The organism is Paenibacillus sp. YAF4_2, from assembly GCF_052113225.1.
Taxonomy (GTDB): domain Bacteria; phylum Bacillota; class Bacilli; order Paenibacillales; family Paenibacillaceae; genus Pristimantibacillus.
This window is the reverse complement of the sequence record NZ_JBFRCT010000004.1, coordinates 57,672-288,357: the sequence shown is the minus strand read 5'-3', so window position 1 is coordinate 288,357 and position 230,686 is coordinate 57,672. Positions and strand designations below refer to the sequence as shown.

Below are 230,686 nucleotides of genomic sequence, written 5' to 3'. Positions count from 1 at the left end.
ACCGGCGGTGAAGGACAAGTTATCAAAAAAGCCGCGATGGAAGGTCAGCTTCTTGACTTAACGCCTTATCTCGATAAATATCCGAATATTAAGAGACTGATGACAACAGGTATAGCCAAGGACTTTGCTGAGTTTGACATGAACAGTCCTGAGCTGGAAGGCAAGCAATATATCATACCGACGGAAACGCCGGACGGTTCGATCGAAAGCATTCATAACTGGAATTATGGCCTTTTTGCCCGCGGCGATATTTTGAAGGCGCTGAATGTAAATGCAGCGGATATTGATACGCAAGAGAAGCTGTACGATTTGCTGGATAAGATCAAAAAAGGCAATTTCAAAGATATTAGCGGCAAGCCGGTTATCCCTGCCGGAACGCTGCATAACGGTTGGGATTCCAGCCAATTCACGAAGGGCTGGACGGGTTACAATATTTCGGACTTCCGTGAGGAAGACGGCAAGCTGACCTTCTGGGCTTTGTCCAAAGACGAAGAAGACAAAATGCTGTATCTGCGCAAGTTGATCAAGGATGGACTGTTCGATCCTGAAGCATTCAGCAACACCGACACGACAGCGATGGAGAAGCTGACTACCGGCAAGCTGGCCGTATTCGGAGCACAACCTATGCTTGGGGATTTGTCGAAAACGCTGTATAAGACTAATCCGGAAATGCAATACGAGCTGCTTGGTCCAATGAAGAATAAAAACGGCGAAATCGCAACGCAGGTTGAGAAGCCAGGACGTTCCGGATTCCCTGCCATCTTCTTGAGCGCGAAAATTAAAGACCCGGATGCAGCACTGCGTTATCTTGATTTCGTAAATAGTGACGAAGGCCGTCTGCTCGCGTACTGGGGTATTGAAGGCAAGGATTATACGATGGTGGACGGAAGACCGCAATGGATTCCGGACGTGAAGAAGCAGTTTGACGAGAATCCGGACTTGAAGCGCGACGAAGGACTTAGCTTCCTTCCGGGAAGATTCACTGGCGCATTCTCCGATACTGTGACATGGCCAAAAACGGATGATCAAAAAACGCAATGGGATAAGCTGGAGGAAAGCTTCTCGGTAAAAATGCCTATTAAAATCATTGATAAAGTAAGCGCCAGCTATCTTGAAAGAGAATGGCCGAAATATCAGCAATATCGTGACAAGGTAGGCAGCTTTGATTTTAACGCAGAATTGCAGAAAGCCTACTTCGCGAAATCGGATGAAGAAGCTTTGAAAATCCTTCAGAAAGCCCAAGACAAGTTCAAGGATGCCGGCGTTGAGGAAATGACCGAGTTTGTCGCTCAAAAAGCCGCAGAACGGGATGACATTGGTTACTAAAAGCAGGCTGGCATTATCGTAACTTACAATAAAGAAACCGCCCGATAGCTGTGAAGCTCGGGCGGTTTCTTTTTGTGTCATATAGCGTCATCGCCGTCGCGATATGCGGCCGGAGCCTTTGCGGATCTTCGGCGTCGACTTCTTCGGCTTGGTGAACACGGAGCCCGACTTCTTCGAAGAAGAAGAGCCTCCGGTAACGACCTTGCCGGTCGAGCCGCTGCTTGAACTGCTGCCTGAACCTACAGCAGAAGATTCCGCGTTCTTCGAACGCTTGAAGATCGTTCCGGTCCGATTGACGGTCATCGGCGGAGCTTTTTTCAAATCCTGATCGGTTGGCGTGTGATAGGTCGTTTTTGGTTTATAAGTGTCTTTCGACGAATAACCACGATAAGTGCCTTTTCCATAACGGCCATGATCAAACAGATCATTAAGTACGCTGGCGAGCAAATAACCTTCCAGGAAGCTGCTGCTGTAGTTATTACGTACATATTCCTTGGAGTCGATCTCAATCAGCGTATCAGCTGGATCATCCGGAGCCTGCTGAATCTGAATAACTTCGTCGTTGTAGACGAGGAACATCCGCTCGGTACTTTCCGCTGACTGCTGCTCCGGCTTTTTCTTATCAACAAGCTGCTTCGCAACCTCTGGAACGGTTTGATCCGCTGCACGGTAGACGTAAGACGTCTGATTGCCCGAGCCATTCACCGATTCAAGCGGATATTTCTCCTTCACGGTATCAGAGACGGCGCAGGCAGCAAGCATTGGAACGATGAAGCTGATTAATAATAGGATTTTGATGCTATGAAGCCACCATTTCTTGCTCATCATGCTTCCTCCTAAAAAGAATTGCGAAGCAATTCTTACTTCGTAAGCAAAGCCCTATGCTTCGTAAGCAAAGCCCTATGCTTCGTAAGCTAAGCACCCCGAATGACACGGACATCAGCGGGGAGTACCGATTCACCAATATAAAGCATGAAGCGTCCATCGAGCCATTCCACACGGAGCAGCTTCATATCGTCGGATTGATACTGCCACACATACTGCTCTCCGCCTTGCATAAACGGCGTTTTGCCGTTTGCTGCAATAACACCCGAGAAGTTCTCTTCCATGTGATAGGCCCGGTCGTCCAGTTCAAGAGTGGTTGGTACCTCATCAAAGGTATCAAGACGTCCGTCGATCTGCTCGTACAGGGCATATACTGTGCGTTCACGTTCTTCAATCGACAGGTAGCGAATGTCTGTCCCATCCTGCAGCGTAAGAACTACAGCGTTCCGGCTGCGGTTCCGGCTGCTGCCTGTCACCTGATAAGTCACTAGCGAGACTTCACAGACATCGCCTGGTGCGAGTGACAGAATGCTTTTTTCCACTTTGACTGGTTCGGGTTTGGCCATAATATTTTTAATCCGTTTGAAAATACTCATAAAGGTTTACTCCTTCGTACGTTCGTTCTGTTATACGGAACCAATGATCAGGGCGCCTGCAATATGAAGGGAACCCGCGATAAGCGCGTAGCCGATCTTGCCATCATGAATGCCTTTATCAAGCTGGATACCAGCCACTGCACCAAAAATAATACGGAAAATAGCTTCAACAATCAGCAGCGTAATGAACGATACAAGTGAAATCACAAGGGCTTCCCACATGTAAGTCGCCTGTCCGATCGATGAGGCTAAAATATACGCCTGCGCACCTAGCTTCATCACAAAACGAACCGTTACAGCAATATTACCATCTTTCATTTCCTTAAAATCATGGTATTTCGTGGACAGCGAGTCTAAATACATGAGGATAAACAGCAGAAGCGCCCCAGCGCCGGTCCATACCGGAATTTGCAGCAGATCCGTCCAAGTCATTACAATTTTTCCCCCAATAAAAAGTAGTAGAACTGCAAAATCCGCCGGCGCTGCCGGAAAAGCAATAGCGCCGGCGGACATGATACGTCAGTCCATTTTATTCAATACGGTTATGAGCTATTCCTTCTTCTCGTATTGCTTAAGCAGAGCAGCAAGCTCATCTTCAACTGCTTTGTCTTTGCCTAGAGCAGCGAACTCATCGTCCAGCGATTTGCCTTTGGATTGTGCCAGCTCGTTGCTTGCCTCCGCGCGTGCTTCCGCTTGAAGCATTTTTTCTTCCATACGTTTCAGTCCTGCACTAGCCGTATCAGAGCTGAAGCCTGCGAGCGATTTGTTGATATGCTCTTGTGCTTTCGCTGCCTGATAGCGGGCAACTAGCGTCTCACGTTTGTTCTTCATATCTGTCAGCTGCTTACGCATTTCGTCGAGCTTCCCACGAAGGTTGTCAGCCATTGCTTTGTTGTTATCAAAGCTTGTTTTGTACTCGGCAGCTTTTGCTTCTGCTGCTTTCTTTTCTTCAAGAGCACGGCGGGCAAGGTCGATATTTTGAGCTTGTGCTGCGATATGCGCTTGCTCACCGCGTTTTTCCACTAGCTGAGCTTGCTCTTCATACAATTGTTTAAATTTTTTCTCGAGGGCGATTTGAGCAGCTACCGCTTTCTCCGCATCTTCGAGGTCTTCTTGCATGTCACGGATATATTGGTCAGTCAGCTTGATCGGATCTTCCGCTTTCTCAATCAGAGCATACACATTCGATAAAGTAAGGTCACGCAGTCGTTTGAATACAGACATTTTAGACATCCTCCCGGATTTTCAATTTTCAATATTGGATCTTATAACACCTACATACGATTATACGCCTGAAATAGTTTCATTTCGATAGCTCGGGAAAAAGTGGTTTGAACAAAATTAACAATGTTTGGTAAAATAAAGAGAGTCCATCAATCATATTTAGGGAGATGAGCAGAATGAGTCATGAAATTATCAATCAGTACGAATATCATATTTGGGCAAACAATAAGTTGTTTGGGCACTTGAAGCAGCTGCCGCAGGAAGTATATCATGCGGAGGTTCAAAGTGTATTCACGTCCGTAGCGGCAGTGCTGGAGCATCTATATGTAAGAGAAGAGATGTGGCTTGGTGTTATTTCGGGAGAGAGTACAGATCAGGTCATGCAATTGGTTAACCGGCTTACGGAAGAGGTAAAAGGAATTGGGGCTTCTGCACTCGAAGAGCGTTACGCCAATTTGGCAGGCCGTTTCCGCGATTATATGACTGGTATCGACGATCTGGACAAGCTTACAACCATTACGCATCCACGTTATGGCTCCATGTCAGCGCCATTATCTGGCCTTATTCAACATGTTGTGAACCATGGGACGTATCACCGGGGTAATGTGACGGCAATACTAAGACAACAGGGTCATCCAGGCGTAGCAACGGATTATATATTTTTTCTACACGGACAATATAACTAGCATACACATCAAAGAAAAGATATCCACAGAGTTATCCACATTATCAACATAGCTGATTCCCCAATAAAAATAAGCTTTTGCAAAAATTGCTCACATATCCACAACAAAGGATGTCCACATAAAGTCCTAGGCCGTAAGTCAGGTTGATATATGCAAAAAAAGGTAGAGAATTGTCGGAGGTTCATTTGAAATCATGGATTCGGTTGGAATGGCTGATCGTGATCGCCGCAGTTGTTGTCTTAATGCCACTTTTATTCCTAAGCCCAATTGGCATTGCGAATAACGGCGACTTTTACCGTATCATGCTTGCTGGTGGAATAGACTTCGCAGATTCTGGTGAGTCTTATCAGGATAAGTACTTTGGGTATTTTCATGCGCTCTATCATTATGGGCCATTCTCGGCGGGCAGTTATATCTCCTCACAGATTATCATCGTGTTTATAGCGGGGATGATCGGAAGGCTGCTAAATGCGGAGCAGTTCGACATTCGGATTCTGTCGTTCCTTTATTCTATCCTCTATCTCACGGCTTTATATGTGCTGGTCAAATACAACAAAGAGCGTTCAATCCTCTTTAATACAGCACTTATTGCCGGTTTATCACTGGTGTTTCTGGATATCGGCTATGTCGCTTATTTCAACTCGTTCTTTGGCGAGTCAATCACTCTGATCTTTATGCTGCTTACCTTTGGGCTTGCGCTTGCCTTAACACGTGTGGACAAGCCATCGATTTGGCTGCTAACGGCTTTCTTCCTTTCGGCTGTCTGCCTTATTGGTACCAAGCTGCAAAATGCACCGATTGGTATTCTGCTTCTATTGCTTGGTCTGCGTTTCTGGAAGCTTCGGGCCGATCAAGTATGGCGAAAAGCAATAATGGTCTGGTCTACGATTTTGCTGCTGACCACGGTGACGATGTATGCCGCCGCGCCAAGCGAGCTCAAGCATATTAACCTGTATCAGACCGTGTTCTTTGGCATATTGAAGGATTCTCCTGATCCTGCAGCAGATTTGAAGGAGCTTGGTTTGCCGGAGGAATTTAAGGTGAACGCAGGGACCAACTTTTTCCAGACCGATACTGTCATTAAGCAAAATGATCCCCGTATCCTGGAGGCGCTTAGCAGCATTAGTCACAAAGATGTTCTCTTGTATTATGCGAAGCATCCTTCAAGATTCGTGCAGAAGCTGAAGCGTGCCGCGAAGAACGGAATGAGTATCCGGCCGCTTTATTTGGGCAACTACGAGAAGTCGGAAGGCAAGCCCTACGGTGAGGTGAGCTATACTTATAGTACTTGGAGTACCTTCAAGCTTAAGCATATGCCGAATAATCTTGGTTTTGTTGCGGCATTTGCTGCTATTTATCTAGTGATCCTGGGATCGGAATATGTGAGGCAGAGGCGCTCGGTACGGCAGAGGTTGTTTTTAGAAACCTTGCTTGTATTGGCTCTGGTTGGGATGTTTGGTTTTGCGGTCCCGCTGCTTGGCGACGGAGAGGCGGATATAGGGAAGCATTTGTTCCTGTTTAACCTCAGCTTCGATATGATGGTGGTGACTGGCTTGTTGTACGTGGTGTGGAGAATGTCGAAGCTATTATCTCGGAAAAGCTGAGACAAACAGCAGGGCTGTTCGCACGGAGGGGACTCCATTCGAACAGCCCTGTTGTTGTTACAGATGATTAGCGTTGCGCACCTGGACGAATACGGACAACACCAATCTCGGAAGCATTGATGGCAAACGCATTGCCGCCTTGGTTGATTATTGCTTTAGCGGATTGACCAACGTGCACGTTAGTCGTGCCTTTGCTCCATTTGACAATATTCTTGTCTGTGGATTTTGTTTTACGACCCATTTGAAATCACCTCCTCGCCTAAATTGGATTAACGGCGGCGTTTCTTTTGTTTGGCCAACTGTTTCATAATTTGTACGTTAACGGCGTTGCTAGCGAGTACATTTCCAGCCTCTGCAGATGCAGAAGCACTTTGATAGATATTAATAACGATATAGTTGTTAGGGCCGACACGGTATCGATACGTTTTCACATTTTGATGATTCAAGGACGTTCCTCCTCTGACAGCAGTATCCTCTATAATCTATGTTTCATTGAGAGATTCCGTCTCGGCGTATTGTTAATGGGTTATGAAGATGGGTATTGATGATGGGTTATGAAGAAAAGTATCTCCTTCCGGTTGCTGTTGTTATCTTGATATTTTGAATGATATCTCTAGCGGTAATATCAAGATAACAAAGGCAAGCGCTGCGCTCCTCCACGAGATACTATTTCTTCAATACCATATCAATTGGTAGGGAAACAAAAAGAGTGGAACAGGAATAATTAACCTGTTCCACTCTTATTTTTTTATTAATTAATCGATGGGATTCAAAGAGAAAATATCTCCTGGAAGAGTGTAACGCTTGCCTTTGAAATCGTGATAAACCCTTAAATATTCCAATCAGATTATCACGATTTCAACAGCAACTGGAAGGAGATATTTTTTCTAAGGGATCATGATCGGTTAGAACACTTCTGCAGGATACTGGTCGATTATACCGCCCAGTTGCCGTTTATAAGGATTGGTTCGCGTGTGCCATCGTCTGTGACGCCGTAGAGGTTGAGCTCGGCGGAGCCGACCATGAAGTCGGTATGAGCCATACTTTGATTGAGACCTCTTTCGAGCAGCTCTTCGCGCGACAAGCCGGCGCCGCCTTTGATGCAGGAGGCATAAGCGCTGCCTACAGCCAGATGGCAGGAAGCATTCTCGTCGAAGATTGTTTTATAGAACAAAATGTTCGAGTCCGAGATTGGAGATTGGTGCGGCACGAGTGCGACTTCACCGAGGAACTTCGCGCCTTCATCGGTTTCGATCAGGCCTTTGAGTGCTTCCTCGCCTTGCTCTGCGGTTACATTTACTACACGACCATTCTCGAAGGTAAACGAGAAGTTATCGATGATGTTGCCGTTGTAGCTGAGCGGCTTCGTGCTGGAGATCGTCCCGTTAACGCCCGTACGGAGCGGAGCAGAGTAGACTTCTTCTGTAGGCAGGTTAGGGACGAACCAAGTGCCTTGTTCATTTTGCTTGCTGCCGCCAAGCCATACTTGATCCTTCGGCATCTCAAGGGTGAGATCAGTGCCAGGTGCTTCATAGTGAAGATATTTATAAGCTTTATCGTTTAAGTATTTGGCTTTGATTTTGAGCTGCTTAATATGGGCTTCCCAAGCTGCGATTGGATCAGGCTGATCGGCACGTACCATTTGGAAGATCGTATCCCACAGCTTTGCAACTTGCTCTTCCTGCGGCAGATCCGGGAATACTTTAGCTGCCCAAGCAGCAGATGGTGCAGTAGCCAGAGACCAAGTGAATTTGAAGGCTTGTGCCATTTGGCGGTATTTCTCGTTTGCCGTACGTGAAGTGCGGTCAGCTGTACGAATACGTTCCTGCGGCACGCCGCGGAGTAAATCGGGATCGGCCGATCCGATTGTAATGGAGGCTGCTCCTTTTTCTGCCATCTCGGTTTTTTCTCCAGCAGACCATTTAGGCTCTTCGAGGAAGGATTCGAGTGGGGCAAGATCATAATGAAGTCGGGATACCGCGTCGTCATGCCAGAACACCTTAACTTGATAAGCGCCAGCTTCGTACGCTTTCTTGACAACGAGTCGAACGAGCTCAGGCGCGTCAATTGTCGCATTAACCATAACCGATTGCCCTTGTTGTATGTTCGCTCCGATTTTTACGATGATGTCCGCATAGTTGTTTAATTTTTGCTCAAAAGTCAGCATGGGCTTCATTCCTCTCTCGTTATAAATAGGTATAGTTTCCTGTGGACCCTATAGCTATAGTATGAACTTATTTTTGAGTAATTTCAAAAATGAGAGAGCGGAAGAGGGAGTTAGAATCGTGCCGGAGCTGAGCGGTCGAGTTAGGTTGATGGGACAGAAGGAAGTGAACGGAGGGATGTTGGCGGGTTAACCGTTTGGTTACTTGCATGGAACGGCGTTATAATAGCTAGGTAGCAAGTTGGCTTTAAGTTAAGAAACGGAGTGATCACTTATGGAATCCATTTGGCAACAGAGAAAAGGGCATCTGGCTGCCTATTTGAGAGAGAACGGCATAGATATCGCCTTTATTACGTCTTCGACGAATGTATACTATTTTACGGGCTTTTATTGCAATCCGCATGAGCGTTTCCTAGCGCTGGCTTTGGATGCGCGTACTGGTGAAGAAACGCTGTATATGCCGCTGCTTGATCTTTCCGCAGCGGAGCCATTTGGCGGCGATGCGAAGTTAGTACCGATCTCCGATACGGAGAATGCTTATGAGGTGCTGAAGCAGCATACCGGAGCAGGCGCATCTGTAGTTGGAATTGAAAAAGAAGCTGTTTCAATCGCGAAAGCCGAACGGCTTGGGGAAGCTTTGGGCGGGGCACGCTTTGCGGATTTGGAAAGCTTTATTCTGTCGCTGCGTATGAACAAAAGCGAAGAAGAGATCAGCAAAGTTTTGGACGCAGTCGTCATGGTAGAAAAAGTGGTAGCTCATGCTGCTTCCCATGTAAAACTCGGTATGACCGAGCTGGAGCTGACGGCGGAGATTGAATATCAAATGCGTAAGCTTGGTGCGGATCGTCCAGCGTTCGAATCAATCGTACTGACTGGTGCGAGATCTGCGCTGCCGCATGGTACACCGGGTTATGAAACGATTAAACATGGCGACTTCGTGCTGATCGATATCGGCGTGCAGACAGGCGGCTATTGCTCGGACATTACAAGAACGTTTGTGATGGGCGAAGCTGCAAAAGAACAGCGTGCGATCTATGATACGGTACTGGAAGCTAATATGGCAGGGATTTCAGCGGCAAAAGCCGGCGTAACCTTGGCTTCTGTTGATAAAGCTGCTCGTGATGTTATTGAACAAAAGGGCTTTGGACCACTCTTCACACATCGCCTTGGCCACGGCTTTGGTATGGATGTACATGAGCAGCCATCTGTATCCGGGCTTAATCAGTCTTTGATTGAACCAGGACTCCTGTTTACGGTTGAGCCAGGCATCTATGATCCGGTCATCGGCGGCGTTCGAATTGAGGATGACGTGTACATTCAAGCAAATGGTTCCGTGCGAGTGCTGACCAGCTATCCAAAAGAGCTTATTTTGCTCGGTAACTAATAGCTGTCTGGAATTCTAATTCTAACGAATCCTAATCACCTTATTTGGGAGTAATCCGGCATGCTCGAATGGTAACGAATCCTAGTCAGGCTATTTGAAGAAAACTCGCAGCAAAATGGAGTGAAATCGGCCAATAGCGTTACTAGGATTCGTTAGGTTTTAAAAAAGGCTGATTTGTCACAAATAAGCATATGAGGATTCGTTAGCGGGAAAGTGCCGGGAAGCTACCGACTCCGCACCGGCCGACCCCGCACCTACCGGCCCCGCACCGACCGACCCCGCACCGACCGACAAAGGGCAAAGTCTACACGATACCGTGTAGACTTTGCCCTTTGCAGTTATCAAAACATATTCTTCAAAACCATCATCAAATTCGCCGGTTTCTCCGCCAGGCGGCGGGTGTAATACGGGTACCACATGGTACCGTATGGGACGTAGCAGCGGACGCGGTAGCCTTCCTGTGCAAGCTCGGCTTGCTTGCCCATTCGAAGACCGTACAGCATTTGGAATTCGAAGGCGTCTTTTTGAATATTGTTTTTCGCGGCGTAATCCTTAGTCCAGTTGATGATCTTGTCGTCGTGAGAAGCGACTGCTGTATAGACGCCGTTCTTCAGCCTTAGTTCAATGAGTTTTTTGAAGTTATCGAGCACCTGACCCGCATTCTGATAAGCTACTTCAGCGGGCTCTTTATATGCCCCTTTTACCAGTCTCAGATTCACCTTCTCCTTGCTAAGTTCCTTGACGTCCTCTTCTGATCGGTACAAATACGCTTGAATGACCGTCCCCGCATTCATCAGCCAGCCTTCATGGAGCTTCCGGATGATGTCTATGGTGGCTTGTGTATAAGGAGTATCCTCCATATCGAGACGGACAAAAATCCGGCTGTACTTGGCTTCCGATACTACCGCACGAATGTTGGCGAAGCACTGCTCTGGGTCCAGCGCCAGACCGAATTGAGTTGGCTTCAGTGACACGTTCGCATTCACTTTCCGCTTGGCAATCTCACGAATGATCCTCAGATACTCTTCCCGATAGCCCGCAGCCTCGCTGAGATCCTTAATTCCTTCACCAAGATGGTCCAGTGTAACCATTATGCCCTGCCCGTTCAGCTCTTCCGTTCGATCCATCGCTTCCTCCAACGTGTCACCGGCAATGAATTTGGAAGCAAGCTTACGTCCGTAGCGGATGGACAAATGCTCCACAAGCTTATTGTTTGAAATCGTCAGCAATGTTCGGCGATAAAGGCCAGCACCCATTGTCTATCTCTCCTTTCCGTTGCTGTCCGGAAGTCCTTCATTTCTTCATGTATGCAGGATTCCAGATTTCCGTAAGCCTTTTATTGCACCATGAATGCAAGGCTTCCAGATAAGACATATCGTCCTGCCGAATGAACTATAAATGAATTAGTGAGCATGTATCGAAAGGGGATGCGGGTATGAGGGCAACATTTAAGAACGAGCCTTTCACAAACTTTCAGCTTGAATCGAATAATAAGGCGTACGATGCGGCGTTGGCACTGGTGGGGACGAAGCTGGGCAGGGATTATCCGCTGATTATCGGCGGTGACCGGGTAACAACAACGCGTATCGCTGCATCAACGAATCCGGCATCAAAAAATCAGATCATCGGCAACGTATCGCAAGCAAACGCAAGTCTTGCGGAGGAAGCCATTCAGACGGCGGCACGTACTTTCGACAGCTGGAAGCATACGGCTCCAGATGAGCGCGCTCGTTATTTATATAGAGCAGCGGCGCTGCTGCGGCGGAGGAAGCATGAATTTTCCGCGTGGATGACGGTTGAAGCGGGCAAAACACGCGCAGAGGCCGATGCTGATACGGCGGAAGCGATTGATTTTATGGAATTTTATGCACGGGAAATGCAGCGTATTAGTAAGCCGCAGCCGCTAACCCCTCTTGACGAAGAGGAGAATCAACTCTATTATATTCCGCTTGGCGTCGGTATTGTCATTCCGCCGTGGAATTTCCCGTTAGCCATTATGGCGGGCATGACTACTGCTGCTCTCGTATGTGGCAACACGGTTGTCTTGAAGCCAGCCAGCCCAACTATGGTGATTGCAGCGCAGTTCGTCGAACTTCTTGAGGAAGCTGGTGTCCCCGCAGGTGTTGTTAATTATTTACCGGGACCGGGCAGCGAGGTAGGTGATTATCTCGTTGACCATCCGCTCACGCGATTCATCAGTTTTACCGGCTCTCGTGAGGTTGGTTTACGGATTAATGAGCGGGCAGCGAAAACACAGCCGGGGCAAAAATGGATCAAGCGTGTAATTGCCGAGATGGGCGGGAAAGATGCCATTATCGTAGATAATGATGCGAATCTTGATCTGGCAGCTGAATCGATCGTAGCATCGGCTTTTGGCTTTTCCGGGCAAAAATGTTCGGCCTGCTCAAGGGCAATCATCCATGAAGCAGTGTACGATGAGGTGCTTGCCAAGGTGATTGATCGGACACAGCAGCTTACAGTCGGGGATCCTGCAGTGGTTTCAACAAATGTAGGAGCGGTTATTGATGACAAAGCCTTCCGTAAAATCCAGGAATATATCGAGATAGGCAAAGGGGAAGGACAGCTTGTAGTTGGCGGAGCCTCCGATGATTCAGTAGGCTATTTCATCGAACCAACGATCTTTGCGGATGTGGCGGCGGATGCTCGAATCTCGCAGGAGGAGATTTTTGGACCGGTGCTGGCCTTTACAAAAGCAGAGTCGTTCGAGGATGCCCTCCAGATCGCCAATAATACCGAGTTTGGCTTAACCGGCGCGGTTATCTCGAATAACCGGGAGCATTTGGAGCTGGCGCGGCGGGATTTTATGGCAGGGAATTTATATTTGAACCGTAAATGTACTGGGGCGCTTGTGGGCGCTCATCCGTTTGGAGGGTTTAATATGTCCGGTACAGATTCCAAGGCGGGTGGACGGGATTATCTGCTTCTTTTCACTCAGATAAAAATTGTATCGGAGCGATTTTAACGAATTGTGAACGCTCTCGAAGGGAGTTTGGCTCAGCGCCTCGAATAGAATACAATAGTTTGTAATACTTGGGACTGCAGGATAGGAAAAAGGGGATCGATGACAATGACGCAGCAGGAAACGTATATTATCGCGCTTGACCAAGGAACGACAAGCACACGTGCGATTTTGTTCGATAAAGAGGGGGTTCCGCGTGCTGTTGCTCAAACGGCCGTAGATTGTACCTTCCCTCATCCGGGCTGGGTCGAACAGGATGCCGAGCAGCTGTGGGAAACGTCGCTTCAGGTCATCCGCGAGCTGCTTGCGACGGAGGGGCTGACAGCGGATCGGATCGCCGCGATTGGTATATCGAATCAACGGGAGACGTCCATCATATGGGAGAAAGCAACGGGCAAACCGATTTATAACGCAGTGGTTTGGCAGTCACGCCAGACGTCGGGTATTTGTGAAGCGCTGAAGGAATCCGGTCATGAATTAGCGATACGGTCGAAAACAGGACTGCTAATTGATCCGTATTTCTCCGGTACAAAAGTGAAATGGATGCTCGATGAGGTAGAGGGAGCACGCGGAAAAGCTGTGGCTGGCGAGCTGTTATTTGGTACCGTGGACAGCTGGCTGATCTGGAAGCTGACAGGCGGAGCCGTCCATGTGACGGATTATTCGAATGCTTCGCGAACGCTGCTTTATAATATTCATGAGCTCAAATGGGATGAGGAGCTGTTGGAATGGCTCGACATACCGGCTGCGATGCTGCCGGAGGTTCGCTCATCATCCGAGGTCTATGGGATAACGGATGCAGCTTTGTTCGGCGGCTCGATCGCTCTTGCAGGCGCTGCGGGTGATCAGCAGGCGGCTTTGTTCGGACATGGTTGTTTTGAGAAAGGTGAAGCAAAAAACACGTACGGTACTGGCTGTTTCATGCTGATGAACACAGGTGCTGAGCCGATCCGCTCGGAGCATGGACTGCTGACGACAATTGCCTGGGGCATTGATGGGCAGGTTGAATATGCGCTTGAAGGCAGTGTCTTTGTGGCGGGTTCGGCTGTGCAGTGGCTTCGCGACGGAATGGAAATGATCGAAACGTCGGAAGAAAGCGAAAGGCTAGCCGCGTCGGTCGAGTCGACCGAAGGAGTCTATGTCGTCCCCGCCTTTGTAGGTCTCGGCACGCCTTATTGGGACAGCGAAGTACGAGGCGCAGCGTTTGGTATGACGCGCGGGACGCGGCGTGAGCATTTTGTACGGGCGACGCTGGAATCCATTGCTTACCAGACAAAGGATGTGCTGGATGCAATGGAACAGTCGGCGGGAATTCCGCTGCAAGCACTTTGTGTGGACGGCGGTGCCATTCGTAACAATCTGCTTATGCAGTTCCAAAGTGATCTGCTTGAGGTGCCAGTCGAAAGACCGGTAGTCAGCGAGACAACGGCGCTTGGGGCCGCTTATTTGGCGGGGCTGGCGGTAGGCTACTGGCAAGGCCGTGAGGAAATACTGGAGCAGAGGCGGCTTGAAAGCGTATTTGAGCCGGTAATGCCGCCAGAGCGAGTAACCGAGTTATATGCCGGCTGGCAGAAAGCCGTGCAGGCGGCATTAGCTTTTCGATAAGAAGATAGAAGGGGAACCGTGGCAGTTCTTCATGATGCGTAATAGCATAATGAAGAATGTTCGCGGTTTTCTTTTTGGTTAGTATAAGCGATAGGGGCGGTTGGCGGATGGCAAGCGGGAAAGGGCAACAGGGCAGCACAGACAGTTTTAACGCATTGAAAAGAGATGAGCAGTTTAATAAGCTACTTGGTCAGGAGTATGACCTGCTTATTATCGGCGGTGGAATTACAGGAGCGGGAATTGCGCTTGATGCAGCGACGCGTGGGCTGAAGGCTGCGCTTGTGGAGATGCAGGATTTTGCCGCGGGTACGTCAAGCCGTTCCACGAAGCTGGTGCATGGCGGACTAAGATACTTGAAGCAGAAGGAGTTTGGCGTTGTAGCTGAGGTTGGCAAGGAGCGTGCCATTGTGTACGAGAACGGGCCACATGTGACAACACCGGAATGGATGCTGCTCCCGATCTACAAGGGCGGAACATTTGGGACATTCAGCACTTCAATAGGGTTACGTCTCTATGATTTCCTTGCTGGCGTCAAACGCGGCGAGAGACGGAAGATGCTTGGTGTGAGCGAGACCACTCGGCGTGAGCCGCTTCTGAAGCAGCAGGGGCTGAAGGGCAGCGGCTATTATGTCGAGTATCGGACGGATGATGCACGGCTGACGATCGAAGTGTTGAAAAAAGCGGTTGAGCTTGGAGTACATGCTATCTCTTATGTAAAAGCTGATTCGCTTCTTTATGAGAATGGGCGGGTTGCAGGTGCAGAGCTTCGAGATCAGTTAACGGGCAAGATCGGCCAGGTGAAGGCTCTTGTCACTATTAATGCTGCGGGGCCTTGGGTAGATACCATTCGGGAGAAGGACGACTCCAAGAAAGGGAAAACCCTTCATCATACAAAAGGCGTTCATCTGGTGTTCGATCAGCAGCGTTTCCCGCTGGAGCAAGCGGTCTATTTCGACTCCGACGACGGTCGGATGCTGTTTGCGATCCCTCGAGATGGGAAGACCTATATTGGCACGACCGATACCGATTACCGGCTCGACCTTGCCCATCCACGTATGACAACCAAGGACCGGCAGTACATCCTGAATGCGGCTAATGACATGTTTCCGTCACTGAGGCTGAGGGCGGAAGATGTTGAATCAAGCTGGGCAGGTGTGCGTCCTCTTATTCATCAGGAGGGGAAGAATCCTTCCGAGATTTCGCGGCGGGATGAGGTGTTAGTGTCACCGTCGGGCTTGCTGTCTATGGCAGGCGGCAAGCTGACCGGCTACCGGAAAATGGCTGAAACAGTCATGAATCAGGCCGCAGAGCAGTTCGCTAAGGCAGGGCGGGAAGGCATTGGCGAGAGCAAAACGATGACGCTGCCGATCTCGGGCGGCGATGTTGGCGGGTCAGCTGGTTATGAGGCGTATGTGACGGACAAAACAGCCGCCGCCGTCGCAGCGGGGCTGGCTAAGCCGGATGCGGAGCGGCTTGTGCGGCGTTTTGGCTCGAATATGGATACCGTTCTTCGTCTTATGCCGGAAGCGCAGGAAGAAGCGATCCGCAGGAGACTGCCGGTGACGCTTCTGCTGGAGCTTCTTTATGCGATTCGTTATGAGATGACTTGCAGGCCGGTTGATTTCTGGATCCGCCGAAGCGGCAGTCTCCTGTTCGACCGCAGCCGTGTGCAGCGCTGCAAAGACAGCGTTCACCGCTATATGGCGGAGCTGTTCGGCTGGTCAGATGGAGTAAGCGTCGCTTATGCGGATGAGCTGGAACGGGAGCTGCGAATGGCGGTTACTCCGGAAGAGTAAAGTGGTGCAGCTCTTATCCTATATTGGGAAAAGAGTCCCCGACAGCTGAATAATGATCGTTAGTGTTACACTGCTGAGCAGGGTGGAGAACAGCACCGCTTGAGCGGCAAAACCCGGCTCGCAATTGTACTCCAGCGCAAGTGCGGCGCTGTTCCGTGAGGTTGGTATCGCACTTGCGATAAAGAGTGCTTGTGCAGTTATACCATGGACTTGCATGAGTTCCAGCAGCAGCCATGCGATGGCTGGGGCTGCTATCAGACGAAGGAGGCTGCTCCATATGACGGTAATCGTGTGGAGCGACAGCATCGTGGAAGCCATTTGTGCGCCGATTGTGAGTAAAGCGAAGCTGAGCATTCCGTCGGCAATGGTCGTTAAAGGTGTCAGAAGTGGTTCTGGCATCTCTATATGGGCAAGGCGAAGGAGAGAGCCGGCTATAATGGCATAGAGCACAGGCGTTTTGACAAACTGCAGCAGGGATTTCTTCAGGCCGCTTGCTGCTCTGCTGGCATTTACTAAACCGAAGGTAAAGGTTGCGAACAGTTCAAAGGTAACGACCATCATCTGGATCGACATCGCGAATGGATCATGCTTGAACGCCATTGCATTGACGGGAATCCCAATGTTCCCGTTATTCGTTAAGGCTATGCTGTTAGAGAAGCTGGCGGCAAGCGGCCTCGGATGGCGAAGGATCCGGCTGACGCCTTGGCCGATCAGCACGATAACTACAAATTGTGCGGCGAGGAATACGAATATGGTAGCAATCAGAGATGCGGTAAGCTCGGCTTCATACACTTTTACAAAGGCAAGTGCAGGGATGTAGTAATACATAAGCATTTTGGAAAAGCCGCCAAGCTCGAACTTGAACTTACGGTGAAGCAGAACGCCGATCGCGAGCGGGATAAGAATGGGAACGATAATGTACAGGAATGTATGCAGTATACTCATGAGTTCATCTCCTTTGACGTTGCTTAGATGGTCAGATGCCCGCCAGGTGAAAGCACTTTGCCGGTGAGCCCTTTTTGCTGAAGCATGTGAACGAAGGCGGGTGCATCCTGCTTAATGACCGGGAACGTATTGTAGTGAATGGGGACAACACAGCCGGCACCAAGCCATTCCGAGGCAATGACGGCATCACCGGGATCCATCGTGAAGCGTCCTCCAATTGGCAGAAAAGCAATATCGATATCAAATCGTTCGCCAATGAGACGCATATCGCCAAACAATCCCGTATCCCCGGCATGGTATAAGGTAACGCCGCCCATTTGCAGAATAATGCCAACGGGTGATCCTGTATAGACGACCTTGCCTTCCTCTGAGAGGGAAGATGAAGTATGAAGGGCATGCGTCAGGAAGACGCGCCCAAACGGGAAGTTCCAAGCTCCGCCGACATGCATCGGCTCGACCTGAATACCTTGATGTCCCAAATGGATGGTTAGCTCTTCAACGGCGATAATGGGGGCATTATTTTGTTTTGCCAATGGAATGGCGTCGGTGATATGATCGGAATGACCGTGTGTCAGCAAAATGTACTGGACTTTAACCTGCTCTAGGCCCTCAGTAGAGAGTGGATTGCCGGTCAAGAACGGATCGATGATGACAGAATAGGCACCCTGGGTCACTTGGATGCAGGAATGGCCATGATAAACAATGTGCATAAGAGAGATCTCCCTTTCGAATCATTATTTATAATCTAATTTAACACGAACGTTTATATTTATGTTATATTATTAATGACTCGAGTATGTCAATCATTTCCTGATATTTTTTTCGCGAGGGGAGCTGTTTTACAGTTGTTGTCGATAGAAAAACAGTTGCTGTATCTCCTTACTAGCGGGGATGGGGCTGGAGCGGGCGCCGCTGTCAGCCGTCTTATTGAGGTGTATGAAGCGCGGGGGATTTCTCATCAGATCGTGCGTAACGCGCTCTCTAAGCTGAAAAAGGAAGGGTATGCCGAATCGGCGGAACGCTCTCGATATAGGGCGACACCGCTTGGCGAGGAGTTTATCCGGATGGTTAATGCCAAGCCCGGTCTATATGAGAAGGAATGGGATGGGCAATGGTGCATGGTGCTCTTCGAGATACCAGAATCGGAGCGCCGGCGCAGGGACAGCTTCCGGACCGAGCTTTTGCAGCTGGGGTTCGGCTCGCTCTACAAAAGCGTCTATGTCTCGCCATGGGACTACCGGGAAGAGGTCATCCGGCTTGGCGAGCAGTGCGATGTCAGCAGTTACATAACCGTGACAAATACAAGTATTGTGCATAATGACATCACGCCAGAGCAGTCAGTTCGTCTATGGCCGATTGAAGAACTGCAGGAGCTGTATCGGAGAAAAGAGAGCTGGTTCCAAGACTACTTAGAGCCGGCTCTTGCACGGCTTGAAGATACGGGAACAGCTGAGGGGTTGCAGCTATTTGTCTATTTCCTAGAGCTGGGCGATGTTATCGCAGAGCTCGGTTTACGTGATCCGATGCTTCCTAATGCACTGCTTCCGGACAATTGGACAGGCAAGCAACTTATGCAGCAATTCCAGACCAGCCTGCGGCAAATAGCGCTGGCGATACCTGAGCAGTCTCCATACCGCGCCTTTGTGGCGCATTTTCTGGGACGGTAGGGCACAGAGCTGCTAGGTTTTGAGGTAACTTCTTACTACTGCCTGTGCTGAAAGCGGCAAGTCATTCAACAATGAGGATGCCTCACTAATTAGTGAGGCTTTTTCGCGTTGTAGGTTGCCTAATGAGCTGTTTTTGGACTAACTATGAGGTTAGCCTCACTGTTAGTGAGGGTCAACGTGTGAATAAGGCAATAAACCTCACTAATACGTTATGCGGCGTAGAGGCATTCTCAAGAGCCAATTCTTTGAGTGGTCGTGCGGGTTCTCAGCACGACTTTTTTCTTACTCTACCGGTTAAAGTCAAACGGAGCATTTTGAATGATTCTGTAGAAGCGTAGCTTATGCTTACGAAGTAGCTTTCTTGCAGAAAGCTTTTAAGCGTTCGCTTTTGCTCAGGGATTCTAACCTTATTAAAAATTGTTCAAAAAAATCCCTGAGCAATGGTGATCGGAAGAACATTCGATTGCACAGATTGACATTTAACCGCACCCGAAGATTATAATTAAAGCGCATACAATTCCAATCCTGATAGGTACTAGGGGGAACTACCTTGTATACGATATTGCTGGTCGATGATGAAGCGGTCGTAAGGGAAGGCATCAGGGAGCGCATCCCATGGGGGGAGCTTGGCTTCGAGTGCGTGGCAGATTGCGAGAACGGCGTACAGGCTTTGGAGGAGATTGAGCGGCTGCGGCCGCATATTGTGCTGACGGATATTAATATGCCGTTTATGGATGGACTGGCGTTATCCCGACAAGTGATGAATCAATATCCGGATATGAAGGTTGTTATCCTGACCGGTTACGATGATTTCGAGTACGCGCAGCAGGCGCTTAAGCTGAAGGTGAAGGATTTTATTCTGAAGCCGGTTACGGCTGCCGAATTGTCAGCGATGCTGCATAAGCTTCGGCTCGAGCTCGATGAGGAGAAGCAGGAGCGGGAAGATCTGGCCAGGCTGCAAAGTCAGCTGCACGAGAGTATGCCGCTGCTCAAGGAGCGCTTCCTCGAACGAATGTCGACGATGGCGTTAAGCGAGAAGGAGATGGCTTTGCGACTGAGGTATTTTCAGATTCGTCTAACAGGACCTCACTATATCGGACTAGCTATTGATACTGATCGTTTGGATGAGCAGGGTGGGGCAGATACGGACAAGGAGCTGCTGCGGTTCGCTGTGTACAATATTGCACAGGAATTTGTGAGTGAGGAGCCGAATTACGCGTTGTTCCGAAGCAGGGAAGAACGGGTTATGGTCATCCTGGGAGGAGAGCGTGAAGAGCTTCTTCAAGAGAAAGCGCAGGAGCTGGCTGAGCGGATTCGGCAATCAGCAGTTCAATTTCTGAAGTTGACCGTCTCGGTGGGAATAGGGACAACGGTCGAAGGATATGCACGGATAAGAACATCCTGCAAAGAAGCTGTCGCCGCGCTGGACTACCGGTTAATCCTTGGTGATAACAGTGTTATCACCCTCTCGGATATGGAGAAGCGCCGAAGCTCGCCAGCAGGGCATCCGCCGGAATTCGACCGTGAATTAATAGCCGGTATTAAGACTGGCACAACGGAAGAGGTTGAGCGTGCTATCGAAGCACTTATCAGTCATAACAAAGCGGAGCTTACAAGCATTGATCAATGTTATTTGCGTATCCAGAAGACGATTCTTGCCGTCATGCAGACCCTTGGCGATATCGGCTGCAAGGAAGCGGACGTCTTCGGGACTGGTGTAAATCCCATGACCGAGATCTACCGGTTCAGGACAATGGAAGAGATTGGAGCATGGTTGAAGACGGCATGCCGGCAGGCGGTACTAAGTGTTACGGCAACACGAAGCGACCAGTGTCGTTCACAGATAGAGGAGGCCATCTCTTATCTGGAGAACAATTATGAGGATGAGGATCTATCGGTCAAAGCCGTCTGCAAACATGTCCTTATGAGCGTCAGCTATTTCAGTGCGGCCTTCAAAGCCCAGACAGGCAAAACGTTTATTGAATATCTCACAGCCATTCGTATGGACAAAGCGAGGGAACTGCTGAAGTTCACTAGCCTGCGGACCTATGAGATAGCTGCCAGAACCGGCTACAGTGATGCCCAGTATTTCAGTGTATTGTTCAAGAAACATACGGGAGAATCACCAACGGATTACCGCCACAGAACAGCTGCGGAACAGGCGTGAGGTGCACATATGGAGTTATTTAAATTTAAGAGCATTCAGACCAACATTGCCGCTGCTTCAGCCTGTCTTATTTTATTAACCGCTATTCTGCTAGGCGTGATCTCCTATCAATTATCGGCCTCATCCGTTCGTGAAACCGCTCAAGATTACACCGCAGAGCTGATCCGCCAAGTAAATGCTAACATCCAAACCTACATCACCAGCATGGAAAATATATCGATGCTCGCGCTAAGTAACGAAGACGTGCGCGAGCTGGTAAATGAAGAAGGAGATAACAGGACAAGCACGAATGAGCTCGCTCGTGAGCAGCGGATCTCAGCTTATTTTCACTCGATCATGGCTTCCCGCAAGGATATCGCTTCGATTAACGTCATCGGCTACAATGGCCGATTTGTCTCAGACCGTGAGCATGCGGAGCTTAATCCAAGCATCAGGCTGGAGGAGCAGCCTTGGTACCAAAGCGCACAAGAGGCTTCCGGCCGGATCGTCGTTTCCTCCTCCCATGTTCAGCATATGTTCAAGGACGAATACGATTGGGTGGTTTCACTCAGCCGGGAGATGTGGAGCAAGGACCAGACCGAGCCGCGTGGTGTGCTGCTGGTTGACCTGAACTTCAGCGTCATCAACGATACGTTGAATAACATCGATCTAAGTAAGCGGGGATACGTATTCATCGTTGATGAGGACGGCAATATCGTGTACCATCCGCAGCAGCAGCTCATCTACAGCAACTTGAAGTCGGAGAAAATTGACGAAGTACTGGCTAAGGGAAGCGGCAGCTTTATGACCGATGAAGGAAAGACAAGCCGAATATATACGATTCAGGATACCGGCTTTGGCTGGAAAATCGTCGGAGTATCCTATGCGAACGAACTGATCGGCAATAAGCGTGAGATGCAGTTATCCATGGTAGCTGCGGGTATTTTCTGTCTCATCGTTGGTTTATTACTCGCGGTCTTTATCTCCCGTAACCTGTCGCGCCCGATTAAGCAGCTGCAGGAGCATATGAAGAAGGTGGAGAAAGGGATCTTTAACATACGGGTGCCAATCGGCAATCCGAGAGAGATTGCCTCTCTAGCGAGAACGTTTAACCTGATGGTCGTCAAGATTGAGGAGCTGATGAGCCAAGTCGTCCGGGAGCAGGAAATTAAGCGGAAGAGTGAGCTGACGGCGCTTCAGGCGCAGATTAATCCGCATTTTCTGTACAATACGCTGGATTCGATTATTTGGATGGCCGAAGGGAAAAAGACGGATGAGGTTGTCCTGATGACCTCCGCCTTGGCACGGTTATTCCGTTCTTCGATCAGCAGAGGACAGGAGCTTGTTTCTATCCGGACAGAGATTGATCATGTCGCCAACTACTTGATCATTCAGAAGATCCGGTACAAGGACAAGCTGGATTTTCACATTGAGGTGGACCCGGAAATTTACCACTACCGTACGCTTAAGGTGCTGCTGCAGCCTTTGCTTGAGAATGCGATCTACCATGGCATCAAGAATAAGATCGGGACGGGTACGATTCATGTCATCGGTGGCAAAAGAGAAGGCTATATCTGGTTCGAGGTCAGTGATAACGGCGTTGGCATGGAGGCAGAAACACTCCGTTCTATACTGGAGCCAAGGCGAAGCGATCGGGAAAGCAAAGGGGTCGGAGTGGTTAATGTCCATGAGCGGATTCAGCTGTATTTCGGGAAAGACTATGGCCTCTTCTACAGGAGTGTCCCGGATGAAGGGACGACCGTCATGGTTCGAATCGCGGCAATCGAGGGTGATGGTTATGCGGGAGGAGGGGAGCTTGGCGCATGAGTGAATACCGGCGCAGATCAGCATCAGCTGTACTTGCAACGATCCTCATACTTGCTTCTGTTTTTGGGATCTACAAGTGGGCGGTCAGCCAGAAGACGGAGAAGCCAGTCGATATCATCGTTACAGTAAAAGCAAAAGGGCAGATGATCGACTTTTGGAAGGTATTTATTACCGGTGTCGAGGATGCTGCCCATGAATTTGGGGCGAATGTGTCGGTCATTGGCCCTCCTTCCGAGACGGAGATTGATGCTCAGATTAAGCAGCTGGAGCAGGCGATTCAAGAGAAGCCCGATGCGATTGTAATGGCGGCAACCGACTATAATCGGCTTGTCCCGGTGGCCGAGCAAATCGTTAAGGCAGGCATCAAGCTAATAACGGTCGATTCCGGTATTAACAGCAGCGACTCGTTAAGCTTTATCGCTACGGATAATATTGCAGCAGGGGAGAAGGCCGGGGAGGAAATGGCAAAGCTGCTGCCGAGTACAGATTCATCAAAAATCGCCATCATGAGCTTTGTCTACGGGACTTCGTCACAAATGGAGCGGGAGAAGGGGGTTCGTCAATGGCTTGCGAACCATACGCAAATTGAAGTCGCTAACACTTACTATAGCGAGGGTCAGCTGGACAAAGCCTATGAATTGACGAAGGAGCTTTTATCTAAGGATCCAAGTATCAAAGGAATTGTTGGGCTAAACGAGCCTTCAACGGTTGGTGCTGGAAAGGCGATCAAGGATCTGGGTCTTAGCGGCAAAGTAAAGCTGGTTGGCTTCGACAGCTCGGTGGATGAAGTGAAGCTGATCGAAGGCGGCGTGCTGCAGGCGACGATTGTTCAGAAGCCTTATAATATGGGCTATCTTAGTGTGAAGACCGCGATTGAGGCGGTACGGGGACAGAGGATTCCGAAGCAGATCGATACGGAATCGGTCATTATCAATGAAGACAATATGTATACGGAACAAAATCAGAAGCTGCTCTTCCCCTTTGTGGGAGAGTAGCTTTTTTTCAAATTCTAAGAATTTATAAGTTTCATCCTATATTTAGGGCTTAGAATTCTCCGGAATGAAACGCGCCTCGCTGCCAAAGTCGGCGAAGCCGTTTCACCTTGTACCCAGACGAAACAGATTTTTTTCAACTATTCAAATACATTATTCCATTCTGGCTTTGAGGACGCAGATTTACAATGAGCTTAGTAACAGCGGGATGGAGTGGTGTTGGTATGGGTGACGTGCTCATTCAAATGGAAGACATCGATAAGCAGTTCCCCGGCGTTCAAGCTTTGAAGGATTGCCGATTCGAATTAAGGCGGGGCGAGGTTCATGCGCTGGTTGGGGAAAATGGGGCTGGCAAGTCGACGCTGATGAAGGTGCTGACAGGGGTCTACCAGAAGGATACGGGCCGGATTTTGTATGACGGGAGCGAGGTGGAGGTTCCAAATGCGAAGGCCGCGCAGAAGCTGGGAATCTCAATTATTCACCAGGAACTCAATCTCGCTCCCGATCTGACAGTTGCCCAGAATATTTTCATCGGCCGCGAGCCAAGGCGGGGACTACGGCTGTTCCTTGATGAGCGGGAGTTGAAGCGCAAGGTGGAGCGATTATTCGAACGGCTTAATATGGATCTTGATCCTAATGAATCTGTCGCAAATCTGACCGTGGCGAAGCAGCAAATGGTCGAGATCGCCAAAGCCTTATCTTACGATGCAAAGGTGCTCATTATGGATGAACCAACGGCAGCACTCAGTGATTCGGAGATCGATGACTTGTTCATCATTATTAATCAGCTGAGGAGCAGCGGGGTTGGTATTGTCTATATTTCGCACCGGATGGATGAGCTGAAGCGAATTACCGACCGCATTACTGTTATGAGGGACGGTCGTTATATTGATACCGTTCCAACGGCAGCGGTGACAAATGAGCAGATCATCGCAATGATGGTCGGACGTGAGATTTATGACAGCACAAAGCAAAATCGGATAGAGGGTACGAGTGAGACCGTTCTGGAAGTTAAGGGTCTCAGCCGCAAAGGCGCACTACGAGATATTAACTTCAAGCTTCGTAAGGGAGAAATTATCGGGTTCGCTGGTCTTATCGGAGCGGGGCGAACAGAAGTAGCAAGGGCGATCTTTGGCGCTGATCCAATAGATGCGGGTGAGATTACCGTGCGAGGACGCAAGGTTGTACTGCGGCAGCCTTATGATGCGGTGCAGGCCGGCATCGGTTACTTGTCCGAGGATCGCAAGCGCTATGGCTGCATTGTGGAGATGGATGTCAAGACCAATGTGGCAGTCGCTTCGCTTCGGAAATATGCCAATCCTATTGGCTGGGTGAACAGAGCGAGAATTGCAAAGGCAGCCGATCAGATTGTCGACATGCTGAAGGTGAAGACGCCTCATATCGACCAAGAGGTCAAATTCCTCTCAGGCGGCAACCAGCAGAAGGTTGTCATTGGCAAATGGCTGACCCGAGATTGCGATATTCTCATTTTCGATGAACCAACGCGTGGAATTGATGTTGGGGCGAAAAGCGAGATTTACAAGCTCCTGAACGATCTGGCTGCCAAAGGCAAGTCGATTATTATGATCTCTTCCGAGCTTCCGGAGATTCTGCGGATGAGTCACCGCATTATTGTTATGTGTGAGGGACGCATCACAGGTGAGCTTGACCGCGAGGAAGCAACGCAGGAAAAAATTATGCGATATGCGACATTAAGAGCTTAAGGTAGAGATCATGCTTACGAAGTAAGAATAACCACAAAGAGGCATAATCCTAGCCCTTTATGTGGCAATTCTTTTGAGGAGGAATCACATATGAAAATGCAGCCTAAAGCCGAAATCGTCGGGGTTGGCAGCAAACAGACCGGCCTAATTTTGAAGCCGGGCGCCGTGCAGCAGGTGCTTGCTTTTGCCAGCTTGATCGTCCTTATCCTCGTATTCACATTCGCATCCAGCAACTTCTTTCAATTCTCGAATATCGTAGGCATTCTGCTCTCGACAGCCGTTACTGGCGTTCTGGCACTAGGCTCTACTTATGTCATCATAACAGGCGGTATTGACCTGTCTGTCGGAACGGTTATGACCTTAAGCGCAGTTATGACTGGTGTCTTCATTACGTATTGGGGGCTGCCTGTTCCGATTGGCATTGTTGGGGGCATCTTGACCGGTGCAGTCTGCGGCCTGCTGTCCGGTGTGATGGTCGCCAAGCTTAAAATCCCGCCTTTTATCGCAACACTTGCGATGATGATGATCGCCAAAGGTCTAGCTCTTGTGATTTCCGGCACGAAGCCAATCTACTTCAATGATGATCCGGTGTTCAGCGAAGTGTCGCAAGGCTCTTTGTTTGACAAGATTATTCCGGGGTTCGCGATTCCGAATGCGGTCGTTATCTTTTTCATCGCTGCGATTATTGGAAGTGTGATCTTGTCGAAGACAATTGTTGGCCGTTATAACTTTGCCCTTGGCAGCAATGAAGAAGCCACAAGGCTGTCTGGCGTGAACGTGAATTATTGGAAAATCGTCATCTACACCATTACCGGTATCTTCACTGGTCTGGCAGGTATTTTGATTGCCTCCCGCCTCAATTCTGCCCAGCCTGCCCTTGGCTCCGGTTATGAGCTTGAAGCGATTGCTGCGGTTGTCATCGGGGGAACTTCACTTAGCGGCGGGAAAGGCACCATCGTGGGTACGGTCATTGGCGCTCTCATTATGAGCGTGTTGACGAACGGGCTGCGTATCTTATCCGTGCCGCAGGAATGGCAGACCGTTGTTGTTGGGATCGTCATTCTGCTTGCGGTGTATGCAGATATCCTGCGCCGCCGGAAAGCTTAGAATCGCTAGAAACTCTGACTCAATCAGAGATTCTATAAATGAAATTATCCAAATCAAAGGGGAGATTTCGGTGAAGAAGTTAACGGCATTGATGCTTGTTACGGCAATGGCCATTCTGCTGCTTAGCGCATGTGGTTCAAACAATGATGCAAGCAGCAAGTCGAGCGGGGGTAACGGAGGGACTAAGGCAAGCGGGGACAAAATTTATATTCCGATTATTTCAAAAGGGTTCCAGCATCAGTTCTGGCAAGCGGTCAAATCCGGAGCAGAGAAAGCAGCAACAGAGTTCAACGTCGAAATTACGTTCGAAGGACCGGAGACAGAAGCACAAGTCGATAAACAGATCGAAATGCTGCAAGCTGCTCTCGACAAGAAGCCTAGTGCAATTGGCTTTGCTGCACTCGACAGCCAGGCATCCATTCCTCTCCTGCAAAAAGCAAAGGACGCAGGCATTCCGGTTATCGCCTTCGACTCCGGCGTAGACAGCGATATTCCGCTGACGACGGCTTCGACTGATAACGTAGCTGCTGCTGCGCTTGCTGCTGACAAAATGGCTGAGCTGATTGGCGGCACCGGCGAAATTGGTGTCATCGTCCATGATCAGACTTCCGTAACCGGCGTTAATCGCCGTGACGGCTTCGTGAACCGGATCAAAGAGAAATATCCCGATATTAAGATTGTCGACATTCAATATGGCGGCGGCGACCACCTGAAATCAACGGACCTTGCGAAGGCGATGATGCAGGCGCATCCGAACCTGAAGGGCTTTTTCGGCTCGAACGAAGGCTCAGCAGTCGGGATTATTAATGCGGTGACCGAGTTGAAGAAGGAAGGCCAAATTACAATAATCGGATTCGACTCCGGTAAAGCACAAATCGATGCCATTAAGAGCGGCGTGATGGCCGGAGCAATCACCCAAAATCCGGTAGGAATCGGCTACGAAACGGTGAAAGCGGCGGTAGAGGCGATTCGCGGTGAGAAGGTCGAGTCTACGATCGATACAGGCTTCTATTACTACGATAAAACCAATATCGAAAACGACGAAATTAAAGCGGTATTATACGAATAGGAAATGGGATATTAGATAAAAATAGCAGCCGAGTGTCATAAATACTGACGCGCAGCTGCTATTTTTCTGCCCGTTTTTTTGAAATGACCTTAGGATTGTGTTAGGCTTAAAAGAAAAGGCTGGAGGTCACGATGGCAAAAGAGCATAGAAAATTGTCTGCGTTAGAGATGTTGAAAAGGGTCATTTTTATCACGATTGGTTCTGTATTAATGGGTGTAGCACTGGAATTATTCCTCGTACCTAATGATGTAATCGATGGTGGTATTACCGGTATTTCCATTATGGTATCCGAATTGACCCACTTACCCCTTGGTCTATTCATATTCCTCTTGAACATTCCATTCCTGTTCATTGGCTTTAAACAAATCGGCAAAACCTTTGCCTTTTCTACCCTTTACGGTATCGCCGTTATGTCAATTACGACTCAATTGCTTCACCATGTAGATGCTTTTACGGAAGAGAAGCTGCTTGCCGTTCTATTTGGCGGTATTATTCTTGGTGCCGGTGTTGGTCTTGCTATTCGCTTCGGCGGCTCGCTTGACGGAACGGAGATTGTTGCGATTCTTGCATCGAAGAAATTCGGTATGCCGGTCGGGCAGATCATTATGATTGTTAACGTATTTATCTTTATTCTTGCTGGATTTGTGTTTGAATGGAACTCAGCGATGTATTCGATGGTTACGTATTACTTGGCCACCAAAGTGATGGATATCGTTGTTGAAGGTATTGAGGAATCGAAATCAGTTACGATTATTTCAAGCGCTTATGAAGAAATTGCCGAGACCATTATGACGCGTCTTGGACGGAGTACGACTTATATCCAAGCAAGAGGCGGTTACTCCCGCGAAGAGACACAAATGGTCTATTGCGTAGTCAGCCGTCTTGAAGTTGCGAAGCTGAAAGCCATTGTACATGACATTGATACGAGTGCTTTTATTGCAATCGAGAATGTAGCTGACGTACAGGGCGGCGGTTTTACGAAAAAGAGTATCCACTAAGCACGTTAAAGCTTGCTTAGTACAGCAGTGAGCCGGTCCGGGTAGTCGGTAATGATGCCTGCGACTCCTGCTTGTATCAGGCGAATCATCTCAGCCGGTTCATTGACTGTAAATACATTATAAATAACCCCTTGCTGGGCAGCTTCTGCGACCCAGTCCGGCAGTACTGCATAATGAGAGGCATGCAGTGCGGTTGCTCCCATCGATAAAGCATATTTCCACGGGCGGTATAAGCCTTCCATATACAAAATGCCAGTAGGAATGTCAGGCGCAAGCCGTTTGCATTCGATAAGCGAGTAGTGATTGAAGCTGGAGAGTATAACTTGATCAGACATGCCGAAGGCACGTACGGTATCGATGACTTTTTGCTCCAAACCTGGGTACTGCACGATACCATTTTTTAACTCAATATTGACGAAAGTTTGTGTCCGCTTCGCCAGAGTAAGAAGCTGCTCGAGTGTTGGAATGCGTTCGTCCTTGAACGCGGGAGAGAACCAGCTTCCGGCATCCAGACGCAGCAGCTCCTCGGACTGGACGTCAGCGACAAGCTTGTTCACACCAGTCGTCCGCTTCAGCTTCTCATCATGAATGAGCACAAGCTTACCGTCCTTTGTCATCTGGACATCCGTCTCAATCCCTGTTGCGCCAAGCGCGATTCCTTGCTCGAAGGCGATCATAGTATTCTCCGGATAGCTGCCGGAAGCGCCTCGATGAGCATAATTCATGAATGTCGTCATAGTTGTTCTCCCTCTCCCATCGCCATCATAAAATTGAATTAATTTTACTTTACTTTGGATTTGTTAGCGGTGTATTAATCTTCATTTATTCTTATGCTAAAATCGCGGATTGCATACCCCTAGGGGGTATGGTAAGATAGATTTAAGGCATACCCCCTGGAGGTATTTACGATGATTGAACAAGAGAAGACCGAGCATTGCCATCAAGAACAGCCGGAGCAAGAACGGAAGAGCCATCACTCCGATAAAATGAAATCTAATCTTGTATCTCGCCTGAATCGGATCGAAGGTCAGATTCGTGGTGTAAAGGCGATGATTGAGAAGGATACTTATTGCGATGATGTGCTTAATCAGATTGCTGCGGCGCAGTCGGCACTCAATAGTGTTGGGAAGCTTCTGCTGGAAGGTCATCTGAAAAGCTGCGTGATGGAACGCATTCAGGCGGGAGAAAGTGAAGTAATCGACGAGCTGCTCGTGACAGTAAATAAATTAATGAAATAAGATCGGGAGGGATCTAAGTTATGACAAACGTTACATTGAAGGTAGAAGGCATGTCCTGCGGACACTGTGTGAGTGCAGTAGAGAAGGCAATTACCGGAGCAGGGGCAAGTGGTTCCGTTGATCTGGCAGCGGGCAAAGTAACCGTTCAGTATGACGATAAGAAAGTAACCCTTGAAGCGATCAAAGGTGCTATTGAAGAACAAGGGTACGATGTAGTTTAATTGATCACTGGTAACGGGATTATCATCAATATTAGTTTTATTAATTAACAAAGCGGTCGTGCAGATCTTGATACAGCACGACCGCTTTTGTTGTTTTTCCTTTCAAACGGAGCAATTCGAATGATTCTGTAGAAGCGTCAGCGTTCGCTTTTGCTCGGGGACTCCAACCTTATGTCCTTAATCAAAGGAATCCCCGAGCAATGGCGATCGGAAGAACATTCGAATGCGTAGTCGATTATCAAATACCGGCTGTGGGTATATTGATAGGGACGATGGAAGGAGCGAGTGAAATACATGCAACAGAAACGAAATCGAAAAAATCGGCATCGCACATTACATATAGGACTTATGGCGGTTCTCTTATCCGCTGGCTATACAACGGGTAACACAGGCTGGGCGGCTTCTGCTTCTAAGACTGAGGCCTCTGCTTTAACAAGCTTTGGTCAAGTCAGCAATCGATCAACAGATAGAGAGACCGAATCCCATCACCACCATACAGAACATCACAATCAAGCTGATGAAGATGGCCAGAAGCAAGCAGCTGCTGTGGAGTGGAGCTTCTCGCCGAAGCAGCCAGTTGCTGGAGAGAGTACCCTTATCGAGCTTGCTATTGCGGATGGAAATGGTCAGCCCGTTCAAAGCTTTGCGCTTAACCATGAGAAGGAGATCCATTTGATTGCTGTCAGCAGCGATTTAAGTGAGTTTCAGCATCTTCATCCGGCGGATGAAGGATCAGGTCATTTTATGGTTGAGGCTATATTCCCAAAAAGCGGAACGTACAAGCTGTTTGCTGATTTTATCCCAGCGGGTGGCAATCATCAGGTCGCTCAGACCGAAGTTGTGCTAGGAGGTAAGACGGCTGCTGCACAGCGGCTGGTACCTGACAAACAGCTGGTTAAGACGATAGCGGGAACGCAGGTGACTTTGAAAACCGATGCGCTCCGTGCAGGACAAGGAACATCATTAACGTTTTCGTTTAAGGACGCGGTTACCGGCAAGCCCGTACAGGATATGGAGCCTTATCTTGGTGCGGCCGGGCATGTCGTCATTATAAGCTCTGACCTCAAGCAGTACTTACATGTTCATCCGAAGGAAGGGCAGTCAGCTGGACCAGTGGCAGCATTTGAGACCAGCTTTCCAGCACCAGGTCTTTATAAAGTATGGGGTCAATTCCAACGGCATGGTGATAACTTCATCGTATCCTTCACGTTAAAAGTTGGGGAATAAGCATAGCTGCAGTCACCCTTGAGCAACCTAGGTCAATAATGGAAGTGAAGGGATGGTTTGTGAACCATGAACGATAAGATAATCTCAATCCTAGAAGGAAAAATTAGGCATGTGGAAAGTGAGGACGGCGAAATTTATTTGGTTGGTCCGATCAAGCTGCCAGTCAATCTTGATGAGGAAACGGTCATTTTCCATTGGTACTGCTGGCTGCTGTGCAAGGAAGAGACGGATAAGCTGGAAGATATTATTCACAAGCTGTCAGGCGCTAATCTCGCGGAAATGCAGCAGTCCAGCGTACTTGTCTATGGCGATTTCGAGCATGCGGAAGAAGCCTTTATTCGGATGCACAGCATCTGTCATACCGGCGATATCTTCGGCAGCAAGCGCTGCGACTGTGGCTATCAGCTGCATCAGTCGATGAAGATGATCGTATCGCATGGCTCGGGAGCGCTATTCTATCTGGCTAATCATGAAGGTCGCGGCATTGGCCTATTCAGCAAAGCGATGGCGTATTTACTGCAGGAGCAGGGCTACGATACAGTCGAAGCGAACTTGAATTTGGGCTTTGTTGATGATTCACGCAACTACAGCGATGCGATTCGCGTGCTTCGCGCCTTGCGGCCGAAGAACAAGCCGGTAACCCTGATTACAAACAATCCGAAAAAGCTTGAGGCACTCCGTTCCGCCGGGCTTGATGTGGAGGACCGAATCCCGCTGTGGGGTGATGTGTCCGAATATAACGAGAAATATTTGCAGACCAAAATCAACCGGTCCGGCCATCTGGTCAGCGGCTGTCCAGATCAGTAGCTGCCCAACGTGCAACTCGTCTTATTTTACCCGCGCTATGGTATAATCCATCTAAAAGCGAAGCGATGGAAGCGGGGGCGAATCGCGTGACTTGGCAGTCGAATCGGGACGGGGAATTACCGGAAGTGAAACGCGAAATGGCACTTGAAAACTTCCGATTGGCATTCCAGCTGGTGGGTACGCATTGGCGGACAGTAGACAAGGGCTGGTCTTATTTCGAGCATCAGCATCCACTGCTGGAGCTGAATCTGGTGCTGCAGGGACGCCAATTAACGACGGTTTCTGGTGTTGAATATGTGCAGCAGGCTGGAGACTTACTGCTCATTCGTCCTGATGAGGTGCATCACAGCCGCAATGCAGCGGATGAGCCGATGACCTATTTCGCGCTGCATCTCGATGTAGATGATCCGGATTTGTACTACCTGCTCGGCCGGATTGAGCAGCACCTGTTCGATGCGGGTTCAACGATTGTACAGCAGCTGATGCCCCATATGGAAGAATTGATGGAGATTTGCTCTATTGAACCTGGCAATGATATTGTCAGGCGTATTGATATCCGGGTGAAGATCATGCAAATCTTGTTGATCTTAACGATGGAGGCAAGAAGCTTAACGCAGCCGCATCCAAGGCGAAGCGGAAGACCGCAGGGTGAATATTCACTGCTTTTGTTACGCCACCGCGAGCAGATCTCGCTGGAGAAGAAAGTACAGACCTTATTTTCCGAGCCTTTTATGCGGGATGTCCAGTTAGACGAAGCGACGCTGCCTTCTTTTCGCTGGGCAGGGGTATTCACGTTACAAATTGAAGAGAAATCGTTCTGGCAGTCGACCGATCGCTTCTGGGTGAAGGAGCAGCTGACCGAGAACATGAAGGAGCTTGGAACCATTGTAGTTGTAGAGGATGGCACCTTTATGAATGTCGCTGTCCTTACCTCGAGGCATACCGTTCCGAATATGGAAGAGATCGTACTGAAGAAAAAGAGGGAATTAGAAGAGCGCCTTGGTTTCCCCATTAAGCTCGGCTTTGGCGGCATGACCGCCGTCGTATCGGAACTGCGCTCCTTATATAAGAACAGCCTTCGGCAGCTTGGCCACACCGAGGCAACGGATGAACCCATGCTTCGTTATGAATTTGTCAGCCGAATTATCCGCTCAGCGATGCAGATGATCGAGACAGAGTATAGGGATAAAGATCTTTCCCTTGCAACGCTTGCCAAGCGTCTTGGCGTGACGCCTAATTATTTGAGTGGACAATTCAGTTCACAGACGGGTGCAACCTTTACTCATCATTTGACAAGTATTCGGATCCGCCAAGCCATTCGGCTTATGCGGGAGACGAATATGAAAATCTATCAGGTTGGTGAGCAGGTGGGGTATACCGATCATGCCTATTTTAGTCGTTTGTTTAAAATGATGGTGGGAGTAAGCCCTGCTAAATATCGGTTATCATTCACTTAAAAGGATTGTCTAACAGCCCTGGAGGAAGCTTGCTTCTTCCAGGGCTGTTATGGTTTTGAGCTGCACAAATACGTAAACGCTTACATTTCATCGTAGAATAATCCAATAAATCTTAGTTCTGTCACATTGCTGATGATTTGCCCCTATGTGAAACTTGGTTTAGATGAAGATTAACGCCTGAAAGGTGGGGCTCCCATGTACAAAGTGCTGGTCGTTGATGATGAACCGTTCATGCTGGAGGGCTGGAAGACGATGGTCAATTGGGAAGAGCATGGCTTTGAGCTGTGCTGGGCTGTATCGGATGGCAAAGAAGCACTGGATGTGATGGAGCATGAAGTGCCCGATCTTGTATTTACCGATCTGCAGATGCCGGTTATGGATGGACTTGAGCTCATTCGGCAGATGAAGCAGCACCCTGAGCTTAAAGATACAACAACGGTTATCGTAAGTGGATATTCCCGCTTTGATGCTGCACAATTTGCGATTAAGCATCAGATTGAACAGTATTTGCTCAAGCCGCTAATCGAGGAAGAAATTCATGAACTGCTGGATACTCTCCATCTAACGTTGGATGAACGTCAAGTGGCAGACCATTTAGCCGGCGAGGCGGAATCTTTGTCGGCCGTATTTGTAAGAGCACTGCAGGATGATGAGGAATCGCGGATTGCCTTGCTGCGGATGATGAATTGTCCAGCCGAAGCGGCAGGAAGACTGCTGCTGGTGGACCGAACTGGAGGAGCTCCTTCGCCAAGCAAAGCGGAAGTAGAAGCGATTCTGCCGGAAGGCTTCGGTTGTGTTGAGGGTGCCGCGGGCTGTGTGACTATGTTGGTCTGGTCCGATCAACGGGAAGCTCATTCAAGCCAAGAGCTGGATGCGACTGTTCGGATGATGGCCGCAAGGCTGGCAGAAGAATGGCCTTCCTGTCTTATATATATAAGCGGCAGGACAGAAGGATGGCGTCATCTGTCACAGCTAAATAAGCAATTGCTTGAGCTACGAAGCCGAAGCATGTATAAGGGACAGTCTGGTGTTTATTGGTATGATGGGCTGCACGAACAAGGGCAGTGGCGCTGGGAGGATGCGGCTAGCAGGACGGCGGTACTGCTAAGAGCGGTTGAGCAAAATGATGAGGCTGCGATTCGAGGTACGGCAGAATCGTTGGCAGTCTTTATTATCGGCGCGGTTGAACCGGCAGGAAGTCTGGCTGCAAGCCTGTCTTATCTGCAAGGTGGATTACTTCGTGCTTATCACAAAGCAGGCGGCAACACTGAACAGCCACCGGAGTGGCTCATGCTCAAGTATGGCAGGAATGACATGCAGCAAGCAGGAGACGTTACCCCTCTAAGTGAACGAATTGCCAAGACTTGCCTGCAAGCAGCCGAACAGATTGAAGATTTGAACAGTAAGCGGCCGGAGGGGCGCCTGCAGGAAGCAGTCACATTTGTCACCACTCATTTCCGCGATAAATTGCAGTTGAAGGAGTTGGCGGAGCAATTTCGCTTGAATCCGGTATACTTGGGCCAGCAATTCAAGCGGGTTACCGGCTACTGCTTTAATGATTATGTTCATCTCCAGCGGATTAAGGAAGCGAAGAAGCTTCTGCTTCGGACTGATCTGAAAGTATCGGTCATTGCAAGCGAGCTAGGCTATCACAGTACGGAATACTTCGGCTCTGTTTTTAAATCACTTACGAAAGTATCGCCTTCGGCTTACAAATCGAATCAAAAAGGTGACTGGCGCGATGATGAACCGGCTGTTTACTAATAAAATCAATGATATTCCCCTGAATCAGAAGTTTCTGATGATCTACGTATTTTGTGTCCTCATCCCGATTATTACGATCAACGTGTTTTTCTACCAACAGAACTCCGATAATATTCGAATACGCGAACAGGAGAACTTACGCAAATCGATCGACCGTGCGGCTGCAGAGCTTCACAGTATGATTGACGAAAGCGTGGCGGTCAGTCATTCGATCGAAGGTGACGATTCCCTAAATGAAGTATTGGATAAAACATACGACAGCCCGGTTTCCTCCTATGACAGCTATGACAGTGTGCTGCGAAATAAGCTGAAGCGCTACATGCCGGTCTATCCGAACATACTTGAGATCCGAATTTATACGTATAATCACTCCATTCAGACCGGGAGCAACTATTTTGTCATTAACCAGGCGGTAGAAAAAAGCACATGGCTTGAACCTATGCTGAAGCAGTCAGGTCATGCTTTCCGTGTGATGGTTTATACGGAAACATCCGGCGCAACAGGCTCCTCCAAAAAAATCAGTATCATCAGCGACATGGATCAAGGCTTTAGTGTGGTTAGACCGGAGTATCGCAAATTTCTAAGAGTCGATCTGAACGTGGACAAAATTTATGACATTCTAACAAGAGAGAGCGAAAGTCTGCATCTTGAGCTTGTGAATGAACAGAACCAGGTTGTAGCTGAAACCGGTGATCGCAACAAGGATGTGTATGCAGCAGATGATTCTGATTGGGGCTCAAGCGATGTATTTGTGTCGAACCTTGGTACGGTTAGTTATGTGCAGGGCTGGAAGCTGGTCGGACGGGCTAATAATGATCGCATTACAAGTCTGCTGGATGAAGCAAGACGATCCATCCTTTGGCTGGCGGTAATTAGTACCTTGATCCCGTCACTGCTTATTTTCGTTATGCTTCGTTCTTACCATTACCGGATCAAGAAGCTCGCACGTCATATGGACCGTTTACGGAATGAGCGCTTCGATCAGATTACGCTGCCGGAAGGGAAAGACGAGATTGGCGGATTAATTCACGCTTATAACCTGATGACCATGAAGATCAATACCTTAATTAATGATGTATATAAGCTCGAAATTCATCAGAAGAGCTTGGAGGTTGAACGGGTACGGATGGAGATGAACATGCTCCAGAGCCAGATGAATCCGCATTTTCTGTTTAACACGCTTAATGCCCTACTGGTTGTAGCTACGAAGAACGGCTATAAGGATGTTACCGAGATTATTAAGAGCTTATCGCTTCTCTTAAGAAGACTGCTCAGACGAGCGGATGACCTTGTGCCGCTGAAGGAGGAACTGCAATTTACGCTTATGTATTTGCAGATCGAGAAGTTCCGGTTTGGCGACCGATTCGATTATGTTGTAGACGTAGATCCTCTTGCGATGGATATGCGTGTGCCGATCATGAGCATCCAGCCTCTTGCTGAGAATGCCTGCAAGCATGGGCTGCAAGCGATAAAAGGCGGAGGTATCGTGCGTATTGAAGCCCGTCTCTCGGAACGTGGACTTATGGTCTCGGTAACGGATAACGGAATTGGCATGGAACAAGAGGAGCTGGAAAGAATGCAGCAGGCGGTCCGTTCTGAGCATGCGATGGAGGGACATGTCGGTATACGTAATGTGTATCGGAGACTCGAACTCTTTTACCATGAAAGCATACAGTTTCGGATGTTGAATGGCCCGGAAGGCGGGCTGTCCGTTAGTTACCAGATTCCACTTCAACAGCTTGAGCAAGCACAGGCGAAGCCAGGGGCCGCCTCGTAATACGAAAGGGGGAGCAGCATGTACCGTGTTTTGCTTGTTGATGATGAACCACTTGCGATTGAAGGGCTTCAATTACTAATTGACTGGAAGAAGAATGGGTTTGAAGTAGAGTCTGTCTGCGGGGATGGCGAAGAAGCGGCTCGTTTGATCCGTGCGTCGAAGCCTGATCTGGTTGTGACGGATATTCGAATGCCTTCGATGGATGGTTTGGAGCTTATTGCGCTGATGAGATTGGAAGGAAATAAGCAGACCAAATTTATTGTGATGAGCGGATACAGCGACTTTGAATATGCAAGAAGAGCGCTTCAGCTAGGCGTCTCCCATTATTTGACCAAGCCGATTATGAGTGAAGAAGCTGATGAAGTACTAGAAAGCTTAAGTAAAGCGATGAAGGAAGAGTCGCGTAAGCGGCGTACGCTGCTATATACAGAACGTTATGCGCAGCGCCGAGCACTATCTGCACTTATCCGGGGCGAAGAATTGTCTGAGGCGGAACAAGCTGCGTTGGATCGGATCACCGGGGGAGTGGGAGGCTGGGTATATCTGCGTGTGGAGACAGAGGAAGATGAGCTTGATTCTGCTATTGAAGCGATTGAAGAGCTTGATGAAGAGAGCGGATTGACCGGTTATATGACGGAGCAGGATCTTGCTTCCTTTGGTTTGGTATGTGCACTTCAAGATGACAGCAGACAGGCGTTTCGGGAAGCGGCGGCACTTCTATACCAGCAGATACAGGGCAATATCGGAGGAAGACTTAGTGTAGCTGTAGGAAGCGCGGTTAAGAATCCAGCCGAATTAAGCACCTCGTTCCGACATACGATGGAGGCCAGTATGTATTTATTTTTTGACCGGAGGCAGCAGCCCGTCTATTACGATGAGATTAAAGAGTTAGCTTTTGGCTATGATTCGCATCTATGGGAAGCAGCTGAAGGCATTGTAGAAGCAGTGGAAACCAATGATGAACAGCAGATAGTAAAGCGACTGCAGCGAATTTTTGATCATTTTACGAATCAAATGACGATGCCGGCTCTCATTTCTGCTTTCTCGACTCATATTATGGTGCAATGCTCCGGGATCTACAAGGAGCTTGGCGGTGATGCCGATCAGCTTATTGAGCGTACGGGTTCTCCACTTGTTGGCGCTTATGAGCATTCTTTGCTCAAGCTGCATGCGTTCTTGCTGTCCTTCTGTTTAATGTGCAGAGAGGAGCTGTCTAAGCTTCGCAACAGGCAGTATGGCGGAACGATAGCTAAGGTAGAGGGCTATTTGCGCCAGCATTACCGTCAATCGATTACAGTGAAGGAAATCGCGGAAATCTTTTTCATGAATCCGGTCTACTTGGGTCAGGCCTTCACGAGGAAATACGGTTTTAGCATTCATGAGTTTATCCATGGTCTACGGATGGAGGAAGCGAAGGAGCAGCTGCATACACAAGAGATTTCCGGGGCAGCACTTGCAGAGCGTCTAGGCTACTGCAGCTATCAGCATTTCTTGAAGCAGTTTGAGAAGAAATACGGGATGAAGCTTGCGGAGTATAAAAAAACAATAATGGACCTTAAATCGTAGGGGGATAATGCTTAACTCTGATTATGATGTAAACGCATACATCTACTTCATAATGAAGAAGCAAAGATCACAATTCATAGGAGGAGAAGCAAATGGGGGTTAAAGTAAATAAACCATTATTGACATCCATGGCAATCGCTCTCGCATTAACCTTAACCGCAACGGCCTGCAGTAATGGCAATAACGGTGGGAATAACAGCAGTAATGCTTCGACGGCACCGTCTAATGCTGCAACTAACAGTGAGAATACAAGCAGCCCGGAGGCGACGGACGAAGCACTGAAACCAATTGAGATTTCAGCATTCATTGGTGCTCCTGGTCAAGCACCTACACCTGACAACAAGCTGTTCAAAACGATTAAAGATGAACTGGGCATTACGTTTAAGCAGGAATTCCTGGTTGGCGATCTGGAGCAAAAGCTAGGCGTTATGATTGCCGGCGGCGACTACCCTGACCTGATCACAGCTAATCCGAAACTTGTAACTTCGGGCGCGGTCATTCCGCTTGAAGATCTTATTGAACAATATGCTCCAAAGCTGAAAGAGCATTATGCGAAATACTGGAATCAAATGAAAGATCCGTCTGACGGCCATATTTACTGGCTGCCGAATTATGGTGCCTTCCAAGGCGAAGTGAATGAAACCTGGTACAGCGGCCCAGCCTTCTATATTCAAAAAGCGGTTTTGAAGGAATTTGGGTATCCAAAACTGCAAACGCTTGATGACTATATGAAACTGATTCGTGATTATGCAGCGAAATATCCTGAGATCGACGGACAGCCAACAATCGGCTTCTCGACACTTGCATCTGACTGGCGTACATTCGGCCTGCTTAATGCTCCAGAGCATTTGACTGGACATCCAAATGATGGCGGCGTCGTAGTCGACAACGGTGTTGCAAGCGTCTTCGCAGATAAAGACATTTCGAAAACTTACTACAAAGAGCTGAACAATCTGTACAACGAAGGTTTGATGGATAAAGAAGCCTTCACGCAAAACTATGACCAATACCTCGCTAAGCTGACAACCGGCCGTGTACTCGGTATGTTCGATCAGCACTGGAATTTCCAGACAGCTGAGGATTCTCTCAATACGCAAAACAAATCGGAACGCACGTATGTAGGTTTCCCGCTTGTCTATGATGCAAGCACGAAAGACTACTATCGTGACCGTGCACCGATTAACTTGAATAATGGCTTTGGTATTTCTGTCGATGCAAAAGATCCTACTCGCATTATCCAAGCGTTGGAAGCTTTGATGGATGAGAGGTATCAAAAAATGTTCACTTGGGGCGAAGAAGGCGTTGACTACTCCGTTGGCGCAGACGGCAAATTCACCCGTACTCCTGAGCAACGTACACAATATGACGACCCAGCTTGGAAGCTTGCTAACCTTGGCAACGGTATCTTCACTTACCTTCCAAAACTCGAAGGTACTTTGAGCGACGGCAATGCAACAACACCAGGCGGCGACCCGCAAGAGTTCTATGACAGCTTGAAAGATGTCGACAAAGAGGTACTGAGTGCTTACGGACATAAAACATGGACGGAGTTCTTCTCTTCACCACCAGATAACCCGATCTACTACCCGGCGTGGCAGATCGACCTGATTGATGGTTCGGATGCTTCGATCGCTAACAAGAAAATGACAGATGCTTCTCTCAAATTCCTGCCTAGAGCGATCATGTCCAAACCGGATCAATTCGATAAAGTATGGCAGGACTATGTGGATGAGTATAAGAAAATCAATGTAAAAGCATACGAAGACCGCATCAATGAGCAGATTCAATGGCGTATTCAAAACTGGTCGACTAAGTAAGAAACAAGCAGCAGAAAGCGGAAGGTATGAAGCAGACTGCCTCATGCCTTCCGCTTTACCTATGGAGCGGAGGAAGAGAGATGGCAAAACCCGTTGATACATTAGCGCAGACGGCTGCTGCCCAGCCGAGGAAAACTCGTAAAATCCAGTTTTTCAGAAACCAGGGTCAGCTTATGTGGATGTCGCTGCCCGTTGTCCTTTATGTCATGCTCTTCTCGTATTACCCGATATGGGGCTGGACGATGGCCTTTCAGAATTATAAACCGGCCAAATCATTTGCTCAGCAGGAATGGGTAGGATTAAAGCAGTTCAAGTTTTTGTTTACGGATGACGGATTCCTGCGCGTACTTCGCAATACGATTGGCATGAGCGCTATTAATATGGTGCTGGGGTTTGTATCGGCAATTATTTTCGCGATTCTGTTGAACGAAGTGAAGAACAAGCTGTTCAAGCGTTCAATTCAGACAATCTCGTATTTACCGCATTTTCTATCTTGGATTATCGTTACGGGGATTGTTGCGAGTTCCCTTTCCGTTGATGGCGGTATCGTAAACATTCTACTCATGAAGCTTGGCTTTATACACGAGCCGGTCCTATGGCTTAGCGAGCCTAAATATTTCTGGGGTATCGTTGGCGCCTCGCATGTATGGAAAGAAGTCGGTTGGAATGCAATCATCTATTTGGCGGCGATTACTTCCATTGATCCATCGCTGTATGAGGCAGCGGAGATTGACGGGGCTAACCGTTACCATAAGATGTGGTATATAACGCTGCCGGGCATCAAGTCTATCGTTATTATTTTGCTCATTATGAACTTGGGCTGGATTCTCGAAGCAGGCTTCGAGGTGCAATATTTACTTGGCAACGGCGTTGTTGTCGACTGGTCAGAGACGATTGATATTTTCGTTCTAAAATATGGCCTTAAGCAGAGCAATTATTCACTGGCAACGGCAGCAGGTATATTCAAAACAGTTGTCAGTATTACCTTAATCTTTGCGGCGAACACCATTGCGAAGCGATTCGGCGAAGAGAGGCTTATTTGAAAAGGCTTATGCTTACGATGCAAGAATCATCATATATAGTCTGATCTAGGCTATTTCTTTTTAGGAGGGATAACGATGAAAAAAAGAACAGTCCAGCTTGAGCCAGCAGTATTCGGTACGGTCAACACGATTATTATGATTGCTCTGGCCGTAGTCACACTCTATCCCTTCTTGAATACGCTCGCTGTATCCTTTAATGCGGGGCTTGATACGATTCGAGGCGGTATTTATATTTGGCCGAGGATCTGGACTCTCCAGAACTATAAAGCGGTATTTATTACAGGGACAGTGTTTAATGCTTTCTATATTTCGGTTGCCCGTACGATAGTAGCTACGGTGCTTAGCTTGTTCTTGACGACGATGCTGGCTTATACCGTCAGCCGAAAGGAATATGCTTTCCGCAAGGCGATTACGATTATTATTGTTATGACGATGTACTTTAACGCAGGTCTAATCCCGTACTACTTCCTGATCAAGGATCTTCATATGCTGAATACCTTCATGGTGTACATCGTACCTGGTCTTGTCAGCGCATTTAATATGATCGTTATTCGTACTTATATTGGTACGCTGTCTGAAAGCTTGATCGAATCGGCAAAAGTTGATGGCGCAGGCGACTTCCGCATCTTCATGCAGGTTATTCTCCCGCTCTGCCAGCCTGTGCTTGCAACCGTGGCGTTGTTCGTGGCGGTGGGACAGTGGAATTCCTGGTTTGATACCTTCCTGTTCACTTCTTCGAAGCAGGAACTCAGCACACTTCAGTATGAGCTGATGAAGCTTCTATCCTCGTCGATGAACTCGAACAGTAACCCGGCGCTCCAGAACGGCGATGCCAATGCTGCAAAAGCAATGGTTACACCACTCTCCATCCGCGCTGCAATCACGATTGTCGCGTCCGTACCAATCTTGGTTGTGTATCCATTCCTTCAAAAGTACTTCGTGGTTGGTATGCAGCTAGGTAGTGTAAAGGAATAAGCACTCTGTTTCTTACCAAGGCCATCTTAATCGGATCATCCGATTGGATGGTCTTTTTTTGTCTAAAGCAGCAAACTACGCATTCAAATGTTCTTCCGATCGCCATTGTGTAAGGCTGATTCCAGCCTTGCATTAATCAAGTCAAAAGGCAGTCAGGGTCATCTGACTGCCTACATGGTTACAAAAAAAGAAAGGTGAGGGAGCGGAGCGAGCATAACGTGCTGGAGAAACAAAGCGTATGCTTCCGAAGTAGCTTTCTTTCAGAAAGCTTTTAGCGTTCGCCTTTGACCCTGAATTTCATCCGCTAAGCGGATAATTCGAAGGAATTCGGGGGCAACAGCGATCGGAAGGACGTTATGCTCGAGCAGCGGCTGTTCACCTTAACAAAGCTTCCGCGCAGCAACAACTCACCTTTAATAAATCTCTACATTATTAGGATTATTACGGCTAACTTCTTTACTTAACTCCTCGAATGATTTCACCTTGCCATGTGTCGGATGCTGCGTATGCTTGCGTTGCTTCCATGCGTTTTCTCTGCGGTTTTTTGGCGATGTCATGATAATAACCTCCTTTCATAAACAATAGGTTGGCGCATTGAGGGGCGAATCATGCAGAAGAGAACGCTCCTCATAATTTAGGCGAATTAGGAAATGATAACCTATAATAATGAACGGTGGTGACAATAGTGCCGACGAAACCGAAAGCCAGAAGTATGCCTGAAGGCCAATTGGATCATCACGCCATTGATCAATTCAAGGACGTACCAATCCGATCAAGCATCGAAGAAAACAATAAAATCATGGAAGAGCTGTTTAAGGACAGCTCGGATATCGTCCTCCGTGAATTTGATATCGAAAATGGCCCCAAAGCGATGCTGTGTTACGTTGACGGCTTGGTAACGACGAGTGCCGTTGATGCCGCATTACAGGCGCTTATGATATTTAAAGGTGACGCTTTTACCATAGACCGGATTACCGAGCAGACACTTCCGGTTACGCAAGCCTCAAAGATCCAGTTCTATAAAGAGCTTTTAACTAACCTTTTGTCAGGCGACAGTGTTCTATTCGTAGACGGGCAGGATAACGCAGTTTGTCTAGGGCTGCGGGGCGGTATACGCCGCAGCGTTGCAGAGCCGGAAACAGAGACGGTTGTTCGTGGTCCACGCGAAGGCTTTAATGAGCATCTTCGGACAAATACTTCATTAGTAAGGAGTAAGATCAAGTCTCCCCGGCTAAAGATGAAATCTTTTGTGATTGGGACAGAGACACATACCAACATCATCCTTGCCTATATGGCCGGAATTGTGAATCCGAAATTAGTTGAAGAAGCTGAGAAGCGTTTAAGCAGGATTAAGATCGACGGTGTGCTGGAAAGTGGATATATTGAAGAATTTATTCAGGATCAAGGCTACTCGCCTTTCCCTCAAGTACAGACAACAGAACGACCTGATACGGTTGCAGCCGCTTTATTAGAGGGACGAATTGCGATAATGGTCGATGGAACGCCGTTTGCCTTAATCGCTCCCTTTGGCTTCTGGCAGTGGCTGCAGGCCAGTGAAGATTACTATGAGCGGTTCATGGTATCCACTTTATTGAGGTGGCTCAGAATGGCAAGCTTATTTGTTGCCTTACTGTCCCCAGCATTATATATCGCGGTTTCGACTTTTCATCCAGAAATGATTCCAACGAACCTATTGCTTAGTATCGCAGCATCACGTGAAGCGATCCCTTTCCCAGCCGTTGTAGAGGCGCTCATTATGGAGATTGCCTTCGAAGCTTTGAGGGAAGCGGGCGTCCGGCTCCCTCGAACTGTCGGTCAAGCAGTCAGTATTTTGGGAGCACTGGTTGTTGGACAAGCCGCGGTACAGGCGGGGATCGTGTCAGCTGCAATGGTTATTGTCGTATCGATGACGGGGATTGCTTCCTTTACCCTTCCCCGTTATAACGCGGCTATCTCCATTCGGATGCTGCGTTTTCCATTAATGCTGCTTGCCTCCGTTTTTGGCCTGCTTGGCATTATGATTGGTGTGATGGTTATTGTGGGTCATTTGGCGAAGCTCACAACATTTGGAGTTCCTTATCTTGCACCCGTAACACCGGTTGATGTTTCAGATTTGAAAGATGTCCTGGTACGTGCTCCATGGTGGAAGATGAAGAAACGGCCTAAATATTTGGGAACGGATAATGTCAGGCGCCAAGATCCGCAGCAATAACAACAGAGGAGGAGAGTCCTGTCTATGAAGATAATCAGAATTTTGCGCAACTCTTTAATAGGTATTGTCCTTCTAGGCATGCTCCTCCTGCTGTCGGGCTGTTGGGATAGGCGTGAGATTAATGATGTGGCGTTCGTACTGGCCAGCGCTATTGATAAAGAAGGCGACAACATTCGGGTCAGTGTTCTTATCCCACTGCCCGGGAATATGGGGGGCACCGGCTCCGGCGGAGGCGGCGGTTCTGGCGGGCAAAAGCCGTTCGCGATTAAGACAGAGACTGGGAAAACAGTTCGCGAAGCGGTCTCAAAGCTCCAATACCGCCTACCAAGGCATTTGTTCTTTGGGCATCGTCGGGTAATTGTTATCGGGGAGGAATTGGCGAGACAAGATGGTGTATCTACTATTATTGATGCCGTAACCCGCATACCCGAGAACCGGTTAACCGCGTTTATCGCGATCACTGAAGGGAAAGCGGTGGATGTTCTTAACGCGGATACCCGTCTTGAGCGTTTTTCGGCAGAGTCCATGAGGGAGCTTCTTCAATCGGACGCAAGTGTTCGGGTTTCTTTAAAGGATGTCATCAACAAGATTATTGCTGTCGGAAATGATGCATTCTTTCCTTATGTGGAGAAAGTGAAGACAAAAATTAAAGGTCAGGAAGCGGAAGATGTGAATATCGAAGGATTTGTGTTGACCCATAATGGCAAGATGAAAGGTGTCGTTAAAGGTAATGCAGCTATCGGGCTCAGACTTCTGAATCGCCAATTCCGCAAATATGATGAGACGTTTAATGATGAAGGGAATTACCTTACTATAGCAATTAATGAAGCTGATGTGAGAATCAAACCTGTTCTTAAGAATGGCAAGTTGGCTTTCCGAATTCATTCGATGGTGAAGGCAAGTATTAATGAGGATCGTAATTTAGATCGGAACTACGACGACTACAAGCAGCGCAGGCAGATTGAGCAAATGGTTCAGCAACAGGTGGTTAATAATATTAAGCTCGCTATTGAGAACATGCAACGCACCAATTGTGATGCTATAGGGTTTGGATTGTATGCGTACCGAGCTTACCCTCAGTTATGGACAAATGAATATCGTAAAGAATGGGAGACGATTTTCAAAGAGACCGAATTTGAAGTGACAGCGACAACGAATTTGTTCCGACTAGGCATGAGCAGTGAGAACCTGGGAAGGAAGGATCAGTAAGATGGATATCGGTTTTATCGTATTTGTGATCGTTCTCCTAATCGGTACCGCTGTTGTTAAATGGAAAAACATGAAAAATACGTCCAGCAAGATGATGTTTTTCTCCATAGTTGGCTTGATTCTTGTATTGATCATCATCTGCATTAAACATAAAGCATACTCCATCATGAGTATGTCCGTCATGCGGAATATGGTGATGAGTATGTATGATTTGATGAAAGGGTAGGGGAGCTAATATGCAAGATCGTATGAAAGTAACCACGCTGCAGATGTCGCTGCTTGTCGCATCGCTGCTTATTGCTTCTAATATGAATACGATGCCAACTGCGTTAACGATGGCGGCCCAACAGGATGCATGGTATGCCTATTTGTTTTCGATCCCCTATGGGATCGGAATGGCTTATATTATGTGGAGACTGGTGCGTATTAGTCCGGAGAAAAACATGTATGAAATCATGCAGCAATCCTTGGGTAAATGGTTTGGAGGATTGTTTAATGGGGTATTGATTGCCTATTTGTCTATAGACTTGATCACACAGCTGCGCATATATAGTGACTTCTTCAGTTCTTCAATCTTGCTGCGAACGCCGCAGATTTACATCCTGCTGATGACTATGCTGCTGCTAGCCTATTATGCAGGGGGCTCCATGGAGCATTTGTTCAGGACGAATGTTGTGTTTATAACCTTATTCATTGGGTTTTACACGCTGACTCCCATATTTCTGCTTAATGAAATTGATTTGAATAAGCTTCAGCCATCTCTTAGTAGTGGTGTTATTCAACCGTTAAAGGGAGGGTTTTTAGCAATTGGCTCATTTACGGATCTTATCGTGTTTGGTGCTTTTCTTCACCATGTGAGAAAGCCGCGTGATATTTATCTGGCGATGAAAACAGGTGTTATCTACTCCGCGCTTATGCTTACCATCTGGTTATTCTGTGTTGTGAGTGTCGTTAGCCCGATCCTTTCTACACGACTCATCTATATTGGCTGGATTCTCGTTCAGCAGATTCATGTAACAGACTTTTTGGATAGAATTGATTTATTTCTTATTAGCTTGTATGTTCCGATCCTCCTCATTAAATTTGCTGCTTTGTACATCGCTATTTTGACGGGGATTGCTTCTTATACGAAACAAAAAAAGTTCGACTTTATTAATCTGCCGATAGGGATTGTGTTTACCATCCTGGCATCTATAACGTTCAGTAACACAGATGAAGTTTCACAGTTTTACGCGTTTGGCATCACGCCAATCTCGATTTGTGTTCAGTTTATATTCCTTGCGGGCTTATTTATTGGTCTAGGGATTAGGAAGAGAAAAAGTCAGCCGGCTGACCTCAAGGTAAACGGCTCGGGGATCGGGATATGGCTGATGCTGGCCGGGGGAGCAGCGGCTATTGTTGCTGGTGCCACGGTTGGCAATCAGCACGGTTATTACGGTCTGATAAGTGCAATATTATTCGTCTGCTTCCTGCTGGTATGTGTGTATTTCAGTATGAGGGAGTTTGTAAAATCAATGGGGAGAAGGACATAAACCTATAAACATGGATAACGGCACCCGAGAAATCGGGTGCCGTTGGTTTGTGTAACGTATATTTAACCTCAGCGGCAGTAAGTACTGACCGCAGGTTCATATCCCTTGTTAATTGCAACAAGATTAATGTGAGATGATTATCTTGCGCATACTTTGGGTTGCTTTGTGTAACGGACAAAGCAGCTTGTAAGCATACTTTAAAACAACGAAAGCCCTGCCTCTCTTCCGTCCTTGCGGCTCCTAGACCGCGCCAGTGTGAATCAAAGTTCTTACTGTACGTAAGGATTTGGAATTAACAGAAAAGAAAAATCTTATTCGAGGAACTCATGAATTTTTCTGTTTTGGAGGGATATACAGGGGTTAAATATAACACAACTTTTTTAGTATATATCTATTAGCCAGAAAAAGCAAGGAAAATACAAAAATTGTTAGGTCCACTTTGCGGCCCAAAGCTTCATTTGCTTCAAGATATGGTGAAGATCCTCGCCTTTAGGTGTTAGGGTGTATTCTACAGTAACGGGAACAGTCGGAAATACGTGACGCTCAAGCACTCCTTTTTCCTCCAAATGGCGAAGCGTGCTGGTGAGTGCTCGTGGACTAACAGCCGGAATCAGACGCTGCAGCTCGCCAAATCTTCTTGTGCCGCAGAACAGTTCTCTGATCACGAGGAAAGCCCATTTTCCTCCGATAACGTCCAGCGTTTTCTCGATGTTGCATTCAATGGTGACAGGTTCTTTTGGTATGTAATTATCAGCATGCATGATCATTCAAGCCCCTTTCTTACATAACGATCTATAACTACATTTAGTATAGTATATATATTAGAAATAATAAATTGAAAAAACATTCACTACTTTAAAAAAGTTACGAACTGTCATACACTAAGCCAAGGAAGACACTAGGCGAGGGGATAACAGACTATGAAATATAGAAAACTTGGGAACAGCGGTCTTAAAGTAAGTGAGATCGGATTAGGAAGCTGGCTCACATACGGAGATGCGACGGAGAAAGAGACGGCAGGACAATGTATTCGGCTTGCTTATGAGAGCGGTATCAATTTCTTTGATACGGCTAATGCCTACAACCGTGGAGAAGCCGAGAAGGTTATGGGTGATACATTAAGGGATTATCGTCGCAGCAGTTATGTGCTCGCAACCAAAGTTTACTTCCCAATGGATGCAGGCCCCAATGACCGTGGGCTATCCCGCAAACACATTATCGAACAATGTGATGCAAGTCTGAAGAGACTTGGCACCGATTACATCGATTTGTATCAATGCCATCGTTATGATCCGGAAACACCTGTCGAAGAAACGCTGCGTGCTTTAGATGATCTTGTTGCTTCCGGTAAAATTCTATATGCGGGTATTAGCGAATGGTCAGGCGCTCAAATTACGGATGCCGTTGGAATCGGTAAACGGCTTGGTCTTCGTCCGCTTGTGTCAAATCAGCCCATTTACAACATGATTGAGCGTTACATCGAGAAGGAAGTACTGCCGGTAAGTGAGCGTGAAGGATTAGGTCAGGTTGTGTTCTCTCCACTTGCGCAGGGTGTATTGACGGGGAAATACAAACCAGGTCAGGCTGCTCCTTCAGACAGCCGTGCAGCCAATAAACAGACGAATTTTGTTATTAACAGCTACATGCGTGAAGATGTATTGACTTGTGTGCAGCAGCTGGAGCAGCTAGCAGGAGAAATCGGGGCGACGCTGTCGCAATTCGCGCTTGCTTGGGTGCTGCGCCAGCCTGGAGTGAGCTCGGCTATTATTGGTTCTAGTCGTCCTTCACAAATTGAGGAGAATTTGAAGGCAGTAGATCTCACATTAACTTCTGATATTCTTGTGCGTGCAGACGCGATTCTGGCTGAGATTAACGGCTTTTCTCCACTTCGTTAAGAGTCATTCAAATTTCATTCCTTCATTTAAATAAGGTATGATGGGTTCAATGAAGGGATGGAGCGTATGAAGCTATATCTGCTTAGAGGTTATAACTTCTTTTATTTCTCGATGTTTGCGATGTTCTTGTCTTTCCTGCCGCTGTACTTCTCGGAGAAAGGCATCTCTGCATCAGAAATCGGAATGATATTAGGGACGGGCAGCATTATCGGCGTAATCTCCCAGCCATTATGGGGGATGATCAGCGATAAATATAAAACGATTAAGGTTGTTCTGCTGATTCTGCTGACCGCATCCATTGGTCTAGGGATTTTGTTATTCTCCGTTTCGCTCCTGTCTGCGGCTTTTGCTTTAACGGCTGCCATGTACTTTTTCTTAATGCCTGCCGATCCATTGACGGAGAGTATGAATTATCGTCTCGCCGAAAAGAGTGGGGTAAGCTTCGGCTCAATTCGCATGTACGGAGCTTTAGGCTATGCAGTTTCTTCCTATATAATTGGTTACGTTGGCGATCAGTACGGAATGGAAAGCTTCGTATACTTATATGCTGCTTATGGAGTCATTACATTGGTACTATGCGTTTCGTTACCCGAAACACCAGCAGCAGGGAAGCCAGTAGCCTGGCGGGATATGCTGCCCTTTTTCCGGGACAAGCGTACGATACAGTTTCTGCTGCTCGTCTTGTTAATGGCAATCCCGCATCGGATGAACGACAGTTATGTTGGCCTTTACGTCCAAAGCCTTGGCGGAGGAGTGGGGATGGTGGGGCTGGCCTGGTTTATTATGACGCTGGCGGAGGTTGTCTTCTTCGGTCTGATTCACCGGTTCATCAGACCAGGCAGAGAGCTCCAGATTATCTCGCTTGCCGGAGTTGTTTATGTCATTCGGTTCGCGCTGTCAGCCTGGTGGGATGATCCGGTAGCGATCGTGTGGCTTCAGCTGCTGCAAGGGTTATCATTCGTCTTGTTCTATGCTGCATCTATTCAATATCTATACACCTTAATCCCAGAGCAGTGGAAAGCAACCGGACAAACGATACTCGCCATGCTGCTATTTGGCGTATCGAGTATTATATCCTCTACTGTTGGCGGCTGGTTGTTTGATTGGATAGGGGGACCCGGGCTTTATGTCTGTATGTCGGTCTTATCCTTTATTGGGGTGTGCTGCGGATTACTTATACAGAACAATCAAAAAAGGATCAGGGGGACCTGATCCTTAGACAGTTGATATACTCATGCTAAGGATCAGGGTAACCTGATTCCTTTTTTTTTACTATATTAATAGGAAGAGATTTTTTTCGTTTAAGCTTGAGCGGATTAATTTGTCGGGATAATGGACTGTCCGCTTCTGTGTTTGGCACGCATATTTTCGTAATCTTTAATTTGCTGCGGCATAATATCGCCTCCAGCGAACTGGTACTTCACCAAGGTGTTGAAGTCTTGCAACCATGGAGTTAAGGAATGATTCATCCAGGCCTGCTTGGCGTATTCATTAAGTTCATTTACAAAATCCATATTTGCCGAGATATGCACTTCCTGAACAGCAGGTGCAAGCTCCCTTACTTTTACGGCTACGGTCTGCTTAAGCTCATCTGACAGCATGCTGTGATCATTGACAGTAAATAAGGAGTTGTACGGACTAACCAGCTGGCGATTATCCCATCGCTGGCTGCCCGTATCATGGTTGTATACACCTTCGCTTGAACCGCTTCGATTTTGCTCATCAGTATGGCCTGCACTTTTTGTCCCCACAGCGGTCCAGTCAAGGGCAAGTCCAACATAAGCATTCTTGTCGGTAAGCATGACAATCGACGAACCAACGCCGCCTAGCTTAGATACTTCATTAGAAAGCGTGTTGCTGTATTCGAAAAAGGTGTTGTCATGCTGATATGGATTGTTTGCGGAAGAAGTACCATACATCTTACCTCCAAGCATTTTGGCATCACCGGCTTTACGGCTGCCATAATCATGGTCACTGCTTTGGATTTGCTTCTCATAGCCACACGCTGCTGTCATGCTAATTAGTAAACAAGAAATCAATAATCCGGCCACTCGTTTGTTCAAGACAAATCAGCCTCCATTCGGGCGGTTATAGGAATAGGTTCTGTAGGGAACGATGAAATATACGCTTCAACCTCCATACATAATTGACCATGGGTTTGGTGCACAATGTAGGGTAGGGAAACCGTGTAAGAAAATGCTTTGTCAAACCCGCGAAGCCATGAAAATACGGGGTTTTTGACAGCTTTGAGAACAATTTGTGAACTCTCTGCGGAACATTGACAAATAAGTACAGCAACTTTATATTTAATAAAGTGATTTAGTTCCAGTAGTTGTCATAACATCTGTGAAACACGCAGTTTGCCGCATTATTCCTAAGATGATAGCATCTGCGAAAACGTCAAAAGTGGGGTTGATTATTGATGAATCGGTGGCAGTTTTTTAGAAAGCTTGCGCCGCTTCTGGCCTTGATGGTGCTCGTGCTGTCGGCATGCGGACGGAGTGACCTGTCCACGCTGAGGCCCCAAGGTCCTGTAGCGGAAGAGCAATTCGGACTGATGAAGCTGGCGATCTCGATCATGTTAATCGTGATTGTTGTCGTGTTTGCGATTTCTTTCTATGTAATTATTCGTTTCCGCAGACGTCCTGGCGACAAGACGATTCCGAAGCAAGTAGAAGGTAACCATAAGCTGGAGATTATTTGGACAGTTATTCCGATTATCCTCTTGATTATCCTTGGTGTACCAACTATTCAATCGGTATTTAACCTCTCAAAGGATCACACAAAAGATCCGGATGCGGTTAAGGTTGTCGTTACAGCTCACCAATATTGGTGGGAATTCGAGTATCCTGAACTCGGTATTAAGACTGCGCAGGAATTGGTTATTCCTAAGGGTAAGACGATTTCCATTGAAGCGAAATCAGCAGACGTTCTTCACTCGTTCTGGATTCCGTCTCTTGCCGGTAAAATCGATGCAAACCCAGGAGCAAACGTTAACATTATGTACTTCTCGGCTCCAAAAGAAGGCGTTTACTTAGGTAAATGTGCTGAGCTTTGCGGACCTTCGCATGGCCTTATGGACTTTAAAGTAAAATCGGTGGACGAGTCTTCGTTTGACCGTTGGACTGCAGCATTGCAGGCTCCAACTGCGCTTCCAAGCGACCCGGCTATTAAAGAAGCCTTTGTCAGCAAATGTTTGACTTGCCACGCTGTAGGCGATCAAGGCGGTCCAGCATTCCCTAACCTGACAGGTGTTGGCAGCCGTGAGACTGTCGGCGGTATCCTCGTTAACACTGATGATCCGAAATATTCCAATGAAGGTTCGACGTATGACAACCTGCATCGTTGGATAGAAGATCCGTCGGCTGTAAAACCTGGCACACTTATGCCTAAGGTTGATTTGACACAACAAGAGCTTGACGGAATTTCGAAATATTTATCGGAACTAAAACTCGACTACGAACAATAATCATCGGTGATTAAAGGAGGTACCTACCTTGGCTCATGGACATGCGGTTAAACGTTATTCCGGCCTGATGGATTGGCTGACAACGGTTGACCACAAAAAAATCGGTATTTTGTATTTAATCGCCGGAGGTTTTTTCTTCCTTGTCGGCGGTTTGGAAGCACTACTTATTCGGATTCAGCTGTGGAAGCCGCTTAATGATTTCGTTAGTGCGGATACATATAACGAGCTGCTTACGATGCATGGTACAACAATGATCTTCCTAGCGGCGATGCCAGTCATCTTCGCTTTGATGAATGCGATCGTGCCGCTCCAGATTGGCGCACGCGACGTTGCGTACCCATTCGTAAACGCAATTGGTTTTTGGACATTCTTCTTTGGCGCAGTACTTCTAAATGTAAGCTGGTTTACTGGCTCTGCACCAGATGGTGGCTGGACAGCTTATGCTCCACTCTCAGGTACGACTTTCAACGGCGACCATGGTATGGACTACTACGTACTCGGCTTGCAGATTGCCGGTATTGGTACACTCGTCGGTGGTATTAACTTCTTGGTAACGATCATTAATATGCGTGCTCCGGGCATGACCTTCATGCGTATGCCAATGTTTACATGGTCTGTCTTCATTACTTCAGCACTGATCTTGTTCGCATTCCCAGCGCTGACAGTTGGCCTTGCGGCTTTGATGTTCGACCGCGTATTTGATGCAAACTTCTTTGACCCTTCAGGCGGCGGTAACGCAGTCCTCTGGGAGCATATTTTCTGGATCTTCGGGCATCCTGAGGTTTATATCCTCATCCTGCCGGCCTTCGGTGTTATCTCCGAGGTTGTCAGCACATTCTCTCGTAAACGGTTGTTCGGTTACAGCTCGATGGTATTCGCTACCATCCTGATCGGCTTCCTAGGCTTCATGGTATGGGCGCATCACATGTTCACAACAGGTCTTGGACCGGTTGCGAACGGCTTGTTCTCAATCGCGACAATGCTGATCGCTGTACCTACTGGTATCAAGATCTTTAACTGGCTGTTCACTCTGTGGGGCGGCTCGATTAAATTCACTGCAGCGAACCTGTTCGCTGTTGGCTTTATCCCAACGTTCGTAATGGGTGGTGTAACCGGCGTCATGCTGGCTGCAGCTCCTGCGGATTTCCAGTACCACGATTCGTATTTCGTAGTTGCGCATTTCCACTACGTTATCGTAGGTGGACTTGTACTTGGTCTCTTCTCAGGCCTGCACTACTGGTGGCCTAAGATGTTCGGCCGCATGTTGAATGAAGGCCTTGCAAAGCTGACGTTCTGGACGTTCTTTATCGGCTTCCACTTAACGTTCTTCATCCAGCATTTCCTTGGTCTGATGGGCATGCCTCGCCGGATCTGGACTTATCTGGACGGACTTGGATTCAACGAAATGAACATGATTAGTACGGTTGGCGCAATGCTGATGGGTCTTGGTACAATCTTCTTCCTTCTGAATGTCGTTATTACTGCATTCAAACCTAAGAATGCAGCAAACGATCCTTGGGAAGATGGACGTACTTTGGAGTGGACGATTCCTTCGCCAGCTCCAGAATACAACTTCAAGCAAACTCCGCTTGTTCGCGGTTATGATGCATACTGGAAAGAAAAAATGGATGGTCATACGGAGATGACACCGGCTGAGCCGATTGGTTCAATCCATATGCCATCCCCATCTATTCTGCCTCTGTTCATGGCGATCGGCTTGTTTATTACAGGTCTTGGTCTTATGTACTCACATGGCGAATGGGGTAAAATTGCTGGTATTGAAGCAGGATTTGTTGTAGGCGGTATCGGTTTGATCATCACATTCACATGTATGATTATCCGCTCTCTGATTGACGATCATGGCTTCCATATCGAACCGGAAGAACTGCAAGATAAGGGGGTAAAAGCATGAGTGCACATTCCCATACTGAAGGCCAATTGCCTCATGAGCCTGAAAAAGCAACCCTTGAGGGTCGCAATAAGATTCTTGGTTTCTGGTTATTCCTTGGTGCGGAAACGGTATTGTTCGGAACGCTGTTCTCGGCGTTCCTGGCACTCCGAGATCAAGTTCTGGATGGACCGACGTCGCAAGAGCTGTTCGAGCTTCCCCTCGTTGCACTTGCAACCGGCTTGCTCTTAACTTCCAGCTTGACGAGCGTATTCGCAACACAAGCGCTGCACATGCAAAAGGTTAAAGCGATGATCGGCTGGTTGCTCATTACGGTTATTCTAGGTCTTGGCTTCCTTGGCCTTGAGATTTATGAGTTCTCGAACTATGTACACGAAGGCCATGGCTTTACAACGAGTGCATTCAGCTCCTCGTTCTATACGCTGGTTGGTTTCCACGGCGCTCACGTAGCGTTTGGTATCGTGTGGATCTCGCTCTTGATCGGACAATTGATGAAGAAAGGCCTGACGGTCGTAACAGCCCCTAAAGCATACGTGGCCGGCATCTACTGGCACTTTATCGATGTTGTCTGGGTATTTATCTTCACCGTCGTTTACCTGATGGGAAAGGTGGGCTAATCCATGGCAAGCAATCTCTCCAACACCACGGAGGAACAACGTCCGGTACGCCATAAGGTCGAAGGGCCTAAGAAACACATCATTTCCTTTATCTTCTCGATCCTGCTGACACTGATCGCATTCGCGGCAGTTGCCGGCGGTGAGATTAACAAAGACTTCATTTACATCATTCTTATCGGCTGCGCAATCTTGCAAGTCTTTGTACAGATGGCGTTCTGGATGCATATGAAGGATCGCGGTCACACTTTCGCGATAATCGGTATTTTGTTTGGCGTATTCGTCGTATTCACTTGTGTTATCATGGCTGAGTATTGGGCTTGGTGGTAACATTAACGCATAATTGAAAAGAGGAGGGTTCCCAGCTTTCGGGTCCCTCCTCTTTTGCAGATATTTGAAAGGAGCTGTCATCAATGCTAGGCTTACAATATTTCAGCTTTGAAGAGTTGTGGACCCCATGGTTTATGTTCTTCATGATCGCCGTTGTGATTCTCTACTTCTATCTGATCGGACCATGGCGGGAGAAGCATGCACCACAGGAAGATAAGGCAACGATGTGGCAAAAGATCATGTTCGTAGCTGCAGCAATCATGTTCTACCTTGTACAAGGAGGGCCTTTCAACCTGATGGGCCACATGATGTTTACGTTCCATATGATCGATATGTCTGTCTCATATTTGATTGTGCCGCCTATGCTGCTTCTCTCGATTCCCAGCTTCATTTGGCTGCGTATGTTTGCTGCCCAAAGCTGGAAGAAGCTTAGCTTTATGATGCATCCAATCGCTTCGATTTTAATGTTTAATATGCTGTTCTCCATGTACCATGTGCCGCTTATCAATGACTACGTGATGACGCATTTTTGGCTTCACAGACTTGTCTATCTTATCTTGCTAGTTGCTGCCATGTTGATGTGGGCGCAGATTGCGAACCCTGTTCCTGCTTGGAATCGACTGACTGATCTGAAGAAGATGGCTTACGTATTTGCGAATGGTGTATTATTAACACCTGCATGTGCCTTTATTATTTTCGCCAGCACTCCGATGTATGCAGTGTATAGTGATCCCGATACTTGGGTGAAAGCAATGGGGTATTGCGTATCCGGTGATCCATCCGTGCTGCTTGAGAAGTTTAGTGGTCCGCAGTTCTTTAATCTTCTTTCCAGTCCGGCGGAGGATCAACAGCTTGGCGGTATCGTCATGAAGCTGCTGCAAGAGTTCATGTATGGCGTAATATTGGCCTATATCTTCTTCCATTGGTTCAAACGTGAGCATAAGGATGACGATGTAACAAATGTGACAAATGAAGCGCCAATTGAGTTACCCAACTTGAATAAAGGCACGGTATAATAGAGCAGAGCAGAGCGTTTGCTTACGATGCAAGAATCATCACGAACATCTAGTCTTAGACATTCGTGTGATAATTCTTTTTAGGTGGGATAACCATTGGACAAGTACACACTTTTTCCTACGATCAGTACAACCTTTATTGTCATTAGTGCGATTCTGGTCGCGATCGGCTGGAATCTGGCAATTAAACGGAAGCTCGATCAACATAAGAAGGTAATGATTGCAGCGGCTATTGCTGCGGTTATATTCTTCATCATCTACTCATCACGGACGATTATTGTTGGTAATACTGAATGGGGTGGACCAGATAATCTGAAGCCGTATTACTTAACCTTCCTGATCTTCCACATCGTCCTAGCTACGGTTGCGGCGGGGTTCGGTATAACAACACTTGTGCTAGGTTTTAACAGCAAATTTGCGAAGCACAGGAAGTGGGGACGTGTTACTTCGGTGATTTGGTTCTTTACCGCCATAACAGGTGTTGCCGTATATATCCTTCTCTACATGATGTATCCGGGTGGACATACTAAACCGATGATTGATGCCATTTTTGGCTAGTAGAACATTTAAAAAAAGAATGCCTGACTCTCAGTTTTAGAGACAGGCATTCTTTTTTTAAATCGTTAGAAGAATTTTTGGTAATATCTGTTGACTCTTACCTTTTCTGCACATATACTGTGCTTATGAATATATACAGTATAATGACTGTGCTTTGGAAGGAGAGGGGCATTTGAATACGCGGCAAGGAGCTTGGCATATTGCCAAGCATGAGCTAAGCAGAGACTGGATTGGGATCGTATTTACCGCTTTATTTTGCGTATATCTCTCTTTGATCACTATTGGAGTATACAACGATGAGGATGGTGCTAAAGCACTGCCATGGATACTGGACACTGTCTTCATCGTAACGTTTCCAAGTCTCGGATTTGTCATGAATCGAACAACGATGAAGTTCTGGAAGGATGACACCTTCACAGGTAAACTGGCGGAGTGGAGGACACTGCCAATTCCACTTACTCAACTGGTAATAGGCAGATTGATGCAGCTGGTTATTGTACTGACGGTGGTGCTTACGTTATTTTTCACTTTTCAATATATACTCGTTGACCGTCTACATGATCAAATTTCAATTGGTGCTTATCTTTTATTCGCTTTATTTTGGTACTTCTATGCGTTATCGATGGCGGTTACTTATGTGTATTGGGAAATTGGACATACGGGAAAAGTATACGCGTTATTCTGCTATATCAGTGTTGTGGTGTTTGCCTTGATTTGTCTGGTGATTGGCCTCGCTAAGGCCAGCGTTGTGCTGGGTCTTCTCAATGAAGTCAAAGAGGGGCACTGGTGGTATACGGCAGCAGCTTTTCTTGTATGCGTCATTACCTTATTCTCGGGATTTAGGATCATCAAGAAGCGGCTTAAGCATCGTCATTATATAAATAAGAAAATATCGATAAGCTCCTGATTGGAAGAGGGTGAAGCCGTGTGGCTGCCAATTCATATTAACGAACAAAGTGCGGAACCGCTCTATTACCAGATTGAAGTGCAACTAAGAGCACTGATCGTAAGCGGGCAGCTGGAAGAAGGAACTTTATTACCCTCCATAAGGGAGCTTGCGCAGCTGCTCAAATGCAGTGTCATTACCGTACGGCGTGTCTATCAGGATCTTGAGAATGAAGGACTTCTTCGAACGAAACAAGGAACCGGAACTTATGTAGCCCGCATCGAACAGAATGCGATGGACCGATTTCGTCTGGATGCTGTAATTGAAGGAATAGAGTCGGCTATTGATGCCGGTAAGCTTGTGCAATGTACGAAGGAAGAGCTGATGGAGCTGTTCCAAGAGATACTTAAGCGAAAATATGGGGGGTAAAGGATGACGGACAATGCGATAAGTCTGATAGATGTGGAGTTGAGACGCCCACATTTTCAACTGGGACCTATTCACCTTGAAGTGCCGAGAGGCTATGTGACTGCCATTGTAGGGCCAAATGGTTCAGGCAAAAGCTCCACATTCCGGCTGATCCTCGATTTGATGAAACCGGATAAGGGTGACATATATCTGCTTGGTGAGAGCATCGCGAGGGAGGAAGATTGGCAAACGAAAGGCAAAGTAGGCTATCTGCCGGAATTGTTCTCGCAGCATGATGATAAAGTTAAGGCTTCCTTTAAAACGGATTTTGTGAAGAAGTGGTACCCGAACTGGGATGTCAACCGCTATCAGGAGCTGCTTCGGCTATTTGAAGTAGATGACAGTATTAAGCTGGTCAGGATGTCCAAAGGGATGCGGCGCAAATACGAGTTGGCCTTGGTGCTATCCCATCATCCCGAGCTGCTGCTTCTCGATGAGCCTTCCTCTGGGCTTGATCCGCTGGCTTGGCGAACGATGATCGATGTGCTGCATCGCTACATGGAGCCTGGTGACCGTACGATTTTGATGGCTTCCCATATTGTTGAAGAAGTGAAGCGGCTCGCCGATTATATCGTATTTATGATTCATGGGCGGGTGCTGGGTGTATACGAGAAGGATGAGTTGTTTGGCAACTGGCATGCTTTCTATATGCAAGGTGATCGTAAAATTGCAGAGATGATGCCTGGGCAATGCGGAATTGAACAGGCTGGTGGCGGTATGCTGCGGGTGATTACACGGCGGGCTCCAGAGGCAGAGGTGTGGTGCGAGAAGGAAGAGATTACGATCACCCATCGGCAGACACTGCAACTGGATGATATTTTAGCCGTATTGGTAGAACAGGAACGGACAAGATTGAGATCATAGTCATGAGAATGCTTTCGAAGTAAGAATCGACAGCTGTTTGTGTGATCATTCTTTAAGCATATGCTTTCGAAGTAAGAATCATCACGAACAGCTAATCCTAGCTGTTTGTGTGATCATTCTTTTTAGGAGGAATAGAAGATGAAGCCATTAGTAGTAGACCAGGTGCATAAGCAGTATGGAGATAAAAAAGCGGTCAACGGGATCAGCTTTCAGGTTGAAGAGGGAGAGATTTACGGATTGCTGGGAGCAAATGGTGCCGGCAAAACAACTACGATGCGAATGGTACTTGGACTGATTTATCCGGACGAAGGAAAGATTTTGTACAATGGAAAACCATATACGAAAGAGCAGCTCCGCATGCTTGGTTATTTGCCGGAAGAGCGCGGGTTATATCCACGGGTGAAGGTGAGCGACCAATTAATCTATCTCGCGCAGCTGCGCGGGATGTTGAAGAAGGATGCAGATGCTAGTCTGAAGCAGTGGCTTGATCGGTTTGAAGTGCCGGAATATTACGGGAAGAGAGTCGAGGAGCTGTCCAAGGGCAATCAGCAGAAAATCCAGTTTATCGCTTCCGTCATTCATCGTCCTCGTATCGTTATTTTGGATGAAGCCTTCAGCGGCCTTGATCCAGTGAACGTTGAACTGCTCAAGTCTACGGTTAAGGAGCTTCGGGATTCCGGAACGTCGATGCTGTTCTCGACTCACCGTATGGAGCATGTGGAAGAGCTGTGCCGGAACATTACGATTCTTCACCGCTCGAATCCAGTTCTGCAAGGTAGTATAAGAGAGATTAAGAAACGTTATCCACGTGAAAAGGTAGTCTTGCGTACGGAAGATGAGGTTGCAGGCCTTGATGGGATCAGCGGTGTTACAGGTGTACAGAAGCATGAATACGGCTATGAAGTAGGCATTGAGAATGAAGCAGCGGCAGCGAATATTTTACGTCTTGCACTTGAACAGACGATCGTTAATAAGTTCGAAATTATGGAGCCAACGTTAAACGAAATCTTTATTAAAGCGGTAGGCGGTGATTTGCATGAATAGTTTCTGGACAGTAGCAGGCTTTACAATGAAAAATAAGTTTAAAGGGAAGTCTTTTCTGATTACGACTTTGATCTTTGTTGTTATCTTATGTATTGGTGCTAACTTGCCTTATATTATTTCGTTGTTTGATAAGAGCAGCGGCAAAGCCACAAGTATTGGTTATGCGATAGATGCTAGAGCAATAGAAGGAACCAAGATTGCGGAGCAGCTTAGAGAAACCTATGCAGGTCAGGAGAAGCCGGCTATTAAGTTGATCGAATTCCCGGACGCAGGCTCAACCGAGCAGAATGAGAAGGTTCTGAGAGATGCGGTCGCAGATAAGACCATTAAAGGCTACCTCTTGTTTAGTTCAGTTAACGAGTCTGGTTTGCCTGACCTTACTTATAAATCGGAGAAGCAGCTAAGTGATAAGACAAGACAGACACTTGAACAGGGCATTCAAGTCGTGAAGACAGAAATGGTGCTCAAAAACAGCGGGTTGACCGATGAACAGAAGACAATGCTGCTCAGTCCGGTTGTTATTAACGCGTTGCAGATTTCAGCAGATGGTGCTGGTACAGGCAAGACAGAGGCCCAAAAAGGGGTCGATATCGGTTTTGTAACGTTCCTGCTCATGTTATTGTTCTTCGGAATTATGATCTCGGGACAAATGATTGCCTCAGAAATTACGGCTGAGAAAAGCTCGCGAGTAATGGAAATCATCGTAACAAGTGTATCGCCGCTTAAGCAGATGTTTGGTAAAATATTCGGCATATTCGTCGTAGGGCTGACGCAAATTCTGGCTTATGTTGTTGTCGTAATCATTAACATAAACTTGCCGCATAATAACTCGGCGTTCCAGCAATATGACATCGACTTGTCCAAAGTAGATCCGACTCTGCTCGTATATGGCTTGCTGTTCTATGTATTGGGCTTCTTGGTCTACGCATGCCTATTCGCCGCAGTTGGTTCAATCGTCAGCCGCACCGAGGATTTAGGTCAGGCGGTCATGCCGATCACGATGCTGTCGCTTGCCGGTTTTTATATCACGACATTCAGTATTTCTAATCCCGATACGATGCTTGTAAAGGTAACCTCATTTATCCCGTTCTTCTCGCCGTTCGTTATGCTGCTGCGAGTGGGACTCGCAAGCCCGCCAATCTGGCAGGTGCTCGTATCGATAGCGATCCTGGTTGTGAGCATTTACGCAGCAGGCTGGCTGTCGGCGAAGATCTATCGGACCGGCGTACTGCTGTACGGTAAACGGCCGAGCTGGAAAGAGCTTAGAAAAGCGATGAGAGCTTATAAGGTTTAATAAAGAAATACTTGGATTGTTGGGATACGTACTGAGACCACTGCAAAAGTCCATTTCTTTAGAAAAAGAATAGAATCAACGAAAAACGAGCCTCTAGAGTCGCTTCTAAGGCTCGTTTTTCGTTGAGTAATTATTATTAGCCTCTGATTTTGGTGGGTTTTCAAAATAGGTACTTATACAGGGCTCTCCATGCAAGATCATTTCTTAATGTCCAAGAAAATTAAGGATTAGATTGAAAAGTAACGTGTAGACTGAGAAAAAAGTTTAAGACCGCCGGAACTTCGTTAAGTGACGGGCAGGATAATGCAACTATCCAGATTATGAAATTAAACACGATAATACTAAGAATCAACATAACTCCACCAACCTTATAACATAAAGATGTTCCAAAATAAGGCTCGATGGAAGTCATATAAGAAGTGGATCGGGTGTATTTAAAAAAACAGAATCTATGACGTTAATGGCAATAAAATCATTCGCGCATACGAGCGCATCGCATCTGGTAATGCCTCCATCTCATGAATCCTCTGCTCAAGCCATTTAGGGTCTGCTATTAACCGGTCTGCTTCGGTGATGCTATAACTGTCATCAGGTTTAATACCTGAAGTTTTCAGAGCAAGGTTGAATCCGACCCATCGTTCATGGTTTTCCTCCTTGAGTTTTTTGTATTTTCATGACGGACGGGGTTTGTTTAATTCCTCCCTTCTTAATCCGAGATTTGTAAGCGCTTATATTTTTCTGAATATGTAAAAACGTTTCTCTCCACCTATCGTGTACTGTAGTTAGATTTTCATCGGTTTCCTTTCATAGTGCTCTGTTTTATTCTTTAAATTTTCTGGCTATCTCCTGAATGATTTTATATGCTCCAAAAATCAAAAGAACAGATCAGATCAAATTGAAATCATTCCAAAGCAGGCTAGATTAAATTGATGATAAACTTACAAAGGGGGTTGTTCATAGTTGAGGAAAAGGTATTCGGGAGCATTCAAGTTGTTTATGTCGCTTACGCTGGTATTAACCCTATTTCTGCAGGTAGTGACTCCAGTTAAAGCAGAAGAATCCATCGATCAGAGCAAGGCCGGGGTGCAAACGATTGACAAGGATGTAACTACGAACGGGGAGACTAGTTGGAGTTCCAATCTGTCTGGTTGGACAAAAAAGGAAGGGATTGATTGGTCAGACGTTCCAGGCGGGAAGCTGATATCTTCTGCCGCCCAAAACACGATGATGCTAGCAGAAGGCAATTGGACAAATTTCCGTTATGATGCGGAAATGACATTCAAGAGCAATAATGGTCATGCATCGTTGGTATTCCGTGCTGACGCGAGTGGTTGGGATTCCTACAAGCTTCAGCTCGAGCCTTCGCAAAACGCGATCCGATTGACGGGGCCGGGCGGGTTAACCAATACCTATACTCCTGCTTCTCCACTTGTGACGGATACCTCTTACAAGCTAAGTGTCGTTGCCGAGGATACCTCCATTAAAGTTTATTTCGGCTCCATAGAGACGCCAATATTTGATGTGACAAATAGTTCCCGGGGAACAGGACAGCTCGGCATTCTTGTATGGGATGGCGATGTTCTGCTTCAGAACGTGAACGCCGAGCAGATTACCTCGTCTGTTCCGGGCTTCCAAACGAATCTGACGGGTTGGGGCTATGGCGGGGATTCAGGCTCCCACGAAGATACGGAAGAAGGGCTCAAGCTCGATTCTTCAGGCAATTATTTTGCAATCGACGAAGCGATTTCCGATAATTCTCAAATAGATGCGGATGTAAAGTTCGCCAAGGATAGCGGTGTTGGTTCACTCGTTTTCCGGTCCAACGACAACGGCTGGAAGTCTTATATGGTTCAACTGGATCCAGCCCAAGATAAGCTGCGTCTGTTAAATTCGGATGATCAGGCGCCTAATCGGCTTTTTCAAGAGCAGAACGTAGAAATAGATATAAATACGGTGTACAAACTCCAGGTCAGGGCTGAGGGGGAGAAGCTGAACGTATACTGGAACGGTGAGGAAACACCTGTTTTCAGTATAAATGATAGCGCTTACTCGAGTGGGCGAATTGGTCTTCATGTTTATAACACCCAAGCCGTGTTCCAGCATGTGATGATCAAGGATCTTAACGCCCCTTATCCGGGAGTATCTTCAAATGTCGGAGGCTGGTCACAGAAGGAAACCGGGACGTTTGAAGAAACGGCAGAAGGGCTCAAGCTATCTTCGGACGGCAATTTCTTTACCATGTCGGACAAGACGGTAGCTGATGCGGCTTTTGAAGCCGATATCGCCTTTAAGAGCGAACAAGGCGTTGCCTCGCTGGTGCTAAGATCGAATGATAGTGGTTGGGAGTCGTACATGGTGCAGATCGTGCGCGGTGATTCTCCTGGCAAGGCGACGATCAGGCTGCTCAATTCAAATGAAAGTTCGCCTGGCCGGCTTTATAAGGAAGTGGAAGTCGAATGGGCTACAGGTCAAGCCTATCATTTGAAGGCAGTGGCAGAAGGCTCGCAGTTGCGGGTGTACTGGAACAGAGAGGCGGTCCCGGTCTTGAGTGCCGAGGACGCCTCCTACGCTAGCGGCCTGTTCGGCTTACATGTCTATGATGCGACCGTCGTCTTTCAAAATATTTACGTAGATGACCCATCCGTACATTGGAACGGATTGAAAAGCAACTTAGAGGGCTGGCAGCTCCGCGGAATTGGAGATGCGAGCTCCGATGCGAACGGACTTAAGCTTAGCTCCCAAGGTCATCTCTCCGCACTCGCGACGACGACCGGTAGTGACTTGGAGTACGAAGCGGATCTGAAGATCGTCACGCCCGGGGCTTCAGCGGGGCTGTTGTTGCGTGCGGATAACACCGGGAGAAACGGGTATCTGGCAGAACTGGATCTAGGGTCTCAGAAGCTTCGTCTTTTCTCTTTGAATGAGGCCAGGGGAAGTGAACTGTTGGCTGAGGCGCCTGTTGTCATCACGACGGAAGTAACGTACCGACTACGCCTAAAAGCCGAAGGGCATACCGTGAAAGTGTATTGGGACGGGAAATACGACCCCTTGCTGCAGGCACAAACATCTACATACGCCAGTGGGCGTTTGGGGCTGTATAGCCATGGAGGATCTGTGTATTTTCAGAGCGTGATGGTGAACGAGCCTGCAACAAATCTGCAAAACTGGAACACAGTTAGCGGCATTTGGCAACCTCACTTAAATGGCATCCGGGGGGACAGTGAGAATGGCGAATGGTCGATTCGGACGGCGCTCGTACCGCAGAGCGCTTCGGAAGATGATGGCGACCTGATACTGGAAGGCGATCTCATCAGGGGGAAAGAAACGCCAGGCGTGACGGCGGCTCTGCAGTTACGGGCTAGCGTGGATGGCACGCGAGGGTATCTGCTTGCAGCGGGACCGGATCATGCGATATCCCTGTTGAAAAAAGACCGGAACAATGTGACTGTCGAGGCCGAAAGCGAAGCGCCGGAGCTTTCCACTGGCAAACCGCACCACATAGAGGCGATCATAAAAGGCGCTTCGATAACGGTGTATGTGGATGGATATGCGGCCCCTGTATTGGAGTGGGAGGGGCTGGAGAACGAATTTAGCGAAGATGTCGTTGGGATAGCAGTGAAAGATGGCATATCCTATTTTCAAAATATATACGCAACACCATTAGACCAGTATTATGAAGAACTATACCGTCCTGAATATCATTACTCGCCTGTTCGAGGTTCTGCGAGCGATCCTAACGGACTTGTCTATTTCAAAGGGGAATACCATTTGTTCCATCAGGACGGAGGTCAGTGGGCGCATTCGATCAGCACGGATTTGCTGCACTGGAAGAAGATGCCTATCGCTTTGAAGTGGAACGATCTGGGCCACATCTGGTCTGGCTCAGTGGTAGCCGATCTTAATAATGATTCAGGCTTATTTGGGGATGTAGGCGGTCAAGGCCTTATAGCCTACTATACGTCGTACAATCCCGATAAACCCGGCGGCAATCAGAAGGTGGGCATGGCCTACAGCAAGGACAACGGCCGAACATGGGAGTACTATGGCAACGAAGCTATCGTTCCTAATCCCGGCGGCAAAGATGGCGGCTGGGACTTCCGCGATCCGAAGGTCGTGCGCGATGATGAGAACAACCGCTGGGTCATGGTCATCTCTGGTGGCGACAATATTCATTTTCTAACTTCCGTCGATTTGATTCATTGGCAGCGCACCGATCAATTCGGATTCAATGAGATTTCTGTTGGGGGCGAATGGCAGGAAGGCGTTTGGGAGTGCCCCGACCTCTTCCCTCTTACGGTAGAGGGCGGCACGGTACGTAAATGGGTGCTAATGATCAGCACGGGAGCAAATCCGAAGACGCAAGGTTCGGAAAGCCGTTACTTTATTGGAGAATTGACAAAGGATGGTAAGTTCGTCAATGACAATCCGGTCAGAACAATGCTTAAAATAGAGTACGGTAAAGAAATGTACGCTTCCATGACGTTTCAGAATGCCCCAAACAACCGACGTATAATGATGGCGTGGATGACGAACTGGGACTACCCGTTCAGCTTTCCTACTTCACCCTGGAAAGGCGAACTGTCGATACCTCGTGAGCTTTATCTGGTAGATACGGATGAGGGGCTTCGTCTTGCCCAGCGGCCCGTGAGCGAGCTGGAATCGTTGCAAGGCGAACCACTGACCTGGAGTAACGAGAGCGTGACGCCACAGACGACAAACCTTCTAACTGGCTTTTCCGGAAGCGCCTACGAAGTCGAGGCGGAGCTGGAGCTGCCTGAATCAGGAGCGGCGTCGGAGTTTGGGTTTCAGGTGCGCGAGGGCGGAGATCAAAAGACGGTTGTAGGTTATCGATCAGCTACAAGTACGCTGTTTGTGGATCGCTCGAAAGCTGGATTCAATAATTTTTCGGATAAATTTACAACCCTTCATGAGGCAATTGTCAAGCCGGTCAACCGCACCATCAGCTTGCGGCTCTTGATTGACGAATCTTCGTTTGAAGTATTTGCAGATGGAGGCAAAAAGACCTTTACCGAATTAATATTCCCGGACGGCGCTAGGAACGGTCTAAGTTTGTATGCTAAAGGCGGAGAGATCAAAGTCGTCTCGTTGAAAGTATATCCGCTGCGTAATGTTTGGAAGCCAGCTACGTTAGACGGAACAACAGTTGCAAGTGAAATCCGGCTGGATAGGGATTCCGTTGAGATTGGCGTTGGAGAAGAGAGTCGTATGTATGCCACGGCTGTACCCTATACAGCAACGGATAAAAAGCTGATCTGGACATCGGCAAATCCCTCCGTTGCCACTGTAACTACAGACGGGGCTGGCGTTGCGGTTGTGAAGGCTATTGCACAAGGTGAGACAAGCGTAACGGTAGCTTTGGCGAACGGAGCAGTGAAACGAACCTTTAAGGTGTCGGTCGGAGCCTTTACGACTAACTTGAAGGACTGGAAGGCTTATCCACTTTCGGAATGGGTTCCGACAGCGCAAGGTATTCGCGGCTTCTATGGCTCTGATGCGGCTTACATGTCAACCAAACAGGCGGCGGACTTCGTATATGAGACCGATGTCAAGCTTACCGATAGTGGTGCCGCCTCTATTCTATTTAGGGCAAATGCGGACGGAACAGCAGGATATTATTTTAATCTGGATCCCAATCTGCGAATGTTGCGACTTTTCTACAAAGCTCCCGGTAAATCGGACGTCGAGGATCGTATGGTATTGGCCAAAGTTCCTCGCGTACTGGATAGAAACCGGAGTTACCATGTCAAGATCGTGGCAACGGGCAGATTAATTCACATTGAACTGGATGGAGAGCAGGTCATTCATCTTATTGACGATACTTACAGCCAAGGATACTTCGGATTGAATGTTTTTGGAGGTTACGTCTATTATCAAAATACGATTGTAGCCGGAGATACACTGCCCGATACGAGGAAATATAGCCTTACGAGTGTAGCGGACGGCCGTGTATTGGGCGTCGATTCTCAAGACAACTTTGCGCGACTGAAATCCGTAGTCTACTCAGGCGGAAACAATGAGCAATGGGTCATCGTGCCGCTTGCAAACGGTGACTATTCGATTCGATCCGCGTCGAGCGGTAAGGCGCTGGATTGGGATACGGGCCAGAATATTATTCAGCTCTATCCTTATCTCGGGTACGATAATCAGCGCTGGCAGTTGATCGAAAACGAAAATGGGACGTATTCAATCACTTCCAAGAAAAATCCCGAACTGTCGTTGAAGGCAAACGTAACAGGAGATATCGCCCTTGTCGCAAAAGACGTCACCGATTCGAGTCAACAATGGCGGATGCAAGAAATTAACCCCCCCGTCGAGCCGAGTGATGGCGGAAATGGCGGGGATCCGATTAATGAAGGTAAGGGATCAGAGGCAGGCTCAGTAGCCAATGACATTGCCGAGTTGCTTGCAGATGGCAAGACATCTGATTTTGCTCACATCAAGGAGATCTCCCGGGACGGGAAACCGATGATCGAGATCACCATTGACGACGGCAAGCTTAACACTTTGCTAGGAGCGATCGACGTTCCGAAAATGGATATAAAAGTTAAAAAACCTCAAGATGTATTGATTAAAGGTTTAACAGTGAAGGACCTTAAGCGGTTGGCAGCGTCGCAGGCGGTGTTAACGATCCATACACCTCAAGCGATAATAGCGCTCCAACCCGCAGGTTTGGACCTAGAGTCAACACAAAGCACGACAAATACGGTTCTCGCTCCGATTGAGCTCTCGATCCGGAAGGCAGACAAAGAACTGATTGCCGTTTCTAAGGAAAAGGCGGCAGCTGGCGGATACAAGTTGCTGAGCGCCCCCCTCGCTGTCGATTTGGTCCGCTTGGTGGACGACAAAAGACAGGTATTGCAATTTAATCGTTACAATCCTGTACTGCTGTCGCTTCCCGATGGTATGGGGGATTCGGCGGCGTTAACCGCTGTATCGATTCAGTCCGATGGAACTGCAAGTCATCTGCCTACGACCATAGTAAAAGTTGATGGTGTGAAGTATGCAAAGGCGCAGGAGAGGAGCGGCCTCCGCACATACGCACTCGCTTCTGGTCAAGGCGCTTTCTCTGATACAGYGGATAATTGGGCGAACAACGTCATTCATATGGCTGGGGAGAGACTTCTGATTAACGGCGTTGGACAGGGACACTTCCTTCCCAATGGGGAGATTACGCGCGAACAGTTCGCAACCATAACAGCACGTGGCCTAGGGCTGATGGATACGGGGAGCGCGGATTTTGTAGTCGCTTCGACACTCAAGAAATATGATATCTTTGAAGGCTATGAGGACGGTACGTTCCACGGGAGTGATCTGATATCACGGGAGCAGGCAATAGTCGCTATATACCGTTCAATGAAGCTGATTCAAGGCGAATTTACTCATCCACTTACTTCGCAGCAACAGGCCAAGGCGCTGTCTGGCTTCAAGGATGTCGGCAAATTAGCCCCATGGGCTCACGAAGCTGCGGCTAATTTAATTCAAAACGGCATCTTGACTGGCAACGACGGAGGAGAGCTTAATCCGGCGGCGACGCTGACACGGGGGGAAGCAACCGTACTGATATGCCGTCTGCTTCAGTCAACCGGCTATATTGATAAACAGTCGAATTGAATACATGTCGGGATGAAGTTTGTATAAGATAGTCACCTTGGCAGTTAAATGATGAACGACTTGAACCTTCTGAATATTTTGCAACTCAGGAACCGAGCATATTGAATTATTAAGCGCTCTCTTAAATGATACGATGTTATTGCAAACAACCACAATAGAGAGAGGGGCATTATCCTTGAAAAAGTCAAAACTTGCTGCCATCGGCACAAGCACGCTGCTCATCACTGCCTTCCTTGCAGGCTGCTCATCCAACAACAATGTGAACACCGCCAGCCCGTCGGGAACTGCTTCAGGGAGCACATCTACGTCGTCTGCGTCGGCTTCTGACAAGCCCACATCCGGCGAGCAGGTCAAGCTGACCTTCTGGCGCAACTCCGGCAATGACGCCGAAAACTCCGCTTACGATCAATTGGTGAAGGCATTCAATGCGAACAATCCAGACATCAAGGTCGAGATGAGCCCGATTCCTTATTCGGACTACGACGCGAAGCTCCGGACCTCGATCGCAGCTAACAATCCGCCGGATATTATGGCGATCGATGCACCGAACATGGCATCCTACGCGCATTCAGGAGCATTGCAATCCTTGACGGATTATTTCAAGGCGGACGGCAATCTCGACGATATACCGGCGGGAACAATTGGGGCCTATACGTACAAGGACAACATCTACATGGCGCCGCTTACCGAATCGTCCATCGCTCTTTTCTACAATAAGAAGATGTTCGAGGCAGCAGGTATTCCGCTACCGTCCAAAAACCCGGATGAGCCGATGACTTGGGATCAAGTACGCGAAGCGGCAATTAAGCTGACCGACGCGAAAAAGGGCATTTACGGCATCGATCCGGCCCAAGGCTTTGGGAACGCGGGAGCGACCGCTTACTTCAAGTACCCGATCATCTGGCAGTTTGGTGGGGAGATCATGGACAAGGACGGTACGACATCTAAGGGCTACCTGGATATGCCGGAGACGAAGAAAGCGGTACAGTTCTTCGCGGATCTGTATAATAAGGACAAGGTATCGGCGCTGGAGTACCCGCCGGATCCGTTCCCTACAGGCAAGCTTGCGATGACGGTCGACGGCTCCTGGTCGTTGTCCTACTTGGCAGAGAAGTTCCCGAATTTCAAGCTCGGCGAAGATTGGGACATCGCGCCGCTGCCTAAAGAAACGAAGCAAGCGGTTGCCAACGGCTCTTGGTCCCTCGCCATCTCTTCCAAGAGCAAGAACACGGACGCAGCCTGGAAGTTCGTGAACTACGTGACGGGAGCGGAAGGCTCCAAGCTGTACAGCAGCGTGACGAAGGATATTCCGGTTCGCTACTCCGTCGCGAAGCAGTTCCCGGAGCTGAACGAATATCCGAAGAACGTCTTTGTCATCCAGAACCAGAAATACGGCCGCTCGCGTCCGATTACCCCGATCTTCCCGCAGATGTCGGATGCCGTTAACAAGATGCTTGAAGAAGTAACGATTGGCAAACGCAACGTGGATACGGCGATTGCCGACGCCATCAAGAAGATCGACAAGGCTTACGCCGATATGCCAAAGTAAGAAGCAATCGATAACCTGAAAAAGACGATCCGCAAATAGCGGACGTCTTTTTCAGGCTTTTGCGTTCAAACTACTCTCAATCTTTCATTCACCGGAGGCCTGACGACATGTTCTACTCGCTTCGAAGCCGACTTATGGTTGCTTTCTCCATCCTGCTTATTTTCCCTTTCGTTTCGTTGGTCTATATTCTGACTTCCGAGTCGGCGAAGCTTATTAAGAATTCCCTTGAAGTATCTACTTCGGAGACGATCGAGCAGTACGCTTCCCACGTAACGACACTGATGAAGCAGTTGGAGGATATCGGCAACCAGGTTCTCGGAAGCTCGACTACCCAGACTTGGCTGGCCGATCTGCGCAATAGCGAAGCCCAGGAGAGAGAAGAACTGCTGTCGAAGCGCAGGGTGCGGGATTTTCTGTCCTCCTATGCGGTGAATAATTCCAACGGAATCTCGATCAGTCTTTTTACGGCAGTGAAGGGCGGACTGTGGACGCAGGACCGCACATATGAACAGCAGCCTTGGTTTCAGGATTACAGGGAGCAGGATGTGAAATGGACGGGGTCTCACCTGGACGAGGACCAGCCGGATGAGAGCATGAAGAGCCGGAGCGTGAACGGCTACCTGCTGCCTCTTGTTGAGCTTCAGACGTTTACCAGCGTAGGCATCATTAAGGTCAACTATCCGACGAGCGTGCTGCGGGATCCACTCGAACGGATTCATTTCGGCGAGACGGGCCGCGTCTTCCTGCTGGACGTCGATGGGAGGAGCGTGCTTGGCCAGCAGCTTACAGGAGAAGCGGCCATCTTGCAGGAAGGGGAAAGCAAGCTTGCGAAAGTCCGGCAGACCAAAGGAAAGCGAGAGAGGGAGAGCGGCGTGTTCGCCGTTCGAAATCAAGGCAAGCCTTACCTGGTCTTCTACCGGGAGCTGCCGGATCAGAACTGGACGATCATGGGCGTCGTGCCGGAACGGGAATTGTATGCGAAGCTGAACCGGATTAAGGAGACGATGCTGCTCGTAAGCGGAATTCTGCTGGTGATCGTGCTTGTCGTGGCATTCGGCCTGTCCAAAAGCGTCACGAATCCCCTTACGCGAATGGCCCGATCCATGAAGCTTGTAAAGCGAGGCGAGTTCGACGAAGCGATTAAACAGATGCCCAACATCCAGCGGGGGCACAGTGAGATCGGTTATGTAACCGGTGCTTTCGGACAGATGACACACCAGCTGAAGTACCTGATCGAAACGGAATACGAGACGAACCTGAGGCGTAAAAACGCCGAATACAAAGCGCTGCTGCTGCAGATCAACCCGCATTTTTACAACAATACGCTCGAAATTATTAGCGGTCTGGCCGCGATGAAGCGCAATGACCTCGTAATGGATGCAACCGAAGCGCTGGGGCAGATGATGCGGTATTCGCTGGATTTGAGCTCTGATCAGGTGTGGGTGCCGGAAGAACTCGATTATATCCGGGATTATTTGTTCATCCTAAAGCTAAGGTACGACGATCGACTACAGGTCCGGATCGAAGAGGCGCCAGGGGCTCGTGAACTTAAGATGCCTAAGTTTATTCTGCAGCCTTTGGTTGAGAATGCGGTTAAATACAGCTTGGAAAACGGGGAAAAGGCGATTGTTGAACTGGGGGCCGAGGCCCGCGACGGTTGGCTGTACTTGACCATCTCCGACAACGGAATCGGTATGAATAGGGAACTGGCAGCCGATTTGCAGAGGGGGCTGTCTGGAGCGGATACGACGGCGATCCTCCACACGGAGGGGAACAGCATCGGACTCCGAAACGTGCTGGCGCGCTGCCGGGTCCAATACGGCGATGCCTTTGAAGTCCAGATTGCTTCAACACCGGATTCCGGCACGACGATAACGATGCGGTTGCCCGCAAGCAGGAGTTGATCATCATGTACCGTGTAATGCTCGTAGACGATGAAGCCGGTGTTCGCAATAGCATCCGGGCGAAGATCGATTGGGAGAGTGCCGGATTCGTCATCGCTTACGAAGCGTCCGGTGGAGAGGAAGCACTCCGTATGCTTGCCGAGGCGGTGGTTCGTCCGGATATCGTCATCTCGGACATTCGGATGCCGAAAATGGACGGGATCACCTTCATCCGAGCTTGCAAGGAGGCCTATCCGGAACTGCGTGTCATCGTCTTGTCCGGCTATTCGGACTTCAATTATATGAAGTCGGCCATCCAGCTCGGCGTCAAGGATTACCTGCTGAAGCCTGTAGTCCGGGCGGAGCTCTCATCGCTGCTCGGGAAGCTGGCGGGCGAGTTGAAGGAGGAACGACTGCTGGAAGGCGAGCGCCAGCGAGAGAAGGTTCAGCGTAACCAGCAGCTGCGGCAAATGCAGGAGCATTTCCTCCTTCAATTGGTCAAAGAGGAAGGCGTAAGCGAGTCTGCGGTGAGGGATCGACTGCACCATTTGCAGCTAGCCAAGCTGGACGGCGAAGCGCTAAGCCTACGCTTTGCGACACTAGAGATGCGCTTGCCACCGGGGCGGCTGAGAAGCTGGGAGGGACGCCGCGATCTGCTGCAGCTGGCATTCCGAATGCTCTGCCGGGAGACGGCCGAAAAGCGGGAGGGCGTGTACCCATTCTATGACGTGGGGCACCCGTCGATGATGTTTTTCCTGCTGGTGGACACGGGAAGCAAGGAGTCTGGGGACGCAGCCGCGGAGCAGTTCGTTCGCGAGCTGAGGCGCAATGCGGCGACGTACCTGCGGCTTGAGAGCGTCGGCGGCATAGGCGAGCCCGTGCGAGGGTGGCGCGAAGCGAAGAACGGCTATGCCAGCTGTATGCTGGCCTGGAGCCGCGGGACGATCGATGGATCGGCCGCTGCTTCGACCCAGCAGGAAGTACTGGATTGGACGCAGTCATTCACGGCTGAGACGGAGCGAAGGCTGATTCAGGCGATCGAGACACTGGATCGGCAAGCTTTTTCTGCTCAACTGCTCGAGCTGTTCCCGTCGAATCGAGACATGCCGATGTTCGCCTTCACCTTCCTGGCGCTGAGGGTCATTCTAACCTTCGGTTCGCTTGCGAAAAAGTTCGAACTAGGCGATACCTCGCTTCAACAGGTGCTATGGAATTGCCAAGCTTCGATTGCGACCTATCGGAGTCGGGGAGAGGTACTTGCGCAAATTGAACGGCTCGCCGATCTGGTCATGGGTGCGGTGCGAAGCAGCCGGACCTCCAGCGGACAGCTGCAGGCGGAGGCGGTCCGCAAGTATGTGGACGAGAATTATCCTTACGAGTTGACGCTGTCTCAGTTGGCCAGCATGTTTCACATGAACGAGACTTACCTGTCGGGCTTGTTCAAACAGAACGCGGGCGTTACGTTCAGCGACTATTTGACGCGGCTACGGATGACGCGCGCCGCCGAGCTGCTGAGCGGGACAGATCTGAAGCTGACGGATATCGCGATGCTGGTTGGCTACTCCAGCTCCAGCTATTTCAGCACCTCTTTTAGAAAGTATTACGGCTGCAGCCCTAAGGAATACCGGGAGAAGCGGCAGACAACGAATGAGAGCTAACGGCTTCTATAGAAGAAGTCATCCCTCCCCATTATTCGCTGATTCCTCCCCCCACCCAGCATTTTAAAAGTTGCTCCCCGAGCATAGTGAAAGTCTTGGCCCTTCCCGCAGCCTTACAATGGAGGCAATCGAAACAAACATGGAAAGCCGCGGGAAGGAAGGATTCGACATGACAAACACGAACACGAGGCAAGACAACCGCCAATCCGAGCATGAGGAGGCGCTTAAGATAGCGGAGGAAGCGGTACAGGCCGGAGCCGCGCGGGCGGCGCAAGATCCGTTCCGCCTGCGCTATCACCTGATGGCGCCTTCGGGCTGGATGAACGATCCGAACGGACTTATTCATTTTAAAGGCGAGTACCATGCCTTCTACCAACATTTCCCATTTGGTGATTATCAAGGCCCGATGTACTGGGGACATGCGGTCAGCCGGGACTTGGTACGGTGGGAGCATCGCCCGGTTGCCCTTGCGCCGACGGAGCCCTACGAGTTCGGTTCGCCCGAAGGCGGCTGTGGTTGCTGGTCGGGCAGCGCGGTGGAGCACGAGGGGCAATTGGTGCTTTTCTATACCGCACACGTCGATGGGCGTACCCCGGAGGAAGTGCAGGCTATGGCGACGAGCAAGGATGGAATCCGCTTCGTTAAGCATCCGGTGCCGGTCATTCAAGGCAGTCCGGACGGTGAATGCTTCGGCTTTCGCGACCCGAAGGTGTGGGAGCATGAAGGGCGCTGGTATATGGTCATTGGCTCAGGTAAAAACGGCCGCGGCCGCGCCCTCCTATACGAGTCGCCCAACCTTTTGGATTGGTCGTACCGGGGTGTTGCGGCGGAGAGCGACGGGACGCAGGGAGATATGTGGGAATGCCCGGATTTGTTCCCGCTAGGCGGCAAGTACGTCCTAATCGTTTCACCGATGAACATGAACGGCGTCAAAAATCTCTATATGATCGGCGAGATGGACTTCGCGGCAGGTCGTTTTATCCCCGAGAGCAGCGGCATCATCGATGACGGACCGGACTTCTATGCCGCGCAGACGATGAGGGACAGCAACGGACGCCGCATCCTGATCGCCTGGATGGATATGTGGGGATCGCGACTCATTAAGACGGGACGCGCCTGGTATGGAGCTATGACGCTTGCCCGAGAGCTTCAGCTGACCGAAGATGGACGTCTGGCCTCGAGGCCAGTAGAGGAACTAGCTTCTCTTCGAGGACAAGAGATTTCGAAATTAGACAACGGACTCCGTCTGCAGCCTGGCGAAGAACAAATCTGGTTGCTGCCGCCCGCCTTTGAATGGCAAGCCGATATTGATCTGTCTGCAACAGAGGCGCAGGAGCTTCGGATTGTAATTAGCGGAGCGTGCGAGGATTTATCCGACGCTGAGTCCGTAAAGACTTCGCGGTCCGTCACCGATCAACAAACTAAGATCCGCTGGCTGGCTGCACAGCGCCGCATCGAATTGAACCGCAACGAGTCGGGTATTGGCGATCCCGGCGTGTACGTATCCGACCTTCCGGCTTCTGCCGCCGCTCGCCTGAGCCTCCGTCTGTTCTCAGATAACTCGTCCATAGAGTTGTTTGTCAACGATGGAGATCGAGTATTGACCAGCCGCATTTATCCTTTGGCTTCAGGCCGCAGACTGGAGCTTCAGGCGGTGGKAGGAACCATTGTATTCGAAGCCATGCGGCTCTGGAATATGGATGGTCTGGAGGTTAAGTAATGAACGGGATTCCGAAAAAGTTCATATCGCCCTTGGCGACGATCGTTATCGGCACCGTGGTTGTGCTCGCGATAGGAGGAGCGATCTGGATGTCTTTCCACTCCGATTCAATTAAAGGTTCCGCTGGAGAAACCAACAAGGCGGAGGAAATCTACGCGCCGCCTGCACCTTTCCGATTCAACCCGACAGCGAATTATTACACGGAACGCTATCGCCCGCAGTACCACTTAAGTGTCGAGACCGGCAACATGAGTGATCCGAACGGCATGGTGTATTACGAGGGCGAGTACCACCAGTTTTACCAGAACAGCGGTCAGTGGGGACATGCGGTCAGTCAGGATCTCGTGCATTGGGAGCATCTTCCGGTCGCCTTGATTCGCGATGATCTCGGCGAAATATGGTCGGGCAGCGCGGTTGTGGACTGGAACGATACGAGCGGTTTTTTCCAAGGGAAATCCGGGCTGGTTGCAATCTTTACGCATTTTCAGAGCGGCGTGCAGTCGCAGAGCATCGCGTACAGCAGCGACCGCGGCCGCACCTGGACAAAGTATGAGGGTAATCCGGTCATTCCGAATCCCGGACTCAAGGATTTCCGCGATCCGAAGGTTATCTGGCACGAAGCGAGCAAGCGTTGGATCATGGTGGTATCAGTCGACAATCATGTGAGATTCTACTCATCGCCCGATCTCCGAAACTGGACCGAGACAGGCGAATTCGGCATAAATCAAGGTTCGCATGCCGCCGTATGGGAATGTCCGGATCTGTTCGAGCTTCCGGTAGACGGCAATGGTAAGCGCAAGTGGGTGTTGACGCTGAGCGTCGGCAACAACGAGGCGACCAAAGGCTCGACAGCGCAATATTTCATCGGAGAGTTCGACGGCAAAACCTTCCATAATGATAATCCCGCCGATACGGTGTTGTGGACGGATTACGGTAAGGACTTCTATGCGGCGGTCTCGTATTCGGACATCCCGGAGAAGGACGGACGGCGCATCTGGCTCGGCTGGATGTCCAACTGGCGTTACCCGTTCACGATGCCGACCGATCCTTGGAAAGGCAACATGTCCGTTCCCCGCGAGCTTACACTTCGCGATATTCCTGGTGAAGGAATCCGTCTCATTCAACAACCAGTCAAGGAACTTGATTCGCTGCGCGGCACCGCACTTAAGCTCGAAGAGCAGCAGCTCGCGGCCAACTCGAACGCGTTCGGGAAGTGGCGCGGAACCTCTTATGAACTGGACACGACCTTCACCGTTTCGGCTGATGCAGCGTTTGCGCTCAAGGTAAGGACAGATGGTACGGGGGCGGAGGAAACCAGCATCCGCTACAATGCCGCAGCAGGAACACTTACAGTCGACCGTTCGAAATCTGGCGCTGTTTCGTTCGAGCCAGGCTTCGCGGAGAGCTTTGCGGCTCCGGTTAAGCCGTCTGCAGACGGAAGGTTGCCTCTTCGGATCTATGTAGACGAAGATACGCTCGAAGTGTTTGCTGAAGACGGCGCGAAGGTGCTATCCGCCATCGTGTTCCCCGAGCCGACAAGCAATGGCTTGTCGCTAGAACTTGAGCGGGGTAGTGTCAAGCTGGATGAAGCCTCATTCTACCCGATGCGCTCGGTGTGGCGTGACGAGAATCCTGATTCCAGCGTACCGAGCCGCATCCTCATCGGCAAGGAAAGTGTGGACGTGGCGGTTGGTGCGCATGTAACCGTGAAGTCGTCCGTGCTGCCGCTGGCCGCCCCCCAACAGCTCGAATGGGCGTCCAGCGACGTGTCAGTCGCTAAAGTGACGCGTGCAGCGGACGACAGCGGCGTTGACATCTCCGGTATAGGTGCAGGACAAGCCGACTTGATCGCGAAGACGCCTGACGGTAAAGTGACGGCGACGATGAGCGTGTTTGTCTTCGAGCCGTAAAGGGCGCTCGCTCTCTGAATCAAGTTTATTCACCCAAATTCACCAAACAGAAAGGAAGGGAAAACCATGGCACACACGGAGCTAGCTCCATCGATATCCAAGCGCCGCAAGGGAAATCCCTTCGGCCGGGCACTGCGCCAGGAAGAGAGAACGGCCTGGCTGTTCATCTTGCCTGCGTTGGCAGCGCTTCTGCTCTTTGTCTTCTACCCGATGGTCCAAGCATTCTTCATCAGCTTCCAGAACTATAACATGGTAGGCGGAACCCGGTCTTTTAACGGCATCGACAATTACCGGTCGCTGATGAATGACTCTGAGTTTCTGGCAAGTCTTCGGCATTCACTGTTCTTCGCGGTCATTGTCATCCCGGTACAGACAGCGATCTCGCTGGGCCTCGCGATGCTGATTCAGCGAGCCGGGCGTTTTACAAGCCTGTTTCGCACGGCTTATTTTATTCCCGTCGTGATCTCGACTTCAGTCGCAGCCACGGTGTTCAAGCTCATCTACAACAAGGATTTCGGCATCCTGAATCAGGTTCTCAAGTCGATAGGACTGCCGATGACGAACTTTTTATCCAATCCGGATACCGCGATGTACGGCATAATCATTCTCGGCATTTGGAAAGCATCTGGGTTTTTCATGATTATTTTTCTCGCGGGACTGAACAACATCTCTCAAGACTTATATGAGGCGGCTCGGGTTGATGGAGCAAGCCGAGTGCAGCAGTTCTTCCGCATTACGCTGCCGATGCTGAACCGGACGATGGCTTTCGTTGTCATTATGACGACGATCGATGCAATCAAGCTGGGTGGTCTCGTCTTCGTCCTCACCAATGGCGGACCGAATGGCTCCACTCAGACAGTCGTGTATTACATCTGGAAAATGGCTTTTCAGCAAATGCAAATGGGCTACGGCACCGCGGCGGCTTTTGTTCTGTTCGCTATCGTGCTAATCATCTCGCTTGCGCAAATGACCTACTTCAATAAGAAAGCTGACTACTAGGGGGATTATTATGCGGCAAATGGGATTTGCGCTTAAATACATCATGATGACACTCATCGCCATCGTCTGCATCATTCCGATCGTATGGATGGTCGCTGGATCTCTGCGTCCTTATGAGGAATTGTTCCAATATTCATCGAGCTTGAATTGGCATATGTTCGTGCCAGTCAAGTTCACCTGGGTGAACTACAAAAACGTTATTTTCAGCGATACGAATCCATTCCTGCGCTACATTTGGAACACAGTGCTCGTCGCCGGATCCGTAACCGTCATCGTGCTCGTCGTAAGCGCCTTGGCCGCCTTCGCTTTCGCGAAGCTGCGATTCCGTGGCAAGTCGATCGTCTTCCCCTTGTTCATGTCGGCGATGATTATTCCGGGTGAAGTAACGCTCGTGCCAAACTACTTGCTGATGAACAATTTCGGGTGGGTCAACTCGTACGCAAGTCTCATTGTACCTTCCTCGCTGTCGGTATTCGGCATCTTCCTGCTGCGGCAGTTTTTCGCGGACATTCCGAATGAGATTATGGAGGCGGCGAAGATTGACGGTGCTTCGGTTATGCGCGTGTTCTTGCGTATCGTCGTTCCGGCGGCCGTTCCGGCGCTAATAACACTCGGCCTGATGACGTTTCTCGGCAACTGGGACTCGTATCTCTGGCCCCTTATCGTCATCAACGACGAAAAGAAGCAGATGCTTCAAGTCGCGATTGCGTCGTTCTCTTCGCTGGCTGGTACCGATTGGTCCAAAATTTTGGCGGCTAGCACGATAGCAACGGCTCCGATTCTGATTCTGTTCTTGTTCCTGCAGCGCTACTACATTCAGGGCATCACGATGTCGGGGGTCAAAGGGTAATGGGACACAAAATTTACGATGTGGTGGCACTTGGCGAGTATTTGATCGATTTCGTGCCGGACGGCATTTCGGTATCGGGGGAGCCTTTGTTGGAACGCAACCCCGGCGGCGCTCCGGTTAATGTGCTGGCGGCGCTCGCAAAACTGGGCAACAAGACGGCCTTTATCGGCAAGGTCGGGCAGGATCCGTTCGGCGAGTATTTGCGGGATGTGCTGATCCGGCAAGGAATCGCAGATGAGGGGCTTGTGTTAAGTCAGGACGCACATACGACGATGGCGTTCGTACATTTGGACGAGCGGGGAGAGCGTTCGTTCCACTTCGCCCGTCAGCCGGGAGCGGACGCGCTGCTTACGGAGGCCGAAGTGCGGCTGGAGCTTACGAGCGGAACGCGCCTGTTCCACTTCGGCTCCATCTCGCTAACTTCGGAGCCTTCGCGCCAAGCGACGCTTTATGCAGTTGAGGCGGCGCGGCAAGCAGGGGCGATCATATCCTACGATCCGAACTGGCGTCCATCTCTGTGGGAGACCGAGGAACTTGGGCTTGTCTGGATGAAGAGCGGGCTTGAACAGGCTCACATCGTTAAGGTGTCGGATGAGGAGCTGGCGCTGCTGATGGGCCTTCCTGACGCCGGCACACTGGATATCGCTGACGGAGCCGAAGAGCTTGTCCTACGCTATGGGCTGGACGTTCTGCTTGTGACGCGAGGAGCAGCAGGAACGTATTATCGGACGGCGCGCTATGCCGGCGAAGTGGCAGCCAACCGCGTCGTCCCAGTCGATACGACCGGGGCGGGCGACGCTTTCATGGGCGCGTTTCTGCACTGCGTGCTCGGCAGCGAGACGAAGGCGGCGGACTGGAGCGAGGAGGAACTGCACAGAACAGTCGCCTTCGCCAACGCCGGCGGGGCGCTCGCTACCACTCGCAAGGGCGCCATTCATTCGCTCGGGACGCTGGAAGAAATCGAAGAGTTGCTTCGCGGAACACGTTAACCCCGAAAAGCCAGAGTCAGTTAGCTTACTCTGGCTTTTTTTTGCGCACCGTACATGTTTGGAGTTACGCGGTTACCTTCGGAACGGGACTAAGGTTGGTATCAGCACAACGACTGGTTACACGGATACAGGATTAACGGCAAACACGGCCTATGTTTACACAGTAAAAGCATCCGATGCAGCCGGAACCAATCTACCGCAAGCAACAGTTAGTATAGCCATTCCATCGAACAATACATCTATCCATTAAAGGATTAAGTTAAGCAATACTTGGATTGTATGAATCTAATCGGAAATTCACAATCTAGATTTAATCTCTGTGGAAAGGATGTGTATGGATAAATGGCAAATAACAAAAACTATAATCACAATCAGCATGATCATACCGATAATAATGGACAGCGGCAGAATGACGTTCATGGAGGCGAGCTTCAAAATGGACGTCTAAGCCAGATTAAAAATAGTAATCCTAATGGTGAAGCTGTGCAAAACGAATTTCTAAGTAAAAAAGAATAAGTTAGAAAAAACTACAAGCTGACTCCGGTTTAACAACCGGAATCAGCTTGTTTGTTTTACGCAAATATTATCCCTTATTCGCTCTCTGTATCAACGATTTCTTCCAGTACAGAGGACTGCTCATGGCTTGCTGCGATTATTTCCTGGTCCGTATGATTAGTGCCTTGAATCTCTTCAGCAGCTTGTGCTTGACGATTCAATTGCTTCTCTACCTGTCCAATTCCATGTGCACCTTGATGGCCGCGGCTAGATGTCAATTGATTCTCCACCTTCCTCATTATCATGCCGATGTTATCGACCTAGGTAGTATATCCAGTAGCTCTCCATTCCATCAGTCAAAGACATGGCTATACCAGAATAATGATGGGGAGAATCATGGGTCTTCTCTTGGTCTTAGTATATAAAAACTTCCCAACCGATTCTTTAATATTCTGCTTGTAGAGATTCCAAGGCTTGTGTAGATTTGTTTCCTGCAAAAGCTCCATCTGCTGCATCGTAATGCGATGCACTTCTTCCATTAATCCTTCCGATTCCTTAACAAATACAAAGCCCCGGGAAATGATGTCAGGACCAGATACAATCTTATTGTCTGATTTCCCAAAGGTGATGACGATGATTAAGATCCCATCTGCAGACAGTACTTTACGGTCGCGCAGGACGACATTGCCTACATCGCCAATTCCAAGTCCATCAACATAAGTATCCCCGTTGGTAACCCTTCGTTCCTGAAAAGCTTCTGATCCTGCGAAATCTACCACATCACCATTATTCAGGATGAAAATATTACTCGACTTAACCCCAACGGATTCGGCTAATATTCGATGCAAGTGGAGCATGCGGTATTCGCCATGAATGGGAATAAAATATTCCGGTTTCATTAAAGTAAGCATTAGCTTTAATTCTTCTTGGCTGGCATGACCGGAAACATGCATTCCTGTATTTGATCCTGAGCCATAGATAACCTTCGCTCTTCTCTCAAAGAGGTTATCCACGATACGAGCCACGTTCCGTTCGTTGCCGGGAATAGGCGAAGATGCAAAGATAACAGTATCTCCAGCAGAGACAGAAAGCTGCCGATGATTGCCGCTGGCAATGCGTCCTAACGCAGCCATTGGTTCTCCTTGACTGCCTGTACAAGCAACTACGATCTCATCCCGCTTATATTTATTCACTTCTGCCAGATCGACCAGCATATTTGATGGCATATTCAAATAACCCAATGTAGATGCAATCTCGACAACATTAACCATACTTCTGCCTGCCAAAGCGATTTTACGGTCCGTCTTAATGGCGGCATCAATAATTTGCTGCAGCCGATGCACATTGGATGCGAAGGTTGTTATGAATATCATCCCGTCCGCATTAACGAAGGCTTCGAGAATATTGGCGCCAACCAAGCGCTCCGAAGGGGTAAAGCCGGGTCGCTCCGCGTTGGTGCTTTCAGACAATAGAGCTAATACGCCGTTTTTTCCGATGTCAGCCATTTTGTGAATATCAGCGTACTGATTATTAACCGGAGTCAAATCGAATTTGAAGTCACCGGTGTGGACGACTGTTCCCTGTGGGGTGTGAAAGGCAATGCCAAGGCAATCCGGTATGCTATGGTTAGTACTGAAAAAGGTGAGAGGAACGCTGCCTAAGGTAATCTCGGAGTGAGGATCAATCTGATGCAATATCGTTGTGCCGAGCAGTCCATGCTCCTTCAGTTTTCCTTTTATAAGGCCAAGTGTTAATCTCGTAGCATAAATAGGCATGTTCAATTGTTTAATGATATAAGGGATACCGCCTATATGATCCTCATGACCATGTGTAACGACAAGCCCTCTGACTTTATCCTGATTTTCAATTAGATACGAAATATCAGGGATAATGACATCAATTCCTAATAAGCTTTCATCCGGAAATTTTGAGCCGCAGTCCACGACAATCAGATCGTCGCCGCTTTGAATCACATACATGTTTTTCCCAATCTCGTTTACTCCGCCAAGAGGGATGATCGATAATTTTTGATTATTCATTTTAACCTCCGTAATCTGAATAGTTATTTCCAATTGGTTTGTTTTTCCCAGTGTTCAACTGGTTTATTCTCGGCGGAGATTTGATTGGATTTACCCATTTTCTAAATAGAGATGCAATAACAGATATTCGCTTTATCCAAAACATGTTATTATTCTGGTAACGTTTATTTCCATTTTATAAGTCAGCCGCACGGGAGGGAGATTCAGCTATGAAGTTTGGAGTCAGTACATATAGCTATTATCAAGTGTTAAAGTCAGGGGAATTAGACATTCTTGATGTCATTGATACCATTGCAGAGATTGGCGGAGAGCATGTTGAGATCGTTCCCCTTGGTTTCGATTTGACTGAAAAGCTGATCCAAGATATTCGTCGTAAAGCGGATGAGATCGGCATTGATATCTCGAATTATTGTGTTGGTGCGAACTTTGCTGGCAAGAGTGAGTCCGAATACGAGCAGGAGATTGACAGAGTAATGGGGGAAGTGGACATCGCAGCTGCACTTGGAGTTAAGCTAATGCGACATGATGTTGCTTCGTCATCGGATACGTCAATCGGTAATTTCAATAGGGAGCTGCCCAAGCTGGCTGAGGCTTGCCGCCGAATTGCTGACTATGCAGCTACGAAGGGGATTACGACTAGTGTGGAAAATCACGGTTACTTCCTTCAAGCAAGCGATCGCGTACAAGCACTCCTTCATGCAACGGACCGAAGCAACTTCAAAACGACGCTGGACGTAGGGAACTTTCTCTGCGTTGACGAGGATCCGGCTTCTGGTGTTACTAATAACATGGCTTATGCTTCCATGGTGCATGTGAAGGACTTTTATGTACGTCATCCTGAAAGCAATCTTGCAGAAGGCTGGTTCCGTTCCTCCCATGGCAATTATTTGCGGGGTGCTATCGTAGGTCATGGAGATATAGACATGCGTCGTGTGTTAGGTATCGTTAAGAAATCTGGCTATGACGGGTATATTTCCGTTGAATTCGAAGGGCTTGAGCCATGTCTATTTGCAACGCAGCAGGGCTTGAATCAATTGAAAGCAATTTGGGAATCACTTTAAACTTCTATCCTTTATTGTTGTAAAGGGAAGCAGCAAGTCTGCTTCTCTTTTTTCTTATTTGAATAATTCATTCTCTCTAGGTATAATATAAGAACAAATGTTCCTGTTTTGTGAATGGAGGGAATTGAAATGACTGTTGAAATTAAAGAGATCCTGTCCAAGAGCATCCTTAGCGAAGCCAAGGGTTACTTAGATATTGGTTTTACCCACTCTCTTAATCCATATAGCGGCTGTGCGTTTGCCTGCAAATATTGCTACGTTAGAGAAATGCCGATTCAGAAGTTCAAGCAGATCCCTTGGGGGGAATGGGTGGACATCAAGACAAATGCGGCGGAGATCTACCGCAATGAAGTGATGAAGCTTCGCCGTAAAAACAAACCGATTAATATCTTTATGTCGTCGGCGACAGATCCTTATCAGCCTATTGAACGGGAAGCGGGTATTACCCGGAGGATCCTGCAGGAAATGCTGGAGTCACCGCCTGATCTCGTCCAAATTCAGACGCGAAGTCCACTTATTCTGAAGGATTTGGACCTCATTGTACAGTTGAAGGACAAATGCGATGTTCTTGTGTCCATGACGGTTGAGACGGATCGGGAAGATATGAAGCAGCTGTTTGCTCCCTATGCGCCGGGCATCAAGCTTCGTATGAAAGCGTTAAGAGAAGTGCATGCTGCAGGGATTATGACGCAGGCTGCGATTTCACCTGTGCTGCCGTTTACGCCTGATTTTCCGAAGACACTAGAAGGAATTGCGGATCGTATTTGGATCGACACCTTAAACATTGGGGACGGTTCATTGGGGAAACGATCGAAGCGGCTAGGCATGCCTCAGCTGTTTGATGACCATGATCTGACGGATTGGTATAGAAGCGATATTCACTCCAGGGTAGAGACGTATTTCCGCTCTTTTTTTCCACAAGAGATGATTCATGTTTCGAAGAGCGAAGCTTTCCCGTTAAAACCATAAAAAAAGAAAGACCACTGACAACAGTGGTCTTTCTTGGTCTTACAATTAATGTGCCCGGCTTGGTTTAGCCTTCTTCATCTCTTTATTATCTTTTTGATTCGCCGATTTGTTAAGCTCTGCAATCAGCTTATCGCCCTCCACGTCAAGGTTCGGAAGAATGCGGTCAAGCCATTTTGGCATGCTCCATGCTTTGTCGCCAAAGACAGCCATAATAGCGGGAACAAGCGCCATACGAACGAAGAAAGCATCGATCAGAATGCCGATGGTAAGGGCAAAACCGATCTGTTTGAGCATAATGTCTTCGGTTAGAATGAATCCGGCGAAGACGGATACCATGATGACAGCTGCCGCCACTACAACACGGCTTGCCTGTTGATAGCCATCGACCACACTTGAAGTTCCTTTGTGACCATGGACATAAGCTTCACGCATGGAGCTGACAAGGAATACCTGATAGTCCATCGCAAGCCCATACAGAATACCGGATACCATAATTGGCATAAAGCTGAGAAGCGGACCGCCGGTATCAAAGCCAAACAGGTCATGCAGCCAGCCCCATTGGAACACAGCGGTTGTAATACCGAAGGTAGCCAAGATACTAAGCAGGAACCCGATTGTTGCTTTAATCGGAACGATGATCGAACGGAATACGAGCAGCAAGATGATAAGCGACAGGATGAGAATGATACCGATATAGATCGGGAACACTTCAGCCAGCTTCGCAGACATATCAATGTTGATCGCGGTAAAGCCGGTCACGCCAAGCGTCACTTTGTTATTTTGCGAGATGTTGGAGTCTTGATCACGAAGCTCTTGAACAAGTTTGTTAGTTGCTTCGTCGGTAGGACCTGATTTCGGAATAACACTGATAATACCGATGTCACCTGTCTCGTTAATACCCATTGGAGAAACGATTGCGACATCATCATGCTGTTGAATATCCTGAACAAGCTTGCCTAACAACTCAGGAGTGACTTTGTCAGAAGAGCTTGCTGGTTCAGCAACTAGCAATAGCGGAGAATTGAAGCCTTCGCCGAAGCCGGCAGAGATGGCGTCGTAGCTTTGTCTTGCTGCCGTATCAAGGTTTGCTGTATCTCCAGAAGGCATACCTAATTTCATTTCGGCAGCTGGAATTGCGGCTGCGCCAAGAACAACGATTACACCAAGAATAACGAGCCAGCGGCGTTTTACAACCCCATTCGCCCAGCGGTGTGCCGTACCTTGACGGGATACTTTCCCTTGCTCTTTGTTTTTCTTCCGTGCTTTGTCTGAACAGATGCGTTCACCTACAAGACCAAGCAGTGCAGGCAACAAAGTTAAAGCTACGAGGACATTGATGAATACACTCGCTGCTGCGACAAGCGCCATGGCAGAAAGAAAATCAATATTCATAACAATCATGCCGCATAACGCGATAATAACGGTTAGTCCTGCGAAAAATACAGCGCTGCCGGCAGTACCAACCGCTCTGCTTGCAGCTTCACGTGCACTTAGGCCCTGATCCAGGATCATGCGGCGCTGACGGTTCACGATGAATAAGGAATAGTCGATACCAACAGCCAAACCAACCATCATGGCAAGTGCAGGAGTGATATCGGTCATCGGAATGAATTTGGAGAGGGAATATGCACCACCTACACTAATACCTACACCAAGAAGTGCCGTGACAAGCGGAAGGCCGGCTGCAACAACAGAGCCTAGTGTGATAAATAGAACGACAGCTGCAACAACAATTCCGATTCCTTCGGTAGCACCAATAGCCGGTTTACCTACAAGCGTATCGCTAGGTAATGCTTTGATGCCTAAGTTCGCTTGTTCAACAGCTGTAACGTCAGCAACAACAGAGTCGATAACTTCTTGTGGCAGTGACATTTGCTGAACGGTGAACTGGAATTGGAACAGTGCTACATTCCCATCGGAAGAGATCATGACGCCAGGGACAGGATTGCCATCAACCATCAGCGGACCATATGGAGCCTGCTGAGTCGCAGCTGCTTGATCTGTTTCTGTGCCTTGTGTTTTATCAGGAGCAGCAGCATCTGTTTGAGCATTAGTTGCCGTTGCACCTTGTGCCGCAGCTGCTTCAGCAGGATTAATAACATATTCAATACCATAAACATCATTGATCGCTTTCATAACGGCGGTTATACGTTCCGGAGTATCCAGACGTTCGCCCTTTGGAGCGGTGAAGACAACGCTTGCTTGACCGCCGGATGCTTCAGGCAATTCTTTTGCCAACTGATCGAGCACCTTTTGCGCTTCCGTACCTTTAATCTTCATCTCGGAGCTGGTGTGGATCCCGTTAATGCCAATCAGGGCGCCAACAATGCCAAGAATAGCGACCCAGGCGATAATAAAATGCCAAGGCTTGTTATAAGCGGTTTTGCCTATTTTGTACAGGAAAGTAGACATAACAGTGTGGTTCTCCTTTTTATATAGGGAATGATAGTACAGTACGACAACTTAGAAACCGTTCTTTAAAAACGTGAACATCTCATCCAAATATTGATCTAACAGGATAGACTCTGAAGACTCATCCTTCGTTTGACCGGGGAACTGGATATTGCTGCTTCCATACAGCATAGGCAGTGCAGCACCATACACGGCTCCAACAAGCAGTTGGATATAGCCGGTCGCATATTTGTCTTCGAACAAATTAATGAGTAATTCCTGAGCATCGCCTTGATGATGATGCAGAGCACTAAGAATATAGGGCTCTAACGTAGGATGCTGCTTGGAAAGTTTGACGAGCTCGCGCGTTTTTTTGAACAGGCCAGCGGTAAGCTCCATTCTGACCAACTGCTCCAATACCTGCAGCGGGTTGGAGTTCTCGGTCAAGCTCTCGATCAGATGCTGCACCTCATCCACATTGTTGAAGGCGGAGGCACCCATCACAACCGCTTCCTCCTTACAGGAGAAATGGTTCGCAAACGTTCTTCTCGAGTATCCTGCGCGTTGCACAACATCCTCAACAACAAAGCCATCCATTCCAAGTTCCATCGCGAGATCAAACGCGGCTTCGGCAAGCAGGTTAGCGGTCGCCTCTCTTTTGACATCACGCAAGCTTTGCTTGTTCATGGTTATTCGGCTGTGTGCCTTCACCTCTTTTCGAATAAATATCTCTATATCTTATATTATTGCCCATTGGGCAAAGATGCACAATGGGAAGAGTTTGACGGTTTTGTGGCGGTGGGAAAATACTACAAATAAAGAGGGGTTGTCCTCAAAGCCGAGTGGCTTATGGACAACCCCATTCGTATGTTCTAACGAATCGACATATTCTTATTTGCCCGAAAATGACCGATTTTAAAATCTAACGAACCGTTATATTCTTATTTGACCTTACATGCCCAGTCTAATAAGTATTTTGCCGAAATAGTGTTACTACGATTCCTTAGAATTCTAGTTTGTTTGATATAGGTCAAATAACGTTACTACGATTCGTTACACGTTGGCGGGTTGATGGGCTGGTTGGCTAGCGTGTTAGCTGGTGGCGGGTTGGTCAGCCGGTCGGTTGACCGGCGCTATACCGTCCCTTACTCCAAACCAAACCCAATCGTGTCCAGCCACTCCACGCATAGTTCAAACCAATGAGCCGCATGCGGGTGTGGTGTATGCACCTCCTGATTGCACATGGACAGGCCATGCTGTCCTTTATTGAAGATATGGCATTCGAACGATACGTTTGCTTTGCGCAAAGCGCTGATCATAAGCAGTGCATTCTCGACTGTTACTGCCTCATCATCCTCTGTATGCCAGATGAACGTTGGGGGAGTCTCGCTGTTCACGCGTTTTTCAATCGAGTAGAAGCTGGAAACCTCATCGTTTTCATGCGATCCACTTAAGTGATAGAACGATTCTCGGTGTGCAAATTCGCCAGAGGTAATGACGGGATACCCTAGAATCAAGGCATTTGGTTTTAAACGATCCCCGGTGTAGTTCAGTCGCTCCATGAGGGCGGGTTCATTCCACATCGTACCGCTTGCTGCTGCCAAATGTCCGCCTGCCGAAAAGCCGCATACGGCGATTTTGTCTTCTATAATCCGCCATTCCTCAGCATGCTCTCTTAGAATCCGAATCGATTCCAAAGCCTCAGCCATCGGCTGCATATCTCTGGCATCTTCCTCGCAGGAATAACGCAGAATTGCGGCATGATAGCCTGCATGGTAGAAAGCAATCGCCACCGGCTCAGCCTCTCGTTCGGAAACGAACCGATAGGCTCCTCCAGGAGTGATGAGAATAATAGGACGTGCTTTGTCAGTCCATTCTATAATGTCGTGAAGATAGACAGTCAAAGTTGCACGCTTACTGATTTCTAATTTAATCGTCTCCTGCTTCATCTACTTTTAAGCCCTCCTGTAAATGGCATTTCCAATCTATGAACTCCTTCAAGTTTAACGCAGATTCAGCAACGCTTCTCGCTCGATTTTGTGCAATTCAAGAGACTTGCGCAGATTTTGTCCTGAAGGATATGAGCCTATTCCCGTCTATGAACTAGATTCCGATCGCCATCGGCCAGCCTGCTTGGAAGTACCTCAAACCCAGTCGTATCAAGGAGTTCGGAATTCGGAATATGCTCAGAAAAGAGTCTATTGTGCCATGAGTTGCCGTCCCCGTATAGTGTGATTAGTCGACCTGGACCACCGGACCCAGTAAGGAACGGTTCAGACAAATGCAATTTCATAAAGAACATCATAGAGAGAAGGGATACACATGGATCGGAGCTTTGCACAAACAAAAAGCAAACCAATTCCAGCCATCAAACGCCGGCAGGCAACAGGAATCTGGAAGGATTATCAGCTGTATTTACTGATGATTCTCCCCATTGCTTATTTCATTCTTTTTAAGTACGTCCCAATGTATGGGGCAGCTATCGCTTTTCAGGACTACAGCATTTTCAAAGGAGTAGGCGGCAGCCCTTGGATTGGCTTCGAGAACTTCCAGGAGCTGTTCAAGATGAGCCAGTTTTATGATGTGGTGCGTAATACGCTGATGCTGAATTTTCTGGATCTTATTTTCTCCTTCCCTGCACCAATCTTCCTGGCGCTTCTTCTTAATGAGCTTCGGGTGCTCTGGTTTAAGAAAACAGCACAGACGCTCCTTTACTTGCCGCACTTCATTTCATGGATCATTATCGGCGGTCTTGTCTATCAAATGTTCTCCAATAAGGGCGGTCTGATCAACAACGTAGTCACTTCACTAGGCTTCGAATCGATTCCGTTCCTGACGGAGAAGAACCATTGGCTGTTTGTGTATCTTGGCACGGGGATCTGGCAAAGCGCAGGCTGGGGAACGATTATTTATCTGGCGGCTTTGACCGGTATTAACCGGGATTTGTACGAGGCAGCAGACGTAGATGGGGCAGGCAGGCTGAAGAAAATGTGGCATATTACGCTCCCAGGCATTCGGCCTACTATTGTCGTTATGCTGATTATGCAGCTGGGCCACATTATGACGATTGGATTTGAACGTCCATTCGTTATGGGCAATACCCTTGTCATGGATTATGCAGAGGTTATTAGTACGTTTGTCTATAAAGCGGGTCTGCAATCCGCACAATTCTCGCTTGCAACAGCAATGGGCCTGTTCCAGGCACTCGTTGGACTAATCTTCGTTATTGTATCGAACACCATCGCTAAGAAATTCGGAGAGCAAGGAATATGGTAGGAGGCAGCAGCATGACAAATGAAGCGAAACTGAAGAGAGTAAGACCGTCGGACATCGTTATTATGATCATTGTTGGAGCGGCCATGCTCCTTTGTCTCATACCATTCCTGCATATCATTGCAATGTCTCTGAGCTCTAAACAAGAAATTATCTCCGAACGGGTTACGATTTTTCCGCGAGGCTGGGACTTTGAATCCTACAAAATCGTTTTCCAGGACGCCAGAATGCTGCGCTCGATGGGACTTACAATCATACTGACAACTGTATTTACGATTGTCAGTATGGTGATGAGTATATGTGCAGCATATCCGCTTACCAAGACTCAATTAAAGGGCAGATCATTTTTCATGATGATCATCGTCTTTACGATGTTTTTCAGCGGAGGCTTGATTCCAGAATATCTGCTTGTCAAACAGCTTGGCATGCTTGATCATATGACGTCGCTTATTTTACCGGGTATGATTAGTGCATTTAACTTGATTATTCTGAGGTCCTTCTTCACATCCATACCGGCGAGCCTTGAAGAATCCGCTTATCTGGACGGCAGCTCACACCTTAGCACCTTAATTCGTATCGTCCTGCCGTTGTCGCTTCCAGTGCTGGCAACACTCAGCTTGTTCTATGCGGTATCCAGGTGGAATGGATTTATGGACGCCCTTTTCTATATAAGTAATTCAGAAATGTATCCGATTCAGCTCAAGCTGTATCAGGTTGTCATGAACAGTATGGTTACGGATCTGACAGCACAGGAAGGTGCGGCAGCATCGGAGGTTGTTCCGGAAGGACTTAAAGCGGCAAGTATTATGTTCGCAACATTACCGATTCTTATTGTCTATCCGTGGCTGCAGCGGTATTTCGTATCTGGGGTTATGGTCGGGGCGGTGAAAGGATGACCTTGACGGTATATATTGCCGGTGATTCCACGGCTGCAAATTATCCTCCCGAGCAGGCACCGATGCAAGGCTGGGGAGCGAAGCTTGGACTATTCCTTCCGGCCTCTTACCGGGTTGCGAATGAAGGTGTATGCGGCAGAAGTTCCAAGAGTTTCATAGAGGAAGGAAGGCTGGAGTCGATTCTGGAGAGAATTCAACCAGGAGACTTTCTGCTAATCCAATTTGGCCATAATGACAGCAAGGAAGATATGGACAGGCACACCAGTCCCTGGGATACGTTTCCAAAGTATCTTCAGCAGTATATTGGGGGAGTAAAGGATAAAGGAGCAACACCCGTTCTAATTTCTCCGATTTGCCGCAGACACTTTGACTTTGATGGGCTCCTGATCCATACGCATGGCGATTATCCGCGTTCGGTGGAAGCATTGGCTGTGCGGGAAAAAGTATCGTTTATCGATCTGAATGGAAGAAGTGCTGCTGCTTTTAAGGAGATGGGTGAGCTCAAATCCAAAGAATGGATAACCTGGCTGATGCCTGGTGAACATTCGAACTATCCAGACGGAATTAATGATGATACGCATCTGAATGAATGCGGAGCTGAAGCTATTGCACGCATCGTGGCTGAGGCACTCATCAAGCAGTACCCAGTCTTTGGTTAATCTCTCTGCCTGGCAGAGGTGATAACATATAGCAAGATACATTATTCGAAAAGGGGATTCGTACATGCAAGCAAAACAGAAAAAATGGTTTGCAACATCGGCAGCAGTTGTGCTGCTGGCAAGTGTACTGTCGGCGTGCGGAAATTCGAATGACAATAACAACTCTTCTGGCACATCAGAATCAACATCGCCTGATAGCACAGCAACAGCGAACACAAGCAAAGAAAAGGTAACACTGAAGGTTGAAGTATTTGACCGTGGCAATGCACCGGCTGGAGCTGGTCCTGTAACGGATAACTACTGGACGCAATGGATCCAAAAGAACTTTGGTGATCCGAACAATATTAAGCTTGAATTCGTACCGGTTCCACGGAATCAGGAAGTAGACAAGCTAAACGTCCTTATGGCAACTGGCGACGCTCCCGATCTTGTGTTTACTTACGATATGAATACGATTTACAATTACGTGAAGGATGACGGCTTGACTGATCTCACTTCGCTGCTCGAGAACGCACCAAACCTAAAGAAGTTCCTTGGTGATGATGTATTGAATTACGGGGTGTTCAACGGCAAGCAGTATACGATTCCTGCGAAGCGCCCGCTGCAATTCACCCAGTCTACGTATATCCGTAAGGATTGGCTGGATAAGCTAGGCTTGCAGGCTCCAAAAACAACAGAAGAGTTCTACGAAACAATGAAAGCGTTTAAGGAGAAGGACCCTGGCCAAACAGGCGGCAAAGTCATTCCTTATGATTTCAGCGCAATCGACAGCACGTCGATTACGACTCCATTCGTACTCGTTAATGCCTTTGTGAAAAAGATGACAGAAGAAGAGTTCTACTCTCTGACGACATCGAGCTATATTCCGGAATTAACAAAGCCGGGCTATAAAGATGGCATGCAATATTTGAATAAATTCTTTCAAGAAGGCCTCATTAATCCTGATTTCGCGCTCGATAAAGACGGCAAGCAATTCGAGAGCGATGTAGCGAACGGGTATGTCGGTGCCTTTACTGCACTGGCTGCTCACCCCAATCTGATGGCACCTGGCAAAGTGTTTGATACGCTTAAGCAGAACGTTCCAGGCGCAGAATATATTGCGATTGATCCGTTTACAGACGAAGAAGGCAAGACGCCGAAATCGATCTACGATCCGATCGGCATGCACATGATGATTCCGAAGACGAGCAAGCATGCAGCAGAGGCTATTAAATATTTGGACTGGATGTCTCAAGCTGATGTTTTGTTTACGCTGCAGAATGGTAACGAAGGCGAGCATTATACACTGGAGAACGGCTTCCCTAAAGCTATCACAACGGATGAAGCGAAGAAGACCTTCTATAACAACAACGATATTGCTATCATTTCTAACGGTAAAGACTTTGGCTCAATCGAAAAAGATATTGAAGCTACGGCTTACCAATTCCCTGGTTATGAAGAGATTGCGAAGCAGTCGATTCAGAACGCGCTTAAAGACGGTTACACGATACCTCGCTTCGACCGTCCAATTGAATCGGAGATTAAATATGGTACGACACTGAAGGCCAAGGCCTATGAAATTGTCGTGAAGAGTATTCTGGCTAAGCCAGATCAGTTCAACAAAATATTTGATGATGGCGTCACCGAATACATGAAGCTTGGCGGCCAAGCGATTCAGGACGAGCGTCGTGCGGCTTATCAGGAACTGAAAAAATAAATGATTAAATAGGCAAACCCCATTCAAGCTATGGGGTTTGCCCCTATTTCTATATACAAAAGGATGGGAAGCTATGAAAGTAAACAATAACTATATTATGAGGATGCTTCTTTCTTACCTTCCCATCCTTTTTGTTACGATTAGTGTGCTTATCTTCATCTTCTTCTCCATTATCAATCAGTTTAATGTGAGAAACGCGCTTCAAGCGAATCAGCTGACGGCGGAATATATCACCAATATGGTGGACAGCTCTCTGAAAAATATCTCGATTGATGCTCAGAAAATGATTGAAACAGGCGGCAATCTTCAGCAATTTCTCGAAGCTCCGTCTGACCGTGCGCTTGATTACGAAGCTTCCAACCTGCTCAGCGGGCTAATGGTACGTTATGGTCTTATTGATTCCGTCTATCTGTATAGAGTAAAGGACAGCAGAGTGCTCGATCAAAGCACGATCCGTCCGTTAGATCAATTTCCGGATCAAGGCTTCGTTCAAAGCTCACTGAATCAGGCTTACACGGGAGTCTGGTCTTCTCCGCGCATTAGAGAGAGTATGGCACAAGGCTCCTCTTCACAGGTACGTGTTACAACCTTAGGCTTCAAGATTCCGCGGGATTCCGGCAGTCTTGGTTACTTGATGGTTAACGTCAAGATCTCAGCGTTAAACACCTATATTGGCCAAATGATTGACCATACGATAACGGATGCGCAGCTGTATGATGCAAAAGGGAATTCGTTCTTTAATGCGGGACACACGGCTCCATCCAAAAACAGGCTAAGCGCGGATGTGCTCTCGGACTATACCGGCTGGACCTATCGGATCAGTATTAAAGGCGGGCAGCTGCTCGATTTTCTGTTCCATGGCAGCACCTTGTGGATTTTACTGGGGCTTAGCGTTATTGTCATTGCAATTGGGTCGATGTTCTACATCACCAGGCGAAACTATAAGCCGATCGAATCCATCCTTCATCGGATTGAACGATTCTCCTCCATCGTGAAGCCGGCTGATCCGAAAGAAAAGGAAAACGAGTTCTCCTTTATCGATCAGGCGATTGAACGTTTAATTACGAATAACATGGCCTTCCAAGAGCAGCAGCAGGAGCATTTGGTTATTCGGCGGCAGCAGTTTTTGCAAATGCTGTTAAAGGGTGAATATATAGAAGACCGTGCAGCATGGGAGCAGGAGTGGAATCATTTTGGACTGTCCGCTGGTCATTTTATTGTAGGCGTGCTAGAGCTTGACCATTATGTTCAGTTTGGTCTGAAATACACCCCAAATGATCAATCCTTATTTAAGTTTGTCGTCAGCAGTGTGGCCGTTGAGACCGCTGAGAAGTATGGGCTCAAGGTGATCGTTGAGTGGATTGCGAAGAACCAGCTCGTTATTCTTCTTATTGCAGATGATAGTGGAGCTTTGGAACATCAACTGCTGCAGCTCTCCGAGGAAATCCGGTCATGGGTCGAAAGCCATCTGGATTTCACCGTTACGATTGGGATCGGAATCTCGGCAGATGATGAATCCTCGATTGCCCATTCGTTTGAGGAGGCAGAGGCGGCCGTCAGCCGCAAAGTGTCACTTGGGATTAACCAAATCATTGACGCGGTTGAGGTGAAGGGGAAATTAGGTGGGGAATGGTTCGATTATTTGGAGATGATCCGTACCCTTGTCCGCCAGCTCCGGATGTCGGAGAACGAATGGCAGAATGAGCTGAAGCGGTTGTTCAGTGAGATGGCTGTTCATCGATTGCGCAAGGATGATGTGGACCGTCTGCTTCATTATTTGATGTTCCATCTGGAATATGAATTGGATGGCGCATTGCCGGAAGCGAAGAAGCCTTGGCTGCAGGAGGCTAAGCCGCAGCTTGTTATGGCGGCAGAGCAGTCGGATACGCTAGCGCAGCTCGAGCAGAATTTCCTCCAGACCTTAACGAAGCTTTCGGAGCATATCGAGGAGCTCTCGCAAAGCAAGCGCCATAATTCACTGATGAGAGAAATACGCGATTATGTCGTGGAGCATTTTATGGACCCTAACCTTTCCCTTACCCTGCTGAGCGATCGATTCCAGATCAGTCCAAAATATTTGAGCCAGCTGTTCAAGGAAAGCATTGGTCAAAATTTCAGTGATTTCTTGATTGGCCTGCGGATCGAGTACGCAAAAAGACTGCTTCGGGAATCGGATGTGACGGTGCAGGTTATTTCCGAGATGATGGGCTATGCAAATCCTACTTCTTTTATAAGAGTATTCAAGAAGATTGTTGGCCTCTCTCCAGGGCAGTATCGGGAATCAGAGATAAAGAGCTCGGTTGAGGACTAATCATATGACGAAAGCCCGGATAATCTGATCCGGGCTTTATTTGCATACGCAAAAAGCAATCCTGTCTAGCTTTTCGGAATTTAGTGCATGTGCTGAAAGGTGTCTATTGTGCAGTATATCAGCCTCTTCATATAGTAGAGGAACAAAATAATAGACTATAGACGAGAGGATGCTGAACATCAAATGAATCAGACAATATCTCAATTGAAGTTGAAAGGGGCTGTTCCTGTACAATTAGCTGCCAAACCGTCTTCTCCGATCGAGCATGCTTTGAACATATTGATGCGGGATTTGGAGACTGTATTAGGCGAAAAACCAAATCTAGTTACGGATTCAGGTTCAGCGGAGCTGATTATTCGGTTATCGGAAGAACAGGATGATTGTCCGCAACGGCCGGAGGCCTTCTGCTATCGGTTCCATCTGGACGAAGACGCCGCCTGTATGAGCATTATTGGGTATGACGACCTCGGAATCGTATACGGCATTTTGGAATTTTCGCGCATTTATCTGGGTATTCAGCCTTTCTGGTTCTGGGCGGATCAAGCGATCGTGCGCCGCAGCGAGATTGTTATTCCCTATGAGGAATATGAGGCTCCAGAAGCAAAGGTCCGCTACCGCGGATGGTTCGTGAACGATGAAGTATGCTTAATCGGCTGGAAGGAACCGTATCCTCCTACAAGGGAAGTGTGGGAGCCTGTATTTGAAGCATTGCTGCGCTGTGGAGGGAATATGGTTATTCCGGGGACAGATTTGCCAAGAGACGGGATCCATTATAAGCTTGCAGCCGAAATGGGCCTTTGGGTCACGCATCATCATGCGGAGCCGCTTGGAGCGGAGATGTTCCTGCGTGCCTTTCCTGGCAGAACGGCAAGCTATCAGCAGGAGCCTGAGCTGTTCGAGAGCTTATGGCAGGAGGCCATTGAAGAGCAGAAGGATATGAATGTGCTGTGGGTATTGTCTTTCCGGGGGCAAGGGGATGCACCGTTCTGGATGAATGATCCCTACTTTGACACATCCGAGACGCGTGGTGCCATGATCAGTAAGGTTATTAAAAGGCAGTATGACATGATTAGCAGCGCGGTTTCGAATCCCGTCTTTTGTGCGGCATTGTATGGTGAGATCTCTGAGCTGTATAAAGGCGGATATATCGAACTGCCTGAAGATGTGATTAAGATTTGGGCTGATAACGGTTACGGCAAAATGGTATCAAGAAGACATAATAATCAGAACTTCCGGATTAATGCACTTCCTGCAGCTGATGACGGAGGCAAGCATGGTGTTTATTACCATATTACTTTCCATGACTTACAGGCATCCAATCATCTGACGCTGTATCCGGGCTCGGCTGGTTTTTTGAAGCAGGAGATTGAGTCAGCCTTCACGAGCGGAGCGCATGAATATCTACTTGTGAACAGCGGAAACATTCGTCCGCATGTCTATTCGCTGGATATGATGAGAGAGCTGTGGAACACGGGGGAAATGAACGTAGAGCAGCATTTGGAGCAGTTCGTGAGCAGCTATTATACTTCACATAAGGATGAAATTGTGGAGTTATATCGCAGCTATACGGAAGCTGCTATCCAATATGGACCCCATGCAGACGATCTGGCTGGTGATGAATATTACCATCATCCTGCTAGACAGATCATCGGGCATTGGCTGCAGGGGAAAGACGGGGAACCTGATCCGAGACTCAACTGGGCGGTAGGTGATGCTCCTTTCCTGGATCAAGTGAAAGGCTTTGAAGAGCAGCTTGTGCCCGGCATTCAGAAGTGGACCAATTGGTTGAAGCGCTGTAATAAAGTACTGACGATGCTTGAACCTGGGGATCGCCGCAGAGCGATCGATCAGCTTCGGTACCATGGCGAGCTCCATTTATCAGGCTGTGAAGGATTCTATTGGCTTTGCCGCTCCTATAGGGAGTTTAATGAGAAGCGTTATCCGCAGGCGTTCGTTTTCGCTTCGGAATCGATGTGGAGTTACCGCAGAGGGCTCGCAGCGCTAAGAGAGTCCGAGCATGGGAAGTGGGAACGCTTCTACGAGGCTGACTGGCTGACGAATATATTAAGCACCGTACAAAATGTAGATACATTAAGAAGGTTTATCCGTATGCATGGTGATAGTCCGGACTTCTTCCTATGGTATAAGGAATACCTCATGCCGGAGACGGAAAAATATATCTACCTAGAAAATACGCATCGCAATCCGTTGTCTGACGATGAGCTTGCTCAACTTTTGAAGCAATATTTCGCAAATAATCATACTAGCTCCTAATATTTCAAAGCCGACTTACCGCTGAACCGGTAAGTCGGCTTTTTGCTTGCCCCACTTGACCATATTCCGTTCCAGATGAACCGTATTCCAATCGATAAACCTAGTCACACTAAGCATTTCGGAAATTGGTGTATAACCGGAAATGAGTCTATTGTGGTCTTTTTTTATCTACATACGCTAACGCTTTAGCAAATCTTCACGCACCGGCGTGAACACATCCAGCAGGATGGATGCTTCCAGCGCCATTACACCATGCTTCGCTCCACTTGGGATGCAGATCGTATCACCCGCTGCGAGTACCGTCTCTACGTCATTAATACGGAACGCTATTTTTCCTTTCATACAGTAGCTCATCTGCTCATGCGGATGACTATGCTCATAACCTTCAGCTCCTGGTTCAAAATGCACCTCCATCATCATCAGGCTGTCGCCAGCCTGCTTAATACAGCGGGTAACGCCGGGCTCCGCTTTTTCCCACATTCCTATGTTGCTCATCGCAAATCACTCTCCTTAGCTGAAATTTCACTAGTTCTCATACGTGCAGTGTAGCGCAGTTTGCCCTGTTCGGGCAGTGCCAATCGGAAGAAACTAAAAAAACTACAAAAAAATATAAGATTACCCAAATACGGCTTTTGGGACCTCGCCGCTACAATAAACATGCAGGCCATGTGCCTTACAAATGGTAGGGGGAGGATAAATGAAAACGCTTAAAAAGATTGCGCTGGCTATAGACACGGTACTGGAATCCATTACGCTTATAGGCCTTCTAACGATGATTATCATCGTTACCGTGCAAGTGTTTACCCGCAAAGTATTTAACTTTGTGTTTCACAGCTCGGAAGAAATTACGATGCTGCTTATGGTCTGGTTTTCTTTCCTCGGCATCGCTTTTGGCTTTCGAGAGTATTTGCATATGGGCATTGATTCTTTTACAGCAAAGCTGCCAAAGGTCGTTAACCTGGTGCTGGATAAAATCATCGGCATCACCATCTTTGTTTTTGGCGTGTATCTCATTTATTACGGCTGGGACTTTACGAAGCTGATGAGTGAATCCGAGCTCCCGGCAACCGGCTGGCCTAACAGCCTGCTGTACCTCGTAATGCCGATTACGGGCGTGTTAGTCTGCATCTACGCATTTCTGCAATTAATCGGAATCGATACGAGAAGGCATCGGGAATTAGGAGGGCATGAATAATGGACAGCACGGCAATTGCCACATGTATACTAGCAGGGAGTTTTATCTTGTTCGTCCTGCTTCGGTTCCCGATTGCGCTTGGGCTCGCGGGTTCTTCAATCCTAACCCTGCTGTATCTGAAGGTGCCGCTCGCAACAATCGGCCAGACTATGATACAAGGCATGAACTCGTATTCGCTGCTTACAATTCCATTCTTTATATTGGCAGGGCAGATCATGAGTGAGGGGAAAATGGCTCTGCGCCTCATCAATCTGGCTCAGCTTATAGTAGGCGGCATTCGCGGCGGGCTTGCTATGGTGAACTGCGTAGCTTGTATGTTTTTCGGCAATATATCCGGTTCGGCCATCGCAGACGTGTCCTCCATTGGTTCGGTTATGATTCCGTCCATGAAGAAGAAGGGTTACGATACGGATTATTCAGTTGGTGTGACGGTATCGTCAGCCATTCAGGGCGTCGTTGTACCTCCAAGCCATAACCTGGTGTTGTATTCGCTCGCAGCAGGTGGGGGCATCTCGATTACAAGCTTATTTCTTGCAGGCATTGTTCCAGGCATTATGATGTGTGCTGCGCTTATGGCAACCAGCTACGTTTTTGCTGTGAAACGTGGTTATGAGAAAGGCGATCCTGTCGCTCGAAAAGATGTTCCGCGTATCCTGTTTGACGGCTTCATGTCGCTGCTCACGGCGGTCATTATTTTGGGTGGTATATTTACCGGTTGGTTTACCGCAACGGAAAGCGGTGCGATTGCCTGCTTGTATGCTTTTATCCTTACCTTCTTTATTTACCGGGATATTCCGCTGAAGCGTATGACCGTTATATTGAAGAGAACTTTCCGAACGGTATCTATGGTGCTGTTCCTGATCGCTGCTTCTGCTGCCTTCAGCTGGGTGCTTGCCTATTTGCAGGTTCCGGGCATGATTACGGATTGGATGCTGAACATCTCAGACAATCCGATTATTATTCTTCTCATCATTAATATCGTTCTGCTGTTGCTGGGTGCTCCGATGGATATGGCACCACTTATCCTCATTATGACGCCGATCCTGCTTCCGGTTGTTACGTCGATTGGCATGGACCCTGTTCATTTCGGCATTATCCTCATGCTGAACCTTGGCATTGGGCTGCTGACCCCTCCGGTTGGAACCGTTCTGTTTGTTGGTGCGGCCATCGGCAACATCTCCATATCACAAGCAACCAAAGCGATGATGCCTTTTTTCTACGTATTATGTATCGTCCTGCTTATCCTGACCTATATACCGGGAATTGTAATGTGGCTGCCTAATATGGTCCAGTAGCTATATATAATTGGGACTATTTATGTGAATCCATCAATGTATGCGCTTTCCCAAATGGAAGGCTGTATCGTATAATTCAAAAATAGAGGAGCAAACCTGTTATGAACAAAGGAAAATGGGGATCTATTGTAGCCGTTTCTATGTTTGCTATCATGCTTGCTAGCTGCAGTTCTAATACGAAAGAAACGATCGATAGCACCAATTCGGGAGGCAGTGCCGCCGAAGGCCCTAAGTATACGTTCCGTCTGGCAGATACACATCCAGAGGGTTATCCGACAGTAGTAGGCGACCGGAAGTTCGCCGAGCTGGTGAATGAAAAATCCGGAGGTCGTATCAAAGTCGAGGTATTCCCTTCATCTCAGTTGGGTGAAGAGAAAGCGGTTATCGAGCAGGTGCAGCTCGGTGCAATTGAGCTTACGCGTGTCAGCACAGGTGCACTTGGCGGGTTCAACAAGGAATACGAAGTATTCAGCTTGCCATATATCTTCAATAGTGATGAGCATTTGTGGAAGTTCCTTGAGAGTGACAAAGGCAAAGAGCTTCTAGGCAGCTTGGAGTCTTCCCGCATGAAGGGTCTTGCGTATTACAGCTCTGGCGCACGTAATTTCTATTCGACGAAGCCTCTTACCAGTATTGAAGATATGAAGGGTCTTAAGGTGCGAGTCATTCAGAATAAAGTGAACATCGATCTGATGGAGGCACTTGGAGCCAATGCAACACCAATGGCTTATGGTGAGGTGTTTGGCGCACTGCAGACGGGTGTCATCGATGCTGCAGAAAACAATTACCCAAGCTATGATACGTCCAACCACTATCAGCAGGCCAAAAACTTGATTCTGGATGAGCATCAGCGTGTACCGGAAGTGCTGCTTGTCAGCAAGATTACTTGGGATAAACTATCCGATGCGGATAAAAAGATTATGAGCGAAGCCGCGCAGGAGTCAGTAGCGACACAACGTGCGGAGTGGGATCGATTCGAGAAGCAGTCGGAAGAGAAAATTAAGGCAGCTGGTGTCACGATTACCGAGGTAACTGATTTTGCACCTTGGCAAGAAGCGGTGAAGCCGGTCATTGAGAAGTACCGTGCCGATTATAGCGATATTCTGGACGCGATCGAGAAAGCCGAGTAAATAAGGAAGAGAGGCTGACTCCCGGTTTCCTTCTGATAGGTTGGATTTGGCGACGCGTCAATTCAGGGGGGACCGGGTATGCGCCTGAAACAAGCTTACCGATTAGGGCAGGCACTGCATAAACTGCTGTTTTTGAAAGACCGGCCGCTTACGGTCAAGCTGCTTGTGTTCTTGGCACTACTTGTTGTTGTGCCTTTGACGGTTGTGGGGCTGATCTCGTATAGCAATTCCTCTGCGAGCCTGAAGGATGCTGCCAGCCGCAGCAGCTGGCAAATGATTGAGCAGGTGAAATCGCATATTGAATACTACATCCGTGATTTCGAGATCGATTCTATTAAGCTGCTCAATCAGCCTGAGATGAAGACCATGCTTTTGGCAGACAGCAAGGATGAGCTCCAAGCCTTTCGTCCGTCCATTATGCAGCATTTCAAGGATGTTGCTTATTCACGACCGGATATTTCCCGAATTACATTGCTGGTAGAAAATAGAGCTGTCTTTGATACCGGGAACGAGATGGATATGCAGCTTGCTGCCAAGCTGGAGCAGGAGCCTTGGTATGATACCGTTCCGATGAATGGTGATATTAAACTGATCAGTCGTCTGTCCAGCCGAGGTGATAGTGCTGCAGAGCCGGTTATTTCGATCGTAAAGCGCATTATTGATTCAAGGACGCTGGAGCCGGTCGGCATGTTAATTATGGATATCAACTTCAAACGGATTCAGGAAATCGCCTATAATGTTACCGTTGGCCGCTCGGGTTATATGGCGATAGTAGACGAGAACGGGCAGTACATTTATCACCCGGACCCGTCTATGATTGGCAGCAAGGCAGAATTTCACTACGCGGATTGGATGCTGCAGCAGGATGATGGTTATTTCCAAAGCGGGAAAGGGCCGTTTTATACATTTAACCGCTCCTCCTATTTGAATTGGCATCTTGTAACGGTTATGCCTAATGAGGAGCTTAACCGGGGCGTCGCTTATATTGGGCGTACGATTTTGCTTACTGTACTGATTACTTTGGTTATGGCTTATTTGCTGGCTGCTGCCTTTGCTGCAAGTATCGTTGCTCCGATCCGTAAGCTGCAGTTTTTCATGAAGCGGGTGAAGGATGGTAATTTCGCGGAGCGGGCAAAGGTCGAATCAAAAGACGAGATTGGTATTCTAACCAATGACTTCAACCAGATGGTCGAGAAGGTGGAACAGCTGATGAAGGAGGTCTACACCTCTGAATTGCGGGAAGCAGACCTGTCGCTTAGGCAAAAGGAAATGGAGCTGAAGGTGCTCCAATCGCAGGTGAATCCACATTTTCTATACAATGCGTTGGAAACGGTGCGTGGGATGGCGCTTGAACAAGGGATAACGGATATTTCCAAGCTTGTAACCTCGCTTGCGAAAATGCTCCGCTACAACTTGAGTCATGCCTCTCCAATTGTGACGCTTCGTGAAGAGCTGGCCATTTGCTGCATGTATCTGGATATCCAGAAGTTCCGTTTCGAGGAAAAGCTGCATTACCGCATTCATGTTCCAGAAGAGGCGCTTGAACAGTACATTCCCAAGTTCTCGCTGCAGCCGCTTGTTGAGAATTGTGTCATTCATGGCACGGAAACGGGCACTTCCAGAGTGATGATTACGATATCCGCTGTCTTGAACGGTTCTGATTATAAGGTTACGGTGGCTGATACGGGATCAGGTATAAAGCCTGATCGTTTAAAGCTTATCGAGCGGGACTTACGGGAGAAGGAGCTGTCGACCGACGGGGCACATATCGGCATTATTAACGTCCACCGCCGCATGATGCATTTGTTTGGGGAACGTTACGGCTTAGGCCTTACAAGCCAAGCGGGGACAGGGACTACCGTAACGATTACTTTGCCGCTGAAGGAGGCATGCAGCCATGACGCAATCTCCGTATAAAGTATTGGTGGTGGAGGATGAACGTTGGGTAAGAGTTGTCCTGCGGGAGGTGCTCCGCGAGACGGAGCTGCCCTTTCAAATTGTACAGGAATGTACCAACGGCCTCGAGGCCTTGGACTGGCTGCAGGGACATACGGTCGATATGGTGCTGGCTGATGTTAAGATGCCTGTTATGGATGGTGTCTCCTTTATCGAACGGCTTGCCGATTTAAAGAACAGACCTCCTGTTGTTTTCATCAGCGGTTATGATGATTTTCATGCTGCACGTAAGGCTCTTCGCTGCGGAGTGATTGATTATTTGATGAAGCCGGTCGAGGTTGAAGAGATGGCGAAGACGCTTGGCAAATGGATGGAGGAGCAGGAACGGAAGCAGGAGGCCTCGCAGGGCTCCAGTGCCTTAGGCATGGAAGAAGGCCAAAGCGAAATTATGGAGCGGGTGCTTCAGCAGATTCACGAGCGTCCCGGACATGTCAGCCTGGCTGAGCTTGCAGCCCAGGTTCATATGAATGCCAGCTATTTAAGCCAATATTTCAAGCAGCATACCGGTCGGAACTTTACCGATTATGTTGCCGGTCTTCGGATGGAAGAGGCGAAGATGCTTGTCGCCCGCACCTCACTCCGTATTTCGGAAATTGCGGAGAGGCTGGGGTACAGTGACATTGCTTACTTCAGCAGCACCTTCAAAAGAACAACCGGAAAAAGCCCGCTTGATTTCCGCAAGCAGGAGCAATTGCAGCGGAGCATCTTATGAGCTCAGCTCAATCGAACTTGGACGGCGGCACGTTATAGTATTTCTTGAAAGCTTTTGAGAATGTGAATGGATCAGGATAACCAAGAAAGCCTGCGATTTGTTGAACCGTGTATTTCTTTTGGTAGAGAAAATCGCGGGCTTGGTTCATCTTGATCTGATAGATATATTGCCCTGGCGTGATGCCGAGGGCTTTTTTGAAATACGAGATAAAATATTTCTCCGAGATCCCCGCATGCGCAGCAAGCTCACTCATCTTGATTGATTTATTCAAATGGTCATAGATATATTGGAAGATGGGCTGCAGAACATCGAGAGACCCCTCAGACTTTCTCAGCCTTCTCCCGTTCAGGAAAGAGCCGGTATAATGGCCATGTCCGTGGAGTTCAATGATTTTGGCAATAACGGCTAATAGGCTGGCCTTCAGATATAAGCGGTTCCCCGAATGCTGCTTCTCCATTTGAGCAAATGATTTGTTGAATAGATCTGCTTCCTCACTTATGAGTGAGTACGGAATAATTCCCGACAACTGATAGTCATTCAAGATCCGCTGCTGCGCACCAATTCCATAATCGAAATGAACATAGACCAGATGGCATCCCTCCTCGGAGGAGGCTATATAAGGGATATGGGGATAAAAGAAGATGACATCTCCCTGTCTCGCCGTATGTTCAATACCTGCGATCTGAATTTTGGCAGTCCCGGATTGAATAAACCAAATATCATAATCGGTGTGTGCCTTATGCTCGATCCAAGCCCCGCTATGCTCTTCCCCTCGGCATGATTTCATGCGCAGTGTAATAAATTCAGACAGCTCGTTAAATAGCTCCATATCTATGTCCGGCATGTCATTGAACCTCCACTATTAGACATCGGTTGCTTTTGTTCATTATATCAACGGGTTTCAAGCTCATCAATCTTCTTACTATTTGACATGTTTGTGGAACTATCACATATTCTGCTTTCTGTAGGCTTCTCTATAATGAGGGTATATCCGAAATAGGAGGGCTTAATGTGAGCGATTCGAAAGTGTTGCAGCCAAAAGTAGTAGTTATCGGAGCAGGCAGCTTGTTTTTCGGCCGTCAGTCGATTTGGCAGATGGTGCATTCCCCTTATTTGAACAATGGGACTTTAACATTAGTGGATACAAACGAAGAAAAACTGGCCAAATTGGTCAAACTCGCCGAAATGGTAGCGCGTGAGAATCAGGTGCCTCTGAAGATAGAAGGGTCAACGAATCGAAGAGATGTGCTGAAGGGGGCGGACTTTGTTGTCCTCAGCTTTGCGGAAGATACAGTGAAGTATCGCGGCATCGATTGTGAGATTTCCTTGAAATACGGCATTCGTATGTGCTCAGGTGATACGATTGGTCCTGGCGGGATTTTCCGAGCAATGAGAGAATTACCGGTTATTATGGAATGTGCCAAAGATATCGAAGAGCTGTGTCCGGATGCTTGGGTAATCAATTATATTAATCCGTCTACTGTTCATGGGATGGCCTTAAGCCGCTATGCGCCAAATCTGAAGACGTTTGCGCTTTGCGACAGCCATCATATGCCTCATAAAAAAGCCTACTACGCGGTTCGAGCGGGTATTATTCAAGACCCAAGCGAATTTACAGAGGAGATCGACCGGAAATTCGACTTCCGTATAGCCGGGGTTAATCATTTCACTTGGCTGCTGAAGGCGGAATATGACGGGAAGGACTTCATGTCCACGATCGCCGCTTCGCTTAAGAAATCAGCAGGGACGGAAAACAATGGCGGAGATACAGGTGCCAAGGCGCTTCATAACGATGCTATTAGCTACGAGCTTTATGATATTTTCGGCATTATTCCTACCTGTACGGCGCACACCAAAGAATACGTCAGATACTGGCAGGGGCTTGGCGTGACGAAGGATGCGATTCCGCCATTATCGATCTGGGAGACGGAGGATCGCTACAAGCGCCATGAGGAGATGTGGCAGCAAGTTGATGACTTTATTTCCGGGAAGCTTCCTATCAACAGTTATATGGGAAGCTTTGGTCCCGATCATGCGACGGATATTATTGAGAATATGGTGGGGAACCTGGGCAAAAGATTCTTCATTAATACACTCAACAGCGGCGCTGTAACGAACATGAACGATGATTCTTTCCTGGAGCTGTTAAGTGAGGTAAGCATGGATGGCATCAAGCCGCTTCATGTGGGAGAGATGCCGCGTGGTATTCGCGGGATGCAGGAGCTTGTACTCGATACGCATGAACTGACAGCAGAAGCGGTTGTGGAACGGAGCTTCATCAAGCTGCGCAGAGCGATGATGACCGACCAGCTTGTGAGTTCCATTCATGATGCAGATATGATTATTAAGGAGCTGCTAGAGCAGGAACAAGAGAGAATTCCAAAAGACTGGTACCAATAATAGATAAGCCCGGCCTTCCAGATGGAAAGCCGGGCTCTTTCATTTGGAATTCGGATAACTCGGCAGAATAAAGTCTATTGTGTCTTCTTTCAGACACGGCGTATATTCCAGGTAGAATTTATTAAACAGGACATATAGGGAAGGGAAGAATTCAAGGTATGAGTATGAAAGATATTCACGCAAGAGGGCTTACTATTGATCCTCGCACACGGGCCTATTTGGAGCCAACACGAATGATCTGGACCTCCGGCTGCGGAGAAACTTCTGAGGTTATTCATCCAGAGGGACTGCTGGCCGGGAATGGCTGGCAAGTGACGAAGGAAGCGCCAAATGCGTGTCTTCTTCGTCATAAAGGAGAGTCGCCTGGCGTTCTGCTGGACTTTGGGACGGAGCTGCATGGTGGAGTCCGGATTGCGGTTGTGGAGGGTCGTACTCCAGAGCGTAAACGGAGCATACGTATGCGGGTCCGGTTCGGGGAATCGGCTATGGAGGCGATGAGCGAACTAGGCGGCCCAACAAATGCGACCAATGATCATGTGCCCCGCGACAGTATCGTGGATGTTAGTCTGCTTGGCGGAGCCGAGTTCGGTACGACCGGGTTCCGTTTCGTGCGCCTTGATCTGCTTGATGAAGGAGAGATCGAACTTCAGAGCGTTCAGGCCGTGTTTGTGTACCGGGAGATAGAATACAAGGGCAGCTTCCGCTGCAGCGATCCTTTGCTGGAGAAGATCTGGGAGACGGGTGCCTACACCGTCCACTTGAACATGCAGGATTATCTGTGGGACGGCATTAAGCGGGACCGGATGGTTTGGACAGGGGATATGCATCCTGAGGTAGCCACCATTAGTGCTGTGTTCGGAGAGCATGAGATCGTTCCGCAAAGCATGGACTTCAAACGGGATCGTTCTCCGCTGCCTATGTTCATGGATATGCCGACTTATTCAATCTGGTGGCTGCTCGTCCAGCATGACTGGTATATGCAGCATGGGAACGAAGCTTATCTGCTAGAACAGCGTGATTATATTAGTGGACTATTGCGTGAGCTGATTGGCAAAGTGGAACCGGATGGCACGATTAACGTCTTTCGTCCGTTCCTTGATTGGCCGGCTTCTTCTAATCCGGCTGGAGTAACTGCTGGAGTCCATGCCCTATTCGTGCTTGGGATGCAAGCAGGGGCAAGGCTTTGCCGATTGTTTGGCGAGGAAGAGACTGCTGAGCAATGCGAAGCACTGGAACGGCGTCTGCAAAAGAATATTCCGCATCATGCAGATAGTAAACAGGCATCTGCATTGCAGGCACTTGCTGGACTGATGGATCCTGTTGCCGCTAACCGGGAGGTTATTGCACCTCAAGCGCCAAGCGGTTATTCGACCTTCTATGGTTATTACATGCTTCGCGTCCGAGCAGAAGCGGGAGATATTACGGGAAGCCTAGACAGCATTCGTGCTTATTGGGGTGGTATGCTTGAGCTAGGAGCAACAACCTTCTGGGAAGACTTCGACATGGCGTGGATGGAGGGTGCGGCAAGGATTGATGAACTGACACCCCCAGGCAAAATCGATGTTCACGGCACATATGGCGGCTATTGCTACAAGGGTTACCGGCATAGCCTCTGTCATGGCTGGGCATCCGGACCAACGGCATGGCTGTCAGAATATGTGCTGGGGGTTAGCCCCCTCGCGCCTGGATTCCGCAAGGTTAGAATTCGTCCACACTTGGCCGATCTGGCGTGGGCGGAGGGCACTTATCCAACGCCACATGGCCTCATCCATGTTCGGCATGAGCGGGAGGCGGATGGCAGCGTCCGGACGGAATATACGGTGCCGTCTGGAGTGATCGTGGTTACAGATTAGATTTACAGGTTAGCTCAGCAGCATGATTTCTTGCTCGTACACTGGATACCATCCATTATATTTATACCGTGTAGCTGCTTAACTATCTTTATACTGGATTCTATCCAGTATAATTGAATCCTTCAAGCGGTTACTCCGATGAAATAGTTCATTTTACTGTATGAAATCCAACGTAATCGAGAGTGTTACTCCCTTGGGGAAATTACGTTGGATAGAATCCAGCGCAGCACTCGCTCACGCCAAAAAGGCGGTGCAGGATCATTCTCCTGCACCGCCTTTTTAGTTAGCTGCCCAGCACCTTAACCTCCCATAAGGTCGGCGTATACCAGTTGCTCGGATTGTTCCAGAGTACTGCGTTAACGAGCTGGATCCTAATATAACGAGCTGAAATATTTAAGCTGTCGGTTGTGAAGCCGTAGGTTGTATTCGACGTTCGGTCGATAGTTGTATAGCTAGTGCCGTTGGTGCTGTATTCAATTTTATACTGGTGATAGCCTTCCGAGCCCTTTACCATATACCAGGAAATATCGATTTCCTTGACGGTCTTAGTCGAGCCTAGATCCACCTGCCACCAGGAAGGCCAGGTAGCGGCGGATGCTTTCCAGCTCGTTTGATAATTGCCGTCATTGGCATTGCTTGCCGCATAGCCGGAGGCTGATGTGCTGGCGGTGGCTGTCTTGCCTTGAGACAGATTCGTTAAGGTGGAGGGATAGGTGATCGAACCAGTTGCCGCATCAAGATTCCAGCTGCTGTACCATTCCAGGGAGGCCGTACCGCTTGAGCCGTTCAAGGTAAGCGGAAGCCAGATATACCGGGAGGTTCCAAGTGCACTGGAATTCCACCGGTCGGCCATGTACAGATACGAGGTTGTAGAGGTTCCCTGAATAGGCAGGACAAAAGTAGATTGTGTAGCAAAGGTAGAAGTGTTGCCTAAAGGTGCAACCGCAGTCCAAGGTCCCGCCATTGAGGTTGCGGTTGAGTAGCCGCCCTGGTTCGGATACCAGCCGGAAGCCTGTGAAGTGATTAAGAAGTATTTGCCGCCCTGCTTCACGACAGCTGGTGCTTCTCTGTAGCCGTTATCTGAATACCAAGTTTTGAACGAAGCTACGCTCAGGTAATCCGAGCTCAATTGGAAGATGGCCATTGAATCATTAGCCCCGCCATTTTTGTTGGAAGCGGAGACGAGGTAAGCTGTTCCGTCGTCATCCTTGAAGACGGTGAGATCACGGGATTCATAATTCATCGGGCGGAAGCTGCCGTGATATGTATAGCTGCCGCAGACGGAGCTGCTCGACGCAACGGCTACTCTGCCAAGGCTGTAGTCGGTACCATTCTCATAATGCATCCACATGACGTATTTGCCCGTTGTGGAATTATAGATGACCTTTGGTCGTTCGATTTTGCTCGAAGCAAGCTCTGCAGCGGAAGTCGTCTTAAGCGGATAGCTGACCCAAGCCCAGTTCTTCAGGTCAGTGGAGGAGTAACAGACCACATTCGAGAAGTTGGCAGAATTGTTCAGCTTATCTTCACCAATCCAGTAATAGGTGGAGCCGACTTTAATAATACTTCCTCCGTGGGCTTGAATGGATCCGCCCGTTGTATCATTCCATACTGGACCATTCGTAATGGTAACGCTTGCAGCATGACTCACGTTAGGCAGTGCAGTAAGAAACAAGGCTAACAGTAAAGCAATACTGATCAATAGCTTCGAAACACGGTGAACTTGAGTCATCTTCTAACAGCCTCCGCTCGAATAGGGTTTTCTTCTTATTGGTTACACAAGAATCATGAAACCCGTTTCATCACTCCCTTCAGCAGGTCAAGACGGTTTGCTGCACGTCGACCGACTCTAATATTCTACAAGCGCTTTCATGGATTATGACAGTTCATTTGGATTGTTTTTGATATCGAGGCAGATAGAAAAAGGTCAAAATTTTACACGTCCCAAGCAAAAGTTGTCGCTCTTCCGTTCCTCTAATTCGATTACGATAGTGAAAACTTGCAAGCAAGCGGCAGAAAGGGCGAATAATGATGTGGAAGATGGCAATCGAAGATGCAATCGCCAAAATAACACGTAATGCGGAAAAATTCGGCGATGCTTACCCTCACGTAGGTGAAGGAAAGCATTATACCTTAATAGATAATAATGATTGGACAAACGGCTTCTGGAGCGGGCTCTTGTGGATGAGCTATGAATATTCGGGAGATGAAAGGTTGAGAGAGGCGGCTCGTAAGACAACCATCAGATTTAGGCATAGAATGGAGCAAAATGTCGTCCTGGATCATCATGATATCGGCTTCCTGTACTCCTTGTCTGCCAAGGCGCAATGGATCGTGGAAAGAGATGAGGCAGCAAAGGAGCTGGCTTTAGAGGCAGCCGATAAGATGATGAAGCGCTGGCGCGAGCCGGGCGGTTTTTTCCAAGCGTGGGGACCAGAGGGTGACGTAGTTGAAGGTGGAAGGATTATTATCGATTGTTTGCTTAATCTGCCGCTTCTTTATTGGGCATCCGAGCAGACTGGCAATCCGGCCTATCAGGAAGCAGCAAAAGCGCAAGCGGAGAAAAGCAGACGGTATCTGGTTAGAGGAGACGACAGCTCCTATCATACCTTTTTCTTCAACCAGCAGACTGGTGAACCGGTAGGCGGTGCAACCCATCAAGGCTTCAGCAACGGTTCGACCTGGACACGTGGTCAAGCCTGGGGGATTTATGGTTTTGCCTTATCTTACCGCTATACGGGGGATCCGCTATTCCTAGAAACGTCGAAACGGATGGCCATCTACTTTCTGAAGCATCTGCCGGAGAATGGAGTGGCATATTGGGATTTCCATCTGCCGCCAGGGCAACAGGCCTATCGGGACAGCTCGGCATCAGCTATTGCGGCAGCAGGGCTGCTTGAATTATTATCGCATCTTGATGAACAAGATAATCAGATTACTTATCTTCAGAATGGTTTGCAGCACTCGATGGAAGCTTTGGTACGCAATTATTCAACAAGCGAAGATGAGGAAGCGGAAGGTCTGCTAAAGCATGGTTCTTATCATGTAAGGGGCGGCCAGGCGCCGGATGAATATATGATTTGGGGAGACTACTTCTATTTAGAAGCTTTGCTTCGGCTTGAGAGAGGAATCAGTGGTTATTGGTATGAGAGGAACCGGTATTAACCAATCCTTCAGGGATGTTCCGGTTAATCCGATACTGCTACAATGAGGATATATCGTATGGGGAAAGAGGCGCGTACAGCCATGACGAGATTAACCTACTACCGAAGAATCCAATTGTCCTTTCTCTTATTTATTATCTTTCCAATTCTCGCTGTATCGATTCTATCTTACACCCTATTGAAACAGAACATGATAGAGAAGTTCCAGATCAGCAATAGCAGTATGCTGAACGTCATCGTCGGGGAAATTGACAGGACGATCGACGATGTAACTTTTGCTTCGCATTATATCGTGAATGATGCTGAGCTGCGGGCATCTCTCAATCTGTTTGCGGATACAAGCAGGCTCAATACGTATACCGACTATACTCGGTTTGTTCGGATTAAGGACAGCTTTTCCCTTATAACATCAAAGCCGCTGAATAACAGCATCCATATGTATCTCGTGAACCGGGCGGACTTCATCCTATCACCAGATTCGGAAAATTTGGCTGCCATTAACAGCAAGCTGAAGCCACTGCTGAACAATGTGAATGCTGCCAAACCAACGGTGCTTCAATGGCTTGGTCTTTTGCAGGACAGCTCGGATGACGAGGGGACTTATTATATCGCAAGGGTGATTGGTGACGGCGGCAGCAAGCCTTATACAGCTGTCCTGCTTGTCGGGATTGAAGCTTCTTACTTCAAGGAGCTGCTTGCGAAAGTCGAATTTGGACAAATCGCCTTGTTTGACGGTGCCGGTAAACGGATTGCGGGCAGCGGGGAGGTGAAGCTCCAAACGGGAGCTTCACCGAATTCCGTATTCCGCCAGCAGCTAACACTGGATAAAAGCGACTGGAAGCTTGCATATGAAACGACCGAGGATTCTTTGATTGGTCAGATCTCCCGCGCCTTTTATACCGGTATCGGACTTGTACTTGTGTTTACTCTGCTGTTCTCCGTGATATCGCTCTTTTTCGCCAAAAAGCTTCATAGTCCGATTCAAAAGCTGCAGCGCGTGGCCCGGCAATTTGCCTTAGGGAACCGGGATATGCGGCTCGAAGTGAAGGGCAAAGACGACATTGCGGAGCTTGGCCATTCCTTTAATCAGATGCTGGACGAGATTGAGGTACTGATTACTAACATTGAGCAGGAACAGGAGCAGAAAAGGGTGATGGAGCTGGAAGCACTCTTTATGCAAATCCGGCCGCATTTTCTCATTAATACTCTTAATTCGATCAAATGCAGTCTGATTCTAAGCAAGGATCATATGCATAGCGGAATTATTGATTCGCTGATGAACTTGCTTCGTGCCTATTTGAAGGTGAATACGCCGTCCTCCTTGGCTGAGGAGTGCAGACTGCTTGGCTATTACGTCGATATTATGAAGGTTCGCAGCGAAATGCCTTTAACCTTCGAAGCTGAGTTGGATCCGGAGCTGCGGAGCTTTGTTGTACCCAAGCTGGTGCTCCAGCCACTCGTCGAGAACGCTATCGTCCATGGCCTGGATGATAAGGACGAACTGTCCATTATCCTTCGGGCTCGCCAGGAGCACGGCCGGCTATTTATCGAGATTGAAGACGACGGCAGCGGTATGGATGCAGGTCAGCTTGCCTTACTGAACCGTCAGCTCACTGCTTCAGATTCGGAAGAATATGCGTCTTATGAGCGGGTTGGCCTTCGGAATGTGATTCAGCGTTTGAAGCTGACTTACGGCTTTGCCGAGATGGAGCTTCGCTCCAATGCGAAGGGCGGTATAACGGTGTTTCTCGTGCTCCCGATTCCTTATGAAAGACAGGAGGTTCCCCATGTATAATGTCATGCTGATTGATGATGATGTCCCCATGCTTAAGGTGCTGCAGCAGATGATTGAGTGGGAGCATCTGGATCTGCATATTACCGGAAGCACGTATTCCAGTGTGAAGGCGCTGCATCTGTTCAAAGAGACGTTACCGGATATCGTCATTACGGACATTGGGCTTCCGAAGATGAACGGAATTGAGCTGGCTGCAGAATTTACAGCTATTAAACCTACAGTCCGAATCATTTTTCTAACCTGCCATGAGGAATTTCATTATGCCCAGCAAGCGGTGAAGCTGGATGCCGACGATTATCTATTAAAGGACCAATTAACGGCGGAGCAGCTTGAGGAGAGCTTGCGCAAGTCGATTGTCCGTCTGAAAGGCCGAACGGCGGCTGACGGAGGTGCAGATGCGGATACTTATAGTCTCGAGTTGTTAAAGCGTGCCCTATTCCAGATGATTATGGACGGAGCCGATTTGGACAAGACACGCTCTTATGCCTCACGGGTCGGGATTGAATGGCATTATGCCTGCTTCATGATGGGGATCATTCATCTCCGCTATTCCGACTATGAGCCGCTTTATAACCATAGCAATATCTCACTGATCCGGTACGCGATTTATAATATTGCACTGGAAATTGCCCAGTCTTATAAAGGGATTACACCATTTATCGACCAGGATCATTTTATGGTGCTGTACAATTACCGTTCGAATCTAGCGGGGAACGATCAAGCTTATCTTCAATCCTATCTGGAGGAGCTGCTCCAGCAGGTTGCCGTTTATTTGAAAATTACATTGCAGATCGTTACCGTCACGGATAAGCTTGTTCTCCAGGCAGCAGGTTCCGTCTATCAGCAAATCCGAAGCGGAAAGCCGGAGTTTTACAAGAAAGAGCAGTTAACAGCAGCTTCTTCCTCGCAGCTTCTTGATCAGTTGTTTTATCCGATGCCTCAGGATTTCAGTGCAGTATTCCGCAGTGATCTCGAGCGGACCATTCTGGAGAAGGATATCGAGGGCATACGCAGTGTATTCTTGCATTTCGGGCAGGAGACGTTAAACCGCAAAGTAGAGCCGGATGAATTTACGGAGGAGCTTATTCAATTACTCCGTGAAGCAGAGCTTCTATTCTCGCGGAGAAAAGCAGAAGAGGATGTTTATGCGTATATTAACGGAGCAAGGACAATGGAGGATGCGCTCGAGCTGGCGATTGGAAGGCTGGAGCGTCTTGCGCAGGATCAGCTAGGCCGCACGGGAGGGTCTATCACTTCTCGAGAGCCAAGGCTGCAGGTCATTCAATCGTTCATCGACGATCATCTGTCGGATAACATTACGTCTATTGATATCGCTCAATATCTGTATTTGAATCCGAGCTACTTCTCCCGTTATTTCAAGCGGATGTCGGGACTCAGCTTCACCGATTATGTCCATCAGTATAAGATGAAAATTGCAGCTAATATGCTGAAAAATTCAGGTCAAACGCTGGAGACACTGGCCGTAGGATTAGGCTATTCCGACCGAGCTTATTTCTCGAAGGTGTTCAAAAAGTATATCGGCTTTACACCAAGCCAGTTCAAACAGAAGCATCAGCTGCTGCGCAAGCCTTAGCTGAATAGGAATATATCTCTTACTTACAGCCGCGCCGCAAGCGCGGTTTTTTCGCGTTCCTAATGTATCTCCTTCCCGCCGCAAAGAGGTCAAAATCTTCCCTGTATCGAGTCAGAATACTTCGCTTCCGAACAGGAGCCTTCCCTTATTATTAACTCAACATAAGAGTTGAGGTGATGGTATGGAAGTCGTCAAACAAACGGCAGGCGCTGGTCCTGCTGCGGTTAAACGGAGATTCTGGACACCTGCACGTAGAGAAGCACTCGTCGGCTGGGTGTTTCTAATTCCCGAAATTGTCGGGATGCTGCTGCTTAATGTATTTGCCCTCGGGTTCTCGTTATATCTGAGCTTCTCCAAATGGGACATGTTATCCGGCCTTTCCGGTATCGAATGGATTGGAATCGGCAATTACAAGGAGCTGTTCCATGACCCTGCTATCCTGCAGGCGCTGAAGAACAATCTGATGTATACCGTAATGACGGTTCCGATCCCGATCGCAATTGCATTGGTACTGGCTGTTATTATTAATAACAGTGTCTTTCTAAAAAGCTACTTCAAGGTTGTTTTCTTCATCCCCTACATCTCATCGATTATTGCGATTGCAGCTGTCTGGAGTGCCCTGCTTCATCCGTCTCTTGGCCCGATTAATCAGATACTGCTGCAGCTTGGCATTGACTCGCCGCCCAAATGGCTGGTAGATCCAAAGACATCACTGCTCTCGATTGCGATCATCAGCACATGGGCGAGTCTTGGTTACACCATCATCATTTATACGGCAGGTTTGACGAATATCTCGAACGAAATTTATGAGGCATCCGAGATTGACGGCGCATCACCGCTTAAGAAATTTTTCCGGATTACGGTGCCTCTTCTTAAGCCAACAACTTTCTTCCTGGCCATTACGATGCTGATCGGCTCATTCAAAGTGTTTGATATGATCTCTTATCTGACCGAAGGTGGTCCTAACAACTCGTCTACCGTACTCGTTTACCGGATATACGAGGAAGGCTTCCGAAATTATGATATGGGCTATGCCTCGGCAATATCCTGGCTGCTCTTCGCCATTATTGGTGTCATTACGGCGGCGACCTGGAAGATCGGAAAGGAATAATTAAAGGAGGGGTTACTCTTGACGGCAAAACTATCAAAAAGCATCACAACCGTAATTCTGGGGGTGTTCTCCCTCATGTTCCTGACACCGCTCGTCTGGATGGTATCGTCCGCTTTCAAATTTGAGAAGGATGTCATGCGCTTTCCAATTCAATGGATTCCGGAAAAAATCAATGTACTTTATAACTTCAAATCAGTCTGGATGGGGCGGGTTCCATTTTATGATTTCTACTGGAACTCTCTCAAGGTTGCGATTATTACGACGCTCATTACGCTGCTGATTTCCTCGATGTCTGCTTACTCGCTTACAAAGCTGCGATTCCGTGGACGGAACCTCGTTTTTCTGGCGATGTTGTCCTTCATGATCATCCCCGATCAGGCGACTCTTATCCCGCGGTTCCTCATTATTCGTTGGCTGGGGTTGTATGATACTCATGCTGCGCTCATTCTGATGAGCATGTTCTCGATATATTTCACCTTCCTGCTCCGGCAGTTTATGTCAGACATTAGCGACGAGTATCTTGAAGCGGCTCGGATAGATGGTGCGGGACATCTGAGGACGTTTTTCTCGATCATGATTCCGCTGTGCCGCCCAGTATTGGCTACGGTTGCGATTATTAAGTTCATCTGGACCTGGAATGATTACCAGAACCCATTGATCTTCCTGCTCAGCAAAAAGCTGTATACGATCCCGCTTGGCATTACGTTGTTCCGGGACGATTATACAAATAACTACGCGATTATGATGATGGCCGCTTTGTCGGCAGTTATTCCTCTTCTTGTTATTTTTATCATCATGCAGAAGCAGGTTATTAACGGGATTGCACTTGGTGGTGTTAAAGGGTAAGGTAGTCAAAAAAGTACTCGTTACACCTCAAAATTACACACTTCGCCAATAACGGCGATCGTTATACTGGGCTTGTAGTCATTAATCAGTACTAGGGGGAAGCAGAAAATGAAACAATCGAAACGCAAGTTTACAGCGGTAGCGGGCTTACTGCTGGCCGGCACGGTTGCACTCAGCGCATGCGGCGGCAATTCAGAGAATTCGGCTAGTTCCAATGCGGCTGGCAATAACGCTGGACCGGTGACCATTAAGTATTACAACTGGGACAACGAAGCACAGTCGGTTGCGACCGATGCGATGCTGGATGATTTCATGAAAGAGAATCCGGATATCAAGGTCGAGCATGTCGTACTGGTGCCTGGTGATTCTGTCGAAATGCTGAAAAAGCTGGACTTCCTGATCTCCTCGGGTGAGGCGGTTGACGTAGTGGCTATGCCAAACCTTGGTGCGGTTTATGAGCGGGCGACAAGAGGTGCACTAGCACCATTAAATGATTTCTATAAGCAGGGAAATCTAGTACCTGAAGACGAATATTATGTGAATCCGAAGATCGACGACAACTATTACGGCATGCAGCTGACATCAAGCTTCAATTACGTGCTGCTCAATAAGGATGCCCTGGATGAAACGGGACTTCCGGTTCCAAGCTATGGCTGGACTTGGGATGACTACCGTGACTATGCCAAGAAGCTGACTAAAGGCGAAGGTGTGGACAAGCGTTACGGCACGTACTTCCACACTTGGGAACTGTATATGAATGCTCCGGCGCAGACCGTTATGAAGGATCCATTCCGTTACGACGACGGTTCAACGATCTTGTCGGACCCTTCTTATAAGTACTTCTTCCAGCTTCGCAAAGACATGGAGAATACTGACAAATCCGCAAAGCCGTATGCCGATGTACTGGCAGCCAAGCTGAATTATCGGACGGAATTCTTTAATGAGCAGGCCGCAATGATTCTGACAGGCAGCTTTACGATTCCGGATGTTGGCAACCAGGAGCAGTATCCGCATACGTTCACAACTGCGTTTGCACCAGTACCGCTGCCTCCGGCAGGCGCCGAGCCGAATAACTACGAAGACGGCAAATACTTCACTAGCGGAAGCTCGGTTGTAATGGGTGAAAGCTCCAAGAATAAAGAAGCTTCGTTCAAGCTTATGCGTTACATGACCACATGTGATTCAGATAAGAGAACCGAGTTCTCAGGCTGGAAAAAAGCGGACAACAAAGCGCTGCTTGACCGCATTATCGGTCAAAACAAAGATCTGTACGATGTGGATTCGCTGCAAAGCACGCTCTTTGGCGACAACATCAAATACCTGGATGCTTCCAGCGTAATTACAGTGTCTACATCCGAATTGACGAAAGTAATCGATGACGGCTTCAGCAAATTTATGCTCAGCAACGAATCGATTGATGATGTGCAGAAATGGATGGTTGATGAAGCAACCAAAATTATTAATGAGAAAGAAAATAAATAATTGCTCATAAGCTGATGGAAGAGAGCTTCGGAGACAACCTGCCGGTTGCACCGGAGCTTTCTTTTGGTATCAAGCAAATGGAGGGGTAGAAGTGAGCCGGTTAGAGTGGAAGGATCAAAAATATTGGCTGAACGGACAGGAATATCGGATATTATCGGGTGCGATTCATTACTTCCGGGTTGTACCGGAATATTGGGAGGATCGGCTGCTGAAGCTGAAGGCATGTGGGTTTAATACGGTAGAGACGTATATTCCGTGGAATCTGCATGAGCCCAAGGAAGGTTGTTTCCGGTTCGATGGCATCGCGGATGTGGTCAAGTTTATTGAAACAGCTGGAGCTCTTGGTCTTCATGTCATCGTCCGCCCAAGCCCCTACATTTGTGCAGAGTGGGAGTTTGGCGGGCTGCCCGCCTGGCTGCTGAAATCCGATATGAGTCTGCGCTGCATGGATGCGGCATATTTGGCGAAAATTGACCGTTATTATGACGAGTTGATTTCGCGTCTGCTGCCGCTGCTTGCTTCGCAGGGTGGTCCTGTCATTGCGATGCAGGTCGAGAATGAATACGGCAGCTATGGCAATGATACCGCCTATTTGGCTTACTTGAGAGATGGGCTAATCCGCCGTGGCGTTGACTGCTTATTGTTCACCTCGGATGGCCCAACGGATGAGATGTTGATCGGCGGTACGGTAGAGGGGCTTCATGCAACGGTTAACTTTGGCTCCCGGGTAGCAGAATCCTTCGATAAATACCGGCAATACCGGCAGGACGAGCCGTTAATGGTGATGGAATATTGGCTTGGCTGGTTTGATCATTGGAGGAAGCCCCATCATGTCCGGGATGCGGAGGACGTCGCGAATGTATTGGACGAGATGCTTGAGCAAGAGGCCTCCGTTAATCTCTATATGTTCCATGGCGGGACAAACTTTGGCTTTTACAGCGGTGCAAATTACGATGAACACTATGAACCTACGATAACCAGCTATGATTATGACGCCCCACTTACGGAGTGGGGAGATATAACAGAGAAATTCAGGGCTATCCGAAGAGTGCTTGAGAAGCATGGCATATCGGAGGGAGCACCTTGGCCGGCACCAATTCCGAAAAAAGCCTATGGCCGGGTTGCCTTAACGGAAAGAGGAGAGTTGTTCAGCCAATTGGAGCAGGTATCCTCAGGCCAAGTACACTCCGTCAGCATCCGGCCGATGGAGTATTTTGATCAAGCATATGGTTTTATTCTATATTCAACCTGGATCAAGGGACCAAGAAGCAGACAAAAGCTGCATCTTCGTGAAGTTCGTGATCGTGCACAGGTGTTTCTGGATGGCAAGCTGATTGGCGTTGTAGAGCGGTGGAATGCGCTGCCGATCGAAATCTCTATCCCAAGTGAAGGAGGAAGGCTCGACGTACTTGTCGAAAATATGGGGCGCGTCAATTACGGGCCTTATCTGCGTGATCATAAAGGGATCACCGAAGGCATCCTGATCGATAACCAGTTCCAGTCGAACTGGACGATCTCCTTGCTGCCGCTGGAGTCTGATCAGCTTGCACGAGTCGAATATGAAGCCGTGGAAGATGAGAAAGCTGAGTCGAATGGTCAGCCAGCCTTTTATCGTGGCTATTTCGAAGTGGACGAGAACGCTGATACCTTCCTTCGGTTTGACGGATGGCAGAAGGGGATCGCATGGATTAATGGCTTCCATCTTGGCAGGTACTGGGAGGCCGGACCTCAGCGTACCTTGTATGTACCAGGGCCGCTTCTGTGCAAAGGACGGAACGAAATCATCATGTTCGAGCTGCATGGCTGCAGCGGAGATTCAGCGGTCACCTTTACGGATATTCCCGATCTCGGAGAGACTGCAGCTGTAGATGAACAAGTGCTGAATTTTGTGCAGGATGAAGAGAAGGCATAAATAGGATATGATGCACAATAAGACCCTGCCAGGGTCTTATTGTCATTGGAGCAGCTGAGATTTGGGGGATAAGACCCTGACAGGGTCTTATGAGTCGGTGAACAGCGGCATAGCACGCGATAATGGCGGTTACGAGAAGTAATAAGACCCTGCGAGGGTCTTATTGTGTGTTGAGGCAGCGTAGATTGGCGGTATAAGACCCTGACAGGGTCTTATACATCATCGCAAATTATAATCGAAGTGCTGCTTCGTTCAGTTCAAGCCGGAAACCTTTCACGAGCACCTCTCCACTATATAAATCCGTCTCGTAAGCGCGTTCGAAGCCCAAGCGCTCGTATAGTTGGACGGCGGAAGCCATCATATCGGAAGTATGCAGATTAAGTCTTCCAGCGCCAATCGTATGAGTACGCTTGATTGCTTCCCGAATAAGAAGTGTTGCAATTCCTTTTCCTCTGGCCTTGGGGGAGACAGCTAAGTATCGAATAATCGGATTATGAATACCCAGCTCCGGCTGACCGTATGCTTCTTCTGAGGAGGCAAACAGCTGGAGGCTTCCAATAATGTCTCCCTTCGACACGGCCACAATTCTGGCGATCGGCTTCCCTTCATAGAATGATGCCCGAAGTCCTGATTCATATTGCTCCCACACTGGTCCAGGAAGTACCTCTGCATATTGTCTATAGGCACTCACTAAGCTCTCAATAAAAGATACATGGTCGTCTTCTGATGCATCGCGGATAACAATTTCGTCTGTGCTCATTTTTGGATACACTCCTTATTTGAATTTATTTACAATAAGTATATTCCCTAATTCCGATTAATCCTATATGATAAAAATAATTTAAAATGATGTATAGAGAAAGTCTATAGATTAGCAGGAGGGATTCGTCTATGAATATTGAGAACATTGAAGCCTTTGTATATGTCAATCACTATGGCAGCTTTAATAAAGCGGCGGAGGTGCTCTTCTTGTCACAGCCTTCTGTTACCGCACGCATACAGACGCTTGAGAGGGAGCTCGACTGCAAGCTCTTTGACCGGCTTGGCAAGCAAATTATGCTGACGGAGAAGGGTAAGCAGTTTCTCCCTTACGCCCAGCAGATTCTTCAAACGATTCAAAAAGGCCGTCTGCATCTACAGGAGAAGGGAGCCCGTCCTCAAGAGATTCGGATCGGGAGCACCGTGTCGGTCTCCAATTATTTAATTCCCGATCTACTCCCGAGATTACAGCGGTTATTCCCTCGGTTGACATTCAAATTAACGACGGCACCCTCGGATGATTTGGTCAAAAAGCTGCTCGATCGGGAGATCGATATCGCTTTTGTTAGAAAGCTTGCACATCCATCCGTGCAGTCATATCCGTACTACGACGATCCGATCCGGCTATATGTCTATGAGGGGCATCCGTTCGCGGCTGAGGGGAAAGTATCTATTGAGGCCATCCATGATCAGCCGCTTGTTTTCTTTGAATGCGGTTCGCTGGATTGGCTGCGTCTGCACCGTGTATTCGAGCATCTGGAGCAGCCTCCCCATATCGTCTTCCATGCGGATAATTCCGAGACGGCCAAGAAGCTGGTGCTGCAGAAGGCAGGTATCTGCTTCCTTCCGGGCTTATGCGCGAAGGAGGAAGTAAGCAAGGGCCAACTTATTCCGATTGAGATTGAAGAGACGAAGGGGATCTCTCTTCAGACAAATCTGATTGCGCTGACTGGCGAGAATGAAGAGTTTATTCAAGCTTTGCTGCCTAAGGATAACTTAAGCTTTTACAGCATTTAGAATGTCTTGATACAGCCTATACACCAAACCGGGATAATCAATCGATCGATAGAGAAAGTCTATTAGCGCGTGGGCTAAGTAGATGATACATTTATATCAACTTAATCCTTACTAAGTTTATAGGAATTATATAATTAGACGACTAAGGGGTGGGAAACATGAGTGAATTGTTTAGGCAAGCTGGAGTAGAGGATGCAGAACGATTACGTGAAGTAACCTATGAAGCCTATTCGCTCATTCGGGAGCTGGAGCTGAAATGGCCTGCTGCCAATGCCGATCTGGATCAAATACGAGACAACATTATACAAAATGAGTGTTATGTGCTGGAAGCGGACGGAACGATCGTTGCAACCATTACTTTGTCGAAGACGGATGAGGTAAAGGCGATTACCGATTTGCCGTTTATCAAATGGTTTGCCGTCCATCCTAGCGAGCAAGGAAAAGGATACGGAGATAAGCTGCTCACTTGGGTCGAGAATACGATTATCCGTGACAAAGTAGGTGTACCGGCAGTGACACTTGGAACGGCCGAGAAGCATCCGTGGCTGCTTCCGATGTATCAGCGCAGAGGTTACGAAAGCATACGTTCCTTTGATGCTGGCAATGGTGACGGGCCTATGCATCTGCTTCGCAAGATCGTAGACTCAGTGAAATTCGAACAGACAAGTGGAGAACAAGCCGCAGCCAATTAATGCCTGGCATTATCGGGGAAAGACCTAACAATAAACGAAGAATAGACGGGGGTATATCCATATGAAGAAAAAAGCACTAGTCGTTACAGCAGCATTATCGTTAGTTCTGGTGGCTGCAGGATGCGGCTCCAATAATAAATCGAATAACAGCAGCGAGGGAAAAAGCACAAATAAAGCGGCTGCTAATGTAACGGCATCAAGCAATGCCGGCGGTAAAGTAAAGAAAATCGTCGTGGGCACGGGGACAGCATTCCCTAAAGTATGCTTTATCGATGAGAACGGGAAGCTGACTGGTTTTGATGTTGAGCTTATTAAAGAGATCGACAACCGTCTGCCGCAATACGAATTCGATTTGCAGACGATGGATTTCGCGAACTTGCTTCTGAGTCTGGATACGAACAAGATTGATCTCGTCGCTCATGAAATGGAGAAAAATCCGGAGCGTGAAGAGAAATATCTGTTCAATACAGAGCCGTATGCTCACTGGAAAAATAAAATTGTCGTTCCACAAGATAATGACACGATTCATTCGCTTGACGATTTGGCAGGTAAAAAAGTGCTGGTTGGCGCGACAAGCGCACAAGCGCAAATCCTTGAGAATTATAACAAAGATCATGACAAGAAGATCAATATCGTGTACCAAAACGGTGCAGCCAACGATACGGTCAGCCAACTTACTACCGGCCGTGTTGATGCTACATTAGCCGCAGACTTTACACTGTCGCTGGTTGACCCGCAAGCCAAGCTGAAGACAACAGGTGATGACCTGTCGGATGCCGATATCCTGTTCATGTTCCGCAAGAACGACCCGGCATCTCAAGAGCTGTCTGATGCGGTTGACGTTGCTCTGAAGGAGCTTAAAGCAGATGGTACCCTTGGTAAATTGAGCACGGAATGGCTGGGCGGTGACTTTACCCTAGATAGCACCAAATAGCATTGTGATTTAACGAGTAATGAGAGGTGAGACGGCAAGATGGAATATGGCTTCGATATTAACTATGTAATTGATTTTATTCCCAAACTGCTGAGTACGTTGAATATTACGCTGCTGATCGTGGCAGGGGCTATCGGACTGGGACTGCTTGTTGGTTTTCTGGTAGCTCTGCCCCGCCTCTATCACGTACCGGTGCTTCGGAATGTATCGATGGTGTACGTTTCCTTCTTCCGGGGCACGCCGATTCTCATTCAGCTGTTCTTGTTCTATTACGGTCTACCAGAAATTCTGAAGCTGATCAGCATTGATATATCGAAACTGTCCGTTATTTATTTCGTCATTCTGACGTTTGGACTTAATGTAGGTGCCTTTGTATCGGAGACCATCCGGGCAGCCGTACTTGCTGTTAACAAGGGGCAGGTGGAAGCCGCTTATTCCATCGGCATGACCGGGTATCAGGCTTTTACCCGGATTGTACTGCCGCAGGCAATCGGGATTGCCGTTCCTGTATTCGGTAATCTGGTTATCGCCATGCTGAAGGACACTTCGCTGGCCTTTACGCTTGGCGTGATGGAGATGACGGGCAAAGCACAAACGCTTGGCTCGCTGTCTCAGCATTTTATCGAAACGTACATTGCACTGGCGCTTATCTATCTGGTTATGAGTATTTCGTTGGAGCGTCTCATGTTGATAGCAGAACGCAGGCTGTCACGCCATTTGCGCCGTGATTCCGGCGAGAAGAACCGATTCTTTGCCCGAAAACGCAAACGTGTTACGTTAGGCCGTCTAACTCGTGAGCTCAAGCTGGACAACAAGGAGGTGCCTCGTTATGAAGCTTGATCCGTCCTTTATATGGACCGCTTTCCTGCAATTATGGTCTGCGGTTCCGACAACGCTGCTGATTACTCTAGTATCCGTACTTGTAGGGTTCGTCATTGGTACCATAACGGCACTCTCCCGAATCTACCGGATTCCAGTGTTGTCCCAGCTGTCGAGCGCTTATGTAACTTTTATTCGAGGAACACCGATGCTGACGCATCTGCTGCTTATCTATTTTGGTCTGCCGATGGTTGTGGACGGTCTCTCTGATCAATTTGGGCTTGGATGGAATTCCGCCAAAATCCCGATGATCGGGTTTGCGTACATTTCATTCTCCATTACGGCGGGTGCTTATCTGTCAGAGGTTATACGTGCTGGTCTGCTTTCCGTTGAACGCGGACAGATGGAAGCCGCTTGGTCCATTGGGATGACAACACCACAGGCGCTGCGGCGAATTGTATTCCCGCAAGCACTTGCTGCCAGCCTTCCGAATTTATCTAACTCGGTTATTGGTATGCTGCACGCATCAACCCTTGCTTTCACCGTTTCGGTCGTTGATTTGAATGCAAAAGCGCAAATCGTGGCTTCTACGAACTGGAAGTTCTTTGAGGCTTATATAGCAGCGGCACTTATTTTCTGGGGACTGACAATCTGTATTGAACGAATGACCGGCTTCATCGAGCGAAGAATCAACGTGTACAGCAAGGGAGGAGTAGCATGATTAAGCTAACTGGTATTCGTAAGTCTTTTGGACGCAATGAGGTGCTCCAAGGTATTGATCTTACAGTCAATAAGGGCGAGGTTGTTGCGATCCTGGGGCCAAGCGGCTCCGGCAAAACAACACTGCTGCGCTGCATCAATTATTTGGAGAAGCCAAGCGAAGGTGAAATTGAGATCGGCGAGTTTACGCTGGACTGCAAGCATGCCGGCAAGAAAGATATTTATGCGCTGCGTCAGCGCTCTGCGATGGTCTTCCAGCAATACAATCTGTTCAGCCATAAGACGGCACTTGAGAACGTAATTGAAGGGCTTATTGTGGTTAAGAAAATAGGCAAGGAAGAAGCACGCAAACGTGGCATTGAGCTGCTTGAGAAGGTAGGTCTTGGTGCCAAGCTTGATGCTTATCCGAGCCAGCTGTCGGGTGGACAGCAGCAGCGTGTTGGTATTGCCAGAGCGCTTGCGCTTGAGCCTGAAGTTCTGTTGTTCGATGAGCCTACTTCTGCACTTGACCCTGAGCTGGTTGGCGAAGTGCTGGCTGTTATTCGCAGGATTGCTAAGGAAGGCATTACGATGATTATCGTTACACATGAAATGAGCTTTGCTCAAGATGTTGCGAATCACGTTGTCTTCATGGACGGCGGCGTTGTGGTTGAAGAGGGTAATCCGACCGAACTGTTCGGTAATCCGAAGGAAGAACGGACAAAGCAGTTTCTCAAACGGTATTCGCCAGAATTCAGTTATTCGATCTAGCACAAGAATCTCACGAACAGCTTAACCCAAGTCATTCTTTTTAGGAGGCATATAACATGTCCATTACAATAAGCATTTTGGATCAAAGTCCAGTTTATCCAGGGGAGAGCACAGCGGAGGCATTCGCCCATACGGTAGCGCTGGCGCAAAAGGCAGAAGCCCTTGGGTTCCGCCGTTTCTGGGTATCGGAGCATCATGATTCCGAGTATGTAGCCGGGTCTTCGCCGGAAGTACTCATCTCCTATTTGCTCGCCCGTACGAATAAAATCCGCATCGGCTCCGGCGGAATTATGCTGCAGCATTACAGCCCTTATAAAGTAGCGGAAAACTTCCATGTTCTCTCCTCCCTTGAACCGGGTCGGGTTGATCTTGGCGTTGGCCGTGCTCCGGGCGGATTGCCGCGCAGTACACAAGCGCTTCAGCGGGACATTGTAAATCCAAGGTCGCTTACCGATAAAATCATCGAACTTCGCGGATATGTAGAGGGACGTACCGAAGAGGATGGGCCGCTTGCAGGATTAAAAGCAAGTCCTGTTCCAGCAGTTGCACCAGAGCTGTATGTGCTGGGGGCATCTGCTGATAGTGCAGAGCTGGCTGCGAGTCTCGGACTGCCTTATGTGTTTTCCTTGTTTATCGGTGGAGACGAGCAGGCGGCGATAGATTCCGTCATTAAATACAAGAATGAGTTCAACTATGAGCTTGGCACTTCGCCGCAAGCGATTCTAGCCTTATCTGCTATTGTAGCGGATACGGATGAAGAAGCGATTAGCTTGATACCACCGCAAAAGCTGGTGAAGGTGCATCTGGCGAGCGGCCGTAAGGTAACGCTTGGCACGATTGAGCAGGCAGAAGCTTACGGTCAGCAGTCCGGCGAGTCTTATACGATTGAAGAGAAGGAACCTCTTATTACGGCAGGCACCAAGGAATTGGTACGCAGCAAGCTGCTTGCCCTGCAGGAGGCAACAGGCGTAGATGAGTTTATTGTGACGACGAATATTGCACCGTTTGAGAAACGGATTCGCTCTTATGAGCTGCTAAGCGAGGCATTCGCAGAAGTAACGGCTTAGGAGGGGAACCCATGAGTAACGAGACAAGAGTTCGCAGCGCTGTTGCGCTGGCGGGCCGACTTACAGATATTCGCAGGGAGCTTCATCAGAACCCGGAGTTGTCTCACGAGGAATTCGAGACAACCATTCGGATTCGCAGATGGCTTCAAGAAGCCGGGATTAGAATTGCCGAGTATCCTCTGCAAACGGGTGTTATTGCAGAGATTGGCGGACAGCGGCCTGGTCCGGTTATAGCCCTTCGGGCTGATATCGATGCGCTTCCGATTCAGGAGGAGACCGGCCTGCCGTTCGCTTCGACCGTACCGGAGAAGATGCATGCCTGTGGTCATGATTTTCATACGGCAGCGATTATCGGTACCGCTTATTTGTTGAAGGAACGTGAGCATGAGCTGCAGGGTACCGTTCGGCTGATCTTCCAGCCAGCTGAAGAGAAGGCGAAAGGTGCACGGCAAGTGATTGCCAGCGGTGCTTTGGAAGGTGTCCGGGCTATATTTGGTCTGCATAATAAGCCGGATCTGCCGGTTGGCACGATTGGTATTAAAGGCGGACCACTTATGGCAGCGGCCGACGGCTTTGTTGTTGAAGTAGCGGGTCAAGGATCGCATGCTGCTGTTCCTGAGGCTGGTAATGATCCGGTTGTAACGGCATCGCATATCGTCACCGCATTGCAATCGATCGTCAGTCGTAATGTAGGTGCACTTGATAGCGCAGTTATCAGCGTCACGAAGCTAAACAGTGGTACCGCGTGGAATGTCATTCCCGAGAAAGCTGTGCTTGAAGGGACAATTCGCACCTTTGACGCTAATGTCCGCCGCCGTGTGCGTGAGCGTTTCGATCAGGTTGTTGAGGGAGTTGCAATCGCCTTTGGCACTACAGCAAAAGTCCGCTGGATCGAAGGTCCGCCCCCTGTCAGCAATGACGAGGGATTGGCCGAGCTGGCATGGCGGGAAGCAGAGCATCTGGAATTGCTTCCGATTGCTCCTGTACCATCGCTGGCAGGAGAAGACTTTGCCGCTTATCAGCAGCTGGTACCGGGTTTGTTTGTTTTTGTAGGGACGGATGGTCCACGGGAGTGGCATCACCCAGCATTTGATCTTGATGAACGGGCACTGCCGATTGCTGCTGATTTCTTTGCGGGAACGGCGCTGCGTGCGCTTACGGAACTCGCTTCTGAAGCAGGCGATGGGACGAAAGCCTAAACTTATTTTTACTCTCAAGCTTTAAGAAGGCGGCGCCAGCGTCAGCCAACTCATAACAATCGGAGGGATTCCAATGAGTGCAATCGATATTCAAGCCTATTTGGATACGCATCTAGTGCTGACTCAGGCAATCACAGGGTTAGACGAAGAGCAACTGAAATGGAAAGAAACCGAAGCCAAATGGAGTGTAACGGAAGTTCTCTCCCATCTGGCCGATCACAATATTGTAGTATCCTTCCGTATTCGCGATATTCTCGCCGATACGAAGGCGCAGCTTCCTGCTTTTAATCAAGACCTTTGGGTATCCGGTCAACATTCCAATGACGGCAATGCAGCTGATATTTTGAGCGTGTTCTGGGCGCTGCTGCAGTATAACGGTCTGCTGTTTGGCCGATTAAGCGAGCAGGATCTAGATAAGACGGGTATCAACTTCAAAGGGGAAACGGTCCGCGTACGTGATATTATTCAAGGCTTCTCGAGACATGTACAGCATCATGTGGGGCAGATTGACCGAATCAAAGCAGCTTACCAGGCTCAAAGCTCGGTGGCACAAGGGGGAAATGTGTAATGGCGACTCGTAAACAATTAAGACTTGGCGCGATGCTTCATGGTGTCGGCAGCAGCACTTCGTTATGGAGACATCCGGAGATTCCTTCCGATGCCAGCGTGAACTTCGAGCTGTACAAATCATGGGTAGAGAAAGCGGAAGCGGGCAAGTTTGATTTGGCTTTTATCGCTGACGGTCTTTATATTAATGAAAAATCCATTCCGCATTTCCTTAACCGCTTCGAGCCTATCACGATTCTGAGTGCGCTGGCCGCAGTCAGCAAGCATATTGGTCTCGTTGGCACCTTGTCCACTTCCTACAGCGAGCCGTTTACGGTTGCACGTCAGTTCGGTTCGCTTGATGTAATCAGCGGTGGACGTGCAGGCTGGAATATCGTCACTTCCCCGCTTGAAGGCTCCGCGCTTAACTATGGCAAGAAAGAGCATCCTGATCACGATAAACGCTACCGGATCGCGACGGAATATTTGGAAGTCACACGCGGCTTGTGGGATTCATGGGAAGACGATGCATTCATTCGTGATAAAGAATCCGGCGTATTCTTTGATCCGGCTAAGCTGCATGCATTAAATCATGAAGGTGAGTTCTTCTCGGTGAAGGGTCCCCTTAACATTGCTCGTTCGAAGCAAGGGCAGCCGGTTGTTTTCCAAGCAGGCTCTTCCGAAGTTGGCAAAGATTATGCAGCGAAGCATGCGGATGCAATCTTTACCGGTCATGAATCGGTGGAAGAAGCCGTATCGTTCTATCAAGACGTGAAGCGCCGTGCGGTCGCATTCGGCCGTAACCCGGATAACGTTCTTGTGTTCCCTGGAATTGGTCCGATTATCGGCAGTACAGAGGAAGAGGCTGAACGCAAATATCAAGAGGTTAGTGATCTGGTATCAGCGGAAAATGCTCTGCTCTATCTTGGACGGTTCTTCGAGCATCATGACTTTTCCCAATATGATCTGGACGCGCCATTCCCGGATCTGGGAGATCTCGGCCGCAACAGCTTCCAAAGCAGTACGGATAAAATTAAAGCCAATGCGAAGGAGCGCGGCCTGACCCTGCGCCAAGTAGCATTGTCGGTTGCAACTCCCCGTCCGATCTTTATTGGCACACCAGAGCAGGTAGCAGACCGAGTGCAGGAGTGGTTCGAAGCAGGTGCTGCTGACGGATTTATGGTCGGATCTTCGGTACCGCATGGACTTGAAGATTTCATCGAGCATGTTGTGCCAATCCTGCAGGAGCGCGGGTTGTTCCGCACCGAGTACGAAGGTGACACGCTGCGCGGAAACCTTGGTCTGCCGATTCCAGCTAACCGTTATACGAAAGAAGCTGAGCACGTTTGATTTTGAACAGGGAAGCAGTAAATACGATGCTTGATTTTGCGGGGACGCTGCAGGATGAGCTTGTAGCTATTCGGCGTGATCTGCACCAGCATCCCGAACTGTTATACAGTACGGACCGCACGGCAAGTATCGTAGCGCAGCTTCTAAAGGAATGGGGGATCGACGTCACTACTGGCGTCGGCCCCCATTTTGGCAAAGGCGTAGTTGGCGTGCTGCGCGGCGAACTGGAAGGCGGCCGGACGATCTTACTGCGGGCGGATATGGATGCTCTGCCAATCACGGAGCAGAATGATGTCGACTATCGATCGCATATCGATGGGGTTATGCATGCCTGCGGCCATGATGCGCATACGGCTATGCTGCTTGGGGCGGCAAAGACGCTTGCAGCTTATCGACAGAGCTTTGCTGGCGAAGTTCGGTTTGTCTTCCAACCGGCGGAGGAGGGAGCATTGCCAAGTCCGCTTGATGGAAGACTGCTCTCCGGCGGACGGGATATGATTGATGCGGGTATCCTTGAGGGAGTTGACCGCTGCTATGCCCTGCATGTATGGCCGGAGCTTGCTGCAGGAACAATCGGCATTCATCCGCAATATGCGATGGCTGCTTCCTCCCATTTTCACGTGACGTTCCATGGGAAGAATGGACATCACAGTACGCCTCATCTCGCTGTTGATGCCATTCAGATGACAGCAGCCTACATCGCAGCAGTAAACGGGCTGATGGCAAATGGCGTCGATCCGAAGGAGCAGGCTGTGCTTGCTTTCGGAACGGTGCGTGCTGGGACGGTCATTAATGCGATTGCGGAGCAGAGTGTTATAACCGGCACCTTTCGTGCGTTCAGCAAATCAACAGTAGCAGCGATTACTGATGGACTCGATCGTCATGCTCGTGCGGCAGCTCTTTCCTATGGTGGTTCCTATGAAATCGCGCTTCGTGAGGGTATAGCAGTTGTTAACGACAGTGAAGCCGTTGATGAAGTTGTGCGTGCCGGTACTGCCGTTCTTGGCGAGGATAATGTGCTGAAGCAGCATACGCCAAGCCTTGCCGGTGAGGATTTTGGCTGGTATCTTGATCGAGTGCCAGGTGCTTTTATATTACTAGGCTGCCGAGAGGAGGCAGTTAGCAACCAGGCAGGTCTGCATCATCCCAGATTTAATCTGGATGAAGCTATACTTGTTCATGGTACTAGACTGCTCGTTCAACTCGCAGCAGGAGCATAGGTGAAGTGGGACTGTTCAAGCCTCAAACTGAATCCGACATGTGGCTACATTGCATATCTTGCCAATCCTCCTAGGCTAAGTCGGTACGGTGCGGAAATGCACCGACGCCAGAATGTACTTTATCCAACAGAATGATGCATCCGAGCCAAGCAAACATGGTTACATTGGATTCTATCCAGCAGAATATAGTACAGAGGCAGAGATAGCGCATAATGCGTTGAAGTGACTGGATGGAATCCAATATAACCCGCGGCAGTACAATTGCCAGATCGATTTCGTTGGATGAAGTCCAACGAAAGAGTGAGGAAGTTATTTTCATGAAGAAGATACTGTTGAAACAACACTAGCTGCTCCCTACTTTATTCAAAAGCGGGACCTCCCATCGTCATTATATGACGTATGAGAGGTCCTTTTTTATACCGTAAATCCTTCACCCATAGATGATTACTAATGATCGATAGAAGAGATTTATACGCTATTGTGCAGCCCGGGGCTGGGTGATACAGTATTGCCAAGGTAAATTCCTACTAAACAGATTGGTTATTAACTATATTGGAAGTTTATTGAGACAAACAAATTTGGATAAAAGGTGGAGTGTATATGACAAAGAAGAGAGAACTGAAATTGGGAGCTATTATTCATGGTGTCGGCGGAGGCAGCACAGGCTGGAGACATCCCGATATTCCATCTGATGCAAGCGTCAATATCGGCTTTTATAAACAGCAGGCGCTTAAAGCAGAGGAAGGCAAATTTGATTTCCTCTTTATAGCTGATGGTCTGTATATTACGGAAAAATCGATTCCTCACTTCTTGAACCGTTTTGAGCCCATTACGATTCTCTCGGCACTTGGCGCTGTCACTTCGAACATTGGGCTTGTTGGCACCTTGTCCACTTCCTATAGCGAACCGTTTACGGTTGCACGTCAATTCTCGTCGATCGATCATATCAGCGGCGGCCGCGCAGGCTGGAATGTCGTTACATCCCCGCTTGAAGGCAGTGCGCTTAACTTCGGTGGCAAACAGCATCCCGCACATTCGGAACGTTACCGGATTGCAGAGGAGTATTTGGAAGTGGCGAAAGGCTTGTGGGATTCCTGGGAAGATGATGCTTTTATCCGGGATAAAGAATCAGGCGTATTCTTTGATCCAGAGAAGCTCCACCGCTTGAATCATCAAGGGGAGTTCTTCTCCGTTCAAGGACCGCTGAATATTGCGCGTTCGAAGCAAGGGCAGCCGGTTGTATTCCAAGCGGGATCTTCCGAGAGCGGACGTAATCTTGCTGCGAAGACAGCAGATGCGGTATTTACAGGACCAGAGTCGATTGAGGATGCGAAGGAGTTTTACCGTGATGTGAAGCAGCGGATTGCTAATAACGGTCGTAATCCAGAGCATACGCTTATTTTCCCAGGCATTGGTCCAATTATCGGCGCTACGCAGGAAGAAGCGGAAGAGAAGTACCGTCAAATTGCTGATTTGGTCACGATTGAGAAGGCTCTCGATCATTTGGGAAGATTTTTCGAGCATCATGACTTCTCGCAATATGAGCTGGATGCACCGTTCCCGGATTTGGGCGATTTCGGCTCGAACAGCTTCCGTAGTACAACGGACAAAATCAAGCGTCGTGCTAAGGAGCAGGGACTTACGCTTCGCGAAGTAGCCTTGCAGGCAGCAACACCACGCAACGCTTTTATCGGCACTCCTGAATATGTAGCGGATCAGCTGCAGCAGTGGTTCGAAGAAGAAGCAGCTGATGGATTTATTATTGCAGCAGCAACGCCGGGCGGCTTGGATGATTTTGTAGAGCAGGTTGTTCCGATTCTGCAGGAGCGTGGACTGTACCGTACGGAGTATGAGGCAGATACCCTTCGTGGCAATCTTGGTATCCCTGTTCCTGAGAACCGTTATGCAGCAGCTCGTAAACAGGCTGGCGTTACCATCAACTAACCAATTAGGAGAGATACCATGAATAGAAATAGATCACGGTTCCAAAGCTCGGCTGCTGTACTGTTGGTATTGGCACTGGTGCTGTCGGCTTGCGCATCGAATAAGGGAGAGAACAATAACAGCCAGCAAGCGCAGCAGTCGGATACGCCAACTACTGCTGCTACTGAAGTCAAACAAGGGGGAGAGCTGACCTACGCACTGGCGACTTCTCCGGATACCCTTGATCCACATCGCAGCGGTCTGGCTGTTGCCGTACGTGTCATCCGTACGATCTATGATTCTCTGGTTGTTCAGTTACCGGATAATTCTATCAAGCCGTGGCTTGCCACCTCGTGGGAGATTTCCGAAGATGGCCTCAGCTATACCTTCAAGCTCCGTCAGGACGTGAAGTTCCAGGACGGTACACCTTTCAATGCGGAAGCGGTCAAATATAACTTCGATCGAATAATAGATCCGGCTACGAAAGCGGCGAATGCAGCAGCGCTTCTTGTGCCGTACCAGTCGTCGGAGGTTATTGATGAATATACGGTTAAGCTGAATCTGGCCACGCCGTCACGAGCGTTTCTCGGCAATCTAAGCCAAGCGCTGCTTGGTATCGTATCGCCAACAGCGGCGAAGAAATATGGCGATCAGTTTGGTCTGAACCCTGTTGGTACGGGGCCGTTCAAATTCGTGAAATGGGAAGAGAATGCCGAGATTCAAGTAACTCGTAATCCTGATTATAAGTGGGCATCCGAGCTAGTGACGAATACAGGAGCGCCGTATCTGGATGGCATCACCTTCAAGATTGTACCGGAGGAAGCCACTCGAATCGGCAGTGTGCAGAGCGGGCAGGTGCTGGCAGCAGAAACCGTTCCACCGCAAAATATCGTTGCTTTAAAAGGCGATTCAAAGGTTCAACTGCTTGAAGCCAATACCGTTGGCCTGCCATATACGTTGTTCTTCAATCAGGATCATGAACCGTGGAATGATGTGAAAGCCAGACAGGCAGTACAGCTGGCCGTTGACGTAGACAGTATTGTGAAGACCCTTTACCTCGGTACATATGACCGCGCATGGTCGCCGCTTACACCGGGCACCTTCGGTTATGATCCAACGCTTGAGAACAGTGTGAAGCCGGATCTTGAGAAAGCAGGCGCGCTGCTGGATGAGATTGGCTGGGTAAAAGGAGCAGACGGTATTCGCGAGAAGGATGGCAAGAAGCTTAGCTTGCACTATGTAGACGGAACGCCAAATCGTGAGAAGCGCAATGATATCGCAGTTATCATCCAACAGCAGTTGAAGGCACTTGGTGTTGTTGTTGAGGTGGAGATTACGAAAGATGTCCGCACAGTTGTCTATACCAATGGCAGTTATGATCTCTATGGCAACAGCCAAGTAAACTCGGATCCTAATGCGCTCTATTCCTTCTATCACTCTACTGATCCGAAGGCCTTGCCGTCGCTCACGCGCTTATCCGATCCGTCGATCGACAAGCTGCTGGAGCAGGGGCGTATAGAAACGGATGATACGAAGCGGGCAGACATTTATAAGCAAATTCAGCATTATATTATCGATCAGGCAGTCATTCTTCCGATTTATGTATTCCCATACACAGTAGCCGCGGATAAATCCGTAAAAGGACTTGTCTTTGATTCACTTGGCTATCCACTGTTCAATGCGGTATCAATCGGTTCATAATCGGAAGGGAGGTGGCTCTTCATGTTCATCGCCGGACGCATTCTATCTTCCTTGCTAGTCATCGCGGGCACCTTGGTGCTGGTGTTCGCGATTCTCTATGTACTCCCAGGCGACCCGACGGATACGATGCTTGATCCGTCGGTTGCCACACCGGAGATGGTTGCGAATTTGAAGCATCAATTAGGTACAGACCAACCCTTCTATATTCAGTTCTCCCGGTATATAAGCGATATGGTACAGGGCGATTTCGGGAATTCCCTATTAAATTCCGAACCGGTGCTGAATAAAATCATCGATCATTTTCCAGCTACGCTTGCCCTTACGGCAGTTAGTGCCTTGGTTGCGGCTGTAGTTGGCCTCGTATTAGGTGTCCTCTCGGCTATTCACCGGAATGGCCCCATTGATCTAATTGCCCGTGTTGTTGGACTGTTCGGCATCTCTATGCCGACCTTCTGGTCGGGTATTCTGCTCATTGTATTGTTTAGTCTTAATCTGGGCTGGTTCCCGGCAATGGGATCTGATGGATGGAAGACGCTGGTGCTTCCAGCCCTAACTCTTGGAATAGTTGGGGCTGGCTTCATCGTAAGGATGGTGCGGAGCAGCATGCTTGATATTATCAATGAGCATTTTATGCTGACACTACGCGCCAAAGGATTGTCCGAACGGATTGTGATGTATAAGCATGCACTGCGCAACGCGCTGATTCCAGCTGTGACGATGGTCGGCATGCTGATCGGGGAAATGCTGGCAGGCACCGTTGTCATTGAGACGGTATTCTCCCGCCAAGGCATTGGCCGGATTATGTCTGATGCCCTGATGGCGAAGGATCTTCCGGTTGTGCAGGGCGTTATCTTTTTCACGGCGCTGATCTATGTCATCGTGAATCTGCTTGTCGACTTGTCATACACCGTTATAGATCCAAGAGTAAGGCGCTCTACGTAAGGAGAAGGGAGCTGAAATTCGCATGCGTGAAGCAGCTACAGCCAGTACGATCTGGCAGAAGCAAAGAGGGCGGCGGCTTGCCGCTATTCGGTTTAGACGATTTACGGCATCTAATCTGTTCGTGCTTGGAGCTGTCACTGTCGTATTGTTTATCGTGGCTTGTGCCATCGTACCGTCCTTTATCGCCCCCTATTCACCAACGGAGATGCTAACGAACAGTATCATGCAGCCGCCAAGTGCGGCTCACCTGTTCGGGACGGATTATTTTGGCCGGGATATATTCAGTGTTGTTGTGTACGGAAGCCGTGATTCTTTGTTTATCGGATTCGCGTCCGTTATCGTTGGCGGGCTGGCAGGCGGAGCTATTGGCGCCTTGTCGGGTTATGCAGGAGGCTGGCTTGATGCGGTGCTGATGCGCTTCAACGATATTTTGATGACGATTCCCGGTATTTTGCTAGCACTGGCCATTGCAGGCGCACTTGGGAAAAGCTTGTTTAATATTGTGCTGGCTGTGGCGGTAGCCTCCATTCCGGGTTATGCCCGTATTATGAGATCGCAGATCATTAGTATTAAGGGACGGACATTTATTCAAGCCTCACAGGCGGCAGGCGCTTCTCCGCTTCATATTTTCTGGAAGCATGTCCTGCCCAATTCGCTTTCTCCGCTTCTTGTGATGGCGACAATCGGCGTTGGGACATCCATTCTGACTGGCTCAGGACTTAGCTTTCTTGGTCTTGGTGTTCTTCGGGAAGTACCTGATTGGGGGACACTTCTATCGCAGGGACGCGGCTATTTGACGGTTGCTTGGTGGATTTGTACTTTTCCAGGCGTTGCAATTACGTTGTTTGTGCTTGCTGTCAATATCATTGGCGACAGGCTGAGAGATCAGCTCGATCCGAAGAAAAGTTGAGATAGGAAGGAGGCGGGAGCATTGCTTGATATTCAGGGACTGTCTGTAGGGTTTCGTACGAAGCATGGCCCGCTGCAAGCCATTACGAATATAACGTTCTCCATACAGCCGGGGGAGACTGTCTGTCTTGTTGGAGAGTCGGGCAGCGGAAAAACCGTTACCTCCAAAGCGATTATGCGGCTGATTGATTATGAAAATGGTTCAATTACTCATGGAAGTATTGTGCTGCAGGGGCGGGATATAGCATCACTGCCGGAGGCTGAGCTTCGTCGATTGCGTGGGAAGCGGGTTGCGATGGTATTCCAAGAGCCAATGGCGGCATTTGACCCTGTCTTCACCATTGGACAACAGATTGTGGAGACGATTATACAGCACGAACGGGTCAGTCGACGCGAGGCTTGGGAACGTGGAACCGAGCTGCTCACCCGTGTTGGAATACCTGAGCCTGCCATTCGGATGAAGCAATATCCCGGTGAATTATCCGGGGGCATGCTCCAGCGGGCGATGATTGCGATGGCGCTCTCCTGTGGGCCAGAGCTGCTTATCGCCGATGAACCAACGACCGCACTTGATGTGACGATTCAGGCTCAAATCTTGAAGCTGCTGCAGGAATTGAAGCGGGAATTTGGGATGTCGATTCTGCTCATTACTCATGACTTGGGTATTGCTGCGGAGATGGCTGACCGAATTGTCGTTATGTATGCTGGTCAGATCGTCGAGCAAGGAACAGCTGCAGAGCTATTCGCGAAGCCGCGCCATCCATACACAAGAGGACTGCTGCAATCCATTCCGCCTCTAGATAGTGTACGTGGTGAGCGGCTGTATGCTATTCAAGGCTCGATACCGCCACTGGCTGCACTGCCAAGCGGCTGTTTGTTTCATCCTCGATGTGAGTATGCGACCGACCGCTGCAGAACCGAAGCGCCGCCCCTTACTGATCGGAATGGCAGCGGGGCAGCCTGCTGGCATGAAGAACGAGTTGCTGCAGAAGCGGTCGTCGTTCTTCATAGAGGGAATATACGACTAGATGAGACGCCCATGCTGGAAGGGCAGCATACGGATACTGCACCCCGGAGCGAAAGCGAAACGCTGTTTGTCGCAGAGCACTTGCATAAATATTACCCAGTGAAGCGTAAAAGCTTTACCGCCCCTCGTGCCTTCATCCGGGCGGTAGACGACGTCTCCTTCTCCATTCGGAAGAACGAGACGTTTGGTCTAGTTGGGGAATCAGGAAGCGGTAAATCCACACTAGGTCGTGTTCTGCTGCAGATGGAGCAGGCTACTTCAGGGAAAGTGCAGTTTCAAGGGAAGGAACTGACCAGCCTTGATGGCGCTGAGCTTCGTTCCATGAGACGGGATATGCAGGTTATTTTCCAAGATCCCTATGGTTCCCTTAATCCAAGATGGACGATCGGGGACAGTATTGCCGAGCCGCTTAAGGTACATAGTGTGATGACGGGTTACGAGCGTAAGCATCGTGTGGAGGAATTACTGCAGCTAGTTGGTCTTGATGCGGCCAGCAGCGGCAAATATCCACATGAGTTCTCGGGCGGTCAGCGGCAGCGGATCGGCATTGCCCGGGCAATCGCTTTAAACCCGAGCTTTATTCTTGCAGATGAAGCGGTGTCTGCGCTTGATGTCTCCGTCCAAGCACAAATTGTGAATTTGCTTCAAGAGCTCCAGCAACAGCTAGGGTTGACCTATTTATTTATCGCTCACGGCTTACAGATTGTGAGACATATTTCAGACCGGATTGGCGTCATGTATCTAGGTAAGTTAGTTGAAATTGCGCCTAGTGATGAACTGTTCCGCCGTCCGGCTCACCCTTATACGAAGCTGCTCATTGACTCGATTCCACAGCCTGTTCCGGGTCAGAACAGCATGGCTGCATCCATCCAAGGTGAAATTCCATCGCCAGCCAATCCGCCTAGCGGTTGCCGGTTCCACCCCCGTTGCCCGTTCGCAACGGAACGATGCAGGAAGGAGCAGCCGGAGCTTCGCCCACTGGGCGAGGATCGATACGCCGCCTGCCACTACACACTTATATGAAGCAGAATCAGCAGCAGGAGTCGGACTCATCTTTACCAGCGTTCTGGCCGGTATTGACCGCTATATTCATTGGCTCTTTCGTCGGCATGTATCATGTCGTCTCCCTTAACGTATCGCTCCCCGGTTTTATTCGTATATTTGGTACGGAGCTGCAAACCGTCCAGTGGATGATGACCGGATTTACACTAGCAAGCGGCATTGTTGTTCCGATCAGCGGTTACGCGATGGAACGGTTCGGCTGCAAGCGGTTGTTTCTATTTGCAATCGGGGGAATTACCGTAAGCTCGTTTCTATGTGCACAAGCGTGGAATGTGGAGGCGCTTATTGCCTTTCGTATTTTACAGGGACTCTTCTGCGGGCTTATCCAGCCGGTCTCGCTGGCTTTAATCTACAGATCAATTCGAGTGGAAAAACAGTCCTTTGCCCTAAGTGTATGGTCTTTCGCGACTGTACTCGGTACAGCGATTGGTCCGTCATTAAGCGGCTGGCTGCAAAGCTACGACTGGCATCTTATTTTTCTTGTGACGGTGCCTGTTGGGATCATCGCATGGGCTGTAGGTGCAGCTGTTATTCCGAAGGACCAGGCGAACGGCCTTGCAAGGCTGGATTGGCCTGGTTTGCTGCTTGCTACGGGTGGAAGTCTTGCTCTGCTCCTGCTCTTCGGCAACATGAACGCATGGGGCTGGGGTAGCATTCTTACTTGGACGATGCTGGTTGTTGGTGTTGGCTGTTTTGTTCTCTTTGTACGGCAGGAGCGCAGCAGTGATCATCCTCTCCTGCAGCTTCGGCTGCTGCTCAATCCGAGATTTTCGCTTAGTCTTATGGCATCCCTTATTTTATCGTTTGGACTATACGCGGTTGTCTATTTCATGCCGCTGTTATTAGTAGAGATGAAAGGCTTATCGCCTTTCAAGATAGGGCTCTTGTTCCTGCCTGCAGCCGGATGCTTAACCGTTGCTACGTTTGCGGCAGGCAGATGGTACAGCCGTATTGGCCCTGCCAGACTCATTATGATTGGCTGTACGATTTTGTTCATAAGTACTTATTATTTTAGCAAGATGCCTCCGGAGACCAGTCTTGTTGTGATCATTATTTGGCTGGCTGTCCGTAATATCGGAACCGGCCTTGCCTCGACACCAACAACAAATGCAAGCATGTCAGCTGTTCCTAAAGAGTGGATCGGGCATGCGTCCGCTTTACTCAATTGGTTGAGACAGGTGTTCAGCGCTATGGCGTTAGGTTTATGTACTTCGTTATTTTACTCTCGGCTCGAGCTCCATCAATCTGAATTAGGTGGCGGTGGTGAGGGCACCAGTCAGTATCGCCTTGCTTATATGCATAGCATTCATGATGTCTTTCTTGTATCAAGTATCATTGTGGCCTGTGCAATTCCAATTGCGCTGCTGCTTGGCAGACGAATGACGGCGCCCGTTACGACACCAAAGGAGAGTGAAAGCTTATGAAATTCATCTGGTTCAGCCTTGTCATGAATCTCACAAACCCGGTGACAGGCGAGCAGTTCACGACTAGTGAAAAATTTGAAAATATAATCAAGCAGGCTGAGCTTACTGAGAAGCTGGGGTTCGATGGTTATGGCATTGGCGAGCGGCATGGAGCGCCATTCCTGTCGTCTTCACCGCCGCTGCTGTTATCGGCTATTGCTGCAAGGACATCCCGTATTCGGCTGCTTACTGCCGTAACCGTACTAAGCGTATTGGATCCAGTACGGGTTGCAGAGGATTATGCAACGCTTGATCACCTGTCCCGCGGACGGCTCGAGATGATCATTGGCAAAGGCAATGATCCGCGGCATTATCCGCTGTTTGGGATTACAGAAGAGGAACAGTGGGATTCGATGGAGGAGCGGTATGAACTGCTTAGGCGTCTATGGCAGGAGGAGAATGTGAACTGGGAAGGGAAATACCGGCCAGCTCTTCATCAGGTGACCACGCAGCCAAGACCACTTCAGCGGTCAATTCCGATCTGGCACGGGAGCGCGTCCAGCACGAGATCCACGGAACTCGCTGCACGCTACGGTGAGCCGATATTTTCTTCAAACAGCTTTCATCCGCAGGTCAAATACAAAGATCTCATTGATCATTATCGCGAAAGGCTGGCCTATTATGGACATGATCCTCAGAAAGCAGTAGTTGGCGCCGGTGCAGGCAGCTTATATATTGCGAATACAACAGAAGAGGCGATTAAGAGATACCGCCCTTATTATGAGGCGTTCCAAGCGACAGCCGCAGCGCAGCATAACCAATCGCCGTTTACGTCACTGGAGGACAATATTGCCAGAGGTCCAAGTCTAATCGGCAGCCCCGATCAGATCATTGAGAAAATAGTAAACTACCAGGCGGCCTTCGGTCACCAGGTGTTGTCCCTCAGTGTAGACGGTTTATCCGAAGCCGAGCAGCGCGAGCAGATGGAGCGGTTCGCAGTGGACATTGCCCCGGTGCTGCGCCGTGAAGTGCCGAGCAGCGTGTGGGAGGAGCAAGTAAAGGGAGTAACGGTTTAACCTGTTGTTGAATAACGAAAAGCCCCTATCTGAGGATGGGGGCTTACTGCTGTTTCCGCTAGCCGGCTTAAACCGGCTCCTCTACCTTATCGAATCCCCGCAGTAGAATCCCGAATAATCGGCTTCGTAAAGATATGCGATACCTGATAAGGCTGCTCCGGATCATTGATTCTTGACAGCAGCATTTCCGCTGCCTTCACGCCCATTTCGTTGCTAAAAATATGGACGGTTGTAAGATGGGGCTCGACGATCATCGACTCCGGTCCGTTATCAAAGCCACTGATTGAGGCGATCGTCGTCTATTATACATTGGCCAAGATCAAGCGGTATTCCGGCCTCGCTGAGAGCCCGAGCCCGATTGAATCCCAGCCAGCGTTCATTAAAGCTGAGACAGTGGTTATAATCCCCGATAAATCCGAAACTGGAATAACCGTTTGTGATTTGTAAGCTGATAGACGCTGTGCTGATTCTCCATCAGAAGAATATCTGCTTTGAATTCGGGATAATCATACCGTGGAGGCGCAGTCTATAAATATAGTAGGCACGCCAAGGCTAGTAATCAATTCGCTATAAGCAGGGTTAAATATTTCAATACATACAATGCCGTCTACATTCGACAGATCGAAATTGTTAGGCAGCGATAACGAGACCTAATCCACTTCTCTAATAATATGAAAAGACAGGTTATAGCCCTCGGCACTGATCCCCGACAGGTGATGAACAGGGCTCCTATTCGATTCGGGCGGAAGGCGGAAAGGCGCTTGATCTCAATACAGGGCAAAATACCATGCAGCTTTACAGTTACCTTGGCTACAATAATCAGAGGTGGATCATTAGCCCGAATTCGAACGGAACCGTAACGATCACCTCCGTACACAACGGCAAGGCGCTTGAAGTGTCGGAGGACGGTACAACACTTACGCTTAATGATGCACAAGCAGGATTGGCGCGGCAGGAATGGAGAATGGAGCAGAAATAAATTGATTAGCGTATAAGCAAGGGAGGCAGCGATCCGATAAGATCGCGTGCCTCCCTTTATCGTGTTTAGTGATAAGCCGGCGTCTCGATGCCGCATGGTCCGCCGTCCGGATTGGCTTCCAGCGACAGCTCCGTGCCGTCTGCTTTGTAGAGCGGGTTATACCAATGCGAGATGGACATTGCGCTACTGTTTGCGTAGTGAGAAATAAACGCGCGACGGAAGCGCTCCTTCGATTTGTTCCGATAAGAGCCATGAATCAGATTGCCGTTGAAGAACAGGATATCGCCAGGCTCCATAATAGCGGCAACCGGTTTTTCTTCTTTTGGAGGCTTCACGTAATGGTTGGTGAATGATTCGTTAGAATCCGATTCTTCTGGACAAACGATGTCATAGGTGTTCGTTTTTGGTACGAGCAGCATACAGCCGTTCTCTTCGTCACAGCGGTCGATTGCCGCCCAAGCGGCTATACAGTTACCCGGCTCGACTTTCAAATAGAAGTTATCCTGATGCAGCGCTTGCCCGCGTGAGCCCGGCGGTTTGTAATAGAACATACTCTGCGCAGCAAGAGCTTCTTCTCCGTACAGATCATGCATGATTTCGAGAACACCAGGATGAAGCATATAGCTTTTGCTCAGCTCGTTGAACCGATGTGGATGCATCACCCGCGGATAGCGGCGCAGCGGATCCTCTTGCTCACCTTCCATTACAGGCTCGAAATAGCCGGGTACAGGAGAAAGGCTGATTTTCTCGAATTCAGCTTTGATTTCCTCTACTTCTTCTTTGTTCCATACACCTCTTACGATGACATAACCCTCGGTTTCAAACTGCTTCATCTGCTCCTCGGTAAGCATTTTAAGCGACTGTGTCATTTCGACTGCCCCTCTCCTTTGGTTGCTGCTTCTTCTTGTCTCTAATTGTATGGAATTAAGGGGGGGGATTGAAGTCGGGATTATGCTCATTACTGCTTGGATTCTGCTATTATGCTGGACGAATGCTCTATTAAGCCTTACGCTTATGGTAACGAGAGAAGGCAGGTGGAGGCAGTGGCGATTGAATCGAAGAATGGTATTCTAACCGGTCATTTCCGGGAAAATGATACTTATTCTATGGCGAGGCCTAGCGGACGAGAGGATTGGCTGCTTGTCTTTACACTGGAGGGGCAGGGCTATTTTCATACGCCTGCCGGAGAGAAGGAATGCAAAGCAGGCGAACTGGTGCTGCTCCGCAAGGGCGTTCCCCATACGTATGGTACGGTCAAAGGTGAAACGTGGAATTTCATGTGGGTACATTTCAAGCGGGTGCCGGAGTCATCTCTGCTTCCGGACGAGGAAGTGCTGATCTGCCCGCTGCCTTCAAGTGAGCTGCAGCGGCGCGTACTCCGTATATTCCGGTCATTGCTTCATGATTCCAGGGCGCAAGGCGGGTTCTGGCAGGAGCTGTGCGATAATCAGCTGAGTGCCTTAATTCTGCTGATGGCTGGCCAGCTGGCGGATAAGCTGGATTACCGGGTTAGCCAAGTTATGCGTATTTTATCTGCCCAGATGCAGGAGCCGTTGTCCATTAACGAGCTGTCGGCACGGGTAGGGCTGTCCGCCTCCCGGCTGTCGCATCTGTTCAAAGCAGAGACCGGCAGATCGATCGTCGATACGCTCAACAACATGCGTCTCGAACAGGCCGCACTGCTTATGCTGCAAGCAGGCCGGACAGCCGGCGAAGCAGCTTTTGACGTCGGCTTCCAAAGCTATAACCATTTTGCGGCGTTGTTCCGCAGACGGTACAGCTGTGGTCCAGCGGAGTATAAGCGAAAGACGGAGACTACACCCTCGCTTTGAACTGGCTAGGCGTTTGGCCTACGAATTTTTTGAACTGCCGCATGAAATGTGTCTCATGCTCATAGCCACACCGTGCGGCTATTGCAGATACAGTTAAAGAACTGTTCTTAAGCAAATATTTGGCGAGCTCCAGTCTGCCGTTGATCATATCGGTCACAACCGAGCAGCCAAATATATCTTTATAGAGATGCTGGAAATACGACTTGCTGAGGTGGACGCGGTCGGCCAGCATCTCTACGGTTACATGGCTTTGCGGTGAGTTATACAGCTCGTCCCGAAGTTCCGAGAACTGCCGAATGTACCGGCCTGGTCTCTCGGGATGCTGAGACAGCTCATATAAATTACTTAACTTCATTAGAAGCGCCCGAATGTCAGTATCCAGAATACGCTCCATCAATTGCCCGCCCTGCTTCTGTACCCGGTGCAGCTCCATAATGCTTCGGGAGATGAGCATCGGATCAACAGCAGGTACAAGCTTATCGAGCGGGAAATTCAGTTCGTTAAGAAGCTTCCCCAGTTCTTCTCCTTCGCAGTGAAACCAGTCGTTAATGAACGGCAGATCCATCTCTTTATACGAATGCGGCGTATCCGGCTGGAACAGGATAAACGAATCGCTGTCGGCAATCATTTGTGCTCCGTTTACAATCACTTCAGAGGTCTTCTTGAACAAGACAAAAGCATAGTCTCCTGAGCCATGGGGGCGGATTATGGATATGCCATTAGGATGCACGAACCGGTAGCCGCAACGGTCTAATCGGATAATTATGAACAACTCCATTTCTCGAAAAAAAAGCAGGATAGGTCAGTTTTTTCTCATTATAGTGAATTGTTGACGCTTCCACAATCCCATACAATATTAGTAGAGAAAATTAAATAATGTCCTGCCTGCGAACGGAGCTGAAGCAAACATGACAACCACAGAATCTGTCAGTAAGAAAGCGCGGGGTGGCTGTAAGGGATGCTCAGCTGATGTGAAAGTGACGGACGAGCAGATCCAGCGCCTAATATCCAAAATAAAAGCAGATGCCTGCGTGACCGATGAGCTTTATGCAAAGCGGCTTGAGGCATGCGGAAATTGTACGAGTCTGGCTTATGACACAACCTGCATGCATTGCGGATGTCTGGTTCAGGTGCGCGCAAAGCTGAAGGATAAGGGCTGCCCTCACCCGCAGCAGGCTGTTCGAGAGCAATGGGAAGTAAACTACTAAGCTAATGCTTACGAGGTAAGAATCATCACGAACAGCCAACTTGCTGTTTAGGTAATCATTCTTTAAGTTAATGCTTACGAGGTAAGAATCATCACGAACAGCCAACTGGCTGTTTAGGTAATCATTCTTTTTAGGAGGCAATATAGGATGAATAAAGCAGTTGTACATACGGATTGGAGTATCGGCACGATTAATAAGAACATCTACGGCCATTTTGCGGAGCATTTAGGCAGATGTATTTATGAAGGAATGTGGGTAGGGGAAGATTCGGATATCCCGAACACGGACGGTATTCGTAATGATGTCATTGAAGCACTGCGTAACCTGAAGGTTCCTGTTCTTCGCTGGCCGGGTGGTTGTTTTGCTGACGAGTATCACTGGAAGGATGGCATTGGTCCTCGCGAGACACGTAAAAGAATGGTCAATACACACTGGGGCGGCGTTGTGGAAAATAACCACTTCGGTACGCATGAGTTCTTCCGTTTATGTGAGCTAATTGACGCTGAACCTTATATTTGCGGCAACGTAGGCAGCGGAACGATTCAGGAAATGTCCGAATGGATGGAGTACATGACCTTTGACGGTGATTCCCCAATGGCAAACCTTCGTCGTCAGAATGGCCGCGAGAAGCCTTGGAAGCTGAAATATTTTGGCGTGGGTAATGAGAACTGGGGCTGCGGCGGTGAGATGCTTCCGGAGCATTATGCGGATCTGTATCGCAACTTCCAGACGTATGTCCGTCAATACGGCGACAATAAGCTGTACAAAATCGCAGGTGGCGCAAACTCCGACGATTACAGATGGACCGATGTTCTGATGAACAAAGCAGAGCGCTTCATGAGTGGTCTGAGCCTTCATTATTACACGGTGCCTGGCACTTGGGCAGATAAAGGTTCCGCAACTGAGTTTGATGAAAACGACTGGTTTGTGACGATGAAAAAAGCAGCTCATATGGATGAGCTCCTCACCCGCCATAGCACGGTGATGGATCGTTATGATCCGAACAAACGTGTTGGCCTGATCGTGGATGAGTGGGGGACTTGGTTTAACGTGGAGCCTGGCACAAATCCGGGCTTCCTCTATCAGCAAAGCACGATGCGTGATGCATTGGTAGCTGCGGTTAACCTTCACATTTTCCATAAGCATTGCGATCGGGTACAGATGGCGAACATTGCTCAAATGGTTAACGTGCTGCAGGCAGTTGTGTTGACCGAAGGTGACAAAATGCTGCTCACGCCAACGTATCATGTGCTTGAGATGTACAATGTCCATCAAGATGCAGAGGCGCTTGCGATCCACGGTGAGTTTGGTAAAGTAAATGCCGACGGTAAGGAGCTTGATCAAATTGGTATTACGGCGTCGAAGAAAGACGGCGTTGTCCATGTCAGCTTGTACAACCTGCATCCGTCCGAGCAATCGGAGATCAGCCTGGAGCTTCGCGGCACCGAAGGCAGCTTCAACTGCTCAGGCAAGCTGCTTGCTGCCGATACAGTCCATGCTCATAACACCTTCGAGGATCCGGTCAATGTCAGTGTGAAGTCGTATTACGAAGCGAAGATTGAGAACGGCAAATTGAGTCTTAATCTGCCAGCTGCATCAGTCGTGACATTGCGATTGGAGCAATAGTCGAGCGAAAAATAGAAGCCGTTAAGACCCGAAAGGGTCTTAACGGTTTTTTTGATATTGCCCCTATCGATCAAGTGGCTAGAGTGGTGGGTTGACAGGTGCTTAAGGTCTCTGATGGGCCTTAAGTCAACGCATGAGGCCTCTACGTGATAAGTTAAGGTCCTTTAGGAACCTTAGCTCACCGATTAATCGTCAAAACTAGCCCAGCTCGGGTACGAGTGCAGAAGAAATAAGACCCTCGTGGGGTCTTATTCGGCAACAATTGAGTAGATTGGGAGACTATAAGACCCCGTCAGTGTCTTATTGGTCCGCGTAAGTGTAAAAACTAGCCCATCTCAGGTGMGAGCAGAAGAAATAAGACMCTCGTGGGGTCTTATTCGGCAACAGTAGAGTAGATTGGGAGACAATAAGACCCCGTCAGGGTCTTATTGGTCCGCGTAAGTGTAAAAACTAGCCTATCTCAGGTGCGAGCAGAAGAAATAAGACCCTCGTGGGGTCTTATTCGGCAACARTWGAGTAGATTGGGAGACTATAAGACCCCGTCAGGGTCTTATTGGTCCACGTAAGTGTAAAAACGAGCCCGTCTCAGGTGCGAGCAGATGAAATTTCATTTGGCGTAAAGTCGTCTATCCCTTCAAGTTACTCCCGGTCGTAATCGTACGGTCTTGGAAGTTCTCGACGGAGGCGCTTTTCTCATAGAAATGCGGGACGTTGTCCTGAATGCCTTTCCGTGTGTAGAACGGATCATCGGCATGGAGCGGGAAGCGGACCTTTTCGCCGGTGCTGGCTGATTTGTAGATACCGAGAATGAGCTCAAGCGTTGCCCGGCCACTATGACCGTCAATGAGCAGGGAATCTCTGCGCTCGATAGCTGAGAGGACATTATCGATTTGACCGGTATGCCCTTCATAAGCAACCTCAGGCAGATTATCGTAATAGGCTTGAATCTCCGCTGTAAGAGTCGGATTAGGAGTCGGGAAGCCGTTATCCATCGAGCTCGAAGTAACCAGCTTCCATGGGGCGGAGATCCGGGCTGCCTTACCTTGGAAAATTAACTGCTGCTCCTCGCCATGATGGACAACGGAGCTTGTAATTTGGCCAAGCCCACCGTTAGCGAACTTCAGCATCGCAATCGATAGATCCTCTACCTCTGCATTATCATGCGACGTATTGCTCATGAAAGCCTGCAGCTCGGTTGGGCGTCCCATCATCCATAGCAGCGCATCGATATGATGGACGGCATGGTTCAGCGTACAGCCGCCGCCCTCCTTCTCCCAAGTTCCGCGCCACCACAGGTCATAGTAGCAATGGCCGCGCCACCAGTAGGAGTCGATTTGGGAATGAACGATCGGACCAATCAACCCGCTGTCTACGACGGACTTGAGCTTCATCATCGGCGTGCGGAAGCGATTTTGGGCGACGATCGATAACAGCTTGCCGCTTTCTTCAGCTGCTTGGTTCATCGCATCACATTCCTCAAGGGAAGAGGCCATCGGTTTTTCGACTAAAACATGCTTGCCTGCCCGCAGGAATTCCACAGCAAGCTCAGCATGGGTGTAAGGTGGGGTACAGATCGATACAAGATCGATATCCTGCGCTAGCAATTCTTTGTAATCGCTGTATGCTTTTGCACCGGGTAGCTGACATTGTGAAATACGGCTTTCGGCTTTATCGACATAAATATCGGTAACAGCAACAACCTGGCATCGATCAGGAAACTTCAGATAAGCGTCGATATGTGCTCTGCTGATCGCTCCGGCTCCAATAATAGCAATTTTCAACATAACTAGATCATCTCCTATTCCAATCGGACCGCAAGATTTTGGGATAATACGCTAAGCTCGGCGACTTTGAAGGCATGCTCCTGTGTCATCGCATTCTCGGTGCGATGGATGCAGTCGAGAATAAGCTGACCGAAGAACGGGAAGCCAACCTCACCTCTTACGGAAAAATGATGCTCTCCCTCATGATTAGCCATATACACTTGATCGCCTTGAGGATCACGTGCGAGATCGACATATTTGCGGATCTCAATATAACCGTCTGTACCAAGAATCAGGGTTCGTCCGTCTCCCCATGTGCTGAGTCCGTCTGGTGTGAGCCAGTCCACTCGGAAGTAGGAGGCCGTACCATTATCACCTGTCAGCATCACATCACCATAATCTTCAAGCTCGGGATATTGCTTATGATGGTAGTTGGCAATTCGGGATTGAGCGACCGTTGCATCCTTTGCACCCGTATAGTATAAAAACTGCTCAATTTGATGGCTGCCGATATCGCATAAGATACCGCCGTATTTCTCCCGTTCGAAGAACCACTCCGGTCTAGACTTGGCATTCGTGCGATGTGGACCCCAGCCCATAACCTGTACGACCCGGCCGATTGCACCTTGTTCAATTAACTGACCGGCGAATACAGCTCCTTCGTTATGGAGCCGTTCACCGTAGTAGACCATGTATTTACGCCCGGTCTCAGCGGAAACCCGCTTGGCGTCTTCAAGCTGCTCCAAGGTCGTCAGTGGGGCTTTATCTGTAAAATAATCCTTGCCTGCCTGCATGACCCGAAGGCCAAGGGCACAACGTTCGGAAGTAATAGCCGCTGATGCAACCAGCTGAATACGGGAGTCTGCGAAAATTTCCTCTTCCGATGCTGCTGTCTTTACATGTGGGTAGCGCTGAACAAACTGGGCTACCTTCGCTGGATCGGGATCATATACAGAGACAAGCTCTCCTCCTGCTTCGATCAGTCCGTTGCACATGCCGTAGACATGCCCATGATCCAGTGCTATTGCGGCAAACTGGAACTCCCCCGGCTTTACGACTGGATTTGGTTTACCCTGCGGTGCATAATTCATGCCATCTGCCTTATTCACGTCACTAACAGCTCCTTAAATGGATTTGATAATAGAATAAATGAAAAAAGAGAGGGTGAATGGCTCCATTTTGCGCTAAAATGTTTATATCTTGCGGTAATGAGAGGAGGGCGGGGGAAAGGTTGTTTCCGACAGAATGGTTCAACTACGAATATCGGAGAACGTCAAAAGAATTCTTCGGTGAAGTCTTCCATGCCCATTCGCAGATGGAGCTTACATATGTACATCAGGGCCGAGGACTGTTAATTATAGAGGGGAAATCGTATTCGATAGAACCCAACACGCTGCTCCTGTTTCCGCCGTTTCAGATGCACCGGATTCAAATTCAGGTGACGCAAGAGGAGCCTTTTATACGAAGTGTGCTGTTGTTCGAGCCGGCTGTGCTGCAAGGCTATTTGAATGATTTTCCTTCGCTCAAAAGCTTCTTTCAACGAATTCTGCGTCAGCAATCCAATATACATCCTGTTCATGCGATGGCGGAAAACACGCCGTTTGTTGCGCTGCTGAGGCAATTCAATGAGATAAGCAGAAGCATGCGTGAGGGTGAATTCGAGGAAAATATGGGTGTTTTTCTGCTGAGCCTCGTTCATCAACTGAAGCAAAACCCAGAAGGTGACGCATCTTTTCTCAAAAAGCATAACCATCACGTAGAAGATATCATGCAATGGATCGAAGAGCATTATATGGAACCGTTCCGATTGGAGGAGCTGGCTAGTGCCCTTCATTTGTCACCGTATCATGTAGCCCATCTATTCAAGGAATCGACGGGAACAACTATTGTTGCTTATACCCAGGCGACAAGAGTCCGAATTGCCTGCGGACTGCTTCGCAAAACCTCCTTGCCTTTATCGGAGATCGGCTATCAGGTGGGAATTTCCAATGCCTCGTATTTCAGCAAAGTGTTTCGCGAAATTATGGGGGTTGCTCCTTTGGCCTATCGGCAGCACCTGCTTAAATAAAGGATACGAGGTGATGATATGATCCTCCTACAGAGTGAGGAGATCAGTTTGCGTACGCTGGAGCCATCGGATATACAGCTGTTTGTTCGATGGCTGAGTGATCCTGTTGTGCTGGAATTCTATGAGGGCAGGGATAACCCGCATGACGAAGCGCTCGTTCAGAAGCATTTTTATGAGGATCGGGAAGGGGTAACGTCCTGCATTATACAGCATCATGGTGTCGACATTGGCTATCTTCAGTTTTATCAGATTGAAGAAGATGAAAGAGAAGAGTATGATCTCTCAGATGATAAAGGCCTCATTTACGGAATGGATCAGTTTATCGGCGAGCCGAACTATTGGAATAAAGGAATTGGGTCGGAGCTCATCAAGGAAACAGTTCGTTATCTTACTGAGAATTGTAAGGCAGGGAAGATCGTCATGGATCCACAGGCTTGGAATATGAGAGCTTTGCGGGTCTATGAGAAGTGTGGCTTTAAGAAAGTGAAGCTGCTCGAAAAGCATGAATGGCATGAAGGCGAATATCGGGACTGCTGGCAAATGGTCTATGATCGGCCAGACGTATAGGTGGGAATCACTCCACCTATTTTCCTAGTTCAAAATGCGCAAACGGTTGCTCATAAATTCTCCCATCCTGTCGAATAGTAAATTTCTTCTATCTTGCCATTGACTGTAAAGCGTTTTCATAATAGGATGGAAATAGTTAATACATGCTGATAAACGCCTAATTTAAGGGCAATGTATTCTGATTTTTCGAAGAAAAATCGGAACAACCCCGCTATCTCTTCTAATCCGAGGGATAGCTTTTTTATTATCAGCGGAAAGGAGTTTTGACGTATTTTTGTGCAATCGTTTGCCCATTTCTTCGATTTAGGGAGGATTATACGCGTATGAAGAGACAATTACGAAGCAGGAAAAGGGCCCGTGTCTGGTCATTCATGCTGGCTATTCTTATGGTTATTCAAGGTTTTGGACAATTCCCGCAGCAAGCAAATGCAAGCGCTGTCAATGGGACTTATGCGGAGGATGGCACGATTCATTTTGTACTGCCAAAGTCGGCGATCAGCGTTACGGCGAAAGGAGATTTTAACAGCTGGGGTGATCCTGAGGTTGTGCTGGCAGATGAGGATGGGGACGGCACCTTTACGGCAGAAGTGACAGGTGATGCGCCTAACAAAGCTTATGGCTATAAATTTCTCGTAAACGGCAATTGGCTGGATAATCCCAACCTTAGCGTCACTTCGGACGAGAATAGTATCATTCATCTCAGCTATACCCCACTTATTAAAGTAGCTGGCAGCTTTGACGCTAATGCTTTTGGTGATCAGCATGAGATGGTGCTTGATGAAGGCAATTACACGTTTGCGGCAGATTCGCTGGCAGACGGCACTTATACGTATAAATTTATTTCGGCGGCAGATGGGCTGCCAAGTATATGGTTTGCTGATCCAACGAACGATGCGACATCTAACGGGAATAATAAAATTGTTGTAGGTGAGCCTCCTGCCGACGGCCCGACAGCGGATGTATTCGTTAATCAGCCAGGCGGCAATGCCAAATGGGTAGTCGTTGGATCGTTCCAAGAATGGAACAATGCTTCAACAGTCACGCAAATGAGTCATTTGGTCGGTGAGTACTACGCGTATTCGACTGTGCTGGATCCTGGCAGCTATGAGTTCAAGCTTGTCCGCCAAGGATCATGGGATGGTTATTCGAATAATGGCAATAACTTCGCGTTTGTTCTTACAGCTCCAACGAAAGTGAATTTCTACTTAAATGATGAGCTCGGACAAATTCGTATCAACTTGCCTGACGTGAGTGGTGTCTCGCAATATGTGCCTGTACTGACTGCGGCTGAATGGCCTCGTCTTGTAGGTGATATTCAAACTGCGTTTGACGAGTCTACCTGGGCGCCGGATCAAGCGAAGCAAATGTTTGTTGACTATAACTTTGACGGCTCAATTTACAAGCTGCAGCGGACACTGCCGGCAGGCCGTTATGAGATGAAAGTCGTACAAGGCGACAATTGGCAGGTAAATAATTACGGTACGGGCGGTGAGGATTTCATTCTGACGACGCTCGATCCAGCTGATATTACCTTCAGCACCGTACTAGCAGATCGGACGATTACTAGCAATTACAAACCAGCTGACAGCCAGTTTGACGGAATGATTAAGCGGGATAAGCTGGTTTTTGACTCCAGATCGATTACTTATAAGAAGCCGTTTGGCGCTATAAAAGAAGGAAGCGAAGATGTCACGCTGCGTATTGCGACAGAAGCGGGTGACGCGCAGGTGGTGCGGGTTGAGCTTAGCAATCCGGAAGGTATTGCTTCCGCATTTGATATGCACAAAGCGACTTCTTTTGATAACCAAGATTACTGGGAAGTAACGATTCCGGGCGAGGCTTTCCAAGGCATTGGCGTATGGGGATATAAGTTTATTCTGATCGACGGAACAGCGAAGGTGGAATACGGCGATGACGGTTCGCGTGGCGCAACAGGTACTACGGCAGACGAAGGCGTACTGCCATATGATTTGACCGTCTACGATAAAAACTTCACAACTCCGGACTGGATGAAAAATGCGGTTGTGTATCAGATTTTCCCTGATCGTTTCTATGATGGAGACAAGACGAATAACCGTGCGAAGACCAAAGACGGCTATCGTGGTCCAGTCCAAGGCGACACAACAACGGCAGGCGTAACCTCTAAAGGCGGGTACGAGCTGCAATACTTCGACGGCGGAGTTGCGAATGATCCAACGCCAAATCAAGTGGATGGCACATGGTCGACAGCACCGGAAAATCCGGACCGGATTACACCGGAACAGAAGCCGTATTTCCCGGATGCCAAATCGGATGGCGTATGGACGAATGAGTTCTACGGCGGCGATATTCAAGGTGCTTCGCAGAAGCTCGACTACTTGAAGTCGATTGGCGTGAACGTCATTTACTTCAATCCGATTGCTTGGGCAAGCTCAAATCATAAATACGATGCAACAGACTACGAGCATCTTGATCCGATGTTTGGAGAGCCCGTATACAATACGCCTGGCGATCCTAATTCCGGGCTGGATTATGAAGCGACAAGAGTAGCTTCTGACCGCGTATTTACCGACTTTGCGAAAAAAGCCCATGAGATGGGCATCAAGCTGATCGTTGACGGTGTGTTTAACCACGTCGGCGATGACTCGATTTATTTTGACCGCTATGGGAAATATCCAGAGATTGGTGCTTATGAATTCTGGGCTAAAGTGTACGATCTGGTCAATGACAAAGGTACGGCGCTGGATGAAGCGAAGCAGCAGGTGGTTGATTCGTTCACAGCGCAGATCAACCCGGCAACAGGTGAGCATTATGCTTATCCGGCGGATTTTGATTTTATAACATGGTTTACGGTATCCAATGAAAAAGTGGAAGGGCATTACAAATACGAAGGCTGGTGGGGGTATGATTCCTTGCCTGTCATTGATGCTCCAGCAGCTGCAGCAGGTGATACAGAAGGGCTTGAAGGTAATCATGAATGGAACGTTCAAGGTTACCGCGATTTGGTTATCGGTCATGATCTGACTGGCAAAAGCGATGAAGAAGCTTCTGCGATGATGCAGGAATCGAATTCGCAGCGCTGGGAATGGATGGGGGCTAACGGCTGGCGTCTGGACGTTGCTCCTGATGTATCGGCAGGTACCTGGCAGAAGTTCCGTGAAGCAGTGAAGTCGACGGAGGGTCGTGTGGACAGCAATGGTGAGACGATTCCAGAACCGATTATTCTTGGCGAAGAGTGGGGAGTAGCAACGAAGTTCCTGCTTGGGGATCAATTCGACTCGGTTATGAACTACCGTTTCCGCGGTGCGCTGCAAAGCTTTATTATTAACGGCAATGCTCAGCAGTTCAACGATGCGCTGGAATCCATTCGCGAGGATTATCCGGCAGAGGCATGGGAAGTGATGCTGAACCTGGTCGATTCCCATGATACCATCCGTTCGATTACGAAATACGATAAGCCGGAGTGGGAAGAAGAGCATTTGGCGATTGCACCTGATGCTTCGGACAAAGCGCTGAAGATGCAAGCGCTGACGGCGATTTTCCAAATGGGCTATCCGGGTGCGCCAACGATTTACTATGGAGATGAAGTGGGTCTTACAGGCACGAAGGATCCGGATTCCCGCCGTACCTTCCCTTGGGAACGTGTAGCAGGGACTGAAGGTTCGTATGAAGGGGTAGGCCGCTATGCAGAACTGTTTGATACGTATCAAAAGGCGGGCAGCATCCGAGATAACAATGAAGTATTCCGTACAGGTGAGCTGAAGACAGCTTATAATGCGGGCAATGTTATTGCTTATGCTCGTAAAACAAACAGCCAAGCGGGGCTTGTTGTTGTAAACCGCGGCGAAACGGATGTTACGATTGAGGCTGATGTAGCGGGCTTCCTGCCGGAAGGCTTGACGCTGGCAGACCAGCTTGGCAGCGAGGTTGAAGCAGCAGTTGCAGGCGGTAAGATTACGTTGACCGTTAAAGCCATGAGCGGTTTGATGATGACCTCGACGACTGAGCTGGTTCAAGTGCCGCAGGTACAGCATGTGAATGCTGTTGGTGGCAATGGTCAAGTGACGCTGACTTGGGATGTATTGTCCGGGGCAACGGGCTATAACGTATACCGTGCAGCGATTGAAGGCGGACAATTGCAGTTGGTTGGTCAGCCAGATGATGCAAGCTTTACTGATTCGGATGTTGTAAACGGCAAGAAATATTACTATACGGTAACAGCAGTAACGGACAATGGCGAAAGCCCGCTCAGTAAATACGGCTCCGCTACACCTTCGTTCCCGGTTAATATTGTTTCGATTACGAAGCAATCGGATGAGGTTACGCTAGGTGTTGGCAACAAAACTTCGGAGATTGAAGTAACAATTGATATCCCAGGTCTGACGGACGACGAAGCCTATGCCGGTAAGGAAGCACCAAATGTGATTGCCCGTCTTGCCTTCTATAAGGATGGCACAAGCAAAGCGATTGCTGAAGAAACAAAACTTCGTTACAAAGCAGATACGGAAGATGGCAAAAAAGTATACTGGGCAGCTTTTGAGCCAACGGAAGCGGGAACTTATAAGTATTTTGCCAAAGTATCCACGGATAACAGTGAGTCCTTCACGGAGTCTGATGAAGCTTCACTGACTGCTCAAGCGGACAGCTCCGATACAATTGCACCAGAAGCGCCAGTACTCGCAGATATTGCGGTTGAATCGAACCGTGTTCTTCTTAACTGGACAGAGGATAAAGAGGAAACAACGGTTGATCATTATGAGATTTTCCGCAAGACGGCTGATTCTGAATTTGTGAAAATCGCGATTGCCGGCAAGGCGGATGTCTCTTATGTAGACTTCACCGTAAGAAATGATACGACTTACACGTACAAAGTAGCTGCTGCAGACCGTGCATATAATCGTGCTTTCTCGGGTGAGCAGATGGTTACACCAAAGCTGGTTATGGTCGACGTGAAGCTTCGCGTTCACCTGCCGAGCTATACGCCGGTACAAGATGATATTTACCTTGCAGGGGATCTGAATGGCTGGAATTCTTCGGGTAATAAGCTGAATGTTCCAAGTGGTGCCACAACACGTGATGTAGTGGAATACAGCTTCAAAATGATGGCCGGCAAGTCGATTCAATACAAATATACACGCGGCACATGGGAAACGGAGGCGTTTACCTCGCATGCTCGTCTGGCGAATGATACCGTTGATGCAGGTAACTATGCCTATTCATCGACGGATACGAACATGAGGCTGACGATTAAGAATCAAGGCGGCAATACGATGGTCGTTGACGATTACGTGCTGCGCTGGGTCGATATGCCGATGATCGTAACGATGCCGCGTATCTCGTATGGTGAGGATATCTCTTACGATACGACGGATGAGACGTTTACTCTCCGTTCGAATGTGCCGTACGGCGTAGACTTTACTATTAATGGGCAGCCAATTGATGGCGATGCAATGGATGCTTACGGTAATGTTCTAATCGAGAATATTCCGCTTCAAAAGGGAGTGAACCATTTCACGCTTCATATTGAGCCAAGTGCTGAGACACTTGCCCAGGATTGGTACACCGATGCGGGCCGGGCTGCTCAAGCGACTAAAACGATGGAGCTTGCCATTACGAGAGACGGCGGCGGAGATGGTGAGGGTGATGGAAATGGAAACGGTAACGGCAGTGGAAGTGGTGGAGTGACGCCGGATTCTTCATCCATGACCGTAACGGAGCAGCAATTGAAGGATGCAATCAAGCAGTCCGGAGATGGCAAAGTAACCGTATCTGCTGAAGGGAAAACGGAGATTGTATTGCCTGCTAATACAGCCGAATTGCTGGCTGGTAAGCCGCTTGAATTGAAGCAGGGCAGCTTGACGCTCCAAGTTCCTAGTTCCGTGCTTCAAGAGCTGCTTAAACAGGCTGGAGGATCAAGTGCTTCCTCGCATATCGTCTTGCAGCTTAAGCCACTCGATGGGAAAGCGCAGCAAGAGCTGCTCGATAAAGCTGCTGCGGCAGGAGATGTGAAACTGAAAGCAGCTTCAACTGTATTTGATTTCCGTCTTGCGCTTGTTGATGGCAACGGCAAAGAAACAGCTAATCTCAGCAAGTTTGATGAGTCGCTTATACTGACGTTTACATTAAAAGGTGAAGCCGACAAGAAGCTGACCGGTATCTATTATGTGGCGGACAATGGTGTGCTTGAATATGTCGGAGGAACGTTGAATGCAGATGGTACGATGACGGCAGACATTCACCACTTCTCCCAGTACGCTGCATTGGAGTACGACAAGGCGTTTACAGACGTTCCGTCATCCCATTGGGCTGCGGGAATGATTAAGGAGCTCACTGCTCAGCATGTGATCACAGGTGTGACAGCAGATCAGTTTGAGCCGGAACGCAGCATTACACGTGCGGAATTTGCAGCGTTGCTTGTTCGTGCGATGAATTTGCAGGCGACAAAGTCAGCAATATTCACGGATGTAGCGGCTGGCAGTTGGTATGCCCAAAGTGTAAATGCGGCAGCTGAAGCGGGAATCATCCGCGGCCGTACAGCAACAACCTTTGCTCCAAATGCCGTTATTACGCGTGAAGAGATGGCAGTTATGCTCATGCGTGCGTATAAAGTGAAGACTAGTAAGAAAGCAGAAGGCAGTGAGACAGGTGACACCTTTACTGATTTGACTGCTATCCACGATTGGGCAAAAGCCTCCATTCAAGCAGCCGTGAAGCTTGGCTTCCTGAGTGGCAAAGGCCAAGGTCAGTTCGATCCGCAAGGCAACACGACACGTGCCGAAAGCGCGAAAGTAATCTATAAGCTGCTAGGTGTATAGCAGCAGTAAAAAGCTGTCCCCCTGAATGATGGGGGACAGCTTTATTTTTGCCACCCTATTTCACATACGGGTTCTGGCGGATCATCTGCACCAGGTTCATGGTGGAGGCGGGAAGCTTTTCATTCTTGCGGGTACAGATCGCGATCGTATTTTTGAGATTAATGCCTTCTACGTACACGCGAGCCAGTTCACCGCGCTCGACATATTCACGTACGACAAGGGAGGAGACAAAGTTGGCTCCGTAACCGGCAATAACGGCGGTGATCGCTTCATGCAGGCCATTAAATTGCAGTGAGATGGTCGGAACGGATGAATTGTATGTGCGGCATAAAGAAAGCAGCCTCTCCCGAGTTGAGCTGCCCTCCTCACGCATAACGAAAGGCTCCTTCATCATGTCAGGCAGCGATACCCGTTGATTGGCATAGCGATGGCCTGGTGCTACAACAAACCATAGCTCGTCCTGAAACAACTCTTCGGTCTGAATCGTATCCGGGTAGTTCTCGGCAATGCCTCCGAATATCGCGATATCGACCTCTACATCTAACAGCTGCTTCAAGGCATCACTGGAGTTGGTTGTTGTAATTTTCATTTCGACTTGCTCATATTGTTGCTTAAACTTTGCGATCCAGGCGGGGATCAGGAAGTGTGAGGGCAGATAAGTTGCAGCGAGCCGGATACTGCCTATCGCACCGTTGCTGTAATTAGATGCAAACTGCTCGATCTGCTGCTCGACGGCGAATAGTCTTTTGGCTAACACAGCAAGCTCTTCTCCCGCATCGGTTAATGCAATGCCTCGGCCTTGTGGCTTAAACAGCGAGATCATCAATTCTTTCTCGAACTTCTTGATCTGAGCCGTAATAGCGGGCTGACTGATATTAAGCAGTTCCGATGCACGGGTGACACTGCCTACAGCAGCAATTGTATGGAATAAACGCAAAGCATGTAAATTCAAGGCAAAGCCACCTCCTTGAGACATTTGAAATATCATATATTTTATATATAAGTCTAAGAAAAACATATATTATTCTTATCATTATAACTCGCTTACTATAGAAGTAGAAGTTAACCCCACAACGAGGAGAAGTGATCGTTATGAGTTCCATACACACTTGGGAAAAAGTTGATGCTTACATTACGGACCGCCTTGTTCAGCAAGATTCTGTTCTGGAGCAGGTGCTTGCAAACAATAAGCGGGCAGAGCTGCCGGCGATTGATGTAGCACCAAATCAAGGAAAGCTGTTGAATCTATATGCGCAAATGATTGGTGCTAAACGAATCTTGGAGATTGGAACATTAGGGGGCTACAGCACGATCTGGCTGGCTAGAGCATTACCAACAGACGGTCAACTCATTACCCTCGAGCTTGAACCTTTACATGCCCAGGTCGCACAAGAGAATATAAATATAGCCCAGCTCGCGGAAAAGGTAGAGATTAGAGTCGGAGATGCTTTAGAGCAATTGGCGAAGCTGGAGGAGGAAGGCGCGGCAGCATTTGACCTGATCTTTATTGATGCAGATAAACCAAATAACCCTAATTACTTGCAATGGGCGCTTCGTTTCTCTCATCCTGGTACGGTTATTATCGGCGATAACGTTATTCGTGACGGAGAAGTGATAAACAAGCACAGTACAGATCCTCGTGTTCAAGGCGTAAGAAAATTTTACGATCTGCTCTCCGAGGAATCACGGGTGACAGCAACAGCGATTCAAACGGTTGGCGTCAAAGGTTATGACGGATTTGTCCTAGGCCTTGTTAATAGCTAATCTCCTTCATTGGCTCTCCTCTTTCCTTTGCGATAAAATAGAAAGAGGAAACGAATCAAAGGAGTGGATACAAGGGTGGATAACTTTCGTGCTTTAGTAGCAGATAACAATGGAGAAGGACAACAGCCAGAGCTTACCATTAAGAGTCTCACAACAGCAGATTTGCCGGAAGGGGAAGTTACCGTTCGAGTAGCTTACTCCAGTGTTAACTATAAAGACGGAATGGTAGCGATACTAGGGAGAATGGTGAAAAGCTACCCGCATATTCCGGGAATCGATCTATCGGGTACCGTAGTTGAATCAAGCGACCCTCGTTATAAGTCGGGCGATTCCGTCATTGTAACGAGCTATGGCGTTGGCGTCTCACATTATGGCGGGTACAGTGAGCTAGCTCGCGTTCCTGCCAGCTGGGTTGTTCCTTTGCCGGAGGGGCTGACACTTCGTGAAGCAATGATTCTTGGCACAGCTGGCTTCACAGCAGCATTATCTGTTCAGCGGCTTGAAGACAATGGGCTGACACCGGATAAAGGTCCGGTTGTTGTTGCTGGCGCAAGCGGGGGAGTAGGCAGTGTGGCCGTGAACATTCTCGCGGGACGTGGTTACGAGGTAACGGCAAGCACGGGGCGGCTTAGCGAAGAAGCTTATTTGAAGGAGCTTGGTGCCGCGCATGTTATTCATCGGGAAGAGCTGACAGAATCATCGGAGCGCAAGCCTATTCGTCGTCCCTTATGGGCAGCGGCGGTTGATCCTGTAGGCGGCAAAACGCTTCAATATTTACTCAGCACTCTTCAATATGGCGGATCGGTTGCAACTAGCGGATTAACTGGAGGTATTGAGGTAGAGACTTCCGTCTATCCGTTTATTCTTAGAGGCGTGAACTGGCTTGGCATTGATTCGGTTGAGTGCCCAATGGAGCTTCGCCGGCGTGTATGGGAACGGCTTGGGACGGATCTGAAGCCAACGATGTTAAGCTCAACAATCGTTAACGAAATTACGCTGGAGCAGCTGCCAGAAGAACTATCCAGCATTTTGCAAGGACAGGTTAGAGGCAGAACCATTGTGAAGATCGGGGAAGTATAGGAAGAAGGGGCATGCTCATGAAATTCATGAGCTGCCCCTTTTTTTATTTCCAATTCTGTTCGATAAACTCATCACGTCCAGATTGCGCGCGGTCTTCCTTATAATGCTTCGGGTTTTTCTTATGGAAATCCTGATGATACTCTTCTGCCGGATAGAACGTTTCGGCTGCACGGATCTCTGTCACAATCGGCTTATCGAAGCGGCCGGACTGCTCCAACACTTGCTTGGAAGCAAGTGCCTGCTCATGCTGCTCTTCATTATGATAAAAGACAGCGGTGCGATATTGGCTTCCGCGATCCTGGAATTGTCCCTCTGCATCGGTTGGATCAATCTGAGGCCAGAATAGCTCCAGCAGGCGTTCATAGGGGAACAACGCTGGATCAAACGTAATTTGTACGACCTCAAGATGACCAGTCGTTCCTTTTTTCACTTCCTCATAGGCTGGATCCGTTACATGGCCTCCCATATAACCGGAAATAATTCCATGAATCCCTGGGAGCTCCTCGAATGGTGTAACCATACACCAGAAGCAGCCTCCGGCAAATGTGGCTTGCTGTAATTGCATCTTACCTAACCCTCTCTTATTGCGACTTGCTTACATGAATCATCGTTCCTCTAAAAGTAACTTGCCGAGCGAAAGAAGTCAATTTACCGCTATGTAAACGCAAATAAGCCCGATTGCCTCCCGTGTAAAATGGAGTGCAATGGGGCTTATTAATTGATTGACTATGCGATAGCGCCGTCTCGAATATAAAGGATACGGTCTGCGCAGGCGGCCACCGTTTGGTCATGAGTAATGAGAATGATGGTGCGGCCTTCCGCATGAAGTTTGGCAAGCAGAGCCATTATTTCTTTTCCCGTATGTGAATCGAGCGCCCCCGTGGGTTCATCTGCGAGCAGAATCGATGGATTCGTTGCAAGCGCTCTCGCAATAGCAACCCGTTGCTGCTGTCCTCCAGACAATTCTGCCGGGCGGTGGTTCATATGTCCGCTGAGTCCAACCGATTCGAGCGTCTCCAGCACTGCCTTTTTTCGCGTATTGGCCGAAACTCCCCTATAAATAAGCGGCAGCTCGACATTATCATAAGCCGTTAAACTTGGTATCAGGTTATAGTTTTGAAAAATAAATCCAATCCGTTTATTACGTACATCCGCCAGTTGATTATCGCTCAACGCCGATACCCGTTTGCCCTCCAGCATGTAAGTACCACTGTCAGCAGTGTCCAGGCAGCCCATGATATTCATGAGCGTTGATTTACCGGAGCCGGACGGTCCTTGAATGGCAACAAACTCCCCTTCAGCAACTTCCAGAGAAATATGCTGCAAGGCCGTATAACGCTGCCCGCCCATTCGGTAATGCTTCGTAATTTGCTCCATTTGAACGATGGCCATCTTGATCCCCCCTAAAAAGAATTGGCGCATGTTTTTGGCGTCAATTCTTACTTCGTAAGCATTGGCTTAAAGAATTGGCGCATGTTTTTGGCGTCAATTCTTACTACGTAAGCATTAGCTTAAGAATTGACGCACGACTCAATTCTTACTTCGTAAGCATTGACCTACTATAGAGGCTATTCAAACAGCTTGTTCAAAATATCAGAAAGTGTATAAGTTTTCCCTATACGGGGCTTATATTTCACCCGCGAAACGTAAGCTGCTCCTCCTAGGGATGGGCGCAGCTGTTTTCGCTTGGTTTTCTGCTCTTTTCAGCTTGTTTACATTAAGATCTGCGGGCATTCAGCCTGCGCAATCGGATTATTCGATTGTACATCGATTTATTCGCAAGTTTGCGGAAAGGAGTAGCCTCAGGGGTCGTATTCACTTCGAGAATCCAAGGATGCATCTGATGATCAAGTGCAATATCAAATCCAAGTTCATTAAGGTAAGGATACTTGGCATAGAGCAGATGCGCACAATCGATACATACGCTGTGGAACTCCGCTTTCAGCCTTTCAACCAACTCGGCGCCGCCCTGAGCGGATATGACGGATTCAAAGGTATGAGTATCAGCGCCTTGCGCACCGTTCGTTACAGCCATACCTGGCTTAGCAACCCTAGCAACCATGCCGGTGATTTGCCAATTGTGGCTTTCGTTCAATTGCAGCACAACACGCAGGTCATAAATCCGGTTTTTGTATCTCGACAGATGGATGCCTCGTTGAACGAGGTAAGTTTTGTTATCAATTTTACGTTTCAAGGAAGCTGTTAATTTTGCCCAGCTCAGATTGCTTCTTCTTTTTGCACCTATCTGATAGGAATAGGAGCCGTTATTAGATTCGACACGCATAACACCCACGCCATGGGAGCCTTTATTCGGTTTTACATATACCATTTGATAGAGCTGAAGCATTTTTCTCAAGGAGTATTGACTGAATAGGAGTGTATGCGGAACATGACTTCGGGTTGACGCTTTTTTATTAAGCACAACGGTTTTTGCCCATTTGTTATAGACGCCTCTTCTTTTTTTCATAGGGACACTATCTTCCTCCGTCTTCCTGACATGGTAGTCTTACAGAAATAACATATGCTTGCCCTTTCTAGTACGAGTGGGCCTTATACGGGGCGATTCCGTATTGGGGCGCATACGATGGAGGGATAGTGATCGACTGAAATGGAGGATGCTTCATGCCTATTTCTATGAATAATCTCTCTCTTCAAGCCAAGTGGGAGGAAGTGAGACAGCTTTATCCTTGGTACAAATCTATCACGGGAGATCGAGAGACGATGGATTGGGGAGATATTCCGCTACTGACGCAGGAACGTCTGCTTCCCTATTACGAGAGTGATGAGCAGGCTGTCCCTCAGGACTGGAATGTGTATCGAACATCAGGTACAAGCGGCAATAAACGTAAGGCAATCTACTATGATGCGATAGATGAAGAAGCTTATATTCAGTATAAAATAGAGATGTTTGCGGAACTTCTGAAAGGCTACAACGTGTCTCGGGCGCTGAGTGATATGGGGACAGGTCATGCAGAGGCTACGGCTGTGCAAATTTTTGAAGAGATTGGCCTTGCATGTGAATCTGTTCCATTCGGACTGCCGGCGGCGGCTCATTTGCTGCGCATTGCCGAGTACCAGCCGGATGTGCTGTATACAATGCCTTCGCTTCTGGACGGAATGCTTCGCGTCGCTCCGCCAGATTTCAAGTGGGGGCTGCAATGCGTGATCCTGGTTGGGGAACCGGCACCACCTGCTTGGAGGCAGCGGGTTGCGGAGAGGCTTGGGATTATGGAGCATGATGTAATGGATACGCTCGGCAGCATTGAGATCGGGACGATTGCTTATTACGATCGGACAATTGAACGTTACGTCGTGATGGACGGCGTTATAGCAGAAGGGGTTACACCTGCAGAAGTGGGACTGCCCGATGTTGAACTTCCTGATGGCGAGCAGCTACTTGTCCTCACGTCACTTGTACGGCGGCGGTTCCCGGCACTTCGATTCGTCACTTATGATGTGGTCAGGGATTTGCGGACCGAGGAGCAGGATGGTAAGTTGATCACAACCTTCGAGGCTATCGTGAAGCGGGTTGGACCTGAGCTGAAGCACGGGGAGAAAATCAGTATTTATGATATTGAGAATGCGATCTTTCAACATGTTCAGCAAGCAGTCGTTAAGGTTCTCGTAATCGGAAATAAACTGCAGGTAATGATTACGACTGTTGAAGTCATTAATGAAGCAGTGAGAAAGGCGATCCGTGACGAACTGCATAGTACGATACCTGCAATTGGAGCGATGATCCGCGGTGGACTCCTTGAGCAGATGGATGTTGTATTCCTTAGCAATGATACCGATCATCCATCATCGGAGGGAACAGGTAAAAAGYCGATTAAGCAGAAGAAGCTGTTTGTGCAGCAAGCAAGCCAAAGAAGTGATGGGCAATGACCGTTTACAATAATATAGCCGCGATGATTGGCAATACCCCTATGGTGAAGCTGGGAAGGCTGTTTGAACATGCCCATTTCGACGTCTATGCGAAGCTGGAGATGCATAACCCAGGAGGCAGTGTGAAAGATCGTCCTGCTAAAGCGATGCTTCTGGCAGCCTTCGAGGAAGGACGAATCAAACCGGGCTCCGTCATCGTAGAATCCAGTTCAGGCAATTTGGCAGTAGGGCTTGCTCAATTGTGCAATACGATGGGTTTTACGTTTATTTGTGTGGTTGATCCCAAGACGACGGAAGCGAACTTGCGGGTGCTTCGCGCTTATGGGGCAAGAATTGATTTGGTCAAGAAGCCTGACCCGGAAACAGGAGAATTTGTTCCTGCGAGGCTTGCCCGTGTTCGCCGCTGGCTGAAGCGGCTGCCGGATGCATTCTGGCCGAATCAGTATAGCAATAAGAATAACGCATTATCCCACCAGCAGACGACGATGGCGGAGATGGCAGCTGATCTTCCTCATCTGGATTATTTGTTTTGCGGTGTAAGTACATGCGGAACGATTCGTGGCTGCGTAGACTATATCCGGTTAAATGGACTTAAGACGAAAGTGATTGCAGTGGATGCGGAGGGCAGTATTATTTTCGGCGGGGAGAAAGGTAAGATTACCCGCATGCTGCCAGGGCTCGGAGCTGGGATCAAGCCAGGGCTTTGTCCGGATGAAGGCATTTATGAAATTGTTAAAGTGAATGACCGAGATTGTATCGCCGGCTGCCGGAAGCTGGTCCGTATGGAGTCGATCCTTGCGGGTGGTTCCTCAGGCGGCGTCATCAGGGCGGTGGAAAAATACAGTCCCTATATCGAGCCCGGTTCAACCTGTGCTGTGCTGTTGCCGGACAGGGGAGAAAGATACTTGAATACCGTATATGACGACACATGGGTGTCGCAATTGTTCGGCAATGCCCTTACGGCCGATCTGCATAAGCAAGGAGGAGCGATCGAAGAATGATCTATTTGAATGAGCGGGATTTGGAGCTTATCGGAATTAACTGGGCTGAACTCGCTCGAGTGATTGAAGAAGCTTCTGCAGCCTTTGCAGCGGAGGAATGTGCACAGCCGATCAAACCTTATCTGAAGTATGGCAATGAGCGTAACCGAATTATCGCCATGCCGGCTTATGTCAGCCGTCCTGTACGTGCTGCAGGCTTGAAATGGATCGCCAGCTTTCCCGGGAACATTGAGATTGGGCTGCCGCGGGCGAATAGTGTCACCGTGCTGAACGATCCAGATACCGGAGTTCCCACAGCGTTAGTTCAAGGCAGCCTCATTAGTGCTATTCGCACGGCAGCAGTCAGCGGCGCTTTGCTGCGCAAGCTGGTCTCTGGAGGGGAGAAGCCTCTTCGTGTTGCTGTGATTGGCATGGGACCGATTGGCCGCATGCATGTTCATATGCTGAATGGCTTGCTGAGCAGCCGGATTAGCCGGATTGTGGCTTTTGACCGGCGTGACATAGAAGTAGAAGAATGGTTGAATGGTGTACCGGTGACGATTCCGGTCGAGAAGGGAGCCACTTGGCAGGATGCTTATCGTGGTGCCGATGTTGTGTTCACTTGTACTGCAGCACCGGAACGTTATATTGATGAAGCTGCAGCGCCAGGCACAATTCTTATGCATGTATCGCTGCGTGATTATCATTTAGAAGCACTGAGTAATGTAGGAACCATCATTGTCGACAACTGGGAAGAGGTATGCCGTGCGGATACGGATACAGAGAGGCTGCATCTGTCTGCTGGTTTACAGGAAACGGATACGATGACGTTGTCGGAAGCCATTGCCCTTCCGCTGGAGCAGGTGATTCGGGCAGATGGACCAACGTTGTTCACTCCAATGGGGCTGGCCGTATTTGATGTTGCGGTAGCGGCGCATTACGCTGATGCCGCTGTTCGTCTCGGGGTTGGGAAGAGATTAGAGTAACAGGGCAAGCACTAGGTGTTGTTATACACCTGGTGCTTTTTTCTTTTCAACTATTATGACAAGACTCACGAATGCCGAAGAAAATATTGGTAGACGTGTAAAAATAACTCTTATGGAGGCGTTCAAGTGGCTCGCTCAACAGAACATTTTGAAAAAGTATATAATCACGTAGAAAAATACATAGGTCCAATCCATGGTGTATTCAAGGAATTAGTATCGGATGATCTATCTATCGATATTATTATTGCTGCTCCAACAAGTAGCCGAAATTATTATACATTGGTTACTTGCGGGATGAGTGAAAAGGCGATGACAGTACCGGAAGGAGCAGAGGAGTATCATTATGCAGAAATAATGATTTCACTGCCATCAACTTGGAAAATTTCTGAAGCGGATTTTAAAGATGATCGAAATTACTGGCCAGTTCGTGAATTAAAAAAATTAGCAAGATTCCCGCATGAACATAACACTTGGCTGCACTTGGGGCATACTCTTGCCAATGAACATCCGCCTAAGCCTTATAGTTCGGATGTGAAGTACCAAGGCATGCTGCTTGCCATTCCTGAAGTAGAGCAGATTAGGGAGTTCTTCAACCTGCAGCTTGAAGAGGATAAGGTTGTTCATTTCTTTACGCTCATGCCGATTTATCAAGAGGAAATGGACTATAAGCTGAAGCATGGTGTGGAGGCGTTGCTCGAAAAGATTTATAAGATAAGTACAGACAAAGTCGTTCAATTAAACCGTAAAAATGCTTGTAAGAAAGTATTTGGATTGTTCTAGTTTCAAATAAAGAAGCCTAGGCGCAAAAACTTTGCCTAGGCTTCTTTATTTGAATTTCTTTACTTCGCTGCTCTCAAGTAGAAGCGGCTCGAGTTCTCCCAGATGCCGCCCGGCTCCAAGCTTACAAGGCCAATCTCGTCAGCAGGAAGGTCCACGTTTGGTGCATTAACCAGGTTCAGCTGCGGCTCAGGGCAGAAGAAGCCTTTTGTCGCATTGTTGTTCCATACCATCCATTGTTTAAAGGCTGTTCCAACATCGTATACGAGTGACACTTGCTCGCGGGAGTCAGTCAGAACCATTTGGTTACGGCCATTACGCGGCTCAGCTGTATAATGATTATCCATAGCCTCCCAATAAGTTGGTACGCCAGCGGATTGGATCGCTTTTTCACCCTCAGACAAAGGAAGGAACTTGCCGGTAGGCAGCATGCGCTCGCTCATTTCCCAGCGGTTGCCGATTGTCAGGGTGAAGGAGCAGTCTTCCGGTGTGCTCTCTGGAGCGAACGGTGCATTAACTGCAGTATGGAAAGCGACCATACAAGGCATTGCATCTTGTCCTTCATTATGTACGGAAATATGTTGAAGAAGGCCTGTATCATTCAGGGCATAACGAAGACGAAGGGTAAAGACATGAGGCAGGAATTCGAAAATCGGATGCTTCTCGTCAACCGACAGCGCTAGTGTTACATAGCTTTCTGTCTTGTTTACGCCATAATCTTCAACGTTCCAGATTGCCGTATGGGCAAAGCCATGCAGGTGGTTGCCTGTTTTTGGCTCGTTAATTGGGAAGTTGTATGTTCTGCCGTTAAACTCGAATCGGCCATCTTCATATCGGTTAGGCGGGAACAGCACCGGGATACCATGAATACCTGGGTTAGCTTTAAAAGCTTCCATCTCTTGCTCCGCCGGCTCGCGAAGAATATGATAACCTTTGCTTGTGTCACGGAAAGCGATTAGATTCGCACCAACTTCAGGAAGCACAGCAGCTTCATAAGAACCCCATTGCAGCCATACCGCTGGCTCGCCTTTATACACTTGCTCGAATGCTTTTCCTTGCGTAGTCAAAGTTATTGCCTCCTTATAATCAATCTTCCATTAGAATAACAGGATGAACTAGAACAGACAACCGCCGCATTCCCAGGTGGAAACGCGGCGGTTGTCTATACAGGCCAAGCTTATGGCGTAATGCGCAGCTCGTTATTAATGGTGCGTTGCGTGAAGAGCTGCTGAAGCACGTATTGTTTTCTTCTAGGGACCGGTACCTGCTTCGATTCGGAATATTCCGAGCCGAAATAAACGATGCCGCCAGCAATGGACTTGATCTTGCCGATATTAATGTAGCAATTCGTATTCACCGGGTAGAAACTGCTATTAGCTGTTAGCTGCTCGATCTGTTCGGCAGTCATTCTCTTCTTTATGTTGTAGTTTCTGCCATGGAAGCTTACTAAACCAAGTGTCCCAAGTTTAAAGTAAAGCACGTCTGACTCCAGTTCGAAATCCTCATAAACATTTCGGCCGCTCAGCGTAGTATTCATCATTCCGATTCCCCCTCAAGAAATGTGAACTACTGATTTTGATAGCGCTTACATTATACCACGCCTATTCATGGATGAAAAGACATTTTTTAAAAATCGTTGATCCGAGTGTTCGCATGTGCTATGTTCACTTTACTGTACTCTATATCGGAAAGGGTGTTCAATGATGGGCGCATCTCATAATAGAACGATTTATATTGGCTCTTACGGAGCAGTATCAGAGCCTACGATCCTCGTCTGTGCATTTGACGGAGATAAGGGAGAAATCACGGTAAAGCAGCAAGTTACCGGAGTGGAAAATGCCTCTTTTTTGGCGGTAGATCCATCTGGCCTTCATTTGTATGCGGTTAGTGAAACCGGCCGTACAGGTGCTGAAATCGGCGGCTCGGTCGTATCTTTTGCTATTGAACAGGGCAATGGGACACTGACGGAGTTGAACCGCCAGCTATCGCATGGCGCAGACCCTTGTTACATAACGGTTGATGAAGGGAATAAGGCTGTGCTTGTTGCCAACTATTCAGGCGGCAACGCATCACTTCTCCCAATAAATGAGGATGGTACGATTGCTTCTGCAACGTCTATTGTCCGTGAGGAAGCTCCTCTTGGCAGTAATACTGCGCGCCAGGATGCACCTCATGCACATGCTATCGTTGTAAACGGCGGCTATGTGTATATGAACGATCTTGGAACGGACTTGATTCATACGTTTAAAATCGAAGAAGGAACGAAGCTGGCACTGCAAAGCTCATGCAAGCTGCATGGGGGAGCAGGACCTCGCCATATCGTCTTCCATCAAAGCTTGTCCACGGCCTATGTGATGAACGAATTGGACTCCACAATTACACTTCTGAATGTATCGGACAATGGCGAATTGACTCCGGTGCAGACCGTATCCGCATTGCCGGAAGGCTTCGCTGGTTACAATGATGCGGCGGATATTCATTTGTCGCCATCAGGTCGTTTCTTGTATAGCTCGAACCGTGGTCATAACAGTATTGCTGTGTTTACGATTGATCAGGCAGACGGAGGTTTGACTCTTATTCAGAATGCTTCCTGCGAGGGTGACGCGCCTCGTAACTTTGCCGTGCTTCCAGGCGGCGGACAATTGCTCGTTGCGAATCAGAAGACAGATAATATCGTATTGTTTAAGGTTGATCCGGAGACGGGACTTATACAATCAGAAGGAACGATACTCGAAGTGCCAAGCCCGGTATGTATTCGCCTAGGAACTGCTGAGTAGCTTGGCACAAGAAAGAAGGAATTGTTCATGTCAGTTAGCAATTCGGCGAAAATCTCTCCAGCCGTCAAGCTGGGGACGGTATATTCTATTCTTTTTGCCATAAGCTCTGTTCATTTACTTAATGATGCGATGCAATCGGTCGTATCCGCTTTATTCCCGATTTTCGAAGATTCGCTTGGACTAAAATTCGGCCAGATCGGCTGGATTGCTTTTACGCTTAATATGACGTCCTCCGTACTGCAGCCCGCAGTTGGATTCTTATCGGATAAAAAACCCGCCCCTTGGATGCTTCCGGTTGGAATGGCCTGCAGTTTGGTCGGCATGGCTGGGCTCGCTTATGCGCCAAGCTTCTGGATGCTGCTTCTCGCCGTTGTATTTGTAGGCTTTGGTTCAGCAGTCTTCCATCCGGAAGGTTCCCGGGTTGTGTTCTTCGCAGCAGGTGAGCGGCGTGGACTTGCGCAGTCCATTTATCAGGTTGGTGGTAACTTCGGCCAGGCGCTTGCGCCGCTAATGACGATTTATATCTTTGTTCCGCTAGGTCAGAAGGGTGCTGTATTAGGTACTTTCCTGGCTATTGCAGCCATTATCGTCTTGCTGAGAGTTGTTCCATGGTACGGGGCACAGCTTGCACAGAATGGTGCTCCCGTTAAGAAAAAGGCGGCTGGCTCCGCGCCAGCGGTATCACCGTATAACAGCAAAGTGATCGCTTTCGCCCTTACCCTGCTGCTCGTTCTCGTCTTCGCACGCTCGTGGTATTCGGCTGGGATCGGAAGCTTCTATAACTTCTACATGCAGGATAAGTATGGCTTGTCTATAAAAGCTGCTCAGGTTCCGCTCTTTATCTTTATGGCGGCGGGCGTACTAGGTACCTTCTTCGGTGGAATCCTGTCTGACCGATTCGGTCGGAAGCGAATGATGTTGTTCTCAATCGCAGGATCGGCTCCATTCGCACTGCTGCTGCCACATGTGTCGCTAGGCTGGGTATATCCGGTTACGTTCGTGTTGGGGTTTATTCTGCAGTCGGGCTTCTCGGTAAGTGTCGTGTATGCGCAGGAGCTTCTGCCGGGTAAAGTAGGTATGGCATCCGGACTAATTACGGGTCTTGCCTTCGGGATGGGTGGTCTTGGCTCCATTGTACTCGGTACCGCAGCCGATCATTATGGCATTATCGATACGATGGTTGCCAGCAGCTTCCTGCCGCTGATTGGCTTGTTGTCTATTCTACTTCCGAAGGATCGAAGAGAATAATAGTAATCGGTAACATTTGACAGAAAAAGATAAAATACGATATTATAGAAATAATTTTTGAGCGAAGCACGCCAAAAGCCTTACAGGTTTTTTGTGTGCTTTTTTTCTATCCAATTTTGTGTATACGGAGGGGAAAAGGTAGGTTAATAGGCCCTAAATTAGCGAAGGAGATGATAGATTGTGAGAAGAGGTTGGGTATCAGTAGTACTAGCTAGCGTGGTTTTGGCAGGTAGTGTTGTTGGATTAGGATTGAACGGAAGAGGGGGAAGTGTTGAGGCTGCTGCCAAGCCTTCGTTCTCGGATATAAGCGGCCATTGGGCAGAATCATCGATTGAAACAGCGGTTCAAGCAGGGGTGTTGAACGGCTATTCGGATGGGACTTATAAGCCGAACAATACGATTACGCGGGCGGAGTTGTTAAAAGTAATGGCTCTGACATTTAAGCTCGAAGTGGGAACAGGCGGATCTACCTGGTACGCACCTTACCAAACGGCGTTGTCGAAAGCTGGCGTATATATGGAAGGTGATTACCCGGGCAATCTCAACAATCCAGCGACACGTAATGAGATGGCAAAGCTCGCTGTTCGTGGTGAGTATACAGATTATCGGAGTAAAAAGCTAAGTGCAGCGGAGCTAATGTTCCGTGCTGTTAATAAGGGGATTCTTTCACGTTCTGGCACAAAAGCGGAGACGATCAATACAGAGGGCACTACGACTCGTGCTGAAGCAGCTGTGTTGGTAACTCGTCTTCTTAAGCTGACGAATGGCGGCACGCTGACTGTAGACCAAGGGGCATCAAGCGCAGCGGAGATCGCTTGGCACCGGCATAATATGATCACCATGTTTGATCAGAATGATTTGGTGAAGTTGCCTTATTCGGTGGATATTAGTAAAAAATATAACGTTACGATTGATAAGTTGATTATTCTAGATCCTGCGGATACGAAGGGGTACTATGCGGAGTATTTGAAGGGTGCTACGTATTATCCTGCAGATAACTCCAAGCCATCTGATAATTATTTATTCGCTTATAAAATAATTGGAAAGAATCTTGTCACAGATAATTCAACGCAAATTGTAACTAAGAGTTTTGCAATGTTTACTGATGAATATACAGGTGCCAATATCATGCTAGCAGATAAATATATCTATAGAGACGGGACATTATCTGAACGTACAGGTCTATTTAAAAATGATAAGGAGTTCGTATTCAATAAGCCTAACTCATTAGCCCACAATTACATTTTCGCGTTAGTTCCTAAAAAATATATTAATCAACAGATAGCACAGTATGGCGGACTTCCAATCCACCTCGAAAGATATAATGTCGGATCTGGTTCTGCTTCTCAATTTTACTTAACGGGCGTGAAAGATAAATGGTATTAAAAAAATATATTCCCCATTTAATGATTGTTGCTGTATTACTGAATATGTTTACGTTTCAGACCGTAGTGCAAGCTGTAAACGAATTAGTGAATAAAACAACAACCATTAATTTCAACTCGGATTTCAATTCAAATGGCACCATTTCTGATGTCGTTGTTAATTTAAATATTCCGGCTGGTTATAAAGTCAAAGAAAATTCATACCAATTATGGATGCAAGTTGCGGACAGTTCTGGGAATTTAACCCTTACAAAACGTGCTAGTAATTTTAATCTGTCGGGGTCAAGATTAACAGTTAATACGGTGAGTGGAACGAAATTGTCAGTTACAGCCCAAGATGCTTTATCCACTATGTATGCAGCAATTAATAGGAGATCAAACGGTAAAGAGTGGATAATTGAAGGTAACGGAGTAGGTCCTTATTATGTAACCCCTAAATCAGGGGATCCTTGCTGGGATGGAAACCTGAGTGTTTGCCCAGGCAAATTACCAAGTAACGATAGTCAAGGAAATCTAATTAAAGACGAAATTAGGGGCACCGACGGGTCAATAAAATCTGTTAGTAATGGATTCAATCCACCAGATAAATTTTTTACAAAAGACTTTAAGAAGGTACCACCCAGTTCATTAATTTCATCATCACTTAAAGTAATCAAAGCAACACCTTTATCAAAAGCAGTAAAGGTTCTGAAATTAGGGGATGGATTGTCCGGTAAAGGACTTACTGTTGCTGTCTTACCAACAAAGGATAACGCCAATCTGCTAGAAGATAATTCTTGCGTTGGTTGCTCCGGAAATGCAATAGGAAAAAAATATGGTATGGATACGCTTCTGACATGGACGGCGAGTACCTATTACTACCAAGGCGAAGTCCGCGTTACATACGAACCAATAGCAGCACCTACTAAACCGACTGTATCTTGCGATTGCTCGGCAGAACCTGACACTATCACGTTTGACGATAAAGACATTTCTGTGACGGCAACAATGACGGCTTCACTTGCAGGAAAAGGAACGAAGACCGTTAAGAACTGGACGGTTTATGGCCGTGCTAATGATGGTAGCCAATACACGACTTCAACGGTAGGGTATGGGGTCGACCAGATTGAGCAAAAGTTTAGCTTTACGATATCCAAGACCAAACTTGATGGGGTCAACAGCTATACCGAAACATGGGCTATGCGTGCTCGGGTAAACTTCTCTGATGGCACGACAGCCGAAGAACCAATTGAATGTACGACAACGGTGATAAGAGAAGGAACATCCACTCCTGATCCAGGTGGAACACCAACTCCGCTACCAGCACCACCTGTAATCGCAGATGTTGAGTTTATACCGAATACCATCATTACAGGTGATCAATCCACGCTAGATAATAACTCTGATGGTTATACATCCATGGAATGGACATTCTCTAGCAACTTACAAGAGGTTATAACGGATTCCAGCCAATATCGTTATCTTAATGTGAAATTCGATAAGCCAGGATTCTATCAAGCAAAAATAATGGTTACTAATGGTACAGAAACAAGATGGGATACAGCCTCGCTGCAGGTTCTTGATCCAATGCCGGTCGCAGTGGTAACAGGTCCAACTAAGGTTATTCAGGGAAGGGATTTTACGAGTATCTTCCATCTCTATAACTCTTATACGCCGTTAGCAGATCGCGGGGTAACTATCGATTTTACTAAAAATCAAATGCGATATAAGAAGGTTAGTAATCCTGGATATACGGAAGGCTGGCCAACGCAAGGACCAACTGACCTTGGGGATTATTCCGTTGAAGGCAAGGTTTTTGATTCTCAAGGACGTGAGAGTGATTGGGAAAATCATCTATTCGAGGTTGTTCCCGATCAGCCGCCAATAGTAAGCATAATGGCTCCGGAGCAGACTTATCGCTTCAACGAATCTATGGTCTTTATTGATGCTGAAAGTGTGGATGGCGATACATTAGCTGGTATGAAACTTGAAGAGCGTTATGATCATGATAATGATGGGAACTACGAGGAAGAGCCTTGGACAATCCTTTATACAGGACCATTCAAGGATACCTATCCCATCGCATATATAAGTGTAGGGAAGAGACAATATCGAGCTAGCGTAACTGAGGATTACGGATTATCGGCTACATCTGAGATTGCAACGACGAATGTACGTAACTATGCACCGTTTGTGGACTTTGATGTCTCTGGACTTACACAGCAGCCAGATCAAGGCGACGACAGCGCACCTGAAGACTTGGCTTATACCGGCGAATCGATTATGCGTTCGTGGAAGTTGATTCAACCATACACGACCAACACGAATAAACCTATCGGCTGGAAGACGAATAGCGGTGCACTTCAAACCAAGAATGCCAAGATGGCGGATTTCTTTATTAAGTATCCGAATATGGGTTTAGGGGCGAATAGTCGTTCGAAGTACGAATTAGCTGCCGATTTAACCAACCTGCCTGTTTGGGGATTGCCAGCAGGTGCTGCAGCTGTCCCATACATTTATGCTGGCCATCGCCTGTATTCCCGTGAAGGCGTGGACATGGTAGAACGCAATGCGAAAAATGGTACGGAAATTAGCAGATTTTCTTTGTCTGAAGTAAATGGTTTAACCTATTTAGGTGCAGATAAAAACGAGAACTTTTATTATGGTGCATGGGTTGGTGACTCATCGAAAGCAACAACCTATGAGCTCAAGAAAATTAACAATCATGGTCAACTCTCTGCCAGCTATACCATACCGATATCAACAGGTATTTCTTACGTGTTGTATTTTGAGATTTCGGATGACGGGCAAAATTTCTATATGGCCTATCGTGCTAGGGTTGGTATGACTCAAGAATACTGGAATGTTCATGCTGTGAAATATTCCATGCTGGATAAGTCAGTGAAGTGGGACGTAAAAACGAACGAAATGAGATATAGCCCGACAATATTGCAGAACTATAAAGGGGTTATAGACTCAGATGGAGATTTATATCTCACTTGGGGGACCTATACAACTTATGATGGCTACGAAACGTATGCGATGGCGGTAAATGGCGAAACAGGGGTTATGGGCTATGGGTCATTTACTAGTGGTCAATCAGACCCTTCTTATATCGTAGCTACTTCTATCAATCCGACTACCAAGTATTTGTATTTCACCGTTGGCGCATACGTTTCATCCATGTATTCGAGTGATACTTATATGAGCACAGGAATCTATGGATACTCCTGGAATAAAACAACGGGTGGACTAACGAGGATTGGCTATCCAAGTGTTTCCTCACCAACTTCTACCGGATTTGAAAGCTGGCAATGTGAAGACTACCCTTACTGTGATAGTTTTACTGCCTTAAAATCATGGGGAGTAGCAACACCGGTTATTTATCCAGATGGAACACTTTATTCTACCGTTCGTTACCAGTATGGAGATTTCAAATTAGATAGTGGCTTAAACCCTTTGTATTTTCAATACAATAGCTCCAAGTACACCTTTGAGAATACAAGAGGAAATAGAATTGGGAATTCAAAAGCATTTCTAATGCCAAGCGGAAAAATCGCTTATCCTATTAATGGAGCTAATGCAGATTATTCAGCGGCTACATATAAACCATATGCAGGTATAGTAGCTGCAGGAAGAGCACCGGTAGATAGCTATAATAACTATTATGGCAATAAGGTCTATCAAAGCGAGATTTTAGATAAAGGCTACACTTTCCCTGGTGCAGCTCAGAAAGATCCGACATTAAACACATCCATACTTCCAGACGGATCGTTCTATGGCTTTTCGGCACCCGGACAAGCTTCTGGAATCCAATATGTATTTCCTTTTGTACCTGCGAGCGGTAGCGGCGATTATCCGAAAGTAATTGATGATAATACCGTTGAAGTTGTTGATTCCTCTTGGGCTGGACTTTGGTATGATCCGGCGACAAAGCTTAAGAACGATCGTCTTTCCTTCAACGTTGCTGTTAACGATGCTGTGAATGATAAGCCAGTTGGTGCAGCTATCCACGTACAAGACGGAAAGAACATGTATGCAGCGGAGTGGACCAAAGATAAGCTCACTCTGTATAAGATTGTAGCAGGTTCTAAAACGATGCTTCAATCGATTGATTACCAACGCTCACCATTTATAACGTATCCGTTTGATCTTGAAGCTTCCAATGGAACGCTGCGCGTCTACATCAACCATGCTAAGGCAATCGAGATATCGGATAGCACCTATAGCAAGGGTTCCGTAGGCATCATGTCACTTGGCCAGCAGCAGGCGAAGTTTAGTGATGTTAAGGTGAAAAACTACGGTGACTATTATATAGAAGAGACTAAAGAATCCGTTCTCGTAGGTGAAGAGATCAAGTATGATGCTATCTTTGACGACATCGAGAAGGATCCGGAGTCATTAGAAAATTGGAGTTACCAGCATGATCCGAATTACTTCGCTAATTCACTTGGACTGAGTGCATTTGATGGAAAATCCTTCGATACCAAGCTTCCGATGCTGGATAAGCCGGGTCTCTATAACATTACCTTTAAGGCAAAAGACAATCCAGGGATGGATGAGTATGAGGGATGGTCTGAACCAGTGACTAAAAAGCTTTATGTGCATCGACGGCCGATCGCGCAGCCAGATGTTCGTTTCACGGGCATTGTGTACCCGGAAGGAGAGACCTTGGATTACTCCACTTTTGATACCTCATTCGATCCGGATATTCCGGATTACTTAGCTGATCGATCGTTCCGGACAAGATGGGCTGATGAAACAAGTTGGGCGTCCGGCAAGCGTGAGCTCTACAGCCGCCCTGGTGTAGAATTGATCATTCAAGAGCAAGTACAGGATGGTTTTGGGGTGTGGTCCTATTGGGTTGAAACTCGAGTTTACAAAGATGCACTCCCGCCAGCGAATCAACATCGGCCGCAAATGGTCATTACTTATCCAAGTGGTACATTAGCTGCTCCAACTTTACTTGGCAGCGAGCCAACTATCCGATGGACATACAGTGATGTTGACCACGATCTGCAGGAACAGTTCTACCTGAAAGTTTCTTATGTTGACAATGGAACAACGATTATGGAAGGAACTTACCCAGGTGATGATACGTCCTTTATTCTGGATGAAGGGATTCAGCAGGGGCGGAAAATAAAAGTACAGGGCCGCGTGTATTCGAAAGGTTATTGGTCGGATGACAGTAATACCGTGTATTTCATCCTGAATACACCGCCAGTGACTCATCTGCTTAGCTTTAACGGACTGAAAGCTTCGGAGCCGATCTATACGAACAATAACAAGCCGCTGCTGAAAGTATCTGTTACTGATGTAGATGGACAGCCGGTATCCAAAGTGGATTATGAGGTATTCTATAATGCGACAAGCGAACTTGTTATAGATACAAACAGTGCAATCAGCACAACAACCTATACATCATCAGCGCTGCAGGAAGGACTTCATAACTGGAGAGCAAGGGCGAATGACAGCTTTGCTTGGGGTAGTTATTCCGAGAATGGCTATTTCTTTGTAGATACCGTTCCGCCAGATGATACCAATGAACAGCTTGATATCAAACCAACTTCGGTAAAAGTCAGCTTTAATCCATTCCGTGATGCAGATCCATCATCGGGGCATGCGACAAGAGCCCTTTACATGCAAAAGGTTAATGATGACGGTTCAACAACCAACATCGATTTGAACGGTAATGGAACAGTGGAATACAGTATTCCGCTTTCTAATTCGACAACCAGCTATTCAGTAGGTGGATTAATTGCTGGAGCCAAGTACCGTCTGATGGTTGTAGATTGGGATATTGCCGGTAATATGGGGCAGTATCAATACATTTATTTCACGACGAACCGCCCGCCGACAGCTGATTTTGACTGGTCTCCAAAGCCTGTCTATGAAGGGGATACGGTCGCATTTACAACCGCAGTAGACGATCCCGACGGCAATGATCTATCTATCGCGTATAAACTTACTAGCCCAAGTGGCGTAACAAAGAACTTCTCTTACTCCTTCAAGTATCCTTATCCATCAACGGGGCCGGCATATCGTATGACCGAAACAGGGGATTGGACGATGCAGCTCACCGTTACCGATGGCATGGTAATGGTACAAACAGAGAAGAAAGTCAAAGTACTCGAACTTGGATTAACAGGATACGTGAAGCATACGGATCAATGGGATGATAAGAGGAAGGAATTTAACAAAAAGCAAAGCGGCTCGCCTCGCGGTTATAACGTATTCTGGGCAGGGGAAAAGTTCATTCTATCCGCTGTGACGACAAATACGGGGACCGCAACAAAAGCTGACAGAGTAGAGGTAAAGATGAAGACTTACTCTGAGTCATTATCATCATCGAACTCCTCCCGCACGAGCTGGCAAGGTGAACTGTGGGATGCTTCTTTCGAGGAGCTTGTGAAAGGACCGTTAACCTTTGAATTTACTGCCTACTACAATAATGGCATTGTGAAGCGGGATTCGGTCACGATACAAATTGAAGGGAATGTGTACGATATCGTAAGCGTGCATCGATTGAAGTAAATGGAATATGGCTGTGCCAATCTGGACAAGACTCCGTATAAAAACGGAGTCTATTTTTTTGGATAAACGAGATTAGCAATAATAGATTTTATAAATTATGGAAGTAAGGTATTATTTAGTGATGTTATGAGAGCAAACCGATATTGGAAGGATTGAGGATTTTTGAAGAAATGGAAAGCTTCTATACCCCTAATCGTACTAATTGTCGTCGCAGCCTTATTATTGGGGACGAATGTTTTTTCAACAGCCGATCAAACTACGAATCTAGACTCTATCCATGCTGAAACTCATCTAGCAGACGTTCCTGCCATTAAACTCCAAAAGACCGTTCCATCAGTTGAACAGGAGAAGGCAGTACCTGCTTCTCTGAGTGCTATTGCCTTGGATGAATCAGAGATTACTAGCTACAAAGAATTTGATACTGGGATTACTCAGAATGCGACAGTATCATTTGTTGACCCGTTACACTTAGGTAACGATGATACATCGACTTCACGTGCTGGTGATCATCGTGTCTATAAAAAAACAGTCTATGCCATTGATAAAATGACATCAGTTGCTATCAGCGTTGGACCAATCGATAATCAAAAATTTATTGTGAGTGCTGCAAAAGGGCATTCAAGCAGCAGCCCATCACAAAATGTTTCTGTTACTGGCGCATTATCTATAAAAGGGACTTATAATAGTCATGTTATAGAACTTGTTAAAGCCGCTTTAAACCTTTCTGCAAGCGGGACAGCTTCAAAAGCTTACACAGCAACTGACACGTGGACAGGTCCACCAGAAGGCTCCGCATACAACTCGCGGGATTATTATGGTGGGATTAACTACGATCAATATGATATAACAATCGTGAAGTATTATTATTATGATGAATACATAGGAACAACATTCGTTGGTACAACGTCTGAAATTGCTGGGTATACTTATTTGACTGAGGTATTGAAACCGAAAAACATTGTATTTTGCATAGATCATAAAGTTTAATAATAAAATAATGGCTGTCCCTAATCAGGGGCAGCCATTATTTTATCCACTCTTTATTTTTGTGAAAAACTTGCTGATCGCATAATACGCAGCACCGCGTACAGCGGATTGATCCTGCAGCTCGGCGAACAAAATCTTCAGTCGCTCGCGGTGATAAGGCAAAGTCCGGCGTGCGACGGATGTCTGAACCGCTTCCTCCAGCCATGTTTTCGCTCGGCTCATCCGGTTGCCGATGATGACAACGTCCGGGTTAAAGACGTTGACGATATTTGAAATGCCCGCACCCATGTACTCACCAATCTTATAGAACAAGGCGCGAATCTCTTCGTTGCCTGCTTCTGCTGCTTCAAGCAGGTCCTCCAAATTATCAAAGCCAAGCGGAGCAGCCTGCTCGAGCAGGGCATTCTCGGAAGCATACAGCTCCCAACAGCCTTCATTCCCGCAGCGGCAAGGCTTACCGTTATATTCAATGGACAAATGTCCGAGCTCACCGGAGAATCCAGTCGCCCCTTTATATAACTCTTTATTAAGTATGATGCCTGTACCAATACCAATCCCGACGCTGACATAGATTTGATGGGCGATGCCGCGGCCAATACCGTATTTTTGCTCGCCTTGCGCACCAGCATTGGCTTCATTATCTATGGTCACTGGAAGCTGGAACCGCTCCTCAAGCAGCTTCTGCAGTTCAACATGCTTCCACTCCAGGTTAGGAGCAAACAAGATCGAGCCTTGATCATCAACAATACCAGGAACACCTACGCCGATTCCGACGATGCCATACGGACTTACCGGTGCCTTGCCAATTAGTTCTTCAATACATTGAACGAGTTCCTTAAGGGTAAACTCAAGCTGATGCTTCTTGAGGCTCTTCTGCAATTCCGCAATAACATTGCCTTCAAGGTCGGAAAGCACACCGCGAATATAGTTAACGCCGAGGTCAATGCCTACAGCATAACCCGCTTGTCCGTTGAACAGCAGCATAACCGGTTTGCGGCCGCCGCTTGATTCCCCAGGACCAATCTCTATTATAAGATGACTGTCGATCAAATCTTGCACCAAGTTGGAGACAGTCGCTTTATTCAGCCCAGTAAGCTCGGAAATTTGCGCCCGTGAGAGAGGGGCATTTTTCAGCACGGCCTCGAGCACGATGGAAGTGTTTATTTTTTTGATAAGTGTCAAATCGCCTGTCGTAGTCACTTTCAACTGCAATTGCCTCCGTCCATGTCGTCCATTCAGCCTATTGTATCAGAATTTGCCTAGTGTGGCTGTTGTAAAAATATTTTAACATAAAAACTTAGTTTGTTTAATAGACAAACTAAGTTACAGGTGCTATATTATTGGTGAGCGTTTTCAAAACACATTTTAGCTAACGAGAAGAGCACTCATACTCGTACATTTTAAAGGAGGATATTCATCTCATGACTTATTTCGCTAATATCGGCAAGATCCAATTCGAAGGTAAAGGTTCCGACAATCCGCTTGCATTCAAACACTATGATCCAAACCAAGTGGTAATGGGCAAAACGATGGAAGAGCACCTTCGCTTCGCAGTTGCTTACTGGCATACTTTTAACGCTAACGGTACTGACCCGTTTGGTAATGCAACAATGTTCCGTGGTTGGGATAAATTCGATGGTCTGGATCGTTCGAAAGCACGCGTAGAAGCTAACTTCGAATTCTTGGACAAAATCGGCGCGCCGTTCTATGCATTCCATGATGTGGATATCGCTCCTGAAGGTGCAACACTGCAAGAGTCGAACAAAAACCTCGACGTAATCGTTGCTATGCTGAAAGACCAACAACAACAATCCGGCAAGAAATTGCTTTGGAATACAGTTAACATGTTCTCGAACCCGCGTTATGTTCACGGTGCAGGTACTACTTGTAACGCTGACGTATATGCATACGCTGGTGCACAATTGAAAAAAGGCCTTGAAGTTGGGAAAGAACTTGGCGCAGAAAACTATGTATTCTGGGGCGGTCGTGAAGGTTATGAAAACCTTCTGAACACAGATATGGGCTTCGAGCTTGATAACCTGGCTCGTCTGTACCACATGGCTATCGCTTATTCGAAAGAAATCGGCTTCGATGCACAATTCCTGATCGAGCCTAAGCCAAAAGAGCCAACTAAACACCAATACGACTTCGACTCCGCTACAACAATTGCATTCTTGCAAAAATACGGCTTGAAAGACTACTTTAAGCTGAACCTTGAAGCGAACCATGCAACACTTGCTGGTCATACTTTCGAGCACGAAATCCGTACAGCTGCAATCAACGGCATGCTGGGCTCGCTTGACGCGAACCAAGGCGACCTGCTTCTTGGCTGGGATACAGATGAATTCCCAACGGACCTGTACTCGACTACACTGACTATGTTTGAAGTTCTGAAAGCTGGCGGCATCGGCCGTGGCGGCGTTAACTTCGACGCGAAAGTACGTCGTGGCTCGTTCGAAGCAGAAGATCTGTTCCTGGCTCACATCGCTGGTATGGATTCCTTCGCTTGGGGTCTGAAAGCAGCTGCGAAGCTGATCGAAGAAAGAATCTTCGACAACATTGTTGAGGATCGTTACAGCAGTTTCAAATCCGGCATCGGCGCAGAAGTTGTTGCTGGTAAAGCATCCCTGGCTTCCCTGGAAGCTTACGCAATGCAAAACAACCCAATCGTTAACAAATCCGGCAAACAAGAGCGCATGAGACTGATGCTCAGCGAAGTTATCTTCAGCGTTTAATCGCTGATTATAACCGGATAACGGGAGGATTATGTCAATGAGTTATGTTGTTGGTATAGATTTAGGTACTAGTGCCGTTAAGGCACTGCTCGTTGACAAGAATGGAACGGTAGCTGCGGAAGCATCCCGCAGCTATCCGCTGTTCCACGAGCATTCCGGCTGGAGCGAGCAAAAGCCGGAAGATTGGGTAACTGCTACAATTGAAGCTCTTCATGAGGTTGCTTCGGCTAACGGAATTTCTGCTGATCAAATCGAAGGCATCAGCTTCTCCGGTCAAATGCACGGTCTCGTGCTGCTGGACGGAGTAAACATGCCTGTTCGTAATGCCATTCTGTGGAATGACACACGTACAACGGAGCAATGCCGTGAGATCGAACGCACCCTTGGCGACAAGCTGCTTGGTATTACACGCAACCCGGCGCTTGAAGGCTTCACGCTGCCTAAGATCCTGTGGGTTCGCCAATATGAGCCGCAAGCCTTCGAACAAGCGAAGCTGTTTGTACTGCCGAAAGACTATGTTCGTTATGCTCTGACTGGCGAGCTGCACATGGATTATTCCGATGCTGCAGGTACGCTGCTGCTTGATGTTGCTGCGAAAGAATGGAGCAGCGATGTGCTGGCAGCATTTGGTCTGCCTGCAAGCTTCTGCCCGTCGCTCGTAGAATCGCATGGCCTCGTAGGCACGCTGCTTCCTGAGATTGCTGAGCGTACTGGTCTTGCGGTATCGACGAAAGTATTTGCCGGCGGTGCCGACAATGCTTGTGGTGCAATCGGAGCAGGTATCCTGTCCGAGGGCTTGACGCTGTCGAGTATCGGTACTTCAGGTGTCATTCTCTCTTACGAGAATGACAAGAACAAAGACTTCCAAGGCAAAGTCCATTTCTTCAACCATGGCAAAGAAAACTCCTTCTATGCAATGGGCGTTACTTTGGCAGCAGGCTACAGCCTGAGCTGGTTCAAGAAAACTTTTGCGCCTAACGAATCGTTTGATGAAATGCTGCAAGGTGTAGGCGAAGTACAACCTGGGGCTGGCGGACTTTTGTTCACGCCTTACCTCGTTGGTGAACGTACACCACATGCCGATCCGGCAATCCGCGCAAGCTTTATTGGCGTGGACGGCTCGCATGAGCGGATTCATTTTGCCCGTGCTGTTATGGAAGGGATTACGTTCTCGCTTAATGAGTCCGTAGATCTGTTCCGCAGTGTTGGCAAAACAGTCGATAAAGTCGTCTCCATTGGTGGCGGCGCGCAAAACCCAGTATGGCTGCAAATGCAAGCTGACATCTTCAACGCGACAGTTGTTGCGCTTGAGAATGAACAAGGCCCAGGCCTTGGTGCAGCAATGCTGGCAGCATACGGCTGCGGTTGGTTTGAGAGCCTGGAAGCTTGTGCAGACAAGTTCGTGAAGCATGCTGCTTCGTACGAACCACAGCCTGAAGCTGTTGAAACATACAAAGGGCTGTTCCGCATCTACCAGCAAGTGTATGCACAAACGCGCGGCATGAACGAAGCGCTTGTTGCTTACCGGGGTTAATAGCTTTACTATATAACGCGAGTTGATACCGTTTCTTCCAAGCAACTGGGAGGAACGGTTCTTTTTTGTGAATCATGGCTGTCTACGTTGGAATTCATCCAGCAAAATGGTGCCCCGAGACTGATAGCCTGCGTTATATTGGATTCTTTCCAACGAGATCGACTGGTTTGGACAAAGAGAAGGCCATTTTGGCAAAAGTTACTGGATAGAATCCAATGTAGCTAGTGTCTGTGGGAAATCGGGCGATTTCCTTTGGATAAATTCCAATGTAGGAATGATTTTGCCTAGTGGATTACTTCTTACCAATAGTACTACGCCAAAGACTTGTGAAAGTGCGGATTAGAAGTAAGGGGAATATAGAAAAAAAGGCCGTTCCCGGTCAGATCTGTGACGGGGTACGGCCTTTTTTGTGCATGTGGGGATTAAGACTTCGCTTCAGTCGACACTTCTTCTTTGCTGTCAGACACTAATTCCTTAGCAGATGTCTTGAATTCATGAAGCGTACGACCTACTGCGCGGCCAAGTTCAGGCAGCTTGGAAGGTCCAAATATAATCAATACCACTACAAGAATCATCATGAGTCCTGGGAAACCTACGTTTTGCAACATACGATCATCTCCATTCGATTATTATTAGTCTTGGTTATGATTGCTTGGATAAGCCGCTACTGCTTCGATCTCAATGAGCCAGTCAGAGTTGACGAGTCCGCCTACTCCAACGGTGGAGCGGGCTGTCTTGGTTGGGTTTTCTTTTGTATTGAAATATTTGGCGTAGGCTTTGTTCCATCCGTCGAAATCGAACTTGCCTTCTTTGGCAGCATCAGGCGCGATGTATACGCGCAGATAAGTAACATCTTTCATTGATAGGCCTTGCTCTTTCAGCTGGGTTTCGATGTTTTTCAGAATGCTGAGGCCTTGCGTCTCTGTATTGCCATATCGATCATAGATCGTTTTGCCCTCTTTGTTAATGACAGAAGGTACCGTGCCACTTGTCTCGAAGGTTGCAGTACCTGCAGGCATCGCAACCGCGCTTGAGATCGAGGACTGTGGGCTGCCGTAAAATTCAGGCTCATGAATCGGTGCAAGCGGATATTTGTTTGGTGTAACCGCTGCGTATACACTGGCCGTTGCGGCCATACAGGAGATAATAACGGCACCTGCAATAACTTTCATTTTACCTGTCATCTTCATCATTTGACCCCTCCTAGGTTATTCCTTCATGACGCGTTCATGGATGTCTGTGACAACCTCACGCGCAGATTCAATGCCGCCTGCCATCCAAGCGGTAATATAGCTGATATGTTCACCGGCTAGATAGACACGGCGGTCAGGCTTGCAGAGCACCGGATAGTTCGTTTTGCGATCATCCGCAGAGTAAGACACCCAGCTGCCCTCATTATATTTGATCGATTTCCAATTAACGGAGAAGGATGATTCGAATTCCTTATAATATTGCGGATGAATCTTCCCGCCTTGGGCGAGAGCATGTGCTTCGCGTTCCTTGAAGGACAATGCACCAATTGTATCTGCGTTGGAGCCTTGAGCGTAATAGCCAAGCAGCAAGCCTTTTTTGGCAAAATAGTTCGTAGGCGGGTAGTAGATCGATGAAATATCCATATTCGTCAGCGTATTGCCGCCGTAGATTTGGTCGTCTTCTTCCCAAAACCGACGTTTGAATTGCAGGCCGATCTTGCCGGCGTTGGCGTATTTCGTATTATTAATAGCTTTTGTCATTTCCGGAGACAAGTCATGCTTGATGTTCTTCAGCACGGAGAGAGGAATTGTACAGATGAGATAATCACCTTCGATCTGTTTCGTTTCTCCATTTAAGAGGTCTTTGTAGGTAACCTGTACCTTTTCTCCAACATGCTTGAATTCGCTGACCTCGGAATGGAACTTGATCTTGTTGCCAAGCCGTTTCTCGAAGGCCTTCGGAATGGCATCGATTCCACCAACGGGATGGAACATCATCATTTGCTGGTCGTAACTATATTCGCTTGAGAAGAAATTGCCGAAACCGGAGTTAATGATGGCTTTCATGTCGAATGGATCACGAATGACGCCGGCATCTAATCTGGATCCTGGTTCGTCCTTATAACCACCGCGGGACGAGCCTTTGTAGAACAAGTCGGCATCGAGGTTGCCCTCGGAGCGGAGATAAGCGACAACCTTCGCTTTCTCCTCTGCGGTAACGGGAAGATCGAGGCCCGGCTGATTAATCGCTTTGGCGAGCAATTCGTTGACAAAGCCTTTATAGTCGGCTTTAGCAGCCCGTTTCCGAACACGGGTGCTGGATAAAGCCCCGACATCCTCATTGTAATAGTAGGCACTATCATTGACGTTATTGAACGGCTCCATAATAATACCGAACTCGCGGCAATAATCCATCGTGACATGGAACTGAGGGATACGCATACAGCCTGCATTCAAATACATACCGTCATCAAAGCGTGCAACCTGCTTTTGGCCGCCGATCTCCGCCACCGTTGTGCCGCGGCGTACGGACCAGTTTCGCCCACCGGAACGAGCACGTGCTTCTAGGATGGTACAGTCATAGCCTGCTTTGCCAAGCTCATAAGCAGCTGTTAGACCAGCGACACCTGCACCGAGGATCACGATTTTTTTGCCGGAACGGCTCGTGCCTTTCAGATCCCAGCTGGATGGAGGCGTGTATTCGGCTGCTTTCAGCGTTTCCGGTGTAAACAGCCCCATCGTCCCCATCACACTAAATACAGCGGCTGCCCCGCCGATTTTGCCGACTGTCGTCAGAAATTGTCTGCGCGATAGTTCATTAGGTGTCTCTTTCGTTTCCATGCCCTTCAGCTCCTTCGCTTGATCGTTTGCTTCTCTCGGAAAAAAATGTAACACGGATTTTCAATCATTAGCCAACGTTTTGTTAGGAAGGTTGACATAAATAAAATTTATATAACCAATAAAAATAATCGATCGATTCATAGCTGTTAGGCAATTATAACCATTTATAGGTGTGTTTTGAGACGGGGAGTTTCATAAAAACTCAAGTTTTACGTGCACTTGAACATTCGTTCTGTTCGTTTTGTTACTTTATCTCATTTGGTACCTAGTGGCCTGACAAGGGCAATCAGTCCCATTGACGGAATTTGGTAGCCCTGATAACATCTCGTTCGAGAGAACTTATGTTAGATTTCCTTACATATTCGTTAGAGGAGGCGTCCGGCGATGAAAGACAAGGTAATCGGCATTGGAATCGTTAGCGACTTAACTGGTTTGACGGAAAGGCAAATTCGTTATTATGAGGAGAAGCAATTGATATTCCCGGGGAGGTCCAAGGGAGGCGCACGCAAGTATTCTTTTGAAGATGTGGATCGCTTAAAAGAAATTAATGATAAGCTTCGGGATGGCTTCCATACCTTTGAGCTTAGAAAACCGGGAAGGTTGTGCAGCGAATGAAGAAGATCGAGGAAACGATGACGCTGCTCTCGCATCTGACTGAGCTTAGACGTCGCATCTGGCGAAGTCTTGCTGTCGTACTGCTATCAATGGGGGGCGGCTTGTATTTGGCGCCTAAGGTACTCCGTTATTTGAAGAGTGTGCCACCTGGCTCCGAGATGACCTGGAATGTGTTCTCGCCTTGGGACGGCATTCGGATGTATATGTCCATTGCACTTGTTATTGCGCTTACGGTGTCGCTGCCGTATATTTTGTATCAGCTGTGGGGCTTTGTGAAACAAGGGCTTCATCAACGGGAGCGTACAGCCGCTTTGCGTTACGTTCCTTATAGTGTGATTTGCTTCCTTACCGGACTTGCATTTGGTTATTTTGTGGTTCTTCCAATGAGCTTCTCTTTCACTTCCAAAATTACAAAAAGTATGGACTTGGTCGAAACCTACGGTGTTGCTCAATATTTCGGATTTATGATGAATATCGTTATTCCGCTTGCCATTGCGTTCGAATTGCCCGTCATTGTTATGTTTCTGACGAAGATTGGAATCCTTACTCCACATATGCTTCATAAAATGAGAAGGTACGCATATCTGGTGCTTGTGATCGTCGCGAGCTTGATTTCACCTCCAGAACTAATCTCTCATTTGCTCGTATTTGTTCCGCTCGTCGTGCTCTATGAGATCAGTGTCCTGCTGTCGCGTGTGGTATACGGACGAAGGAAAACGACAGTGCTGGTTGAAGTATAATCCTATAGCAGAACAGCCTCGGCATGGATGCCGAGGCTGTTTTTTATTAAAAAAGTAAAAGCTTTAACCTTTTGTTCGTTAATTCGATTGTGATAGACAGAAAACGAGTAAATGCGGCATATTCGATGATTTACCGCTAGCGGAAGATGTTGGTTGTTATCTATATGTAAGATATACTGACATTATATCAGAGCAAGTCCAGAGGAGGGCTTCATATGCAATCAATATTCACTAGTAAATGGAAATGGAAAATATCTGTTAGTCAGCGGCTGACGCTATCCTTCCTCGTAATCGTTATTCTTATGGCGGGCAATGGTGCACTAAGTTTTGATCGGATGAGTAAGCTGACGGACAATGCACAGGAAATATCGCAGGTATGGCTCGCTAATATTAAAACGATCAATGAGATCAACTATTTGAATGAGCATATGCTGACCATTCAATACAAAATGGCGGGTGAGAGTAATCCGTTGAAACGTAAGATGCTGGAGGAGGATGGAGAGTACACGATTGTCATTCTGCAAAAGAAGCTGAAGGAATTCATGGCTCTTCCGAAATCCGGGGATGATATGAACTTATCGCGTAATCTGGAAGGCGAATGGAAAGCCTATCTGGCTTTATACCGTAATGTAATCCGCTATTCCAATCAAGAGGATAAGAAGTTAATTACCGATGCTTTGATGGCATCCGAGCAATCATTCAGTACGATGCAATCCTATATTAATACATTAATCCGGATGAATGAAGAAGGGGCGAAAGCAGCCGAGAAATCAAGCGAGAAGATTAACCGCGAAGCAGTATTAGCTATTGCTTGCAGTCTTGGCGCAGCGTTGGTGCTGGTGCTGGCTTTGCTGTATTACATACGCAGGACGATATCACTTCCGATCAAGCGTTCATCGGATGTGCTTGCCGAGGTGGCTGGCGGCTCCTTATCTGTCACAATTCCTAAAGTAAGGACGCGTGATGAGATTGGTGTTATGGTACATGCTCTTGATGAGATGGTTGTATCGCTTCGCGAAACGATGCAAAGCGTGCAAACGGCTTCGACCAACATCTCTGCTTCATCAGAGGGAATGCTGGCTGCTTCGGAGCAAAATGCAGGTGCAGTGGAGCAGGCGGCCGCGATGTTCAAGGAAGCAGCGTCGGGTTCACAGGAGCAGCTGCAAAGCTTTGAGGAAATCGGGCGATCTACAGAAGAGATGGCATTTGGTACGCAGCGAATTGCGGAGAGCAGCTCAATAGCTGCAGAGCTCTCATCGAAGGCTGAGCGGCAAGCGCAAGAAGGCACCGAGACGATTGGGCAAGCGGTTCAGACGATGAGTGTCATTAATGAGACCGTTCGGTCAGCTGCCGAGCATGTCTCGCTGCTTGAGAATCATATGAACGATATTGGCAAAATTACAGATTTTATTGGCTCGATCTCGAAGCAGACGAACTTGCTCGCTCTAAATGCGGCTATTGAGGCGGCTCGTGCTGGAGAAGCAGGCAAGGGATTTGCAGTTGTTGCAGAAGAGGTGGGCAAGCTGTCTGTGCAAACGGCGGCATCCGTATCCGACATCGCCAATGTTATTGGAAAGATTAAAGCCGATACGACAGTAACAGTTGATAAAATGAATGCCAGCCGCACGGAAACAATAAGAGGACTGGAGAATGTAAATGCTGCAGGGCAATCGTTCCGTCAGATTACAGCAGCAACCGGTGATGTGTCAGGCAAAATCGAGGAGGTTGCTGCGGCAGCTCAGCAGCTTGCCGCAAGCTCCGAGGAAGTATCGGCATCCATTGAGCAATTGGTGGAGATTGCTCATCGTACTTATGATATTGCAAGAACGGTTGCGACTAGTGCAGACAAACAAACCGCTTCGGCGGAAGAGGTTGCATCGGCCGCGAGCGGTTTGACGGATATTGCACAAGATTTGAACGATCAGGTGATGAAGTTCCGATTCTAGTCAATCGAATTATCGCTTGTAGCCACTCCATATCGATTCCGGCTTTACCCCCAGCTCTCCGGCTATTAGTTCGGCTGTGAGACGCTGGGGCTTTTTAATTTTACCATTCCGAATTTTCGATATGGTAGTTAAGGAAATGAGCGTCGATTGGGCAAGTGAAGTAGCTGTTATGTTCTTGGTTAGCATCAGCATACGTAGTTTATAAGCTGGGTCTTCTTCCCGTACCGGCACGGGCTGGAGTATTCCTGTCAGCAAGATGACGTAACCTTTAAATTCTTTATTGCCGGAGTAAAAGGGCTTAATGACAGCGGTTGTCATCCGCATCTGGTCTCCCACATGCAGACGAATCTCTGTGTTCTCCGTTGTACCATGGGTGCGGGCGTATTCCATGATACGGCGCAGCGGCTTGCGGCTCTCTTCTGCCACATGGTCGAATATGACCTGATTAATCAGGTTGGCCCCTCGCTGTTTGATTGGTGAGTAATACCGGTTAGCGCTTGTAACCCGAAACTGTTCCGACACTCCGATGCTCATTAGTACCTGATTATCCATTGCAAATTCTTCGATATATTTCTCTTCAGATAAGTCCTTACAAATAATAATAAAGCAGTTTTGTTCGTTTGAAGGGAGACGCCGGCTGGTGAACCGTACAGGGACTGAAGCGGTCGACTTCGAGATCAGTACTTGTTCAATCGATGGTTCATTTTCCTCGCCTAGTCGTGTCATGAGCCCGCCAAAGGAAAAACCTATTCTTAACAGCCCGTCAGGGTCAGCATCCATTAATTCGGATTTCTTGTACCCGGTTAACGTTGTGAAGGCATAATTTATATCGCGTATATACCATCGATTATGTTCCAACTCGACGATAAACATCGGATCACCTAATAAATAGAACACATTATCCATCTGAACGTCACCATCCTAGAAGTATTTTACAGCGCAAACCTATACATAACATCAAATGTCAATAAATATAACGTCATTTAGTATAACTACCATTATATAAAGATTTGCCGAAATAACAACACCTTTTGGTCAATAAAATGGCTGATGTTGGGGAAGCCTAACTTTCTGGAAGCAAATGAAAGGAGATGATGGCGATGAGTTCAGCAATATTATTTGATTTCGCAGACTCCTTCAGCGCTGCACTGGCTCGGGATACGCTGCAGGAGCTTGGCTATGAACCATTGATGCATGAAGGGAACCGTCTGCATATTCATGTGGATGGCATGGATTTAACCTCTGCGCTGGAAATTGCCATGGCACATGGCGGTCAGTTGGTGGAACAGACTGCAATCCAAAATGGTGCAGTAACGGATTCCGCCTATTCCATGAATGCCATTACGATTCCTGCGCATATCGTGAATGAGGACTGGGTAGAGGCCGAAGAAGCTCCTGGCTTGCATAATTGGGATGATGATGCGGAAACGAGCAACGAATTTCTGCCTGATCCCGGGGAGTATGGTCATTTCTCAGGGGATGTTCATATTTAGCCAAGCGTGGACAAAAGAAAAGCGCAGCATCAGCTGCTTAAAGCAGATGATGCTGCGCTTGTTCCTGCACTATGGCCTGTCGTGAAGGCAGCCGTAATATTATAGCCACCCGTATAGCCATGGATATCGAGTACCTCGCCGCAAAAATAAAGCCCTTGAGCAAGCTTTGATTGCATCGTCTTCGGATCAATCTCCTTCAGATGCACCCCGCCTCCTGTCACGAAAGCTTCTTCAATCGACAACGTACCGTTCACTGCAACAGGGAATTGCTTCATTTTTCTTGCAAGCTCGCGCCAAGGTTCTTTTGGAATATGATCAAACGTTGTATCGCCGCTGATCTCGCATTGACGGAGCAGAAGCTCCAGCAATCTTTCCTGGATATAGGTGCGCAGCACGTTTTTGATTGCCTTTTTCGGCTCCAGCTTCGCGAGCTTTAGAGTCTCATCGAATATCTCGGATTCCGAGCGATCTGGAAGCAGATCAATAGTAACCATTACGGTACTTTGCCCTTCTGCGCTCTCGGCAGCTTTCTTTAACTCTTTAACAACAAATTGACTGCAGCGCAGAGCAGCAGGTCCGGATAAGCCAAAGTGAGTGAAAATCATATCGCCTTCGTGGGAGACCAGTTTTTTGTTCTTTGCGTTCCAGACGCTCAGTGTAATATTGCGCAGCGATAACCCTTGAAGCTCTTTGCTGCGGATCCATGGCTCAGCCGAGGTGAGTGGTACTTCTGTCGGGTACAAATCGGTTATGGTATGACCAGCTTTTTTCGCCCAAGGATAGCCGTCACCCGTTGAACCTGTATGTGGAACGGATTTGCCGCCGGTTGCGATAATGACCGATTTGGAATGGATAACTTCATTAGATGCGAGTCTTATGCCTTGAACTGCACCATTCTCGTACAGCACTTCTTTCACTGGCATATTCGTGCGGATCTCGACGCCTTGTTCTTTTACTTTCCGAATCAATGCGTCTACAACCGTCTTCGCCTTATCTGACACTGGGAACATCCGACCACGGTCCTCTTCCTTTAAGGCAATGCCCATCCCTTCGAAAAAGGTGATAATCTCGCGGTTGCCGAATTGGTTTAAGGCACTGAACAGAAACCGTCCGTTCCCGGGGATATTCTTGATCAGCTCATCCATTTCATTCGCGTTCGTGACGTTGCACCGGCCTCCGCCGGATATACCAAGCTTTCGCCCAAGCTTATCGCCTTTATCTATAAGAAGGGTTGAAGCGCCTGCACCGCTGGCTGCAACTGCGGCCATCAAGCCAGATGGCCCCCCGCCGATAATAATGACATCAAACATCTTTTATTCCACTGCCTTTCCTACATATATAACGTTTACACTTGAGATACATTGTAACATTCTTTTCTAAAATAGAAGAAAGTATAATTGAATTATAATGATCACAAGTTCAACCATAAAGGAGCGAGGCACATGTTTCGGACGGACTGGCAGTTCAGCGGAGCAAATGGGGCGGAGATTTACGCAAGAGAGTGGCTGCCTGACGTGAAAGAGCCGCGAGGCGTCGTATGTATTGTGCATGGGATGGGCGAGCATGGAGAGCGTTATTCTTCAGTAGCGGAGAGACTGACAAGCGATGGTTATGCCGTATTAGCCCATGATCAGGAAGGACATGGCCGTTCACCTGGTAAGCGGGGACATGTTTCTTCTATAGAAGCAGCCGTTCAGAATACATCGCTGCTGATGGAGCAGGCTCGTAAACGTCATCCGCATCTGCCCTGCTTCCTTTACGGACATAGCATGGGAGGCAATGTTGCTATCAATTGCGCGTTGCGTCTTCAGCCCGATATTGATGGTCTGATTCTTAGCAGTCCGTGGCTGCGCCTTGCAAAAGGGCCGAATGTTGTTATGAAAGTGCTCGCCCGGCTGCTGGTTCGTGTCGTTCCAAGGCTTTCGTTGTCAACGGGGATCAGCCCCGATGATCTGTATCGTCCCGGATACGATCATGCCGTTCCGTTCATGGATGATCCGCTATGCCATAGCTCCATTACGATCCGGACATTCCATATTATGACGGACTCCGGGGAGTGGGCTATCGCACATAGCGATGAGCTGCAGGTTCCTGTATTACTGGTACACGGGACGGGCGATAAGGTAACTTCCTATGAAGCAAGCAAGGAGGTAGCTGGCCGTCTGCAGGAACGGTGTAAGTTTGTTACGTATGATGGTGGCTATCATGAGCTTCATAATGATATATTTGCTGTTCATTTATTAAATATTGTTACTAACTGGATTACAAAGCGATTGTAAAATAATGAGGGTTATGATTTAATCGGACTATCAGGGGAAAGACAGGTTATTTACAATAACATGACGCAAAAATATAGAATCGGTTTTGGGGAGACTGATCGTCTGTGTTAAAAGAATTGCTATTACAATTCTTTATTACGCTAGTACCTGCCTTTGCCTTTCAATTATGGCATAACTCCAGCCGATATTGGCGGAGAATTCCCGTCGTTATGGGTTTGTCCAGCTGTATTGCTATGGCATTGTGCATGATTTTTACGAAGGACTATTACGGCTGTGAACTGAATTTCAGGCTTACACCATTATTAATTGGTTCTTTGTATGGAGGACCATACTATCTTCTACTATTAAGCGGCGTGTATACTGCGCTTCGAATCGGATATCTCGATAGTACCGGGGAAACAATCGTATTTATTGCCTTTATGCTGATCTTTGTTGTTGGCATGCTGGCTGTAATAGGGCCATTCCAGCGGGCGAATAGACGCGGCAAGATCAGAATGGTGATGCGGCTCATTTCGGTTATATGTGGTTTTGTCATTCTATCCTTTACGGTCGCTTTTCTAACGACTGATATGCCCATGACTACGGAGTTTGTACTGCTCTTCCTACTCACATTAGTTATGTCTGTGTTATCAGCATGGATATCGGTCTATGCGGTTGAGAGCTATAAAGAGAATACTCAGCTTCATTATGATGTGAAACGGGTCTCTAACAGCTATCAGCAGGAAGTAGAGAAACTCCAGCAGTTAATTGATCAGACGAATATAGCGATTATCCTTGTTAACCAACATGGCAAGATCACCCACGTGAACAACATGGGAATCCGGTTACTGGCTGATGGGCAATATGAGCTTAGTGATATTATTGGACAATACTTCCATGAGTTTTATGACGAAGGAAAGCATGAAACGAATATCAGGCTGCTGCGTGAAGCCCTTCGAGGCCAAAGCCCTGTTCATGAATTTCTGCAGATTGAGGATAACAGCACCTTGCTTAAGACGGCATTTTGTATCCGCAACCTGCAAACGAATGTAGTCACAGGAGCGGTGCTGCTAGCACAGGATATTACGGAATTATCCTTGCTGCGGAATGAGGTTGGCAGGATGGAGCGGCTCAGTCTGATCGGGCAGATGGCTGCAAGCATTACCCATGAGATACGTAATCCAATGGCGGTTATTCGAGGCTTCGTGCAGCTCATGCGGGAGCGAAGCCCTGACAATCAGCAGGCATATTACCGCATAGTGATGGACGAGCTGGACCGGGCGAATATGATTATAAGCGACTTCCTGTCGCTGGCCCAGAACAGGGCGCTGACGATGGAGGAAGGCTCCTTGCATGATATTATCCGGGAAATGGTTCCGCTCTTAAACGCGGATGCTAATATGCGGGGTCAGACCATTGACGTGGAGCTCTGCGATTACATTCCCTTTATTCCGCTTAATGAAAAGGAAATCAAGCAGCTGCTCTTGAACCTGGCACGCAACGGCATGGAAGCCATGAACGAGAAAGGCCGTCTGTATATACATACGACTTACTTAGCTGACAGAGAAGAAATTGTGCTCCGAATTCAAGATCAAGGCATCGGTATTTCGGAAGAACAGAAGAAGCGGATCTTTGATCCGTTCTTCTCAACCAAGACGCAAGGAACAGGACTTGGACTTCCGCTATGTGTCAGTATCGTTGAACGTCACAATGGCCGAATTAACGTTGAATCCGAGCAGGGAGTCGGAACAACCTTTATCGTTTCGTTTACACGTCAATCGGCGTAACTTCAAACATAATGCTCGAGCTTAGCGCACATACTATCGTTGGAAGATCAGTCACACATAGGAGGTCCTCAACGATGGTACAAAACAAAAAAGGCAACTCAAACGAGCAATCCCAACAAGCAGCTAAAAATAAATCCGGCTCGGCAGCTCCTGGTGAGGCAGGCTTCGATAAGAAGCTGGATGGGCCAAACCGCCCTTCGATTTAAGGTCATCAATGAGTAAGGGCAAAGAGGACGATCCGTCACTTGATCCGTTCGAGATCGCCTTCCTTCCGGAGTTTCGTGAGGGAAGAGGCCCGCATGAGCCGTTCGTGAACGAACATGGCGTTGTAATCGGGGATCATGACTATGATTCGCCTGATTCACCGCTTAATCATTGGAGTACCGATACGGATCCGGCTGTAATGGCTGGTGACCAGTGGGTTCATCCTTATAAGGATATCGGGTTTCAAACCGCCGAGAACAGGGAATATTTCGAACAGGGAATCGAGCCTCAGGCGGGAATTTTTATGCATCTGGATAAAAACAGTGCTTACCGAGCTGGAGATCCTCTCCTCAGCACGGAAGAAGTGCCGCCAAAGCAACCGGAGTGAGTGCACTCCGGTTGCTTTATTTTCATGGCGGGCGGTATAATAGTAACTAAAATTAGGTTATTAAAAAGGAGTGTGTTTCAAATGTCGATGTCATTTGAGAGATATATGCTGGATATGGTTCAACCAATGCGTGATGACTTGACCCGAATTGGGATCAAAGAGCTTCGTACCCCTGAAGAAGTAGCGGAATCGCTGCCAGAAGCAAAAGGAACAACACTTGTTGTTGTGAACTCCGTATGCGGCTGTGCTGCAGGACAATGCCGCCCAGGCGTAGCTGAAGCGCTGCAACATGATATTACACCGGATCACCTGTACACGGTATTTGCCGGTCAAGATAAAGAAGCTACGGCTAAGGCTCGTGAATATTTTGCACCATACCCACCATCGTCCCCATCGATCGCTCTGATGAAAGACGGCGAACTTGTTCATTTTATCGAACGTCATCAAATCGAGAATCGTTCTGCTGCTGAGATTGCGGAAGATCTGACAAACGCATTTGACCGTTTCTGCCGTTAATTCGCTATTTGGGTAGAGGGGAGCCTGTGCTATGAGTTTACAACAGGAAATAATCGAGCGCTTCGGCGTCCAGTCGGAGATTGATCCAGCTGTGGAGATCCGGAAACGTGTAGACTTCTTGAAGGAATATGTGAAGAAGTCAGGTACAACGGGCCTCTTGATCGCCATCAGCGGCGGCATTGACAGCGCGGTTACAACTGGTTTATGCAAGATGGCAACGGATGAATTGTCTGCTGAGACCGGCCAGGAGTATATGACTCTTGGCGTGTTTCAGCCTTATGGGGAGCAAGTAGATATTCAGGACAGCTATGCTACAGCGGAAGCATTCCAGCTGAAGTATAAGGTGGAGACGAATATCGGCGAAGCGGTAGATGAGATTGCTCTTGAGACAGAGCATGCCTTCAAATCGATCGGGATGTCCCGCCATCTGAGCCGCGGCGGCAAAGGGAATGTGAAAGCTAGAACGCGGATGGTTGTCCAATACGCGCTGGCTTTTGATTTGAATCTGCTTGTTGTTGGTACGGACCATGCATCGGAAGCTATTACCGGCTTCTTCACGAAGTGGGGAGACGGAGCGGTTGATATTACACCACTTAGCTCGCTGAATAAGCGTCAGGTACGTCAACTCGCAAGCGTGCTTGGTGTACCGCAAAGCATCCTGGACAAAGCACCTACAGCTGGTCTTTGGGAAGGACAAACCGACGAGTCTGAGCTGGGCATTCTGTATGACGAGAACAGCGCTTATCTTGAAGGCAAAGAAATCGGAGCGGAAGCGCAAGCGAAGCTCGAGAAGCAATACTTGCGTACTGAGCATAAACGTTCCCCGATTCCGGGCGTCTGATCCAAGCGATGATTGCAGGGATCGGGCATGATGTGACGGATATGGACCGGATAGCTGCTTTGCTTGCGGGCAAGGCAGGAGAGAAGTTCCTGGGGCGAGTGTTAACAAGCCGAGAGCGGGATCTGGCTGCCGGCTATGAGGGCAAACGTCTGGCGCAATTTACGGCAGGACGATTTGCGGCAAAAGAAGCCGTAGTGAAGGCGCTTGGCTGCGGCATCGGTGCTAAAGCTGGATTTAACGATATAGAGATTTTGCGTGGGCCTGCCGGGAAGCCGGAATGTAATTTGTCCGGAGCAGCCTGGGAGCGGCTGGAGCTGCAGCGCGAGAGGTATCGCATTCATATTACGATTACACATGATCGTTCTATTGCTTCGGCAGTCGCAATTGTGGAACAGGTGGAATAGATAGAAAGGCTGATTCGTAAAGCGGCTGCTGCAGCCGCTTACGGATCAGCCTTTTTTGTTGTTCTGATTTAGACCTTGCCTGCAAGCCATTCGGCGAGGCCTTCAATCTGTTCATCCGTCAACCGATTCTGGGGTGGCATAGAACGTCCGCCATGCTTGATCTGTTCCACGATTTGGGGCTTAGTCATTCTTGCACCAACCTGCTGCAGGTTGGTCTGTGCTCCCATTCGTCCTTGCAGATCTGAACCATGGCAGCTGACGCAATTAGCCCGATAGACGGCTCCTGTCTTTTCAGGTGCGTCCATATGACTGGTTGAGATGGCAGAAGAGCCGGTCCCTCCATTATTTCCACAGGCAGTAAGCAGTACAGCGACGACTGTAGAGAGTAGAATTCCTTTGGATAACATTGTTGATCCTTCTTTCTGAACCTTTAGATTAAAATAAATCTAAATAGATGATTTAACTTCCATATGATTTTATCTCCATAGCCTATATAATAAAGTAAATAATTTACGAAAACTAGACAAGACAACAGGGGTAGTCATGGAGACGAATGAACGAATATTACAAAGACAATTTTCTCTGCTAGAACCAGGGGTTATTATGGCTGCCTATTCCGAAAGAGATGTCGGATGGACCGATAGTAGGGATGGTATGGACTTCTACCGGTTTATTTATGCAACTGAGGGAAAAGCTGTTGTCGAGATTAACGGTGTTACTCATAATATTGAACCTAAGCGATTGTATTTGCTCCGGCCCAAAACAAATGAATCTTATGAAATTACCGTACAACAGAAGACGAAGTATTATTGGTGCCATTTTTGCTTGGATACGCAGGAATTCAAGTTTATTAAGCTGCTCAGAATACCATTCACCGCTTCGGTTCCGATACCAGATGGGGAGTATGTCATTAACATCATTTTGCGTATGATGGAAGCTCTGAATCAGGAGTCGATAACGAGCCCACTGAAGTTAAAAGCTGCGATATTGGAGTTAATGTCTTTCTACATTGATAATAGTGCTCTTATGTTATCAAGAGAAAATTATTACGAGATGCTGGAGAGCGGGGAGAAATGGACCGAGGTTATTGATTATATTGAGAAAAATCTTCATCATAATATTCAAATTGAAGATTTAGCCAAGGTCGCCTATCTTCATCCGAACTATTTGATTACCTCATTTAAAACGGTAATGGGCTGCTCGCCTATTCAGTATGTGACGGAAAGACGCCTCGAATTGGCGAAGAAGCTGTTGAAGGAGACTGATCTACCGATCTCCGATATTGCAAGTAAGGTAGGTATGCTTAATCATTATCTGCCAAGGCTTCTCAAACGGCAGACGGGGATTACACCAAAGCAATATCGCCGGTTGATGCAGGTGGATATTCGTAATATTAAATCAGGCGATGGAAATAATGAGGTGACAGAATAATGGAAGCCATTAATAATGAGGAGGCAAAAGCCTATTTCAGCCGTGAGCTTCTGATCTGGTATAGAAGGATAAAACGGGATCTGCCATGGCGGATGAATCAAGATCCGTACCGAGTATGGGTGTCTGAGATTATGCTGCAGCAGACCAGGGTGGATACGGTTATCCCTTACTATGAACGGTTCATGAGTAAATTCCCGACCGTACGTGCGCTCGCCGAAGCGCCGGAACCGGAAGTACTGAAGTGCTGGGAAGGGCTTGGCTATTATTCGCGTGCTCGTAACCTGCAGGCAGGGGCGCGTGAAGTAGTCGAGCGTTATGGCGGAGTGGTGCCGGATGATAAAACATCGGTAGCAGGTTTAAAAGGGGTCGGCCCTTATACAACCGGAGCGATTATGAGTATCGCTTTTAATCGTCCAGAACCAGCTGTTGACGGCAATGTGATGCGTGTTCTGTCCAGATATCTCTGCCTGGAGGAAGATATTGCGAAGCCCGCCACTCGCGTGGGAATCGAAAAGCTTGCTGCATCATTAATTCCTGAAGGAGCAGCTGGTGATTTCAACCAAGCCTTGATGGAGCTTGGAGCACTTGTCTGTACGCCAAAGTCGCCAAGCTGCCTGCCATGTCCCGTAATGGAGCATTGTGCAGCCCGCATTGCCGGAAGAGAAACAGAGCTTCCAATTAAGACGAAGGCGAAGCCGCCTCGTCCTGAGAAGCGGGTATCCGTTATTGTTGCCGGTACTGGTGTTAACGAAGGTAAGATTCTGGTTCGTCAGCGTCCGGAGACAGGCTTGCTCGCCCAGATGTGGGAGCTACCGCATTTATTGGTGCCGAAGGAGCAAGAGCAAGTGGTTGAGGCAGCAGGTGAAGGCAGCGGCAGCAGCACGGAATATGCGGCTGCAGGAGAATGGCTGACACGGTCGTTGGAAACGGAGACGGGTATCCTGATTCGCCCGCGCGGCTGGTTTATGGATACGGATCATATTTTCAGCCATATTCATTGGAAGATGCGCGTTTATCTGGCTGACTTAGGTCCTCATGCAGAGATGGCAGAGGCTGCAGGTGTTAGCTTTGCCGCAGAGACAGCGGCAGCCTATGAAGTTGACGGTGGCGGCTTAAGGAAAGAATATCGCTGGATCGGTCCGAAGGATATGGAGACATTAGCTTTTCCAAATGTATTCTTACGCATATTGCGAGATTATTGGACGTAAAGGGGACAATAACATGAGTGAAATGCTGGATTTATTGCTGGAGCATAAGATTGTAGCTATTCTAAGAGGAATTGAAGACCATCAAGCAGATGCTGCTGGACAAGCCTTGATAGATGGCGGCATTCGCCTGATGGAAATTACGATGAATACACCGGGAGCTACCGTCATGATCGAGCGTTGGCGGAGCCGGTTCGACGGCCGAGCGGCCGTAGGCGCAGGAACGGTGCTGGATGTGGAGATGGCGAAGGCGGCAGTCGCTGCTGGCGCACAATTCCTAATCTCACCGAACCTGGATGAGGAAGTCATCCGCTACGGACTTGAGAAAGGTGTATCGGTATGGCCTGGTGTTATGACACCAACGGAAATCGTGAAAGCTTGGAAAGCTGGTGCCGAAGCGGTAAAGCTGTTCCCGATGGGGACGCTTGGCACCAAATATTTAACAGAAATCCGAGGACCGCTGGATTCCATTCCGATTATGGCGACTGGCGGCGTTGACCTACATAATATTTCGGAATATTTTGCCGCTGGAGCTAATGCCGTTGGCATGGGCGGCAAGCTCTTGAACCTGGAATGGGTTCGTGAAGGCAAGTACGATCTGATAACAGAACGTGCCCGTCAATTTGTTGAGGCGGTCCGTCCTTTGTAGAGCTATTGGCGTGCTACATGACGGTCCAGCCACAGCTTGGATTGTTCAAGCATCTTGAGCGTAATCTGGTGATTTACTCCGCTGTATTCGATCATATGGAGCTGCTCGGATGCGATAGCTGACTTATTGTTCATAAAATACCGCTGACTGTCAATCGGAACGGTTGTATCTTCTTTTCCGTGAAGCAGCAGCAATGCCCGCTCATCCTCAAACGTTAATTGTGTGAACGGATCATGGGCTTTAAGCGCCGTTCGCTCCTCTGGGGTGAGCGGCGTTTTGCCCATATATTCAAGATATTTCTCCTCGAATCGAATCCACGCACAGGATCCATTAATGACGACGGCAGCTTGCAGCGCAGCATGCTTCGCAAATGATCCCGCCGCGATAAATCCACCAGCCGAATGTCCGATGATGCCGATACGGCCGCTGGAATCTGAGATCTCATCGACGATTGAACGAGCTTCTTTTACCCCTTGCAATACAACCTCCAGGAACTGCTTTTCCAGTACTTCTGGATTCGCATAATCCAGCTTGCCCCGCTGTCCATGATACGGTAGTTCAGGGATAACAGCCTTGTAGCCCCAGCCTGTAATAAGGGAGGCGAAGAACGGATAGCTTTCCATTGAAGAGCCCCAGCCATGATATAAGAGAACGGTGCCAATTGGCTGTCCTGCGGGCTCGAACTGCAAGCAAGGCACATCAGCAATACTTGTTTGATTTGGATTCATAATTCCCCTCCGACAAATAACAATCACCTATTTAGACTATCATCATTTCCTATGGAAATCTTCCTAAACTTAAAGTTCCCCTATAAAAACAAAGAGCCCGCGGCACGGGGGCCACAGGCTGCAAGAGAGAAATATAATAAAGGGGGGTCATGTCCTTTATTATAGATTGTGTAAATGAAACCAACCTGAGTGCAATGTTACAGCTTCATTACAAGGTTATGACTCTCTGAGCATTCTCTCATTCATTCAAGTGGTGTGGGAAAATAAAGTTCTTTAATGATGATTTGGTTCTTGTTTCTTACCAAGATTTGCGGGAATTGCTGCTTTCGCGGATGGTGCAGATATTGGACAAGAGAAATCCGCCTTAGTTTCTGTGAACAGAAAAATATCTCAAGGGGATGGGCAATATTAAAAGCATTCGATAAAATTTTGAAATGAGGACTATGATAACATTACGGGAGACCTCGAAAGACCTGCTTAGCATCGTAATGCGGCTTTATCTTGAGGGGAGAAGAGAAATGTCAAATGTGGCTAGAACAATATATTTCAAAAAAGTTTAGGACATTATAAAGAACTTCGTATCTTTACGGGAAAAATACTCATTCCCGATCTTAACAAAGTACTCGTTGAATTGCAGTATTGGTCCTCCACCGATATAATCGGGCCTTAAAAAGGAAACCTCTCTTTCCGATGCAACGGCGTAAAAAAAGTCTTCATTTGTTTTAAGTTGGTACAAGATCTACACACTCCAATAATAGTATTAAGATAAATAAAGCGTAGCCCATCGTAAATGGTGCTACGCTTTTTAAGTAAATAAATCCTTCAGGAACTTGTGAGCTTTCCTTACCTCAGTAATGTTCATCTCCGAGAGCTGTTCATTGATCATATTAATGATAATATCAGAAACTGCCTGTTGTCATTCGAATAATGACGACAGGCAGTTCTTGTATTTAAACTACTAGTCCAGCTTGATCCCAAAGTGCTGGCGTAACGCTTCCTTGTATGCTTCGTCCGATTGGGGCGTGAACACGTTGACCCCATCTTGGGCAAACAGGCGGAATTCCTTCCCGGCCACCGTGTTCCGGCCCTCCCGGGTGCGGATGGCAACCATCTCTGCCTTCGTAAAGATCGAGTCCGGCGCATGCTCGCACCAATAGCTGGCCATGATGTAATCCTTCGGCAGCTGCGGCTCCTCCGTGAATGAATAGAGCCGGCACCATTCTCCATGCTTCAGTTCGCACATCATCCAGCCGTAGTAAGGGTCCTTGTCCAATCGGTAAGTTTCATCGCCCTGCCGGTGCGGAAGCCCCTCGACCATGGCGACTGGCCGACGGGGAACGATGCCGCCGACGCCAACGTCACATAAATAGGTTTGGTCCCCGGCTTCAACCTTCAGCACTTGATGGCGGCGTTTCGGAGGAGGGGACGGATCGTCGCGCCAAAAGCGGGCGAACAGATCGGTTACAGGGTATCCCAGCTCGCGCAGCAGCCATCCGAACAGCGCGTTCAACTCGAAGCAATAACCTCCGCGCCGCCTGACGACAATTTTATCGAATAGGTGATCGATCTCAAGCGAGATCGGCACGCCGCGCACAATGTCCAAATTCTCATAAGGCACGGCGTGAAGATGACAGTCCTGCAGATCTGCGAGCACTTGAGCGCTTCTGTCTAGCAGTCCGTCATAGCCGATTCGATCTAAATAGAGCTGAACCTTGCTTTTCACGTCCATATTTCCGTTCTCCTCCCTTAAGACTAGTTTAGATCTAGTTTAACTCAAGCTTGTCGTGAGGGGTGACAGTTGTTGTCGAACGAGCCGGCGGAAATAAAAAAGATGACCATGATATAGAAGGTCATCTCTTGGCTGCTTAATTCCGCGGTGATGTATTTAAACTGTTCGCTTGGTGACGAACAGAGATGGGAATGGGTCACGTCGATCTTGAGGAATTTATTTCTTTTCCAGATCATGTGATTAGTGTGAATTTTCGCAGTCGAAGGTACGGCTGTGAGGATTGTGGCAGTAGCGGATATATAGAGCGCTGGGTGGATGGTGAATTTCGTGGATTATCCTGCGCTGGTTATGGCATGAATATACATGAAGTGGGGACAAGCAGCTTTGTTACGTTAACGGGCAGAATGTTTGCAACTTCTCAAGGATTAGAAGAGTATAGCTGCTTTCGCGAGGTTGATCATAAAAGCAATGAAAGACATAATCAATTGTACTACCCCAGCACCATTCAATCGGTCCATTACATTTCTCTTAGTACGGAGTTCATCAAGTTCTCTCATAACTGGCTCGCTGATCAGATCAAAACTATTGACGAGGCGCAGTTGAACTCATTTGGGATCGACGGGAAGTCGAAGTCGTGTCGAAGCACGTACACGTAAAGTTGCAGGCCGAAACATCGTAATGGCTATTGCGGATCGGGTCAAGCTATAAAAATCATGTCAAGTCCCTGGTTAATTTCCTTGAGACGTTTGGATACGAGTTGACAATACCTGATCATCTCAGTCGGTCAGAAAGGGTCGTTTACAACATTAAGTCTCCGGTGAAAAAAGTAATAGACTGACTCCAATATTATAGCAGCGTTAGCGGCCCAAGATCTTATAATTAGGTCTTGGGCTGCGGCATTAAGCTAACGGGCAGGTTAGTTCCAATATGTGGTATTATATTTAGCAGTAATGCCCCGTAAAGAAAGGAAGGGAAAATGAAGAGAATAATTCCGATAATACTTAGTGTCCTGTTGCTAACCACTATTATTGTTTATTCAAAAACCAGTAGCGCAAATAAATTAATACATCAAAAAGTGACCTTTGCCTTGGAATCAGAAGAAAATTTATCAGATTGGAAAGTCGTATTAACTCCTTATCTTAAAACGTCTATAAAAAAATGGGTTTATGATTTGGATATACAATATACGGGCAACGAGCATATTACAAATATTGAATACAGCTACGGTACTATTAAAGGTAATGCTACACTTACGGAACCAAGCACGTCGTCATGGGGTACTATTGAAAACTTGGTTCCAAAGAACGGAAATGAGATTTCAGTAAATATTCAATGGGATGAACCCCAGGGTAAAAACTATAACGGAAAAGCTATTTACACAATTGCCAGAAGTAAGATTTAGGATTCTGCCATTACACTAACTGGAAACTATAGAGTAACAATCGATAGCAGCCGGGGTATAAAGTTCGGTTGCTTTTTTGTTGAACTAAGGGCAGGATACTTTGAAAATAAAGTGGAATATATTGGTTGATATATAGTTATTGCTATGGAAAACTAGAGGCAATAGGGGGAATAAGTCAGATGACACCAACAACTGCATTCAAAGCAATGGTTTTATTTTTGGAAGCGTATTATGAAAGAACAAAATCAGATGATGTTGCTTCACTGCTTGGTGACCTTATTCTACTCGATGATGGCTCAACAGTAGACCCGGCTGCTTGGAATGAATGGCTGATTTGTCTTGAACAAGTGAGTGTATAGGACGACATTACGCTAACTGGGAACTTTAGTGCAATTCAACACTACCGTATCAGGGAGGTTTTTGTGAAGCAAAGTGTAATAACGGGGAGGAAGAATAATTAATGGTTAGGTCACTCTCAATAGATAACTGGATAGGGGACGAGGATAATGGTGGTACACACTTGAATCCTACTTGGGAGTTAATCTTATCTGAATTAAGAAGACTTAATGGTGATCAGCATACTCTTCTTTCTCTTAATTTGAGTGAAGATGCTTATATGCTTGTAGGTGGCGGTGAAAGTGGTTATTACATTGTGACAGCTACTTTTGATAATATGACCTACTACAATTTAATTGATGAGTCTCAAACAGATGAAACAATATATCTAAAAGCTGGTGGCCAGTTTGGCGATTACAGTAGAAAGATGTGTATTGATTTTAATACGATGTCTAATGCGGTAAAGACATTTGCCATACATGGTGAAATTGATAGCTCACTTTCATGGTTAATTGAATAAGACTTTATTTAACAAGGTGGTTTAAGCTAACTGGGAACGTTAGTTGAACGCACCATCGAGCAGTTTGCCGCCCGGCAGCTGCTCTTTTTTCATTATGCTAAGAAAGGGGATTTCCATGAATCAGCAAAATCCGATTTTCATTCTAATTCAAATCTTTCTCCCTTTGGTTCTGGGCTATCTATTGGTCTACAAGTACGTTGATATCATGACAAAAACCACTCATTTTGTTTGTCCGTTGTGTCGTAGCAACTTTAAGTTATCAAAATTAAAATTTGCGGGTTCACTAAAAACAGGGGTATTGAACGAGCGAATTGTTACTTGTCCCGTTTGTGGTTACAAAGGCAGGATGTCCATTTTAAAGGATTAGAACGAAAATTATATGGTAACGGTATGAACTAACGGAGAACGATAGCTCAATCATGTCACAGCGGTGGCCGGCCACTCGATCGGCCGCCGTTCGTCGTTGAAGTAAAGGGAAGTTCACTTCCAATATATGGTGCTATTCATGAGACTTTCGTCATTGATGGAGTTCCGCATCTAGCCCTAGACTTTTGTCTAGCGGAGTACGAGGCCGACGACCGGTTTTATTGTCTTTAGAGTTTGCTAAGATGAACCTAACAACCTATTCGACTGATAACATCGGATATAGAATACTGAGGAGGCTCAATAGTGAAGAAGAAAATACTAAAGAGAATAGGTTATAGTTTTGGAGGGTTTTTTGGACTTATTGTATTAGCTGCTTTAGTTATAGTCATCAATCACAAAATCCATCTGAGCAGGGAAGATGCATTAGTTAAGCCCATGGGTCAAATGGTTACAGTAGATGGACATAAAATGAGTGTATATACAGAAGGTCAGGGAAATAAAACCCTTGTATTTCTGGCAGGAGGCGGTACAGCCTCGCCAATCTTAGATTTTAAAAGCTTATATACTCGCTTAAGTGATGAATATAAAATCGCAGTACCAGAAAGAATAGGGTATGGTTACAGTGATGTTGCAAACGTTCCAAGAGATCTTGACACCGTATTGGAAGAGGACAGACAAGCGTTATTATTAGCGGGTTTGAAGCCTCCCTATGTATTAGTGCCTCACTCTATTTCGGGGTTGGAGTCCGTTTATTGGGCTCAAAAATATCCAAAAGAAGTTTCTGCAATTGTAGGAATAGATGTGGGTACTGTAAATGCGTACTTCGACCCCAATTTGCCGAAAGCATCTGATTTTGTAACAAAAATAAAGATACTGGCATTTGTAGAACATATGGGAGTGACACGTTTTATCCCATCCATGGTTAAGAGCGAGGCGGCAATATCGGCAGGGGATTTGACAGATCATGAAAAAGATCTATATAGAGCCATATATTATAGGAGAACTAATACACCACCGATGGTAGAAGAGCTAGTGGATCTTTTAGATAATGCTCATAAAGTAGATGATATGCCACAACCACAGTTACCAGTATTGTTTTTCATATCGAATGGTGACGGCATTGGTCTTGGTTATACTAAAGAACAATGGCAAGGGTTCCAGATATCTTACCTTTCAAAAATTGCTAATAGCAAGTATGTATTAATGGACGACTATGGGCATTATCTTCAAGATTTTGCGCCTGATGTACTTGCACAGAAAATCAAAGAATTCATACCAGCTAACTAAAAATGAATGTTTGCATTTGATTCAAAGAAAAGGTCATCCTTAAGGGGATGGCCTTAAAACTTGCCGTTACAGACAGCGCGGTGAACCGTATCATAAGTAATGGCAGGTTTTATCGGTAAATCCTGTAGCAGGCTATGAGCATTTCGAGAACATCTTTGAACTCCCTGCGGATTATGCTGCTGAAATTCACCGCGCGGCTCAGCTTACAGCATTTGCTATGAAAAGTACGTATGGATGTGATGGGATTTCTACACGGCAACATAATGAGCCTGCTGGCAATCAAGACGTGTGGCACTATCATCTCCATGTCTACCCTAGATATATGAATGATCAACTTTATCTATCAAAGGGTTCTCAGTCCGATCGAGATGAACGCTCATTCTATGCTAATAAGTTGCGTTCTTGGATAGAGGAAAATAGTTAAGGCCTAGGGAGGGACAGATGCTAACCCGAGTAGGAGATGAACCTGTGATTACGTGGGTACTTAGAGAGGAAAAATAAGATTCTCTCATTAAGCTATCGGGAAACATTAGTTGAATAAAGACCAGGTAGAAGCTGCCGGCGATGCTCGGCAGCTTTTACTACGTTAACGGAGTTTAGTTGAATAAGGGCACTCTATTGTGAAATGTAATGAATGATAAGTCGGGGAGGTATACAGTGCAATGTCAAATCCGTATGGACAATTTGAAGGCACGCCGTTATGGGAAGTTATAAATAAAGGGATAAATGATCTTGTAGAAAATAACGACCTTGAAGAAACAACACAAAGAGAATACATAGTCGGCTATCTTTGTAAGCTAATCAATGAATCAATGGCAAAAAGCGATTAAACTATCGGGAAACGTTAGCTCAATACTAGTCTTTGGACGGCAGCCGAATCGGCTGCTGTTTTTATGCTGTCCAGGGAGTTGGAGTTGGGCCCTACTTTCAGATTTCATTAAAAAATTTATTTTCATTCTGGAAATTTGGCATGCCTCTGATTAAACAACTTTATTTTCAAAATTTCAGACGCGGCACCACTCAAAGTCGTCCCCATTAAACAACTTAAATATATGTGAATCCGATTTTGATCCCCTGAAAACCCTTGATTTTACTGCACCATGGATAAAGAACTTTATTTTCTCTCACCAATTCAAGGTTCCAGAAAAGATAAGAGCCACCCTATCATTAACCTATTTTTCTATAAATAGTTTCTAGTCTAGCCATAGTTAGCTATTAGTCCATGCTGATGAAAAACAACTTACGTACACTGTACAATCTTTATAGGAGGTGTCGTGTTGAGTAGTCCCGCTATAAAAAAACGGTGCAAAAAGAAACCTATTATTGTATGCCATCCAAAAGGCAATAAAAAGAAACGTCATCCACGATTAATTAAGAAGAATGTTTGTATAAAGTGTCCCCCGCTTAACGGACAGCAATTACTAAGTGGACTTGCGGAGGCAATTGCAGAGGCTGGACCTCAAGGACTTGCAGGAGCACTTGGACCCCAAGGATTAACTGGACTTGTGGGAGCAATCGGTGCACTTGGACCTGAAGGACTTGCAGGAGCACTTGGACCCCAAGGAGCAGCAGGCCTTGTAGGGGCGATTGGCTCACTTGGATCCCAAGGAATCGCAGGAGCACTTGGACCCCAAGGGCTAGCAGGCCTTGTAGGAGCGATCGGTTCACTTGGACCGGAAGGACTTGCAGGAGCACTTGGACCCCAAGGAGCAGCAGGCCTAGCAGGAGCGATTGGCGGACTTGGACCCCAAGGATTAGCAGGGCTTGCAGGAGCAATTGGCGCCGCTGGATTGACGGGTCCAACAGGAGCAACGGGACCAGCGGGACCAGCGGGTCCAGCGGGACCTGTAGGGCCGGCTGGTGGAGTATTAGGCTTTGCAGATTTTTTTGCCTTAATGCCTCCTGATAATGCAGCAACCGTTGCTCCCAATACGGACGTAAGTTTTCCGCAAGATGGTCCAATTAGTGGGACTGCCATTACTCGTATAAATGCGAGCTCATTTAACTTGGCTGCAATTGGCACATATCAGGTTTTATTTCAGGTAAATGTAAATGAAGCAGGTCAATTAATTTTAACACTAAATGGCGCTGATTTAGCCTATACAGTGGTCGGGCGTGCAACAGGGACTTCTCAAATAGTAGGAATGGCGCTAGTACAAACAACAGTGATTAATTCAGTACTCACAGTTCGAAATCCTGCAGGTAATTCCACTGCACTTACTATCACTCCATTAGCTGGAGGGACCAGGTCGGATTCCGCACATCTTGTAATTATGCAGATAGCATAGAGAGTGAAAATCTTTATATGGGATTTTTTGCTCATAAAGTCGAAGAGGGACTGTAGTCTGCAGTCCCTCTTCTTGGCGATTTTACGATCAGCAAGAGCATGATCTCTGATTCTAACCTAGTTGCTGCGAACCATTGAACCACACGGATTTGATCGACAAGGTATCCGAAATATTAGTGGTCGGATCACCGTTTATGAGAATAAGATCAGCACGCGCACCTTCGGTAATCCGACCGCGATCATGAAGACCAAAGCAACGGGCCGGTTTGGTAGTAGCCGACTGAAGAGCTTCGATCGGAGTGAACCCAGCCTTCACCAGAAGCTGCATTTCGTGGTGGACACTGGCCCCATGAGCAAGGCCGCCAAGATTCGGAACGGGAACCGGTGCTACATCCGTCCCTACAAGAATATCAACTCCGGCACGGTGAAGATCCATCACATTCTTAAAGCTGTTTTCCATATTGCCTTGTGGGAACGTGTTGAAGCTTGAGTTCAAAATATCGATCCAATCCGGACTTAATTTGGAATGAACCCGCGGATCATTCGCCAATTCCGAAGCCGGATTTCCAATAATCGATGAATTCAGCACCAAACACGGTGTAACAAAAGCTCCTGAATCCGCTATGGATTTCACTAACTCGGACGTGTACTTGGGTCTGTCTATAAACAAGTGGCCCAAACCGTCGACTCCAAAATCGATGGCTGCTTTCGATGAAAGAGCCGTCAAGACGTGAGCGATGACCAACTTATCGAACTTGTGGGCTTCATCCACGGCTGTTTTTAGAATCTCATCGCTTAGAACAGGCAAGCCAGGTGCACCCATGACTGTCCCTTCTTCGATCATGATCTTAATATAGTCGGCTCCATTCTCCACTTGGGTATGCACATGTTTGATCGCTTCTTCAACCGTCGTCACTTGCGGTATTTCTTCGTGATCGTGAGCGTATGCGGCCAACATTGCTTCCCTGTCTTCCTCCGATAACTTCTCTAGTTCCTTTAATACAAATTCCGGTATTTCATCTCCGTCCGGCAGTAATTCATCCGGGTGCCCACCAGGGGCGGTAATCGCTGTACCAGCAGAACGGACGTCCGCGACGTCGTCCACATTTTTTAACTGAATTTCGCGCCCTCTTTTAGTAAAATCGCCGTTCATTTCGAGTTCTGTTGTAACGCCGAATTTTAAGGCATCTCGTAATCCGCCGATTGAGGTATGGACATGTGCATCAATCAGACCAGGTATTAGTGTGCTATTTTCTCCATCGATAATCGTTGCATCGGCTGGAATGTCTCCGCCCACTGAAATAATGGACTCCCCTTTAATGACGATATGTCTGGGAGCAATAATTTGATATCCATCAAAGATTCGTACATTTGTAATCGCCGTAATTTGTTCTAACGCAGCATTTTGATTTAGTTGCTCCATTTTAATTCCTCCTAATGTGTTTGTGCTTCAACATTTCGAAGTATAACTGTTAGAAAACTAACTGTCAATAAACTAATATTTATTTGACAATCCTAGAGGATCACTGTATATTTTAGCTACTTACAATTAGATTCCTAACAATTACAGAGGGGACGATGGACGATCATGCATTCCCGAAAAGATACGGTTTATATGGATTTGTTTCAGATTATCGGTCTTAAGTTAAAGAAAAGAGCGGATGAGAGTATAAAAGAGCTAGGATTAAGTTCTCAACAAGGAAAAGTAATCGATTATATTTATGAGAACCAAAATAATCATATTATTCAAAAGGATCTTGCAGATCGGTTTCATCTACGTGGGGCAAGCATTACAAGCATGCTTCAAGGTCTAGAGCAAAAAGGGTTCATCGAGCGCAAAATCCCGGCCAATAATGAACGACAAAAAAATATATATGTATTACCAAAAGCGGTTGAATTGATTGAAGGCTTTAATGACTCATTCCAAAAGGTGGAGGATGAAATCGTTCAAGCCCTTAATGACGAGGAGAAGCAAATCTTAAAGAATTTGCTGATCAGAATTAATGAACGCTTATAAAGAACCCGATGAGTTTATAATAAAGCGGCAGCAGATCATCAGAGATCCGCTGCCGCTTTTTATTGAAGAAAAACAATATAATAAAGTGGGTTTAGCTCAATGTAAATTAAGATGAGGGGCATATGGTGTTGTCATTTTCGAACTTTTTTTGAAACACCTCATCCAATAACATAATTTCGGCTTTTTGGCTGACGGCATGATCCCCAAGTTTTACATCAATTATAAAGTCATTACTTAGCAGCTGTCGGTACCATGTAATGATGTCGCTCTCAGGCAGCTCTCCCAGTGTCTTCGTTTCGGGTGGGATTACCGGAATTCCGGCTTGTTCTACCAGACGAAGGTTTTGTTTAATTTCTACGGCTATCTTCCTTAGCACGCTTTCACTTCTTGCTGTCTCTATATCCACCATACCGTCTTTTGTATAGAAATGCTTGTTTACAATAGCCAACGCAGCATGCGAAACATGGAATGCTTGAATGTCATTCTGTATTTCATAATGCAAATCTACCAATTCGAATATTTTGGCAAGCTCCTGTACTCTTTTGGTTCTCAGTCCATTAATTTCACCAAAAATAGTTCCTTGATGTTTCTCGGAACCGAATTGTGCGTACAGAATACCTTCTTTGATGTCTCCACCTGCACCCGGGAATCCTGGGAGTAGCCGCTCTCCCACGATTTCAAGCCAGCTGTCGTATTCGATGGTGTTAGTCAAGGTGACAATGGTTTCGCTCTTATTATTTTTAATTGCAGACAGGGCAGATTCAGCCTGATCATATCGCACAGGAATGAAAATGAAATCATAAATGTCGTCGTTATCGAGCTTTTCGATCGTGTTTATCGATATTTTCTTTATGGTTCCATTATGGTTGTATTCTAGTCCGTTCCTTTTCAGCGTATCCAGTCTCTTTCCTCGTGCCAGTATAGTGACGTCCAGCCCGTACTGTGCAAATCGGAGCGCGTATACACTGCCAATCACACCCGCGCCAATTATTAAAAGTCTAATTTGTTTTTTGGTGTTCATTGATAATCCTTCCTTTCAGATTAATTATCACAGATTGCTTAAGCAACAACTGTTAGATAAGATATTAGTACCGCATTCTTATGAATTCAACCGGCAGATTATGTGGAAAGTTGCATAGGCAACACATTTTGATAATTGATGTTTAATCTGGGGGCAGGGATATGGTAAATCAGCAAGATCCAAGGGTTTTGCGCACACGGCAGTTAATAAGGGAAGCATTCAGAGAATTGCTGCGGAGTAAAGGATTTGATTCAATAACCATAAACGATATCGCACAGAGGGCTACCATTAACCGAGCTACCTTCTATGCCCATTACCTAGATAAGTATGCTTTGCTGGAAGAGATCACAGAACAGGCTTTCCGCGAGATGATTCCAAACGAAGTGATGGATGCACTTGAACTTACAGATGAAATATGTGATCAACTGATCTTGCTCACACACCGCTACATCATAGATTTTTATCAGATATGCAGAATGGATTCCAAATCAATGGCTACGATTGTAGATGAAAAAATAAATAAAATGTTGCAGCAGACAATAGTAAGTATTTTATTGAAAGGGGGTAACTTCCATAGAGCAGACCGTTTCCATACAGAGATCATTTCGGCCCTGACAGGCTCAGCAATTTATGGCGCAACACTTCATTGGTTAACAGTTGGGAAAATTGATCGGACCGATTTGCTTTTAAACATTGTTCGTCCCTATGTTATGAACGGTCTTAAGCTGTATCCCAACGACACATCGCAATAAAAATGGCAGTGGAATATATAATCCACTGCCATTTTTATTGAACTTTTGTTTAGTTATCTAGAATCGAATAAGGTAGGTGCCGCATGTTCCTTACTTACCGCGCATGCTGATAATAAACCGACTCGTACGCGGCTAACTCGTCATCTGCTGATGGTAATGACATTTCCCGGATATTGCTTTTAAGGGCATTGATCAGCTCAGGCTTGCGGAGCAACATGCGAATACGCTCCGCCAAATGACGGGCATCCCCTACGCGGAAGGTATAACCGTTAAGTCCGTCGATGATTTTCTCGGACATTCCGCCTACGCCGGAGGCGATTACAGGCAAATGGGATGCCAGCGCTTCGTGAAGGGCGAGCGGATAATTTTCATACCAGATCGAAGGCACGACGGCAATATCGGCTTCTTGGTAAATGCGCGGGAGATCCGTCTCGGCGTAAGTGCCGCGAAACGAGATGCGCCGGTCTCCGGACGCCATCTGCTGCAGCACTTCCTCGTATTCCGGGTTGCCGGAACCGTAGAGATGCAGCCTGAGTCGGCGAGACGGTACCAATGACATCGCTTGAAGCAGGACGTGCACGCCTTTATGCTCGTTCAACGATCCGCCGTAGACTAGCGTCAGCGAGGAAGCAGGTCGATAGGTTTTAGCGTTCGGGATGAGCGTTTCCCGTCGCATACCGTGGGGGAGCACTTCGATCTGCATACAGGCCAGTCCGCCTTCCGGCCCGGCGCAGAGCTGTTTGTCGACACGCACCAAAATCGATCGCGGGCATACGGACCAATAGTCCGTTAAAGTCATGACATACGGGATTCCCATTCTGCTGGCGGCCTGCACGAACTCGATGCCGCGCATGGCATGAGCGACGTGGATTAAGTTCGGCTGCTCCCTGGTCAGGAAGGGCTTCTGCCCACGCCGACAGCCGGGGATCCTCTAAGATCGAGGGCGATTGGGCCGGATCTGCTGCTTGGCTCCGGTAGGCGAGTACTGGTACACCGTCATAGACATATTCTTCGCTCGCTATTTCGTCAGTTGAAGCGGCCTGCACCGGAAGCTGACCGCTGTAAGTCACGACTTTTACGCGATGGCCGCGCTGCTGCATGCTTCTGGCTACGTTTAGTACGAATTTCTCGGTTCCGGTGTAGGACTCCGGGTAAAAGGAATGGACGATATAAAGGATGGACAGCCGTTCACCCGACTGCTGGAGCTCATTGCGAGGCAGAGCAGCGAAATGCCGGGCTTCGGGCAGCCTCCGGTAAACGCATACTTCTACAAAGTTACTGGGTTATCATATGTGCGCCTGTTAAAAATTGTCGAGGGCGACAACGAATAATTAGATTTTATGCTGGAAAATGTAAAGGGAAAGACAAAAGGTACCACAAGTAGGACCACCCGTTTGATACACAACGCCAACTGGTACAGGATTTGTCTTAATGAATACCCAGGCTAGAAAAATGGAGGTGACATTACAATATGAAATGTGTTTATTGTGAAAACTTGAAACAATTCAAAAGAACAGAACATAAGTGCTACATTTGTTCCATTATAAGACGACGCGATAAGTGGTGTCGCCTCTAGATCCTAGTTTTCGGTCCAAAAGGTTCTAGGGGAAGTTGTTTTGTTATCTAACGGAGCCTTTTAAAGTTGGTCGTTAATCCGACTAATTATGTGGAATAGTAGATGATGTTTATAATCATTTTTCCATACTGGGAATAATCCGCACGTCCCTGAAAGAAAATAATTGTGCTTGTACTCTAATTGAAGAGAGGCAAGAAGATGAAGAAATGGTTAGCGTTCTGTGTTCTTGCAGTATGCATGATGATGTATTCCGCTATTCCTGCATTTGCCGATAATATGACAAAGATGGATAATAAGCCAGGTAATGAAATACGTCATGATGTTAATAAAGGAATTAACGACACAAACCGCGCGCTAGGTACGGACATAAATCGCATCGACAATGGGAATTCGGTACGCACGAATAGCTACCGGGCCAATGCTGCTGACGATAATGATTTCGATTGGGGATGGCTTGGTCTGCTTGGCTTGATTGGTCTTGCTGGCCTGAGAAACCGAGGACGCGATCGCGATCACGCATAGCCATAGTTATTCCAACAGCAAAGAACTCTCTTCATCAGAAGAGAGTTCTTTGCTGTTCACAATTGAGGATTTTGATTTGCAACGGCATTTTTCAAAAAGTCATGCAAAGTCTTAAGTGTCAATGCCTACCGCTGAACCGCTTAATCGCTTCCTCGGTCACCGGTGCGAAGAGGTTAACCAGGTTGCCGTCGGGATCGCGAAACAGCATAGCACGGTTCCCCCATGGCATCGTGGTTGGTTCCTTTACCCACTGGTCGACAAACGGCTTCAAGCGCTCGTATTCGGCATCGACATCGTGGACGCGGAACTCGATGATGACAGTGTGATTGTCGGCTGCCACTGCGGAACCAGCGCCGAACAGCTGCACCGTCTGGGAGTGACCGATCGCCAGGGTGCACGATGGCACAACCAGTTCGGCAAAGACGGGCGCGGGGCGTTCCGCAGAAACACCCATGACTTTCTCATAGAACTCGACGAGACGATCAACGTCGTCGGTAATGATGCGTACAGAAGCAAAATTCACGAGATACCATCCTTCCTATAATAAAATGACACAATACCGTACCCTATCATTTGGGCCAAGCATTATCTCCCACCTCTTTACGGTACTTACTCCGATTATAAAAAAACGCTACTGACAACAGTATGTCAGTAGTGTTTTGAAATTTTTTTGCAGGGACGTACAGCATGATTTTTCATCCGACCACAGCATTACAAGGCGATGAAATACTGCGAATGAACGAGTATAAGTGAGATAAATCCTTAAGACCAAGAAAAGGTCAATATTCCTTGTTGATTTATACATTGGTATATTGTTGGTACCTGAGCTAATGTATAAAATTAGGGAGGGATGCGAATGGTACCGCCAGAGGTTATTTCTATAGGGATTACTGTTTTCTTTGTACTCTGGACTGGAGCTGCTTTGTTTGCCACTATAAAACCAAGAATTTTTTGGAATATAACCCAAGGTTGGAAGGCAACACGTGAACCTTCAACTGCCTATTTTATATTTTCACGTATTGGAACTGCAATATGTGCAATCTTAGGTTTAATATTGTTGATACAACCCTATGAATGAAACGAAGTACGTCAATAATCGTTATACAGCATAAATTAAGATACGGAGGTGTTCAGATGGATTTACTGAAAGGCATTGGAAAGCTGGCGGGCGATTTCACAGGCAGAGTACTTGGAGGTACTGTGCGTGTTGCCGGGGAGCTTGTTCATAGTGATTACATTAAAGAGATCGGCAATGATGTGGAAAGAGTGACGGCAAAGACAGGTGAACTAGCAGGCCAAGCAGCGAGCGGTGTATGGGATGTTGGCGCCGGTTTAATAACGGCGGATAAGCAGCAGGCAAAGGCCGGATTCGATGATCTTGGAGATGCGGTCACGACTACAGTTAGAGGTGCTGGCCAAGGAATCGAATACGTGGTCGATAGCGGAAAAGATGTTGTGACAGGCATTAAGGAAAACGATAAGCAGCTGATTAAAGATGGCGCCAAGAAACTTGGTAAAGCAGCTGCAGTATCCATTATTGCTGTCGGTGTAATCGACATAGTTGATGGTCCGGACGGAATGGATACGCCAGAGACAACCTAATAAAACTTCAAAATGGCAGCTGACGGCTGACGATAAGATCTCGGCTCTGAAGTCAAAGATGGTGTGAAAATTGCAGGTACGGATCATATTAAGGTTCCAATTCCGCTATCCATTAAGCAGTCGATCAGATGATCGGCTGCTTCTTCGTCTTTTTAGGCTAACTTTTGACCATACTGTTTGTAAAAAGAGCAGGTAAGGTGTAATTATGATCTTTAATATTATCGTTGGGTTCATCATTCCTTGGTTATGCTTCGTTCTTGCACCACTTCCAAACAAACTAAAGTTGGTTCTTCGTGTTTTACCAATTAGCTCACTTATGGCATTTCTTCTTAACGACCTTTTTGTGAAACATGGCTTTTGGATTGTTAAACCGATATTTGATGAGAATGAATCCTACTCGGCGATACCCTATAATTTAGGTTTGTATCCAGTGTTGGGAATATTCCTCATCTACTTTATTGAGAGACGTACTTGGTCATCTGTTGTTTTTATTTGTATTTGGAGTATAGGGATTACGGTTGCGGAGTACGTCCTTGTAGAGATGGGAAGGGTTGTATATGATAATGGCTGGCATATCATTTGGACTTTCACTTCATACATTGTGGCATTCTCAATTGTTTACCTGTACAGCAAATCAAACAGGAAACTGTAATTATTTGGGAGGTAAAGCTTGTAATGGAATCTGAAAGTACGCAAAACAGGTTTATTCATATATTAAAAAAAGGAAACACATCATCAGCAACCGCTGCACTCGGTAACGCCGGAATTGCAATCATTAAAGGTTTTGCTGCTGTAACTACGGGTAGTGGAGCAATGTTTGCGTCAACCATGCACTCCATTGCCGATGCAGTAAATCAGGCTTTTGTTTTTGCAGGTAGTGTCTTAGCAGAGAAAAAGCCTACTCGTCAATTCCCAACCGGGTTCGGGCGTGTAATCAACTTATTCTGTATGGTGGCTGTTATTGTTGTAACTGTTATGGCTTATGAGACAATTAAAGAAGGGTTTCATTTAGTGGCTCATCCTTCAGCGTCATCACATGGTTTTTGGTTGAACCTTATTGTATTACTCTTATCCGTAGCAGTTGATGGATTTGTATTAATAAAAGCGACTAAGGAAATCGTTCATGAGTCAAGAGTACAAGCAAAGGGATTAGCGATTGTATCACAAGCCTTTAAGAATGTGGGTCGGGCCGCGCCACCAACACGTTTAGTATTTTACGAAGATCTGGTAGCTACAACAGGTGCCCTCTTAGCTCTTCTTGCGGTTGTTGTAACATCGTTTACTAGCTTTGCACTCCTTGATGGGGTTTCTACACTCCTGATCGGCTTACTAATGCTTGGTGTTGCCTTTAAAGTTGGTTACGACAATATGGTTGGCCTTATCGGTGTTTCTGCCCCAAAGGATGTGGAGGATAAAGTTGCCCAAATTATTTTTTCAAATCCTTATGTTACTGATATTTTTCAAATGCGAGTCCTTCAAGAGGGACGTTATTATCACGTAGAAGGGCAAGTTGAATTACGACCCGGATTAACGCTTGCTGATGCAGATGATATTAAATTCAAAATTAGAGATTCCCTTCTAAATGAAACGGAGATCGCAGATGTAACGATAGGAATTCTTGAGGATAACGGAGTGAGGAACTGGAATCCAGAGCCGGTTAATACATAAAAGCAAAAAGCGATTTTGAAAAGCAGGTTAAAAGAGTGCTTAACATTATGAAATGTTGAGTGCTTTTTTTATTGTATTTCACTTAAAGTGTTTCAACTGTCCATCAAGAGTGTAATAACTAGGAAATGCATTTTTCCGGTAATGATAAGGGGTAGTAGCAATTCTCAAGGGAAATTCACCTTAATCTTGTACACCTGGCATTTTATGTGCACGAATCGGAAAGTCTAAGCATAAGAAAATTCGGAGGTTGAACAATAGATGATCCGATTTGAGAACGTCAAGAAAACATACGATGATGGTTTCGAAGCATTAAAGATGATTAATTTGGAGATCAAAGAAGGCGAATTGACGGTATTGATTGGTCCAAGCGGCTGCGGTAAGTCCACTCTTATGAAGCATATTAACCGTTTGAACAATCCGACCAGCGGCAAAATCTATATTCGTGACAAGGACATCTCCAGCATTGATCCCGTTGAATTACGCAGAAGCATCGGCTATGTCATTCAGAATGTGGGTTTGTTCCCGCATATGAATATTGCGAAGAACGTAGCGGTTGTACCAAAACTGCTCAAGTGGGATAAAGAGGTTACTGCGAGTAAGGTCGATGAGCTTCTCAGTATGGTGAATCTGGACCCTGATGTATACCGGAATCGGTATCCTTCGGAGCTTAGCGGTGGACAGCAGCAGCGGATTGGTGTTATTCGAGCGCTTGCAGCTGATCCTGATGTCATTTTGCTGGATGAGCCGTTTAGTGCGCTTGATCCGATCAGCCGGGAACAGCTCCAGGATGAGCTGATCCGTCTTCAACAGGAACTGAAGAAGACGATTGTGTTCGTGACCCATGACATGGATGAAGCGATCAAAATCGCCGATACAATTGTTCTGATGAAGGCTGGGGAGGTTGTTCAGACCGGATCCCCTGAGCATATTTTGCGTCATCCGGCGAATGAATTCGTTACGAGCTTTATCGGCAAGAAGCATCTGACGAACGATACCCTTGACCCTGGTATGATCGTCGATGACGTCATGTCGGTTAATCCTGTTACAGCTTCCCCTGAGCGAGGGATGGCGGCTGCTATCCAATTCATGGAGAGACATCGGGTTGATTCCTTGATCATTGTTGGTAAAAAAAGAGAGCTGCTGGGTTATGTCTCTATATTCAATGTTCTGCAGGGATATAGACATGAAGATAGTCGTTTGGCCGACATTATGAAGCCCTTTGTTCATGTTGTGGAATCCGGTTCATCGGTTGCGCTTGCTTTGACGCTGATGAATGAGCACGGCTTGCCTTACGTACCTGTTGTTCGGGATGGACAACTAGTAGGACTGGTTACAAGGGGGAGTGTCGTCCGGCATATGGCAGAGATGTACAATCCTGATGATATGAGTCTGGAGGAGCTTACTGCGGAAGCGGAAAAGCTGAAGGAGGAGGCTCCACTTGAACCAGCAGAAGCCGATGAAGTAGGGGGAGGGCGCACATGATGGAGTGGCTGTCTGAGTATGGATCTTTCTTGTCGAGCAGACAGGGGGATATTCTGATTGCTCTTCGTGAGCATATTTATATTTCTGCCCTTTCCATAATCCTTGGAGCGATTGTCGCGATCCCGGTTGGCATATGGCTTGGTGGAAGCCGTATTGGCTGGCTAAACAGTATCATATTCACCATTGCTAACGTACTGCAGACGATTCCGAGTCTAGCGCTGCTCGCCATACTGATTCCGCTGCTAGGTATCGGACGTACACCAGCTGTCTTCGCGCTGTTTCTCTATTCGATTATGCCGATTATGCGCAACACGTACTCCGGCTTTAAGGCCGTTGATCCAAATGTGATAGAAGCGGCTCGTGGGATGGGCTACAGCCGCGTGCAGCGATTGCTTCGCGTCCAGCTGCCGTTGTCTTTCCCTTACATCATGTCGGGGCTGCGAGTAACAACGGTATATATTATCAGCTGGGCAACGCTTGCGACATTAATCGGAGCTGGCGGACTTGGACAGCTCATCTTCTCCGGTATGGGTGTCAATAAGACAGAACTGATTGTGACCGGAGCTATTCTGGCCGTACTTCTGGCGCTTGCAGCAGATTTCCTTCTGGGACTCGCGGAGAAATGGGTCACGGCCAAGACGAGAAGCGCGCCGGCATCCGGTACGGTATGACAGCATGGGGGAATTGGAATGAGACGTAAACAGATGCTAATACGAGTGAAAGGCAAGGCGAGACTTGCTCCGTTAGGAGCTGCGTTAATCGCAGTTTGTATCTTGCTATCGGGCTGCGGTAACGGCAATAGGATTATTATCGGGACACAGACCTTCTCTGAACCAAAGATCCTCGCGAATATGTACAAGCTCCTCATTGAGGATCGGACGGATATGAAGGTGAAGGTTATGCCTGATTTGGCGACAAGCACGGTTGTACTTGATGCCTTAACAAGGGATGACATTCAGATGGCGTCGCTCTATTCGGGAATTATTCTGGATAATTATTTCCCGATTGAGCGCACGAATGATCGGGCCAGTATTCTAAAGCAGGCGCAAGAGGGCTTCGATAAGCATTATGGGCTCAAATGGTTTGATTCCTATGGCTTTGAGAATACGTATGCGTTCACGGTTCGTAAGGAGCTGGCGGAGAAGGAGCAGCTTCATACTATATCTGATGTGAAAGATAAAGCACAGTCGATGAGGCTTGGTGTCGATACGTCATGGCTGGAGCGTGCTGGTGACGGCTATGCAGATTTCCAGAAAGTATACGGCATTTCATTCGGCAAGGTGTACCCAATGGAGGTTGCACTTGTCTACAGTGCCATTGCAACGAATAAAATGGACATCGTTGTCGCCTACTCTACAGACGCACGCCTTAAGCAGTATGAGCTTGTTACACTTGAGGATGATAAGCATTTCTTCCCGCCTTACGATGCTTCTCCTGTTATTCGTAAGGAAGTATTGGAGAAACATCCGGAGCTCCAGGAGGTTATTGACCTTCTCATTGGCAAGCTGGATGCCAAGACAATGATTGATCTGAACTACGAGGTTGATGTGAATAAACGGAATGAGAAAAGGGTAGCCGAGGATTACTTGAAAAAGATCGGATTGCTGAAGTAATGGAGTGAAGCGAGATGGAATTGTTTTTCCGCTATGTGCGAGAAAATTGGGTTGATCTGCTAGTGTTCACAGGGCAGCATATTATGATGGTGCTGATCGGCTTGCTGCTTGCGCTTGTCGTTGGCATTCCTCTAGGTATTATGGCATCGCGAAATCGGGTGAGCGCGCGGATTATTCTGACGGTGGCGAATATCATTCAAGTATTCCCGAGCCTTGCGCTCTTGGTGCTCTTGATGGTTGTTTTTGGCCTTGGGACGACAACAGTAGTTGTTGGGTTGTTCTTATATTCGCTGCTGCCGGTCATTCGGAATACGTACGTCGGATTGACCCAAGTGGATAAGTCGATTATGGAAGCGGGCAAAGGTGTCGGCATGAGCCCGCTGCAGATCATGATGAATGTTCAACTGCCACTTGCGCTACCATTCATGCTGACGGGCATACGAATCGCCGCGGTTATTGCAATTGGCGTGGCAACGATTGCCCCGCTTGTAGGCGGGGACGGCTTGGGACGGGAGATTTATTCGGGTATCAATATGAACAACTCTGCTCGTCTGTACGCAGGAGCTATTCCTGCCGCGATTCTGGCGCTGCTTGCTGACCTTGCCTTAGAGCGACTTCAGAATAGGGCGGAGGTTGCGAGCAGATAGATCGTCTTCAAAATAAAGAAGAAACTAAGAAGGTACTGACTCCATATTTCCGGAGAGCAGTACCTTCTTTGTCTTTAATCATTTTTTATTATTTCAAATTAATTTTCTTGATTTTCTCCATATCAATCTTTGGTTCACGAGTAATGGTGAGTAACCCGTTAACCTCCTGCTGTACGTCGGTCAGCTGGGTGTAGCAGAAGCCGCTGACGTAATCCAGGTTTTTGATCGCTTGGGTGATGCCTTCGTAACGGGCCAGGAAATCTTCTTCATTCTTCACCTGGTTGCCGTAGCCCCATCCAGACTCGCTCGTGAAGGCGATCCCGCCGTATTCGCTGATAATAACTGGCTGGCCTTGATAGCTATAGCCGTTAGCGAATGGGTAGCGGTGTTTGTCATGGGCGAAGTCATTGCTGAGCAACGCGTCTTTATCCTTGTAACGTGCTTCGAGCACGGAGCCAAGCTCTTCGTAGTCATGCAGCGTGATGATGTCCGAGATGGTATGCTCCCAGCCATCGTTAACAATGACAGGTCTCATCTGGTCATATGACTTGGTCAAATGATAGATCGACTCCGTGAACTGCTGCTGCTTCCTGTCCGTGAAAATTTGTCCGATGCCCCACGATTCATTAAACGGCACCCAAGTCACAATACTTGGATGGTTGTAATGCTGGCGAACAACTTCCATCCATTCTTTAGTGAACCGCTCTACTGCGTCATCTCCGAATTCGTAAGTAGCCGCGATTTCTGACCAGACGAGCAAGCCCTTGCGGTCCGCCCAATATAAGTATCTTGGATCCTCGAGCTTCTGATGCTTACGCACGCCGTTGAAGCCAAGCGCCAGCGTTTTCTCGATATCCTCAATAATTGCTTCCTCGGATGGAGGCGTCAGGTGCGTATCTTCCCAGTAGCCTTGATCGAGTAGAAGACGTTGATAAAGCGGCTGCTTATTTAGTAAAATACGGTCACCTTTAATCTGAATACGACGCATACCGAAATAGGAGTATACGGTATCAACTGGCTGGCCGTCTTTCTTCAGAACAACCTCTACATCGTACAAATTCGGATGATTCGGGTGCCAGGAATGAATCTTCCACTCGTTAACATCGTTCATGACGCTTAAGTCCAGCTTCAGGAACATTCGGTCTGCATTCATTTCCATGGAGCGGATCAGTTTGCCATCATATCGAATAATCGTCTGCAGAGTCAGCCCTTCGTATGAACGGATCATGCTGCCCAGTTCATATTCGAATGTAACCGATGCTTCTTCCAGCTTAGGCGTGATTTTCGCTCTATTAACATGGTATTCATCAACGTATTCCAGCCATACGGACTGCCAAATGCCAGTCGTCTGTACGTACCAGCAACCGTAGTTTTTATCGGTCCAGCGTTGTTTGCCGCGTGGCTGCATGTTGCTGTTGCTATCCTCAACACGGAGAGTGATGCGGTTGTCTCCGCCAAGCTGCACAGCATCTGTAATATCAAAGGAGAACGCGGCATATCCGCCTTCATGCGAACCGACATAAACGCCGTTCACCCATAGCTTTGCCAAATAATCTACCGCTTGGAAATGGAGAATCACACGCTTGTCTCCCGTTTCCTCTGGTATATTGACATTACGTTCGTACCAGACGCACGGATGGAATTTCTCCTCGCCGATTCCGCTTGCTTTTGTTTCATATGTAAACGGAACTTGGATTTTCAGATCCGCATCCAGCTTGCTGTACCACTTGCTGCGTTCGCCTTCAAACGAATCATCAAAGCGGAAGCTCCATTCACCGTTTAATAATTGCCATTCGTCGCGCACCCATTGCGGCCGTGGATAATCCTTAACATATTTGTGCGTGCTGGTCATGTTTTTCTCTCCTTTTGTTAACCATTAGGTTAATATAATAAGTAATAACTTTATGATTCTAGTTCATATTATGGTTTAGGATATACATTATGTCAATATAAAGGTTAATTAATAAACCATTTAATTAACTAATAAGGGAGGAAGACAATTATGAATAAACCTTTAATCATCATCGTCAATGGATTTCCTGGTGCGGGAAAAACAACTTTAGCCAAGCGGCTTTCTCAAGACGTACGGCTGCCCTTATTGTCTCGGGACGGGATATATGAGACCCTGTTTGATGCATTAGATTGTGGGACCCATGGATCACCGCCTTTGCTGGCACCAGCAGCCTTTACGTTTATGTATTCTTTTGCGGGTACCTTACTGGCGGCTGGACAGTCGATGATTATTGAAGGTTTTTTTGGCAGGCCGGAATTAAGAGGTGCTGAGTTTCTTAAGTTGAAACAGGCGTATGATTATGAACCGTTTCAGATTATGTGCAGAGCCGATGGAGAAGTGCTGCTAGAACGTTATTATTCCCGGATGGGATCTGCAGAACGGCATGTTGGTCATCGGGACCAGGAGTGGATTGAACAAGTGGGCAATAAGGAGCGGCTCTTACATGAGAAACTTGAGCCTATGTCGATCGGCGGAACAATCGTTGAGTTGAATACAACAACCGAGTGTGATTATGCGGATTTACTAGAGCGTGTCCGCTCCAGATGTGGGATATGAATAGGGGTAAATAAAATCGGTGTTTCTGTTAAATAATCGTATTCTTATTTAAAGACTTATCGTATCAATTTCAATATGATAGTTCTAACGAGTACTCGAACATGTGAAAGAGTGTAACGGAATTATACCAACCATCACGGAGGATAACATGGAACGTAACATCACTGGAATCGAACGGCTGTCGCCATTTGTACGCTCCGTAAAGATTACGGAATCTGACTATCTCGTTGGGGAATGGGTGGATTACGATCATGTCTATACGTACATAGAACAAGGAGAAGCCGAGATTCTATTGGATGGCATTCAATATCAGCTAAAGGCTGGGGAAGCTATTCTATTTCCGCCGATGAAACTTCATTTTATACGATCCGTGTCCAGCGAGCCCTTGATTCAGTACATCTTTCATTTTGATTTATTTCATTGGGAAGACCAAAGCAAGTGGCAGCAAACAGGGGTTTCGCAAGGACAGCCATTCGTGATTAAGCCGGAAGAAGAACTTTTATCCACTCTATACCCAATTTCGTGCATCCACCCTGCGCATCGCTTAGAGGTGCATAAGAGATTTCATCTCCTTCATCAGGAATTTAGGAGCAAGCGCCCTTATCATCAGCTTTTTATGAAATCGCTGGCGCTGGAATTGCTCATCTACTTTTTGAGAAATCAGCATGAATCGAACGAAGGAACAGGGAGGAAAACAAAAGGCTGGGCTTCCATCGAGAAATCTATCTTTTATATTCAACAGGATTTCAGTAATCCTCAGTTAAACCTGGAGCAAATTAGTCAACATGCCGGGTTATCGACCAATCATTTATCCCATCTTTTTAAAGAGCAGCTGGGAATGACCATTCATAAATATGTGACTTATGTTCGCATTGAGGAAGCAAAAAGAAAACTGCTTGAAAACAGCCTATCTATTACTCAAATTTCGGAAATGGCAGGGTTCACATCGATCCATGCTTTTAGCAGAACGTTTAAAACCATTGTGGGTTTAACCGCAAGTCAGTTTATTGAGACTTATTCAGCAAGCGGCATTCACCGCAAACAGCTTGAATTAAATTCTTTTCAGGAGGATTAGGAATGAATAATAAGAAAATTGTATTCACCGCTCCATGGCAGGTAGAGACCCTTGAAGAGGTCTTGAGTATCGAGAAAATAGGGAAGCAGGAATTATTAGTGAAGAAGAAATTCACCTTAATTAGCCCAGGGACGGAGCTTGCATGTTTATCTGGCAATGAGGGCTGGTTCGCAATGCCGGGTCTTCCGGGATACTCGTCAGTAAGCGAGATTATCGAAATCGGCGAAGAGGTGCATGGTTTTCAGCCGGGTGAATATATATTTCACTATGGAGATCATAGCTTGTACTCCGTTATTTCAACGAGCGGGATAGTTTTGAAAGCGCCATCAGAATTGCCGCTCCACTGGGTACCTTTTACCCGAATGGCTTCCGTGGCGATGACCTCTCTTCGAATATCCGATATTGAGCTTGGCGATCATGTGGCTGTAACCGGCTTAGGTCTTATTGGTAACATGGCTGCCCAATTGGCTGCTTTACAAGGCGCTTCTGTTATCGGAATAGATTTATCCAGTAACAGATTGGAGACAGCTAAGGCATCCGGAATCCAGTATACAATAACGTCAGATTCCAAAGTGCAGGAGCAAATTGCCGAGATTACCCAAGGAAGAGGAGTATCGACTTTAATCGATGCCACTGGTATTCCAAAGGTCGTAACGGAAGGATTGCCTTGGGTAGCGAAATACGGTGAAGTTGTGCTGCTTGGTAGTCCGCGGGGCGAGTATCTGGGGAATATAACAGAACTTCTGAACTACGTACATTTGGACGGACACGGCTGTATTACCTTCAAGGGTGCTCATGAATGGAGATTTCCGGTAGAACCAGATTCGTATGTTAAACATTCCTTAACGAGGAATTCTCAAATCATATTTAACCTCATGCAACGTAACAAGCTAGCCATCGAACCTTTAATCAGTCATATTGTAAAGCCTGAGCAAGCGGCTAAAGCTTACGAAGGACTGCGCAATGACAAGGATCATTATCACGGGGTCTTATTTGATTGGTCTTAAAATGTTACTAGGAAAGGAAGGTTTATATCCATGCCTAACATTTCAGTTGCTGTACAGCCGTACACCGTTCGAGATCAACTTCAAAAGGATTATAGCGGAACGTTAAGAAAAATAGCAGGAATCGGATATAAAGGGATTGAACTTGGCCCACCTCCAACAGGGATGACCATTGCTGATCAAAAATCACTTCTGGATGAGCTTGATCTAAAAGTAATCGGATGTCATTCATCGTTAGAGGAGCTTGAATCAAATTCGGACAGTATGGTTGATTATCTGGAAGAAGTTGACGCAGAGAAATATGCAGCGCTATCCTTAGATTTTGATTCAAAAGAAGATGTGTTCATTAAAGCTGCCAAGCTTAATGAGATCGGTGCCCGATTAGGTCAACGGGGAGTGCAGCTGTTATATCATAACCACGATTGGGAATTTAAGAAGTTTGACGGCATCTCTATTTGGGATATCCTTCTGCAGGAGACCGACCCTTCATATGTAAAAATGGAGCTGGATACCTATTGGGTTCATCGCGGTGGCTTGGATCCTATCGAATATCTCGGTAAGCTTCGTAATCGCTGTCCCTTACTGCACATTAAGGACGTTGAAGCAGGGGAGGAAGCCTTTTTTGCAGAGATTGGTGAAGGCATTTTGAATTTTAATACCATCATCCAGAAGGCAGAAGAGATCGGTACAAAATGGCTCGTAGTCGAGCAAGATATGAGCCGGAGAGACCCTCTTGAAAGTCTCGCCATCAGTTACAGAAACCTGCAGCTTATACAGCAGGATACGGTCAGTCATTAGCAGAATCGATACTGCCTCTTCTTACGTCTATTCCCTATACTAGACTATATGTTTATTTAGGGGGAGAACGCATGAAAGAGAATCAATCGATTTCAAGGCTCGATATGCAGATGTCATGGTGGGGGATGTCGGGGCTACCTGCAGCTGGAGAAGTACGCAGCACTCAGGAACAGGTGGAAATGATTGCGGAAGCGGGCTTTGACGGCATCAACGGATTTATCCCATCTCCTCAGGA

At 47.7% G+C, this 230,686-nt stretch carries 197 protein-coding genes and 3 pseudogenes (2 of these 200 only partly in view); 152 read left to right on the top strand and 48 right to left on the bottom strand.

Features of this window, described 5'->3' with window-relative positions; all coding sequences use genetic code 11:
* On the top strand, positions 1–1,326 hold the 3' portion of the coding sequence (locus tag AB4Y93_RS11720) for an extracellular solute-binding protein (protein ID WP_441892060.1). Its footprint begins 375 nt before the window's first position; 1,326 of the gene's 1,701 nt are visible here — the last part of the coding sequence; its start codon lies off the left edge, out of view; its stop codon occupies positions 1,324–1,326.
* A gap of 87 nt (positions 1,327–1,413) precedes the next feature.
* Here the strand turns inward: AB4Y93_RS11720 and AB4Y93_RS11715 are convergent, their stop codons facing one another.
* The 4 genes from AB4Y93_RS11715 to AB4Y93_RS11700 all read right to left on the bottom strand — a co-directional run bounded on the left by AB4Y93_RS11715 (position 1,414) and on the right by AB4Y93_RS11700 (position 3,971).
* Entirely contained in the window at positions 1,414–2,151 is a 738-nt protein-coding gene (locus AB4Y93_RS11715; protein ID WP_441892541.1) for a DUF4247 domain-containing protein, read from the bottom strand.
* Between the two features lie 89 nt (positions 2,152–2,240).
* Positions 2,241–2,747, bottom strand: coding sequence for a DUF4178 domain-containing protein (locus tag AB4Y93_RS11710; RefSeq protein WP_441892058.1), 507 nt, complete (start codon positions 2,745–2,747; stop codon positions 2,241–2,243).
* Between the two features lie 30 nt (positions 2,748–2,777).
* Positions 2,778–3,179, bottom strand: coding sequence for a DUF350 domain-containing protein (locus tag AB4Y93_RS11705; protein WP_441892056.1), 402 nt, complete (start codon positions 3,177–3,179; stop codon positions 2,778–2,780).
* Positions 3,180–3,296: 117 nt separating this feature from the next.
* Positions 3,297–3,971, bottom strand: coding sequence for a PspA/IM30 family protein (locus AB4Y93_RS11700; protein ID WP_441892054.1), 675 nt, complete (start codon positions 3,969–3,971; stop codon positions 3,297–3,299).
* A 176-nt stretch (positions 3,972–4,147) separates the two neighbouring features.
* Between AB4Y93_RS11700 and AB4Y93_RS11695 the strand changes: the two genes are divergently transcribed.
* Both AB4Y93_RS11695 and wsfD read left to right on the top strand, forming a co-directional pair.
* Complete coding sequence (locus tag AB4Y93_RS11695; RefSeq protein WP_441892053.1) at positions 4,148–4,657, top strand: DinB family protein; 510 nt, start codon at positions 4,148–4,150, stop codon at positions 4,655–4,657.
* A gap of 185 nt (positions 4,658–4,842) precedes the next feature.
* The gene (wsfD, locus tag AB4Y93_RS11690) at positions 4,843–6,261 is read left to right on the top strand and encodes a glycan biosynthesis hexose transferase WsfD (RefSeq protein ID WP_441892051.1); all 1,419 of its coding nucleotides are present in this window, start codon (positions 4,843–4,845) and stop codon (positions 6,259–6,261) included.
* Between the two features lie 67 nt (positions 6,262–6,328).
* On the opposite strand, the gene AB4Y93_RS11685 is transcribed toward wsfD, so the two are convergent.
* The 3 genes from AB4Y93_RS11685 to AB4Y93_RS11675 all read right to left on the bottom strand — a co-directional run bounded on the left by AB4Y93_RS11685 (position 6,329) and on the right by AB4Y93_RS11675 (position 8,428).
* Positions 6,329–6,502, bottom strand: a complete 174-nt coding sequence (locus AB4Y93_RS11685) for a hypothetical protein (RefSeq protein ID WP_441892049.1) — start codon at positions 6,500–6,502, stop codon at positions 6,329–6,331.
* A gap of 28 nt (positions 6,503–6,530) precedes the next feature.
* Complete coding sequence (locus AB4Y93_RS11680; protein ID WP_441892047.1) at positions 6,531–6,707, bottom strand: hypothetical protein; 177 nt, start codon at positions 6,705–6,707, stop codon at positions 6,531–6,533.
* A 488-nt stretch (positions 6,708–7,195) separates the two neighbouring features.
* The gene (locus AB4Y93_RS11675) at positions 7,196–8,428 is read right to left on the bottom strand and encodes an aminopeptidase (RefSeq protein ID WP_441892045.1); all 1,233 of its coding nucleotides are present in this window, start codon (positions 8,426–8,428) and stop codon (positions 7,196–7,198) included.
* A gap of 271 nt (positions 8,429–8,699) precedes the next feature.
* Here AB4Y93_RS11675 and AB4Y93_RS11670 point away from each other — a divergent pair, with 271 nt between their 5' ends.
* On the top strand, positions 8,700–9,809 hold the full coding sequence (locus AB4Y93_RS11670; protein WP_441892043.1) for a M24 family metallopeptidase: 1,110 nt from the start codon (positions 8,700–8,702) through the stop codon (positions 9,807–9,809).
* A gap of 341 nt (positions 9,810–10,150) precedes the next feature.
* Here AB4Y93_RS11670 and AB4Y93_RS11665 read toward each other — a convergent pair whose 3' ends face one another.
* Complete coding sequence (locus AB4Y93_RS11665) at positions 10,151–11,065, bottom strand: proline dehydrogenase family protein (protein WP_441892041.1); 915 nt, start codon at positions 11,063–11,065, stop codon at positions 10,151–10,153.
* Positions 11,066–11,244: 179 nt separating this feature from the next.
* On the opposite strand from AB4Y93_RS11665, the gene pruA reads away from it, so the two are divergent.
* From pruA to AB4Y93_RS11650, 3 genes are all read left to right on the top strand, one after another.
* Complete coding sequence (pruA, locus tag AB4Y93_RS11660) at positions 11,245–12,792, top strand: L-glutamate gamma-semialdehyde dehydrogenase (protein ID WP_441892039.1); 1,548 nt, start codon at positions 11,245–11,247, stop codon at positions 12,790–12,792.
* Positions 12,793–12,897: 105 nt separating this feature from the next.
* Positions 12,898–14,394 (top strand): glycerol kinase GlpK, encoded by a 1,497-nt coding sequence (glpK, locus tag AB4Y93_RS11655; protein WP_441892037.1) that lies wholly within the window; start codon positions 12,898–12,900, stop codon positions 14,392–14,394.
* 107 nt (positions 14,395–14,501) lie between these two features.
* On the top strand, positions 14,502–16,190 hold the full coding sequence (locus tag AB4Y93_RS11650) for a glycerol-3-phosphate dehydrogenase/oxidase (protein ID WP_441892035.1): 1,689 nt from the start codon (positions 14,502–14,504) through the stop codon (positions 16,188–16,190).
* Between the two features lie 18 nt (positions 16,191–16,208).
* Here AB4Y93_RS11650 and AB4Y93_RS11645 read toward each other — a convergent pair whose 3' ends face one another.
* Both AB4Y93_RS11645 and AB4Y93_RS11640 read right to left on the bottom strand, forming a co-directional pair.
* Positions 16,209–17,135 (bottom strand): AEC family transporter, encoded by a 927-nt coding sequence (locus AB4Y93_RS11645; RefSeq protein ID WP_441892033.1) that lies wholly within the window; start codon positions 17,133–17,135, stop codon positions 16,209–16,211.
* Between the two features lie 23 nt (positions 17,136–17,158).
* A complete protein-coding gene (locus AB4Y93_RS11640; RefSeq protein ID WP_441892031.1) occupies positions 17,159–17,845 on the bottom strand; it encodes a metal-dependent hydrolase in 687 nt (228 codons plus the stop codon).
* A gap of 135 nt (positions 17,846–17,980) precedes the next feature.
* Between AB4Y93_RS11640 and AB4Y93_RS11635 the strand changes: the two genes are divergently transcribed.
* The 8 genes from AB4Y93_RS11635 to AB4Y93_RS11600 all read left to right on the top strand — a co-directional run bounded on the left by AB4Y93_RS11635 (position 17,981) and on the right by AB4Y93_RS11600 (position 28,665).
* Positions 17,981–18,802: a PaaX family transcriptional regulator C-terminal domain-containing protein gene (locus AB4Y93_RS11635; RefSeq protein WP_441892029.1), complete on the top strand. Its 822-nt coding sequence runs from the start codon at positions 17,981–17,983 to the stop codon at positions 18,800–18,802.
* 550 nt (positions 18,803–19,352) lie between these two features.
* Positions 19,353–20,969, top strand: coding sequence for a response regulator (locus tag AB4Y93_RS11630; protein ID WP_441892027.1), 1,617 nt, complete (start codon positions 19,353–19,355; stop codon positions 20,967–20,969).
* Between the two features lie 9 nt (positions 20,970–20,978).
* A complete protein-coding gene (locus AB4Y93_RS11625; protein ID WP_441892025.1) occupies positions 20,979–22,775 on the top strand; it encodes a cache domain-containing sensor histidine kinase in 1,797 nt (598 codons plus the stop codon).
* Positions 22,772–23,770 (top strand): substrate-binding domain-containing protein, encoded by a 999-nt coding sequence (locus AB4Y93_RS11620; protein ID WP_441892023.1) that lies wholly within the window; start codon positions 22,772–22,774, stop codon positions 23,768–23,770. Before AB4Y93_RS11625 ends, AB4Y93_RS11620 begins: the two co-directional genes overlap by 4 nt.
* A 221-nt stretch (positions 23,771–23,991) precedes the next feature.
* A complete protein-coding gene (locus AB4Y93_RS11615; RefSeq protein ID WP_441892539.1) occupies positions 23,992–25,491 on the top strand; it encodes a sugar ABC transporter ATP-binding protein in 1,500 nt (499 codons plus the stop codon).
* Between the two features lie 90 nt (positions 25,492–25,581).
* Entirely contained in the window at positions 25,582–26,598 is a 1,017-nt protein-coding gene (locus AB4Y93_RS11610; protein WP_441892021.1) for an ABC transporter permease, read from the top strand.
* Between the two features lie 91 nt (positions 26,599–26,689).
* Positions 26,690–27,667, top strand: coding sequence for an ABC transporter substrate-binding protein (locus AB4Y93_RS11605; protein WP_441892537.1), 978 nt, complete (start codon positions 26,690–26,692; stop codon positions 27,665–27,667).
* A gap of 131 nt (positions 27,668–27,798) precedes the next feature.
* A complete protein-coding gene (locus AB4Y93_RS11600) occupies positions 27,799–28,665 on the top strand; it encodes a YitT family protein (RefSeq protein ID WP_167279199.1) in 867 nt (288 codons plus the stop codon).
* Between the two features lie 5 nt (positions 28,666–28,670).
* Here AB4Y93_RS11600 and AB4Y93_RS11595 read toward each other — a convergent pair whose 3' ends face one another.
* Positions 28,671–29,402, bottom strand: a complete 732-nt coding sequence (locus tag AB4Y93_RS11595) for a glycerophosphodiester phosphodiesterase (RefSeq protein ID WP_441892018.1) — start codon at positions 29,400–29,402, stop codon at positions 28,671–28,673.
* Positions 29,403–29,573: 171 nt separating this feature from the next.
* Between AB4Y93_RS11595 and AB4Y93_RS11590 the strand changes: the two genes are divergently transcribed.
* The 11 genes from AB4Y93_RS11590 to AB4Y93_RS11540 all read left to right on the top strand — a co-directional run bounded on the left by AB4Y93_RS11590 (position 29,574) and on the right by AB4Y93_RS11540 (position 42,557).
* Entirely contained in the window at positions 29,574–29,903 is a 330-nt protein-coding gene (locus tag AB4Y93_RS11590) for a metal-sensitive transcriptional regulator (protein WP_441892016.1), read from the top strand.
* A gap of 20 nt (positions 29,904–29,923) precedes the next feature.
* Positions 29,924–30,124, top strand: coding sequence for a cation transporter (locus tag AB4Y93_RS11585; RefSeq protein ID WP_441892014.1), 201 nt, complete (start codon positions 29,924–29,926; stop codon positions 30,122–30,124).
* 294 nt (positions 30,125–30,418) lie between these two features.
* Positions 30,419–31,351, top strand: coding sequence for a hypothetical protein (locus AB4Y93_RS11580; protein WP_441892012.1), 933 nt, complete (start codon positions 30,419–30,421; stop codon positions 31,349–31,351).
* 66 nt (positions 31,352–31,417) lie between these two features.
* Positions 31,418–32,158, top strand: a complete 741-nt coding sequence (locus AB4Y93_RS11575) for a GTP cyclohydrolase II (protein ID WP_441892010.1) — start codon at positions 31,418–31,420, stop codon at positions 32,156–32,158.
* 86 nt (positions 32,159–32,244) lie between these two features.
* Positions 32,245–33,615, top strand: coding sequence for an AraC family transcriptional regulator (locus AB4Y93_RS11570; protein ID WP_441892008.1), 1,371 nt, complete (start codon positions 32,245–32,247; stop codon positions 33,613–33,615).
* A 195-nt stretch (positions 33,616–33,810) separates the two neighbouring features.
* Positions 33,811–35,379, top strand: a complete 1,569-nt coding sequence (locus AB4Y93_RS11565) for a response regulator transcription factor (RefSeq protein WP_441892006.1) — start codon at positions 33,811–33,813, stop codon at positions 35,377–35,379.
* Complete coding sequence (locus AB4Y93_RS11560) at positions 35,357–37,156, top strand: sensor histidine kinase (protein ID WP_441892004.1); 1,800 nt, start codon at positions 35,357–35,359, stop codon at positions 37,154–37,156. Before AB4Y93_RS11565 ends, AB4Y93_RS11560 begins: the two co-directional genes overlap by 23 nt.
* A gap of 18 nt (positions 37,157–37,174) precedes the next feature.
* Positions 37,175–38,722: a response regulator transcription factor gene (locus AB4Y93_RS11555; RefSeq protein ID WP_441892002.1), complete on the top strand. Its 1,548-nt coding sequence runs from the start codon at positions 37,175–37,177 to the stop codon at positions 38,720–38,722.
* A 92-nt stretch (positions 38,723–38,814) separates the two neighbouring features.
* On the top strand, positions 38,815–40,539 hold the full coding sequence (locus AB4Y93_RS11550) for an ABC transporter substrate-binding protein (RefSeq protein WP_441892000.1): 1,725 nt from the start codon (positions 38,815–38,817) through the stop codon (positions 40,537–40,539).
* Positions 40,540–40,619: 80 nt separating this feature from the next.
* On the top strand, positions 40,620–41,582 hold the full coding sequence (locus tag AB4Y93_RS11545) for an ABC transporter permease (protein WP_441891998.1): 963 nt from the start codon (positions 40,620–40,622) through the stop codon (positions 41,580–41,582).
* Positions 41,583–41,657: 75 nt separating this feature from the next.
* A complete protein-coding gene (locus tag AB4Y93_RS11540; RefSeq protein WP_441891996.1) occupies positions 41,658–42,557 on the top strand; it encodes a carbohydrate ABC transporter permease in 900 nt (299 codons plus the stop codon).
* Between the two features lie 413 nt (positions 42,558–42,970).
* Here AB4Y93_RS11540 and AB4Y93_RS11535 read toward each other — a convergent pair whose 3' ends face one another.
* Positions 42,971–43,114, bottom strand: a complete 144-nt coding sequence (locus AB4Y93_RS11535) for a DUF6254 family protein (protein ID WP_441891995.1) — start codon at positions 43,112–43,114, stop codon at positions 42,971–42,973.
* Between the two features lie 128 nt (positions 43,115–43,242).
* On the opposite strand from AB4Y93_RS11535, the gene AB4Y93_RS11530 reads away from it, so the two are divergent.
* Genes AB4Y93_RS11530 through AB4Y93_RS11515 form a run of 4 tightly spaced genes read left to right on the top strand, consistent with a single transcriptional unit; the run spans position 43,243 to position 47,510 of the window.
* Positions 43,243–44,769, top strand: coding sequence for a spore germination protein (locus AB4Y93_RS11530; protein WP_441891993.1), 1,527 nt, complete (start codon positions 43,243–43,245; stop codon positions 44,767–44,769).
* A gap of 24 nt (positions 44,770–44,793) precedes the next feature.
* Positions 44,794–45,978, top strand: coding sequence for a Ger(x)C family spore germination protein (locus AB4Y93_RS11525; protein WP_441891991.1), 1,185 nt, complete (start codon positions 44,794–44,796; stop codon positions 45,976–45,978).
* A gap of 1 nt (position 45,979) precedes the next feature.
* The gene (locus AB4Y93_RS11520; RefSeq protein ID WP_441891989.1) at positions 45,980–46,204 is read left to right on the top strand and encodes a hypothetical protein; all 225 of its coding nucleotides are present in this window, start codon (positions 45,980–45,982) and stop codon (positions 46,202–46,204) included.
* A 10-nt stretch (positions 46,205–46,214) separates the two neighbouring features.
* A complete protein-coding gene (locus AB4Y93_RS11515; protein WP_441891987.1) occupies positions 46,215–47,510 on the top strand; it encodes a GerAB/ArcD/ProY family transporter in 1,296 nt (431 codons plus the stop codon).
* A 428-nt stretch (positions 47,511–47,938) separates the two neighbouring features.
* On the opposite strand, the gene AB4Y93_RS11510 is transcribed toward AB4Y93_RS11515, so the two are convergent.
* On the bottom strand, positions 47,939–48,277 hold the full coding sequence (locus AB4Y93_RS11510; RefSeq protein WP_441891985.1) for a winged helix-turn-helix transcriptional regulator: 339 nt from the start codon (positions 48,275–48,277) through the stop codon (positions 47,939–47,941).
* A gap of 153 nt (positions 48,278–48,430) precedes the next feature.
* Between AB4Y93_RS11510 and AB4Y93_RS11505 the strand changes: the two genes are divergently transcribed.
* Together AB4Y93_RS11505 and AB4Y93_RS11500 are read left to right on the top strand one after the other, a co-directional pair.
* Positions 48,431–49,405: an aldo/keto reductase family protein gene (locus AB4Y93_RS11505; protein WP_441891983.1), complete on the top strand. Its 975-nt coding sequence runs from the start codon at positions 48,431–48,433 to the stop codon at positions 49,403–49,405.
* 66 nt (positions 49,406–49,471) lie between these two features.
* Complete coding sequence (locus AB4Y93_RS11500) at positions 49,472–50,617, top strand: MFS transporter (protein WP_441891981.1); 1,146 nt, start codon at positions 49,472–49,474, stop codon at positions 50,615–50,617.
* A 104-nt stretch (positions 50,618–50,721) separates the two neighbouring features.
* Here the strand turns inward: AB4Y93_RS11500 and AB4Y93_RS11495 are convergent, their stop codons facing one another.
* Positions 50,722–51,468, bottom strand: a complete 747-nt coding sequence (locus AB4Y93_RS11495; RefSeq protein WP_441891979.1) for a hypothetical protein — start codon at positions 51,466–51,468, stop codon at positions 50,722–50,724.
* 359 nt (positions 51,469–51,827) lie between these two features.
* Here AB4Y93_RS11495 and coxB point away from each other — a divergent pair, with 359 nt between their 5' ends.
* The 21 genes from coxB (at position 51,828) to AB4Y93_RS11390 (ending at position 81,563) form a co-directional block, all read left to right on the top strand.
* Positions 51,828–52,874: a cytochrome c oxidase subunit II gene (gene coxB, locus AB4Y93_RS11490; RefSeq protein WP_415639823.1), complete on the top strand. Its 1,047-nt coding sequence runs from the start codon at positions 51,828–51,830 to the stop codon at positions 52,872–52,874.
* 67 nt (positions 52,875–52,941) lie between these two features.
* Entirely contained in the window at positions 52,942–54,786 is a 1,845-nt protein-coding gene (gene ctaD / locus AB4Y93_RS11485) for a cytochrome c oxidase subunit I (protein WP_441892535.1), read from the top strand.
* Positions 54,783–55,400 (top strand): cytochrome (ubi)quinol oxidase subunit III, encoded by a 618-nt coding sequence (locus AB4Y93_RS11480; protein WP_441891977.1) that lies wholly within the window; start codon positions 54,783–54,785, stop codon positions 55,398–55,400. Before ctaD ends, AB4Y93_RS11480 begins: the two co-directional genes overlap by 4 nt.
* 3 nt (positions 55,401–55,403) lie before the next feature.
* Positions 55,404–55,727, top strand: coding sequence for a cytochrome C oxidase subunit IV family protein (locus AB4Y93_RS11475; protein ID WP_441891975.1), 324 nt, complete (start codon positions 55,404–55,406; stop codon positions 55,725–55,727).
* Between the two features lie 83 nt (positions 55,728–55,810).
* The gene (ctaG, locus tag AB4Y93_RS11470; protein ID WP_441891973.1) at positions 55,811–56,743 is read left to right on the top strand and encodes a cytochrome c oxidase assembly factor CtaG; all 933 of its coding nucleotides are present in this window, start codon (positions 55,811–55,813) and stop codon (positions 56,741–56,743) included.
* A gap of 96 nt (positions 56,744–56,839) precedes the next feature.
* A complete protein-coding gene (locus AB4Y93_RS11465) occupies positions 56,840–57,301 on the top strand; it encodes a DUF420 domain-containing protein (RefSeq protein ID WP_441891971.1) in 462 nt (153 codons plus the stop codon).
* 172 nt (positions 57,302–57,473) lie between these two features.
* Entirely contained in the window at positions 57,474–58,208 is a 735-nt protein-coding gene (locus AB4Y93_RS11460; RefSeq protein ID WP_441891969.1) for a hypothetical protein, read from the top strand.
* Positions 58,209–58,226: 18 nt separating this feature from the next.
* On the top strand, positions 58,227–58,616 hold the full coding sequence (locus AB4Y93_RS11455) for a GntR family transcriptional regulator (RefSeq protein WP_441891967.1): 390 nt from the start codon (positions 58,227–58,229) through the stop codon (positions 58,614–58,616).
* A gap of 3 nt (positions 58,617–58,619) precedes the next feature.
* Positions 58,620–59,519, top strand: a complete 900-nt coding sequence (locus tag AB4Y93_RS11450) for an ABC transporter ATP-binding protein (RefSeq protein WP_441891965.1) — start codon at positions 58,620–58,622, stop codon at positions 59,517–59,519.
* 138 nt (positions 59,520–59,657) lie between these two features.
* Positions 59,658–60,563 carry an ABC transporter ATP-binding protein gene (locus tag AB4Y93_RS11445; RefSeq protein WP_441891963.1) on the top strand — a complete coding sequence of 302 codons (906 nt, stop codon included), beginning with the start codon at positions 59,658–59,660 and terminating at the stop codon, positions 60,561–60,563.
* Entirely contained in the window at positions 60,556–61,857 is a 1,302-nt protein-coding gene (locus AB4Y93_RS11440) for an ABC transporter permease (RefSeq protein WP_441891961.1), read from the top strand. Before AB4Y93_RS11445 ends, AB4Y93_RS11440 begins: the two co-directional genes overlap by 8 nt.
* Before the next feature lie 960 nt (positions 61,858–62,817).
* Positions 62,818–69,489, top strand: coding sequence for a family 16 glycoside hydrolase (locus AB4Y93_RS11435; RefSeq protein ID WP_441891959.1), 6,672 nt, complete (start codon positions 62,818–62,820; stop codon positions 69,487–69,489).
* Between the two features lie 175 nt (positions 69,490–69,664).
* Complete coding sequence (locus AB4Y93_RS11430; protein ID WP_441891958.1) at positions 69,665–71,038, top strand: ABC transporter substrate-binding protein; 1,374 nt, start codon at positions 69,665–69,667, stop codon at positions 71,036–71,038.
* A gap of 107 nt (positions 71,039–71,145) precedes the next feature.
* On the top strand, positions 71,146–72,942 hold the full coding sequence (locus AB4Y93_RS11425; RefSeq protein WP_441891956.1) for a sensor histidine kinase: 1,797 nt from the start codon (positions 71,146–71,148) through the stop codon (positions 72,940–72,942).
* Positions 72,943–72,947: 5 nt separating this feature from the next.
* Complete coding sequence (locus tag AB4Y93_RS11420) at positions 72,948–74,579, top strand: response regulator transcription factor (RefSeq protein WP_441891954.1); 1,632 nt, start codon at positions 72,948–72,950, stop codon at positions 74,577–74,579.
* A 118-nt stretch (positions 74,580–74,697) separates the two neighbouring features.
* Complete coding sequence (locus AB4Y93_RS11415) at positions 74,698–76,299, top strand: glycoside hydrolase family 32 protein (RefSeq protein ID WP_441891952.1); 1,602 nt, start codon at positions 74,698–74,700, stop codon at positions 76,297–76,299.
* On the top strand, positions 76,299–78,209 hold the full coding sequence (locus AB4Y93_RS11410; protein WP_441891950.1) for a GH32 C-terminal domain-containing protein: 1,911 nt from the start codon (positions 76,299–76,301) through the stop codon (positions 78,207–78,209). Before AB4Y93_RS11415 ends, AB4Y93_RS11410 begins: the two co-directional genes overlap by 1 nt.
* A gap of 66 nt (positions 78,210–78,275) precedes the next feature.
* The gene (locus tag AB4Y93_RS11405; RefSeq protein WP_441891948.1) at positions 78,276–79,208 is read left to right on the top strand and encodes a carbohydrate ABC transporter permease; all 933 of its coding nucleotides are present in this window, start codon (positions 78,276–78,278) and stop codon (positions 79,206–79,208) included.
* A 10-nt stretch (positions 79,209–79,218) separates the two neighbouring features.
* Complete coding sequence (locus tag AB4Y93_RS11400) at positions 79,219–80,058, top strand: carbohydrate ABC transporter permease (protein WP_441891946.1); 840 nt, start codon at positions 79,219–79,221, stop codon at positions 80,056–80,058.
* Complete coding sequence (locus tag AB4Y93_RS11395) at positions 80,058–81,047, top strand: carbohydrate kinase family protein (RefSeq protein WP_441891944.1); 990 nt, start codon at positions 80,058–80,060, stop codon at positions 81,045–81,047. Before AB4Y93_RS11400 ends, AB4Y93_RS11395 begins: the two co-directional genes overlap by 1 nt.
* 342 nt (positions 81,048–81,389) lie before the next feature.
* Positions 81,390–81,563 carry a hypothetical protein gene (locus tag AB4Y93_RS11390; RefSeq protein ID WP_441891942.1) on the top strand — a complete coding sequence of 58 codons (174 nt, stop codon included), beginning with the start codon at positions 81,390–81,392 and terminating at the stop codon, positions 81,561–81,563.
* 74 nt (positions 81,564–81,637) lie between these two features.
* On the opposite strand, the gene AB4Y93_RS11385 is transcribed toward AB4Y93_RS11390, so the two are convergent.
* Both AB4Y93_RS11385 and AB4Y93_RS11380 read right to left on the bottom strand, forming a co-directional pair.
* The gene (locus tag AB4Y93_RS11385; RefSeq protein WP_441891940.1) at positions 81,638–81,820 is read right to left on the bottom strand and encodes a hypothetical protein; all 183 of its coding nucleotides are present in this window, start codon (positions 81,818–81,820) and stop codon (positions 81,638–81,640) included.
* 90 nt (positions 81,821–81,910) lie between these two features.
* Positions 81,911–83,581 (bottom strand): ribonuclease J, encoded by a 1,671-nt coding sequence (locus tag AB4Y93_RS11380; RefSeq protein WP_441891938.1) that lies wholly within the window; start codon positions 83,579–83,581, stop codon positions 81,911–81,913.
* Between the two features lie 209 nt (positions 83,582–83,790).
* Between AB4Y93_RS11380 and AB4Y93_RS11375 the strand changes: the two genes are divergently transcribed.
* Positions 83,791–84,642 (top strand): sugar phosphate isomerase/epimerase family protein, encoded by an 852-nt coding sequence (locus tag AB4Y93_RS11375; protein ID WP_441891936.1) that lies wholly within the window; start codon positions 83,791–83,793, stop codon positions 84,640–84,642.
* A 129-nt stretch (positions 84,643–84,771) separates the two neighbouring features.
* Positions 84,772–85,611 carry an SPL family radical SAM protein gene (locus AB4Y93_RS11370; RefSeq protein WP_441891934.1) on the top strand — a complete coding sequence of 280 codons (840 nt, stop codon included), beginning with the start codon at positions 84,772–84,774 and terminating at the stop codon, positions 85,609–85,611.
* 45 nt (positions 85,612–85,656) lie between these two features.
* On the opposite strand, the gene AB4Y93_RS11365 is transcribed toward AB4Y93_RS11370, so the two are convergent.
* The 3 genes from AB4Y93_RS11365 to AB4Y93_RS11355 all read right to left on the bottom strand — a co-directional run bounded on the left by AB4Y93_RS11365 (position 85,657) and on the right by AB4Y93_RS11355 (position 89,951).
* Positions 85,657–88,023 carry an MMPL family transporter gene (locus AB4Y93_RS11365; RefSeq protein WP_441891932.1) on the bottom strand — a complete coding sequence of 789 codons (2,367 nt, stop codon included), beginning with the start codon at positions 88,021–88,023 and terminating at the stop codon, positions 85,657–85,659.
* A 51-nt stretch (positions 88,024–88,074) separates the two neighbouring features.
* Positions 88,075–88,689 (bottom strand): TetR/AcrR family transcriptional regulator, encoded by a 615-nt coding sequence (locus AB4Y93_RS11360; protein WP_441891930.1) that lies wholly within the window; start codon positions 88,687–88,689, stop codon positions 88,075–88,077.
* A 458-nt stretch (positions 88,690–89,147) separates the two neighbouring features.
* Positions 89,148–89,951 carry an alpha/beta hydrolase gene (locus AB4Y93_RS11355; RefSeq protein WP_441891928.1) on the bottom strand — a complete coding sequence of 268 codons (804 nt, stop codon included), beginning with the start codon at positions 89,949–89,951 and terminating at the stop codon, positions 89,148–89,150.
* 373 nt (positions 89,952–90,324) lie between these two features.
* On the opposite strand from AB4Y93_RS11355, the gene AB4Y93_RS11350 reads away from it, so the two are divergent.
* The 6 genes from AB4Y93_RS11350 to AB4Y93_RS11325 all read left to right on the top strand — a co-directional run bounded on the left by AB4Y93_RS11350 (position 90,325) and on the right by AB4Y93_RS11325 (position 99,111).
* The gene (locus AB4Y93_RS11350; RefSeq protein WP_441891926.1) at positions 90,325–91,278 is read left to right on the top strand and encodes an ABC transporter permease; all 954 of its coding nucleotides are present in this window, start codon (positions 90,325–90,327) and stop codon (positions 91,276–91,278) included.
* Positions 91,279–91,289: 11 nt separating this feature from the next.
* Positions 91,290–92,171 (top strand): carbohydrate ABC transporter permease, encoded by an 882-nt coding sequence (locus AB4Y93_RS11345; protein WP_441891924.1) that lies wholly within the window; start codon positions 91,290–91,292, stop codon positions 92,169–92,171.
* The gene (locus AB4Y93_RS11340) at positions 92,168–92,830 is read left to right on the top strand and encodes a rhamnogalacturonan acetylesterase (RefSeq protein ID WP_441891922.1); all 663 of its coding nucleotides are present in this window, start codon (positions 92,168–92,170) and stop codon (positions 92,828–92,830) included. Before AB4Y93_RS11345 ends, AB4Y93_RS11340 begins: the two co-directional genes overlap by 4 nt.
* Before the next feature lie 64 nt (positions 92,831–92,894).
* Positions 92,895–94,526, top strand: coding sequence for an extracellular solute-binding protein (locus AB4Y93_RS11335; protein ID WP_441891920.1), 1,632 nt, complete (start codon positions 92,895–92,897; stop codon positions 94,524–94,526).
* Between the two features lie 73 nt (positions 94,527–94,599).
* Positions 94,600–96,837, top strand: coding sequence for a helix-turn-helix domain-containing protein (locus AB4Y93_RS11330; protein ID WP_441891918.1), 2,238 nt, complete (start codon positions 94,600–94,602; stop codon positions 96,835–96,837).
* A 183-nt stretch (positions 96,838–97,020) separates the two neighbouring features.
* Positions 97,021–99,111 (top strand): glycosyl hydrolase 115 family protein, encoded by a 2,091-nt coding sequence (locus AB4Y93_RS11325; protein WP_441891916.1) that lies wholly within the window; start codon positions 97,021–97,023, stop codon positions 99,109–99,111.
* 177 nt (positions 99,112–99,288) lie between these two features.
* Here the strand turns inward: AB4Y93_RS11325 and AB4Y93_RS11320 are convergent, their stop codons facing one another.
* Complete coding sequence (locus tag AB4Y93_RS11320) at positions 99,289–99,606, bottom strand: cupin domain-containing protein (protein ID WP_441891914.1); 318 nt, start codon at positions 99,604–99,606, stop codon at positions 99,289–99,291.
* A 202-nt stretch (positions 99,607–99,808) separates the two neighbouring features.
* Here AB4Y93_RS11320 and AB4Y93_RS11315 point away from each other — a divergent pair, with 202 nt between their 5' ends.
* The 5 genes from AB4Y93_RS11315 to AB4Y93_RS11295 all read left to right on the top strand — a co-directional run bounded on the left by AB4Y93_RS11315 (position 99,809) and on the right by AB4Y93_RS11295 (position 105,399).
* On the top strand, positions 99,809–100,306 hold the full coding sequence (locus tag AB4Y93_RS11315) for a TRAP transporter small permease (protein ID WP_441891912.1): 498 nt from the start codon (positions 99,809–99,811) through the stop codon (positions 100,304–100,306).
* On the top strand, positions 100,306–101,601 hold the full coding sequence (locus AB4Y93_RS11310; protein ID WP_441891910.1) for a TRAP transporter large permease: 1,296 nt from the start codon (positions 100,306–100,308) through the stop codon (positions 101,599–101,601). The genes AB4Y93_RS11315 and AB4Y93_RS11310 overlap by 1 nt, the downstream gene beginning before the upstream one ends.
* Before the next feature lie 101 nt (positions 101,602–101,702).
* Positions 101,703–102,731 (top strand): TRAP transporter substrate-binding protein, encoded by a 1,029-nt coding sequence (locus AB4Y93_RS11305; RefSeq protein ID WP_441891908.1) that lies wholly within the window; start codon positions 101,703–101,705, stop codon positions 102,729–102,731.
* A 78-nt stretch (positions 102,732–102,809) separates the two neighbouring features.
* Positions 102,810–104,648: a sensor histidine kinase gene (locus AB4Y93_RS11300; RefSeq protein ID WP_441891906.1), complete on the top strand. Its 1,839-nt coding sequence runs from the start codon at positions 102,810–102,812 to the stop codon at positions 104,646–104,648.
* Positions 104,629–105,399 carry a response regulator transcription factor gene (locus tag AB4Y93_RS11295; protein WP_441891904.1) on the top strand — a complete coding sequence of 257 codons (771 nt, stop codon included), beginning with the start codon at positions 104,629–104,631 and terminating at the stop codon, positions 105,397–105,399. The genes AB4Y93_RS11300 and AB4Y93_RS11295 overlap by 20 nt, the downstream gene beginning before the upstream one ends.
* Before the next feature lie 7 nt (positions 105,400–105,406).
* Here the strand turns inward: AB4Y93_RS11295 and AB4Y93_RS11290 are convergent, their stop codons facing one another.
* Positions 105,407–106,243, bottom strand: coding sequence for an AraC family transcriptional regulator (locus AB4Y93_RS11290; protein ID WP_441891902.1), 837 nt, complete (start codon positions 106,241–106,243; stop codon positions 105,407–105,409).
* Between the two features lie 167 nt (positions 106,244–106,410).
* Here AB4Y93_RS11290 and AB4Y93_RS11285 point away from each other — a divergent pair, with 167 nt between their 5' ends.
* Both AB4Y93_RS11285 and AB4Y93_RS11280 read left to right on the top strand, forming a co-directional pair.
* On the top strand, positions 106,411–107,799 hold the full coding sequence (locus tag AB4Y93_RS11285; protein ID WP_441891900.1) for a family 4 glycosyl hydrolase: 1,389 nt from the start codon (positions 106,411–106,413) through the stop codon (positions 107,797–107,799).
* 158 nt (positions 107,800–107,957) lie between these two features.
* Entirely contained in the window at positions 107,958–109,652 is a 1,695-nt protein-coding gene (locus AB4Y93_RS11280) for an alpha-L-rhamnosidase-related protein (protein WP_441891898.1), read from the top strand.
* Between the two features lie 283 nt (positions 109,653–109,935).
* Here AB4Y93_RS11280 and AB4Y93_RS11275 read toward each other — a convergent pair whose 3' ends face one another.
* Positions 109,936–111,384: a family 43 glycosylhydrolase gene (locus AB4Y93_RS11275; RefSeq protein WP_441891896.1), complete on the bottom strand. Its 1,449-nt coding sequence runs from the start codon at positions 111,382–111,384 to the stop codon at positions 109,936–109,938.
* Positions 111,385–111,683: 299 nt separating this feature from the next.
* Between AB4Y93_RS11275 and AB4Y93_RS11270 the strand changes: the two genes are divergently transcribed.
* The 7 genes from AB4Y93_RS11270 (at position 111,684) to AB4Y93_RS11240 (ending at position 121,556) form a co-directional block, all read left to right on the top strand.
* Positions 111,684–112,817 (top strand): glycoside hydrolase family 88 protein, encoded by a 1,134-nt coding sequence (locus tag AB4Y93_RS11270; RefSeq protein WP_441892533.1) that lies wholly within the window; start codon positions 111,684–111,686, stop codon positions 112,815–112,817.
* Positions 112,818–112,874: 57 nt separating this feature from the next.
* Positions 112,875–114,611, top strand: coding sequence for a histidine kinase (locus AB4Y93_RS11265; protein ID WP_441891894.1), 1,737 nt, complete (start codon positions 112,875–112,877; stop codon positions 114,609–114,611).
* Positions 114,604–116,205: a response regulator transcription factor gene (locus AB4Y93_RS11260; RefSeq protein ID WP_441891892.1), complete on the top strand. Its 1,602-nt coding sequence runs from the start codon at positions 114,604–114,606 to the stop codon at positions 116,203–116,205. Before AB4Y93_RS11265 ends, AB4Y93_RS11260 begins: the two co-directional genes overlap by 8 nt.
* Before the next feature lie 181 nt (positions 116,206–116,386).
* A complete protein-coding gene (locus AB4Y93_RS11255; RefSeq protein ID WP_441891890.1) occupies positions 116,387–117,316 on the top strand; it encodes a carbohydrate ABC transporter permease in 930 nt (309 codons plus the stop codon).
* Between the two features lie 75 nt (positions 117,317–117,391).
* Entirely contained in the window at positions 117,392–118,162 is a 771-nt protein-coding gene (locus tag AB4Y93_RS11250) for a carbohydrate ABC transporter permease (RefSeq protein ID WP_441892531.1), read from the top strand.
* Between the two features lie 108 nt (positions 118,163–118,270).
* A complete protein-coding gene (locus tag AB4Y93_RS11245; RefSeq protein WP_441891888.1) occupies positions 118,271–119,644 on the top strand; it encodes an ABC transporter substrate-binding protein in 1,374 nt (457 codons plus the stop codon).
* A gap of 91 nt (positions 119,645–119,735) precedes the next feature.
* Positions 119,736–121,556, top strand: coding sequence for a glycoside hydrolase family 35 protein (locus AB4Y93_RS11240; RefSeq protein ID WP_441891886.1), 1,821 nt, complete (start codon positions 119,736–119,738; stop codon positions 121,554–121,556).
* A 229-nt stretch (positions 121,557–121,785) separates the two neighbouring features.
* On the opposite strand, the gene AB4Y93_RS11235 is transcribed toward AB4Y93_RS11240, so the two are convergent.
* Positions 121,786–122,316 carry a GNAT family N-acetyltransferase gene (locus tag AB4Y93_RS11235; protein ID WP_441891884.1) on the bottom strand — a complete coding sequence of 177 codons (531 nt, stop codon included), beginning with the start codon at positions 122,314–122,316 and terminating at the stop codon, positions 121,786–121,788.
* Positions 122,317–122,447: 131 nt separating this feature from the next.
* On the opposite strand from AB4Y93_RS11235, the gene AB4Y93_RS11230 reads away from it, so the two are divergent.
* The 18 genes from AB4Y93_RS11230 to AB4Y93_RS11145 all read left to right on the top strand — a co-directional run bounded on the left by AB4Y93_RS11230 (position 122,448) and on the right by AB4Y93_RS11145 (position 142,672).
* Positions 122,448–123,332 (top strand): LysR family transcriptional regulator, encoded by an 885-nt coding sequence (locus tag AB4Y93_RS11230; protein ID WP_167279244.1) that lies wholly within the window; start codon positions 122,448–122,450, stop codon positions 123,330–123,332.
* Positions 123,333–123,490: 158 nt separating this feature from the next.
* Positions 123,491–124,024 (top strand): GNAT family N-acetyltransferase, encoded by a 534-nt coding sequence (locus AB4Y93_RS11225; protein WP_441891881.1) that lies wholly within the window; start codon positions 123,491–123,493, stop codon positions 124,022–124,024.
* A gap of 61 nt (positions 124,025–124,085) precedes the next feature.
* Entirely contained in the window at positions 124,086–124,958 is an 873-nt protein-coding gene (locus tag AB4Y93_RS11220; protein ID WP_441891879.1) for a transporter substrate-binding domain-containing protein, read from the top strand.
* 39 nt (positions 124,959–124,997) lie between these two features.
* On the top strand, positions 124,998–125,798 hold the full coding sequence (locus AB4Y93_RS11215) for an amino acid ABC transporter permease (protein ID WP_441891877.1): 801 nt from the start codon (positions 124,998–125,000) through the stop codon (positions 125,796–125,798).
* Positions 125,788–126,498: an amino acid ABC transporter permease gene (locus AB4Y93_RS11210; protein ID WP_167279248.1), complete on the top strand. Its 711-nt coding sequence runs from the start codon at positions 125,788–125,790 to the stop codon at positions 126,496–126,498. Before AB4Y93_RS11215 ends, AB4Y93_RS11210 begins: the two co-directional genes overlap by 11 nt.
* Positions 126,495–127,247 carry an amino acid ABC transporter ATP-binding protein gene (locus tag AB4Y93_RS11205; RefSeq protein WP_167279249.1) on the top strand — a complete coding sequence of 251 codons (753 nt, stop codon included), beginning with the start codon at positions 126,495–126,497 and terminating at the stop codon, positions 127,245–127,247. Before AB4Y93_RS11210 ends, AB4Y93_RS11205 begins: the two co-directional genes overlap by 4 nt.
* 56 nt (positions 127,248–127,303) lie before the next feature.
* A complete protein-coding gene (locus AB4Y93_RS11200) occupies positions 127,304–128,314 on the top strand; it encodes an LLM class flavin-dependent oxidoreductase (RefSeq protein WP_441891874.1) in 1,011 nt (336 codons plus the stop codon).
* A gap of 11 nt (positions 128,315–128,325) precedes the next feature.
* Positions 128,326–129,513, top strand: a complete 1,188-nt coding sequence (locus tag AB4Y93_RS11195) for an amidohydrolase (RefSeq protein WP_441891872.1) — start codon at positions 128,326–128,328, stop codon at positions 129,511–129,513.
* Between the two features lie 73 nt (positions 129,514–129,586).
* Positions 129,587–130,081 (top strand): DinB family protein, encoded by a 495-nt coding sequence (locus AB4Y93_RS11190; protein WP_441891870.1) that lies wholly within the window; start codon positions 129,587–129,589, stop codon positions 130,079–130,081.
* On the top strand, positions 130,081–131,409 hold the full coding sequence (locus tag AB4Y93_RS11185) for an LLM class flavin-dependent oxidoreductase (protein ID WP_441891868.1): 1,329 nt from the start codon (positions 130,081–130,083) through the stop codon (positions 131,407–131,409). The genes AB4Y93_RS11190 and AB4Y93_RS11185 overlap by 1 nt, the downstream gene beginning before the upstream one ends.
* On the top strand, positions 131,406–132,629 hold the full coding sequence (locus AB4Y93_RS11180) for a M20 metallopeptidase family protein (protein ID WP_441891866.1): 1,224 nt from the start codon (positions 131,406–131,408) through the stop codon (positions 132,627–132,629). Before AB4Y93_RS11185 ends, AB4Y93_RS11180 begins: the two co-directional genes overlap by 4 nt.
* 600 nt (positions 132,630–133,229) lie before the next feature.
* Positions 133,230–134,573, top strand: a complete 1,344-nt coding sequence (locus tag AB4Y93_RS11175; RefSeq protein ID WP_441891864.1) for an LLM class flavin-dependent oxidoreductase — start codon at positions 133,230–133,232, stop codon at positions 134,571–134,573.
* 18 nt (positions 134,574–134,591) lie between these two features.
* Positions 134,592–136,253, top strand: a complete 1,662-nt coding sequence (locus AB4Y93_RS11170) for an ABC transporter substrate-binding protein (protein ID WP_441891862.1) — start codon at positions 134,592–134,594, stop codon at positions 136,251–136,253.
* Between the two features lie 21 nt (positions 136,254–136,274).
* Positions 136,275–137,195, top strand: coding sequence for an ABC transporter permease (locus tag AB4Y93_RS11165; protein ID WP_441891860.1), 921 nt, complete (start codon positions 136,275–136,277; stop codon positions 137,193–137,195).
* A 22-nt stretch (positions 137,196–137,217) separates the two neighbouring features.
* On the top strand, positions 137,218–138,105 hold the full coding sequence (locus tag AB4Y93_RS11160; protein ID WP_441891858.1) for an ABC transporter permease: 888 nt from the start codon (positions 137,218–137,220) through the stop codon (positions 138,103–138,105).
* 21 nt (positions 138,106–138,126) lie between these two features.
* On the top strand, positions 138,127–140,154 hold the full coding sequence (locus AB4Y93_RS11155; RefSeq protein ID WP_441891856.1) for an ABC transporter ATP-binding protein: 2,028 nt from the start codon (positions 138,127–138,129) through the stop codon (positions 140,152–140,154).
* Positions 140,151–141,617 carry a DHA2 family efflux MFS transporter permease subunit gene (locus tag AB4Y93_RS11150; protein WP_441891854.1) on the top strand — a complete coding sequence of 489 codons (1,467 nt, stop codon included), beginning with the start codon at positions 140,151–140,153 and terminating at the stop codon, positions 141,615–141,617. The genes AB4Y93_RS11155 and AB4Y93_RS11150 overlap by 4 nt, the downstream gene beginning before the upstream one ends.
* Positions 141,614–142,672 (top strand): LLM class flavin-dependent oxidoreductase, encoded by a 1,059-nt coding sequence (locus AB4Y93_RS11145; protein WP_441891852.1) that lies wholly within the window; start codon positions 141,614–141,616, stop codon positions 142,670–142,672. Before AB4Y93_RS11150 ends, AB4Y93_RS11145 begins: the two co-directional genes overlap by 4 nt.
* An 86-nt stretch (positions 142,673–142,758) precedes the next feature.
* Here AB4Y93_RS11145 and AB4Y93_RS11140 read toward each other — a convergent pair.
* Positions 142,759–143,376: pseudogene (locus AB4Y93_RS11140) on the bottom strand (substrate-binding domain-containing protein); the annotation flags it as partial.
* A gap of 26 nt (positions 143,377–143,402) precedes the next feature.
* On the opposite strand from AB4Y93_RS11140, the pseudogene AB4Y93_RS11135 reads away from it, so the two are divergent.
* Positions 143,403–143,651: pseudogene (locus tag AB4Y93_RS11135) on the top strand (RICIN domain-containing protein); the annotation flags it as partial.
* A gap of 65 nt (positions 143,652–143,716) precedes the next feature.
* On the opposite strand, the gene AB4Y93_RS11130 reads toward AB4Y93_RS11135, so the two are convergent.
* Positions 143,717–144,520 (bottom strand): phytanoyl-CoA dioxygenase family protein, encoded by an 804-nt coding sequence (locus AB4Y93_RS11130; protein ID WP_441891850.1) that lies wholly within the window; start codon positions 144,518–144,520, stop codon positions 143,717–143,719.
* Between the two features lie 111 nt (positions 144,521–144,631).
* On the opposite strand from AB4Y93_RS11130, the gene AB4Y93_RS11125 reads away from it, so the two are divergent.
* The gene (locus AB4Y93_RS11125; protein ID WP_441891848.1) at positions 144,632–145,483 is read left to right on the top strand and encodes a helix-turn-helix domain-containing protein; all 852 of its coding nucleotides are present in this window, start codon (positions 144,632–144,634) and stop codon (positions 145,481–145,483) included.
* On the opposite strand, the gene AB4Y93_RS11120 is transcribed toward AB4Y93_RS11125, so the two are convergent.
* On the bottom strand, positions 145,467–146,153 hold the full coding sequence (locus AB4Y93_RS11120; protein ID WP_441891846.1) for a helix-turn-helix transcriptional regulator: 687 nt from the start codon (positions 146,151–146,153) through the stop codon (positions 145,467–145,469). The two genes, AB4Y93_RS11125 and AB4Y93_RS11120, sit on opposite strands and share 17 nt — an antisense overlap.
* 238 nt (positions 146,154–146,391) lie before the next feature.
* Here AB4Y93_RS11120 and AB4Y93_RS11115 point away from each other — a divergent pair, with 238 nt between their 5' ends.
* Together AB4Y93_RS11115 and AB4Y93_RS11110 are read left to right on the top strand one after the other, a co-directional pair.
* On the top strand, positions 146,392–146,691 hold the full coding sequence (locus AB4Y93_RS11115) for a DUF6171 family protein (protein ID WP_441891844.1): 300 nt from the start codon (positions 146,392–146,394) through the stop codon (positions 146,689–146,691).
* Positions 146,692–146,838: 147 nt separating this feature from the next.
* Positions 146,839–148,317: an alpha-N-arabinofuranosidase gene (locus AB4Y93_RS11110; protein WP_441891842.1), complete on the top strand. Its 1,479-nt coding sequence runs from the start codon at positions 146,839–146,841 to the stop codon at positions 148,315–148,317.
* Positions 148,318–148,943: 626 nt separating this feature from the next.
* Here AB4Y93_RS11110 and AB4Y93_RS11105 read toward each other — a convergent pair.
* The gene (locus tag AB4Y93_RS11105; RefSeq protein ID WP_441891840.1) at positions 148,944–150,101 is read right to left on the bottom strand and encodes a Gfo/Idh/MocA family protein; all 1,158 of its coding nucleotides are present in this window, start codon (positions 150,099–150,101) and stop codon (positions 148,944–148,946) included.
* Positions 150,102–150,115: 14 nt separating this feature from the next.
* Positions 150,116–151,189, bottom strand: a complete 1,074-nt coding sequence (locus AB4Y93_RS11100; protein ID WP_441891838.1) for a Gfo/Idh/MocA family protein — start codon at positions 151,187–151,189, stop codon at positions 150,116–150,118.
* 122 nt (positions 151,190–151,311) lie between these two features.
* Here AB4Y93_RS11100 and AB4Y93_RS11095 point away from each other — a divergent pair, with 122 nt between their 5' ends.
* From AB4Y93_RS11095 to AB4Y93_RS11085, 3 genes are all read left to right on the top strand, one after another.
* The gene (locus AB4Y93_RS11095; protein ID WP_441891836.1) at positions 151,312–152,148 is read left to right on the top strand and encodes an AraC family transcriptional regulator; all 837 of its coding nucleotides are present in this window, start codon (positions 151,312–151,314) and stop codon (positions 152,146–152,148) included.
* An 18-nt stretch (positions 152,149–152,166) separates the two neighbouring features.
* A complete protein-coding gene (locus tag AB4Y93_RS11090; RefSeq protein ID WP_441891834.1) occupies positions 152,167–152,715 on the top strand; it encodes a GNAT family N-acetyltransferase in 549 nt (182 codons plus the stop codon).
* Positions 152,716–153,038: 323 nt separating this feature from the next.
* The gene (locus tag AB4Y93_RS11085; protein WP_441891832.1) at positions 153,039–159,509 is read left to right on the top strand and encodes an alpha-amylase family glycosyl hydrolase; all 6,471 of its coding nucleotides are present in this window, start codon (positions 153,039–153,041) and stop codon (positions 159,507–159,509) included.
* 55 nt (positions 159,510–159,564) lie between these two features.
* Here AB4Y93_RS11085 and AB4Y93_RS11080 read toward each other — a convergent pair whose 3' ends face one another.
* Entirely contained in the window at positions 159,565–160,461 is an 897-nt protein-coding gene (locus AB4Y93_RS11080; protein WP_441891830.1) for a LysR substrate-binding domain-containing protein, read from the bottom strand.
* Positions 160,462–160,601: 140 nt separating this feature from the next.
* On the opposite strand from AB4Y93_RS11080, the gene AB4Y93_RS11075 reads away from it, so the two are divergent.
* Positions 160,602–161,273: an O-methyltransferase gene (locus tag AB4Y93_RS11075; RefSeq protein WP_441891828.1), complete on the top strand. Its 672-nt coding sequence runs from the start codon at positions 160,602–160,604 to the stop codon at positions 161,271–161,273.
* A gap of 75 nt (positions 161,274–161,348) precedes the next feature.
* Positions 161,349–162,353: an NADPH:quinone oxidoreductase family protein gene (locus tag AB4Y93_RS11070; RefSeq protein WP_441891826.1), complete on the top strand. Its 1,005-nt coding sequence runs from the start codon at positions 161,349–161,351 to the stop codon at positions 162,351–162,353.
* A 43-nt stretch (positions 162,354–162,396) separates the two neighbouring features.
* Here AB4Y93_RS11070 and msrA read toward each other — a convergent pair whose 3' ends face one another.
* From msrA to AB4Y93_RS11055, 3 genes are all read right to left on the bottom strand, one after another.
* Positions 162,397–162,918, bottom strand: a complete 522-nt coding sequence (gene msrA, locus AB4Y93_RS11065) for a peptide-methionine (S)-S-oxide reductase MsrA (protein WP_441891824.1) — start codon at positions 162,916–162,918, stop codon at positions 162,397–162,399.
* Between the two features lie 161 nt (positions 162,919–163,079).
* Positions 163,080–163,745, bottom strand: coding sequence for an ABC transporter ATP-binding protein (locus tag AB4Y93_RS11060; protein WP_441891822.1), 666 nt, complete (start codon positions 163,743–163,745; stop codon positions 163,080–163,082).
* 325 nt (positions 163,746–164,070) lie between these two features.
* Positions 164,071–164,820, bottom strand: coding sequence for a YheC/YheD family protein (locus AB4Y93_RS11055; protein ID WP_441891820.1), 750 nt, complete (start codon positions 164,818–164,820; stop codon positions 164,071–164,073).
* Between the two features lie 155 nt (positions 164,821–164,975).
* On the opposite strand from AB4Y93_RS11055, the gene AB4Y93_RS11050 reads away from it, so the two are divergent.
* From AB4Y93_RS11050 to AB4Y93_RS11035, 4 genes are all read left to right on the top strand, one after another.
* On the top strand, positions 164,976–166,238 hold the full coding sequence (locus tag AB4Y93_RS11050; RefSeq protein WP_441891818.1) for an AMP-binding protein: 1,263 nt from the start codon (positions 164,976–164,978) through the stop codon (positions 166,236–166,238).
* Positions 166,235–167,239, top strand: coding sequence for a 2,3-diaminopropionate biosynthesis protein SbnA (gene sbnA, locus AB4Y93_RS11045; RefSeq protein WP_441891816.1), 1,005 nt, complete (start codon positions 166,235–166,237; stop codon positions 167,237–167,239). The genes AB4Y93_RS11050 and sbnA overlap by 4 nt, the downstream gene beginning before the upstream one ends.
* Positions 167,236–168,204 carry a 2,3-diaminopropionate biosynthesis protein SbnB gene (gene sbnB, locus AB4Y93_RS11040; protein ID WP_441891814.1) on the top strand — a complete coding sequence of 323 codons (969 nt, stop codon included), beginning with the start codon at positions 167,236–167,238 and terminating at the stop codon, positions 168,202–168,204. Before sbnA ends, sbnB begins: the two co-directional genes overlap by 4 nt.
* Positions 168,205–168,330: 126 nt before the next feature.
* On the top strand, positions 168,331–168,984 hold the full coding sequence (locus AB4Y93_RS11035) for a suppressor of fused domain protein (protein WP_441891812.1): 654 nt from the start codon (positions 168,331–168,333) through the stop codon (positions 168,982–168,984).
* Between the two features lie 59 nt (positions 168,985–169,043).
* Here the strand turns inward: AB4Y93_RS11035 and AB4Y93_RS11030 are convergent, their stop codons facing one another.
* Together AB4Y93_RS11030 and AB4Y93_RS11025 are read right to left on the bottom strand one after the other, a co-directional pair.
* Positions 169,044–170,048 carry an aldose 1-epimerase gene (locus tag AB4Y93_RS11030; RefSeq protein ID WP_441891810.1) on the bottom strand — a complete coding sequence of 335 codons (1,005 nt, stop codon included), beginning with the start codon at positions 170,046–170,048 and terminating at the stop codon, positions 169,044–169,046.
* Positions 170,049–170,158: 110 nt separating this feature from the next.
* A complete protein-coding gene (locus AB4Y93_RS11025) occupies positions 170,159–170,521 on the bottom strand; it encodes a LytTR family transcriptional regulator DNA-binding domain-containing protein (protein ID WP_441891808.1) in 363 nt (120 codons plus the stop codon).
* A gap of 160 nt (positions 170,522–170,681) precedes the next feature.
* On the opposite strand from AB4Y93_RS11025, the gene AB4Y93_RS11020 reads away from it, so the two are divergent.
* From AB4Y93_RS11020 to AB4Y93_RS11000, 5 genes are all read left to right on the top strand, one after another.
* The gene (locus tag AB4Y93_RS11020) at positions 170,682–171,758 is read left to right on the top strand and encodes a lactonase family protein (protein WP_441891806.1); all 1,077 of its coding nucleotides are present in this window, start codon (positions 170,682–170,684) and stop codon (positions 171,756–171,758) included.
* A 27-nt stretch (positions 171,759–171,785) separates the two neighbouring features.
* A complete protein-coding gene (locus tag AB4Y93_RS11015) occupies positions 171,786–173,006 on the top strand; it encodes an MFS transporter (RefSeq protein WP_441891804.1) in 1,221 nt (406 codons plus the stop codon).
* Between the two features lie 180 nt (positions 173,007–173,186).
* The gene (locus AB4Y93_RS11010) at positions 173,187–174,392 is read left to right on the top strand and encodes an S-layer homology domain-containing protein (RefSeq protein ID WP_441891802.1); all 1,206 of its coding nucleotides are present in this window, start codon (positions 173,187–173,189) and stop codon (positions 174,390–174,392) included.
* 818 nt (positions 174,393–175,210) lie between these two features.
* Positions 175,211–180,904, top strand: coding sequence for a hypothetical protein (locus AB4Y93_RS11005; protein WP_441891800.1), 5,694 nt, complete (start codon positions 175,211–175,213; stop codon positions 180,902–180,904).
* Between the two features lie 162 nt (positions 180,905–181,066).
* The gene (locus AB4Y93_RS11000; protein WP_441891798.1) at positions 181,067–181,891 is read left to right on the top strand and encodes a hypothetical protein; all 825 of its coding nucleotides are present in this window, start codon (positions 181,067–181,069) and stop codon (positions 181,889–181,891) included.
* A 42-nt stretch (positions 181,892–181,933) separates the two neighbouring features.
* Here AB4Y93_RS11000 and AB4Y93_RS10995 read toward each other — a convergent pair whose 3' ends face one another.
* Positions 181,934–183,097 carry an ROK family transcriptional regulator gene (locus tag AB4Y93_RS10995; protein WP_441891796.1) on the bottom strand — a complete coding sequence of 388 codons (1,164 nt, stop codon included), beginning with the start codon at positions 183,095–183,097 and terminating at the stop codon, positions 181,934–181,936.
* Between the two features lie 215 nt (positions 183,098–183,312).
* On the opposite strand from AB4Y93_RS10995, the gene xylA reads away from it, so the two are divergent.
* Together xylA and xylB are read left to right on the top strand one after the other, a co-directional pair.
* Positions 183,313–184,626, top strand: coding sequence for a xylose isomerase (gene xylA, locus AB4Y93_RS10990; RefSeq protein ID WP_167279289.1), 1,314 nt, complete (start codon positions 183,313–183,315; stop codon positions 184,624–184,626).
* A 37-nt stretch (positions 184,627–184,663) separates the two neighbouring features.
* Positions 184,664–186,160, top strand: coding sequence for a xylulokinase (xylB, locus tag AB4Y93_RS10985; protein ID WP_441891793.1), 1,497 nt, complete (start codon positions 184,664–184,666; stop codon positions 186,158–186,160).
* Between the two features lie 422 nt (positions 186,161–186,582).
* Here xylB and AB4Y93_RS10980 read toward each other — a convergent pair whose 3' ends face one another.
* The 3 genes from AB4Y93_RS10980 to AB4Y93_RS10970 are packed head-to-tail and all read right to left on the bottom strand — an operon-like array spanning position 186,583 to position 188,973.
* On the bottom strand, positions 186,583–186,768 hold the full coding sequence (locus tag AB4Y93_RS10980) for a twin-arginine translocase TatA/TatE family subunit (RefSeq protein ID WP_167279291.1): 186 nt from the start codon (positions 186,766–186,768) through the stop codon (positions 186,583–186,585).
* A gap of 24 nt (positions 186,769–186,792) precedes the next feature.
* The gene (locus AB4Y93_RS10975; RefSeq protein WP_441891791.1) at positions 186,793–187,353 is read right to left on the bottom strand and encodes a RidA family protein; all 561 of its coding nucleotides are present in this window, start codon (positions 187,351–187,353) and stop codon (positions 186,793–186,795) included.
* A gap of 15 nt (positions 187,354–187,368) precedes the next feature.
* Positions 187,369–188,973, bottom strand: coding sequence for a flavin monoamine oxidase family protein (locus AB4Y93_RS10970; protein ID WP_441891789.1), 1,605 nt, complete (start codon positions 188,971–188,973; stop codon positions 187,369–187,371).
* 384 nt (positions 188,974–189,357) lie between these two features.
* On the opposite strand from AB4Y93_RS10970, the gene AB4Y93_RS10965 reads away from it, so the two are divergent.
* From AB4Y93_RS10965 to AB4Y93_RS10955, 3 genes are all read left to right on the top strand, one after another.
* On the top strand, positions 189,358–189,588 hold the full coding sequence (locus AB4Y93_RS10965; RefSeq protein WP_167279293.1) for a MerR family transcriptional regulator: 231 nt from the start codon (positions 189,358–189,360) through the stop codon (positions 189,586–189,588).
* The gene (gene tatC / locus AB4Y93_RS10960; protein WP_441891787.1) at positions 189,585–190,328 is read left to right on the top strand and encodes a twin-arginine translocase subunit TatC; all 744 of its coding nucleotides are present in this window, start codon (positions 189,585–189,587) and stop codon (positions 190,326–190,328) included. The genes AB4Y93_RS10965 and tatC overlap by 4 nt, the downstream gene beginning before the upstream one ends.
* A gap of 215 nt (positions 190,329–190,543) precedes the next feature.
* Entirely contained in the window at positions 190,544–192,274 is a 1,731-nt protein-coding gene (locus AB4Y93_RS10955) for a methyl-accepting chemotaxis protein (RefSeq protein WP_441891785.1), read from the top strand.
* Positions 192,275–192,283: 9 nt separating this feature from the next.
* Here the strand turns inward: AB4Y93_RS10955 and AB4Y93_RS10950 are convergent, their stop codons facing one another.
* A complete protein-coding gene (locus AB4Y93_RS10950; RefSeq protein WP_441891783.1) occupies positions 192,284–193,180 on the bottom strand; it encodes a helix-turn-helix domain-containing protein in 897 nt (298 codons plus the stop codon).
* Between the two features lie 194 nt (positions 193,181–193,374).
* On the opposite strand from AB4Y93_RS10950, the gene AB4Y93_RS10945 reads away from it, so the two are divergent.
* Positions 193,375–193,767 (top strand): hypothetical protein, encoded by a 393-nt coding sequence (locus tag AB4Y93_RS10945; protein WP_441891781.1) that lies wholly within the window; start codon positions 193,375–193,377, stop codon positions 193,765–193,767.
* Between the two features lie 29 nt (positions 193,768–193,796).
* On the opposite strand, the gene AB4Y93_RS10940 is transcribed toward AB4Y93_RS10945, so the two are convergent.
* The gene (locus AB4Y93_RS10940; protein WP_441891779.1) at positions 193,797–195,077 is read right to left on the bottom strand and encodes an NAD(P)/FAD-dependent oxidoreductase; all 1,281 of its coding nucleotides are present in this window, start codon (positions 195,075–195,077) and stop codon (positions 193,797–193,799) included.
* Between the two features lie 132 nt (positions 195,078–195,209).
* Between AB4Y93_RS10940 and AB4Y93_RS10935 the strand changes: the two genes are divergently transcribed.
* The 7 genes from AB4Y93_RS10935 to acpS all read left to right on the top strand — a co-directional run bounded on the left by AB4Y93_RS10935 (position 195,210) and on the right by acpS (position 200,165).
* A complete protein-coding gene (locus tag AB4Y93_RS10935) occupies positions 195,210–196,046 on the top strand; it encodes an alpha/beta hydrolase (RefSeq protein WP_441891777.1) in 837 nt (278 codons plus the stop codon).
* Between the two features lie 104 nt (positions 196,047–196,150).
* Entirely contained in the window at positions 196,151–197,812 is a 1,662-nt protein-coding gene (locus AB4Y93_RS10930; protein ID WP_441891775.1) for an ATP-binding protein, read from the top strand.
* Between the two features lie 74 nt (positions 197,813–197,886).
* Complete coding sequence (locus AB4Y93_RS10925) at positions 197,887–198,018, top strand: hypothetical protein (RefSeq protein WP_441891773.1); 132 nt, start codon at positions 197,887–197,889, stop codon at positions 198,016–198,018.
* 8 nt (positions 198,019–198,026) lie between these two features.
* Entirely contained in the window at positions 198,027–198,404 is a 378-nt protein-coding gene (locus tag AB4Y93_RS10920) for a DUF3905 domain-containing protein (protein WP_441891771.1), read from the top strand.
* Between the two features lie 81 nt (positions 198,405–198,485).
* Positions 198,486–198,920: a BrxA/BrxB family bacilliredoxin gene (locus AB4Y93_RS10915; protein ID WP_167279302.1), complete on the top strand. Its 435-nt coding sequence runs from the start codon at positions 198,486–198,488 to the stop codon at positions 198,918–198,920.
* 31 nt (positions 198,921–198,951) lie between these two features.
* The gene (gene nadE, locus AB4Y93_RS10910) at positions 198,952–199,761 is read left to right on the top strand and encodes an ammonia-dependent NAD(+) synthetase (RefSeq protein WP_441891769.1); all 810 of its coding nucleotides are present in this window, start codon (positions 198,952–198,954) and stop codon (positions 199,759–199,761) included.
* Between the two features lie 8 nt (positions 199,762–199,769).
* Positions 199,770–200,165 (top strand): holo-ACP synthase, encoded by a 396-nt coding sequence (gene acpS / locus AB4Y93_RS10905; RefSeq protein WP_441891767.1) that lies wholly within the window; start codon positions 199,770–199,772, stop codon positions 200,163–200,165.
* Positions 200,166–200,233: 68 nt separating this feature from the next.
* Here the strand turns inward: acpS and AB4Y93_RS10900 are convergent, their stop codons facing one another.
* Complete coding sequence (locus tag AB4Y93_RS10900; RefSeq protein ID WP_441891765.1) at positions 200,234–200,572, bottom strand: c-type cytochrome; 339 nt, start codon at positions 200,570–200,572, stop codon at positions 200,234–200,236.
* A 136-nt stretch (positions 200,573–200,708) separates the two neighbouring features.
* Here AB4Y93_RS10900 and AB4Y93_RS10895 point away from each other — a divergent pair, with 136 nt between their 5' ends.
* The 3 genes from AB4Y93_RS10895 to AB4Y93_RS10885 are packed head-to-tail and all read left to right on the top strand — an operon-like array spanning position 200,709 to position 203,450.
* Complete coding sequence (locus tag AB4Y93_RS10895) at positions 200,709–201,596, top strand: AraC family transcriptional regulator (RefSeq protein WP_441891763.1); 888 nt, start codon at positions 200,709–200,711, stop codon at positions 201,594–201,596.
* Positions 201,596–202,804, top strand: a complete 1,209-nt coding sequence (gene mutY / locus AB4Y93_RS10890; protein WP_441891761.1) for an A/G-specific adenine glycosylase — start codon at positions 201,596–201,598, stop codon at positions 202,802–202,804. Before AB4Y93_RS10895 ends, mutY begins: the two co-directional genes overlap by 1 nt.
* 13 nt (positions 202,805–202,817) lie before the next feature.
* Complete coding sequence (locus AB4Y93_RS10885) at positions 202,818–203,450, top strand: bifunctional 4-hydroxy-2-oxoglutarate aldolase/2-dehydro-3-deoxy-phosphogluconate aldolase (RefSeq protein ID WP_441891759.1); 633 nt, start codon at positions 202,818–202,820, stop codon at positions 203,448–203,450.
* Positions 203,451–203,452: 2 nt separating this feature from the next.
* Here AB4Y93_RS10885 and AB4Y93_RS10880 read toward each other — a convergent pair whose 3' ends face one another.
* Together AB4Y93_RS10880 and AB4Y93_RS10875 are read right to left on the bottom strand one after the other, a co-directional pair.
* A complete protein-coding gene (locus tag AB4Y93_RS10880; protein ID WP_441891757.1) occupies positions 203,453–204,178 on the bottom strand; it encodes an alpha/beta hydrolase family protein in 726 nt (241 codons plus the stop codon).
* 958 nt (positions 204,179–205,136) lie between these two features.
* On the bottom strand, positions 205,137–205,907 hold the full coding sequence (locus tag AB4Y93_RS10875) for an arylamine N-acetyltransferase family protein (protein WP_441891755.1): 771 nt from the start codon (positions 205,905–205,907) through the stop codon (positions 205,137–205,139).
* A gap of 185 nt (positions 205,908–206,092) precedes the next feature.
* Between AB4Y93_RS10875 and AB4Y93_RS10870 the strand changes: the two genes are divergently transcribed.
* The 8 genes and pseudogenes from AB4Y93_RS10870 (at position 206,093) to AB4Y93_RS10835 (ending at position 212,106) form a co-directional block, all read left to right on the top strand.
* A complete protein-coding gene (locus AB4Y93_RS10870) occupies positions 206,093–206,563 on the top strand; it encodes a hypothetical protein (RefSeq protein WP_441891753.1) in 471 nt (156 codons plus the stop codon).
* Positions 206,564–206,883: 320 nt separating this feature from the next.
* Complete coding sequence (locus AB4Y93_RS10865; RefSeq protein WP_441891751.1) at positions 206,884–207,309, top strand: hypothetical protein; 426 nt, start codon at positions 206,884–206,886, stop codon at positions 207,307–207,309.
* Between the two features lie 179 nt (positions 207,310–207,488).
* Positions 207,489–207,668, top strand: a complete 180-nt coding sequence (locus AB4Y93_RS10860) for a hypothetical protein (RefSeq protein ID WP_441891749.1) — start codon at positions 207,489–207,491, stop codon at positions 207,666–207,668.
* Between the two features lie 101 nt (positions 207,669–207,769).
* The gene (locus AB4Y93_RS10855; RefSeq protein WP_441891748.1) at positions 207,770–208,165 is read left to right on the top strand and encodes a hypothetical protein; all 396 of its coding nucleotides are present in this window, start codon (positions 207,770–207,772) and stop codon (positions 208,163–208,165) included.
* A gap of 669 nt (positions 208,166–208,834) precedes the next feature.
* A complete protein-coding gene (locus AB4Y93_RS10850; RefSeq protein ID WP_441891746.1) occupies positions 208,835–209,818 on the top strand; it encodes an alpha/beta fold hydrolase in 984 nt (327 codons plus the stop codon).
* 148 nt (positions 209,819–209,966) lie between these two features.
* A pseudogene (locus AB4Y93_RS10845) lies at positions 209,967–210,242 on the top strand (HIT family protein); the annotation flags it as partial.
* Positions 210,243–210,480: 238 nt separating this feature from the next.
* Entirely contained in the window at positions 210,481–210,648 is a 168-nt protein-coding gene (locus AB4Y93_RS10840) for a hypothetical protein (RefSeq protein ID WP_441891744.1), read from the top strand.
* Between the two features lie 444 nt (positions 210,649–211,092).
* Positions 211,093–212,106, top strand: coding sequence for a collagen-like protein (locus AB4Y93_RS10835; RefSeq protein WP_441891742.1), 1,014 nt, complete (start codon positions 211,093–211,095; stop codon positions 212,104–212,106).
* A gap of 111 nt (positions 212,107–212,217) precedes the next feature.
* On the opposite strand, the gene AB4Y93_RS10830 is transcribed toward AB4Y93_RS10835, so the two are convergent.
* The gene (locus AB4Y93_RS10830; RefSeq protein WP_441891740.1) at positions 212,218–213,528 is read right to left on the bottom strand and encodes an amidohydrolase family protein; all 1,311 of its coding nucleotides are present in this window, start codon (positions 213,526–213,528) and stop codon (positions 212,218–212,220) included.
* Positions 213,529–213,693: 165 nt separating this feature from the next.
* Between AB4Y93_RS10830 and AB4Y93_RS10825 the strand changes: the two genes are divergently transcribed.
* A complete protein-coding gene (locus AB4Y93_RS10825; RefSeq protein ID WP_441891738.1) occupies positions 213,694–214,122 on the top strand; it encodes a MarR family winged helix-turn-helix transcriptional regulator in 429 nt (142 codons plus the stop codon).
* A 106-nt stretch (positions 214,123–214,228) separates the two neighbouring features.
* On the opposite strand, the gene AB4Y93_RS10820 is transcribed toward AB4Y93_RS10825, so the two are convergent.
* Positions 214,229–215,143, bottom strand: a complete 915-nt coding sequence (locus tag AB4Y93_RS10820) for a ketopantoate reductase family protein (protein ID WP_441891736.1) — start codon at positions 215,141–215,143, stop codon at positions 214,229–214,231.
* A gap of 161 nt (positions 215,144–215,304) precedes the next feature.
* Here AB4Y93_RS10820 and AB4Y93_RS10815 point away from each other — a divergent pair, with 161 nt between their 5' ends.
* Positions 215,305–215,895: a TetR/AcrR family transcriptional regulator gene (locus tag AB4Y93_RS10815; RefSeq protein ID WP_441891734.1), complete on the top strand. Its 591-nt coding sequence runs from the start codon at positions 215,305–215,307 to the stop codon at positions 215,893–215,895.
* A gap of 94 nt (positions 215,896–215,989) precedes the next feature.
* Here the strand turns inward: AB4Y93_RS10815 and AB4Y93_RS10810 are convergent, their stop codons facing one another.
* On the bottom strand, positions 215,990–216,571 hold the full coding sequence (locus AB4Y93_RS10810; RefSeq protein WP_441891732.1) for a glycosyltransferase: 582 nt from the start codon (positions 216,569–216,571) through the stop codon (positions 215,990–215,992).
* A 484-nt stretch (positions 216,572–217,055) separates the two neighbouring features.
* On the opposite strand from AB4Y93_RS10810, the gene AB4Y93_RS10805 reads away from it, so the two are divergent.
* Entirely contained in the window at positions 217,056–217,226 is a 171-nt protein-coding gene (locus tag AB4Y93_RS10805) for a hypothetical protein (protein ID WP_441891730.1), read from the top strand.
* A 443-nt stretch (positions 217,227–217,669) separates the two neighbouring features.
* A complete protein-coding gene (locus tag AB4Y93_RS10800; RefSeq protein ID WP_441891728.1) occupies positions 217,670–217,993 on the top strand; it encodes a WGxxGxxG family protein in 324 nt (107 codons plus the stop codon).
* A 118-nt stretch (positions 217,994–218,111) separates the two neighbouring features.
* Here AB4Y93_RS10800 and AB4Y93_RS10795 read toward each other — a convergent pair whose 3' ends face one another.
* Complete coding sequence (locus AB4Y93_RS10795; protein ID WP_441891726.1) at positions 218,112–218,516, bottom strand: VOC family protein; 405 nt, start codon at positions 218,514–218,516, stop codon at positions 218,112–218,114.
* Between the two features lie 333 nt (positions 218,517–218,849).
* On the opposite strand from AB4Y93_RS10795, the gene AB4Y93_RS10790 reads away from it, so the two are divergent.
* From AB4Y93_RS10790 to AB4Y93_RS10755, 8 genes are all read left to right on the top strand, one after another.
* Positions 218,850–219,071 (top strand): DUF6199 family natural product biosynthesis protein, encoded by a 222-nt coding sequence (locus AB4Y93_RS10790; protein WP_441891724.1) that lies wholly within the window; start codon positions 218,850–218,852, stop codon positions 219,069–219,071.
* Between the two features lie 56 nt (positions 219,072–219,127).
* On the top strand, positions 219,128–219,595 hold the full coding sequence (locus tag AB4Y93_RS10785) for a hypothetical protein (protein WP_441891722.1): 468 nt from the start codon (positions 219,128–219,130) through the stop codon (positions 219,593–219,595).
* Between the two features lie 205 nt (positions 219,596–219,800).
* Positions 219,801–220,247, top strand: a complete 447-nt coding sequence (locus AB4Y93_RS10780; protein ID WP_441891720.1) for a CBO0543 family protein — start codon at positions 219,801–219,803, stop codon at positions 220,245–220,247.
* Positions 220,248–220,270: 23 nt separating this feature from the next.
* Positions 220,271–221,263 carry a cation diffusion facilitator family transporter gene (locus tag AB4Y93_RS10775; RefSeq protein WP_441891718.1) on the top strand — a complete coding sequence of 331 codons (993 nt, stop codon included), beginning with the start codon at positions 220,271–220,273 and terminating at the stop codon, positions 221,261–221,263.
* A 258-nt stretch (positions 221,264–221,521) separates the two neighbouring features.
* Positions 221,522–222,745: an ABC transporter ATP-binding protein gene (locus AB4Y93_RS10770; protein WP_441891716.1), complete on the top strand. Its 1,224-nt coding sequence runs from the start codon at positions 221,522–221,524 to the stop codon at positions 222,743–222,745.
* Entirely contained in the window at positions 222,742–223,416 is a 675-nt protein-coding gene (locus tag AB4Y93_RS10765) for an ABC transporter permease (protein ID WP_441891714.1), read from the top strand. Before AB4Y93_RS10770 ends, AB4Y93_RS10765 begins: the two co-directional genes overlap by 4 nt.
* A gap of 18 nt (positions 223,417–223,434) precedes the next feature.
* Complete coding sequence (locus AB4Y93_RS10760; protein WP_441891712.1) at positions 223,435–224,358, top strand: glycine betaine ABC transporter substrate-binding protein; 924 nt, start codon at positions 223,435–223,437, stop codon at positions 224,356–224,358.
* Positions 224,359–224,372: 14 nt separating this feature from the next.
* A complete protein-coding gene (locus tag AB4Y93_RS10755; protein WP_441891710.1) occupies positions 224,373–225,005 on the top strand; it encodes an ABC transporter permease in 633 nt (210 codons plus the stop codon).
* Positions 225,006–225,093: 88 nt separating this feature from the next.
* Here AB4Y93_RS10755 and AB4Y93_RS10750 read toward each other — a convergent pair whose 3' ends face one another.
* Entirely contained in the window at positions 225,094–226,857 is a 1,764-nt protein-coding gene (locus AB4Y93_RS10750) for a glycoside hydrolase family 2 protein (protein ID WP_441891708.1), read from the bottom strand.
* Between the two features lie 150 nt (positions 226,858–227,007).
* Between AB4Y93_RS10750 and AB4Y93_RS10745 the strand changes: the two genes are divergently transcribed.
* From AB4Y93_RS10745 to AB4Y93_RS10725, 5 genes are all read left to right on the top strand, one after another.
* Positions 227,008–227,574 (top strand): AAA family ATPase, encoded by a 567-nt coding sequence (locus AB4Y93_RS10745; protein WP_441891706.1) that lies wholly within the window; start codon positions 227,008–227,010, stop codon positions 227,572–227,574.
* Positions 227,575–227,722: 148 nt separating this feature from the next.
* Positions 227,723–228,649 carry a helix-turn-helix domain-containing protein gene (locus AB4Y93_RS10740; protein WP_441891704.1) on the top strand — a complete coding sequence of 309 codons (927 nt, stop codon included), beginning with the start codon at positions 227,723–227,725 and terminating at the stop codon, positions 228,647–228,649.
* 2 nt (positions 228,650–228,651) lie between these two features.
* Positions 228,652–229,656, top strand: coding sequence for a zinc-dependent alcohol dehydrogenase (locus tag AB4Y93_RS10735; protein ID WP_441891702.1), 1,005 nt, complete (start codon positions 228,652–228,654; stop codon positions 229,654–229,656).
* Between the two features lie 30 nt (positions 229,657–229,686).
* Positions 229,687–230,451 (top strand): sugar phosphate isomerase/epimerase family protein, encoded by a 765-nt coding sequence (locus AB4Y93_RS10730; RefSeq protein WP_441891700.1) that lies wholly within the window; start codon positions 229,687–229,689, stop codon positions 230,449–230,451.
* 71 nt (positions 230,452–230,522) lie between these two features.
* On the top strand, positions 230,523–230,686 hold the start of the coding sequence (locus AB4Y93_RS10725; RefSeq protein ID WP_441891698.1) for a sugar phosphate isomerase/epimerase family protein. 697 nt of this gene lie beyond the right edge of the window; only the first 164 of its 861 coding nucleotides appear in the window; its start codon is at positions 230,523–230,525; its stop codon lies beyond the right edge, outside the window.

Coding starts and splice junctions, on each gene's coding strand:
- AB4Y93_RS11645 (WP_441892033.1), bottom strand. CDS start 17,135: ATGAGTATACTGCATACATTCCTGTACATTATCGTTCCCATTCTTATC.
- AB4Y93_RS11375 (WP_441891936.1), top strand. CDS start 83,791: ATGAAGTTTGGAGTCAGTACATATAGCTATTATCAAGTGTTAAAGTCA.
- AB4Y93_RS11535 (WP_441891995.1), bottom strand. CDS start 43,114: ATGACATCGCCAAAAAACCGCAGAGAAAACGCATGGAAGCAACGCAAG.
- AB4Y93_RS10790 (WP_441891724.1), top strand. CDS start 218,850: ATGGTACCGCCAGAGGTTATTTCTATAGGGATTACTGTTTTCTTTGTA.
- AB4Y93_RS11715 (WP_441892541.1), bottom strand. CDS start 2,151: ATGAGCAAGAAATGGTGGCTTCATAGCATCAAAATCCTATTATTAATC.
- AB4Y93_RS11695 (WP_441892053.1), top strand. CDS start 4,148: ATGAGTCATGAAATTATCAATCAGTACGAATATCATATTTGGGCAAAC.
- AB4Y93_RS11165 (WP_441891860.1), top strand. CDS start 136,275: ATGTTCATCGCCGGACGCATTCTATCTTCCTTGCTAGTCATCGCGGGC.
- ctaG (WP_441891973.1), top strand. CDS start 55,811: ATGCTAGGCTTACAATATTTCAGCTTTGAAGAGTTGTGGACCCCATGG.
- AB4Y93_RS11090 (WP_441891834.1), top strand. CDS start 152,167: ATGATCCTCCTACAGAGTGAGGAGATCAGTTTGCGTACGCTGGAGCCA.
- AB4Y93_RS10825 (WP_441891738.1), top strand. CDS start 213,694: ATGCATTCCCGAAAAGATACGGTTTATATGGATTTGTTTCAGATTATC.
- AB4Y93_RS11395 (WP_441891944.1), top strand. CDS start 80,058: ATGGGACACAAAATTTACGATGTGGTGGCACTTGGCGAGTATTTGATC.
- AB4Y93_RS10915 (WP_167279302.1), top strand. CDS start 198,486: ATGTCGATGTCATTTGAGAGATATATGCTGGATATGGTTCAACCAATG.
- AB4Y93_RS11500 (WP_441891981.1), top strand. CDS start 49,472: ATGAAGCTATATCTGCTTAGAGGTTATAACTTCTTTTATTTCTCGATG.
- AB4Y93_RS11475 (WP_441891975.1), top strand. CDS start 55,404: ATGGCAAGCAATCTCTCCAACACCACGGAGGAACAACGTCCGGTACGC.
- tatC (WP_441891787.1), top strand. CDS start 189,585: ATGAAGAAGATCGAGGAAACGATGACGCTGCTCTCGCATCTGACTGAG.
- AB4Y93_RS11410 (WP_441891950.1), top strand. CDS start 76,299: ATGAACGGGATTCCGAAAAAGTTCATATCGCCCTTGGCGACGATCGTT.
- AB4Y93_RS11130 (WP_441891850.1), bottom strand. CDS start 144,520: ATGACACAGTCGCTTAAAATGCTTACCGAGGAGCAGATGAAGCAGTTT.
- AB4Y93_RS11650 (WP_441892035.1), top strand. CDS start 14,502: ATGGCAAGCGGGAAAGGGCAACAGGGCAGCACAGACAGTTTTAACGCA.
- AB4Y93_RS11360 (WP_441891930.1), bottom strand. CDS start 88,689: ATGAACAAGCAAAGCTTGCGTGATGTCAAAAGAGAGGCGACCGCTAAC.
- AB4Y93_RS10810 (WP_441891732.1), bottom strand. CDS start 216,571: ATGCGACGGGAAACGCTCATCCCGAACGCTAAAACCTATCGACCTGCT.
- AB4Y93_RS11575 (WP_441892010.1), top strand. CDS start 31,418: ATGAACGATAAGATAATCTCAATCCTAGAAGGAAAAATTAGGCATGTG.
- AB4Y93_RS11560 (WP_441892004.1), top strand. CDS start 35,357: ATGATGAACCGGCTGTTTACTAATAAAATCAATGATATTCCCCTGAAT.
- AB4Y93_RS11245 (WP_441891888.1), top strand. CDS start 118,271: ATGAAACAATCGAAACGCAAGTTTACAGCGGTAGCGGGCTTACTGCTG.
- AB4Y93_RS11210 (WP_167279248.1), top strand. CDS start 125,788: ATGAAGCTTGATCCGTCCTTTATATGGACCGCTTTCCTGCAATTATGG.
- AB4Y93_RS11525 (WP_441891991.1), top strand. CDS start 44,794: ATGAAGATAATCAGAATTTTGCGCAACTCTTTAATAGGTATTGTCCTT.
- AB4Y93_RS10925 (WP_441891773.1), top strand. CDS start 197,887: ATGGTACAAAACAAAAAAGGCAACTCAAACGAGCAATCCCAACAAGCA.
- AB4Y93_RS11325 (WP_441891916.1), top strand. CDS start 97,021: ATGAATCAGACAATATCTCAATTGAAGTTGAAAGGGGCTGTTCCTGTA.
- AB4Y93_RS10760 (WP_441891712.1), top strand. CDS start 223,435: ATGAGACGTAAACAGATGCTAATACGAGTGAAAGGCAAGGCGAGACTT.
- AB4Y93_RS10785 (WP_441891722.1), top strand. CDS start 219,128: ATGGATTTACTGAAAGGCATTGGAAAGCTGGCGGGCGATTTCACAGGC.
- AB4Y93_RS11520 (WP_441891989.1), top strand. CDS start 45,980: ATGGATATCGGTTTTATCGTATTTGTGATCGTTCTCCTAATCGGTACC.
- AB4Y93_RS11305 (WP_441891908.1), top strand. CDS start 101,703: ATGAACAAAGGAAAATGGGGATCTATTGTAGCCGTTTCTATGTTTGCT.
- AB4Y93_RS10955 (WP_441891785.1), top strand. CDS start 190,544: ATGCAATCAATATTCACTAGTAAATGGAAATGGAAAATATCTGTTAGT.
- AB4Y93_RS11445 (WP_441891963.1), top strand. CDS start 59,658: ATGAAGCCATTAGTAGTAGACCAGGTGCATAAGCAGTATGGAGATAAA.
- AB4Y93_RS11235 (WP_441891884.1), bottom strand. CDS start 122,316: ATGAGCACAGACGAAATTGTTATCCGCGATGCATCAGAAGACGACCAT.
- AB4Y93_RS10840 (WP_441891744.1), top strand. CDS start 210,481: ATGTCAAATCCGTATGGACAATTTGAAGGCACGCCGTTATGGGAAGTT.
- AB4Y93_RS11185 (WP_441891868.1), top strand. CDS start 130,081: ATGGCGACTCGTAAACAATTAAGACTTGGCGCGATGCTTCATGGTGTC.
- AB4Y93_RS11350 (WP_441891926.1), top strand. CDS start 90,325: ATGGATCGGAGCTTTGCACAAACAAAAAGCAAACCAATTCCAGCCATC.
- AB4Y93_RS10885 (WP_441891759.1), top strand. CDS start 202,818: ATGAGTGAAATGCTGGATTTATTGCTGGAGCATAAGATTGTAGCTATT.
- AB4Y93_RS11620 (WP_441892023.1), top strand. CDS start 22,772: ATGAGTGAATACCGGCGCAGATCAGCATCAGCTGTACTTGCAACGATC.
- AB4Y93_RS11565 (WP_441892006.1), top strand. CDS start 33,811: ATGTACAAAGTGCTGGTCGTTGATGATGAACCGTTCATGCTGGAGGGC.
- AB4Y93_RS11625 (WP_441892025.1), top strand. CDS start 20,979: ATGGAGTTATTTAAATTTAAGAGCATTCAGACCAACATTGCCGCTGCT.
- AB4Y93_RS10820 (WP_441891736.1), bottom strand. CDS start 215,143: ATGAACACCAAAAAACAAATTAGACTTTTAATAATTGGCGCGGGTGTG.
- AB4Y93_RS10870 (WP_441891753.1), top strand. CDS start 206,093: ATGGGAATGGGTCACGTCGATCTTGAGGAATTTATTTCTTTTCCAGAT.
- AB4Y93_RS11555 (WP_441892002.1), top strand. CDS start 37,175: ATGTACCGTGTTTTGCTTGTTGATGATGAACCACTTGCGATTGAAGGG.
- AB4Y93_RS11190 (WP_441891870.1), top strand. CDS start 129,587: ATGAGTGCAATCGATATTCAAGCCTATTTGGATACGCATCTAGTGCTG.
- mutY (WP_441891761.1), top strand. CDS start 201,596: ATGGAAGCCATTAATAATGAGGAGGCAAAAGCCTATTTCAGCCGTGAG.
- AB4Y93_RS11685 (WP_441892049.1), bottom strand. CDS start 6,502: ATGGGTCGTAAAACAAAATCCACAGACAAGAATATTGTCAAATGGAGC.
- AB4Y93_RS11125 (WP_441891848.1), top strand. CDS start 144,632: ATGCTGGACGAATGCTCTATTAAGCCTTACGCTTATGGTAACGAGAGA.
- AB4Y93_RS11060 (WP_441891822.1), bottom strand. CDS start 163,745: ATGGCCATCGTTCAAATGGAGCAAATTACGAAGCATTACCGAATGGGC.
- AB4Y93_RS11145 (WP_441891852.1), top strand. CDS start 141,614: ATGAAATTCATCTGGTTCAGCCTTGTCATGAATCTCACAAACCCGGTG.
- AB4Y93_RS11340 (WP_441891922.1), top strand. CDS start 92,168: ATGACCTTGACGGTATATATTGCCGGTGATTCCACGGCTGCAAATTAT.
- AB4Y93_RS11615 (WP_441892539.1), top strand. CDS start 23,992: ATGGGTGACGTGCTCATTCAAATGGAAGACATCGATAAGCAGTTCCCC.
- AB4Y93_RS11365 (WP_441891932.1), bottom strand. CDS start 88,023: ATGTCTACTTTCCTGTACAAAATAGGCAAAACCGCTTATAACAAGCCT.
- AB4Y93_RS11015 (WP_441891804.1), top strand. CDS start 171,786: ATGTCAGTTAGCAATTCGGCGAAAATCTCTCCAGCCGTCAAGCTGGGG.
- AB4Y93_RS11280 (WP_441891898.1), top strand. CDS start 107,958: ATGAGTATGAAAGATATTCACGCAAGAGGGCTTACTATTGATCCTCGC.
- AB4Y93_RS11330 (WP_441891918.1), top strand. CDS start 94,600: ATGAAAGTAAACAATAACTATATTATGAGGATGCTTCTTTCTTACCTT.
- AB4Y93_RS11020 (WP_441891806.1), top strand. CDS start 170,682: ATGATGGGCGCATCTCATAATAGAACGATTTATATTGGCTCTTACGGA.
- AB4Y93_RS11170 (WP_441891862.1), top strand. CDS start 134,592: ATGAATAGAAATAGATCACGGTTCCAAAGCTCGGCTGCTGTACTGTTG.
- AB4Y93_RS11105 (WP_441891840.1), bottom strand. CDS start 150,101: ATGTTGAAAATTGCTATTATTGGAGCCGGAGCGATCAGCAGAGCACAT.
- AB4Y93_RS10875 (WP_441891755.1), bottom strand. CDS start 205,907: ATGGACGTGAAAAGCAAGGTTCAGCTCTATTTAGATCGAATCGGCTAT.
- AB4Y93_RS11580 (WP_441892012.1), top strand. CDS start 30,419: ATGCAACAGAAACGAAATCGAAAAAATCGGCATCGCACATTACATATA.
- AB4Y93_RS10735 (WP_441891702.1), top strand. CDS start 228,652: ATGAATAATAAGAAAATTGTATTCACCGCTCCATGGCAGGTAGAGACC.
- AB4Y93_RS11400 (WP_441891946.1), top strand. CDS start 79,219: ATGCGGCAAATGGGATTTGCGCTTAAATACATCATGATGACACTCATC.
- xylA (WP_167279289.1), top strand. CDS start 183,313: ATGACTTATTTCGCTAATATCGGCAAGATCCAATTCGAAGGTAAAGGT.
- AB4Y93_RS11160 (WP_441891858.1), top strand. CDS start 137,218: ATGCGTGAAGCAGCTACAGCCAGTACGATCTGGCAGAAGCAAAGAGGG.
- AB4Y93_RS11250 (WP_441892531.1), top strand. CDS start 117,392: ATGTTCCTGACACCGCTCGTCTGGATGGTATCGTCCGCTTTCAAATTT.
- sbnB (WP_441891814.1), top strand. CDS start 167,236: ATGATCTATTTGAATGAGCGGGATTTGGAGCTTATCGGAATTAACTGG.
- AB4Y93_RS10775 (WP_441891718.1), top strand. CDS start 220,271: ATGGAATCTGAAAGTACGCAAAACAGGTTTATTCATATATTAAAAAAA.
- AB4Y93_RS11255 (WP_441891890.1), top strand. CDS start 116,387: ATGGAAGTCGTCAAACAAACGGCAGGCGCTGGTCCTGCTGCGGTTAAA.
- AB4Y93_RS10975 (WP_441891791.1), bottom strand. CDS start 187,353: ATGATGAAGATGACAGGTAAAATGAAAGTTATTGCAGGTGCCGTTATT.
- AB4Y93_RS11265 (WP_441891894.1), top strand. CDS start 112,875: ATGGGGAAAGAGGCGCGTACAGCCATGACGAGATTAACCTACTACCGA.
- AB4Y93_RS11700 (WP_441892054.1), bottom strand. CDS start 3,971: ATGTCTGTATTCAAACGACTGCGTGACCTTACTTTATCGAATGTGTAT.
- msrA (WP_441891824.1), bottom strand. CDS start 162,918: ATGCAATTACAGCAAGCCACATTTGCCGGAGGCTGCTTCTGGTGTATG.
- AB4Y93_RS11540 (WP_441891996.1), top strand. CDS start 41,658: ATGAAAAAAAGAACAGTCCAGCTTGAGCCAGCAGTATTCGGTACGGTC.
- AB4Y93_RS10920 (WP_441891771.1), top strand. CDS start 198,027: ATGAGTAAGGGCAAAGAGGACGATCCGTCACTTGATCCGTTCGAGATC.
- AB4Y93_RS11025 (WP_441891808.1), bottom strand. CDS start 170,521: ATGATGAATACTACGCTGAGCGGCCGAAATGTTTATGAGGATTTCGAA.
- AB4Y93_RS11370 (WP_441891934.1), top strand. CDS start 84,772: ATGACTGTTGAAATTAAAGAGATCCTGTCCAAGAGCATCCTTAGCGAA.
- AB4Y93_RS11610 (WP_441892021.1), top strand. CDS start 25,582: ATGAAAATGCAGCCTAAAGCCGAAATCGTCGGGGTTGGCAGCAAACAG.
- AB4Y93_RS11270 (WP_441892533.1), top strand. CDS start 111,684: ATGTGGAAGATGGCAATCGAAGATGCAATCGCCAAAATAACACGTAAT.
- AB4Y93_RS11275 (WP_441891896.1), bottom strand. CDS start 111,384: ATGACTCAAGTTCACCGTGTTTCGAAGCTATTGATCAGTATTGCTTTA.
- AB4Y93_RS10855 (WP_441891748.1), top strand. CDS start 207,770: ATGGTTAGGTCACTCTCAATAGATAACTGGATAGGGGACGAGGATAAT.
- AB4Y93_RS10745 (WP_441891706.1), top strand. CDS start 227,008: ATGAATAAACCTTTAATCATCATCGTCAATGGATTTCCTGGTGCGGGA.
- AB4Y93_RS11005 (WP_441891800.1), top strand. CDS start 175,211: ATGGATACGCTTCTGACATGGACGGCGAGTACCTATTACTACCAAGGC.
- AB4Y93_RS11315 (WP_441891912.1), top strand. CDS start 99,809: ATGAAAACGCTTAAAAAGATTGCGCTGGCTATAGACACGGTACTGGAA.
- AB4Y93_RS11355 (WP_441891928.1), bottom strand. CDS start 89,951: ATGAAGCAGGAGACGATTAAATTAGAAATCAGTAAGCGTGCAACTTTG.
- AB4Y93_RS10830 (WP_441891740.1), bottom strand. CDS start 213,528: ATGGAGCAACTAAATCAAAATGCTGCGTTAGAACAAATTACGGCGATT.
- AB4Y93_RS11585 (WP_441892014.1), top strand. CDS start 29,924: ATGACAAACGTTACATTGAAGGTAGAAGGCATGTCCTGCGGACACTGT.
- xylB (WP_441891793.1), top strand. CDS start 184,664: ATGAGTTATGTTGTTGGTATAGATTTAGGTACTAGTGCCGTTAAGGCA.
- ctaD (WP_441892535.1), top strand. CDS start 52,942: ATGGATTGGCTGACAACGGTTGACCACAAAAAAATCGGTATTTTGTAT.
- AB4Y93_RS10770 (WP_441891716.1), top strand. CDS start 221,522: ATGATCCGATTTGAGAACGTCAAGAAAACATACGATGATGGTTTCGAA.
- AB4Y93_RS11705 (WP_441892056.1), bottom strand. CDS start 3,179: ATGACTTGGACGGATCTGCTGCAAATTCCGGTATGGACCGGCGCTGGG.
- glpK (WP_441892037.1), top strand. CDS start 12,898: ATGACGCAGCAGGAAACGTATATTATCGCGCTTGACCAAGGAACGACA.
- AB4Y93_RS11665 (WP_441892041.1), bottom strand. CDS start 11,065: ATGGGTGCTGGCCTTTATCGCCGAACATTGCTGACGATTTCAAACAAT.
- AB4Y93_RS10895 (WP_441891763.1), top strand. CDS start 200,709: ATGGAGACGAATGAACGAATATTACAAAGACAATTTTCTCTGCTAGAA.
- sbnA (WP_441891816.1), top strand. CDS start 166,235: ATGACCGTTTACAATAATATAGCCGCGATGATTGGCAATACCCCTATG.
- AB4Y93_RS11675 (WP_441892045.1), bottom strand. CDS start 8,428: ATGCTGACTTTTGAGCAAAAATTAAACAACTATGCGGACATCATCGTA.
- AB4Y93_RS11085 (WP_441891832.1), top strand. CDS start 153,039: ATGAAGAGACAATTACGAAGCAGGAAAAGGGCCCGTGTCTGGTCATTC.
- AB4Y93_RS10800 (WP_441891728.1), top strand. CDS start 217,670: ATGAAGAAATGGTTAGCGTTCTGTGTTCTTGCAGTATGCATGATGATG.
- AB4Y93_RS11055 (WP_441891820.1), bottom strand. CDS start 164,820: ATGAAAAAAAGAAGAGGCGTCTATAACAAATGGGCAAAAACCGTTGTG.
- AB4Y93_RS11230 (WP_167279244.1), top strand. CDS start 122,448: ATGAATATTGAGAACATTGAAGCCTTTGTATATGTCAATCACTATGGC.
- AB4Y93_RS10765 (WP_441891714.1), top strand. CDS start 222,742: ATGATGGAGTGGCTGTCTGAGTATGGATCTTTCTTGTCGAGCAGACAG.
- AB4Y93_RS11300 (WP_441891906.1), top strand. CDS start 102,810: ATGCGCCTGAAACAAGCTTACCGATTAGGGCAGGCACTGCATAAACTG.
- AB4Y93_RS11670 (WP_441892043.1), top strand. CDS start 8,700: ATGGAATCCATTTGGCAACAGAGAAAAGGGCATCTGGCTGCCTATTTG.
- AB4Y93_RS11390 (WP_441891942.1), top strand. CDS start 81,390: ATGGCAAATAACAAAAACTATAATCACAATCAGCATGATCATACCGAT.
- AB4Y93_RS11075 (WP_441891828.1), top strand. CDS start 160,602: ATGAGTTCCATACACACTTGGGAAAAAGTTGATGCTTACATTACGGAC.
- AB4Y93_RS11215 (WP_441891877.1), top strand. CDS start 124,998: ATGGAATATGGCTTCGATATTAACTATGTAATTGATTTTATTCCCAAA.
- AB4Y93_RS11550 (WP_441892000.1), top strand. CDS start 38,815: ATGGGGGTTAAAGTAAATAAACCATTATTGACATCCATGGCAATCGCT.
- AB4Y93_RS11225 (WP_441891881.1), top strand. CDS start 123,491: ATGAGTGAATTGTTTAGGCAAGCTGGAGTAGAGGATGCAGAACGATTA.
- AB4Y93_RS10860 (WP_441891749.1), top strand. CDS start 207,489: ATGACACCAACAACTGCATTCAAAGCAATGGTTTTATTTTTGGAAGCG.
- pruA (WP_441892039.1), top strand. CDS start 11,245: ATGAGGGCAACATTTAAGAACGAGCCTTTCACAAACTTTCAGCTTGAA.
- AB4Y93_RS11605 (WP_441892537.1), top strand. CDS start 26,690: ATGCTTGTTACGGCAATGGCCATTCTGCTGCTTAGCGCATGTGGTTCA.
- AB4Y93_RS11480 (WP_441891977.1), top strand. CDS start 54,783: ATGAGTGCACATTCCCATACTGAAGGCCAATTGCCTCATGAGCCTGAA.
- AB4Y93_RS10865 (WP_441891751.1), top strand. CDS start 206,884: ATGAAGAGAATAATTCCGATAATACTTAGTGTCCTGTTGCTAACCACT.
- AB4Y93_RS11310 (WP_441891910.1), top strand. CDS start 100,306: ATGGACAGCACGGCAATTGCCACATGTATACTAGCAGGGAGTTTTATC.
- AB4Y93_RS11205 (WP_167279249.1), top strand. CDS start 126,495: ATGATTAAGCTAACTGGTATTCGTAAGTCTTTTGGACGCAATGAGGTG.
- AB4Y93_RS11175 (WP_441891864.1), top strand. CDS start 133,230: ATGACAAAGAAGAGAGAACTGAAATTGGGAGCTATTATTCATGGTGTC.
- AB4Y93_RS11510 (WP_441891985.1), bottom strand. CDS start 48,277: ATGATCATGCATGCTGATAATTACATACCAAAAGAACCTGTCACCATT.
- AB4Y93_RS11425 (WP_441891956.1), top strand. CDS start 71,146: ATGTTCTACTCGCTTCGAAGCCGACTTATGGTTGCTTTCTCCATCCTG.
- AB4Y93_RS10900 (WP_441891765.1), bottom strand. CDS start 200,572: ATGTTATCCAAAGGAATTCTACTCTCTACAGTCGTCGCTGTACTGCTT.
- AB4Y93_RS10935 (WP_441891777.1), top strand. CDS start 195,210: ATGTTTCGGACGGACTGGCAGTTCAGCGGAGCAAATGGGGCGGAGATT.
- AB4Y93_RS10740 (WP_441891704.1), top strand. CDS start 227,723: ATGGAACGTAACATCACTGGAATCGAACGGCTGTCGCCATTTGTACGC.
- AB4Y93_RS11710 (WP_441892058.1), bottom strand. CDS start 2,747: ATGAGTATTTTCAAACGGATTAAAAATATTATGGCCAAACCCGAACCA.
- acpS (WP_441891767.1), top strand. CDS start 199,770: ATGATTGCAGGGATCGGGCATGATGTGACGGATATGGACCGGATAGCT.
- AB4Y93_RS11335 (WP_441891920.1), top strand. CDS start 92,895: ATGCAAGCAAAACAGAAAAAATGGTTTGCAACATCGGCAGCAGTTGTG.
- AB4Y93_RS10940 (WP_441891779.1), bottom strand. CDS start 195,077: ATGTTTGATGTCATTATTATCGGCGGGGGGCCATCTGGCTTGATGGCC.
- AB4Y93_RS11220 (WP_441891879.1), top strand. CDS start 124,086: ATGAAGAAAAAAGCACTAGTCGTTACAGCAGCATTATCGTTAGTTCTG.
- AB4Y93_RS11150 (WP_441891854.1), top strand. CDS start 140,151: ATGAAGCAGAATCAGCAGCAGGAGTCGGACTCATCTTTACCAGCGTTC.
- AB4Y93_RS10950 (WP_441891783.1), bottom strand. CDS start 193,180: ATGGATAATGTGTTCTATTTATTAGGTGATCCGATGTTTATCGTCGAG.
- AB4Y93_RS11420 (WP_441891954.1), top strand. CDS start 72,948: ATGTACCGTGTAATGCTCGTAGACGATGAAGCCGGTGTTCGCAATAGC.
- AB4Y93_RS11545 (WP_441891998.1), top strand. CDS start 40,620: ATGGCAAAACCCGTTGATACATTAGCGCAGACGGCTGCTGCCCAGCCG.
- AB4Y93_RS11320 (WP_441891914.1), bottom strand. CDS start 99,606: ATGAGCAACATAGGAATGTGGGAAAAAGCGGAGCCCGGCGTTACCCGC.
- AB4Y93_RS10880 (WP_441891757.1), bottom strand. CDS start 204,178: ATGAATCCAAATCAAACAAGTATTGCTGATGTGCCTTGCTTGCAGTTC.
- AB4Y93_RS11600 (WP_167279199.1), top strand. CDS start 27,799: ATGGCAAAAGAGCATAGAAAATTGTCTGCGTTAGAGATGTTGAAAAGG.
- nadE (WP_441891769.1), top strand. CDS start 198,952: ATGAGTTTACAACAGGAAATAATCGAGCGCTTCGGCGTCCAGTCGGAG.
- AB4Y93_RS10730 (WP_441891700.1), top strand. CDS start 229,687: ATGCCTAACATTTCAGTTGCTGTACAGCCGTACACCGTTCGAGATCAA.
- AB4Y93_RS11515 (WP_441891987.1), top strand. CDS start 46,215: ATGCAAGATCGTATGAAAGTAACCACGCTGCAGATGTCGCTGCTTGTC.
- AB4Y93_RS11440 (WP_441891961.1), top strand. CDS start 60,556: ATGAATAGTTTCTGGACAGTAGCAGGCTTTACAATGAAAAATAAGTTT.
- AB4Y93_RS11295 (WP_441891904.1), top strand. CDS start 104,629: ATGACGCAATCTCCGTATAAAGTATTGGTGGTGGAGGATGAACGTTGG.
- AB4Y93_RS11405 (WP_441891948.1), top strand. CDS start 78,276: ATGGCACACACGGAGCTAGCTCCATCGATATCCAAGCGCCGCAAGGGA.
- AB4Y93_RS10965 (WP_167279293.1), top strand. CDS start 189,358: ATGAAAGACAAGGTAATCGGCATTGGAATCGTTAGCGACTTAACTGGT.
- AB4Y93_RS11380 (WP_441891938.1), bottom strand. CDS start 83,581: ATGAATAATCAAAAATTATCGATCATCCCTCTTGGCGGAGTAAACGAG.
- AB4Y93_RS10815 (WP_441891734.1), top strand. CDS start 215,305: ATGGTAAATCAGCAAGATCCAAGGGTTTTGCGCACACGGCAGTTAATA.
- AB4Y93_RS11290 (WP_441891902.1), bottom strand. CDS start 106,243: ATGCCGGACATAGATATGGAGCTATTTAACGAGCTGTCTGAATTTATT.
- AB4Y93_RS10780 (WP_441891720.1), top strand. CDS start 219,801: ATGATCTTTAATATTATCGTTGGGTTCATCATTCCTTGGTTATGCTTC.
- AB4Y93_RS11450 (WP_441891965.1), top strand. CDS start 58,620: ATGACGGACAATGCGATAAGTCTGATAGATGTGGAGTTGAGACGCCCA.
- AB4Y93_RS10970 (WP_441891789.1), bottom strand. CDS start 188,973: ATGGAAACGAAAGAGACACCTAATGAACTATCGCGCAGACAATTTCTG.
- AB4Y93_RS11505 (WP_441891983.1), top strand. CDS start 48,431: ATGAAATATAGAAAACTTGGGAACAGCGGTCTTAAAGTAAGTGAGATC.
- AB4Y93_RS11195 (WP_441891872.1), top strand. CDS start 128,326: ATGAGTAACGAGACAAGAGTTCGCAGCGCTGTTGCGCTGGCGGGCCGA.
- AB4Y93_RS10755 (WP_441891710.1), top strand. CDS start 224,373: ATGGAATTGTTTTTCCGCTATGTGCGAGAAAATTGGGTTGATCTGCTA.
- AB4Y93_RS10980 (WP_167279291.1), bottom strand. CDS start 186,768: ATGTTGCAAAACGTAGGTTTCCCAGGACTCATGATGATTCTTGTAGTG.
- AB4Y93_RS10945 (WP_441891781.1), top strand. CDS start 193,375: ATGAGTTCAGCAATATTATTTGATTTCGCAGACTCCTTCAGCGCTGCA.
- AB4Y93_RS11345 (WP_441891924.1), top strand. CDS start 91,290: ATGACAAATGAAGCGAAACTGAAGAGAGTAAGACCGTCGGACATCGTT.
- AB4Y93_RS10750 (WP_441891708.1), bottom strand. CDS start 226,857: ATGACCAGCACGCACAAATATGTTAAGGATTATCCACGGCCGCAATGG.
- AB4Y93_RS11640 (WP_441892031.1), bottom strand. CDS start 17,845: ATGCACATTGTTTATCATGGCCATTCCTGCATCCAAGTGACCCAGGGT.
- AB4Y93_RS11595 (WP_441892018.1), bottom strand. CDS start 29,402: ATGACGACATTCATGAATTATGCTCATCGAGGCGCTTCCGGCAGCTAT.
- coxB (WP_415639823.1), top strand. CDS start 51,828: ATGAATCGGTGGCAGTTTTTTAGAAAGCTTGCGCCGCTTCTGGCCTTG.
- AB4Y93_RS11110 (WP_441891842.1), top strand. CDS start 146,839: ATGAATAAAGCAGTTGTACATACGGATTGGAGTATCGGCACGATTAAT.
- AB4Y93_RS11260 (WP_441891892.1), top strand. CDS start 114,604: ATGTATAATGTCATGCTGATTGATGATGATGTCCCCATGCTTAAGGTG.
- AB4Y93_RS11115 (WP_441891844.1), top strand. CDS start 146,392: ATGACAACCACAGAATCTGTCAGTAAGAAAGCGCGGGGTGGCTGTAAG.
- AB4Y93_RS11200 (WP_441891874.1), top strand. CDS start 127,304: ATGTCCATTACAATAAGCATTTTGGATCAAAGTCCAGTTTATCCAGGG.
- AB4Y93_RS10805 (WP_441891730.1), top strand. CDS start 217,056: ATGGACGATATAAAGGATGGACAGCCGTTCACCCGACTGCTGGAGCTC.
- AB4Y93_RS11590 (WP_441892016.1), top strand. CDS start 29,574: ATGATTGAACAAGAGAAGACCGAGCATTGCCATCAAGAACAGCCGGAG.